Here is a 230,686-nt window from a genome sequence, read left to right as displayed (position 1 = left end):
CAGCAAAAGTGTTTAGGCAAAATGCAGCAGGTTGGTCAAGAAGGAAGAACTGTGTTGTTCGTTAGTCATAATATTGGCGCGATTTCGAGTCTCTGCAATCAAGGAATCTATTTGCAACAAGGACAAGTCAAATGTGTTGGCTCAGTTGATGAAGTGGTACACGACTATATGATGGCGCTTTACAAGGGGCAATCTTATCCTGCCGGAGTGATTTACAAGAATGATAAAGTTGATCACTCTAAATTTCAGGTTACTGAAGTTGCTGTTTTAGACGAAAAAAATCATCTTATTCCTATTATTAAAACTTGGGATTACTTAAGGATAAGAGTTCGTTATTATGCACCTCGACCTGTGATTTCTGGGTCGGTTGTTTTGGAGATTTCAACGTTTGACGGAAACAAGCTGATTCAATATTCAACTCAGCCTCTTAGCGGCATAGAGTTATCAATCTCAGAGGGTGAATCTTTTATTGATTGCATTATCCCTCGTCTTCCATTGGCTGCTGGAAACTACAGGTTAAATGTTGGTTTAGCTGTTCCAATGCTGGAATGGCTTTGTTGGGAAGAAGATCTTGCCACGATAGAAGTAACGGAAGCAGACATTTATCGATCTAAATTTCCTCCAAATCAGGAAAGAACTCCAATTGTTGTAGAGCATTACTGGGAGACTAGCCACAATGAAATCAGTTGTCAAACTTATCCCTATACCCATTCGTGATCGCTATCGTTTGCAATGGCATGATTTTAAGCTTAAGCTGCTAATTGATTCTGAAAAATTCAAGCGACAGTTTTTTCGTCCGGCTTTCCCTAATGTTCAAGATGGGAGCATCAACCTACATTTAGGCTGTGGTTCTGTCGATCACCCAGATTTTATTAACGTAGATGGGTTGCCAGCCCCTCACATCCATTATGTTCGTGCAATTAATGATTTGTCTCCTTTCAAGACGGAGAGTGTTGATCTTATCTATGCTAGTCACTGCCTAGAGCATTTCTCACATCTTCATGTTCCGCAAGTTCTGGATGAATGGTTTAGAGTTTTGAAGAAGAAAGGAGTTCTTCGATTGTCTGTTCCTAACTTTGATTTGCTTCTCAAGATCTATCAAGAAAACAGTTGTGATATTGATACGATCCTTACGCCGTTGATGGGAGGTCAGGACTATCAGTATAATTTTCACATGATTGCTTTTAACAAGAAGAAGCTAGAAACCTTGTTAATCAATGCTGGATTTCGTGAAGTTCGAGAATGGCTACCAGGCTCATCCGAATTTACGACTTTTGATGACTACTCTATCGGCAAGGTTTACGTGAATCATACAGATTACTCTGTAAGCTTAAACATTGAAGCAGTTAAATAAGCTTTAGTTCTGCATAATCTAACATTAATTTAGTTTGAGGAAATTGTTTGGATATGAGAACTAAAGCTCATCACCTAAGTTTGGAAGATTTGCCCACTCCGCCTGCTGGTAAGACAGGGTTTCCTTGGACTGAACAAAGTCAGCCGTCACCAGATCGCTTACCTGACGGGTCTGAATATCCTCGAATTAGTATTGTGACTCCTTCCTACAACCAGGGAGCATTTCTTGAAGAAACCATTCGATCGGTGCTTTTGCAAAGCTACCCTAATCTCGAATACATCATTATGGATGGTGGGAGTACCGATAATTCTGTTGAGATTATCAAAAAATATGAGTCATTTCTAACCTATTGGGTTAGTAAACCTGACAATGGTCAGACGAATGCAATCAATGAAGGGTTTAGTTATATCAATGGTGAAATTTTCACCTGGCTAAACTCAGACGATGTTTACACCCCAGACGTATTAAGGAATATTGCAAAAGCTTTCTGGAAAGACAACTTTAATCTCTGCTATGGACAGTGTGAATTTGTTGATACTGAAGGCGGCTTTTTATTTTCCTGGCCCTATGTAGAAAATCTGACTTTATCCACGATTTTAGAGAAGAATTTAATTCCACAACCATCCTGTTTCTTAAATACGCAGTCGATCAGAGAAAGCGGCTTACTCGATGAACGCTTACAATATGCTTTCGATTATGAATATTGGGTGAGATTGTTACTCAGGGATGCAAAAGTTACTTCCATTCCGGTAGTTCTGTCTAAATACAGGCTCCACGATCTCTCTAAAACCCAATCATCTAGACATAAATTTGATGTTGAGATGGAGCGAATTCATCAAGAAGTTCTTGAGCAGAATGATACGAATAGAATTAGAAGAGCGATCGCGAAGTGCTACGCAAGATTTGCGAATGAACATTATTTTTGGCACCACGATCGAGCCAGATCAATGTTCTACTTTCACAAAATGCTGCAAACAGATCCCTTCGCCTGCGATCTATTAGGTTTGAAAGTTTACGTGAAAAATTTGCTTAACAGGAAGCACTATGCCAAAAGTTAGCATTATCACGCCTTGTTATAACTGCGATCGCTACATCGGCAAAACGATCGAAAGTGTGCGATCGCAAACGTTCGCCGACTGGGAACATATTGTTGTCGATGATGGAAGTCGAGATAATTCTGCTCAAGTCGTGCGATCGTACCTGAGTGGCGATCCACGTCTCCGCTTGATTCAACAATCTAATCAAGGAGTTGCAAGTGCGCGCCTTTCAGGAGTTAATGCTTCCTCAAAAGACAGTGACTATTTATTGTTTCTTGACGCTGATGACTGCCTCGATCCAGAAATGCTGTCTGTGTTAGCTGAGTATCTAAATCAACATCCAAAAGTGGGGCTTGCCTATTGCCACTATCACTACATCGATGACAGTGACGCGATTATTGAAACCCCCTATTTCCCCAGGTTTGCACCCTCTCGCTTTGGGGTACATGAGTTGACTGACGAAGAGCCTATCACGCCCTTTGTGAGTGTTTTTATGCCTGCTGTGATTTTGCCGTCTATTTCACTGATTCGACGAGCTATCTACGATCGCACCCCCGGATGGGATCAAGCCTTTGGTCAACCCTGCGAAGATACTGATCTATTTCTGCACATCGCTTTGCACAGCCAGGTTCATTTTGTGCCGCAAAAACTGGTTAGGTATCGACGGCATGACCATCAGTCAACCACAAACTCAGAAAGGTATGCTCAACAGCAACAAAAGCTTTATCAAAAATGGCGACATTTAGAAAGTTTAACCGCCGAACAAAAAGCACTCGTCAAAGCTGCATGGCGTTTTCGTCAGGGTCGGGTGACTCCACACAAGGGGTTAGAGGCTGGCACACGGCATCTCAAGCAGGGAGAAGTTAGACAGTCCCTCCGGTTCTATGGAGGTGCGCTTCGACGGTACGCTGGGTCTTTTTTACCGGAATTAATGAAGGAAGCCGATTCTTGACATGAAGATCTTACTCGTCGCTCAACACTATCACCCGGTCGTGGGCGGCATCGAAACTGAGGTGCGATTGATGGGGCAAGAACTGACGAGCAGTTGCCAAGTCGAAATTGCCGCCGTCAATTTTTCAACATCCAAATTACCAAGACGGCTGACGATTCTTCATCCACATCTATTGGCGAAGCCGCACCTGAGCCATAAAGATGGGCAAGTTCCGATACACGCCTTAAGTCCAACTCAGATGGATCGGCTACGTTTGTTGCCAATCGCCGTTCAAGTCATCCCTGGAGTCCGGCGGGTCGCTAATGATGCTGTCAGGGAATTTGGCTATCAACGCTATCGTCAAATCTTTGTGCCCAAACTGCGTCAAATCATGCAGAATGTTGACGTGGTGCATTCTGTAGCGATTGATTATTTAGGTTGGGCAGCTCAAGAAGCGGCTCACGGATTGGGAATTCCATTCATTTGCACACCTCATGTCCATCCTAAACAATGGGGCGATGATGGGCAGAATGTAGAATTTTATCAGCGTTGTAATGCTGTTGTTGCTCTAACAGAAGGAGATCGAGAGAACTTGATCGCTTTGGGTGTCTCTGCTCAACAAATTCAGGTAATTGGCATTTGCCCGATTCTGCCACCCATGGCTGATCCAGGTCAGTTTCGCGATCAACACGGGCTGCAAGATTTCCCCATTGTTTTGTTTGTGGGACGGATGTGTGAGTACAAAGGAACAAAAGCAATTTTGGAGGCAACCCAGCAGATTTGGCAGCATTGTCCTGAAACTCGCTTTGTCTTTATCGGTTCACACACACCAGAATCTGCAAAGTATTTTGATGACAGCGATCCCCGCATTTTATATCTAGGGACAATCAGTGAACAGGAAAAAGCAAATGCTTTTGCTGCCTGCACGGTGTTTTGTATGCCTTCAGTCAATGAAACCCTGGGAATAGTCTACTTAGAAGCTTGGAGCTATGGTAAACCTGTCATCGGCGGCAAAGCTCCAGGGCTACCAAGATTTATTGAGGGCAATGGCGGCGGGTTGACGGTCGATCAATTCCCCGAAAATGTTGCTTCGATCATTATCCATCTGTTGCAAGATCCCCAACTTCGCCATCAGCTAGGGCAATCTGGAAAGTTGTTGGTTGAACAAACTTATTCAATGCAAGCGATCGTCAATCAGCGTCAGCTACTGTATCAATCTTTGATAGAACACAGTACAGCAGTTCACTGCGATCGCGATCGTGAAGGCATAACAGAGTCGAAAAATAGGTAACCTCCCTGCGACGCTTGAGCGAGTCACTCAATCTCTACCAACATCACAAATGATGGAACCAAAAATTATCTGTGTTACACCCATCAAAAATGAAGCTTGGATTCTCGATCGCTTCATTCAATGTGCGAGTCTTTGGGCAGATCACATCATCATTGCTGACCAAAATTCTACAGATGGCTCTCAAGAGATTGCCCGACAGTATCCCAAAGTGACGCTGATCGAGAATCCATCTCCTGTTTACGATGAAGGCGCACGGCAGGCACTTTTGCTCAATGCCGCGCGACAGATTCCGGGCGATCGCTTAATCATTGCGCTAGATGCCGATGAAATGCTGACCGCAAATTGGTCAACCAGTCCTGAATGGCAACAGATTCTCCAAGCACCCAAGGGGACAGTACTGTATTTCCAATGGGTGAATGTCATGCCAGGATGTGCTTCAGGCTGGCTTTGCGAGACTAAATTGCCGTTTGGATTTGTTGATGATGGCAGCGATCATTCGGGGCAAGCCATTCATAGCAAACGAATTCCTCTGCCAGAAAAGGCTCCCTTGATCGCACTACAAGATATCCGAGTCCTCCATTACCAATACACCGATTGGGATCGAATGGAGAGCAAACAGCGATGGTATCAGTGCTGGGAGTGCATCAACAATCCGACCAAGCGACCCATTCAAATCTATCGACAATATCGTCATATGTATGGGGTTGCTCCCTCCGAGGTTCAACCGCTAAAACCAGAATGGCTGGCAGAATATGTTGAACAAGGCGTAGATATGACAACTATTCAACCTCGCGCTTTCTATTACTGGGATCGAGAGTTGTTGGATCTTTTCTCTAAGTATGGAATCGATCGATTTAGAAAGCTAGACGTTTGGCAGGCAGACTGGCAGGAAATGAGTCAGCAGATGGGGTATGAGTGGCAGCAAGGGGAGCCGTTAGCTGATCCCCGCAACTCGTTTGAAAAATCAGTTCATGCTTGGCTAAAGCAGACTCAAAAAGACTCAAAGCGCTGGACAATTCGACTTGTTCAGAATCTCCTGAGAATTTTTGGATGGTAAGCAGAAACCCATGTAAAAGAATGGTAAAACTCCCGATCTGTAAGTATACGTCTGAAAGTAGAGGTTAGAGCATAGAGATGAGCATGAAAAAACTATTGGTTACAGGCTCTTCGGGCTTGATTGGGTCTGAAGTTTGCACTTATTTTGCTAAAGAGGGTTGGGAAATCTGCGGCGTTGATAACAACATGCGGGCAGATTTTTTTGGCTCTGGTGGCGATACTCGCTGGAATCAACAACGGCTCGAAGCAGATTTGCCTAACTTTAGGCATTATGAGCTAGACATTCGCGATCGGCCGCAGGTGCTAGAGCTAATTGAGACGCTCAAGCCCGACGCGATCGTCCACTGCGCTGCTCAACCTTCCCACGACCTAGCGGCTAAAATTCCCTTCAAAGATTTTGATACCAACGCGGTTGGCACGTTAAATCTATTGGAAGCGACCCGATGCTATGCACCAAAGGCAGTCTTTGTTCACATGTCTACGAACAAAGTCTATGGCGACTCACCCAACGAACTACCCCTGACCGAGCAAGACACTCGCTGGGACTATGCCCAGGCAACACACTACGGCGGGATCACAGAACAATGCCGAATTGACCAATCCAAGCATTCTATTTTTGGCGCATCAAAAGTTGCCGCCGATGTCATGGTGCAAGAATATGGACGCTACTTCGACATGAAAACCTGTTGCCTGAGAGGCGGGTGTCTAACGGGGCCTAACCACTCTGGTGTAGAACTACACGGCTTTCTCAGCTATTTGGTCAAGTGCAATCTAGAAGGCAAGCACTACACCGTGTTTGGTTACAAAGGCAAACAAGTGCGCGATAACATTCACTCTTGGGATGTAGCCCGATTCATCCATGCCTTTATCCAAAATCCTCGACAAGGTGAGGTCTACAACTTGGGAGGCGGGCGCAACAATAGCTGCTCGATTCTAGAAGCTTTTTCCCTAGTTGAGAAAATCACGGGTCAGAAAATGGTCTATGACTATGTAGACCAAAACCGCGAAGGCGATCACATCTGTTATATCAGCGACCTGAGCAAAATTAAGTCCCATTACCCCGATTGGGATATCACGAAGAGTTTGCAAAGCATTTTTGAGGAAATCTGTCAAAGCTGGACTCAACGCCAGATTGTGAGTGTGAGGTAATTTGTAATGCTGGTTTTTGTTCAACCTTATGGACTCAACTCTCCGGGCGGCGGTCCTCGGATCTTTCGCTCTCTGCTGCAAGATTCACCCGTGCCATTTTTAAGTGTTTGCACGTCACCTCAAAGTCCACCACCTACTACGATCGCGCAAGAAATCCACTTACCCATTCGTCCTAGTTTGGGTCGAATTGAGCAAACTCGTTTAGGTCGATATTCTTATCTAATCGAGTCGCTGTTCGTCAAACAGTTTGAACAACAATTAAGCGATCTTTGTATGCAGCACCACGCAACGGGCATTCATGCGATCGCTCACTCGGTTGATTTTTGGTATGCCTACCGAGTTGCTCAACGATTGGGTCTGCCTTACTATCTAACGGTGCATGACGATCTTGCTTACGCGCTGCAAAATCGGTTAGAACAAAAATTTGGCATGGCGCATATTGGCGAAGCTTGGGCAAATGCAGCCGAGCGATTTGTGATCTCAAAAGAAATGGGGGAGGAGTATTGTCGGCGATATGGGCAGAGGTCATGGACGATCGTCACCGATGGACTCACCGACATTCCGGCGGTGGCGCTGACCCGTCCGCCTCAGCATTTAAGAGTTTACTTTATGGGAGCGATTCATCTCACCTATGAAGCAAACTTCTGTGCCTTGCTAGAAGCCCTTAATCGATTTCAGCAATCCCATTCAGATTGGTCTGTCTCGCTGACAATTCGAGGCGGAGTTCTGTTTAAACTCAACAGCCCAACCATTGCAATTAAGCTTTTGCCTTGGGGATCTCAAACAGAAGTCGCTAACGACTTAGACCAAGTAGATGCCTTGTATATGCCTTTGCCGTTTGGCAGTGAGACCGAAGCTTTCGTGAAGTATAGTCTCTCAACCAAAATGGTGACCTATTTAGGGAGTGGACTACCAATCTTGTATCACGGCCCTGCGATCGCGGCGGCAGGTCAACTTCTAAAAACACACAATGCTGCAATTCTAGCTCATTCCCTCGATCCTACAATCATCGAGCAAAGCATTGAAGCGGCCCAACCTCAGATCACGCAGATCGTTGAGAATGCACTGCAATTAGTGCGTTCTCAGTTCAGCTTAGAGGAGGTGCGATCGCGTTTTTGGAAACCCTTGCAGGCAGAAAAGGTGGCTATATGCTCCTGATCAAATCAGTTGGGTTAAGCGTTCTGCTATACGTTTTCAATTCCTTTGTTTCCCATTTTCCTAGCCATTTGCTTCGACGCTGGTTTCTGCGTCACTTCATGAAAATGAGTTTGGGGAAAAGTAGCTCAATTCACATGCGGCTGAGACTTTACACACGAGGTCAAATTAGCATCGGCGACAATTGTGTAATTGACCGCGATTGTCAACTCGACGGCAGGGGCGGGATCACGATCGGCAACAACGTCAACTTGGCACCTGAAGTCATGATTTTAACTGCCTATCATGATCCGGATAGCGAGTGTTTTGCTGGTATTGATAAACCAGTAGTGGTTGAAAATTATGCATGGATTGCGACACGAGCGCTGATTTTACCAGGAGTGACGATCGGACACCATGCGATCGTTGCTGCTGGTTCGGTCGTGACGAAAGATGTTTTACCTCACACGATCGTGGGTGGCAACCCAGCCCGACTGATTCGAGAGCGTAAAGGAAATCAGCAGTATCAACTAAACCATAGTCGCCTATTTCACTAGCTCGTTTGTGAGATCAAGAAATAGTTTTGTAACCTACCCCAATTCTAAAGATGGATTATGGACAAGATGAAACGACGTTTTAGCAAAAATCCCCTTACCCCTGAACTTTGTGAGCTTGTGAAACCCCTAATTCAGGTGTTGCCCGCAGGTCGAGGCACCGTGTTGCGTTGGCTAGGAGGAGTAAACTCTGACGCATCTTTATGGCAAGACAAAAAGCAGTATCGAACTTTTTATGATCGAGCCATTGATGCATACATTTGTGCAGACGTGGCAGATTTTAGCGGGCGACTTCACTACTTTACAGGGCGACATCAGGATCGACAAAACCAGTACGTAATTAAAAAGTATCTGAGGCAAGGAGATACTTTCGTAGATATTGGTTCAAATGTTGGGGTTCACACGATTTTGGCTGCTCAGATTGTTGGAGCAAGTGGGCAGGTTTATGCGTTTGAACCGCAGAAAAAGTTAGTTGAAATCATTCAAGCACAGCTAGTGATCAATAAACTAAAAAACGTCCATCTCTACTGGATGGGGCTAGGCGACGAACGCTCTGAACTCGTGCTCAGTAATCCTCTAGATTTCAATACAGGCACAGCAACCTTCAGACCGATTGTAGAATCTGAGCAGCACATCGATCGAGTTCAAGTTGAGCGTGGTGAAGACATTCTACCAGACTTGTCTGAGTCTAGAGTGCTCATAAAAATAGATGTTGAGGGTTTTGAGTTTAGGGTACTCAAAGGCTTGGAAAAACTTCTCAGCAGTCAGAAGATAGCTCTATTGGTAGAAGTTACCGATACCTGGTTACGAGAATTGGGATCATCAGCTTCCGAAGTCCATTGTTTATTAAAAAGCTATGGCTTTCGACCCTACTTAATTGAAAAAGCTGGATTTGGTTCTTATCGATTTGAAGAATCTACATCTGCTCTTAATCATCAGCATGACGTTTTATTTGTCAAACCAGAGTTCTTAAGCTCTATCTCATCATGAAGAATGTAACCTGTACAATTTCAATCGGTTTCTGGGAGCAAGAGTTGAGGTAGTTTTTATGAGTTCATTCAGCCCGCTTGTTTCTATCTGCATCCCAACTTATCAACGCCCTGACTTGCTGCATCAAGCAATCACGTCCTGCTTTGCTCAAACCTATTCAGAAATTGAAATAATTGTCTGCGATGATTCTAAGGATGATGCCTCTAAGCAGATGGTTCAGGGTTTAAACAAGTCAGAAAAAATCCGGTATTACCAAAATCGACCCGCTCTCGGACAAGCAGGAAACGTCAATCGATTATTTGATTTAGCACAAGGCGATCGCCTGGTTTTGCTGCATGACGATGATCTCCTGCTCCCCAATGCAGTTCAATCGATGTCAGACTGCTGGATCGATCATCCTAATTTGGTCGCCTGTTTCGGCAAACAGTCTGTCATCAACATGGCAGGTGAAGTGCTGCAAATGCCGTCTCAAAATCTGAATGACGGGTATTATCGCACTGATCAATATGCAGGATTGCAACCTTCTGCACTTTGGTCAGCGTTGGTTGCTCAATTTCCTAATGATGGCTACATGATTCTTACTGAGGTGGCAAAAACAATTCGCTATCGCGATACGGCGGATGTTGAAGATGTGTGTGACTACGATTTCAGCTTAAGAATCGCTGCTGCCCATACACCGTTTTTCTTCCTCAACCAATACACTGCAATGTACCGATTGACAGAAAGGGCTGTCTCTACGGGTAACAACCATAGTAATTTGGTTTATCAATTAATTGAGGCGCTCGATCTGCCCGAAAATCTTGAAGGAGTGCGTCAAGAGCTTCTTGAGCGTTATGCAAGTTCAGCAATTAACCGATGGTTGACGATTTCTGATAAAGCATCGGCCTACCGTGTTTACACCTCAAGTTCCTATCCCTGGTCGAAGCGTCTTTCGCTACGAGGGTTGACTCAGGCAATTTTGCTGGCTTGCCCCAACTTATTAAATCGCCTGTTGATCGACCAATTGAAAGGCAAGCAGTTGACTCCTTTTAAAGCTTAGTGGGGACGTGATGACCATCATTTCGATTGTGCCTCGCCTGCCACCCGCGATCGATGGTATTGGCGATTACGCATTTTGTTTAGCGAGACGAATAGAGCAAGACTTTGGAATTAAAACGCACTTTATTGTTGGAGATTGTGACTGGAGAGACATAGAGCCACTGGCTAATTTTTCAGTTGAGACGTTGAGCGATCGTTCTGCCAAGACGCTTCAAACTGCCTTGCTCAATCATCCACCAACCACCCCAGTCTTCCTGCATTACGTCAACTATGGCTACGCAAAACGTGGGTGTCCATGGTGGCTGATTGATGGGCTAGAGAACTGGAAGCAACAGGCTCCTGATATGCTGTTAATCACGATGTTTCATGAACTGATTGCCACTGAGCCGCCTTGGAGGTCAGGGTTTTGGCTGGCCCCAATTCATCAACAGTTGGCAAGTCGCGTCGCATGTTTGAGCGATCGCTGCATCACCAGTGCAGAACAATATGCAAGAACCTTGCAAACACTCAGCCAACAAAAACACGTTGACATCCCCTGTCTTCCAGTGTTTTCTGGCATTGCTGAACCTCAATCTGTTCTGCCTCTCTCAGCCCGTAAGAAGCAGCTTGTGATTTTTGGGCAAGCCGGAAACCGACGGCGCGTCTATCGTCATTCTCAATCGGTGCTGCATCAGATCTGCAATCGTTTGCAGATTGAGGAGATTTTGGATATCGGAATGCCAACTGGATTAGAGTTATCCACGATTGGTACCGTTCCTATCACGGCGTTAGGGAAACGACCCACCGAAGAAATCAGTGAGATTTTGTCAACCTCGATCGCAGGGTTTTTGCACTACTACAGTGGGCGTTTAGCCAAATCCACCATTTTTGCTGCCTATTGCGCTCACGGTTTACTGCCTATCTGCCATCGTCCTCATCCTGACAGTGATGGATTGCAAGCAGGACAACAGTATTGGACTTTAGACGTGGGTGTCTCTAGCTCAAGTGCTTTACAAGCGGTTGCAGACAGTGCCTACGGCTGGTATCAAACTCACCAGCTATCCACTCAAGCAAAAACTTTTGCGGATTGTTTCGCAACCCGATCGTTAGACAACAGCAACATTTAATCAGGTTCGCATCCACGCATGAATCATAAAACCGCAACCCTCTACAAACGTCCCTCAGCTTTCGCCGCGATCGGCTTAGAGCCTGCGGCCGCTTGGGCTATAATCCTAGCGTTTGTCTTGTTTACAAGCGTGTGTGTTTTCGCGCATCTAGGGAGTGTTCTGCGATTCAGTTATCCGTTAGGAGCCTTGCTCGTTGCGTTTCTGCTGCATCAGAAATATCCAATCCTCTACCTCGGTTTTTCATGGTGGCTCTGGTTTCTGACTCCTTGTGTGAGTCGTATATCTGACTTCTACGCAGGTCAGTTTGATGAGACTCGTCTGGTTCTATTAGCGCCCTACTTAGCAGTTTTGGTGATCCTCCCGCCGCTGCTACAACAGCTTCCAAAACTGTGTCGAGGAGACACGGTTCCTTATATATTGATGCTTGTTGGAATTGCCTACAGTTTTGGCATTGGAGCCGTTAATGGCTCACTGTTTAGCGTGGCAAAAACTGGGTTAGATTGGCTAATTCCAGTTCTATTTAGTTTCTATTTAGTTTTACATTGGCAGAACTATCCTGAATATCGAAAAAACACTCAAAGGGTCTTCTTTTGGGGCGTTTTGGTGACAGGTGTTTATGGAATTATTCAATATACGAGTATGCCCGCTTGGGACACGTTCTGGCTATCAGCCGTCATTGAAAAAGGTGCTGGCTCTTTCGGCAGTATTGACAATGAGGAGGTTCGATTATTCAGCACGATGAACTCACCCGGCCCCTTCGCTGTCTGGATGATGGCAGGGCTACTGATGATGCTAAGTGGACAAGGCGCTCAAGGGGTTCTGCAAATTCCCGCTTCCATAGCAGGGTACTTGAGTTTTATGTTGACGTTAGTCCGTTCTGCCTGGGGTGGGTGGATGTTTGGCTTAGTGGCATTGGGCACCTCCCTTAGCCCCAAATTTCAGTTGCGGTTAATTCTGATCGTCTTTGTCCTTGCGCTTGCAGTGATTCCCTTAACGACTATGGAACCCTTCGCGGAGGCGATCAACAGTCGCATAGACACTTTGTCTGACCTAGACAACGATACGAGTGCTCAAGTCCGCAGGGCAACCTATGAGGGATTGTTGAGTCAGGCTTCATCTAGTTTAACTGGATATGGAACGGGTGTTATACCAACTTACGATAGCGCCATTTTGGATCTGCTGTTCACCTTTGGTTGGATTGGCATGGTTTTTTATGGTGGAGGGTTGCTCTTACTGCTCCTCCGGTTATTTAAGGGGAATAAAGGTCGATCGGATTCCTTTACAAGCACGATTCGCGCGATCGTCCTAGCTATGTGTCTACAGCTAGTGTTTGGAAATGTCTTAGTGAGGGAGTCTGGAATTATTTTCTGGGGCTTCGTTGGTTTGGGTGTGGCTTCCCAAAAATATTACGACCATCAAACAGAAGGGAGTTAACGATGAAAATTGCAATGACTCATGTCGATTTACCCAATGAAGCAAAAGGAGGTGTTGCGGCTCAGTCTCACTATCTAGCTAATGTTCTGGTAGATCAGGGACACGAGGTAACAATGTTCACCTTTAGTCCTGTTTATGACGAGTGTCGTTATCAGGTGCATCAATATGCGATCCCTACGGCTATAAGACGACTGCGCCTACAATCATTTTTTTTCGCGGCTTGTCTTGCTCAAACTGACTTTTCTGAATTTGATATTGTCCATACTCACGGCGATAACTATCTGCTTTTTAGTTGCCATCCTCACTTACGGACGTTTCACGGTTCTGCGATCGATGAGGCAAAACATGCAGTCCGGCTGCGTCGTCGCATCTATCAAACTGTCATTGCCGGGTTAGAACAGGTGGGTTCGTGGGTTGCAGATGCCAACATCGGGGTGTCAAGGGCAACCCAGAGGCGCATTCCTGCTGTTTCGATGATCATTCCCTGTGGAGTGGATCTCTCTCGATTTCGCCCAGGTGAAAAGGCAGATTATCCTTGTGTTCTATTTGTAGGCACTGTGGGAGGACGCAAACGAGGTGCGTTTTTGGCAGACATCTTTGTGAGAGAGGTGCGATCGCGCTTTCCCAATGCAGAACTTTGGACTGTGGCAGACCAGCCGATTCAAGGCGAGGGGGTTGTTAATTTTGGCAAGGTTCCGCTCGAAAAAATTTGTGAGCTTTATCAGCGAGCCTGGGTGTTTTGTATGCCAAGCACTTATGAGGGGTTTGGTGTTCCTTACATAGAGGCAATGGCATCTGGAACTGCGGTGGTTGCCAGCCCAAATCTTGGCGCGTGTGAAGTGTTAGACGACGGTCAGTATGGAGTGTTGGCAGCAGACTCTGCGCTAGGTGAGCAGATTAATGATTTATTAGCAAATGAAACACTCCGATCTTCCTATGTAGCTAAGGGACTTTTGCGGGCTGAAGCGTTTGATTGGCAAGAGATCACTAAGCAGTATGAGGACATCTATCTGACGGCGATCGCTAAGTCAATGCAAAGTAAGCGTATTTAGCAAACACAGAAGTTGTTGTTGGGTATTTTGAACTACTTTTACGGCGTTTGTCTCGATCCTGCTGCCTTCTACCCTTTCAATCAGGCTGTATCACTGCCGTCAAATTGCGTGCTAAGGTCTCAAATTCCATTATTGCAGTGTATCAAATATGCTAAACACACTCCAGATCGGTATGGATTGGTTCCCTGAGCAAACTGGAGGACTCAATCGGTTTTACTATGACTGTACCCGCCACCTGCCCGCCGCCGGAATCAAAATGCGTGGTTTAGTTACGGGTTCAGACCAGGTTTTTCGAGAGTCTCACGGACAGATTCAAGTGTTTGCTCCGCAGCAGGTTTCGTTGCTGAAGCGTTGGCAAGGTCTACGATCGGCGGTGCAACAGGTGCTCAAAGAAGAAGATTTGCCTTTGGTCGTGTCGCATTTTGCGCTCTACGGGTTTCCCATTCTAAATTTAATTGGCGATCGTCCTTTAGTTGTTCATTTTCACGGACCGTGGGCGTTAGAAAGCCAGGTTGAAGGCTATTCCACTGTCAATACCTGGTTAAAGAAAACGTTAGAGCAAAAGTATTACCAACGTGCGAGTAAGCTAATTGTGCTTTCTACAGCGTTTCGTGATCTGTTGCATCAGTCCTATCAGATCCCCTACGATCGCATTCACGTTGTGCCACCTGGGGTCGATCTCGATCGCTTTGCGTTTAGCGATTCTAAATCAGAGGCGCGACTAAAACTTGGCTGGGAGTGCGATCGTCCGATTCTCTTTGCCACACGGCGACTCAAAAAACGTATGGGGCTAGAAAATTTGGTGAGCGCAATGCAGACGGTGCGACAACACCACCCAGATGCTTTGTTGCTGATTGCTGGGAAGGGAGAATTAGCAGAAACGCTACATCAGCAAATTGAATCTCTCGATTTAACCAATCACGTTCGATTGTTGGGGTTTGTCCCTGACGAACAGCTTGCACTGGCTTACCGGGCGGCTGATTTTTCGGTGGTGCCGACGCTTTCACTCGAAGGGTTTGGCTTAATCATGATCGAGTCTTTGGCATCGGGAACGCCTGTCATCGGCACACCTGTTGGAGCGATTCCAGAAGTGTTGCGTCCATTGTCTGCTGACCTGATGTTTGAGGGTTCTTCTACTGAACACCTGGCGCAAGGGCTGCTAGAAATTTTATCGGGTCAGCGATCGCTGCCTGATGCTGAGGCTTGCAGAGCCTATGTCAGAGATCACTATGCCTGGTCTGTAGTGGCTCAACAGATTAAAGTAGTCTACAGCAGTGCGCTTTCCGATCGAGTCCCATCTCTCGCGATCGGCGCGTCTCCTGAGACTAAAATCGTTTATTAGATACTTTCAGTGACGCTCATGAAGATTCTATTTTTAGACCACAGTGGGGTTTTAGGAGGTGCGGAACTCTCTCTGCTCGATATTGCTCGTTATCATCGGGATCATTGTCTGGTGGGGCTGATGGCCGAGGGCCCGTTCAAAACTCTATTAGAGCAAGAGCGCGTTCCGGTACAGGTGCTAACCAATCAATCGATCGCCGTTCAGCGAGACAGCAGTCTTTGGCAAAGTTTCAGCAATTTGCGACAGCTATTTCCTTTGATCGTTAAGATCGCGCAACTGAGTCGAGACTATGACGTGATTTGCACCAACACGCAAAAATCAATGGTGATTGGCGCGATCGCGAATCTGATTAGCCGTCGCCCTCTAGTTCACTATTTACGAGACATTCTCTCAGCCGATCACTTCAGTCAGGCAAATTTGCGGATTGTGGTTACGATCGCCAATGTCTGTGCGACAAAAGTGATCACCAATTCTAAAGCAACTCAAGCTGCGTTTGTAGCCGCAGGGGGCAGGGCTGAATTAACCGAAGTGATTTACAACGGGTTTCTGCCAGAACGGTTTAAGACCTCACCCACCCAGACTACACAACTCCGACAACAGCTTGGCTTAGAAGGGCGGTTTGTCGTCGGTAATTTTAGCCGCTTGTCTCCCTGGAAGGGGCAACACGTTTTGCTAGAAGCTTTGACGCACTGTCCTAACAATGTGGTAGCTCTGTTGGTGGGCGATGCGCTGTTTGGTGAACAGGAATATGTGGATCGCCTCCATCAACAAGTTGCAGAGTTGGGGCTGCACGATCGCGTCAAGTTTCTCGGCTTTCGGGCAGATGTGTCTGAGCTAATGAGTGCTTGCGATTTGGTTGCTCACACGTCAACTTCACCCGAACCGTTTGGTCGGGTGATTGTGGAAGCGATGCTGTGTCAACGCCCGATCGTGGCAACCGCAGCCGGAGGAGTCTTGGAACTGATCGAATCGAATCTAACGGGGTGGTTAGTGCCAGCGAATGATGCGGTGAAATTAGCGCATGTGATTAACGAGTGTCAAATTCATCCAGAAGCGGCGGCGGCGATCGCTCAACGTGCATACCAGCATGCAAGTCAAGCTTTTCACCTGGATGGAACTTGTCAGAAATTTGCCCAACTTTTAGCAAGCTTGGTGATAGAGGATCTGTCTCCTTATGACAAATTGAGCAATGGAGCAAAAATTCTCTAATAAATCCGCGATTTGGCGGTTTCTTGCTTCTGTCTCTCTTAAAATTAAAGTTAAAGCGTTATTTCTTAAATCCTTTTCACTACCCAAAAAGCCTACGTTATGAAGATTTTATTCTTAGACCATAGTGGAGTATTGGGAGGCGCAGAACTGTTTCTACTCGATATTGCTCGACAGTACCGAGATTCTTGCTTAGTTGCGCTGATGGCAGAAGGTTCGTTCCAGGCCCGTCTAGAGCAAGAACAAATTCCGGTGCGGGTGTTGAGCAAACAAGCGATCAGGGTGAACCGAGGCAGTAACGCTTGGCAAAGTTTTACGAGCTTGAAGCAAATTGTGCCTTTAGTTTTGGAGGTGTTGAAGCTGAGTCGAGACTATGATGTGATTTGCACCAATACAGCAAAAGCGCTGGTTGTGGGAACGATCGCGAGTTTTCTCAGCCGCCGTCCGTTGGTGCATTGTTTGCACGATATTCTCACTGCGGAACATTTCAGCCTAATTAACTTCCGACTAGTTCCTATTTTGACCAATTGGTTTGCGGAGCGAGTGATTGCCAACTCAAAAGCAACACAAACGGCTTTTGTGGCGGCAGGCGGTAAGACAGAACTCACAGAAGTGATTTACAACGGTTTTTTGCCAGAGCGATTTCAACAGTCACCCGAAAATGCAACACAGTTACGGCAGCAGCTTCGACTGGAAGGGCGGTTTGTCGTCGGTAGTTTTAGCCGCTTGTCTCCCTGGAAGGGGCAACACGTTTTGCTAGAAGCTTTGACGCACTGTCCTAACAATGTGGTAGCTCTGTTGGTGGGCGATGCGCTGTTTGGTGAACAGGAATATGTGGATCGCCTCCATCAACAAGTTGCAGAGTTGGGGCTGCACGATCGCGTCAAGTTTCTCGGCTTTCGGGCAGATGTGTCTGAGCTAATGAGTGCTTGCGATTTGGTTGCTCACACGTCAACTTCACCCGAACCGTTTGGTCGGGTGATTGTGGAAGCGATGCTGTGTCAACGCCCGATCGTGGCAACTGCCGCCGGGGGTGTGGTGGAGTTGATTGAGCCGGGGGCGACTGGGTGGTTGGTGCCGGGCAATAATGCTGAAAAGTTGGCTGAGGTGATCAATGAGTGCTATGCCGATCCCGATCTGGCGGCGGCGATCGCTCAACGTGCCTACCAGCATGCAAGTCAAGCTTTTCACCTGGATGGAACTTGTCAAAAAGTTGCCCAAGTTTTAGAGCGTGTGGTGGCTGATCAAGCGTTAACACCGATCCAAACTGGCACAGTTTTGTAAGCTATTGTGCTTACGTCAGTGAAATTGTGTGAACTAACAGTAAAGTCCTTTAGCAGGTGATGCCAAACCCGGTGAGATTGCCTAATATGTTAGGAGATGCGTGTCATAGACAAAAGTGACACAATCAGGGAAAGCAACTAGTTTACCTGGTGCTTACACCTAAGACGATAAAAGTTTTTAAGAAATCAGGGCTAACGTGCATTTCCAGGCTACCAGCATCGGAAGACTCTCGACTCAGGCTGGAGCAAACAATGGCAACATTAAACGCGATTGTTTTTTGCTCATCTTTTACTCAAAGATTTCCAGCCCTGTCTTGAGAGCGGTAGCCTACTAGGTTCTGTTCAGACTGCTTCCGAATGAACGCCCCTAAACGTTAGTAGGTTAAATCAATGAAATCAAAGACAATGTTTTTCGGGGCAGCCGCGACCGCGATCGCCCTATCTGCTGCCACAGTTTCGGCATCCCCCGCTCAAGCCCTTAGCATCACTCCTGGTAGCGTTCTCAGCATTAGTGGAAATGTTCAAGCTAATCCCAACAACACTGCCCCAACTCAGTTTGAATTCTCCTCTGTCGCAGGCAATCTGCTAAAGACTACGATCGGTGCTAGTAGCAATGGTAGCTTTGCTGGCTTGGGCGGAACCGAGCCTTCAATTCAAAACCTCACTTTAAGCGCGCTTGGAGGTAACCTCTTCAGTAGTGCTCCAGTGACTAACTTCATCACCAACATTGGAGGAGGCATCAGCTTCGATCTCACAAAGTTCATTTACAACAATAGTACTTCGAGTGCAACTTTTGAAGGATTCTTTAGAAGTGGTGCTGACTCCATTGCTGCGAAGGGTGGTCTGTTCACGTCTCAGCTAACTAACTTTAACCCTGCCACCTATTCTGCATCAATTGTTGCAATTCCAACGCCTGCACTGTTGCCAGGGTTGATTGGTTTAGGTATGGGTATGCTCCGCAAGCGCAAGAAAGAGATGGCAGCAGCGAACGCTGAAGCCTAGTCTTTTGTGCCATTGGCACCGAGTTGAAAACTCGTCTGCTAGTTAAGGATCGTGAGTCAAATAAAACTGCACATTGTTCGGGCTACGTTTTAGCCTTTCGCCCTCATCCCCTAACCCCTTCTCCCCTAGGAGAAGGGGAACCAGAATCTTACTCCCTCTCCTTGGGGAGAGGGTTGGGGTGAGGGCAAATCCGGGTCTTATTTAACCCGTGTTCCTTAAACACCACGATCGAGCCAGGAGTCAGACACTTCACAGACGCATTCATTGTTGCCTTTCTGAAGCGTCTGCTCCTCGATCGTTCATGGTCAGATGTTGAGTTTTGGCGTTTCTTCAAGTTTTCCATAAGTATCCGGTTTGTCTCTCAACGGGTTGAATTAAGCTCCTATCTAGTATTGAATGAGTTGTTGTAACTTCTATGACCACAGTTTCTTCTCAAAGTTTTGCCCCTGCTTATAGCTCTACAGGGTTGTGTCGCATTGTCGGGGTCGCCTGCATTGCCGGATTCATTTTCGATGTGTTAGCGCTAGTGATTCCGCCTGCATTTGGAAATATTGAGTGGCGGCTTTCTTTGTTTCAGCAGGTTGGTGATCGCAGCATTATTCTACTGTTTGGTTTAGCGCTGCTGATGTATGGCAGCTTAGAATCGCGACGTTTACGCAAGCGGTTAGCGATCGCCTGTCTGATTCTGGGCGTTTTGTTCAATCTTGCCTGTGTGCTGGTGATTCGCGACGGGCTGGCTTTTCAAGAGAGAGCAGTCAACACGATTAGCGCTCAAGCCTCAACGCTGCAAAATCAAATTCAAGCAGTCCAGCCTGGCTCAGTGCAGGGCAAAGTCAAAGTCACCCCAGAAGACATCCAAAAAGCCTCTCAAGCCTTGACACAACAAGCTTCCACACTCAAACAAAATGCCAAAACTGGAATTGTCAAAACCAGCCTTTCGAGCATTGGCAACTTAGTGATTGTCGGCATAGCACTCATTGGCTTGGGGCAATATGGCAATCGTCCATCTAAAGCTTAATCAATCAGAAGTCGCTGCCGGGGCAACCCAACCTTGGGGGAAGATCTTTGGACGATCGCCCCTCAACAATTGGTTGCAATTAGACGATCGCCATAGTGAACACCTATCAGGTTATGATCCAGCAAAAAATTCAACGAGGCGTTGTTCGGCTAGCCCAATTTAGTTCCTGCACGCCTCATCATCGCATCGTTACCTTTGGTCTGTTGATGGGGCTGTTTTATCTACCCGATTGGCTCAAGGTTGCAGTCGATACATGCCTACATGGGTCGTCAAACATCCTCTTTAATCTTGGCTTTCTCTATTTGGGACTCGACCATTTATGGAAACACCGCAAATCGGTGAACCGCATGGTGGTTTCTGATGAAGAGCGGCTGACGGGCTATCTCATTATTTTTGGGAGTGCCGCGCTCTTTCCGGTTTGCTTCTCATCGGTTTCGCTAAGAGCGCTCCTCTGGGCAGTGATTTTGATTGGCATTGCCTATAGCTCTTGGGGCATTCGTTTTTTCAAAATCTATGCTGTTCAAAGTATTCTCATTTTAGTTAGCCTTTACCCAGATTGGACTTACGCGCTCCGAGAGGTTTGGAAAATGATCACTCCCGCTCACTATCTCGAAAATTTGATGGCTTGGGCGGGTAGCTTGGCACTGCAAGCGATCGGACAACCTGCGATCGCAAAAGAATTCATCATTGAGTTGCCAGCCGGAGCCGTGCAGATTGGGTTTGTGTGCAATGGGTTTGAGATGGCGGTGACGATGGCGGGGGCAAGCTTGCTGATGGGGCTGTGGCTCAAGCAAAGTCGCCTGAACACGATCGCGATGGTCGTGGTTGGCGTGATGTTAGCCCTGATTTTCAACATTCCTCGAATTATGCTGTTGACGATCGCGTCGGTTTATTGGGGCAAAGATTCGTTTGATTTCTGGCACGGCACCTGGGGCGGACAGATCTTCTCGACGATTTTGTTCACGGTCTACTACTACTTAGTAATGTGGATTATGAATCAACAAACTGTAAAAGAGTAGATAGAGGGCACGACATATCGTGCCCCTACCCCACGCGCCCTTCCTGCACGGGCATGGCATTGTCCCTTATGCGGATCTGTCACCTAAAATTAATTAGTATCACTTAAAATTAATTAACCTGAGTTCGGGATAAGAAATCGCCAGAAGTCCTGATTTTCCGTGCCTTGCTGCTATGCTCCACATCAGGCTCTTGTCAATAAGCCTCACAATTGAGAATATTCTTAATAGTAGGACTTATTGAGAAAAGATTACTAGCTGGTTGTTTGGCTCAAGCTACTTGCAGTGGGGATTTCAGCCTTCGGCTTAACCCGAACTCAGGTTAATTAGTATCACCTAAAATTGCACTGCACGTCAGGCGATCGTCTACTAAAAATCAATCGCACAAATTACGATCGCTGTTGGGGTGACTTTGCAAATAGTTTTGCAGTCGATCGCAGCCTTGCTTTAACAGGTCGTCTAAATCTAAGTTCGACAAAACTACGCCTTGACGATCGCTGCTGCTGATCAGAGTTTTGCCATCGGCGCTGAAGTTAACGCTTTGAATGCGATCGCCCTGTCCGCTCAAGGTTTTGAGTAGCGAACCATTTTGGGTATCCCAAAGTTTGAGGGTCGTGTCGGCGCTACCAGACGCAAGAATTTGGCTATCTGGGCTAAAGCTAAGGCTGGTGACTCCATCACTGTGCCCGGTGAGTGTCTGGCTGGGAGTGGCTTCTTTGTTAGGTGTGACATCGCCAAGTGTCCAAAGTTTGATGGTGTTGTCCCAACTGCCAGACGCGATCGAGTGTCCATCTGGGCTAAAGGCGATCGCCGCGATCGCGAGTTGATGTCGTCCGACTACGATCGACGCGGTGCTGTCTGGATACCAAAGTCTGAGGGTGTTGTCATAGCCTCCAGATGCGAGGAGTCGCCCATCTGGGCTAAAGCGCACGGCGGTGATTTCGTCGTCGTGTCCTTTGAGAGTGCCTGAGAGTGAGCCGTTTGCAACATTCCAGAGTTTGATGGTTTTGTCGGCGCTGCCAGATGCCAAGAGTTTGCTGTCGTTGCGGAAGCTGAGAGCGGTGACACGATCGCGATGTCCTGTTAGCGTTCTGATTCGCGATCCGTCTGTAACATTCCAAAGTTTGATGGTTTTATCGGCGCTGGCAGAGGCTAAGATGCCATCAGGACTGAACTCTACCGCCGTAATGGTGGAGGTGTGTCCTTTTAAGACGATCGCTAATGGTTGAATGGTTCCGTTGCTTCGCCTCCAAAGCTGAATGGTTTTGTCATTGACTGCGGCGATCGTTTGACCATCTGGGCTAAGACTGGTGACAGACAATCCACTGTTGAGTGGCTTAAGGTTAGAGACACTCCAAAGCCTGGCGGTTTTGTCGGTGCTGGCAGTCATCAAAATGGCTCCATCTGGGCTAAAGCGAATCCGGGTAATCTCGTCCGAGTGGGCGGCGGTTCCTTCATTGCGCGAGGTGCTGATCGTGTGCAGCAAGGCTCCATCTAAGCTCCAAAAGTTAACGGTGCCATCTGCTCCAGCCGTCGCCAGCGTTTTTCCTTGAGGATGAAAGCGAACGTCATTTACTTGATCGAGATGTCCTTCAAATGTTTGTAATAACTGCCCGGTGAGTGACCAAAGTTTTGCCGTTTTGTCTGCGCTGGCAGTAGCGATTAGTTTGCCATCAGGACTGAATGTGGTGGCGGTGATGCGATCGCGATGCCCCATAAAACTTTTCAGTAACCGATCATTTTTGCCGTCAATTTGCCAGAGTTTGACGGTGCCATCTTCTCCGGCAGATACTAAGATTTTGCCATTAGGACTAAAACGAATGCTGTTCACCCAGCCTTTGTGACCTTGCAATGTTTGGATTGGGATGTTGCGATCGAGTCGCCAAAGTTTAATCGTGCCGTCTCGACTCGCGCTGGCTAATAATCGACTGTCAGGGCTAAACTGAACATCGGTTGTCCAGTCTTGATGTCCACTAAAGATTTTTAATAATTTTCCGTTTTGATTCCACAGTTTGATTGTTTTGTCTGCGCTTGCAGTTGCTAAAGTTTTGCTATTCGGACTGAAGACGACTGTGTTAATGCGTTCCTGGTTTTCTATGTTTCTAATCCAGGTGCCATCATCTCGCCATAGTTTTATAGTTTTATCGTTGCTTGCTGTAGCGATTAGTTTTCCATCGTTACTAATATTGATATCGTTAACTTTCTGGCTATGTCTCTCTAGTCGGTTGAGTTCTTGAGTGTGAGCAAGTGCTTGTTGCAGTGTAGTGATCGCCTCGATGCGAGAGTCAATCGCAATCGGATTCCAGACCCGATCGATTTGTTTGATTTGCCGTCCTGCTTTGACTCCTGCAATCAATGATTCTAGCTGATGGTTAGACGATAGCAGCGCGTCAGATGAGGCAGCTAAAGCTTCGATTGTTCGGAGTTGGGCACTGCGCTGCTGCCAATAGGCAAATCCTGCTAATCCACAGGCGGCGATGCCTAATGACCCAATCACGATCGCTGTTATCTGTGCTTTGCGGAGTCTGCGTTTGATTTCATTCTGTTCGCGTTGGCGCTCGTTAAAACAGGCTTCAATAAATCGCTGCGTATCTGCCGGAAGCTCGTCGGTGTATTTGACATAGAGTTCTTCGGCTTGGGCCAGTCGAATGCCTCGCAACAAAAAATCGGGTTGTCGATCGCTCTGCTTCCAGTGCAGGGCAGCTTGCTCGATTTGACGCTGCGATCGCAGTCGATTACGATTTTCTTCTAACCACCAGCGCAGGGTAGACCAATAGCGAATTAGGATTTCGTGGGCCACCTCGATCGAAACGTCGGTGAAAGAAGTGTCAAGCGTGAAGTCGGGGTTCTGTGGCGGTGCTCCTTTGCTGTGTGCGTCTAATTCATCGAGTCCGATGACGATCAGTTTGGCGGTTGCGAGGGCTTGAAGAGTGCGATCGACCAATTCTACCGGATATTTCTTCACTACCAAATCGGCTTTAGACACCCGACGACGAGTATCTTCGGTGCCTTCTCCTAGCTGCGTGAGTGATAAGAAAATCCAACGAGCGCAGGCTTGAGCATCCGCCTCTAAACTGTCATAAACCGCTTGGGCTTTCCGTTCTAATGCGCCCCGCAATCCGCCAATTTGTTGCTGATAAGCTTGTAGAGTTAGTGTGCCCGATCGACGTTGTTGCCACAGTTGTTCTAATACAAATTCTAATAAGGGCAAGTCTCCGGCACTGTGGTCAAGTTCTTGCAAAAGGACTTCGACTAACCCCGATTCGACCTGCAATCCGACTTGTTCGGCAGGACGAAGGATCACTTCACGGTAATCATTTTCGGTCAAATAAGGCGGTACTAAAACGCTCGATCGCTGCAAAATAAGCGCCAGTTCAGGAATTTCTAAACAGGGCGAAATGAAGTCTGCACGGAGCGTCAGGATTAACTTAAAGCGATCGCTGGCATAGTTCACAGCACCCAAAATTAGATCTAAAAATTGTTGGCGATCGTCAGTTGCTGCTAGAGTAAATAGTTCCTCAAATTGATCGATCACGAGAACAACTACAGGTTCGGGGCGCGATCGTAGCCAATAAACAAAGCCTTCTGTCCCTTGGTGCAAGATGCCTTCAATTTGCTGCTGTTGAAGAGTTTTTTCTTTCTCGGTGCCAGCGTCTACTAGTCTACGAGAAAGGGCTTCTAAAGGGCGATCGCCCGGACGCATTTGCCCAATCCACCACTGCTCACTGCTGGGAACTTGCTTTCCTTGTCGCAGTTGCGCGATTAATCCGGCTTGTACGATCGAAGATTTGCCACTTCCCGATGCGCCGACCACTGCCAAATAAGATTGGTGACTGACTTCTTGAATCAACTTGCGAGTCAGACCTTCTCGTCCGTAGAAGTATTTAGAATCATCTTCTGAAAACGCCCTCAACCCCATATAGGGGCAGAGTCCCAGGTCAAAGCCTGCGGTTTCAGGGCTGCGCGATCCAACTCGTCCGGGCAACACTTCGATCACGCCTTGGGCACCTGACAACCAAACGTGTAGCGGCAATTCTCCTGCTAATGCGATTTGAAGTTGCGCGATCCAACCTGCGGCAGGAAGACCGATTTGACGATCGCCCACTTTCAACGTTTCTAACAAGATTTGAGCAAATTTTTCGGATTCTGTTGCCGGAGAAGCTGCCGCGATCAGGCATTGTCCTTGGTTGTTGCCGAGTTGCAACTCTTCAACCCACTCCGTCAGAGAAGTTGCGCCGGGGCAGTCTAACACCACAATTTGTTGTGCCATTTGAGAGCGACGTAATTCTTGCCGCAGCCACGATCGAGCAATCCGAGTGCCATCGCCTAGAATTAGCCAAGAATCGCCTTCGGTGGTTTCTTCGATCCGTCCCCGCAAGTAGAGTAGAGCAGTGGTGGAAAGCCTGGGGAGAGGTTCCGCAGATTTTAGGCAGGTTTGAATCGCCTCACGCACGGCTGACCAATCTTTGCCCGGTTGGGGATAATAGTCCAAATCAAAGCCGCCTGCGTTGTGAAGTACCTTACTTAAACTCAGCGTGGTTTGCTGGCTAGGAAGTCCTTCAATCACCAACGCTTGACGGGGATTTTGAGGAGAAATCGCTGCCGATCGTACGCCTAAAATCAATTCACCAATGCCCTCAACAATGCGTTTTGGCGTTTGCATTGGATACTCAATTTGAAGCTGAGTGTCGCCGCGACTGCGCTTTTGTTGATTGATTAATCGCAGTTGTTGATTGGTTTTATCGATATATTGCAGCGTTTGGTGATAGACATATTTATAAAGTCCGTCTGCCTCGATCGTGCCCTGAGCGTCTGCCGCCTCACCGCGCAAACCCCGCATCAGAAAGTAAGTAAACACCCCATGTCCCAATTCGGGGAACTCCCAAGATTGTTGAGCACGATCGCACGACAACAGCGCATAAAACCCCTGACTTTGAGCGGCACGTTGTCCCAACACGTTCATCATTTGGGCGGTGGGATTCGACAATATCGACTGTCCTTTCGCACTTCTTAGCGTCATGCCTCCACTGTGGCAAGCATCTAGCCAAATCACTTGCTGACGGGCGGCACATTGCCCCAACAAATTCAACAATTCTGCAACCGCGAACCCCGTTTCTAACAAGCGATCTTTCTGAGTATCTGCCAGACACAACACTGCTTGCTGAGTCCGATCGTCTAACACGCCATGTCCCGAAAAGTAGACTAGCACAGTGTCTTGAGGCTGCGCGTCTGTGACCATCTGTTGCAGCGTTTGCCGCACCGATTCTAGTTTGGGCACGTCTGCCCCAAAATCATGATGAGTGCGAATTTCTCGTTGAGGAAACTCTTGGGTTGCCTCGGTGAGCGCATCGGCTAATCCCTGACAGTCGAGGGCAGGATATTGCAGCGAAGGTAGATGAGTATCTTGGTAGTGATTGACCCCGACCAGCAGAATCCACAGTTTGGCTTTGCCAGTTTCGAGGGAAAGGGTGGGTCGGCTAATGGCGCGGGGCATAGTCAGAGGGACAAGGGACGAAGGATGGGATTTACTTACGATCGATGCCATAAGTGTAGTCAAACAATTGAGCAACCTGGCGACGCAGACCTGCCGGAGGATAAAGTTTTGAAGTCAGCTTGGTGGTTGCATATTGGTCAGCACTAACTACAACACGACGAGCTTCGGCTTGAGAAAGTTGCCCTTGTTTAAACCCGTTGATCACCTGCTCTAAGCCTTTGCTATAGTCCATAATGTTGTGAAAATCAAACTGAGGCTGACTAGCGCTAGATTGAACAGATTCGGTTTGGGGAGCAGCGGCGATCGTGGGCAGTGAAATCGGCGCTTGTAGTGTCAACACATATACACTATCGGCAGGAAGCTGCACAATCCGAATATTTTTAGGCGATGTCATGCCACTGAGAATGCCGATCGCGCCACCAATCATCCCGCCTTGATCAAAAGCAGAAGCTTTACGTGATTCGGGAGCCGTTGCCCCCATCACCGCCCCAAATAGATTACCCAATACACCGCTATTTTCACGAGCGCGATCGGCACCGCTCTGCTGCGTAATCGTGTTACCCGGAATCACCGCACTCGCGGCTTGAATTGCCACAATCTGACCTCTAACCACAATGGATTCTGCCACAATTTTTGCGCCGCCGTTTTCTGGCTTGAGCTTGATCGTAACAGGCGTATTCATGGGTACGACTTCATTGCCTTGCAAATCCAGCAACGGCTGTGCGAGGGGCACCGTCATCGGATAGTCTTGCTTTTGCCCCACATCAACCGTTACAGCCGCCGGAAGCTTGATCACCACACCCGCCGTTTGCGGAATCATCGAACCCTGGCGAGTGGTCGTAGTCGTGGTGGTAGAGGTGCTGACGATGGCTTCAGAGGCAACCGCAGGCAGAGCAACGGGAGTGGAAACAGAGAGCAACAAAGCCAGATTTAACAGAGTGCGAACGTTCATCGGGGGTCTCCTTTGATTGGGGTGGGCTGTAACCCTTACACCTCATTAATAGGGAGCAGATTTGAGGTTTATGCAGGTTTATAGAAAATCAATGATTCCATACCCATTTGATTTATGAACCCTACAAATTCACACGAGGACGCGATCGCAATTGTCGCGCTTTAGAATGAGGGGATGAAATAGCTGTAGGGGTAGCGCCCCCGTGCCTACCCCTGACGGAGGGCAACCACGGGGGGATTGCCCTTACCACAATCATCCCTTTATTCAGCAATGCCGCAATTATTTTTAGAATAGGCATTACAACAAGAAAATAGGAGTACTCAAGGCGGTACTCCTACTTACAAACAGTGAGCGGATATCAGGACGAGATTTGAGTAGTTTCTAATTCAAATCTCACAATTTTTTAGTGTTGCGGTGTATACCATTGAGTCAGATTGTTGACAGCACCCGATCGGCGTTGAGCGTTAAACAAATCAACAGCAGTTTTGTTGTTACTATCGTTGATTTTGATTTGAGCATCGATTCCATAACGCGAGGTTGTGTTGTTCTCAGAATTCATCTCTTTCGCAGTTTTATTAGTGTCCAACGTTGTAATCACCACTGCGGCAGCAGCGTTGTTAGAATCGCAATCTTTACCAACCACTACTGTAGAAGAATCGCGGTTGTAAGAACTAGATTGGCGTGATGCACTAGCTTGATTGGAGGCGTTACCACGATTGTAAGAGCTAGAGTTGTTAGAAGCGCTAGAATCACTGCTCTGAGCTTGACCACCACCACTTGCACCAAAGATGCCGAGGATGTTAAAGCCACCGCCACCGCCATCTTTGTTACTGCTGTTGCTCGACTGACTGCTGGCATTTTTGCCCGACGCTGAGTTGTTGCTAGAAGTGGAGTTGTTGCGAGCAGAGCTAGAGCTACCGCGATTGTTTTGAGTGTTAGAGCCTAACCCCACGTCGCTGCACTGAATCTTGCCCGCCAGTTGACCAAACAGAGCCGAGTTGTCATCTGCGCGTACAGCGCTAACCGGAAGCAAAGAAGTGAACAAAGCAGAGGCGAGAACTAGAGAGCTAGAGAGTTTGACGAGTTTCATTGCATTTCTCCTTGAGGTGAGTGTGTTTGTGAGGCGTTAACCTCTTACACTCACTCATAGGGATAGCTCGATCGGGTTATGCACCCCAACCAAAAAGATTTTTTCAGGCCCCCAAACCCAGAGATACGGGATTCCGCCTTACCCCTCTCAGCCCTGCAAGTTACAATAAGTGAACCACTGTCTCAACAGTCCTAGCAGAGAGGCTTCCCATGCAATCCCCCATTTTATTAATCTCAAAAGAACTGCCCCGTTTGACCTATCAGTCTACGCCCGATCGTTTCGATGAAACTTGGGAGGCTCCGCTATCCACTCTTTTGGGATGGGGACGTGCAGCAGGTGCCGATTTTATTGAGTTTTTTCTAGAGCGCGTTAACTATATTAGCTGCATGGCAGAAGACGACGCGATCACCAGCATTTCGCCTCGCCTCTCGACGGGTGCTGGGGTGCGAGTGTTTCGCGGCAAAGCCGATTGCTATGTCAGCACCAACGATTTATCGTTCAACGGTCTGAAAGCTGCCCTTGAGAAAGGCTTATCGATCATGGGTTTGCAGCTTCCTGCCCCCAATTCTTATGTGCCAGAAATCAACCTGGAATTGCTGAGAGACTACGCCGTTAAAAAGGGCAAAGAATCATGGTTGGCTGACTGTAGCTCAATGCGTGAAATGGGTGATGTCTTGCTGGCAGCAAACGGTGAGTTAGCGACCCAAGCCCAGTTTGTGCAGTCTCGTCGCGCGGTCTACTTCCGAGATTGGCAAGAAGTTTTGGTTGCCTCTAGCGATGGCACGTTTGCGCGAGACATTCGCTTATCGCAATCCGTCGGGTATAGCCTGCTGTGTGCTGACGGCGCTCAACGATCGTCGATCAACAAGCGAGTCGGCAGCACCAGCGAACCCGGTTTCTTAAGAACCTGGAACTATGGCAAAGATGCTGAAGAAGTGGCTGATTCTGCCTCGAAGATGCTGTATGCAGACTATGTAGAGTCGGGCAACTATCCAGTCGTCATGGCCAATGAGTTTGGCGGCGTAATCTTTCACGAAGCCTGTGGTCACTTACTCGAAACGACGCAAATCGAGCGCAAAACCACGCCGTTTGCTGATAAGAAAGGCGAAAAGATTGCTCACGAAAATCTCACCGCTTGGGATGAAGGATTGACTAGCGACGCATTTGGCACGATCGACATGGACGACGAGGGAATGCCCGCGCAGCGCACCCTGCTGATCGAAAACGGGATTTTGAAGAACTTTATCGCCGATCGCGCGGGTTCTGTCCGCACGGGCAACCCTCGCACGGGCAGCGGTCGTCGTCAAGGCTACACCTATGCTGCTGCGAGTCGGATGCGGAACACCTATATCGCACCCGGTGACTACTCGGTTGAAGAACTGTTTGCCTCGATCGACAAAGGCATCTATTGCAAAAAGATGGGCGGCGGCAGCGTTGGCGCAACCGGACAATTTAACTTTGCGGTAGACGAAGCTTACTTAATCGAGAATGGCAAACTCACCAAGCCGCTCAAAGGCGCAACTCTAATTGGTGAAGCCACCGAAATCATGAACAAAATCTCTATGTGTTCCAACGATTTAGGATTAGCGGCTGGGTTCTGTGGTTCTGTGAGCGGCAGCGTTTACGTCACAGTCGGACAGCCCCACATCAAAGTCGATTCGATCACAGTCGGCGGACGATAATTTAGCGTTGCAGAATCAAGGAATGAATACGCCCCCTAGCCCCAATTCTGGGGGAATTAGATCTACTCAAAGTCCCCCAGAATTGGGGCTAGGGGGCGAGAGGATTTACAACCTTGACAGATCAAACTTCGATGCAGCAACGCCTTTCTTGCACCCTCTTCTAGCAGGGACGTTCCGGTGGAATGTCTCGCAATATTGCTCCTTAACACAAATAATTCTCATGCCTAAAATTGACGACATTGCATCCTACGCAAAAGATACGGCTCACAAGTTGGGCATCAAAAAATACGATATTTATGGGTCGGCGATCGACGAAACCAGCGTCCAGGTCGATCAAGGCGAACCGCAGCAGATGAAGGCATCCCAGCGATCGAGCGTTACGGTTCGCGTGTGGAACGATGAGCATTCTGTTGGGGTAACTTCGACGACGGATGTTGACCCGATCGGGCTAGAACTCGCCTTAAAAACGGCTCACGAAGCCAGCTTTTTTGGCGTGAAGGAAAACGTGCCGGAATTCAGTCCTGAAGCGACAGATCCCACAGCGCCCCATGCTGAAGCAAAGAATCCTCAAGCGCCCGTTTCTAAACTGCTAGAAACGCTGGTCGAGGCAGAAAAAGAATTGCTGGCGGCACATCCGGCGATTAAAGGCGTTCCTTATAACGGGCTGGCGCAGCGAGATATCGATCGCTTTTATCTCAACAGCGAAGGGGCTGTCCGCAATGAAGGGCATTCGTTTGCCTCACTCTACCTCTACACCAAAACTGAGGAAGAAGGCAGAAAGCCTCGCAGCGCAGGTGCGTTTCGCGTCAGTCATGGGTTAGACGAGTTAGATATCAACGGCTGTCTTAAAGAAGCGGCCGAGAAAACCATCAGTCACCTCAATTACGACAAGGTGAAAACGGGTAAATATCGTGTCGTTTTTTCGCCTGAAGCAATTCTCAGTTTGATTGGTGCGTTTTCTAACTTGTTTAACGCTCAGAGCATTCTCGATAACCAGAGTCTCTCCACCCCCGAATCGCTGGGAACGCAGATTGCCTCACCGCTGCTCTGTCTCTGCGATGACGCGCTGCACCCCGAAAACGTCGGCGCAGAAACCTTTGACGGAGAAGGCACTCCGACTCGTCGCGTTGCTCTGATCACCAACGGCGTGTTGTCGGGCTTCTTGCACAGTTCTGGCACGGCTAAACGCCTGAATGCTCAACCCACGGGGCATGCCAATATGGGGTCTAAGATCACGGTGAGTCCTCACTTCTATCACATCTTTGCCGGGGAATCTGCCGAGCAAGACTACAGCTTAGACACGGCTGATAATGTGATTTTGATTGATGATTTGAGTGCCCTTCATGCTGGGGTTCAGGCGACACAAGGTTCATTTTCACTGCCGTTTGATGGTTGGCTGGTGCAAAACGGCAAGCGCACCAGTGTTGAATCTGCGACGGTGGCAGGTGATATTCGCGAAGTTCTCAAGTCGGTTATCTATGTTGAGAAGGAGCTGGAGTTTACGGGGTCTGGGGTTGCGCCTAGAGTCTGGGTAGACGAATTATCGATCACAGGCGAATAGTCTCAAGTTTTGTGGGGTGGCATCTTGCCCACTCATGCAAGAATGAAACCTTATTCAACGTGAATTCGATGAAGCTTTTCGCTGCGGTTGCCAATCCGGGCTGCCCCCTAAATCCCCCAGAATTGAGGTTCAAAGCCCCCCAATTTTGGGGGATTTAGGGGGCTGAAGCGCTGAAGAACGAAGCGAAAGAACTCATCGAACTGACGTTATTCAATTAAGCCGGGTGGAGGTGTAATCTCTACCCGGTTTTGTTTGAGGTCAACGATCGGCACGATCGCCATCACAAACGGAATCAAAACCCGACTCTCCGAATTTTCTCGCTGCACTTCTAGCAAATCATTTCCGGCTGACAAAATATCAACGACTGTTCCAACCCGTTCTTGAGTCGCCTGATCAAATACTTGCAGCCCAATCAAATCAGCAACGTGAAACTCACCCGCTTCTAATTCGGGTCGATCGCTGGCTAAGACTAAAATTTTGCTGCCCCGCAGAGCCTCTGCTTGTTCGCAGGTCTCGACTCCGGCAAACTGGACAATGTATAAGCCTTTGCCGTCTAGATAGCGACCTTTGACGAGTTGGATTTCTTCGGGTTGAGTGGCGTTCAATCGCAAAATCCAGCGTTTTCCCGGCTCTACAAATCGTTGAGGAAAGTCTGAATCAGGATAAACCCGCACCTCGCCCTTTAACCCTTGGGTCGAGACGATTTTGCCAACTTCGAGAAAAGGATTTTGAGGGTGGGAGGTCTGCACAGAAAAAATATTGCCAATGGGATTCATCTACTATTTTGCAGCGATATCTTGCCCATTCGATCGTTCGCTCAAAAGTTTGTTGAAATCGCCTGAACTGGACAGGTAGGAATGCACTGTTCGCAGACAATGCAGCGCGATCGCGTAAAGGTCAACTTAAACGACTGCGGATCTAACGTCAGCGCCTCAGTCGGGCACACTCCTGTACACAAGCCACAATCGACACAAGCCACTTCATCGATCATGATTTCACGACTTGCAAAAGACACGCCGATATCTTGCGATCGCATCCACTCCAGCGCAGCATCTAACTGATCAATATCACCCGATAACTCGACAACCAGCTTCCCGATTTGATTAGGAGCCACCTGCGCCCGAATGATATTGGCCGCGACGTTATAATCTTTTGCCAATCGGTAAGTGACAGGCATCTGCACCGATCGTTTTGGGAAAGTTAGCGTGACTCGTTTTTTCACAATTAGATTTTGGCAGACCGTCTTCCTATTGTAGAAAGCAGGTTGGATTCATGCAGAAGGTCTTTGAAGTTGCTCAAATTTGCTCAATGATTGGACAAATCGTTGCCGCAGAATTTTCAGGTAAGACCTGCCCTCTCACCAAAAGCCTTTCTAACTCTTGCTTGAGAATTTGGAGTTGCTGAATTTGTCGATCGATGTCCACCAATTTATCTCTCAGCTTTTCTTGAACCTGGTCACACGGCAAATCACCTTGATCGTGAACCTCCAAAAACTCTCTGATTTCTGACAAACTCATGCCTAAGTTCTGGGCACGCTTGATGAAATTTAAGCGGGTAAACACATCAGCGCTGAACAATCGATAGCCGCCCTCGGTTCTGCCCATTGTCTTCAATAACCCTAGCTCCTCGTAGTAGCGAATCGTTTTGATCGGGATACCGCTTTCTTTGGCGACAGAACCAATCAGTTTCGATTCATTCTGAACAAACATGATTAACTCCTTTGTGAAACAAGATTTTGAGCCGTCGCTTCTAAACGTTTTGTTCCCTGCACTTCAATCATGCCGTGAAACATATTCATGCCACAGGTGAATGGATACTCTCCGGGTTGGGTGGGCGTGAACTCGATCGCGGTCACTTGGTTGAGTGGCAGGTCTTTTGCGATGTGAAAGTCAGGAATTCGCACGGCTTCGAGACAACTAGACGGATCGCGGCGATCGAAGTTCAGTCGCACAGGTTGCCCAACACTGACCACAATGCGATTGGGTTCATAGCCGCCATCCACTGTGATTGTAGCTTCCTGGATGCCCTGGTTCGTGTCGGCTTTGCGAGACTTAGACTGACTGAACAAAAACCACCAGAGTTCTACGCCAATCAATCCGATTCCGCCTGCTGTCACCGCACTTTTGAGCCAAAGCGGTTGGTCGATGCGTTGAAACTGAGTGGGTTGCTCGGCTCCAGAGGGTTGCATTTCGTCGTGCGGCATTTGGGCAACCGCTTTGCCTGAGATGCCTAGCATCAACCCAAAAGCCAAACTTCTAACAATCCAGTATTTCTGCGTCATTGTTTCTCCTTAAATTACTTTGGGCTTAAAGTTCCGCAACCTGAGCGCATTCGTAAGAACTGACACTGAGCTAAACGCCATTGCACCACCTGCGATGATTGGGTTGAGTAACCAGCCAAAGACTGGAAAGAGAATGCCTGCTGCGATCGGAATACCTAATGCATTGTAGATAAACGCAAAGAAAAGATTTTGACGAATATTCGTCATGGTGGCACGGCTGAGTTGAATTGCAGTCACAATACTTTGAAGATCGCCAGAGATTAAGGTAATGTCGCTGGCTGCGATCGCGACATCGGTTCCCGTTCCGATCGCAATACCCACATCGGCTTGAGCTAATGCAGGCGCATCATTAATCCCGTCTCCGACCATCGCCACGATCGTTGATTGAGTATGGCGAAATTTTGTCTGAGTCATTGACGGTTTGCCAAACTTGCCGCTCTGGATCGATTCAATCACGGCTGCTTTTTGCTCCGGTCGGACTTCGGCAATTACGGTTTGAATCCCGACTTCACGGGCGATCGCGTCTGCCGTTTGCTGATTATCTCCGGTCAACATCACCACGTCGAGGCCCAAACGTTGCAATGCGCGAACTGCCTGAGCAGAAGACGGTTTGAGCGCATCAGAAATGCCCATTAACCCTTGAAGTTGACGATCGATCGCAATCAGCACCACTGTTTTTCCAAGCGACTCTAATCGGCTTTTCTCAGTTTCGAGAGGGGTAGTATTGATACCCAGTTCGTTCAACCATCGTTGCGTTCCAATTTGAACAAAATGGTTAGAAACGGTTCCCTCAACGCCGCTACCTGCGATGGCTTCAAAGTGCTGTACATCGTCCAAAGTTACTTCCTGAGATTGAGCATATCGCACCACGGCTTCGGCTAATGGATGCTCGGAATTGCGTTCTACAGAAGCAGCAAGACCTAATAATTTCAGTTCGTTTGCGCTGCCTACGGTGGTCACAAAATCAATAACGGTCGGTTTGCCTTCGGTGATGGTTCCGGTTTTGTCGAAGACGATCGTTTCGATCTGATGGGCGAGTTCTAGACTTTCGGCTCCCTTAATCAAAATGCCGTTCTCCGCGCCTTTGCCAGTCCCGACCATTACAGAAGTGGGGGTTGCCAGTCCCAATGCACAAGGACACGCAATGATTAACACGCCAACAGTTGTAATTAAAGCTAACGTCACATTGCCCATAACATTGAACCAGATGACGAAGGTTGCGATCGCAATGGCAATCACTACAGGCACAAACCAACCTGTGACTTGATCGGCTAATCGCTGAATCGGCGCTTTTGATCCTTGCGCTTGCTGTACGAGTTGAACAATCTGCGCCAGAACGGTATCTTTGCCCACACGAGTCGCTCGAAATCGAAAGCTGCCAGTTTTGTTCATTGTTGCGCCAATGACTTCATCTCCAGGCTGCTTTTTGGTCGGCATACTCTCGCCTGTCACCATCGATTCATCGATCGTTGAAGTCCCTTCCACCACTTCACCATCCACCGGAATCTTTTCACCCGGACGCACCATCACCACATCACCGATCTGAACTTCTTGAATCGGCACTTCGAGTTCTTGCCCGTTCCGCATAATTCGGGCATCACGCGCTTGTAACCCGATCAGTTTCCGAATCGCGTCTGACGTTTGTCCTCGTGCCCGCATTTCGAGCAAACGACCGAGCAAAATCAGCGTGATAATCACATTTGCCGCTTCGTAGTAGACATCAGCATTAAGTCCTTGAGCGATAAAAAAGCCAGGAATCACCGTCGCTACGATCGAATACAGATAAGCCGATCCCGTGCCCAGTGAAACCAAAGTATCCATCGTTGCCGTGTGCCGCTTGAAGGCTTTCCAAGCATTCATGAAAAACTCTCGACCGCACCAAAATAATACGGCTGTTGAAAGAGCGAGTTGTAACCAGGAATTGTGGAGCCATGCGGGAATGAATGGAATCGGCAACCCTAGCATCATCGGGAATGAACCAATGACTAGAACCGCACTGATCACACCCGCGACAATGACTTTATTGCGTAAGTGACGAAATTCTCGCGATCGGGCTGTTTTCTCAGCTTCAGTTTCGTCGGTGATAAACTCTTGGTCTTGCAGCGAGTAGGAACTGTATCCAGCGTCAACGATCGCGTGTTGAATCTGCTCCAAGTTTGTCTGCTTAGAATCGTACTGAAGAGTGGCTTGTTCAGCTCCAAAATTGACGTTAACTTCAGCGACACCGGGAACCGATCGAATCGCATCTTCAACGCTATGAGCGCACGAGGCACAACTCATGCCGCTTAATTTTAGGGTGTTGGTTTCCATCGGTTAGAGAAGGAATGAAGGGTAGGAAAATTAACGCGATGTGCGACTCAGAACCCTCCTCACGAAGGGGGGCGAAGCCCTCGCAACCCTTCTTCCCAGGGAGACGAAGGGCTTTCAGATACTTTCTAGTTCCCTCTCCTGTGGGAGAGAGCTAGGGTGAGGGTTGCTTTTGAGCGGTTTTAGGAAAGTTGCACGTCGCGTAAGATTAGGCAACGGTATAGCCTGCGGCGGTAATCACTTGTTTCACATCTGCTTCTGTGGCTTGCGTTTCGATGCTGACGATCTTCGTTTTGGGGTCAGCGTTGACTTTGGCATTAGAATCAAGCGATTTAACAGCATTAGTAATCGTGTCGCTGCAAGCAGAACAAGCCATGTTGGGAACTGTGAGTTGTAGGGTCATGAGATAAGAGCTTCCTTGAGGTGACTTTGTGATTGACTCCATTCTGAACTGTCTAGCCCACTGGAGAGTCAAGCGATTAGTGCAGGAACCGCATAAAAATTCTCCTAAAAACTGAGAAGAGGCCGTCTCTATGTTTGAGAGACAGCCTCGGCAGCGCAAAACCGTTTTAGGTCGCCATTAAGCCGTTGCCATTTGACGACAGGACTCGGCACAACGATGGCAAGCCTCAGCACACCGCTGGCAGGGGTCATAATCGTGTTTTGCACACTCAGCCGCACAGCGAACTCGCAAAGCGAGAGCCGAAGGCACCGCACGCTTCTGCACAAACGCCACACAATTGAGCATGGAGATCGGAATTTCGAGCCATAAACCGAGCGCAAATATCGCAGGTATCGGCACAGTCACGACAGGTCTTGATACAGTGAGCCATCATTTCTATCATCTCGCTATCGAGGCAAGCAGTGGCGCAGTTTTCACATTCACGCAGACAATCGAGACAGGCTTCAATGCAGGATTCAAGTTGAGATTGATGAGATTGAGTCGCGGTCATAATCTACCTCCTGGAGAAAACAAGAAAACAGAATCACAGTTTCTGGCTTTCACGTTAGAGAATTGTTTGTGCGGTTCCGGCGGAGTTGCGCTTGACGCTAATCGCGTCTCCGTGCTGATAACTCAATAGGCCGATCACGCCAAATAAGGGCACCTATCCTAAATTTAGAATGCTCTTACTTGCTACTTACCCGACTTTTGATCACTCGTCCAGGGCTAACAAAGGAGATTCCCTGATTGGTACTGGTATTGATCATGACTGACTCTATTACGGGCACAGAAACTTCTTTTTGAGTCACCCATTCCACAACAAAAGCGGCTCCTGATCCGCCTCTAGTGTCTTCTTGATTCACTACAAAACTGGTCGAAGCCAACGGTTCAAGTTCTACGGGTTGCTCTAAATATTTGCGGACAGGCTTACCGCTACTATCGTAGTAATTTACAGAAGCAACAATAATTGGGTGGGTCAGGTCAGCATTGCGAACACTTAATGTAGCGGTTAAGTCGATTGTTCGGCTCTGCTCCCACGTATAGATATGTGAGTAAATGGGAACATAGACCGTTTGCCCTGCGATGATCTTTACGCTGTTGTCAAGGGTGACTGCTTTCAGGGGAGGGGCAGCCTCTGGTGGCGTTTTTGATGGCGTGCAAGCTGTAAGCAATACAAACAGGGGCACGAGATAACTACACAAGTATCGCTTCATTGGAAATAGGATTGGGTACGAGGTAGCTTACACAAAATCATTGCTGTACACCATTCAAATAATCTGTTGTGTGACGACGGCTACCAAAAAGATGGGCATAAACGTAGGAAAACACACAGCCAGCAAAGAAGATTTGGCACGTTAGAAAAATCCATAGCATCAGCACCATGACGCTCCCAATCACGCCATAGGAAAGGAAATGACTCCCGATCGTAATCACACTGTTACTAACTAGTTGTTGCAACACCACCAGCAGCAAGGCGGTGAGTAAAGCAGCCAGCCAGACATCCTGCCAGCCCACATAAACAGACGGCAGAATCTTAAACAGAATGCAGGCAACCAGAGACAGAACCAAAAATGATGACCCGGCTTGAAGCCCCTTAGCTAACTGCAATTCGTCAACCTGGATGAAGGAGAAGGTTTCTTGAAAGGTTGCGATTAAATTTAGGATAGTTTTGATAGCAATACTTGTGACTAATGAAGTTAGCATCAGTAGGGCAGTCCCCAACACTAATAGAAACGCCAGAAGTTGGTTAACCCCAAAGAAAAGCGCCATCTTAAAAATTGATCCGGCTTCAGAAACTCGACTCGGCGATCGCCAAATTCGATTCACCGAACTCCTGAGAATCGAGAAGACACTACTGGCTGCAAATAACAGCAAGGTGAATCCCACGATCCCGGCACCGACACTATTTTCGTTGAGGGCAATCACGGTTCCTTTGATCAAATCATGCACTTCTGGAGGCAGATAGCGATCGATGACTCCCTGAATATGTTGAAATGCTTCCGTATTCGGCCCAATGAGCGAACCAATAATGCTCAGTATGACTAACAGCAAGGGAAACAGTGAGAAGAGGGCATAGTACGAGAGGGCGGCTGCCATGCCAGGGCAATTATCTTGATCCCACTTCACCCCAGTCTTGATCAGGAGTTGAACTGGCTTTGAGGGCAAGATAGTAGACCGAACGTAAGGTAGGAGGGTCGATCGGATATAGCGAATCATAGGAACTGTTAATTAAGACTTTTCTGATGGCTCAACAACGTTCACCGTGGACTCTTTCAGGGCTAGATCTGCCTCTTCTTTGACTGATCCCATCCAGAGAGCAATCATGCCAGCAATTGGAATCGCCAGAAAGACTCCCAATAATCCAGCCACCCGTTCGCCAATAAACAGGGCAAGAAATAGAACGACTGGATTCAATTCCAGAGCACTTCCCATAACTTTAGGACGGATCACATTATCTTGAATTTGAATCAGCACAAGGCAAACGATCAACACTTTTAAAGCGATCGCGCCTCCTTGAGAGGTGAAGACTAAAAAGACGACGATGATAGTTCCAAGGGTAGCTCCAATTCCAGGAATAGCGTCAATTATGCCAAGAATGACCGCCAAAAGCAGCGAATATCTCACGCCTAAAAGTGGAAAAATTAGACCCGTAGTGCTCGATAGAAACAGCATCAACAGCAGTTGACCGCGAATAAATCCGAGAAAACTTTGCCGGAAAGTCCTGGCAAATCGATCGCGAGAAGCGACTGGGATCAGTTTAAGAAACGACTGCCACAGCTTTTCACCGTCAATCAACATATAGATGCAGATGACTGCCCCAAAAATTCCGGTAAAGAGGCTGGAAAAGATGCCCCGCACAATGCCTAAGCCAGAAGTCAAACCCGTTTGTAATGTGCCAACGACTTTGCCGATGTCTAGTCGGTTGAGGAGATCTTGGAATGGCAGGGCGTTTTGCTGATCTAAAGCATCTCTGATATGGATTAGCAAACCCTGTCCCTGATTCAGCACTTCTATTCCAACAAACGTGACCACAACCAGCAGTAAGGCGACTGTCACAATAAAAGTAAGGGCGATCGCCAGCCCTCTGGGAATGTAACGCGATAGCCAAACCGACGGATAATTTAATAGCGCGGCAAAAATTCCTGCGGCTGTAAACAGGGCGATCGTGCTGTGGAAATAATTGATCAGCAACACGGTGATCCAGCCACAGCCAACCAACAAGATGTAGCGAAAAAGGGTGGAATGATTCAGGGTTTGCCACAGGTTAGACGATGGCGGAGGTGAGGTCGGCGGACGCATAGGGTGTTTGCAATGGGTGGTTTAGAATTAATCATTCGTGTTGCGACGTTGCCCGACTTGATAGAGCAGCAGCAAGGCGACAACGGCTCCCACTAGCCCAGCCGCGATCGCGCTAATCATCGCTTGAATTGCAATCATACTCGATGGGGTGATCAGTGCCCCTGGCGCTGCCAGCGTTGTTCCAATTTGATTGGGAGTTAACACCGCTCCACCTTGGGGCAGCGTTAACATTTTGTAGGTCAACCCGCTCACCCGCATCATCGCGATCAGCACGGCGATCGTCATAATACCGATATTAGCCAGCAGCCCAAGTTTGACATCTCGCATGACCTGAGACTTTGCAGGGCGCTGATCCCGCACCTCTAACTTACTTGCCAGCCGCGTATAGCGAAAACACCAGTAAATACTGAAGATCAGGGCGACTAAGCAGGCGATCGCCAACCACAAACCAAAGGAAAATCCGCCGCTCTGTCCTGGTTTAAACAGAACGTTCACGACCACTACTAAGATCGGAATAAACCCCAGCAGAGCTTGCAGCCAGAAGCCAGTCCAGCCCAACCAGCGGAAGGAATGAGCAATCTGTTGAGGAGTCGGTTTTGGTGCTTCAGAATCGAGGAAGTTAAACATAGAAGGGTTTCCTATAGAAGGAATGTGAAGGGTGAGTCGGGGTTTCCGATTACGTAGGGGCATGGCACTGCCGTGCCCATTGACGTTGCAAGTAACCGACGTTATTTAATTCACGATCCTGAGGAGCGATCGTGTGACATTGATACTCCCGATCTGCGGATTGGCTTTATTCAGTTGAGTGTTCAAATATTACCTCTTACCATAACTCTCGGACAGTTTGAGAGGTAAAACGCAAAACCCCTGACTCCTGCCCGGTCTGATAAAAGATTGTCAATTGACCCTGACTATCCACCTCATACCGTTGAGCGCCTTCTAAAGCCTTGAGATACCGGAACTCCTGGTTCAGGATAGACTCCTCACAAGCCTTGCGCGTTGATGCAAGAGTACCAATACTCAAGTGATTCCCCTTGATTTGGTAGCTTCCCATAAAGCGGTTGCATCCACCCGAACCCGTGAGGTGATTGGCTTTCCCAGGTTCTGAAGAATTGCCCGAAAAGTCGGCTGTCAGTTTAGTAGCTTGCGGAACAACACCCGGAGAGGTTGGCTCTGCCATAATGACCAATCGCCAACTACCTGCAATTGAGGAAGCAGATTGAGCCATAAGCAGAGGTTTTCCAGAGACAGGGTATGCGATTGCAGAATTTGCAGCAGTTACTCCAACTAGCCCGATCGTCAAAGTTACTATACAACCCGTTAATTGTTGGCTGGAAGACTTATAGTTCATAAATAAGCACCAAATAATGAACCGTTTTGATAATCTCCGTGTTTGGTAGCAGTGAGCGATCGAGCCAGTATCATGCCTGCACTAATTACTGCTTCAATACAGGCTAATTTTATCATCCCAAGAAAGTACTAACGATAGTGTGAAACATCATGATTCTTATAACAGGAGCTTCTGGGAACATTGGAACGACAGTGGTTGAATGTCTCCGCGCTCGTCAGGCTCCATTTCGCATCGGCTCACGCAAGCCGAACTCTGTTTCGCAAGATGGTGCTGAGATTGTTCCATTCGATTTCCTCAATGCGAGTACTTTCCGATCGGCGGTGCAAGGCTGCAATGCTGTTTTTCTGCTGCGCCCTCCAGCCATCTCCGACACCCGTAAAACGCTCAACTCGTTTCTTGATGTGGCGCGCTCTCAGGGTGTGCAGCATATCGTGTTTGTTTCCGTCGCAGGTGCCGCAGACAATCCTCTCGTGCCCCATCACGCAGTCGAGCAACACCTTCGTCAAAAATCTGAGGGATGGACAATTCTCAGACCCGGTTTCTTTGCCCAAAATCTCGGCGATGCTTACCGAGACGATATTGTTCAGGACGATCGCATCTTCCTGCCTGCGGGTGCTGGTCGAGTTGCCTTCATCGATGGGCGTGACATTGCCGAAGTTGCGGTTAACGTGCTGATTAATCCCGCATCTCACCAGGCGCAAATCTATACCCTGACGGGATCTGAATCCCTTTCGTTTGTTGAAGTGGCAACTGCTTTATCTGACGAACTGGGTCGAGCGATCGTCTATCAGCCAGCGAGTGTTCCGGGCTACTTCTCCCATCTGTTTCGACGTAAAATGCCTCTGGAACAAATCCTCGTCCAAACCATCCTTCATGTAGGACTTCGATTTGGACAGGCTGAGGCAGTAGCCAATACGTTGGCAAAACTTCTGGGGCACCCACCTCGTAAGCTTCGCGACTATGTTCGAGATTATCGAGACTTGTGGCTTAAAACGACTTGAATTCGATGAGATTTCTCACGACGATTGCCAATTCGGGAAGCCCCCTAAATCCCCCAATTTGGGGGACTTCAAACCAAAATTTCCGGTTCAAAGTTCCCCAGAATGGGGGATTTAGGGGGCGCGACAGACTTGTAACGAAGTCGTTGAATTCACGTTAAAACGGACTAATCTTAACGCCAAGAAAGCGATCGAGTAATCTATTTCTCCAGGTAAACCGCACGACTAACGCCCAAATTAAGGCAACCAATCCGATTCCTAAATAATGAATTAAATCAAGTGGATAGAGTTCAAAAAAGTTACGCAAAAATGGCACCGCAAGAATCAATCCGTAAACCAATAAAACAATGCCCGCGAGAATGGTAAAGCGTTTGTCTTGACTCAGCGGCTCACCTCCAACCCAAGCGGAAGTGGGTGGCTTGAGGAATGGGAGCAAGAATAACCCCCCAACACTTGCAGCGTGATCATTGCTGTTTCTGCAACCTGTTGTGCCCTGGCAATATCCTCAAAGGCGATCCGACGACCGAGTTCATCAAACGGGATTTGACCGTTGAGCCACTCAAAAACAGGTGTAATGTTTTCCGCCAGAAAGTAGAGATAGACAAGAATACTCGCTAGAGAAAGGGTCAACGTGGCGGGTATCACAAAATGCAGGAAAGAGTTTCCCTCAAGCCCTTTGGGTTTGTCTGGTTTTGCCCATAAGGTGACAAAGAAAGGCGGAATGCCAACGGTGAGGAACATGACGATCGTACTGGTTTTAATTCCAAAGGGAAACGACAGCGTAATCATGCCAACGGCTACGATCGCCAGAATAAACGAAAAAATTCGCACCATAAACAGTTTGCTGATATCGGCAACTCCATTGCGAATTCGTTGTCCTTCTAAAAAGATTTTGGGTAGCGCACTAAACTTATCTTTGAGCAACACAATATCGGCAACACCGCGAGTCGCTTGGCTGCCACTTTCCATCGCAATACCCACATTTGCTTGTTTGAGTGACAGCACATCATTTACCCCATCTCCCATCATGGCAACGTAGTGTTTGCGAGACTGAAGGCTCTTGACCAGACGGGCTTTCTGCTCAGGCGTAATCCGTCCAAAAATCGTACTTTCTTCGGCAGTTTGGGTGAACACCGCGTCATCCATTTGAGCCAAATCCTGACCCGATACTGCAATAATGTCATTACTTAACCCGGCTTGTTTTGCTAACGCCGCAACAGTCGCCGGATTGTCGCCAGAAATAACTTTGACTTGAATGCCTGCCTGACGAAATTCTGCCAAGGTTTGACGGGCATCGGGGCGCAGTTCATCACCAAAGCGCAGAATGCCCAGCGGCTGAAGATTGGGGGGCAACACTGGATCGCCTGTCCCGTCTCGTAGCTCAGTCACAGTCGGACTGTAGGCAAATAAGAGTACACGCAACCCCTGATCTGCACCTTCGCGGATATATGCCTGGAGGTCTGTTTGAAGCGGTATGACCGTGCCTAAAATCTCTGGGGCACCGAGAATATATACACCCGGCGAGTCACCAAACGCGATCGCGCTCCACTTATGAGCCGAGCCAAAAGAAATTTCGGTCTTCAGCGGGCGCTTTTCTCTGGGTAATGTGGTGGCGATCGCCTCATTGGTCTTGTTACTCGTAGAAGCAGTGGCAGCGTAATTTCCCAAAATGGTTTCTAGCTTGGCGCGATCGAGGTCAATGGGATACACCGTTTGCAATTGAATCCGATTTGCAGTCAGCGTCCCCGTTTTGTCCAGGCACATCACATCCACATTACTAATCGATTCCACTGCATTTGCCTGCTGCACCAACGCGCTCTGTTGAGCAATTCGCACCGCTCCAAACGTGTAGGCGAGGGTAATCATTAAATACAACCCGCTGGGAACAAGACCCACAATAACCGCAGTGTTTTGAACGCCTGTTGTCAGAGAAATGACTCCCAAAGTGATCCGTAGTGCGGTGATCAAGCCCAGAAGAAGCGCAACACCCAACAACAGGCGAATGATCATATTGATGCGGTGTTGCAATGGAGTCAGCACCTTGCGAAACTTGCGGGCTTCCGCCGTCATTTTGCTGGCTAAACTATCGGCACCCACTTTTTCGGCTTCATAGCAAGCGGTGCCGCTGACGCAAAAGCTCCCAGAGTAGACCGGATCGCTGACCTGCTTTGCAATCAAATCTGATTCGCCCGTCAGCAGAGACTCATCTACTTTGATTTCGCCCTCACCCATGATGGAGCCATCGACCACAATTTGATCGCCTGGACTGACCACCAGCACATCGCCCACCACAATCTGACTCGGATCGATGTCCCGTTGTTGTCCCTCGCGGATGATGCTGGCTTTAGGGCGCGTGAGCAAGGCAATTTTGTCTAGTTTCTTCTTAGCGCGAATCTCTTGAATCACGTTAACTACAACGTTCAGCAAGATCACACAGGCAAGTACCAGTACATCACTGACAAGTCCTAGCGCAATCAGCACCAAGCTCAGGAAGAAGTAGACCCCGTTAATGAACGTGAACAAGTTGTCCCGAAAAATATCCCAGTAGGTGCGACTGGTTTGAATCGGAATGTTGTTCCCTTGTCCGGCTGCACGACGGTTTGCTGCTTCGCGATCGCTCAACCCTGGAAGCTGACTTGGAGTAGATTGCATGGTTTCAGACTAGTTTGGTATGATGCCACGTCAAAATTCGCTAGCAACCTGAATGCGTCCCTGTTTTGCTGCGGCTGCCAACTGGTCATAATCTCGATCGGTTTGATCTGCATAAGCATGGGCGAATTTTGTCAATGCCTCATCCAATGCTTCGCTTTTGCCGACATAGCCGGACAGCATAGCGGCATCACTGGATTTGGCATGAGCTAGTGCCAGCGCCCAGCCACATACCCCGCAGTAGTTTGACAGTTCTGCTAGTCGAAACTTGCTGGGTTCAAGCTTGACTCCCCCTTTCATATCCCGCAACTGGCGGATGTAGTATTGAATACCATCCATCTCACCCCATCCCAGAAAGATGTCGGGTGCCCCTTGGATCAGTCGCTGTCCAGTCACAACTCGGTGCCCCTGATGGTCATCTGGCAACCTGTAGTTACAGAGGGTTTCAGCATAGGGAGCTAATATCGAGGGCTGGGCTTCCTTGATTTGCAAAAATAGTGGGTCGCCCGCATCGATACCTTCTAGATAAATAACCCAGCAGCGAGTCCCAACACTGCCCACGCCCACAACTTTCCGGGCAACGTCCACAATGCGATATCGCGACACTAGAAAGCGGCGATCGGCGCTCAGAGAGGTGAGGTAATCTTGCATTAGCTGTTCAATGGCCTCAACCATCGGCTTTCCACGGGGGGTTGTTTCTATTCGTACTACTAGAGGAGGATCTTCGATAATGTGATGCTGATCGTCCACCAGATCGGTCATTTTTTCCAACACTTGAAGATGGGTGCGCTGACGAGCTTTTACTAAAAGTTGGGTTGCTCTTTTGTGAGATTGGGTAGGCAACTTCTGAAGCAAGTCAGCTTCTGTGATGTTGGCATACCACAAGTCGAGATAGCCCATTTCGGCATACTCGTATAAGTGTTGCCGATAGGACTGCACCACTGCCCGTACAGCAGCTTCGCAAAGAACACGATCGCCTCCCAAAAACCGCCCCGCCACAACTGCACTCGCCACCAACCGTTTCAGATCCCATTCCCAGGCTCCTGGATAGGTTTCATCGAAGTCGTTGATGCCAAACACCAGGTTGCGCTCGGCAGAGGCAAACACGCCAAAATTGGACAGATGCATATCTCCACAGGCTTGCACGTTGATGCCCGTCGTTGGGGCGAGTGCAATATCCTGAATCATCACTGCGGCCGAACCCCGTAGAAATGCGAAGGGAGAGGTTAACATCCGGGCGTAGCAGATGGGCACCAGCTCTGGTAGGCGGGTCTTTGTCTGAGCTTCCAGAATTGCGATCGGGTCTTGGCGGTTAGCAGGCGGGTGATATTCAGCAAGGTCAGTGCGCTTTACTTTTTGGCGCAGGGCTTTTCCGGCAGCGAGACGCTCTGCGACAGAACGACCCTCAGCCTGATGCTTGAAAGAACGATCGGTCAACTGATTTTCCATAGATGAAGGGGCACTCATGAGCTAAGGAGAAGTGACAGCGGGGTAGATGCACGACTTCAAATCAAGCTCATCTTGGAGTGCAACCTGAAGCCCTGACTCTATAAACAGATCCCTGTCTTCCATTGATGTTCATATTAACTTGAAACGGTTGACGACCTGACGGGACGACTTGCACTTGAAAAGGAACTCCACCCACTAATCGGGCATCATCTCGTCTAAAAACCTGTCTAGAAGTTCTGTCACCGTACTTAAAATTCTGGATGATGTTGTAGTTTGCTGGCAATTCTGAAGTGATGGTGGCGATGTAGCGGGTAAATCTTACACCGCCGGGTACCACAAAATCGGTGTCCCAGTTGTTTCTAACACCTGGAGTCACCCCTGCTGAAGAAACAGTTTTCCTAACCTCGTATCCTGAAGTGCCGATCGGTCTAAAAGAGATACACCGTTCAGCCGCATTTGCTCGTGAATGACTAACAAGGGGAATGCTCAGACCTAATAGGACAATCAAGGCTTTGGAAAGTGGGCGATCGTAAGTCATAAAAAACCTCAGATTACAGAACAAAAATGGGTAACAATGGACACTTAGGATTGTGAATTAAATAAGACCCGGATTTACCCTCACCCCAGCCCTCTCCCGCAGGAGCTACCGTGTATACATCAGTCTTTTCGCTTCGTTATGAGCAGCTTCTGCCCCCTAAATCCCCAAAATTGGGGGACTTTGAAACTGAAAGTCCGGGGTCAAAGTCCCCCAGACTGGGGGATTTAGGGGGCAAACCCCAACAATCCGAACTTAAAGCAATTTGTGTATACACGGTAGTCCGCAGGAGAGGGGGCAAGAGTCCGGTTCACCTGCTCTTGGGGGAGAAGTGCTAGGGAATGAGGTTACTTTTAGTATTTTTCTGCTTCTTGGAAAATCACGGGGGCATTTTGCAATCTTTTGTGGGTCTGATAACGGTGATAGAGTTCACGGTTTGTGAAAAAGAATAGCGAGACCGCTTCCCATAGAAAAACCCATCCAGTAATCGCCAGCCCTTCAAACAGGATGGATGATGCATCCGCTTCTGCAAAACGACTTGCAGCAGTCTTTGCTACCCATAGAAGCACAAGACCGATGACGACAAACAGCAGCATCCGGGTGTTACTCTTCTTGATCTCCTTTCCTAGAAAGTATCGTTTGGAGATGAAACTGTTCTTGAGACCAATCCGAGATTCTTCCTCTACTCGTTCATCGCGCATTCCGGCTGGGACTGCGAAACATAATTCGATCGCATACTTACTAGGAATTTCGTCAGAGTATTCCTCCAAGTAGAGTTTCAGATCAGGATTGAGTTCTCGACGTTTAAAGGGAGCAGGGTCCCATTCGTTGAAGATATCAGTGTACTGATCCAGGGCAATCTCGATCATGTAGCGATCTGTCGATTCATCGATTTTGTAGATCTCGCTAAAACTATCTCTTTTCATGATTCTGCTCAGGTCTGGCTGTCTCTAGACGTTTGTTACAACGAATGAAGACCCTATTGAAATCGTGTTGAGAATCTAGGCGACTAAGCGGCGATCGTCCGTCGAGCTGCCAGAGCAGCGGCTAGGAGTGAGACACCGCTCATCAGAATGCTGATGCCTACATACAGACCAATCAGCCAAATCGCGCTGAAGGGAAACCGATTCAGCACCATGATGCCCAGAATCAGAGTAATAATTCCGTTGAACGCCACCAGCCAAAACATTCTGTGCCCTGCCCGATTGGTAAACGCCATGATGATGGTAAAAATCCCTTCAACAATGAACAAAATCCCAAAGGCTAAGGTCAGTGCTAGCAGCGCGGCTCCGACATTAAATAGAATGTAAGTGCCCGCAACCACATAGAAGATACCCACAATCAGATTTAGCCAAAACCCTCTGACTGGCTTTGACTGAAACGACTGAACAATCATCACCACGCCACTAATCAGCGTAATCCAACCGATCGCAACGGTGAAGAATGCTGAGGCAATCCCTGGCATGATAATCGCCAGTCCGCCGAGAATAATCAGACTAATGCTGAGGGCGATCACCCAACCCGTCGATTTCTTGATAGCTACTTCAGATTGAAAATCAGTAATCATAGTGTTCACCTCATTTTTTGAACTGGTTTTACGAACTGTGAGCAACGGTTCTATAGCGATTCCACTTCAGTTGTAAGAGTGGGATAGGCTTCTAGCCTGTACAGGCAGGATGCCCATCCCACCAATCATTCAGGATTGCTATTGCTATATATAGCTGTTGTGGAGGGTATACGCTCGATCTTAAAGCCTGTGATCCCGTAAGCAAGCGACAAAATTGGACTGGCAATATTGAAGATGGCATACGGTAAATACAGGAAGGTCGAGATACCCAGCGTGGCAGACATAAATGCGCCACAGGAATTCCACGGTACCAGAGGTGACGTTACAGTTCCAGCATCAGCGGCTACACGCGACAGGTTTTGTGGTTGCAATCCGCGCTTTTGGAACTCGATGCGAAACATGCGTACGGGCAGCACCAGCGCAATATATTGATCCCCCGCAACAATATTTAACCCGATCGCGGTCGTTACGAGCGTGGCAAACAAAAGACCCGTAGTTTTTGCCCGTAACAGCACCGGATTAATCAGTTTAGCCAACAGTCCAAATTCTTCCATCAGTGTGCCAAATGTCACCGCGCCGATGATGATCCACAGTGTCAACAACATACTGTCCATGCCACCGCGTGAAAGCAACCGATCGATATCTTGGATGCCGGAATTTTCCTGATAGCCAGTTGCCATTGCCGCCCAAATGCCTTTGATGTAGACCAGTGGGGTAGCCAGTGCCGGATCGTTAACAAAGCGCACAATAGCTTGCGGTTGGAGAATCGCGCCCATGATGCCCCCTACCAGCGCCGCACTCATAATCGCCAGGGATGCCGGGATTTTGCGAATAGACAGCACGACTAGAAATATCAAGGGAATTAAGTTCAGGGGTGTGATCCAAAAAAGCTGATCCAACTTAGCGAGATCGGTCGCTGTTTCGACGTTATCAATCACGTCCTCCCGGAGTCCCAAAATCGCAAAGACGACCATCGAAATGACAAACGCCGGAACCGATGTCCAAAGCTGGGCACGGATATGCGTGTAGATGTCTGCCCCTGCCAACTGTGCGCTCAACAGCGTTGTCTCGGAAAGGGGAGAGGTCTTGTCACCAAAATAAGCACCTGAAATTACAGCACCCGCAGTAATAACAGGGGAAACCCCAACCAACGACGCAATGCCGACTAGCCCGACCCCAATGGTTCCAGCCGTCGTCCACGAACTGCCAATGCCTACAGAAACAATGGCACAGATTATAGCGGTTGCCAGGTAGAACCAATTGGGTTGAAGCAGTTGAATGCCGTAATGAACTAAGGTTGGGATCGTGCCAGACATATTCCAGGTGCCAATCAGTGCCCCCACCGCCAACAAAATGAAAATTGCGCTAACAATCGATGCCAGCGCCCTCCCTCCCGATGCCGCGATTTTGTCCCAAGGATGTCCATTCTTGAGAATGATGATGGCGGCAACCATAGTACTGAGTATCAACGCGACTTGAGTAGGGCCATCGATCGCACCCAGCCCAAACAGCACAACAGAGCCTGCGATCAGCGCAATCAGCACCACGAGTGGAACGATCGCGTCTAAATATGACGGTTCTTTGATGGTGCGTGGGGGAGGAGGGTGACTAGACATGGGAGTATCCTCATTTCATAAATAACTGCAAAAACTCTGAAGAGAACGATCGCTGATTAGCGTCTTCTTCGGTGCCTCTGGCTGGCAAGTTTAGCCTTTGTTCCTTTCAGCAAAATGAACAGTGGAATGGTGGCGATCGCCAAAGGAATCAAGAGCACGAAGGACGATGAGAGCACTGTGAGACGCACCATTATCCAGACAAAACCGCCAAAGATCACCCAGCCTGAGATCAGAACCCACCACGGGGCTTGCCCTCCCGCTAAACTTCGATAAGCTCGACCCCGAAGCTGGATTTCGCCCATCGGATCAAAGCCAGAGGGAATTCTATCGGGGTTTAGGGGCGTTTGTTCAGCCGGAATTCCAATCGAAAGTTTGTCTGGGTCTAAACTCTCGTCTGGTAAAAATCGATTGAATTCATCTTTGTTATTCATTGCTAAAAGTAGATAAATTGTAGACAAGTTGAATGACTGAAAATAGGAATTAATAGTCGTCTCCGGGTTCGTGGCAGATATCAGTATTGCGCTTCGAGTCCATGCTGTTGTATAAGATCTGCATCACCCGTGAGCCTGGTTCGCTGAGTGCGTCGCGCGCGATCGTGGCAACTTCCCCAGACACACTCGCCGCATACTCAGCAACAACATCGCCAAATGAATTGCGCTGAATCGCGACTCTCTGACCCGGTGTTACTTTGTCTCTCAGATCAACCAACAACTCAAGGTAGCCGCCCATCGTGGAACGGATAGTTTCAAACGTGTCGCCGAAGAAGGTTCTGGCTTCCCTAGACGTGCGATCGATGTTCCCGTCAATCAGTTTGTAATGCTTGAGTACGTTCAGGCTGCCTTCAACAGTCATCGCGATCTTTCGCGCATCGAAGCTTCGCGGCCCTCCGATCTCAATGGTCATGACTGGAATGTCTGCATCGACGAACGCCATTTCGAGCGTACCGTCTTCACCGGGATCGTTCTTGATCTGCTCGATCGGAAACAATTCGGCTATCTGTCGGATCTCTGGCTTGCGAAGATCAGCGAAGATGAACATTGTGAAATCACCACCAGTCGCCCCTGTATGATAGTCGAGTGCCACATCAATGTTGTGCTTAAATAGACGATTCCAGAGAATACCCGCGTGACGGGTCGGTGCGTTGTCGCCTATTTCGTCGCCGGGCCACACGCGATTGAGGTCAACTAACGAGCCGCCGCTCTGAGCCGTCGGCCACATCCGCTGTGTATACTCCTTAGCGGGGCGAGAGAGGTCGTAGATTGCAATCACTGTCCCCGACATCTTTGCCGGATCGAGACTCGCCATGATGCGCTGCACTGCATTCACCGGACTCAACTCATCACCATGTACACCAGCGGTCAGCGAGATGCGCTTGCCATCGCGATCGCCTTTCGCAACCACTACAGGAACATACCAATGCTGTCCGGTGCCCATCTGTACCCCCTGGAAGAAAAAGCGGTGCGTCTTACCGGGTTCGAGGTCATTGACATTCAACTGACTGATCACAGGTGCGCCCTGGATCTGATCGCCCGTGTAAACCGTCTTCTCAGAACTGATTAGCGTTGTCATACTCACCTTCTACAGCACTGGTAGGTGCGTTTTTAAGTTGAAGCGATAGCCGCTCGGCAAAATGTGTAACTTGACTCCACAGAGCGCGATCGCTTCATCTTTGAGCAATCCCTCCAGGTTGTTGTGGGTAGCGGTTGATTCATCCACAACCGTAATCGCGCCCTGTCCAACTACCTCAAATTCATCGCCCTTGACAATAATGGCGGTGTCTTCGTCAATGCCCAGACCGAGTACCGCAGGGTGCAGCACCAGAGCTGCCAGCAGGCGACCCAGGCGACCCCGTTGAGCAAAGTGCTGGTCTACCATAATGTCGGGTAAAAAGCCCATACCGGGAGCCATGCTGACCGCATTGATACTAGGGTTAGATACAGATGCCCCGCCTACAATCATTTCGTCGGGCATCATAGCAGCACCCGCACTGGTGCCGCCAATCACGACTCCCTCCTGATGCCGCTTACGAATGGCATCGCACAAAGGAGAACCTTTGATAAACTCCACAATGCGCGATTGGTCGCCCCCTGTGAAGAAAATGCCAGTTGCCTGTTCGATCGTGTATATCCCTTCTTCGCACTCGGAATCTTTGCGGCGCTCTGTACCCACCACTTCCACCGATTCTGCACCTAATCGCTTGAACGCGCGGATGTAAACCTCCCCGACTTCTTCGGGGTGTCCGGTGGCAGCAGTCATCACCGCAATGTGGGCTTTCATGCCACCCGCCAATCTGACAAATTCTCGCAAGACTACGCAATCGCCGTCCCTATCTTCGGCACCGCCAATGATCACTAAAGCGCCGTGTGTTGGTTTAATACCCATACTGATTCCTCCCAATGTGTCTGCCCTTGCAGCACTCAACAATCTTTTGGATCGATGAGCAAGTTGTGCAATGCCTGCCACTCGATCGCTTTCTACTACTGTGTACACACAAGTCGTTTATCGCTCCGTTTCAGTCAGCTTCAGCCCCCTAAATCCCCCAAAATTGGGGGACTTCAAGCCAAGACTCCGAGTTCAAAGTCCCCCAGATTGGGAGATTTAGGGGGCAAGATCTCAGCAATGAACGATTAAACACTTGTGTGTACATAGTTAGGATCGCGTTCCAAAAAACGGGTTGCACTAACCGAGTATCTTTGCTTTGGCAAGCTGAAATTCTTCTTCAGACAGTGCGCCGGCCTCTTTAAGCTGCGTCAGTTGAGTCAGTTGAGCCAACAGATCGGTCTGTGCTGGTGCTGCTGGTGCCGCTGGAACTGCCGCCGCTTGGACTTGCATAGATTGGACAGCGGCAAGTTGAGCTTTTATTTGCTCCATCTCGGCTTGAGTCTGTATCTTTGCTGCCTGTTCTTGCTGCGCCTGAATCGCACTCTGATTCATTGCGCCGCTCGTTGCTCTGCTTGCCGCCGTTGCGGTACTGCTGATCACGGCTGTTCTTGCCACAGTACCTAACAAACCTCGACCCCCTCGCCTTCTGACCATTTGAGCCTCCTGTAGAGAAAGAGAATTTATACTGTTACCTGAGTCTGAGCCGCTATGACTTCATCAATCACGCTGCTGGGAATTCGTTCGCTGAGTAAAAGTTGACCGTCGGCATTCAAAACCGCATCCCGGAATGCAGTTGCCCAGATGTTTTCAAACAGCATTAGGGCTGCGAACGAGTTGTTATCCAAAGATTGAGAGATCTGTTGCACATCTTCCTCAGCGATCAGCCCAGAAATGTCGGCAATGATTGGATCTAATAGGCTGTGATCAACATCATCCATCTCATCAATTTCGGTCATCGTCACTTCACCATTATCACTCTTCTTGATGAAGAGGATATCGATGATACGAATCGTCTTGTTCTCCACTAACGCTTTCAATGCCGACGAAATTTCGTCTTTGATAAAGTTGCTGGGAAACTTGACGCACAGCATTTCAACCGGACCTAAAGACATGACTTGCTCTCCTAGTTTTAAGCTTCGATCGACGAGTGGCACTAAAAGTCAACCGCATCCCGAATGATGGGACAGGTCATACAGTGTCCGCCGCCCCGTCCGCGTCCCAGTTCAGAACTCGCGATCGTCACGACTTCGATGCCTTCTTTACGGAGAGCCGTGTTGGTCAAGACATTGCGATCGTAGGCAACCACCACACCGGGTTCTAAGCAGACAAAGTTGTTGCCGCTGTCCCACTGCTGCCGCTCTCTGGCGTAAGCATTGCCCTGGGTTTCCACGACGCGCATCTTCTTCAACCCCAGCGATGAAGCAACGACATCAACAAAAGTACCGGAGTCTTTGGTCAACTCGTACCCCGGTGCTTTGTCACTGGGTCGCAGAGAGAACGTTGTGACCTGATTCATAATGTCAGCATACAGGCTAACCAGATCGCGATCGCAGAAGGTGAACACGGTATCGAGGTGCATCGCCGCGCGGAGTTTAGGCATTCCGGCAACAATCACCCGTTCTGCCGCTCCTTTAGCAAACAACGCCGCCGCCACTTGAGTAATTGCCTGACGGGAAGTGCGTTCGCTCATGCCGACTAGGACAACCCCATTGCCGATCGGCATCACATCCCCCCCTTCAAACGTGGCAGAGCCGTGATGTTGAGTAGGATCGCCCCACCAAACCTCAAACTTCGCCTGAGTAAAGCTAGGGTGAAACTTGTAGACCGCCGTTGCGAGAACGGTTTCTTCATGGCGAGCCGGCCAGTAGAGCGGGTTCAGAGTCACACCGCCGTAAATCCAACAGGTCGTATCGCGGGTGAAGATGGTATTGGGCAATGGTGGCAGCAGGTATCCAGTCACGCCGCTGGCTTCTTGCGCTGCCCGAAGGAAGTCACCACCCGCCTCTTTGGGAATGTCATAGATGGCAAGCCCGCCGATCAGGTATTCAGCCAAGTGACGAGAACTCAAGCTTTCTAAGAAGGCGCGCACATCTTCAACTAGCCCCAGCCCCACCTCATTAGGGACAATTTGCTGATCTAAGATCCATTTTTTTGCCTCTGGAATATCGAGGGTTTCTGCCAGGATTTCGTGTAGTTCAATGACTTCGACCCCGCGACCGCGCATCTTCATCACGAAGTCAGCGTGGTCGCGCTTTGCCATATCTACCCACAGCACGTCATCAAATAGCAGATCGTCGCAGTTTGAGGGAGTCAAACGAGAATGGGCTAAACCCGGTGAGCAAACCATTACTTTTCGCAGTTTGCCAACTTCGGAGTGTACACCATAGGAAACAGCAGTTGGATTGGTGGTAGCAGTATTGGTTGTGACAGTCATAATAACTCCGTTGATTAGATTTCGATCCGAGTGTTACATTCACGATTCTCATTGATCTCTGTAGGAATGGTCTTCTCCCGTCTCTGGCATCCATCAGCGGACTGTTAAGTTAAAAAACGGTGACTTGTTCCATGAGGTTCATGTCCTCATCTTGGCTAGTAGCGATCGCACCCACTTCAGTAGGTAGATCCTCAATTGCCCAGGCAGAGTTTTCCCATAACAAACTACCGCTTGCCAGAACGGATAGACTCAGCGATCGCCCTACTGCCTTACCCATAGCCACATTTGGCATAACGCCCTCACACTGTTTAGATAGTGATCCGACCTGTCGAAAGTGCAAAAAGGGCTGAAAGAGCCGCGATCGTAGCCAGAGAGAAAAGGAACCACTCTCCGAACGTAAATACTTTTCTGTTCTGCTCCCGGCGGGCCATGAAGAACAGAATTGTTCCTGGCGCTAAGATTAGCCCCGACAACAATAACTTCTCTAGACCACCTGCGTAGATCATCAAGATAGAATAAGCCGTGGCGATCGCAGCAATGACTAACTCCTTGGTGCGGTTGCGAGAATCGCGATCGTAGGTTTCTCCGCTCCAAGCCAGTTTTAGCGCGAAGGCAGCAACCAGCAGGTAGGGAATCAAAGCCAGCGAACTCGTCAACTCTAGGGCAAGGATGAATGCCTGTTGACTGAACAGAGTCGCAATCAAAAATGCCTGAACCGTAATATTGGTCATCCAGAGCGATGCCGAGGGTACTCCATTGCTGTTTTCCCGCGCTAGGAAACTCGGCATGAGATTGCTTTTGGCAGCCATGAACGGAACCTCGGAGGCAAACAGAGTCCATGCCAGGAAGGCACCGAGTACCGAGACTAGCAGACCGAGGCTGATGAATATGTTACCCCAGCGACCCACAACCGACTCAAATAAACCTGCCATCGACGGATTTCGCAATACCCCCAGTTCTGCTCGTGGCAAAATCCCGTAGGGCAAAACCGTAACCAGGATCAGCAGACAGAGTACCCCCACAAATCCCAACACCGTAGCGACACCCACGTCAGATCGTTTCTCGGCATAGCGAGAGTAGACACTTGCGCCTTCAATGCCGATAAACACAAACACGGTGACCAGCATCGTGTTGCGAACCTGACTGAATAAAGACTCGGCATCATAGCCTTGACCGCCCCAAAAATTTGCGGCAAAGATATCTGGTTTGAACGCGAATAAGAGGACAAAGATAAAAATGACGATCGGCACAATCTTGGCGATCGTGACGATCGTGTTTAGCCCCGTCGCCTGCTTGACACCCCGCAAGATCATAAAGTGAAAAATCCACAAAATGATCGATGCAAAAAACACCGCCGTAACCGTGTTGCCGTCTCCAAATACAGGAAAGAATTCCCCCAAGGTCGATTTGATCAGGACGAAGTAAGAAGTGTTCCCTACACAGGTACTTGCCCAGAAAGCCAGCGCCGCAAGGAACCCAATATAATTGCCAAACCCGGTTTTGGCGTATGCGAAAATACCCGAATCTAGATCGGGCTTGCGTTGTGCCAAATTTTGGAAGACAAATGCCAGCATCAGCATACCGACACCCGCGATCACCCAGGCAATCAGCCCACCCAATACTCCGGTTGCGCGGCCAAACGCGGAAGGGATGGTAAAGATGCCCGCGCCCACCATCGAACCAACGACCAGTGCAGTGAGTGCCGCGACAGAAAGCGTTTGCTTATCTGATGCTAGGCTAGGAGACTGTTCTGATGCCGTATTGTAGTTCTGTTCTGATGCCATACAATGCTCCTATGTACTGCTAGATGCCATACTGTCAACCTTTGAATCACTCGGCTTTCACGGATGAGATGAAGGTAAAACAGTAGCAATGGCGCTTACGGGCACGCTAAAACAAAAACTTGATAGGCAGTATTGCGACTGCCTGTGATTCGGGTGTTGATCTGGAAAGGCTGCCGATTTGTCGGGGGTCGAAAGGGCTGGTTGTAGAGGTAAAAGCGCCTTGCCTCGATCGTGCGCGACACCGCTCGTGACGATGAGCCGTCGTTATACTTAAGATTCACTTCTGCCGTATAGCGCGAATTATTTTCAGGGATGAGTTTGGCAACATAACTGCTAAAACTCCTCCCTGTAGGCACCGCAAAATCAGTGTTGGCATTAGAGTTGTTGAGAGCAATGATCTGCCGAACTGCGCGTTGTCCGGTAGAAATTTCTCTGAGGTAAACGCAGGTTGCGGGCGCAGCGGGTAGTGCTTGTGCCTGCGTGGGTTGCAACATCACGGCTGCTGTCGCTACAGAAAGTCCGGTCGCAAGGGTTAAAAGCTTTTTCATGGTTGTGACTCCTCGAAATTACAAAACAGAAAATCAGTGCCTCCTAAGTTTTTGTTTAGGAAGCAGATCTAAGTAAACGTCAGTTCGACGAGTTTTCTCGCTTCGTTGTCAGCGGCTTCTGCCCCCTAAATCCCCCAGAATGGGGGACTTTGAACCGGAGATTTTGGCTTGAAGTCTCCCAAAATTGGGGGATTTAGGCAGCTCTCCGACTTCACAATCGAAGCGAACCACTTCTATCAAACTGACGTTAAGGAACAATCAACTACACTTCTGAACCAAAGTCTTCGCGCAGTTTGGTTTCTTGCTCGGTCGATAGGTTGGATTGAATCAATTCACCTTTTTCTTCGGGTGCAAAAGCGGCACTAACCTTGTCAACAGTCACCTGGCCCGTCAACAAAAACAGGGCAGAAGTGCCTTCCGTGACTTTGCTTTGCACATCTTGAATGAAATTGTCACTGATGCCATAGTCAGTAAACTTACCTGAAATCGCGCCTGCTGTGGCACCCACTATCACCCCTAATAAAGGAGCAAAAAACAGGAGACCAAACAACATTCCCCAGAATGCACCGCCCAGCGCACCCGCTCCAACCGTATTGAAGGCCTGGTTGGTTTTAGGGCTTTTCCGCCCCTGGGGCCAAGAGACGATCGCGGCATCTAAAACTTGCACGATCTGCTGTTTTTGTAAGTCTCCTAACTTCGTCAGCGCATTCTCTGCACCAGTAGCAGTATTGAATTTCCAGACGGTTAATGTTGACATGGTTTTCTCCTAGTTTAGTCGTCAAATGTTAATGAGTTGGTTTGCCTATATCAAACAGCTATCTAGATGTCAGATAGGCTTGCTATAGATCTCCATTACTCCAACCAAGCAAGCGAGAAACTTGAGCGGGTAAAGTAGAAGGATTGAACGGTTTTGTGATTGCTCCGGCAAATCCCATTTGCTGAAGCTGGTTTGAGGTAAACCAACTGGCTCTAGCAGTAATCAGCAAAATTGGAATAGATCGAGTCATTGAGTGTCGCTTCAGTTGCTCAATAAATATGAGGGCATCTGTTTCTGAAGTAGAAGCGTCCAGCAAAATGGCATCAGGGTAGGTAATCATACACAAATTAACGCCCTCTTGAATCGAGTCCGATAGAGTAACCCTCCAGCCCCCAAACTCGCTCAAAGAAGTGTGTAAAACTTCTCGGATGCTGGCTTCATGCTCAATCAATAGAATTGATTTAGTAGACATGAATAACCTGCCATTAGTGAGGACAGCCTTCACTGGAATGATTGTTTGAGAAGCTTTTGGAGCATTCCTTCAATCTGAAAATGACGATCGAGATCCAATTGCAGATCCTCCAAAGCTTGTCTGGCGATCGCGACCATAACCTGTGCAGATGCATAATCATGCTCGTGCAGCTTTTGTAAAGCTTCACTTAAAACATGGGTCGCAACTTCAACACGGCTAACTTTGGATAAGTCATCGCTGAACATGACGGAAGTAACTTTGTAAGTCACTGGGTTGATTTGTCTTTTAGATTAGACCAAAAAAATATGAAGCTGATATGAAAGAATGTTTTTATACTCTCCATCCCAGGATTCCGGCGACTTTTCTCCAAATGGTCATCGGGTCGAAGGGCTTTGTGATCACCCCTGCAACGTCTAAATCTGTTAATCGGCGGCGATCGTTGGGCAACACTTTAGCCGTTAACACAATCACTGGAATCTTCTGAGTTTTAGGATCTGCCTGAAGTTCTTCGCACATCTGAAAACCATCCATATCTGGCATTGAGATATCTAACAGAATGGCATCTAGGGTTTGAGTCTGGGCAATCTGCAAGCCTTCAACACCGGATGTAGCCGTGACCGTCAGCCAGCCTGCAAATTCTTCTAGCGATACCCGCACGACCTCGCGAATATCTTCTTCATCATCCACAATTAGAATCCGCTTAGTCACGTTCATTAGATCTCCTGCACGAATCTTCCCTCACCCTAGCCCTCTCCCCAACTACCGTGTATACATAAGTCCTTTCGCTTCGTTGTGAGCGGCTTCTGCCCCCTAAATCCCCTAAAATTGGGGGACTTTGAAACTGAGAGTCTGGGGTCAAAGTCTCCCAGAATGGGGATTTAGGGGGCAAATCCCCAGCCAATCCGAGCTTAAACAATTTGTGTACACACAGTAGCCCCAAGGAGAGGGAACAAGAGAGTTCTGGCTCCTTTCTCCTTGGGGTGAAGGGTTGGCGAGGGCTGTTCAGATTCATATAGGGTGTTCATTGTTCCCAGTCAAAGGCAACGTGAAGTAAAAGATGCTTTCTTTACCCAAACTGCTCTCTGCCCAAATTTGTCCGCCGTGTTGTTGCACAATTTTTTTGCAAATCGCCAATCCCAATCCGGTTCCCCCTTTTTCGCGAGAATCGGACATATCTACCTGCTGGAACTCTTCAAAAATCATTTCGAGTTTGTCTGGCGGAATGCCACGACCTTGGTCAGCGATCGAGAAAAGGAGGTAGGGAGTCGGGATAGAAATCGTTTTCCCATTCCCCATCCTCCGTTCTCCATTCTCCATTTCAGCCTTTAGCCAAACTGTATCGCCTGGAGATGAAAACTTGATAGCATTGCTCAACAGGTTGATCAGGGTTTGAAGAATGGCATCGGGGGCGACCCGAACGATGATCGAGAGGGAAGTGAGCGAAAGGGTAATGGCTGACTGATCGGCGATCGATTGAATGCTATCGACTGCCTGTTGCATCAGGTCAGTCAACTGGCAGCCCTCCATCGCAAGCTGAACTTTGCCCGACTCTAACCGTTCTAAACTGAGAATATCATCGACCAGACGCACGAGGCGCTCGCTGTTATTAATCGCAACTTGCAGCATGTGTTTGGCTTTTTCGGGTCGATCGTCGAAAACACCTGTGCCCAAAATGCCGAGAGCACCTCGAATCGAGGTTAATGGCGTGCGAAGTTCGTGGCTAATAATCGAAACAAACTCGTTTTTCATGCGTTCAATTTTCAGCCGATCGCGAATGTCTTGAATGTGTGCCACGACGTAGAGCAGTTGTCCATTGTGATCTCGAACGGGTGCTGCATTGACGAGCACTGGCACGATTGTTCCTCGTTTGGTGATATATCGTTTTTCTATTTGAAAAGAAGGGGTCTCACCTGACAGCATTTGCCGAAACCCCTCCAGATCTGTCTCTAGATCTGCTGGATGCGTAATATCCTGAAAATTCAGTTCTAATAGCTCTGCTTCGGGATATCCAACTATGTCACAATAGCAAGCATTCACTTTCCGAAACTGCCCTGTCGATGAAACCAGAGAAACCCCGATCGGGGCATCGTCAAACGCATTACGGAATAGTTCTTCACTGGCGCGTAGCGCTGCTTCAGTCTGTTTGCGCTCGGTAATGTCTACAAACCCCCCAATCACGCCTCTGACTTTGCCCTGCTCATCGAGCAATGGAGAGGCATAAGAGAGCAACTGAACCACGGTTCCGTCTAGACGCACAATGTCAACTACTTCATCCCTCACTTCAACGTTATGGGCTGCCGCATACTGCATCGGTAGGTTTTCGGCAGACAGTTCTTGACCCTCTCTATAGACTCGATAAGCGGGACGATCGTCAGCCGATGCACTGGGGGAAGCATTCTCGCCAAGAGGAACTTTCAGCAGTTCAGATAAGCAGGGATTGACGTGAGCGACTCGGCACTCTGGGTCTTCCCCGATTGCTACGCCAATGGGCAGCACCTCAAACAGGGTTTGTAGCTCGCTAACCCGGCGGGTCAGTTGCTGGTTAAGCTGCTGAATTTCGGCTTCGGCTTGTTTGCGATCGGTAATATCTTCTGCCAACCCCACAACTCGTAAAGGGTTTCCGTTCTCGTCGTGCACAACCAAAGATTCTGACTCAATCCACCGAACTTCGCCATCTGAGCAAGCGATGCGGTATTGGAGGCGCGCCTGGTTGCCAGAGAGTAACTGATTGAACCCCCACAAAACATACTCTAAATCTTCAGGATGAATCCGATCGAGCCAGGAGCTTGGATTTTGATAAAGGCTCTCGCAGGAGTAGCCCCATAGTTTTTCGTAAGACGGACTGATGTAGAGATACTGTCCTGTCGTGACAGATATCACATAGACTACCTGGTTGACAGTTTGAGCAATCTCCTGAAAACGAGCTTGACTTTCTTGCAGCGCAATCTCAGCCCGTTTGCGATCGCTAATATCTTCTACCGTACCCACCACTCGAACAATGGCTCCAGACTCGTCTCGCAGAGGGAATGCTTGCGATTGCAGCCAGCGTATTTCATCATTCGGGCAGATGAAACGATACTCTTCATTAAAGTTTTCGCCTTGATTTTCTCGCTGTAGCTTTTCTTGGATGCGATCGCGATCGTCGGGGTGAATATTGTCCAGCCAATGAGACATCCCTTGGTCGGAAGATTGGGGTGATGTTCCAATAATGGCTTCATAGGCAGGATTCACGTAGGAGTAGTGACAAGATGCTATTTCAAAAACAAAAAACCCCTCCTGCACGGTTTCTGCTAATTGCCGGAAGCGGTTTTCACTGGCTTGCAGAGCCGCTTCTGCTTGTTTGCGTTCGGTGATATCCCAGCCAACAGAATGGTATTCAATGAAGCGCCCTTGTTGATCGAAGATGGCTCGACAGTTCCACTGAGTCCAACGAATTTCTCCATGAGAGAAAGCCCGATTTTCAATGGTTACTGTAGGATTCTCTAAGCTCATAGAGTTGATCAGTTGAGCGACCCGATCTTGGTCTGCTGCAAAAATTACAGGCTGATAACGGCTCCCAACCGCCTTTTCTGGGTCTAGCCCAAAATAGCGACAGTAAGCTTCATTCACAAAGGTGATTGTGCCATCTGGCTGATATCGGCAGATCAGCTCTGTTTGATCTTCGATGATGCTGCGATAGCGGGCTTCGCTCAGTTGCAAAGCGGCTTCTATCTGGTTGCGTTGGGTCAAATCTCGAATCACGACTAGCACTTCGTCGGTGTCAAGCGGCACAATCCTGGCTTCTTGCCAGAGATACTGTCCTTCAACCCAGAGTGGAAACTCATAGACCTGGATTTCTCCGGTTTGCAAGGCTGTGATCGCAGCGGTCAGGCGCTGTTCTGCCGCTTCGAGTGGCAGAATATTGCGAATGTTTTCCCCTCTTCTTAAATTTGGAAAGGCGATCGGAAAAGCCTTTGTGGGCTTGAAGTCTAAGTAGGTTCCATCTCGATGCATCCGAATGATTAAATCTGGTAAGGCATTCAGAATGGTGCGATTGAGGGTTTCGCTCTGTCTCAGCGTCTCTTCTGCTTGTTTGCGATCGGTGATATCTACGACCACTCCATGCCAAGCAGTCGCACCGTTCTGTCGCCGCTCAGGTTGAGAATTGCCTTGTAGCCATTTAATCTGACCAGACGGAGGAATAATGCGCCACTGGTGACTAAATAGATTGAGGGTTTGCATACTCTCGCTCACTGCATCCCGATAACTGCCCTGATCATCAGGATGGATGGCATTCAATAATATGCTGGCATCTTGCAAAATTTGCTCTGCATCTACTTCATGAATGATCTCTACTGCTGAACTCATGTATTCAAACCAGGTATGTCCCGTCGGTTCTTGCACAAGTGTGTAGATGTTACCCGGTGATAGTTGATTGTATTGATGCAACCATTGTTCAGTTTTATGCAGTTGTTCTTCAATTTGTTTGCGATCGCTAATATCCCTGCCAATGCCCAGCACATAGATTTCGCTGTTGATTTCAATCAGTTCGGCAGATAACAGTACCGTTTTAATTTGTCCCGATCGAGTCTGGCTATGCACTTCCAGATTACGGACACAACCGTTCTGCTGCAACACTTCGTGGAAATGGGCACGATCGTCCAGGTCGCCCCAAATTCCGAGATCCAGAAACCGCTGCCCGATCAACTCCTCACGCGAATATTCCAGCACATCCAAAAAGCTTTCGTTGGCTTCTACACAGCGTTCTTCTGCCAACGTTGAAAGGGCAATTAGGTCAGGGCTGGAGTGAAAGATGATGGTGAATTTTTCCTCTGATTCTGCCAGGGCTGTTTTGATGCGATCGAAAGACTGTTGCAGTTGGTCTGCCATTTGGTTAAATGTCTGCGCCAGACTGTTTAACTCGTAGATTGGGGTATTGGTGGGCAAGCGTTGATTGAGATTGCCTGCTGCCAGTTCTCGACTAACCCGATTTAATTGGGCAAAGCGGGCGGTGAGATAGTGGGCAGTGAGCAGCCCCAGCGAGATCGCCGCGCCGAGAGTCAGCAGAGAGAATAAAACTGTTATGTACGTATTGTCCTGAATGGCTGCCATGAAATGGGACTTCGGAATTACCGTCACAACTTGCAAATTCAGCCCGTACTGATCTTGAAAGGGCGTGATTTTGACGTTTTGCAGTTCACCTTTGTAACTAAATTCTAGGTATTGGGGTTTATCTAGAGATCTCAACGTGCCTGGGCGATCGCGCAAATATTCACCTAGCGATCGCGTCAAATCATCCCGACTTTGATCAAGGGTTAGTTGCTTAAGCTGTTTGTGAACGCCTGTTCCAGCCCCGACTTTATAGAGTTTCTCTTGTAGAGACGTGGCGATCAGGGCACCGCCTTGATCGGTGATCATGACTCGACCAAAGCGGCTGATATCCAAGCGCTGGAGAACCTTACTCAAATAATCTAGCTGAGTATGGACTGTGAAAACTCCCAACAGGCGCTTCGTGATGGGATCATAAACAGGTTGGGAGGTGTTTAAGGTTAGCGCTTCCAAAGAACCATACTGAGAAATCGGTGCCCATCCAGGCTGACCCGTTTTGACGGCTCGTTTATACCAGGGGCGATCATGAATATCCAGACCATTTTCAGTGTAGACAAGTTGCCCCCGTTTGCCCTGGTTGTCTAGACGGTAAACCAGCATTTTGTCTGGACGAGGGGGATCGGCAACGACCAAATGCAACTCTGGCAATCGTTCAACCACTCTAAACGTGCCTTGCGGATTAGCAAATAGAACCGCCGATACCTGATCAAATTGCTGCAACCGATTAAACAAAGCAGCTTCCAGGGCTGGAACATCTTGGGGATCAATCTGCCCCTGATTGACGGCATCGACATTCAACCGATTAATCAATAGGGGTGTTTGCAGATAGGTCTTGAGTTCTTGTGTCACCCGCTCGTTTGTCTCTGCAACTAATCGCTGCCCCAAATCAGCCACAGACTCTTGTCCACTCCGGTAAGATAGGTAACCCACTAGTGCCACCGCTGCCACCGTTTGCAACACAAAGGGAACTACTAGTACCTCATGCAGAGGGACGTTTGCTATCAAGCGGCGGAGGGTTTGGGGCAGGGCGATCGGCATGAAGAATGCTTAACGCTAAGAGAATAAACAACTTATATCAGACTGAATCGGTATCTCAAACCAAGTTGCAGCCCGATACGTCACTCATTATCGGTTTAGCTAACTCGTGCTTCAACTCCTCCAGCAATTGACACAACTGATCTGCTAATCGCGTTTTCTGGCTCGACTCGTTTTCTAACAAGCGTTCAATGGCTTGTGCGACCTCCGAAGCTTTGACATAGCCAAACGTTCCTAACCCTCCTGCCAGTTTGTGCGCTTCTGTTTGCGCGGCTTGGCGTTGCTTCAAACTAAAATTGCCTGCTTGCAACGATCGCTCCGCTGTTTCTAACACGGTGAATCGCTGCTCTAGCGATACGTGAAATCGCTCGGCAATTTGCTGAATTGCCATCACGCCCCGCTGCTCTCTAGCCTGCCCGTGATCCCAATCTACTGCCAAAACTGGGTGCGAGGCAATTTCTCCCTGATCTCTTGCTGTCTCTTTATCCTTGCGCCCCAGTGTCTTCCTATCCTCTATTGGTGCTGCTTTTAACCGATATCCCAACCCATATACTGTCTCAATCATGTCAGTCACCATGCCTGAAGACTTCAACCGTTGTCGCAAGTCTTTAATCAAATTGGTGACAGAACCTTCAACCGGAGTTTCCTCCATCGACCACAGGTGATCAATAATGTTACTGCGGCTGAGGATACGTTGAGGAGGGCGAAGAAATAGTTCTAGTAGGCTATATTCTTTGGGTCGGAGGGCGATCGGTTCGTGATTGTAAGTAACCTGAGCCAAAGCGGGATCAAGGCAAAGTAGTTCCCAGGTCAACACGGGGGCCGATGCAGCATTTCCCCCACGCCGCAAAAGTGCTCGCACTCGCGCTAGTAGCTGAGAGGGGGCACAAGACTTGGCTACATAGTCATCGGCACCCGCATCTAGTCCGGCAATGACATCTTCGTCTGCGTCTTTTGTGGTTAGCATCAAAATTGGAGTTTGACAGCCCTGAGCGCGGAGGCGACGGCAAACTTCAATTCCATTTAACGTGGGGATCAAAACATCTAAGAGAATCAGGTCGTAACTCCATTGGGTTGCCAGTTCTAGCCCGACTGATCCATCTGCGATCGTATCCACAGCATAACGATGAGCAGAGAGCGTTGCGGAGATCAATTCACTAGTCGGTTGATCGTCTTCTATAAAAAGGATCTTCATTGCGAACTCTCTCCGGCGAACCTTGCCTAATTTGAAATAAAGAGCGTTCTGCCCGATGATCATCGATCGGGTGAGACTTGCGGATGGTCGAGAAGATATTACCACTCCCGTACTCTATCACACAAGGGAATTCAACCCCTTGCAGAGGTAAAAATGGTTACCTTGATGCTTGAGAGATAGCCGTCCTAAATGAATGGTGGGATGGGCATCTTGCCCGTACAGGCTAGAAGCCTATCCCAGTCTGACAACTGAAATAGGATTGCTATCGCTACTCAACTGCTTGTGAACGCTCAACAGTGCTGGGTTCGCTAAAACCGTTTTCCATGACAACTTGTTGAGGAATGCCAATTTGGATGTGGTTGCGATCGAAGTCAATTTTGAGACGACGACGCAATTCTCGCGCAGTGTTCCACTGTTTGAGCGGAGCGGTTTTAATCAAGATTCGGATCACGATTCCAGTATGGGAAATCTGCTCAACCCCAAACAATTCGTGGGTATCCAGGATCACAGATTGCCATGCTGGATCTTGTGCCATACGATCGACCGTTTCGCGAACTACGGCGAGGGCGCGATCGACATCAGTGTTATAAGCGACTTCAATGCGAAAATCGGTGCGGGCCCAAGTGCGTGACCTGTTTTCCACCTTGGCGATTAAGCTATTGGGTAGAGTAATCAAATTACCTTCGTCACTGCGAATCTGAGTAACCCGCAGGTTCAGATTTTCCACCATTCCAGAGATATCGGCAACTCTGATATTGTCTCCAATCCGAAACTGATCTTCGAGCAAAATCAGGAAGCCATTGACGAGATCTTTGACCAGACTTTGTGCTGCGAACGAAACTGCCAGTGCAAGCAACGCCCCTAACGTCAGAACCGAACCTGGCACTAAGTTCAACCATTGGAGCACCCAAAGGATCGCGACCATGTAAACCACAACCATTTTTAACCCTTTGACCACGTTGGCGATCGTGGCGATCCGTTGCAGATTCGCTTCAGTCAAAGATTGTTCCTGCTCCCGATTTTGGATGAACTGATCAACGAGCAAATCGGTCAGCCGATTCGTTAACCCCGTTACAAACCAGGTGATCAAAATCACAATAGGAATCGTAACAACCTTTTTAGCAAACTGGCGCGTTTGGGGAAAGGCATTGAGACTGTAAGCAACCCCAACCACCCAGATCAGGGCGATCGCCCAAAACAGAAACCATTGCAAAAACTGAACCATTTGCAGTCGTCGCTGTAGGCTGAAATGATGGCGCAGTCCTTGAAACAGTTGCAGCCCTTGATTTGTATCCGATGGTTCTACAGCAAGTTCTGGAATGTGAAGCTCGTGGGCGTGAATCATTGCAGACTCTGCTACCTGGTGTTGCTCAAGTTGTTGTCTGCGTCGGCTAAAAAATGCCCACGCCGTCCCTAACACCAGCGTCAATAGCAAGGTTGCAACCAAGACTTTGATCACTGTAGAAACTTGTTGCTGCAAGGCTTCGGGTTGGCGTAGTTCTAGCGCCTGCCGGAGTTCTCGCTCTAGAATCTCTTTCCATCGGGTTGCCAATAGGTCTTTGCTGATTGAAGCATATTGAGCATCTGTATCGGTCACTGTTAGCAAAACCTTTGCTTCAGACAAGGTGGCATCTTTGACAGATAAAACAGGCAGCCCATTCACGGTTTCGCTCAAAACCTGGAATGTGTTGGGGTTCAGCACCTCCTTGTCCGACAATCCATTACCAGTGACCAGTTGTTCCAGATTGCGTTCTATCTGCGTGGCGCGAACTTCGACGGGAACCTGGCTACCGGGTTCGCTGCGATTGAGCACAGCCGGAGAAGCAATTCTAAACAATTCTTTCCCGTCTAGGCGCACCTCAGTAGATTCTAGGGTGCCTCGCCGTTCGACCCCGTTGGGAAGGGGCTGTGTTCCGCTTGGGGTCGTCAAGGATGGCAATTGCCCCAGGGGGATCGATCGGGCGATCGCGGGATTCATCAACACAATGAGTATCGCGATGCTGCACGCAATGAATGGGCGCAGCAGACGGGTTCTTTTCCATTGACGGTTGAACATAGATGCGATCGCTGTAGCCATAACTGGACGCTAAAAATTTGACTGACAACTTGCTTTGTTACCCGTTCTTGGAAACCAAAGCGGCTAGGTTCCCTGGATGCGCCCCTGTCCCGATTTTACGAGCCGCTGAAGTTGCTGACTTTCGAGTTCTAGAATTCGTCGGGCAAAATCAGGGTCATGGTCAAGCAGATCATCAAAGGCATCGACTGAGATTGCCAAAATGCGCGTCTTTTCACTATCCGCAATGATAGTATTTTCTGAGTTGCTGTGGGTTAAAACCTCTAGCTCATCCAACGTTTGTCCAGGATGGAGGCGTTCAACTCGAACCCCATCTGCAAGTTGATAGTGAATGCTGGCATCGCCTTCGAGCAACAGCAACAATTCTCGACAGGTATCGCCTGCTTCTGTGATTACGTCGCCTGTTGAGTAAGTTTTCACCTCAGCCCGATCGCCCAGAGCCATCAGAGTTTCGGTTTGGATGCGATGAAAGAAGTCACTGTTAAACAAATACACCAATTTCTCTAGCGTTGGAAATGCCGTTAGAGGCGGTGAAGGCGGCAGGGATAGCAGTTGTTCTGCGGTTTCTCGTATGAGTGGATGTGACTCGTAGCGCAGTTCGGGAGCAATTGTCTGAACACGTTCTGAATCGAGTTGAGCAATCAAATAGAGCGCAGCCGCTTTAACCAAAGGATTGTAGTGCTGTAGCAGGATTTCTAAATAGCTCAAAGTCTCTTGAGTAGAGAATTCTAGAGAATTAGTGAGGGGTTCTTCGGGTTGCGTCAGAGACTGAACAATCTCTGGATGTAGGTGATTTTGCCAATGCTCACGGTTTAAATAGTCTGCTACAAGTTGGGGCGATCGCTGCTTTAGAGACTGAGCGATCGCAATCGCGTTTGGGTTGTCTTGTAGGGTCGTTAGCGTTTCCAAAAGCGATCGCACAATCAATTCTTGTTTGCGTTGTACGCTTTCTCTCAATAGTGTTAACACCGCTTGATGTTCATGGAGTGTGAGATGACTAAATGCACGATCGCAAGCCACCCATTCTGATAATCGAGCCAACAGAACTTCAGCTTTTTGAACTTCGCCTACCTCAGGAGCAAACCCACTCGAAATCCAGTCTTCTTCTTGTTGCGTAATTGAATACTCGCGGCGCAAAGAGCGAATTGTAGCGGAATCTTGTTGAGATGGATCAAACGTCGCCAAGTCAGGCTGTCTTTGTTGTAGTCGCATCAACCGCTCCAGTGATTTTTGGTAGCCGCTTAATCGGATCTGATTTTCTAAAGTCCGTTGGTGGTGTGGGTTGAGCAACTCTGCGTCTTCAATGCCCAATTCTTCTAGCACTTCGCGATGTTCATCATCAGGAATGCCCAACTCTTGACGCATTTGTTGCAACACTTCCAAACTACTAGAAGTGTTGACGTAGCCTTCTTCTAACGCTTCTCGCACCACTCCTTTGTATGCCTCGTGCCGTTTTTCACGAGTGAAACCGGGAAGCACTTTTGCTAACACATAGACTTCATTAGCGTGGAGGTCATCTAGAGAACGACCCTCTAAAAACTGGGAAACGTCTAGCTGCAATTTCTCTAACTGTTTGCGGAATCGACTTGCCAAACTTTCACGAGAATAGAGATCTGGATTGCGTCGCCAAGTTTGTTGCAGCCACAGGGTACTCAGGAAAACAATGCTCACATCAAACCCAAACTGCACCCACAGCGGCGTTAACCGGAGTAGGGGACGACCTGCAAAGAAGAAAAAAAAGTTAAAAATTCCGAACGTGCAAATGGCAAAAATCCGATGCCGAACCGTGTCGGGATTCATTGCATGATGCTGACGACTATAGGATTTTGCGCGTTTCTCAATGAATTTGCCAATGATATACCCGATCGCTGTAGATCCACCTAGCACCAATGGAACAGCAAACAACTTAGGAATATTAATGACATTCCCAAACACATATAGTCCAGGATTCATCAGGGCTGCAAGTTGATTGGGGTCACGATTCCAGATGCCCGAAAAGTAATAATTCCAGTTGCCCGCGTATAGATAGTAGTAAACAAAATAGCCAATTACTAAACCCACGTAGCCATATCGAATCAACGATTCTTCGGGCTTGTTCAATTCATCCCAGTAGGTTCTCTCAGAGTCGATATCAAAACAAGGACTTTGACAAGCAACACAAGCACTTTGCTCGTTGCCATCCGGTAACACTGTGCGGCACATAGATTGAGTAATCCGTTGTTCGCTCACATGGGCCTTACTCCCCAGCAAGCCCCTGGGTTCACTAAAAATTGTCTGAACAGGTGCCATTGGGCAGAAGTATTGGCACCACGACTTACCGCCATAAAAGTATCCAACTGCAATTGCGGCGGCGATCGTGAACAATAACCACAGCCCTAATATCAAACGATCGGCATTGAAAAATAGAATTCGCCCACACAATCCTACAAACAGCCAGCCAAATTGCACGTATGAATAGTTCCTGCCCAGCCACGAATCAGATTTGACTTTTGCCAACTCGTAGCGCACCTTTCCAGTTTTTTTATTTTCCCGTTTGAACTGTCGTTGCCAACCCAAAGCGCGAGGAATTTGAGATAGAAATGATAGGGGACAGATCCGCCGCCACAGTTCATGTCCAAACACCAGCAAAATGAGGATTCCCGATGGAACGATCGCGCCCCAAAACAGGGTAGCTCCTAATGGGTAAGGCTGTTCAACCAAACAGTTGCCCTGCACCTGCACACACTCACCAGAGATCCGCAGCGGACTCCAAGGATGATCTGGCTCGGTTAATGCCGCAGTCCAGGGATCGTAAAACAGAGAGGCGATCACAAGCAGCCACCCGATCGTCAGTATCCAGCGAACCCAGTGCATTTGACGTTCTGGCAGTTGTGCAAACATAGATAAATTTTTTCTGAGTAGTTTTTTACTTCATAATCTTACTCGTTCAGATAGTTGCATTCCAAACAATCTAGCGCTATAGTCTAATTATTCGAGAATCTCGAACTAGTGAACGATGGAATTTAGAGTAGCTCTAGTAAACACGCTAGAAAACCCTTTTTAGACTACCCGCTAGATTACTAGTCTGATTGAGATCACAACAAACCTACGTCGTGATCCCATTCATTCATAGTCACTAACATTAACGCCTATTCACCCTCTCCTACAAGGTTTTTATGGATCTCTTCACTCCAATTCAGCTAGGATATTATACGCTTCCTAATCGCGTCATTATGGCACCCTTAACTCGCTGCCGTGCCGGGGCAGGAAACGTTCCCACTGCTTTAAACGTCAATTATTATGCTCAACGGGCATCGGCTGGGCTAATCATTAGCGAAGCCAGCCAGGTTTCTCAGCAAGGGATGGGCTACCCGGCGACTCCCGGCATTCACTCGTCAGAGCAGATTGCTGGCTGGAAACTTGTCACCGAGGCTGTCCATCAACAGGGCGGACGAATTTTTCTGCAATTGTGGCACGTTGGCAGAAGTTCTCACTCCTCATTTCAGCCTGGTGGAGCCTTGCCCGTTGCACCCAGCGCGATCGCGATTGATGGCGAGTTGCTCACCTACGAAGGCATGAAGCCTTATGAGACTCCTCGCGCTTTAGAACGGCATGAAATTTCTGGCATTGTCGAACAATTTCGTCAGGGGGCGGAAAACGCACTAGAAGCGGGCTTTGATGGCGTTGAAATTCACGGGGCAAATGGCTATTTGTTGGATCAATTTTTACGAGATGGGGCAAACAAACGCACCGATGATTATGGTGGCTCGATCGAGAACCGTGCCCGGTTACATTTAGAAGTCACTGAAGCGGTTGTGGGAGTTTGGGGAAACAATCGGGTCGGAATTCGTCTCTCGCCCAGCAGCACATTTAACAGTATGTCTGACTCAAACCCCGAAGCCACGTTTGGCTATGTAGTTGAACAACTGAATCATTTTGACCTGGCATATCTGCACTTATTAGAACCCAGCGAATCGGATTTGAGACACGGAGGACAAGCCGTTCCGACTGCTTATTTTCGTCCGATTTACCAGGGCAATTTGATGGCAAACTGGGACTATGACCAAGCAAAAGCCAATGCCGCGATCGCAAGTGGCAATGCCGATCTGATCTCATTTGGCAAAGCGTTTATTGCAAACCCAGATTTACCAGAGCGATTTAAGCTTAACGCGCCTTTAAATCCACCCAATCCCGACACGTTTTATGGCGGAGGTGAACAAGGTTATACCGATTATCCAACGCTCAAAGAGCTTCAACTCGCTTAAACAAATTTGTTCAACTTACAGCAGGAGACTCTTAACATGATTGAGCTTTATTATTGGACAACGCCAAACGGTCACAAAATCACGATGTTTTTAGAAGAGGCTGAACTGCCTTATACGATCGTGCCAATCAACATTGGAGCGGGTGATCAGTTTAAGCCTGAGTTTCTCAAAATTTCGCCTAACAATCGAATTCCAGCCATTGTCGATCACGAACCTACTGGAGGAGGCGATCCAATCTCGGTGTTTGAGTCAGGAGCAATCTTACTCTATCTCGCAGAAAAGACCGGAAAGCTGATTCCTGCTGATCTGCGAGGTCGGGTAGAGGCCTTGCAATGGTTGTTTTGGCAGATGGGCGGGTTAGGCCCAATGGCAGGACAAAATCATCACTTCAATCAATATGCACCCGAAAAAATTCCTTACGCGATCGACCGATACGTCAACGAGACAGGACGGTTGTATGCAGTGCTGAATCAGCGACTAGCCGATCGTGAATTTGTGGCAGGTGAGTATTCGATCGCCGATATCGCCGCCTATCCGTGGATTGTTCCTTACGATCGCCAAGGGCAAAAATTAGAAGGTTTCCCCCACCTCAAACGCTGGTTTGAAGCCATTCAATCTCGCTCTGCGACGATTCGCGCTTATGAGCAAGCCGACGCGTTTAAGACTCAGCAGATGGACCTTGAGAAGTCTCGATCGCTGCTGTTTAATCAATCGGCGACCACCGTTCAAAAATAGGCATTGCTGAATAAAGAAATGATTTGCCCTGTCTCCCCAGCCCTCCCACAAGGGCGAGAGGCAGGGTGGTTTCATTCCTAGGTTTCTGCAATCACAATTTTGAGAGAGCCTCAACGAAGGAATCAGGAGCCTGTACTATTCTTTTCTTGTATGAAACCACCCTGCTCCCACAAGGGCGAGAGGGGAGCAAGAGCCTAATTTTCTCCCTTCTCCCTGGATGGGAGAAGGGCTGGCGAGGGCTTCGCCCCACTTCGTGAGGAGGGTAGAGCAGGTTTTTACGTCTCATCAGAAAAGTGGGTTAGAAACCCCGTCGTTCTACGACGGCTTTACAAGTACATTTGAACGATCTATAGTTTGAGCGGGAGGGACGATAACCAAGTTTCTCCCGCCCATACCGAGGGGCATCCGGGAACGCGGGTTAAAGCGGAAAGTCTGTGGAGCGAACATAAGACCAAAAAACCTTAGAGGTGGAGGCAGTTGCAATGAAGCAGAAATCTAAATCGCGAGGTTTGGAGAATCACCGCTCCTTCAGGACGGTGAGTATGTCAATGACTTCTCTTCAATGACAATGAAACTGCCCTGCCCAAATTGGGGGACTTTGAACCGGAAATTTTGGCTTGAAGTCTACCAAAAATGAGGGATTTAGGTAGCTCTCCCGAATTCACAACCGGAGCAAACCACTTCTGTCGAACTGACGTTAAATTAAATAATGTTGGTTACTTGCAACGTCAATGGGCACGGCAGGGCCATGCCCGTACGCAAATTCTGGTCTTACATTTAATTCACAATCTTAAGGTGATGAGTGTAAAAGCGATCGAACACTTTGTTGGATCGGTCAGCCAGGCAAGGTTGTGACTAAGTTCGAGGTTGCTGCTGCTCAATGCCGTTAGCTAACCTTAATGAAATGTCATCCCACACTCAAGCACAATTTCCTCATGTCATCTGATCTTTCCGATCGCAAACCCGCTAATGCCCGATCGCACTTACTTGATAATGAGACGATCGCTGCCTGGGTTTTTCTGTCTCCGGCACTGATTTTGCTGGGCGTGTTTGTGCTGTATCCGATCGCTTATCTAGGCTATCTGAGCTTCACGACTGGCAGCTTTACCAGAGCGGGGGTGCGCTGGGTAGGGTTGCGAAACTATTGGCGGCTGTTGGTCAGTCCTGATTTTTGGCAGGTCTTGGGCAACACGGCTTATTTTACGATCGCGACCGTGATCCCCAGTGTGGTCATTCCGTTGGGGTTGGCGGTATTGCTCGATCGATCCTTCGCTTTGAGAGGGTTGCTCAGAGCCGCTTATTTTATTCCATCGATTACGTCACTCGTGGCGGCGGGGCTAGGATTTCGCTGGCTGTTTCAAACCGATGGAGTCGTGAACGATTGGTTAGGCGCGATCGGAATCGCCCCGATCGCGTGGCTGCAAGATACAGCGTGGGCAATGCCCGTCTTGATTTTGTTGAGCATCTGGAAGCAGTTGGGATTCAACCTGGTAGTCTTTCTGGCAGGATTGCAAACCATTCCAGTCAGTCGCTATGAGGCAGCAGAATTGGACGGGGCAGACGCGCGGCAAAAATTTTGGTATGTGACGCTGCCCGGTTTGCGTCCGACGATCGTGTTTGCGGTGGTCACAACTGCGATTTTTACGCTTCGCAGCTTTGAGCAGGTCTACGTGATTACAGGGGGTGGGCCGCTCAACTCGACCAATCTGCTGGTTTATTATGTCTATGACCAGGCATTTGCTCAGTTCGATTTTGGATATGCGGCGGCAGCGGCAACGGTTTTGCTGGCTGTGACGCTGATATTGGTTTATTGGCAGCTACGATCAGGCGAAGAAACATAGGGACAAAAGGCATTTGCCCCTACGAAATCTCTTTGTTAGTTTTCGGTAGGAAATGTCCGTCTAAATTCGTCGATCAGGTCGTCCATTTCTTCTAATGCCTGATTGACATCAATGCGTAAAACCCCTAAATCGGGCTGTTCTAGTAGACGCAGCAATGACTCGCGTTTTCCTTCAATCAATTTGATCCGTTCTTTGATGGTTTCGGCTTCCATAATGCTCCGCGATTGGCTCCCCAAATGTTGCTAATAGTTAAGCTTTAACAATTCTAATCAGCTTCGGGGTGAAGTGGTCGCAAGAATTCGCTTTAAAAGAAATGGGTAGCAGACGATCGAGACCCATCTACTACCCATTTCTAAATATTGATTTGCTCAGAAGCCTTGACGAGATACCAGTTTCTCAACTGTGGCTTGGGTTTGATGTAACAACTGTTCGCGGCTATCGGCAGTGTTGGTGAGTTTGGGCATTAGGTTGCGAGCTTGCAGCGCCATATGCAGTTGAAGGTGGGCGACATATTCGCTGAAGTCTTCTCGAAGGGCAGGGTTGGGCGTTTGGTTTGAGCGCGATTCCAAAGTGTTCTCCTCTCCTAAATGCTGCATTCGTTGATTCACTTCCCTGAAATTATCACAGACCCGATCGTCCTCGAAGTAGTTCGTAATGAACTTTAATCATTCGTAAGGAGGAGTGGAGGGAAGATTTTTTGAGGGTTGAGATGGGGTTTGCGATCGATGCGAACCCTATGTTATGCTCTCAGAGGCGATTGGGTCAGTAGCAAATCATTGCTTCGATCTGATTGATTTTAAGAAACGGGGGTTTAGCTCAGTGGTAGAGCGCTTGCTCGACAAGCAAGATGTCACTGGTTCAAGTCCAGTAACCCCCATCGCGAAACTTGCAAAATGGGCGACAAAATGGTTGTAGGGGGAGCGCCCCCGTGCCTACCCCTGCTGTATGGAGGGATTGCCCCTACCCAAATCTTTCTATCCAGCAATGCCGAAATTTTTAAACCTGAGATGAAGCCGGGTGCAGTGGGTACTCTGAGTTCAAGATTGCCGGAAAGGTAATTCTGCTCACTTGCGAAGTCCGATCGCTTCCTAGTTTTTGCAGAGATTGAAGAAGAATGACGCGAAGTTCACAGAGTCTCTAAAGAAATTTACAGACTCTTCACGCTTTAAGTGTGTTTGCTCACTAACTCATGACCCATAACTAGATTAGCGTTTATACCTAGCTCCCCACCCTTCATCTTTGATGCTTTTTATGCAGAGCGTTTCAGCTACAATTCCGTTTGTTGACCTCTTGGCTCAACATCAGCCGCTTCAAGACCAGATTGAGCAGGCAATTAGAGACGTAATGCAACGGGGCGATTATGTCTTAGGTCAAGCCCTGAGAGAGTTTGAGCAAGCATTTGCGGCGGTCTGTCGATCGCACCACGGCATCGGGGTTGCCTGCGGAACTGACGCGATCGCCCTCGGACTGCAAGCCTGTGGCATTGGCAAAGGGGATGAAGTGATTTTGCCCGCCAACACGTTTATCGCCACGCTGATTGGGGTGCTGCGGTCAGGAGCGACTCCGGTTTTGGTTGACTGCGAGGCTAAAACAGCCCTGATTGACCTCGCAGCAGCCGAAAAAGCGATTACGCCCAAAACTCGCGCCATTGTTCCAGTGCATCTTTATGGGCAGATGGTGTCGCCCAGCCTTTTGCTCAATCTCGCTCACACTTACGACTTGATGATTTTTGAAGACGCGGCTCAAGCCCACTTAGCCGAGCGAGAAGGCTATCGAGCCGGATCGATCGGCGTTGCTGCCGCCTTTAGTTTCTATCCGGCTAAGAATTTGGGCGCTTTGGGCGATGGGGGCATGGTCATCACCCACGATGAAAGCGTTGCTCAGAAACTCCGATCGCTACGAAACTATGGGGCACCCCGCAAATATTTCCACACCGATCAAGGCACAAACAGCCGTCTAGACACGATTCAAGCGGCGGTGTTAAACGTGAAGTTGCCTTATCTGGCGGGTTGGAACCGTGATCGCGTCTACATTGCCGACCAATACAATACTCTCCTCAAACCACTGCACGCGCACGGGATTTTGCCGATTCAGAACCAGTGTGGGAAAGGACACGCCTATCATCTTTATGTAATCAGAGTAGTGACAGAAAATCGTGACGGCTTGCCTGTTTGTGCGCTCGATCGCGAGGCTCTGCAAGCGCAATTTGCCCAGCAAGCGATTCAAACCGGAATTCACTACCCGCTGCCGTGTCACCTTCAGCCAGCGTTTCAAGAGTTGGGCTATCGAGCGGGCGATTTTCCGATCGCTGAAACCTTGTGTCAAGAGATCTTGTCTCTACCGATGTATCCAGGGTTGAGTGACCTGCAAATTCACCGGATCGTAGATGTCCTAGAAGCTTCTTTAATCGTTCAGTCAGCCCTCAAGATTTCAGCGTAACGTTATGCGAATCCGTCTTTCTTCTAAACTCGTCGATCGCTATTGGAGCAACGCTGCCCTGATTGGTTTATTGACGCTGCTCTATGCCCCAATTCTGCTGCATTGGGTTGATGGCTGGCTTCGCAAAAGCATTAGCATCGAGCACGAATATTTTAGTCACGGTGTGATCGGATTGCCTTTTGCGGCTTATGTCGCCTGGATCAATCGCAAACGGTGGCAACGACTGATTGAGCCGAGTCAGCCGACGATCGGGTTAGAAAAATTCATCGGCGCACTCCTGCTGCTAGTCGCTGGAATTTTCTATCTAAGTGGCTTGCCCGATTTTGTCAACCTGTCTCTCCCAATTTTGCTGACGGGGATTTGCCTGTGGCTCAAAGGATTACCTGGCTTAAAGCTCCAAAGCTTTGCACTGCTGCTCGTGTTTCTGGCAACGCCGAGCGAGATTCCTTATTTGATTGCGCCTTATACATTGCCCCTGCAAAGTTTCATCGCAGGCACGGCTGGGTTTATTCTCAATCAACTGGGTTTGAATGTCACCGTTGAGCAAATCTATCTCTACGTCAACGGGCAAATTGTCGAAGTAGCGCCCTACTGCGCGGGGCTAAAGATGTTATTCACTAGTTTATATGTGGCGTTGATGCTGCTTTATTGGACAGATTTGCTGCGATCGCGCCTGATCTCAATCCTGTTTCTCGGCTGCACTGTGATCATTAGCGTCACGGCTAACATCCTTCGCAACACCCTCCTGACTTACTTTCACGGCACTGGTCAAGATCAGGCCTTTGGCTGGCTACACGAAGGTTGGGGCGGCGATGTCTATTCTGCCCTGATGTTGGGCTTGCTCGTCGTGCTTGTGAGCCTGCTTGATAAACATTTTTCTCCGGCTTAAGCTGCAATCCTCTTTTAATTTTGGCGATGATCATGTCCTTCAAATCTCTGCATCTTCAATGGTCTAAGGTTTCGCTGCTCTTGCTGCTGCTGATTTTGGTCGCGATCGGAGCAGTCCCCGGTTATCTATCAGGCAAGTGGCGTTGGGCAGAACCTCCCAAGGTGGCGACCTTATCTCAATTGACTAAGCTGCGTCAGGTCGGATTAGCCGTGCCGGGGTGGCAGATCGTCGATCGTCAAACTCCGCAGGTTGGAGAGCACAAATGGTTGATGCAAGAGATGGTCGGTGCCAAGCAAAACAAGGCGATTTTGCTATTGTTTCCGCAAAAGGGCAACCGAGAACAGCCCGAAGTCGAGTGGAGCGATGTCAATGGCTTTCAAAGTTGGGAAACTGACTCCGATCGTCAAATTGAATTCACGGTGTCTGAACCCGCTACTAAAGTGACGGCGCAATTTTTTCGAGGTTTGACTAAACCAAAACCGGGCAGCCTTCAAGCCATTCGCCGACAGACCTACGCCGTGCTGCAATGGTATGCATGGTCAACGGGCGGACACCCAGCACCGAGTCAGTGGTTTTTTGCCGATCGCGCCGCTCAGTGGCAAAATCGTCGCATTCCCTGGGTGGCAGTCAGCGTTTTGATGCCGATCGAGCCACTGGATACGATCGATCAGCACTGGTCAGAAGTGGAATCATTTGCTCAAAGCGTTCAATCAACTCTGATGTCAGGGGTTTTGAAGCCTTAGTGTGAACTTAAATCGTCGCTCTGAAGTGTGAGAGATACAATAGCAACATCTTTAAGGGCATGGCATTACCATTTAATCCGCGATCTTTTGACCGTCTGGAACTGATGGTCTAAAAATTTCATCACAGGATTTAAGTTAATGTCAGTTCGATGAGTTTTTTCGCTTCGTTGTTAGCGGCTTCTGCCCCCTAAATCCCCCCAAAATTGGAACTTAAATCCTGGGCTTGAAGTCCTTCAGAATGGCGGATTTAGGGGGCAGATCGGATTTGCAACCGCAGCGAAAAGCTTCATCGAATTCACGTTAAGTCAACGATCGTTTACCTATCCCATCCCGCATGACCCCGATCGCCCTGATTCGTCAGTTTACAGCTTTGTCTCTTGCAGGCGTTTATGCCACCTCTGTGCCCGTTGCAATTTTGCTGTGGACGATTGCAGGTCAGTCTCCTCAAGCCGCTCTCAGTCAAACCCCACTTCCTCCGACCACCCAACCGTCAACGCCTCCGACTGCGATTGATTTAGTTGAGCAAGCTAGACAGCGACTGCGCGATCGCGGAGAGCTTCCTAACCCATCTGCACCGTCTTCTAAACCTGTGGCTCCGATCGTTCAACCGCCTCCGATCGTTCAACCCGTTCCAACCGCACCCACGACCCCAAGCTCATTTAATCTCTATCGCTTAGGAGCCGGAGATGCGGTTGGCGTAGTCGTTCAGAGATTTCCAGATTTAAACTTTCAGGCAGTTATCGATCAAGACGGCAATATCACTACGCCTCTGTTGGGCAAAGTCGCGCTTCAGGGGTTGACGATCGAGCAAGCTCAAGAAAAAGTCCGTCAAGGTGTCAATCGATTTGTGATTGACCCGATCGTCCTATTGGCACTAACGAATCAGCGCCCAGTGCTGGTGACGCTCACCGGAGAAATTACCCGACCGGGCGTGTATCCGCTCCAAGCACCGAGCCGGATCTCTTCTGCATTGCTCACGGCGGGAGGAGCGACCCAAATGGCAGACCTGCGATCAGTGATTGTGCGCCGTACTTTGAGCGATGGCTCGACTTTAGAAGAAACCCTGAATCTGATCGCCCCGCTTAAAAATGGCACCGCTCTGCCCGATCTGCGGCTACAAGATGGTGATGTCGTGGTGGTTTCCAGATTAGCGCCGGGGGCAGAAAAAGACTACGATCGCGGGTTGGTGGCTCGATCTACACTGGTGAAACCTCAGATCTCAGTTCGAGTTTTAAGCTATGCCAGAGGCGGGTTAGGTAATGTCACGCTTCCCAGTGGCAGCACCTTTTTAGACGCACTTACCGCCGCCGCCGTCAACCCCGATGCGTCCGACTTGCGAAGAATTGCCCTAATTCGATTTGACCCAGTGCAGCAAAAAGCTGTTTCACGAGAAATCGACGGCAAAAAGGTGATCATGGGAGATATGGCTCAAAACATTGCGCTCGAAGACAATGATGTGATTGTGATCGGTCGCAATTTAGTGGGAAGAGTTACCTATGCCCTCAACGTGTTCACTCAACCTTTTCGAGATGTTTTAGGCTTCCTATTATTTTTTAGAGAACTGGGTAACGGTGCCAGTAATCTCTTCGGCCCGACTAACAACCGAAATTAGTCCATTGTCCACTGAACTCACCTTCTCTCGTGTGCTGTTATGACTCCGCCAATCGTTAAGCGCTATCTTCTGGCCGTCGATCGCTATAAATGGGCCATTCCAGCCGGGGTGTTTGTCGGCATGGCGGCGGCAGGTGTAGTCGCCTCTCGTCCTGACCCAGCCCCGGTTTATCAGGCAAATGCGTTACTGGTTTCAAATCGTCCGCCGATCGCATTTTCGACGATCGGCACTGAAGTCAGACAGCCGATCGAGACTTTTACCAGCGATTCTCTCGTGCCCAAAGAGATGATCGAAGCAGTTGCCAAAGAAGTCGGCATCCCACCGCTAGAGGTGGCTAGGAATACCAAGGTAGAAGTAGACATTCCGAAAGTAGCTAAAGGTGCAACAGTTCCGACGAGTAGCTCGGCGCAAGTTGATGTCTCTTACAACGATGGCGATCCTAATCGCGCGATCGCGGTGGTTCAACAATTTAGTCAGCGCATTGTCGAACAGAGTCGGCTCAACAATTCAGCCCGATTGCGCGCCGTGATCGAATCGATTAATCAGCGATTGCCCAAGGTGTCGAACGATCTGAGAGCCTCCGAACAAGTGTTAGAAGAATACGATCGGGTTGAAGGGCCTCAACTGCTGGCGGCTCAAAATGGAACGCTGATCGGCGCAATCACAGGCAGCCAAACTCAGCAGCGACAGCTACAACTGCAACTCGATGGCACTAATGCTCAGATTCGCAGTTTAGAACAGCGACTAGGCTTAGACCCCAGTCAGGCGTATATCTCTGCGGCTCTGAGTGCTGACCCACTGTTGGCAAACCTCCGCGCTCAGATTCAGCAAGTTGAGGCACAGATTTCGCTCAAAAGTAAGGATCTGCGCCCAGAACATCCCGATCTGATCAACCTCCAAAAACAGCAGCAGACGCTAGAAGAACAGCTTCAAAAACGCGCTAGAGAAGTGATGGGCGGCAACGGATCGGCGGCTCCATTTTCTAGCACGGTGCGGCAAAACAGCAGTCTCGACCCGGCTCGACAGCAGTTAGCAAACACCCTAGTCGGACTCAAGACCCAGCAGGAAGCCTTGCAGCAGCAGTTAGGCTCGACAGCGCGATCGGAGCAAACACTCCGCCAACAATTTTCGGTCGTCCCCAATCGCCAGTTAGAGCGCACTCGGCTAGAAGATCAAGTTCGGCTCAAGAAAGCCCTCCACGATCAGATGCAAGTCAAACTAGTCGATGCTAGAGCCGCCGAAGCCGAAACGGTGAGCAGCCTCAGTCTCGCCAAAGCGCCTTCCGTGGTGCCGCCTCTGCCCAACGCCACTAAGAGCATTCCGTTGATGTTGGCGATCGGGGGCTTGGTCGGCTTACTCGTCGGCGGTGGTTTGATCTTCTTGCTCGACACAATGGAGGGCAAATTCTACACCGAAGACGATCTGCGAGAAGCGCTGCGATCGCGCGATGTGACGATTCTCGGTTCACTGCCGCTAGTGAAAGGCTGGGATGTCACAGATTCTCCGGTTTTAGTGCGCCCAGATTCTCCTTACTTTGAGTATTATGAGCGGTTTCGCAGTAAGCTGCGCCTGACAGAAAACAAAACGCTGCGAGTGATCTTGTTGACCAGCACAATCGCCGATGAAGGTAAAACTGTCAGCGCTTACAATCTAGCGATCGCGTCTGCCAGAGCCGGAAAGCGAACGTTGTTGATTGAGGCAGACTTGCGATCGGCATCCAAAGCAGCTTACGTCGATCTTGCGACTGACCCCGACAGCATCGTCGAACCCTTGCGCTATTACGGGCAGATTAGCGAGTGTGTTCGTCTCGCTCCAGAGGTCGAAAATCTTTATGTGGTGCCGAGTGTTGGTCCGCAACGTCAAGCGGCTTCGATTCTTGAATCGAGCGAGATGCGCCGCCTATTAGAAGATGCCAGAGGGCGATTTGATCTCGTCGTGCTAGATACGCCTGCTTTGAGCCACTGTAATGACGCGCTGTTGTTAGAACCCTACAGCGATGGATTGGTGATTGTCACCCGTCCGGGTGTGACGCAAGAAAGCATCTTGACTGAAGCGATCGACCATCTCAGCGAGACAGAAGATCACAAGTTGCTGGGAGCAATCATTAATGGCGTGGACATTCAGCTTCCGCGAGCAGTTGAGGAGGCGATGATGGCGCAGTCTCATCCGCACTCAGTCACCGTTTCGGGACGTGACACCGATGACACTGAGGAGATGAATCAAGTTAAGGCGGGGAGGCGTGATCGTTGAGTTAATTGCGATCGCAGCCTAGCAAAGAGATTCTTGAGCCTCGTTGGTACAATAACCAAAGGCAGTTAGAGAAAGTTGGTATTAGACAAAGCAAAGCACTATGCAAATCACGATCGACCTACCTCCAGATCTTGAACAAGACCTGATCCGCCAAGCAGCCCAATCCAGTGTTCCGCTCCAAACTTTGGTTCTCCAAGCCTTGCGTCAGATAATCCAAACGACACCTAGCTCTATGTCCCAGTGGTCGGATGTAATCCTGTTTTATGAAGGAGTTCCTGACTTTCCTGCTTTCGAGTCGTACCGCGATGAACTTCTCCCCCTGCATGAATCGGAGTTGTCCTGAACCTCGATCGCTAAATTAAACCGCAAAACATCAATCCAATTACATATTAATGTTTGTGTTCTTTGTGTTTTGGAAAAGTGCGAATCAAATACCAAAAGACCGCCACATTTACAACAAAGACGATGAATTTTAGAAACGAGAAACCTTGCGTCAATTCATAGATTTCTGGCGGAATACTAATTCCTACCAGCCCTAAAACTAAAATGTGTGCCCAGCGTTTTTCATGCCATAACCCGATCGCTTCGATCGCCGTCACGATCGCATAAGTCGCTGCACCAACACCACTAAATTGCAGCGTTCTCGGATTGAGATTGAGAATTTTGTCTAAAATCCATTCGATGATCCCGGCTTTGCCTTCGAGTTCATAATTACTAGCAAAGTCTTGAAGACCTTCGTAGTTATTCATCGCCAATAAGAGCGCGATCGCTGTCACCATCAACAGAGAAGCCACAAACGATTTGTAAACCACAATGGCAAGCAAGCCAAACGGACGCTTTTTCAACTGACTTCTGATCTAAATCTTCAAACTCAATTCTAGGCTGCACCCAGCGATCGTCACCGCTCAGGGTATGATATAGCCCGCAGTCTTAGCCGCAACTTTATTAAACCGATGGCACAGCAATATCGGATCACGCTTCTCTCTGGCGATGGCATCGGCCCTGAAATTATGGCGATCGCCGTTCAAGTTCTCAAAGTCGTCGGTGAGAAATTTGACCTGACGTTTGAGTTTCAAGCAGCGCTGCTGGGAGGGGCGGCGATCGATGCCACAGGCGAACCGCTGCCTGCCGAAACTTTAGCGCAGTGCAAGAACAGTGACGCGGTGTTGCTGGCAGCGATCGGGGGCTATAAATGGGACACGTTGCCTCGGCATTTACGTCCTGAAACCGGGCTGTTAGGGCTTCGAGCGGGATTAGGCTTATTTGCAAACCTGCGTCCGGCAACCATTTTGCCGCAGCTTATTGATGCATCTTCCCTGAAGCGAGAAATCGTGGAAGGAGTCGATATTATGGTCGTGCGAGAGCTAACAGGCGGCATTTATTTTGGGCAACCGAGAGGAATTTTTACCACTGAGACGGGTGAAAAGCGGGGCGTAAACACAATGGCGTATACCGAATCAGAAATTGAGCGCATCGGACGAGTTGCTTTTGAAACCGCTCAAAAGCGAGGCAAAAAACTCTGCTCAGTCGATAAGTCAAACGTGTTAGAAGTCTCGCAACTGTGGCGCGATCGCATCACGACTCTCTCAGCCGAGTATCCCGATGTCGAACTGTCTCATATGTACGTCGATGCCGCCGCCATGCAGCTAGTGAGACAGCCCACGCAGTTTGACACGATCGTCACCAGCAATCTCTTTGGCGATATTCTCTCTGATGCTGCCGCCATGTTAACAGGCAGCATTGGGATGTTGCCGTCTGCCAGTTTGGGCGCGTCAAACCCCGGTCTGTATGAACCTGTTCACGGGTCTGCGCCCGACATCGCTGGACAAGATAAAGCCAATCCACTTGCCCAAGTGCTGAGTGCGGCGATGATGTTGCGCTATGGACTCAATCAGCCGACTGCCGCAGACTATATTGAACAAGCCGTTCTTACCGTTCTAGACCAAGATTATCGAACCGGGGATATCATGTCGGAGGGCAAAACTCTATTTGGGTGTCAGGCTATCGGCGATGCGTTAATCAAAGCGCTCAACAAATAAAGCGTATTTTTTTCGTGCCAATTTCGATTTTTGCAATAGGATACAGTCGGAACGTCAATCGAGGGCAGTGCTGGTGGTTAACACGATCGAACAAGTAGGTGTGGGTGTGGATGATGAAAGCGTAACGGCGTATGTTGATCCGGCGGTCGTGCGATCGGCGCGGCTGATTTATCAGGTTTATTATGAAGTGCATCCCGAATTGACGGAGCCACCTTTAGGGGTAGCGATCAATCGGCTCACACATCGAGGCAAACTGATCTTTACAGGCAAGGCGATCTTGCTGCCGCAGGAGTGCTTTGTGCCGTTTGAATGGATTGAATCAGAGGCGTATTAGGCAAGCAGAGATGAGGGGGGAGTTAGGGGCTGAGTGACTGTCACAGGCTAGGGTTTGCTACTATCAAAGCAGCGAGTTTGAAGAAGCTCATGACACTAGCGATTATGGCCAAACCTGCTCCTCTGAAATCGAATGAAGAGGATGTGTTTCTACACCCTTTCTTTCAAGCTTTTAGATTTTAAGCAACTCCTTGTTGAGAACGGTGCAGGATCTGAGATCTACTTGCTCGATCGGAATCTCAATCACAAACTTGGTTCCCTGCCCCAACATAGAATGACATTCGATCGTTCCATGGTGCTTTTCAACGATGATTTGATAACTAATCGACAAGCCTAATCCGGTTCCTTTTCCAATCGGTTTAGTTGTAAAAAACGGATCGAACACTTTTTGTTGAACCTTCGCCGGGATGCCGGAACCGTTATCCGTAATCTGAATCTGAATTCGATTCTCTTCGATTAGACTCGTGCAAATATGAATCGTAGGAGAAGCAGGTCCTCGCTTTTCAGAGAGCGCTTCTTCTAATGCATCGATCGCATTCGCTAACAGATTCATAAACACTTGATTCAGTTGTCCCGCCAAGCAAGTCACACCAGGAAGATCCCCATAGTCTTTAGTGATTTGAATTCTAGACAGCGCTGATTTTGCTTTTAGCCGATGCCCCAAGATCAGCAATGTGTTCTCAATTCCCTCATGCAAATCAACCTTCTTAAAACCAGCTTCATCCAAGCGCGAGAAATTGCGTAGCGACAAAACAATTTCTTGAATACGTTCAGAGCCTAGCTGCATTGAGTTTAATAATTTCGGAAGATCCAAGCGCAAAAAATCTAAATCAATTTCTTCGATCTTGTTCTGAATCTCCAATGCAGGATCAGAGTGATGTTCTTGATATAAATCGATTAAGTCAAGCAAATCTCGAATGTAGTTCTTTGCGGGCGGAAAATTACCATAAATGAAATTTACAGGGTTATTGATTTCGTGGGCAACTCCTGCAACCAGTTGTCCGAGTGCAGATAACTTTTCTTGTTGAATCAGTTGAGCTTGAGCCTGCTGTAAATCAGCAGTCCGTTCTTGAACTTTTTGTTCTAAAGACTCATTAAAGTGCTGGAGTAAAATGTTTTGCGCTTCTAACTTCTGATTCAGATAATTCAATTGTAAGTGAACTCTGACCCGCGCTAAAACTTCTTCTTGTTGAAAGGGTTTAGTGATGTAGTCTACTGCACCAACGCTCAGTCCTTTGACTTTACTCTCTGTTTCTGAGAGAGCCGTCATAAAGATGATCGGAATCTCGTTTGTGAGAGGATTGGCTTTGAGACGACGACACGTTTCAAAGCCATCAATTCCTGGCATCATCACATCTAGCAAGATCAGAGCAGGAAGATGATATTGAACTTGCTCGATCGCGCTTTCGCCATCTAGCGCAACGGCAACTTGTAACCCAGCCCTAGTCAGCGCTTCTGACAAAACCTCTAAGTTTATGGGATTGTCATCCACGATAAGGACAATTTGAGACTCGTTCTTGAGTTCCATCACGTATGACTCTCTAAATATTGTTCAAGAAATGCTCGAATCTTTTTCAACTGAAATCCTTTCGACCACTGTCGAAGGGACTGACAAAATTCAGATAATCTCGCATCAGATTTCTCAAGTTGATCGATCTGATGAAGTAGATCTTTTATTAATCCTTTGCGGGCGAGGTCGTAGAGTACAGATATCTCTTGAGGAGATGGGATCACGATCGCAGTGGATACACTTAAGGGTGTCAAGCTCTGAGAATTTGCAGATGAGATTTGTTTCTCTAATATTCCCTGTTCACTGGGTAAATTCAAACTAGTTGCCTGAAGTTTTGGAGAATAAAGCCACTCTAGATTCAGTTGTCGCTGTAGCATCTCAAACAGAGAATTGACATCAATCGGTTTGGGTAGAAACTCAACGGCTCCTGCCTCAAGACTTTTGTATTGATCCTCTTGAAACACGTTGGCAGATGAAACCACGATTATGACCTCATCTAATGCAGGCATCGCTCGTATTTGCGTCATCATCTCATAACCATTCATACGAGGCATTGAAATATCGCTAATGATTAAATCTGGCTGTTTTTGAAGGGCGGTGTCTAAGCCTGCTTGGCCGTCTTTGGCTTCAAACACCTCAAAGCCGATCGGTTCGAGAAGATTTTTCACGATTAAACGATTTTCCCAGCGATCGTCTACGACAAGGATCTTTCGTTTGTTTCCTCTGAATCCAGAAATTGACTTAATCGCAAATTGCTGTTCTGATTGCTTACTGTCATGCGCTTTAGGTAACGCTACTTCAAACCAGAATTTGCTGCCTTTTCCTAATTGGCTTTCAACCGCGATCGTGCTTTCCATCATATTGACGATCTTGTGACTAATCGCCAATCCTAAGCCTGTTCCTTCTGATTGCTTTTCACGATTGCCAACTTGCTCAAACGGCAAAAAGATACTCTTTAGCTGAGTGGGTTGCATACCAATGCCAGTGTCTTCAACCTGAAACCGGATGGTATGAGTTGGGTAAGGAGACTTCTGTTCAGGGTTTTCAACAACCGATACCGCGAACGTCACACTTCCTGCATCCGTAAACTTGATGGCATTTCCCAACAGGTTGATCAAAACCTGTCTTAACCGCTTCTCATCGGCATGAATCATCACCGGGAGTTGCTGATTTAAAGGGTAGATAAAATCTAGACCTTTTTGATCGGCTCGAATGCGACAGATTTCTACAACACCTTGCAGGAAAGGAGCAAGGCGAAGATCGTGAGGATGGAGTTCTAATTTTCGAGCCTCAATCTTTGATAAATCAAGCACATCGTTAATCAGAGTCAGCAGATGAGATGCACATTGGTGAATCACTCCAATGCCTTGCTGATCTTTCTCGACCACAGATGGCGATCGCTGCAAAATCTGAGTGTAGCCCAAGATGCCATTTAGAGGAGTGCGTAACTCATGGCTCATATTGGCAAGAAATTCGCTTTTGGCGTGATTTGCACTGTCAGCGACTTCTTTGGCTTGGTCAGCGACTTCTTTGGCTTTTCTGAGTTCAACAGTACGTTGCCCAACCCGAATTTCCAAATCTTGGTTGAGGGTTTCGGCATTTTCGCGGGCTTCTTCAACGGCAATCACTTGCGGTAGTGTCGTCCAACATGCGATCGCGACTCCCACAAACGCCACAATGATCAGCAACACAAGGATCAGATTGTTACCCTGCTCGACTGCTTTTTGATTCAGTAGCGATCGGAACCCCCAACCGACCAAAACCGAGCCACAAATCAAAACGATCAGAGTCGAAACTTGGAACAGCACCAGATCCTTAATAGGGGACGTGTTTGATTGATATAATCGTATCCACCAATTAGGGCGAAACGGAGCAAACCGAATCCGTCGGATAGCAGCATCTATCACCAAGATTCCGGCGGGAAACAACAATCCAATCAAAAAGTCCTGCCAGCCCCATGCTAGACCGCCCACAAACAACACGACTGTTTGCAATAGGAAAATCGCGAACGCCAATCGAGGCGCTAATACTCCCGGTTGACCTCGTTGTGACCAAAGCGCTAACTGCATTAATGTGAAGGAGACAAACCAACCCACATTGCCAACGACCACAATCTGAGCTACATTTCCCCAAAACAGAAAGAACAGCGAAAGCCCAAACACGATCGTTAGAGCCGGTCCAAAGACTCCTCGCCGCGACGTGATGCCCAAGACGGGTGCGAGGTGTTTGTCTAGAGCAAGCTGATACAAGATTCGAGGACTGTTGGAAACTGCTGTTGCCATTGTTAGCAAACATGAAGAGGCTAACAAGAAGGTCACAATCAGGGATGCAGATTGCCCCCAAAATGGTTTAGCTGCCGTCACCAAATATAGCAACACATCACCACTTGTATCGTTAGCAGGCGCTAATCGGGTGATGACCCAACTTCCCGCGATAAAAATAATAGCTCCAGTCCAGGCGGCGGCATCTAAAAACCGTAGCGTTTCAGATGGGCGGCGACTGTCTGCCACAAATGAGGAAGCTGTTTCACTACTGTAGGTTGCAAAGGTTGCAAAGAAAAACCACTTTGCCCAATCTGCGAAGCCCATTGAACCCCAGTTCCAATCGGTTGGCAGAAACCCAGGACTCTCAGGCGATAGTCCTAGCCAGACTAGCCCTTGTAAACTGAACGCTATGAGCAACCCCATTGATGGAACGATAAAGAATAAAAGCAAAATGCTTAATGCACGAGTTCCATTGAATGCCACAACGAAGGGCAACAGCATAAAACCGATCCGCATGGCTATTGTTGGAATATGGATTCCAAAGGGTTCTAGATTTGCTTGAACTACGTCGGTCAGAATGATGGCATTTAGAGGAATTGTTGAAACCCAGTTGAGTAAATATCCGATCGCAGCATAGCTAGCGATCGTGGGATATCGCTTTAGCAACCTGGCAATATAGTTGGGAGTTCCACCCGCTACATCGATCTGGCGCTCCCCCAAACTTTTCACTTGATAGTTGATCAAGATGCCAATCAGCGTTGCCGGAATCCAGACAAAGATTGCCTGTGACCCTAGCGCGACTTTCATAGCCGGAACTAACCCAGTCCAACCTGGAGGACCTGCTAACCCAAAGCCCCAGGTTTCGACAAGGTTGAGACTACGGGGAAGGCGAGGGGTTGAAGCGAGATCTGTCTGCGGACTCTTCATGGGGATTACCAGCAAACTTCAAGGGCTTGTACGTGATTGCACTACTAAAAGTTAGAATTCCCCAAACAGTAATCCATCTCACGGCATACAGGTTAACTGAGAATTTTGTGGCAGAAAGCCGTTTTGCATAAAATAAAGTAGATAAATTCGCAAAACTGAACTGTCGATCGGCGCACAAACAATATCAGTTCCATCTAGCCCGATGTCAGTGTTGCGAGTATCAAACGCTTGAGATACAAAAGTGGCGGTTTCGATCGGGGTTTGTTGCTTGTCAGGTCTTTTTGTAAACATGGATGCCATTGAAGTTAACGCATTCTCTGGAGGCATAGCGAGTAGCTTTGTTTGCCACTGCTGATAGGGCATCAGAGTCACCCAGTAATCGAGTACATTTAAATCAGCAACGAGTTGTTTGAGCGTGAACAGATGCGGACTGACCAGATGAAATGTTTGACCAAACGAGGCTGGCTGACTAGACAAATGCCGAATTGCTTGAACAATGTAATCTACAGGAGCTAGAGACATCTTTAGATCCAACTCAGGCGCGCACCCTAATTGAATAAAGCCCTTGATTAGCCTACAAATCATATTGTTGAGTTGAAACGCACCCGTTTGACTGTGCCCTGTGATCATTCCTAGTCGATAGATGCAGACGGGCAAACCGCGATCGCGAGCCTGCATGACTAACTTTTCAGCAACCCACTTACTCTGGGCATACCCTTCTGTATATCCATCGCAACTGAGTAGCTGATCGGTTTCTGAAATAAAGGTCGCCTCTTCATATTCAGAAGAATGAAAGACATCAATGGTGGAAATGTAGTGAACTGGCAAGGTTCGCGTCTGAGTGGCTAGGCGTAACACCTCTTGAGTTCCCAACACGTTGGCGTTTCGCAGTGCAGTATAGGGATAGACAAGATTCACATAGGCACCACTGTGATAAATCACATCAACTCGATCTGCCAATTCTCTAAACTGCGATTCAGATAGACCAAAGAGCGGTTGCGATAAGTCTCCAAGCACGGGAATAATCCTTGAACCAAATGTGTCTTGCCAAAGTTCATAGCGCTCTAGACTTTTGCGTAAGCGATCGCTTGCCGCTTCACAATCATCTGCACGGACTAGACAGTAAGCAGTCATTTGAGGATTATGGAGCAGCAGTTCTTGCAGCAGAAACGCACCGATAAACCCTGTTGCACCTGTCAAAAAGATGGGTTGAGCGGCGATTAGCCCAGAGCGCAACTCCGAAAGAACCGCGTCAGAGTTGTGCAAAGCGCTGATTGCATGGGGACGGATTGCATCATCTAAGTTCGCATCTGCCCACAGCTCGGTGGGAGTCGTGTTAAACCCAGCCGTAGAACCACAGGACTGAACGGCTTGAATTACTTCAGCGAATCCAGCAACAGTCGGCGCTTTGAATAAACAATCTAAAGACAATTCCACTTGGAATGCTTCACGCACACGAGATAGAAGCAAGGCGGTGCGTAGTGAATCGCCGCCCGATTCAAAAAAGTTGTGGTAGATGCCGACTTCTACTCCCAACACCGCCGTCCAGATTTGGGCAAGTTGGCGCTCTAGCTCGGTTCGGGGAGAGACAAACTCTTCTTGAGCATCGAGAGTGGGAACTGGAAGTGCCCGACGATCGACCTTAAGGTTTGGGGTCAGCGGCAAGTTTTCCATAAAGACCACAATGGCAGGAACCATATACTCAGGCAGTTTATCTTTAAGCCACGCTCGTAATTCTGTTGATCGCAACTGCAACGATTGCGCCTTCAACACAACATAAGCAACCAACCGACGCTCACCCGACTCATCTTCTCTCGTAATGACAACAGATTCTCGCACATTAGGGTGCTGCGAGAGCGCAGTTTCAATATCTCCCAACTCAATCCGGTAGCCGCGAATCTTGACCTGATGATCAATGCGTCCAATCATCTCAATGTCGCCGTTGGGTAAAAGACGAGCGAGATCACCCGTCTTATAAAGGCGAACGTTTGGATCAGCACTAAATGGATCAGGAATGAACTTTTCACGGGTTAAGTCTGGGCGGTTCAAATACCCTTGCGAGACACCCTGACCTCCAATATAGATCTCGCCTTCTCCTTCCCCTGATACAATTTGCAGGGAGTCATTTTTTCGACGAGCGGGTTCTTGCACAATATAAATCTGGGTATTGGCGATCGCATGACCCAGAGGGACAGCCCGATCGCCAAATTCGACGTGATGCACCATTGACCAGACCGTCGTTTCAGTCGGTCCATACATCTGCCAGAGTGAACTGCCTCTTTCGAGCAATTGGTCTGCCAGCGATCGCGTCAGCGCTTCTCCACCACACAGCATTTTGAGTGGTTTATTCCCTTTCCATCCAGCCGCCACCAACATTCGCCAGGTCGCTGGAGTCGCTTGCATGACCGTTGCATTCGACTCTGAAAGAAGATTCGATAGAAGGGTTCCGCTGGATGCGATGTCACGGCTCACCAGGAGAATTTCAGCACCCACAATCAGCGGTAAGAACAGTTCTAAAACGGCAATGTCAAACGAAATGGTTGTAATTGCTAAGAGAACATCCTGTTGGCAAAGTCCTGGTTCTGCTTGCATCGATCGCAGGAAGTTGACCACCGCTTGATGCGTAATCTGGACTCCTTTAGGCTTGCCAGTAGAGCCGGACGTGTAAATGGCATAGGCTAAATTTTCGGCTGTGACACTACTTTCAGGATTTGCTTCACTCTGTTGAGCCACGGTTTGCCAATCAGTATCGAGACAAACAAGCTGTGCGTGTTGGGTCTGCGGCAAAATTGCACAGAGATGTTGCTGAGTAATGAGAACTGGAAGTTGAGTATCTTCAATGACGAAGGCTAATCGATCTTGAGGATAGCTGGGGTCTAGCGGAACGTAAGCACCGCCTGCTTTCAGAATGCCAAGAAGCGCCACAAGCATATCTAGCGATCGCTCTACGCAAATTCCAACTAAGGTTTCTGGCTTTACTCCTAATATCTGTAAATAGTGCGCTAATTGGTTCGCCTTTTGATTGAGTTCTCGATATGTCAGTCGTTGATTTTGAAAAACGATTGCTGCGGCATCGGGAGTTTTTAGGGTTTGCAGTTCTATAAGTTGATGGATAGCAACACTTGCTGACGCGAACGACATTTCTTTCTCCTTGACATTTGAGTACTAAGTTGGAGGTTGAAACAGTTATCTACGTATAAAACGTATATTTTTATACACAACTATTTCCTCACTACTCAGACTACTCTTCATTCAGATATAAGGTCTAAGCTTTACGCTTAATTTATGGTTGGAAGTAAAGTCTTTAAAGAGACGGAGTGATCTTCCGAGTGCGCTTATCTAGATTGGGATAGGGATTGAGTTAAACTAACTGACATCTTGCACCCTTCTCAATCAGCCTATGTTTTGCTCCCCTGACTCCTAAAACCTGCTATGGATTTTCTGCTTGCCCTTCCCGCTTCTCTGATTGTGTTTTGGCTCGGAGCTTCGATCGGCAGCTTTCTAAACGTTGTCGTCTATCGACTGCCCGCAAGCTTGTCGCTGCTCTATCCGCCGTCTCGCTGCCCACATTGCCTGACTCGCCTGCGAAAACGGGAAAATGTACCCGTATTAGGATGGCTGTGGCTCAAAGGGCAGTGTAGTCACTGCAAAAGCCCAATTTCTGCCCGCTATCCGTTAGTAGAGGCGGCAACTGGAATTCTGTTTTTGCTGGTGTTTTGGATGTTTGGTTTCTCGATCGCCACGATCGGCTATTGGCTCTTTTTAAGCTGGCTGCTGGCGCTGTCTTTGATTGACTTAGACACGATGACGCTGCCTAACCCGCTCACTCAGTCGGGGTTGATTTTAGGATTGGCGTTTCAGGCAATATCAGGATTTATGATCACCTCTAGTTTGACGGGCGCGATTCAATATCTCTTTGCAGGCGTGATCGGCGCGGTGTTAGGAGTCTGGCTACTCGATGCCGTCTCGTTTGCAGGTTCGATCGTGCTGGGGCAACCCGCCATGGGGGCAGGTGATGCCAAACTTGCGGCGATGATGGGCGCTTGGTTAGGCTGGAAACTGCTGCTGATTGGCGGATTTTTAGCGTGTGCTGCGGGGGCATTTGCAGGCGGAGGCGCGATCGCATTGGGACTGATCAATCGCCGCCAGCCAATCCCATTTGGGCCGTTTTTGGCACTGGGAGCCGCTTTGAGTGTCTTCTACGGTGAGGCGCTGCTCTCAGGCTATCTACGACTATTTTTTCCTACGCTCTAGCCTTTATCTTGAGAAGAGCCGTCCAGAATTATTATCATGAACCCCATTAAGCGCGTCGCGATCGTAGGCGGAACTCACGGCAACGAGTTCACCGGAGCTTATTTAATTAAAAAGTTTGAGCAATATCCAGAATTGGTGCGGCGATCGAGTTTTGAAACCCAAACGCTACTTGCAAATCCTCAAGCGTTTGCCGCTACTCGCCGATACATTGATCAAGACTTAAATCGGGCATTTCTCAATCAAGATCTGCAAAACTCAAATCTTTCTGACTATGAAGCGCAGCAAGCCAAAGCCATTGCTCAACAACTTGGAACAAAAGGCAGCGCTCAAGTTGATGTAATTATCGATCTGCACTCGACCACGGCCAACATGGGGCTGTCTCTCTTGATGGCAAATCGCAGTCCTGATAGCTTGAGACTAGCCAGCTACGTGAGTGGGACAAATCCGCTTGTCAAAGTCTGTTTGACGCGGACTGATTCAGAAAGTGGATTGTTGCGATCGCTCTCTGAGTTAGGGGTGGTGATTGAAGTCGGTGCAGTCGCTCAGGGGGTACTGGATGCTTATTGGTTTCAGCAGACAGAAGCGTTGATTTACATAATTTTGGATTATTTGCACGATTGCAATCAAGGTACGCTGACAATCGCCGATCGTCCCCTAACTTTTTATGAAACCATTGGCTCGATCGACTATCCGCGCAACGAGGCAGGCGAGATTCAGGCAATGATTCACCCTGATTTGCAAGGGAGAGATTATCAGCCGCTCAAGTCTGGCGACCCAATGTTTTTAGGATTGGATGGTCATACGATCGTCTATGAGGGCACAACGGTCTATCCCATTTTTATCAACGAAGCCGCTTATTACGAGAAAGGCGTTGCTTTAACCTTGACCCAAAAGCAGACCGTCAGCGTCTCTAAAATCTAATTTGGCTAGAGTGAATCACACCCATCTGTCCATTACACGCATTGGTAAAATACCAGATTCCTTGAGCGTTATAAGAACTATAGGTTTTGATGGTGCCTGATTTAATACTCAAGTTATTTAAGTGTTTCGGAGTGGTAAGGGATATTTAAGGTTGACGTTTTTTGACTCCACTTCTCGTTCACATCGTCCAGTTACGACTAGTGGAAAGCTGGTGGAGCGTATTCTGCACCCTCCACTAACTTTCAATCCACACGTCACAGACTTTACGCTAGCAGTTGCCCAGTTTCTTGCAGCGAGTGCAATCGCTGGTAGATGCCACCCCGACGCACTAACTCCTCGTGACTCCCAACTTCAACAATGCTGCCCTGATCTAACACCACAATTTTGTCTGCTTCTCGAATTGTGCTGAGACGATGCGCGATAATCACCAGCGTGCGAGTGCCGAGAATCGAGCGCATCGCCAGTTGAATCGATCGCTCTGACTCATAGTCTAAACTCGAAGTCGCTTCGTCGAAGATCAGCACATCAGGGTCAACAATCAGCGCACGAGCAATGCCAAGTCGTTGTCGCTGTCCGCCTGAGAGTCGAACGCCGCGCTCACCGACGATCGTCGAATATCCCATCGGCATCTGACGAATAAACTCATCGACTTGGGCAATTCTACACGCTTCACGCACATGATCACGGCTGGCGTTGGGGTTGCCGTAAATCAGGTTATCGAGCAGAGTGCCATTGAAGACATCGACTTCTTGGTGCACGATCGCGAGTCGTTTGCGATAGCCCGTTACATCCAATCTGCGGATATCTTGACCATCCATCAACACCGCACCCTGATTAGGTTCAAAATAGCGGAACAAGAGTTTGACTAACGTGGATTTGCCGGAACCCGATCGACCAACAAGCGCGATCGTTTGATAAGGTTCAATCAACAAATTGATGTCTTTCAACACCGGACGCTCTGAGTTATAGCCAAAAGTCAGGTGAGAAAACTCGACTTTTCCGGTGAACTGATAGGTCGGCACGGCTTCGGGTTGTTGGGTCAGAGTGCTGGCATCAGTGCCAACTGGAAGCTGCATAAACTCATGAAAGCGAACCATCGACGCATAGCGACGCGCAAACACTTCAGCGAGTTGGCTAATCGGCTCTATTTCGGCATAGGCCATGCTAGAAATCGTCAGCGTAGTGATGAAATGTCCGAGCGAGATTTTGCCCTGAACGGTTGCCATCACGGTGAATGCAAGCACGAGGAAGACGCAAGACTGCACGATCAACCGCTCCCACATTCCCAACTTCACATAACCTAAGTGAATGCGATAATCTAGCACTTTGAACTCGCGATCGAGCCGTTGCCGTTGCCGTTTTAACTCTGACGTTTCAGTAGCAAACGCCTTCACTGTTTTGATATTGGTGATGATCTCAGACGTGCGGCTGTCGGTATCTTCCATATACTTGTCGAGCCGCGCCTCTTGGTCAGAAAGCCGTTTCAAACCTGTGAGGCTAAAGCCAACAATACTCACGAATGAAATCAACAGCAGTAGGGCAATGCGCCAATCAATCAGCCAGATCACCGCAAAGATGCCAACCACTCGAAAGAACTTCGGCAACAGTTGTCCTGTAATCTCTGGATAAGTCCAGGTGTAGTTAGACAAACCTTTAGCAACTCTGGCAGCAACCCGTCCAGGATTGTTCTCATCGTAGAACTCTAGCGGCAGCGTCAACACTTTCTCTAGAGCTTTTTCGGCGTGTTCTCGTCGGGCACGAAAGGCAGTATCCCACTGAAACCAGGCACCTAGCCAGGGCTGAATCGGAGCGCGCCCGACTGAGATGAGACACACGAGCATCAGCAAGACGGCGAGAGACAGCGTTTTGTCACTGGCAAACCCAGTGATTTGTGAAGTCGTGGTCACGATCGCTTGAATGGGGCGATCGACCGCTTGTCCAGACAAGACGTTGAGAATTTGACCCACCGCATAAGGGACAAATAGGTCAACAATCTCGAAGAGACTGACCATCGCAATGCTAAAAATCGAAATCTTCCAGTAGTTGCGAAAGTAGTCAATGATACCTAGAAATTTAGCCATAGAGTCTCCCTGACGATCGACTGAAGTAAACGCGGTTGAAATTGCATCAACACTACATATACTACAACATGCTACACACTAATTCCGCAACAGTTAGAAAGCACGATGATAAAGTTCTCCTTGCTTCAACCGTTAAAATTGCATTAATCCCGATCGTATCTGGGCAATCACCATGACCCAAAGCGCCGAGCCAAAATCAAAACTTCTAACCTTTGAGGAATATCTTGCCTATGACGATGGCACCGATACTCAGTATGAATTGGTGGACGGGGAGCTAGTTGAAATGCCACCAGAAGCTCCCGAAAACTCAGAACTAGCCAGGTTTCTATTGTTTGAACTAGCAAAGCATGTATCCTTGACTTTGCTGACCCACAAAGATATTGAAATTGAGACGATCGGGCGGCGAGCCAGATGTCGCCTACCTGATCTGATGGTTCACACTGAAGAATCCTACACCGCACTGGCGGGTGCAACTCGCGGCACGATTACTCGTGATATGCCGCCGCCCGCTCTGGTGATCGAAATCGTCTCACCCGGCAGCACCAATCGCGCTCGTGACTATCGCCACAAACGCACCGAATATGCAGCGCGGGGGATTTCTGAATATTGGATCGTTGACCCAGAAACCAGACAAGTCACGGTTTGCAAATGGGTGGATGGTCAATATGAAGACGCGATATTCAGTGGCGGTCATCGGATTGAGTCCGAGGTGATTCCATCGTTTGATTTGACGATCGATCGCTTATTCGCCATGGGGCGCTAGTCGCAAAAAATGGGGACAGCCTTCGCCATCCCCGCCTAACCGATAAAGTTTGAGTTCTAAATCTACAGTTGAGGAACGTAGCGTTCTTTCTCAGGAACCACCGTATACTCAGCCATAATCTGACGGAACTCGTCACCGTCGATCGTTTCTTTCTCAATCAGCAAGTCCACCAAGCGATCGATGACTTCACGATTTTCGCGCATGATCCGACAGGCTTGTTCATAGCAATGGGCGACAATCTCGCGCACTTGACCATCAATACGAGCCGCGATCACTTCGGAATACTCCGATCGATTCGTCCAACCGCCCCCTAAGAAGACTTCGCCTTGCTGACTTTCGAGCGACAAAGGCCCCAAATCAGACATTCCATAGCGAGTCACCATCTGACGCGCCATACCTGTCACTTGCTGCAAGTCGTTTCCGGCTCCAGTCGTGACTTCTGCATCGCCAAAAATTACTTCTTCAGCCGCCCGTCCACCCAAAGCACCTTGAATTCGGGCCATGATTTGACTGCGAGAAATTAACCCATCTTCTGAAGGCGTAAACCAGGTCAAGCCTTGAGCCTGCCCACGAGGAACCAGCGTCACTTTTTGCACCGGATCGTGATCCTTCACCAGGGTGCCGATTACGGCGTGTCCAATCTCGTGATAAGCAATCAAACGCTTGCTCTTACTGTCTACGAGCGGAGTGCCTTCCATACCCGCAACAACCCGATCGACTGCATCGTCAATTTCCAACATGGTCATCGCTTCTTTACGACGACGAGCGGTGAGAATTGCAGCTTCATTGAGCAGGTTAGCGAGGTCAGCCCCAGAAAATCCAGGAGTACGACGAGCAATGACTTCCAGGGAAACCTCATCCGAGATTTTCTTGTCGCGAGCGTGAACGTTCAAAACCTCTAGGCGACCTTTGATATCAGGCACATCAACCATCACCTGACGATCGAAGCGACCCGGACGCAGCAAGGCAGAATCGAGGACATCAGCGCGGTTGGTCGCGGCAATGATGATAATGCCCGTGTTGCCTTCAAAGCCATCCATCTCGGTCAACAACTGGTTGAGCGTTTGCTCTCGCTCATCGTTGCCGCCGCCGATGCCTGCACCCCGTTGACGACCCACCGCGTCAATTTCATCGATAAAGATGATACAAGGCGCGTTTTCTTTGGCTTTCTTGAACAAGTCACGGACGCGAGATGCACCCACACCGACAAACATTTCGACGAATTCAGAGCCAGAGATCGAGAAGAATGGAACCCCGGCTTCGCCTGCGATCGCTTTTGCCAACAGAGTCTTACCCGTTCCAGGTGGCCCAATCAACAACACTCCTTTAGGAATTCGGGCCCCCACTGCCGTAAAGCGCTCAGGCTTTTTCAAAAAGGTGACGACTTCTTGCAGTTCTTCTTTCGCTTCTTCGATGCCTGCCACGTCATCAAACATTACGCCCGTCTTCGCCTCCATTTGGAACCGAGCGCGAGACTTGCCAAAACTCATCGCCTGCCCAGGCCCGCCAGGGACGTTGTTAGAGCGACGGAACAGGAAGAACAAACCTCCCAAAAGCAGAATTGGGAACACTAAGTTTCCAAGCAGCCCCCACACCGCGCCATCATTGCGGGCAGGGTGAGAATCAAAGCTGATGCCCGAATTTCTCAAGCGAGTCACGAGTTCGGGGGCGCTGCCAGGGAGGTCAACGCGCAGACGCTGTAGACGATTGTCCAGTTCAGGATCGACGGCTTCAACAATGGCAGTGCGCCCACCATCATAGAGATCAACGCTCTTGACCCGATTGGCATCTAAATATTCTAAGAAGCGCCCGTAGGTCATGCGGGTACTGGCGGTGTTTTTGCTCACGGCGGCAGGATTGGGTGCAAACGACCCTTGCCAGAGGAAAAACCCAATCACTAAGGCGGGCACTGCCCACAGCAGTATGGTTCTCCAAGAAGCTTTCATAAACTGGCAACCTCTAAATACGGCAACAATGATTAAATCTCAATCGTAAACAAAAGTGGAATTTTCACAATAGAAACCACCTACTTATGCTAAGAGAAACAATTTTCTCCTGCGTAAGAGCGAACTTCTAACCTAGACCGTCGATCGAGCGGTTTCCAGACGTTTAATGAGAAGTATCTTAACTAAATTTAACTTAATTGTGAGACTTCGAGCAATCAACCCGCTTAGAACGCGAATTAATTTGCCCTCATCCCAACCCTTTCCCCAAGGAGAGGGAGCTAGAGTCTGGTTCCTCTTCTCCTTGGGGGATAGCGGAGTCTTTGTTGTGCCTTTAAGCTTGTGCGATCGCGATTGCCTGCTGCAAGCGATGCCGATCCATGCCTCGCTGGTTCAAAATCAACCAAGATTGCACCAAGTCAGGGCCTTTCAGGGCACCTGTTAGAGCAGCCCGCAGAGATTTCATTAAGAAGCCTTTTTTGATGGTTTGTGCTTTCACTACCTGCTTAACGATTTCTTGAATCGTCGCATCCGTTAAGGCTTCAGAAGGAATGGACTCTAAAACTGCTTTTAATGCCGCCGCTAAACCTGGTTGCTGAAGTTGCGTAGTGGCTTCTTCATCAAATCCAACCTCGACAATAAATAGATAGCGCGTCATCTCAACGGCTTCTTGAAGACGAGACAAACTTGCCCCAATCACCGCTGAGATTTGGTCTAACCAGGGACGATCGCCAACCGGATCAAACTCATAACCCGCCTCTTGCCAGTAAGGAATCAGCAGATCCGTGAGTTGATCAACAGGCATCGCGTGAAGATATTGCCCGTTGATCCAATTCAGTTTGTCCCAATCGAACTTGGCTCCAGCTTTATTGACGCGATCGAAGCTGAACTGCTTTGCCGATTCAGAGAGGCTAAAAATCTCGATCGTCGAGTCTGGAGGCGACCAGCCCAGCAGTGTCATGTAGTTAACTAGGGCTTCGGGGGTATAGCCCATTTTTTTAAAGTCAGCGATCGAGGTGACTCCATCCCGCTTCGAGAGTTTTGCGCCTGCTTGATTGAGAATCAACGGCGTATGCCCAAACTCTGGCACCGTCGCGCCGAGCGCTTCATAAAGCAAAATCTGTTTGGGAGTGTTGCCGATGTGATCTTCGCCCCGAATCACCTGAGTGATGTGCATATCAATGTCATCGACGACAACGACAAAGTTGTAGAGCGGCTGACCGATGTCATCACCTTCTGAGGCGCGGGCAATCACCATATCGCCACCCAGATCGCGACCCTTCCAGGAAACGGTGCCGCGCACGAGGTCATTCCAGGAGATTTCGCGATCGTTCTCTATTTTGAACCGGATCACAGGTTTGCGACCTTCATCGGCAAAAGCAGCTTGCTGATCTGGAGTCAGATCGCGATGGCGGTTGTCATAACGAGGAGCCTCATTTTTGGCTTTCTGCACTTCTCGCATCGCGTCAAGTTCTTCAGGCGTTTCATAGCTGCGATAGGCCAGACCCTTGTCTAGCAAAGTCTGAATGGACTGGCGATACAAATCCATTCGTTGGGATTGAAAAAATGGGCCTTCATCCCAAGTCAGACCCAGCCAGGTCAAGCCCTCAAGGATGTTATCTGTAAACTCAGGGCGCGATCGCTCCAGATCAGTGTCTTCAACTCGCAGCACAAACTGGCCGCCATTGTGACGAGCAAACAGCCAGTTAAAGACGGCAGTTCGGGCGGTGCCAATATGCAAATTTCCGGTAGGACTGGGGGCGATGCGGACACGAACGGTCATAGGGAAAGGGGGATGAAACAACAAAAAAGATGAAGTCAGAACGATGCTGAATGAATTCTAATTCATCCTTCACCTTTTAATTCTTCATCCTTTTTTTGAACGGGACTGACGGGATTCGAACCCGCAACTTCCGCCGTGACAGGGCGGTGCTCTAACCAATTGAACTACAGTCCCTCGTTGCCGAGTACGCTTTTTTTATCAGCGCAGTCTCTATTGTGCCGATCGTGCGCCCTTTTGTCAAACAAATCGTTTTAGAAATTCGGCATCGCTGAATAGCGGGATGATTTGGGTCGGGGCAATTTCCCTGGGGTTGCCCTCCATTCGTCAGGGGTAGGCACGGGGGCGCTACCCCTACAGGCAATCACGATCGACCCAACCGGACTGAAATTAATCAACACTGTGATAGTCAGCATCCGTCCAGCAGCGAGGTAGACTTTCTCCAGAGGGAAATAGCAGGGTGTTTTTGCTGATCGGCTCTGGGTCTTGCTCTTCTTGCCCAGATTGCACTCGACCGTGGATCGCGTCTTGCACCGGGTTAAAGAGTTCTTCTAGGTCTAGGATTTCAACTAGATTTCCAGTTTGTTTATCTTGTAAAAGCATTAACGTTCTCCAATAACAGATTATTTCGATGACGTTCTTACAATCCTGTGTTTAGCCATTTATTCTCATCTACCGTAGGGACAGTTAAGGCAAGAGCGATCGGAGGATAATAACGGTCAGCAGCTAGGAAGTGACCCATGAGAACGATCGCCGAAATCAATGACAAAATTAGTCGCCAACAAGCGATCGTCCTCACAGTCGAAGAGTTGAAAGCACGGGTTGCGGAGGTCGGAGTCACTCAGACTGCTAAAGAGGTCGATGTCGTGACGACAGGCACCTTTGAGCCGATGGAATCTTCGGGGGCAATTCTCAACCTCGGACAGACCGATCCGCCGATCAAAATTCGTCAATGCTGGATCGATGGAGTCTCTGCCTATGCGGGGTTTGGAGCCGTCGATCTCTATCTAGGAGCCTCGCAGATGGTCGAATACTCAAGCATGGAGGCGGATGGCGATGAATCGCGCAGTTCTACTCGCGGTGGTGGGCACGTAATCGAAGATTTGATTGCGGGTAAATCGGTGCCTTTGAGGGCGATCGGGCAAGTGACCGATTGCTATCCCCGTGCGTCGTTTGAGACGACCATTTCGCGAGACAGAATCAATCAGTTTTATTTATTCAATCCGCGCAATCTCTATCAAAATTTTATTGTGGGTGTGAATGGCGGCGATCGTCCTCTATTCACCTATTTGGGCCCACTTCAGCCCCAGTTAGGAAATGCTGTCTATTCCAATCCTGGCGAGATTTCTCCGTTGCTCAATGACCCCGATCTGCAACTGATTGGCATCGGGACGCGGGTTTTTTTAGGCGGCGCGATCGGCTATGTCACTTGGGAAGGCACTCAGCACTTTCCATTGCAAAAGCGACTGCCCAATCGCACTCCGATCGGGCCTGCGGCTACGCTGGCGCTAATTGGCGACGCAAAACAGATGGATGCCCGATGGGTGAGAGGCTGCTATTTCAAAGGCTATGGTTCGTCTCTGATGCTAGGAGTCGGCATTCCGCTGCCAGTGCTGAACGAAGAAGTGGTCGCTCATTGCGCGGTGCAAGACAAAGATTTGGTGGCTCCGGTCGTCGATTTTTCGATTCCTCGGCGCGTTCGTCCCACGTTTGGGCTGGTGAGCTATGCCCAACTCAAATCTGGCAGACTGACGATCGACGGCAAATCAGTTCGCGTTGCCCCACTCGCGAGTCTTTATCTGTCTCGGCAAGTCGCCCTAGAGTTAAAGCAGTGGATCGAGAGGGGGACGTTTATGCTGAGTGAAGCCGTTGCCCCGATTCCTCACGATCGGGTGTTTATTCCGCAAGACTTGCGAGGTAGTTGATGTTTGCCAAAATTCGCGATACTGAAATTTATTTTGATGTCGAAGGGTCGGGACTCGTGCCCGATCGGGCCCAGATGCGCGAGAAACCAGTCGCGTTTCTCATTCACGGCGGGCCGGGAGCTGATCACAGCAGCTACAAGCCAACCTTCTCGGCGCTGAGTCGCAAAATGCAGTTGGTGTATTTTGACCATCGCGGGCAAGGTCGATCGGCGCGTGGCGACAAGTCTACCTACACACTAGACAACAACGTCGAAGACATGGAAGCGCTGCGGCAATATTTGGGACTCAACAAAATCGTGGTGATTGGCGGCTCTTATGGCGGCATGGTGGCGCTGACCTACGCCACTCGCTATCCGCAAAACGTGTCTCATTTGATAGCGATCGCCACCGTTCCCGATTCTCGTTTTTTAAGCCGCGCACGAGAAATTTTAGAAGAACGGGGCACTCCAGAACAGAACGCGATCGCCCAATATCTGTGGAACGGCAACTTTGAAACCGAAGACCAGTTGCGGGAATATTTTCGGCTAATGCGTTCCATGTATTCTGTCACTTACGATCCCGATGCCAAGCAAGAAAGCTGGGATCGCACAATTCTCTCAGTCGATGCGATTAATGTGGCGTTTGGCGGATTTCTGCGCTCTTACAACATTCTCTCTGAGCTACCTAAAATCACCGCTCCAACTCTGGTGATCGCCGGGCGGCATGATTGGATCTGTCAGCCAGAATTTTCAGAAGAAATTGCCAATGCCATTCCCAACTCAGATCTGCGAATCTTTGAAAAAAGTGGTCACTCGATTCGAGCCGACGAACCCCAAGCGTTATTAGATGCGATCGCGGGTTTCATCGTCTACAAAAAATAAATAAGGAGCAGATAGCCATCTGCCCCCCATTCTCAGCCAAATTAAATCTCCTAACTTTCCGTCACTTGATCCCGCTTTTTGACGACGGGTTTAGGTAACGGGTCTTTCCGCACGGGTGCAGGGCTATTCCCCGTCGCGCTCGGAGTCGGTCTTGGACTCCGATTAGAGCTGCCTCCGGGGCGAGGCGAAAAATCGCGTCTCGGAGGACGATCACCGCCTCGATCAAACTTGGATCGCTTTTTAGGCGGAATCATGCCGATCGGGGCACTCTGATGAATCACCAAATTATCACCCTGCCGACGGACTTGCAGATCCCAGAAATAGCCGACGACTTTGCCCGTTAAGGTGCCTTCGAGCTTGAGCTTAAAAGACTTGATGCGATCGCCGTCTTTCTTGCGAGGCGCTTGCTGAATCTTCACTACAATCGAGTTATCGTCTGGCGATTGAAAAATCACTTCTCCCCGAATCGAGAAGTAATCGTCATCGACTTCGGAAGAAGGTTGATAGGTGATCGTCGGCTCCTCTTCAGTCGTAGATTCTTCAGAATCTGGCTTATTCAGCTTTTCTGGCTCCCACACTCCCACAATCTGAGCGTGTAAGTCTTGCTCTTTCTCGCGGGTGCGTGGATAGACCACCCAAAGGTGATCTTGCTCTAAATCCAGGTGATTTCTCACCAGACTCATCACCCGCCCCAAAAGAACTGCCTGAATATCAGTGCCGTCAGTCGTGGTCAGGGTGCCGCGCGTAAATTGCTCATCTTCAGCTTTATAGCGACCTCGCAGTAGCCCGATCGCTCGATACTGCATCGGTTCGCTCGGTGCAGGAATGGGCTGTTGTCGCAAACCATCTAACTCGGTTTGAGTCGGTGCCTCTGCGGGTGTGGCATCTTGAGTCACGGCATCCTGAGTCGGGGGCGCTGTCGCAACCGATTCTGGCACTTTAGGCTCACTAGGCTCACTGACGGCAGGCGGTGAGGTCGGTCGGACAGGTCGCATCAAAGGACGCTGGGCAACCGGAGGCGTTGCCTCAGAGGAAGCAGGGTCAGCAGCGTCGTTAGAACTGCTGTCGATCGCACTATTTTGAACGTTGGGTGCCCACTCATCGGGTTGATGCTGAGATGAGGGAGGCTTGGGTGGCTGGAGAGGGCGGTTAGACAGGGGACTCATAGGCTATCATCGTCACAGGCTGAGGGCAGATTGCATTAGTCAGCTTATTGTACTGAATGCATTCGGGCTGGGAGTGAATCCGAAAGCTTTTGACCGTTTTACGAAAAAAACATTTGGGCTTTCTGACTCGATCGATTTGAGGATCTGACTGGACTTCGCCTTTAATTTGGGTCAATCCGTAGACTCATTCTTAGCATTTAGAGCTTAAATTCAGCAAGCATAGTACGACTATGATACTGAACTTCTCATAAACTCCAAAACACCTGAATTGAGCAACAATCTTAAGATTTTCCTAGTTTCTGTAACGATGAATAAGGCTTATCTTAGTCAGGAGTCGGAGGTTTCAGGCTCCTATGTGAATTACCACACACCGACCGCTAGGCGGTACGTTGTGGGCTTCCAATTTCAATGGGAGCAACCTCGGAGTTCGTGGATTTTTTACGTCCAGAACCCTTTGGATTTACACTCCCTCGATTGGCAGTAGCGCTGATTCCCAACGCCAATAGTCGCAAGCCTTCATTCCTGATGTTGATTGCCGCATTCACATCCCGGTCATGGTGCTGACCACAGTGAGGGCAATCAAATGCACGAACAGAGAGATCCATTTTGGGGATCTGTAGCAGTGTGTTTGAACAGAGATGAGACGACGGAAAGAACCTGTCTACTTCAAGATAGGTCTTGCCCTCAAGCTCAGCTTTGTACTTCAACATGGTGCAGAATTTACCCCATCCAGCGTCGCTGATTGCTTTGGCTAGAGTGTGATTTTTCACCATGTTCTTAACTGCGAGATTTTCCACCACGACAACTTGGTTTTCGTTGACTAGCTTGCGAGATAGTTTGTGGAGAAAGTCTTCTCTGACTCGTGTGATTTTGCTGTGTACCTTGGCAACCATTCTCCGCGCTTTAGCGCGGGTATTGCTGCCTTTCACTTTCCTGGAAAGCTTTTGCTGTTTGCGTTTTAAGTTCTTAGCGTGTTTCTTGAGGTGTTTAGGATTGCGAAACTTGGAGCCGTCTGACGTGACGACAAAATCAATTAGTCCCAAGTCGATGCCAACTGCTTTCCCGTCACTGGTAATTTCTGGTTTGGCGATGCCGTCATCCATGAGCAGAGAGGCATAGTAGCGCCCATCTGGAGTCTTGGATACCGTCACCGTTTTGAGTTTGCCGTCAGGGAGTTCCCGGTGAATCTTGGCTTTGACGATTCCCAGATTTCCTGGAAACTTGATTACCGATTCACTCGCAACCTTGACGTTTGCGGGGTATTGAACCGATTGGCGATCAAACTTGCTCTTGAAAGTGGGATATTTCGCCCGTCCTTCAAAGAAGTTTTGGAACGCCTGAGAGAGATTCAGAACTGATTGCTGGAGGCACTGAGAATAGGTTTCTTTCAGCCACTCAAACTCTTTCTTCAGTTCTGGTATCCGCTTCTTCATGTCATAAGCAGACACGCCTTTACCCGTCTCTTTGTATGTCTGAGACATCACAAAAAGCGACTGATTCCACAACCATCGTGTTGCCCCAAAGTCTTTGGACAACTGGATAACTTGCTCATCGGTCGGGTAAATTCGTACCTTTGTCGCTTTCAACATACCCATAGATTAACACGAATCAAGATAGTTGATAAGTGTACTCCGTGGTGAGTGCTGAGAGATAGGGCGCTGGATCGAGGGTCCCTGGCTTTCATCCCACACCAACGGAGTATGGTGTGGGGATTCCCGCCGAACTATCTAAAAATCTATCTAAATACTGAGGCGTTTTAGTCCAAACTGACGAAAAGCATTCTTTGAATAGATGCCCCAGTCAGGTTTCTATGACAGCATTAGGTAACAAAGTGTAAACTGTAGAGAGTAGGCAATTTTGAATGACTGCGTTCTGAATTTTGTTAGTCGATCGTGAACTCTTCAACCGAAATCACCGTCTAGCTGTTTAGAACGGATGGCTCTCAAAGCTCAAGAAACGATCGCCGAGATTGGTTGCTCTATTTTCTGATCTTTCATCCTGGTGCAGGATTCTAGTAATGCAAATTCCCTTGATTGGCAAAGTTGGTAAAAAGCCTGCTGCTTGGCTAATTGGACTGTTAGCCGCAGGAGTCATTACGGTGCCAGTGGTGACTTATGGGGTTCTGAAACGAGGAACTCCAAAGCAGGCCTTGACCGAGCTAACGGTGCCTGTGAAGTCAGAAACCGTCACCGTGCGGATTACGGCGAGTGGCACGATCGCGCCCGTCCAAACCGTAAATCTTAGCCCCAAAACCTCTGGGCGACTCGCTGAATTGTTTGTAGAGCAGGGCGATCGGGTGCAGGCAGGTCAAGCGATCGCGCGCATGGAAAGCTCTGAACTGCAAGCCCAACGCGCTCAAGCAGTTGCTAACCTGCAAGAAGCCCAGCAGCGACTCGCTCAACTGCAAGCCGGAACGCGAATCGAAGAAGTGCGGCAGGCAGAGTCTGAGGTGGCTCGTGCGAGAGGAGAAATCGATCGAGTGCGGGGACAGGTTGCCGATGCTCAATCACTGCTTGAGTTTGCCAGATCTCAAACTCGTCGTCAGCAAGAGCTTGCAAATCAAGGGGCGATTTCAACCAATTCTTTAGAAGAATTTTTGCGAAAAGAGCAGAACGCTAAGCAAACCCTCAACCAGGCGCAGGCACAACTCAGTCAAGCTCAAGCGCAATATAATCAGACCGTTCAGCAACTAGCGCAGCGTCGCAACGGCTCAACCCGCGAAGAAATCGGTCAGGCAGAAGCACGAGTGGCTTCGGCGGCGGCTCAAGTTCAACAAGTCAACACCAACATTGGGGACGCAATTATCCGCGCCCCTTTTGCGGGGTTGATTACTCAGCGCTATGCCAGTGTCGGCGCATTTGTGACTCCGACGACTTCTGCTTCATCAACCACATCAGCGACTTCGACCTCGATCGTGGCGCTGGCCAGTGATTTAGAAGTGTTGGCAAAAGTTCCAGAAATCGACATTGGGCAAATCAAGCCGGGTCAGGCGGTCGAAGTGCGGGTCGATGCGTTTCCTGAGGAGACGTTTAAGGGGCGAGTGCGATTGATTTCGCCCGAAGCCGTAGTTGAGCGCGATGTCACTGCCTTTCAGGTGCGAATTCAGTTGTTGAGTGGTCGAGAAAAACTGCGATCGGGCATGAACACCGATCTGAGTTTTTTGGGCAATCAGCTTAAAGAAGCGATGCTCGTGCCCACGGTCGCGATCGTCACCAAAAAAGGACAGACGGGCGTGTTGATGCCTGACTCAAAAAATCAGCCGCAGTTTAAGCCTGTGACGATCGGCACCAATTTCAACAACCAAACCCAAATCACTGAAGGCGTAAAGCCCGGCGATCCCGTTTTTGTGCAACTGCCAGAAGGACAAAAGCTCGAAAAAATCATCAACGGCGAACCAGGAGCCACTCAGAATAAGTAAGGATTGAGAATCAAATTTTGTACGGGCATGGGAATGCTGTGCCCATTAGCACTGAAAGTAACCGACATCATTTAATTTACGATCTTAAAGACGAAGGTAAACCGCAAATGGACTGGCTAGAAAGCGGAAAGATGGCAGTGAAAACGCTCACCGCGAATAAACTGCGAACAAGTTTAACCATGCTAGGAATGATCATCGGCAACGCTTCGGTGATTGCGATGATTGGCATTGGTCAAAGCGCACAAAAGTTAGCAGCCGATCAGTTTGAGTCATTGGGCCCCAACGTTTTGTTTGTGTCTCCTGGCTCAAGTCAAGCCAGGCAACGGACGACCAACTTGCCGAGAACGCTGGTCTGGGATGATGCAAAAGCGATCGCCTCTCAAGTGCCGTCGGTCAAAGAAGTCGCGGCTCAACGTCAGACACAACTACCGCTGATTTATGGCGGGCGCAACCGCAATTCTTTAATCACAGGCACCACACCAGAATTTCTCTCAGTGCGGGACTTTGATATTGCAAAAGGGCGATTTCTCACAAATTTAGATTTAGAGCGAAACAATCGAGTTGCGGTGTTAGGGTCTCAAATTGCGACCGATTTCTTTGGTGGAAAAGACCCGATCGGGCAGCAAATTCGCATTCGCAACGTCAGCTTTGAAGTCATCGGCATCATGCAAGCCAAAGGCTCTTTTCTGGGCAGCAATCAAGATGACGCGGTATATGTTCCGCTCACAACCACCGCCAGCGTGTTAACCGGGCGGACTTCTCCCTATGGCTTAGATGTCTCAATTATTTCGGTGTCTGCTAAAAACGAGGCTAGTGTCCCGGCTGCCGAATTTCAAATCACCAATCTGCTGAGGCTGCGTCACAAAATCATCAGCGAAGACGACTTCACTGTGCAAACCCAAAAAGACATTTTGCGAATTGTGGGCACGATCACAGGCGGATTGACGGCAATGCTGGCAGCGATCGCTGGAGTCTCCCTTTTAGTCGGCGGCATCGGCATCATGAACATCATGCTGGTATCCGTGAGCGAACGCACTCAAGAAATCGGATTGCGGAAAGCGATCGGAGCCGCAGAAAGCGATATTTTGATTCAGTTTATGATTGAAGCGGTGTTGCTCTCAGCCGCAGGTGGTGTGATTGGCACCGCCGTTGGAGTCGGTGGCATTCTATTAGTCGGGGTCTTTTCGCCGTTGAGTGCCAGTGTCTCGCCCGTTGCGATCGCCCTAGCCGTCAGCGTTTCTGGCTCGATCGGGCTAATCTTTGGCGTAATTCCGGCTAGACAAGCGGCAAAACTTGACCCGATCGTGGCCCTCAGAAGCGCTTAACCCCACTACGACTCACTCTTATGCCAAATCCCGTTATTATTCGCCTTGAAGAAGTCACCAAAGTCTACGGTGCTGGTGAAACTGAAGTTCACGCGCTGGCAGGTGTCGATTTGCTGGTCGAACAGGGTGAATATTGCGCCATTATGGGTGCGTCTGGGTCGGGCAAATCCACCATGATGAATATTATTGGCTGTCTCGATCGTCCCACCTCTGGACGCTACTATCTTGATGGCGTGGATGTTTCCCAGATTGCCGACAAAGCATTAGCCCACACTCGCAACTTAAAGCTGGGGTTTGTGTTTCAACAGTTTCACTTATTACCACAGCTATCCGCTCTAGAGAATGTCATGCTGCCGATGGTTTATGCCAACGTTCCTAATGATGAGCGGCGCAAACGAGCGACTGAGGCATTGATCCGCGTGGGATTAGAGAATCGGCTAAACAACCGACCCAATCAACTGTCGGGAGGACAACAGCAACGAGTCGCGATCGCGCGTGCGATCGTCAATCATCCCGTTGTTTTGTTGGCAGACGAGCCGACCGGAGCGTTAGATTCTCAAACCACAAAAGAAATCTTAGCCATCTTCACCGAACTCAACGCTAGTGGTATGACTGTCGTCATGGTGACACACGAACCGGATGTGGCTCGCTGCACTGATCGGGTGATTTGGTTTAAAGATGGTCAGGTAATGCAGCCCTATTTATCTCCAGCAGATTTAGGAACAATGATGGTGGCTTAAGCTGTAGATTGATGTCTTTTGTTTAAGCGTGTTGTCATGCTACTTGTAGTAGAGAAACTGTCCCATGTCTACCAACGAATTAGAAGACCCATTTCATATCTTAACCCCTGCTCGTAGGGCGATCGTTCTCCAAACACTGACTCAAACTCTCGGTAATGGTTCACGCGGCATTACCAAAACAGAAGGAGTCTGTGGCGGAGAGGCGTGTATCGCCGGAACGCGTATTTCTGTATGGCTTCTCGTCGAATCTCATCGTCAGGGTGTCCGTGAAGCTCAAATGCTCAATGACTATCCTTTTATCAGTGCGGCTGATTTGGTCAATGCTTGGGCATACTCAGAAGCTTACCCTGAAGAAATCGAAGCCGCTATTCGACAAAATGAGGCAGTTTAACGAGTGGTGCGTTTATACTGCGATGAACAGTTTCCACGAGAAGTCAGTGAACAATTGCAGACAATGGGACACGATGTCCTTACCATTCAAGCAGCAGGAAATGCTAATCTAGGCACTTCAGACGAAGCTGTCCTTGAATTTGCTGTTGCAAACGATCGCACAGTTTTAACACTGAATCGCTATGACTTCGTGCGGTTGCACCGCTTACAGCCTGATCATGCCGGAATTATTGTCTGCACCAACGATTCAGATAGAAATCGACTTGCACGTCGAATTCATGAAGCAATCTGCACAGAAGCATCTTTATCTAAAAAACTTATTCGTGTTATCCGCCCGTCTACTAGCTAGTAGTCATGGTGATCGTAGACAGCTACCAACATCCAGAACTGATCGATACCGATCGACCACTCGCAAGTCCCAGCGTCAACTTGTTACAGTTCGACGACTGAAACGGCTGAAAGGGCACGCCCGGCGTTAGAAAACCCCGAACAGGCGTCGCTTGGCTGTGGGGAGTCACAATCACCGTTTGCGGATAGCCCATTGAAGGGGTAGAACTCAACCCAAAACTATCGTAGGTATAGGTTGACGGAATAATAATGATCGATTGAGGAGTGCCAAACTGATCGATATAGTTAGTCTGGGAGTAAATTGTGGTGTAAGTCGTCGGAGTTGGGACAGCTTTCACAGGGGCACCGCCAATATCGGCAGGTGAAGCGATCGCGCCTCCTACAAAAAGCGGCGTTGCAGCAATCGAACAGGCAATCAGCAGAAACAAACGATTTAACATAGCGCTTGCTGGTTTTGAGAGAATTTTGAGCTGTTTCACCCTGATTTCAAACTAGCGTAATTTGACGATCGTTGCCACCTCCTTAATGCGTGTTTCTAAAAGAAATATGTTACAGAGTCATTGGAGCGATCGGTTCAATATCGGGGTCATATCCCCCAACTTGATTGGTTCGCAACACCCAAACGCTTGCGCCGTGTTCTAGAAAGATTTTGACCACTGTGTCACTAGCCAGACGGGGTAACATCGTCCGCCAACTGCCCAGACCCGCTACCAAATTGCCGATCGGATCATCTTCTAGCGTGCTGCCCAAGTTATACTCGTTTCGCTCCCAAGCTGATTTAGAACCGCCCAAAGGTTGCAGCTTCTGTTTGAGTTCTTCGGCGATCGTCAGAAGCTCTCTAAATCGGTGCGCTTGTTCGGGGTTGTGTTGACTCCATTGCCGCAAAGCGTCTACATTAGCGCGAACCTGCTGCTCCATCTGACGCAGACCCGCAAACAACGCTTGATTAGCATCCTGAGCGCAGTTGTTGGCAGGCCCCACATAAGTGCCGCCAGTGCCATCGCCGATGCGATAGCGAGCCGTCATCACCTCTAGTTGCAGCAGTATCAGATCCAAAGGCGATCGCCGTCCTGTTGCAAAGTCATAAGAACCCGTGAACGCGTCATGTTTAATCAGAATGTCACAGATCGGGCGAGTGCCGATCCAACCAAATTGACGATCGCCCAAATAGCGAGACCAGTGAATTGTCCCCGCAATCACGCCATCTGTATTGTGAGTATAGACTTGTTGATAGTCGAGATCAAAGCGCAGTTCATCGCTTAACGGGTCGCGATCACTTGCGCTAAACCAAAGGCAAAATGCCCAAAGAAAATGGGCGTAGCGGCAGCGGGTTCTGCGTTATTACCGCCAATGCCGCCGTAAACGTGGATCATTAGGGCGCGTGACCCTTCTTCCCAGTCATTGATCACAGTCTGAATCTTTGAAGTCGAACGATTGTTCTGACCTGTGCATAACACAGAAGAAATCCGTCCTTTCTGTGCCTTGATGTCTGCCCAAGACTGCTTACGAATGTAGCGATAAGAGGCTTTGTTGCCAAACACAACTTGATCGGGCTGGAGGCGAAATAGATTGCGCGGTGCTAAAGACTGCACGACAAACATTCCCTGAGCATCCTTTGCGCCGCAGACATACCATCCCGTTTCATTCAGAGGCGACGCTTCTAGACCTCGCGACGTTGAAGAAGAAATGCCATTCGCATCTGCAACAACCTCCGGCAACCGCACGACTTCTGCTGCTCCATCAAACTGACGAGTTGCGCGGTTAAAATGCACGACTCGAAACTGATCAGTTCCAGCAATAGGCTGCACAAATGTCACCAGTGCATAGAATCGCCCAGTGACTTGCACAGGCTGGCTGCGGATGTGGAGCGCGATCGAGTAATCGGGTGAATTGCTCAACTCCTCCACCTCAACCGGATCATTGAGGATCACAAGCATGTCATCGATCGGACGAGAACCCGCCAGCGATTCTAGCGGGCCAACTTGTTGCCAGCGATTGAGGCGATCGGGATGGATCAGCCCTCCATATTTGCTGGAGTATTCTGCATCGACGCTAAAGTGAACATCATGCGTGGTAGCTTTTACCGCATCTTTAACCACTGGAGTATCGACCCAGCGCAGTTTTACAGTTTGTCCGATGAGATGTTCATAGCCTTCAGGGGCATAATGCACTTCAAACAAAACGCCGCGAATGGTGGGTCGATCGTCGCGATTAGGCAAAATCAAACGACCCATCCAAGCTGCGATCGGGCGATACCAAGTCGAGTCAACTGTTTGCTTGAGTGGGTAATAGGCTAAATTATTAAAGGCAGCTTGTTTATAGAGCGCGTAGTTACTCAGCTTAACAGGAAGGGGCTGTTGGGTTTCTAGCAGGTTCCCCGACAAAATTTGCAGAATGATTTCAATCGTTTGTTGCAGATAGCTACGTCCATCTGGCAGAAATGCTTTCGGATCCATGTAGCCACCCGGAACCTGATGCCCTACGTTGCCTGCTGACACGATCGAGATTTTGCCCTTGCGTTGTGCCCGATTCCAGTATGACAATGGATAGAACTTCCGACGACCGGGAAACATGAGCGGCCCCAATTTCTGCACTGAATCCTTGTCGCCAACCAAATGATAGAGATGCTCTAGCTTGAGAAAATTGTTGTTCCCACTCATTACACCCCCCAGAGAAATCACATCAATCGGTGCTTCCAGAGCATGTTTCAAGTAGGGCGCGGAGGCAACTGCCATTTGTCCACCACCACTGTAGCCAATCAGCGTAATTGGGATCGTGCTTCCCGATCGATAGCCGCGATCGACTAAGCCGTTGTGTAGCACTTGGGCAATGCCCTGGTTATAGATAGGGCCGTAGCGTTTATCAGCAGACACCGCCACAATCAAAGCGTTTCGCACATTCACCAGCAAGCCCAGCACGGCTGTAGGATTTGCCCAACGCGTTTTGTCTGCAAGTCTCCATAAAAACGCGAGCGGACGGTCTTCATTCAGGGGCTTGTTCATGACCGAATACATCATCAATCCCCGCACCAGTTTCACATCTTCGGGTAAAGACGGCTCCATTGCGGTCAAAAAATCTTCAACATCGGGAGTATATTCTTCACCCGACTGTCCAACCCCATCCAGGTAAACGACATAGCGAGAAATCGTGCTGTCTGAGGCTTGCTCAGGGTGAGAACGGGTAGCCGTTATCTGGGTCGTGTCTACTTCATCGCCAAACCAGCCAGCCCACCATCCCAAGGTTTCTAGGGGCGCTAACAGCCCAGCAAAGACCAAAGCAACCAAGCCAATCCATCCCAAGTCAAAGATTAACCGGGGGACTCTGGACAGCGTTTGATACCAGCCAAATACCCCGCTCCGAATCGGTCGCAGCAGAATGCCGACCAACACAAACAGCACCACTAAGGCGAGTAAACCCAACAGCAGCTTGATCGGTTTGGGAATGCCGCGAGTTTGGTGAGTTAGCTGAACCAGGGGATCGACTGCACTGGTGCGTTGGGGAACTGTGATCGTCGCGCTTTGTGTAGATTCAGCGATCGCCTGAGTCACGGCTTGAGCCGCTTGAGGATTAGCGCGATCGCTCGCTTCAATCAACTGCTGCACTTCGGGAAGCGTGGTTTGAGAAGCGGTCACGATCGGTGAAGGAGTGGTTTCAAATCGTGATTGCACTCGTTCATTGAGTTCTCGACGATTTGCAGTTAGCTCAACTCCGGCAACGCGATCGGCGATCGTTTTACCTAACCGTGCGATCGGCTGACCAATGGTATTTCCTAGCAGTTCTTTAAGAAACCAACCGAACGCGACATAGCCAAAAGCAAAGCCTTCGCCGATGTTAGCAACGGCACCAAAGCCCACAACCATGGCTAACAAATGCCAGATTGACAAAATTCTTAAAATCGGCAAGCCTAGATGAGGCAATGCTCCTAGAAAGCTAAACAGCAGCGGTGCATAGCTCAACCCTAGGACAATCAATAGGGTCGAAAATGGGAGATGAATCGACGAGGGAAACAAACAAATGACCCAGGTGCTAAACACCAACAACAAAAACTCAAACAGATATAAAATTGCACTGACTAACAGGCTAAAGATGAAGCGAATGGGTTGAACGCGATTGATAAACAGAATGATGCTTTGACCGATCGCTAGCGATAGCCCTGCTAGCAAAACCACGATCATGGCAAGTGTTAATCCCCTTGGTAAAGTCGTGACGGTCTGAAAAATTTCGCCGTTTAGCACAAAGACCCAACCTAGAATTTCCCAAGCGCGATCCATTATCGTAGAAGTCATAAGTTCATCTGTCCGCAAACAACAGGACTGAATCTAATCAAGTATTTAGAAGATTAGCATTGACATCAGTAGACAGACCTAATTATAAGATGCCGCGAACCGCCCTCACCCTAAATCTCTCTCCTTAAGGCTAAATTCCTCTCGTTGGGGCTATCCATGACGCATAAGTATGTAGAAGTGTTGCGGGTATTAGCGTTGCGGGGTCGAGTCTGAGATTTTGAGTCGAAGTTGTTGATCGACTGGAAAGTGAGCAGGATGGGAGATTGGGCTTGCTAAGAAATTAAAAGTTTTCCCTTTCAAGATTTTCGGGCGTTGCTGAATGAAAGTATGAATTGCCCTCTTCACGAAGTGGGGCGAAGCCCTCGCCAAGGAGAAGGGAGTTGTCTTGTTCCCTCGCTCTTTGGGAGAGGGCTAGAGTGAGGGCAAATCCAGGGCTTATTTAACTCACAATCCTAATTTTCCTATTAACCTGACAATGATTGTTTGTGCGGATTGAAGCGCTCACATCGGGTGAGTACACAGTCATTCGTTGCTCCGTTTCAGTCGGCTTCAGCCCCCTAAATCCCCTATTCTGGCGGACTTTGAGCCGAGGCTCCAGTTTCAAAGTCCCTCACTCGTGGGGAATTTAGGGGGCAAAGATCTGGGCAATGACGGAGCAAAGGACTTATGGGTACACCCTACCGCTTTACGTTGGGTCTTTGATTGCCAGGTTAATCAGATCCACTCCAAATTACTCACTCAGTAGGCGCTCTAATACGCAGCTAAAACGACACATTCAGTGGAAGCGAACTGCGATCGTGCCAACATAAGCTTCAATCGACTCCTTAACCTAACTAGTCTTAGCTTCACAGAAACTTTAAGCTTTTCAGCGCGGCTTTACACATCCTTTATACAAGCATTGATCCCCAAAAATTAGCTTTGACACTTGTAACAATCCATACTGAATAATTTTTCTCTGAAGTGGATGATCTGTCTTTAGAAAGAGATATCTATCTCATAGATTTGGTTTATTGAGTACAGTTTTACAAACGTCTCCGATCGGGTAGTAGAGGCGCTAGTCGAGGCTCAATTAAGAGTCGAAACGAGTGAACATCGTCTCTTTAATTTTTGGTGTGAGCATGATTAGAAGTCTTTGAATCTCTCAAAATTTGCAGAGGAAAAGTAGCTCTTGATGCTGGTCAATTTCGCAATCTAACCTGAGTTTCGGCACTCTTTAAAGTTGCAAAGTGGGTCATGTTGATAGCTTGCGTCACTGTTTTGGCAGTCTGTAAAAGCAAGTCTCGATCGCATGGCTCAAGGCATTTCTTTCATGAACAAAACACCAAGACTAGCCCGTCTTGACTCGCGCAGTTGATCAAGTCTGCATAGTCAAAGAGATTAGAGGATAAAATCTATGATGGAACGGATGGGACGATCGCTTCAGGCATCGGCGATCGGCATCGTCAGAGCCAATAAAGCAGCCCTTGTGTTTGCTCGCAAAGCAGACCTTGCAGACGAGCTAGAAATTTCCCGTTCTACCCTCCAAAAGTTTTTTTCTGGAAGACCGATCGGACGAGAAAACTTCCATCAAATCTGTCAACGGTTAAAGCTAGATTGGCGGACGATCGCAGACTTGCCAAACGGTTTGATTGAACCAGATGCCGACCCATCAGCCTGTGAAGATACTAGCGATGAAGATCTTGAAACCCTAGTGCAGTCAATCAAGCAACAAGGACGGGCAAGCATTCAAACTCAGTGCAGCACGATTCGCGTTTTAGATATGTCTCAACCGATCGCGCTGAAAGACATTTACACCCACATCAATATTTTAGAAAGAATCAGTGGGCGGCGGCGAATTAGTCTAGATGAGTTGCTCAAAGGGCTGGCAGAAGAACCGCTCGATCGTCCGTTTTTGAGAAATGTGAGCGAGACGCGGGTTGATGGACTGGAAGCCGTTAACCGATTTGACAAGCTGATTGTTTTGGGGCGACCCGGTGTTGGCAAAACCACGTTTCTCAAATATCTAGCACTGCAATGCAGTTTAGGTGAGTTTCAGGTGCAGCGGGTGCCTATGTTTATCTCCATCAAAGATTTTGCTGAAATGCCAAAGCGATCGGGCTTGCTCGACTACATCAATCAGCAAATCGTGGGCTATGGCAATTCATCTTTGCGAGTGGCAGACTCGCTATTGCAAAATGGGAGAATGCTGATTTTGCTCGATGGGCTAGATGAAGTCAAAGGACAAGACAGCAAATGGGTCGTGCAAGAAGTGCAGCGCTTTTCGATGCAATATCCGCTCAACCAGTTTGTGATGACTTGCCGCATTGCCACCCACGAATATACCTTTGAGAAGTTTACCGAGGTCGAAGTTGCAGACTTTAATCAGTCCCAAGTTTCTGCATTTGTTCATCACTGGTTTGCAAACAAAAATCCTGCTTTGGGAGATTGGGTGATTGAAAAATTGCAGTTGCCTGGCAACCGATCGGTGAGAGAGTTAGCCACCAATCCGCTTTTGTTGACGTTGCTATGTCTGATATTTGAAGACTGCGGCGAGTCTCCGCTCAACCAATGCGAACTCTATAAAGAAGGGCTAGAAATCTTGTTGAAAAAATGGGACAGCAAACGCAATATTGAACGCGAACAGGTTTATCGCAAACTATCCCTTCAGCACAAAGAAGCGTTGCTCAGTCGCATTGCCTGGCTGACGTTTAATCGGGGTGACTATTTTTTTGGAAAAGGTGAATTAAAGCGGCACATCAGCGATTATTTGAGCCAGTTGTCAGACACCGAAGCCTTGCTAAAACCTGTGCATTTTGACAGTGAGGCAGTGCTGAAGTCGATCGAAGCGCAACACGGAATTTTGGTCGAGCGAGCGCGGGGTATTTATTCATTTTCTCACCTCAGTTTTCATGAATATTTTGCCGCACGAGAACTGGTCGATTCTGCTACGCCTCCAGCTTTAGAAACCTCGCTGAAAACCTTGATGAAGCATCTCAACGATCCCCGATGGCGAGAAGTTTTTTTGCTCACCGCAGGCATGATGCATCAACCTACTCAATTGCTGACGTTAATGAAGCAGCAGATCAATCATTTATTAGAAGATTTTCAGCTTCAGCAGTGTCTTTTGTGGATTAGTCAAAAATCTGCCTCGATTTCTGCACTTTATCAGCCTGTTGTGGTGCGTGCGTTCTATTTAGACCTGGAGATGGCTCGGCTCTTAAACTCCGATCGCTTGCTAAATCTTGCCCTTGGGTTAGAGAGCAGTTTGACTCGACAGCTTAACCCTGAAATGGCGTTAGATCTTGCGCTCGATCGGGCGCTTTCGCTGACCAGTCAGATCACTAACATTGCTGATCCAATGAATGCGATGACTCGCGCTTTAAATCGAGCGATCGCCCGTGCTGATAATCTTGACCCCAGCAAGACTTCTGCGCTCACAGATGGTCTGCAACAACTCAAAGATCAACTGCCTGAGCCGCAGGTCTTTAGTGACTGGTGGCACGAACACGAGCAAACCTGGACTGAGCAGCTAAGAATGACTTTGATTTCGTGTCGTGATCTGGGTCATGAATGGCAGTTTAACCCCTTACAAATGCAAAAATTAAAGCAATATTATGCAGCGTGTGGGTTGTTGATAGATTGCTTAAATAGTGTGACGAATCTCACGCTTGATGAACGAGTTGCGATCGAGCAAGATTTTTTACAACCCGTGTCGCAACTCAGGCATCGAGAAGAATACGAGATTGCTTAATCTAACGTCAGTTCGACAGAAGCGGTTCACTTCGATTATGAATTTGGGAAGCCCCCTAAATCCCCCATTTTGGGGGACTTTGAAACTGGAGTCTCCGCTCAAAGTCCCCTACTCGTCGGGGATTTAGGGGGCTGAAGCGCTGAAGAACGAAGCGAAAAAACTTGTCGAACTGACGTTAATCTAGCTCACTTTCTAAGACGGATGCGATCGCAACGCTGGCAGTCGCGCGAAATTCAGTCACGCTGACCCGATTGAGTGCCCAAATTGCAAAGACCATGCCCAAGGCTTGGAAGACAAACACTAGTGCATAAGCCAGCACAGAGTGAGTAAACAGCCCTTTCCCCACATCTAAGACAGCGCCGCCTGTGACAATAGCGATGCCCCGTGCGGTGGCTTGTCCGAGTCCCCAAGCACCCACAAACGTACCTGCGGTCTCAATGGCGGTGAGATCCATCATTAAAGTGATGGTGCCCGTGGTCACTACGCCGTTTGCGATTCCAAACAAGAATAATGAAGCCTGTAGAAATTGCGGATTTGCTGTAAACCCAGCGAGACAAATCAGCCCGACGCTCAACGCCACTAGGCAGCAGCCCAATCTTGCCGTATTGCGTTTCCCGAAGCGTGGCACGACGAGAAAGCCCGTGACCGTCAAGCTAATCAGCGTCCCGATGCCAACAAACGCGTTCAGCTTAGTGCTGTCGGAGACAGACATTTTGAAAATCTGACCACCGTAGGGTTCCATGACGGGATCAATCATGAATAAGCTAATGGTCATCACGACTAGAAAGGTAAAAAACCGCATCGTTTGAGGGCTGGCGGTCAAGATTTTCCAGGCACGAGCGAGGGTAATTCCGTCTTCTCGGTCTGCCACACTAGAGCGAGACGCATATTTAGAATACTGGTTTTCGATCCCAACTGTGGCGAACAGCGACAGCCCGAACACGATCGCCGGGACAATGATAAACAGTCGATTCACCGCTTCTTGCAAGGTCTCGATCGAGGAATCGATCGTCAATTGCCCCAGTAAAACTCCGCTGAGAACTGCCCCAATAATCACCCCAACCATCAGCATCGACCAAACGACTCCGACGAGTTTCGAGCGGTTGTCTTCTTCAGAAATATCGACGAGTAGAGCGGTAAAAGTCGTAGAGCTAGCACTAATGGCTAGACCATAAATGGCAAAAACCAAAGACAGAAGCCCAAGCCAAACACCCGATCGGGGCGACCAAGACCACCCACCTGCCGCTTGCACAGCACTGCCGAGTTGCCACATGAGCTGTACGGCGATAAAGGCGGTCACTGCCAGCACCGCTGTTCCTACCCAGACATATCCAGTGCGGTGATAGCCAAACAGCCGCTTGCTGTCGGAGCGCTGACCAAACCAAATTCGAGCTGGGGAAACAAACAGCGGGATCGCTAGCACTGCGGCGACGATCGTGGCTGGAATCGCCAACTCCTGAATCATGACGCGGTTGAGTACGCCCAGAGTCAAAATAGACATCATGCTCAACCCCATCTGAAATAGACCAAGCCGCATCATGGTTAACAGATTCACTCTAGAACCGTTGGTAGAAGTGTTTGTTTTGTCGTTTATCATTGGGTTTTAGAAAGAACTATTTTCAGTGTTTGCGTTGGGATTTAGTCACTTATTTCACCAACAGATGCGTCATTTGTTTCCACGTTTCTAAATCTCCGTCGTTGGTGATTAACAACTCGTTGAGATCGTCAAAGTCTCGATGAATGCTGTCTTTTAGCGCGGCTACTTTTTGTTGATAGGCAATTAGTTTTTCTGGATTTGAGTGCCCTTGCAGCAGATATCGCCAAAAATAATCAAAGAGATCGATCAGCGTTTGAAACGGCAACACAAGCTGCGGATAGTCGAGCGATCGTAAGTGCGTCTCATAGATGGCACCGTCTCCACAGATGATTAAATATTCTAAATAGTTGAGTTGCACAAACGGATTTTTGGGATGTTGCTCGATCGCAGTTTGCATGAGATTTAATGAGCGATCGGACTGGTTTCGTTTGAGCATCAATAGCGCATAACGCTTCATTGCCCAGGTGTAAGTTGGGTTACGTTGCAAAACGTCTTGATAGGTGCGTTCGGCAGCATCTAGTTGGTGATTTTTTTCTAGAAAATAGGCGTAGTGAGAAAGCGTCCATAAATCATCTGCGTAACCATTGCTCAGTGCTTTCTGATACCATTGCTCTGCCTGATCCATCAGCAGGTTTTTTTCTAGAATATAGGCGTAATAATTTGTACCTTCTGACCGATCGGGCTGTAATTCAAACGCTTGTTGTAAATAAGTTAAAGAAGTTTCACAGTCGTAAGCTTTGCCATAGCATTGACCGATTCCATAATAGTAATCTGCCATCTCTTGCCGTTGCAGTAAATATTGATAGAGCGGCAGCGCAATATTATAAAAATCGCGATCGCGCAGCACCTCTGCGGCTTGTGCGATCGTGTTGATCGAATAGTCTTGGTAGACCTTCAAAATCGTGTGGTGTTCTTTTGCATCAACTAATTTCATTAGGGGTGTGCTTTGCATCGTGATCTCCTCAAGGCATACATTTAACGAAGAAAGGGACGCGGGATCAGAAGGCATCCCTTGAGTTTTCTGATCCCAACGTCCTGTGGCTCAATCGGTTCCGCAGGTGATGATTATCCACCGCGTCGCAGGCTTGATAATCGGCTTAGGTTGGGCACGTCATCAATGAGGTAGTCTGCAAAAAATTGATCAACACTGCTGCGATCGTGTCAGCTTGTTCGACCTGAACATAGTGACCACCACCCGGAACAATCACTAACTCTGCTTGGGGAAGTTCTCGCTGCAACAGCTTAGATTTGCGGGGGGAAATGATTACGTCATCGTCTCCGGTAACGATCGTGATCGGCAGAGTTAATTGAGACAGTGAAGGACGTAGATCAACCTGGCTTAAATCCATAAAATCATTGGCATCCGGGGATAGCCGCAGATGCTGAAACTCCTTGAGTACTAGTTGCTTAAGAGCCTCTGGAATCTCAGGTGCAAAACTCTGTTCGAGGGTTGCATAGTCCCAGTTTTGGGTCGTTGCCTGATGCAGAAACTCGGGATGGAGTTGAATGCAGGCAGAAGTCGCAATCAACATTAAGCGATCGACCCGATGGGGATAATTCAGCGCAAACTGAAGCCCTAACAAACCTCCCGCAGAGTGCCCCACCAAACAGACAGAGTTGCGGATTTCTAGAGCATCGAGGAATGCGTTGAGAAAGTCTGCGATCGCGCTAACAGAACTCAACACAGTGCCGCTAGATTTACCGTGTCCGGGGAGGTCGATCGCCACCAGAAAAACGCGGTTTGGCAGCGACTTCTCAAACCAGGCTTTGAGCATCGGTTCCCAGTGGCGACTGCTTCCCCCAGCCCCATGCACTAGCAAGACAAGTTGATCAGCACTAGAGGTTGGCAATCCCCAAGGTGCAAGATAATGGGTTTCTAGCCCGCTACATTGAACAAGTGGCATAGTACCAAGTTGGTTTGTGAATATGACAGATTCGCCGTAGTAGGGGCATAGAATGCCGTGCCCCTACCGATGTTTGGTCGGTTGCAATGCACCCATTAATCCTTTTCTGGCTGCATCACCAGATTTGATAACATCGTGTTCATCTTGTTGATAGATTCGACATATTCTTTCTCTGGCACCGACTCTGCAATAATGCCTGCACCAGCGTTGAGATGGACAGAATCGCCATATTGATAAACCGATCGAATGGCGATCGCTAAGTCAGATTCGCCTTTGCTATTGACCCAGCCGATCGCACCTGCATAGATGCCGCGAGGTTCGTCTTCTAAGCGATCGATCCACTCTAGAGCGCTGTGTTTGTTGATGCCCGATACTGTGATGCCAGGGAACAACACTTTCATCGCATCCCAAAGGGTTTTGTCGGGCTTCAACTGTCCGCCGACGCGCGATGAGAGATGCTGCACTGTTCGGTATTTTTTGACCTCCATGAAGTCAAAAATCTGCACTGTTTCAGGCACACAGACTGAGGCAATTTCTTCTTGAGCTAACAGAATGGACAGCGCGTGTTCTTTGACTTCTTTAGCATCGGTGAATAGCTCATTGTGCAACTGGGCATCGGCTTCGAGGTTGCTGTCGCGAGGGCGAGTTCCGGCTAGCGGATTGGTGACTACAAACCCGTCTGCGCTAGACTCCATGAAGATTTCGGGGCTAAACCCAACGGCACTCACATCGCCAATTTTGAGGCAGTAAGACCGAGCTGCATTGTTGCTTTTGGCACCTAATGAATAGGTTCCTAACACATCCATATCGCCTTTGACTTTGACCGATCGCGAGACGATCGCTTTTTGCAATTCACCCCCTTGAATAGCGCTGACTAGTTTGCTGACTCGCGATTGATAGTGTTCGCTATCGGCAAAATCAACCACTGGCGGAGTTGCCACATAATCAGCTAGCTTTGTGTCAGCCGACAGCGCTTTTTGAACTTTTTCGGGTGACTTAAGACTGCGAATATAAACCCCTCGTGGAGTGCTATAAATTTCCGTTTCGGGCACCATGAACTGCACGATCGGTTGCTCGATCGACTTGGAGTAAGGATAATAAAACCGGGAGACATCAAAGCTGACATAGCCATAGGCAGTCCAGTTTTCGACGGGCAACTCTGCCAACAGCAACTCAATTTGTTTAAGGGGATCGCGGACTGCTTTTGACTGCTTTTGACCCAAATAATTCATCTCAACTGTGTCAGGGGTGACGGTGACTTGCGCCAGTGCGTTGCCAGCAATTCTCACTTCGTCGCCATCTTGATACATCACATAGTCAGAAATAATCTGGGCAGCGAGGAGATTTTGCAAGATCATTAGGGCATCTTTCTGACCAGGCAAAAAGATTTCATGATACGCAACGAGATCGGTTTTTAACTGATACATGAGGGTTACATCTCCTGAATGAATGTCAGATTAATTCCGTTTAATACCTACTTCAACTGAACGTTCAACCGACAACAACGGGTTGAATCACGAACTTCTTTCGATCATCATGGCTGAGATCTTCGCCCCCTAAATCCCCCATGAATAGGGAATTTTGAGCCAAGCGTTCCGATCTCAAAGTCCCCCAAAATGGGGGATTTAGGGGGCAGAATCCGACTGAAACGGAGCGATAAACGATTGTGACTAAACCGCGATCGCTGCCAGTGGCTTCAAAGGTGCAGCCCAGGCTTCAACTTTTTCTTTAATGGCTTTCATCTGAGTGCGAGTGTTGCGATTCAAAAACGATTCCATTTGTTCGTGAGTCCACTTGCAATCGTCGTGGACTTCAAAGGTCTGCATCCATTTCATGACGACTCCCACGTTTTGAGGCAATTCCTCATAAGTCCAGTGGATTTTCATGTCTTTGAAGGGGAAGGCTTTTTCGATGCGTTCGGCAGTGGCTTGTCGTCCCGGTTTGTCGATGATGCGGCGAGAAGTCCAGGTGCGGGAAGGGCGATCGCCCTCAGGAAACGTGGTCAAGCTAAAGATCACTTCGTTGCCGTTGCGCTCTAGCACTTCTGATTTTGAGTATTCGGTAAACAGTTCTGTCCACAGTTCGATCGTGTTGGTTAAATCAAACACGGTGTCGAAATCTCGCAGAATTACGATCGAGTTTTCGGTATAACCAGGCATTGCAAAATCCTCCTGAAATTTATGGATCTACTAATCCGACTGCCCTGACCCAACTCGCGTCTAGCCCTTTGACTTTGAGGGGAAAACACGCCACCTGAAATCCGGTGTCTGGGAGTTGGTCGAGGTTAGCTAAACGTTCGATTTGGATGTATTCGCATTCGCGACCGTAGAAGTGAGCGGGCCACAGACAGCCGCGATCGCCCGTGCGCCAAAAGTCTTCGAGCATGGTCACAAACGGACGATCGAAGCCATAAGTGTCGATGCCGATGACTTTGATGCCTTGCTGTGTCAGCCAAGCAGTGGCTTCGCGACTCATCCCTGGTGCGTCAGAGAAATATTCTCGTTTGCCCCATAAGCGATCGGTGCCTGTCCAGATCAAGACGATATCGAGAGGTTGCAGTTTGTGTCCGGTGGCATCAAGCGCGACTTGCAAATCTTCAACCGTGATGAAGGCACCTGCGCTTTTATGACGCAAATCGAGCCGCACACCGGGCGCAAAAAACCACTCTAACGGCAACTGATCGACCGATTTTGACGGTTGCCCTTCACACTCAGCACCATAGTGAATCGGAGCATCAATGTGAGTGCCCATGTGAGTCGGCAGCGTCACCGTATCGAGCGTGATAAACGCCGAATCGGGAAAATCTTCGGGATACAACCGACGCGGATCAGCAGGTTGCTTGGCAGCGTTGCGGGTTTCGACTTCGTGGCAAAACTGCTTGGCACCCTGAACGTGATCTAATCGCTCCGCCTTCATTTTGAGCGGTTCGGAGGGAGAGTTTTCGACCAAAACACTGAGATCAACCAATCGCTGCACTGACCACCTCCTTGCGAGAAGTAGCGCGACGAGTTTCGATCGTCTCGATCGCGTCGATCGCCTGATCCAATGCCATGTTGGTGTCGGTGATGCCGACGATCGGCAGTGCCAACAAGATCGAGGCAACAATTTCTTCTTTGGTGGCTCCTTCGTTCATGGCGCGTTCGACGTGTGTATCGATGCCGCGTAGACCACGAGCCGCCGCAAAGATGCCCAAGATAATTAGCTCGTTGGTCTTCTCATCAAGCGGTGAATATTGTTTGACCGACTTAGCTAGATCAAAAAAGCTTTGAGCAACAGCAGGCGCGTCTTTCATCATGTTCTTCATGGTCGTTGTCTCCAGTAATTAATGAGTAGTTGGAAAAAGTTGAAGCAGTACAATCGCTAATCATTCGTGAAGAATGTGTCCATCTTTGGGAGAGGGAGCGAGCGGTCCGGCGGCAAAGACCACGCGGATTTCTTCATCGCCAGTGTTCTCGATCGAGTGCACTGTTCCCTGCGGCGTTAACACCGCTTCACCCGGTTGAAATGGCATCACACCAATACCGTCGAAGGTGATCTGTCCTCTGCCTTGCAACACATAAAAGCACTCTTCGCCATGAGGGTGAGCATGACGAATCACTCTGCCGCCGACGGGAACAGTTGCAGTTCCCATAATCAAGTGCGCCGATTGCACACTGGTTGGCGAAATTAGAACGTGAATCTCGCCGCCGCGATCCTCGATCGTCGGCACGTCTTTGGCGCTGGTGACGAGTTGTCTAAGTTGTTGGGTAGTCATAAGGATGAGTTTTAGAAGTGAATTTTGAGTGAGTGCGTTGTCCCTACAAAGCTCTAACCAAAGCTAGTTTCGTGCCCAGAGCTTTGCGGTGAATCTTGCCCGTTGGGGTGCGAGGCAACTTGTCAAGAAAATGAATCGCTTTCGGCGCTTTGAAATGCGGTAAGCGAGACTTGGCAAACCTGCGAATGCCATCTTCTAACTCTGAAGAAGCCGTGAAGCCCGCTTTGAGCGTGACGAATGCCACGACATAGGGCAACACTTCTTGAGCATCGGTTTGAGGGACGATCGCCACATCTAAAAGGCTCTCGTGTTGCAGCAAAACTTCCTCGATTTCAAAGGGTGAAGTCCACTGTCCGTTGACTTTGAACAGGTCATCTTTGCGACCCATAAACCAGAAAAAGCCTTCTGCGTCACATTGATATTGGTCGCCTGTGCGGATGCTGTTGCCGTAGATAACTTTGCGGGTTTCCTCGATCCGATTCCAATAGCCCAACATCAGACTTTTGCCCGTCACTTGCAGAGTGCCAATCTCACCGACCTTGACGGGATAACCCTGGTCATCCAAAATTTCGACTTCATACCCCGGCACCGGAAATCCCGAACTTCCGGGCTGACATTCTCCAGGTCGATTCGATAGAAAAATGTGCAGCAATTCAGTGGTGCCGATGCCTTCACAAATTTCGTAGCCATAGGCTTGCAGCCACCGAGTCCAGATGGTTTTGGGCAACTGCTCGGCAGCCGAAAGGCATAGCCGCAACCGAGGCGTTTCTAACGGTGCCATCTCTTTAACCGCCAGAATGCTGGCATAGGTTGAGGGCACACCAAACAAAACAGTCGGCTGATAGCGATGTAAGTCTGCAATGATGTCGAAAGCATTGGCGGCATCTGACAACACCGATGCCGCTCCGACTGCCATTGTCATATACAAAGTGTTGCCCAATCCATAAGCAAAGGGCATTTTTGCAATGGAATAAGTGATGTCGTTTTCGTGTAAGCCGACGATATCTTTGCCATACCGTTGCGCCGAAACCACCATACTGCTGTGCATGTGTACTACACCTTTGGGGCGACCCGTGCTGCCAGATGTGTAGAGCCAGAAGGCAGGCTCACAGGGGGAAGTTCGGCTTGGGGTGGCTTCTTCACTGGTTTGATCCAGGCGTGATAAAAAGGGTGTTTCTCCATCGACGAGCAGCACATCGCGCAGAAACTCAGTCCCTAGAGTCAGCTTTTCATGCCACTCTTGTGAGGTTAGAAGAATTTTTGCTCGACAGTTTTGAATGATGTATTGAATATCGTCGATCGAGCAAGCCGTGTTGATCGGCACGGGCACCGCACCTGCCCAAATTGCCCCCCAAAAAGCAAAGATAAACTCTGGGGTGTCTGGCAGCAAAATGGCAATGCGATCTTCGCGATCGAGTCCTAACTCACTGAGCAAGGTGGCAGCGCGTCGCACATAGCTACGAACGGTGCGGTAGGTATAGGTTTCGTCGCGATAATAAAACGCGATTCGTTCGCTGTGCCCCCGTGACAAACTGCCTTCAATAAAATAGGCTGCAATGTTAAAAATTTCGGGCAGCCGTTCGCAACTAATATCCATGCAACTATCTCCCTGTAGGTGGCGAGTAAGTGAGGACGTGAACCAGCACATGATCATCCCAGCGGTGCCAGGTGGCTAACCAGGTTTGAATGCCTTGCGCGATCGCCAGACGTTGAGCGGCTCCTGATAACCGAATCGATAAATCAGACGCGGTGATAGTGGTTTCAATTTCATTCCATTCGATGTCTGCAAGTCCGGTTCCGAGCGCTTTTCCGACGGCTTCTTTGGCGCAAAAACAGACGGCATAATGCTGGTCGGGCTGTGAAACTGATTGGCACTGATCGATTTCGAGCGGGGTAAATAGTAAGCTGAGCGTGTTGCGATCGTAGCGATCGACGAGTTTAGCAATTCTGCTGACCGATTCAAGATCGATGCCGATGCTCATCATCAGGTTCGGCTCCCTAAGCAGGATTGAGCGCCATTGCTTGCACGACTAGATCACAGATATGCCCTAGCGTCATATCTTGTCGTGCTTCGAGTTTGACGTTAACGCCCAGGCGACGCTTTAGCTCTAGGGCGATTTGCACGGTTTCGGTCGAGTCGAGTTGCAGATCTTTGCGAAGCAACGCGGTTTCAGTCACGTCTGACTCTTCGATTCCGAGTTCTAGCAAAATTGCTTTTAGAGTGTCCATGACCATTGGTAATCTCCTTTATTTAGGTTTAGAGGTGTTGCTGAAGGTAGGGTTGAATTGTTAATCCTTTCGCCCCCTAGATCCCCCATGCTGGGGGACTTTGAGTATTCCGGTTCCCCCCAAAATTGGGGGCTAGGGGGGCGTATTTAATGCCGTTTCAGGACTCGCGACTGCCGACGACAAACGAGAAATTGGCGGCTTCTCGTGCGCGAGAATTGACCATGATGCGAGACACCGATCGCTCACTCGGCTGCGTCACAAAATTGAGTTGACAACCGGGATCTGATTGCTCGATCGCTTGCATCACAGGCAGTTGTCCAGTCTCCATTGCTAACAATCCGCAAGCAACTTCGGTGGCGCAACTCGCTCCATATAAGTGACCAAACAACGCCTTGGGAACGCTGACAGGCACTTGCGGGGCTTCTGACTCAAAGACGGCGGCGATCGCTTGGGCTTCGACGCGATCGCTGACTTGAGTGCCGCAGCCTTCCGCTAACAGCAAATCGATGGCGGAGGGCGTGATGCCTGCTTCTTTTAGCGCTTCGTTCATGGCTCGTTCTAGGGCTTTGCCAGACTCGATCGAGCGATCGGTGGTGGCACTGCCCGACAGAATTTCGCCGTAGATCTTGGCACCGCGTTTTTGAGCGTGTTCCAACGATTCCAACACTAAAACGGTGCTGCCCTCGCCCAAGACAATGCCTGTGCGACTGCGATCGAAGGGCTGATAGGCAGAGTCAGGATCGGTTTCAGCACTTAGTTCACCCGTTTCGTAATAGCAGGTCATGCCAAATCGGGTAATCGGCGCTTCTGATCCGCCTGTCAGTACGACATCGTTATGTCCCTGCAAGATGGATTTCACGCCAAAATATAATCCACTTGCACCGCTGGCACGATCGCAGACAAAGCTTTTGCTATAGCCACGAATGCCGTAGCGAATGGTGACAAATCCCTGTGCGGCAGTGGGAAACCAGGCGGTTGCTTGCCAGGGATTGACCATGCTTGCGCCATCGTTGTAAAGTTCGTAAAAGCCCCGCTCGGCGATATCCCAGCCGCCCGCATTATTGCCAAACCAAACGCCAACGCGATAAGAATCTTCTTGTTCAAGATTCAGGTCAGCATCTTGCAGCGCTAACTCAGCCGCCGCGAGTGCGTAATGGGTGAAGCGATCGGTTTTAATGACGAGTCGCTTAGGCACAAAATCGGCCGGCTCAAAGTCTAAAATTTCGCCTGCAACTTGCGTCGGAAACTCGCTGGAATCAAAACGCGTAATGCGACGGATAGCAGAGTTTCCAGTCGAAATATTATGCCAAAAATCATCTTTGCCAATGCCAGCCGGATTGACAATGCCAATGCCTGTGATCACGACTCGCCGACTGGAATGATCGCTGTAATTCATGCGTCTCCTCCATACTTGCGGAAAATTGCAGCAGAGTGAATGCCACCAAATCCGCTTGCCGTTAACATTGCGGTGTCTACGTTATGCGATCGCGACTCATTGGGAACATAATCTAAATCGCATAACGGATCGGGGAATTCATAGTTAGCAGTGGGGTGAACCATTGATAGCTCGATCGCGCCTAATGTCGCAACAACACCCACTAAACTTGCTGATGACAAGGAATGTCCGATCATCGATTTTGTTGAACTAATCGGAATCTTGTAGGCGTGTTCCCCTAAGACTTTTTTGTAGGCATTCGTTTCAAATAAGTCATTCTGGGGTGTAGAACTGCCGTGAGCGTTGATGTAATCAATCTCATCTGGCTGCACGTTGCCTTGCTCCATTGCCCGCTCGACCACCATCGCCATTGGAATGCCGTGATCGGGCAAATCGGTCATGTGAAACGCATTGCTGACACTAGAGTATGCGATCGCTTCAGCATAAATATGTGCGCCTCGTGCCAAAGCGTGATCTAATTCTTCTAGTACTAGCACCGCAGCCGCTTCGCTAATCACAAACCCAGCGCGTTTAACATCAAATGGACGCGATGCTTTTTCAGGTTCGCAATCGGAAACGGACAGTGAACCAATCACATCCAAGGTGGCGTAAGTGAGACTGGTTAACGGTGCTTCAGTAGCTCCGGCTAACATCACTTTTGCTTCACCCGATCGAATCATTTCGACACTCAAGCCCAATGCATCTAATCCAGCCGTGCAGCCCGTTGAGAGCGAAGTACACGCGCCTTCGATGCCGTGCTTTTGTGCCAACAATGCGGCAGAATAATTAAACATCCCGGCGTTATAAAAATTCTCGCCAACGGGCATATGACGAATCGGTGACTTGCCACGATCGCTCAACAATTCAAAAATCTTTTGAATGTAGGGAGTGCCACCGATCGCCGAAGAAAAGATAATGCCTAATGATTCGGGATCTTCTTGCGTCAGATCTAAACCCGAATCAGCGATCGCCATTGAGCCAGAAACAACTCCAATTTGAACAACGCGATCTTGTTCGTGCAGATGATCAAACTCGTCACCTGAACAATAGTCTGCCAAATTAAAATCATCAATGCGGCACAGCGCTTTGCTTTTGATTCCCATTGATGCCATTTCTGGATCAGCAACAATATAGGATTGTCCTCGCATTGCGTTTTTCCAGAATTGCTCTTTGCCGATACCGAGCGGAGCGATTACACCAATTCCCGTTACGACAACTCGCTTCGTTTCAGTTTGATAAATTCCCATGCTTAACCCTCTAATGGATTTTGGACTTTAAGTTCACCGATCGCGACGCGCTGCGACACAGTGCGGATGAGTTCAGAAATCTTTGGAAGCCATTCTCTCGGCGGAATAGCTCGAAAGTGCAGACCACGAATGCCCTCGATCGCACGAATACCTTCCACCAATTCGAGATTGGCTTTGAGACTTTCCGATCGCCGATCTCGACTTTGAGAAATCCGCATCATCAAAGACTCTGGAATACTCAACCCCGGAATCTGACTCAATCTCTCTAGCGACTTTAAGCCATTAAATGGATAAAGTGCCGCCAAAAAATGCGCCCGTTTGTGCAGATTTCTTGCCCGAACTTCTGCCATCCAGCGCTCGGTTTCTGCAAGCTCAAACGTAGCTTGCAGTTGAATAAATTTAGCTCCTCGATCGATTTTGTCGGTGAGTTGCGCCATGCTTGCCTCTAAATCAGTGACGGCAGAAGTGGCGATCGAGCCGACATAAAAATCGGGCGGCGGGGCAATTTGTTGACCATTAAATAGCTGACCTTGGGTTGTCAGGCGAGTTAGAGCCGCGATCGCGTCAAGGGTGCTGAGGTCGGTGGCATCCTTAGCATCGGGGTCGCTGCCTGCTGAGCAGGGATAACCTCCCAACACAATCACATTGCGAATATCAGAAGCAGCCAACCCTAATAAGTCACTTTGCAATGCAATCCGATTGCGATGACGAAGGGTGAGTTGCACGACTGACTCAATGCCCGATCGCTGCATTAACTGCGCCGCTACCAAAGTTGATAATCGCGCTTGCGCCATTGCATTATCATTGATTTGCACCAAGTCAATATAAGCAGCAATCTTCTCAGCATTGGTTGTGAAGGCTTCAGTTTTATAGTGACGAGGCGGCGTTAACTCGGCTGACACCACAAAATGTCCTGCGGCAAGCAACGTTTGCAATCGACTGAACGATCGAGTTTTGGCTGACTTGAAATGCCCAGTCGTCAGCAGTGAAGACCACTGATGGAAGGGGTTAGTTGTGAACAGAGTTTGCAGTCGATTGAATGTGATCATAATGCGATCGCACCCGATAGGATGCAGAGCAAACAATAATCGCCAGTATTAATTGTCTCGATCTTAAAAACTAAAGATTCTTGTCCTAATCAGGGTTCTAGTTAATTAGATCTCATGAAAAATAAGGTGACTTGAGCGAGATATTGACAAATATCTGAACACTGTTAAAACTGAGTTAACTTCCGGTTAAAGATCTCGGTCTTTATCAGCTTGAGCGGCACTAAAAACCATAAGATAAGCAACTTTAACGAGTCGGATTGTTGACTAAGAGTGTAGTGGTCTATACCCAAAATGTGTGAACAGTAGACTGATGACGTTCATAGAAGCTGGTCTATGAGTCGTAGAAAGTTCGTCTATAGAATCGGTTCGTTTTACTTTCCCACATCGTGCTTTGCTATGTGTCTAAGCAAAGCATTAAAGCTGTAGATTTTGTGTCTAATCTACGAGTAATCTTGAAAGTCTGAGTTTTTTATAAAGCTCTTTTTGATTAGTTTGTAATACTGACAACATTAAATCAAAGATTTGCTAGACAAACTATCGTTTATTCACTACAACTTGAGGTAGTAAGTCTTGAATTAAGTTTAGAAAGCTCGATCGCTCTATTCATGTTCACGCTAAGTCAGGGGGAAACGTTGTGGTTGTTAAAGCAAGCAGATCGTTAAAAGCATCTTCAACAGGCATCCGTCGAGCAAACCGCGCCGTCATGGTGTTTGCCACCAAAATCGATTTGGCGGCTGAGTTAGAAATTTCTCGCGCCACCGTGCAAAACTTCTTTGCTGGGAAAGCGATCGGACGTGAAAACTTTCACAAAATTTGTCACACGCTCAAACTTCCGTGGCACGAAATTGCAGACCTGAACGATGACCCTGAACTAGCTCCTGAAGACTTTGAGAGGGCGATCAACGACGACTGTGATAGTGCCTTCTATAGCCATGATATCAATCTCGATCGCTTCTTGCTACCGCCCGTGCAGCCCAATTTAATTCAAGAGTTACGGCAGCAGATTCGGGTCAATATTCAGCAGCAGTGTGGCAGTTTGCGCGTTTTAGATATGTCGCAGCCCAGACAGCTTGATCACCTCTACACCGAAGTTAAGGTCTTAGAAAAAATCAGTAGCCGCCGACGGCTCAGTGTTTCTGATTTACTGAGAGAGTGTGTAAAAATCGACGATCGTCCCTATTTAAAGAATACAGCTCTAGAGCGATCGCCTGGGCTTAGTGCCGTTGAGCAGCACTCGAAGCTGATCATCTTGGGCAAGCCAGGAGCGGGCAAAACCACCTTCTTAAAACACCTAGCGATGCAGTGCATCACTGGCACCTTTCTGTCCGATCGAGTGCCGATTTTTATCTCACTCAAAGACGTTGCTGAAGATGCCTATCCCGTAAGCTTGCTGACCCACATCACTCAGCAGTTTGCGGCGACGACTCAACTTGTCTCGGAGGCTCTGACTCAGGGTAAGGCGCTAATTTTGCTCGATGGGCTAGACGAAGTTAAAGAGCACGATCGACCGCTGGTTTTGCAGGCAATTCGGCAGTTTTCAGCTCAGTTTCACGCTAACCATTTTGTGATTACCTGTCGCATTGCGGCGCAAGACTATGTTTTTGAGCAGTTTACTGAAGTCGAAATTGCAGATTTTGATGACTCACAGATTGCCAACTTTGCCCAGAAATGGTTTACCAACGACGCGACTTTACCGATCGAATTCTTGCACACACTGTTTGCAAACCCGCCGATCCACGAGCTGGCAACCAGTCCGATTTTGCTCACCCTGCTCTGTCTAATTTTTGAAGACAGCAGAACTTTTCCAGTGCATCGATCGACCCTTTATCAAGAAGCACTGCAACTATTAATGAAAACCTGGGATGCTAGCCGACACCTCGATCGCGCCTCTGCTGGCAAGATGCTCTCGCTGCACCACAAAGAAGAGTTGCTGAGTCGGATTGCTCTACTGCGGTTTGAGCAAGGTGACTACTTTTTTCGTCAACAAGAACTCGAACAATCGATTTGGGATTATCGCCGCACCGTCGCTCAAACCGCGATCGCATCTGACGATTTAGACCTCGATAGTGAAGCCATTCTCAAATCGTTTGAGGCAGATCAGGGTCTACTGGTTGAGCAAGCGAGAGGCATCTATTCGTTTTCTCACTACACGTTTCAAGAATACTTTGCCGCGAGAGCGATCGCTCACCCGGCGCTAGGTTCTGCCCTCGAAATGCCTTTGCAAAAGCTCGTTAATCAAATCATTGACCCGCGCTGGCACCCGGTGTTTTTGATCACGATCGATCTGTTGCCTGATCCCGATTGCCTACTGCAATTGATGAAGCAAAAAATTGACCATTTGGCTCAAGATGCTAATCTGTCGCCGTTTTTAACCTGGTTGACCCAAAAGACAGCGGCGATGTCTACACCCAATAATGCGGCGGCAATGCGGGCATTTTATCTAGAGCTAGAACTCGGTCACTTGCTTGATCCTGTCCAGGGTTCTTGCTTACTTTCTCATAGCCTGGATGCAGACGGCTCGATCGCGGCAGTGCTAAAAACCAATGGAGATTTGGCGCTCGATGTCCGACTAGCTCGACTGTTGACGCTTGCGATCGCGCCCCACTTTGAGCGAGAACCAGGATCATTTACCCTGAGTCGATCCCAGTCTCTGGTTCAGGCATTAACCACTGCTTTTGAGAGCGCTCAGAGCCTTGATCCTGACCTTGCTGCTGATCTGCACATTCTGCAATCGCAGTGGTCTGATCTCGCACAAATGTCTGATGAAGAGATCCGATTTCAAGCTGACTGGAAAACTGCCCGATCGACTTGGGTTGCCCAATTAAGACTCGTGCTAGATCGACATCGCAATCTGGGGCACGTCTGGTCGTTTAATCTTCATGAGAAGCGGCTGCTCAAGCAATATTATTGCGCTAATCAACTTTTGCTAGAGTGCTTGGGCAAGTCTGGCTCTGCGACTCAACGGTTGATGCAGAAAAGTTTGCTCTCACTGCCGATTGTCGAACTTAACACGCCCGTTACAGTTGCGCGATCGATGACTTTGCCGGATGGCTCTGTTCCGCTTGTGCCGTCAATCAAGTCAGACACAAAATAGCCCTAACCTCTACACGTCCACAAGGGCGTTTTCAGTAGAATTTAGTTCGGGTTTATGACCTTTTCTTTTAGTCATCTTTGAGATGTGCTTACGACGACAAAGATTGTGTTCTCTTGTATTCATAAATTGGCTGTTTAGAACTGTGAGTTAAATAACTTTTGCGTAGTTATCGCTTGCGAGCATTGTTAACGTCAGTTCGGCAGAAGCGGTTCGCTTCGGTTGTGAATTCGGGAAGCCCCCTAAATCCCCCAATTTGGGGGACTTCAAGCCAAAATTTCGGTTCAAAGTCCCCCAGAATGGGGGATTTAGGGGGCAGAAGCCGTTGACAACGGAGCGAAAAAACTCGTCGAACTGACGTATTGTTAAACTCTCATTTCTAAGATGATCACTCAAACAATGGGTGCATCATTACGACAATTATTCAGTTGCCATGCTCAGAGGTTGAGACTATGACACAAACGCTTCCTGGTTCTGTTGATGCCCCCCAAGGGTTGCCCGGCACTGCTGCTAAAGCTAAACGCCCTCCTAAAGCGTTGCTGCTTTTGCCGATCGCGGTAGTGTTGGCAGGAATTAGCTATGGCATCTGGCGACTCTTGCCCCACGCTGGCAGCGGTGTATTGCGCTTAAGTGGACGAATAGAAGTTTATGAAACTCAAATCGGAGTGAAGCGAACAGGTCGGGTCGAATCGGTCGCCGTGCGTGAAGGGGCAGCCGTGAAAAGAGGACAGTTGCTGATGAAGCTCGATGATAGCAACGATCAACTTCTGCAAGATCAACTGCGTGGCGCAGCGGCACGGGTGCTGAATGCCCAGCAAGAAGCAGAACAAGCACGGTCAACCATTGTGGGGGCGCAAAGCGCGATCGCTGAGATTGATAGTCAAATTCAAGAGGCTGAGTTAAATGTGCAGCAGTCGCAGGGCGACACCGATGGGCGGGTGAATCAATCACGCTCTCAAGTAGCGACAGCTAAAGCCCAACTTGCTCAAGCAGTCGCTCAAGCCAAACAGTCTGAAGCGCAGCAAAAGCTGGCGGCGTTGAATCAAGAGCGCTATGCATCTTTGGTCAAAGAGGGTGCCATTAATCAACAGCAGTTTGACCAGACTGAGGCAGCGTTCTATACCGCGCAGGCTGACTATCAGGCAAAGCTGGCAGGGATCGAAGCGGCGCGTCAGCAGTTGAGTGCCACTCAGGGTGGGTTAACACAAACTGAAAGCAGCAGTTTAAATCCGACGATTCGCAACACGCAGGTGGCGGCACTGGTGCAAAAACGAGAACAGAGTCAGGCACAACTCAGGGTGGCGATCGCCCAACTGAGAGCCGCCGAAGCGAGAATCAAAGATGCAGAGTCAGCCAGACAGCAAGTTCTCACGCAGATCAAAGACTCTAAGCAAGATCTGAATGTGGTCAGTCCGTTAGATGGCATTGTGACAGCGCGCAGCGTCGAACCGGGCGCTGTTGTGGACAGTCAGGCAAAACTGCTGACGTTAATCGACCCCAAAACCGTCTATCTGCGGGGCTTTTTGCCTCAAGGTGACATTGGCAATGTGCGAGTTGGGCAGACGGTGCGCGTCTATCTCGATTCTGCGACTGACAAGCCGATCGCCGGAACCGTGATCTCGATCGATCCACAAGCCTCTTTCACACCTGAGAACATTTACTTTCAAAAAGATCGCGTTAAGCAGGTCGTGGGTGTGCGGATCGGGGTCGAGAATCCTGACGGCTGCAACAATCCCGCCAATCCTTATGCTGCCGAAGGTTTGCCCTGCGCCAAACAGGGAATGCCCGCCGATGCCGACATTGTTCTAGCCCGATAGGAACCTGGCATTGCCGTGCCCATTGCCATCGCCAGCCCCTACCCCTGACGGCTGTCGTGTATACACAAGTTGATTGTCGCTTCGTTTGGGTCGGCTTCAGCCCCCTAAATCCCCCAAAATTGGGGGACTTTGAAACTAGAAGTTTGAGCTTGAAGTCTCCCAGAATGGGGGATTTAGAGGGGCGAACCCCACGCAATCTGAACCAAAAGCAAGTTATGTATACACAGTAGACCCCTGAGGCAACCACAGAGGGATTGCCCCTACCCAAATCATCGCTCTATCCAGTAATACTCCTAATTCATCCCTACAGCCCATCGGATTGCACTATGAATCAACCCTTCTCGATCGCCCCTCCACCTCTACCAATCTGCGATCCGACGACCGCGATCGCGATTTCGGCAAAAGGACTACACAAACAGTACGGAACTCTCGAAGCTGTGCGGGGCATCGATTTCGCCATCGAGCAGGGTGAATTATTTGGACTGATCGGGCCCGATGGCGCGGGCAAAACCACCACCTTTCACATTTTGGGTGGGGTGATGGAAGCAACGGCAGGCGAGGTGATAGTGTTGGGACGATCGCCCCAAGATGCTCGCTCGGTGACAGGCTATTTGACGCAGCAATTTTCGCTTTATCTCGACCTCAGCATCAATGAAAATTTGCAGTATGTCGCTGGGTTGCGTCAGGTGCCCGACGAGGTATTTCAACAGCGACGCAATCAATATTTGCGGTTGATGGATCTCGATCGGTTTGGCGATCGGCTTGCCGGACAGTTGTCAGGCGGCATGAAACAAAAGCTTTCGCTGTGCTGTGCATTAATTGCTCAACCGCAAGTGTTGCTGCTCGATGAACCAACAACAGGGGTAGATCCGGTGTCACGGCGCGAGTTTTGGGATGTGCTGGCAGAACTATCTGCTGACGGCATGACGATCGTAGTAGCAACGCCCTATTTAGACGAAGCCGAACGGTGTCATCGAGTTGCGTTGATGTATGACGGTCAGATTCAACAAATTGGTACTCCAGCAGAACTGCGTGTCAGTTTAGGATTGCATCGCCTCGAAGTGCGAACATCTCAACTCGCGGCAACTGAGCGAGTCCTAGCGCAAGCCAGCGAGACGGATGGAGAAATCGCAGATGTGCAAGTGTTTGGCGATCGTTTGGATGTGTTGGTTGCCAATTTGCAGCGCGGTGAAGCACAACTGCGGTTTCTGTTGCGGCAGCATCAATTATCCGCACCTGAGATTGAACTCGCCGAACCCACGCTAGAAAATGTCTTTGTCACTCGCCTTCGTCAGCAGGGAGCCGCGCCCCAATTTTTTCCGTTTCCTCGCTCTCGTGGTGGCAATCAAACCCTCCAGAGTTCAACGTCTAAAACTCAGAATTCTGTAGCGATTTCTGCCCAACATCTCAGCCGAGTTTTTGGCAACTTTCAAGCGGTGAACAAGGTAGATATCGACGTTCACTATGGTGAAATTTTTGGCTTGCTAGGTGCAAATGGAGCCGGAAAAACAACCACGATTAAAATGCTGTGCGGGTTGCTTGAAGCCAGTAGCGGCAAAGTCTTTTTAGGTGGCGAAACGGGAAATTTGCGAAGTGCTGATCTGCGTCGTCGCATTGGTTATATGAGCCAAAAATTTACGCTCTATGACGACCTGACGATCGTCCAAAATCTAGAATTCTACAGCGGCGTGTATGGAGTGCCGTCTAAACTGCGTCGCGAAAAAATCGATTGGGTACTGGCTACTTGTGGGCTGGTCGGGCAAGAAACCATGCTCACCGGGCAGCTTCCGGGCGGGTGGAAACAGCGCGTCGCGTTTGGCGCATCGGTGCTGCACGAACCGGATATTTTGTTTCTCGACGAGCCGACATCAGGAGTCGATCCTGTAGCGCGACGACAATTTTGGAAACTGATTAACGACTTTGCGCGCAATGGCACCGCTATTCTAGTGACCACGCACTATCTAGAAGAAGCTGAACAGTGTAATCGCATGAGCTTTATGGTTGCCGGAGAAATTGCAGCAGAAGGGTCGCCTAGCGAACTCAAAGCGGCTCAACCGGGACAACTTTTTGAAGTCGTGGTCGATCGTCCTCAATTTGCGTCTAATTTGCTCAAACATCACTTTGATCCCTGGCGCATTTCTATTTTTGCCGATCGCTTGCATGTCGTGCTTGATCACCCTGATCAGGAAGTTGCGGGGTTACGATCGCTGCTCACGTCTCATCATTTAATCCTGCATTCACTGCGTCCGATTCCATTTTCTCTCGAAGACGCGTTTATTGGCATTGTCAAACGCGCTCAAGAAAATCGATGAACCTATCATTACAAAACTATTCATGAAACGTATTCTCGCTCAGTGTAAAAAAGAATTAGTGCAGTTTAGACGCGATCGCTTAACGTTAGCTCTAGCGTTTCTATTACCATTCATCACTTTATTAATTTTTGGGTTTGCAATTCGGCTAGAAAGTAAAGATATTCCTGTGATCGTTCAGGATTTTGATCACAGCAATCTCAGCCGCAGTTTTACCGAGCGACTCTATGGAACAAATCAATTTACCCCGCGCCAGTGGTCGGGTAGCAACCCCGCACGAGACGCGATCGATATGGGGATCGCCAAAGCGGCGGTGATCATTCCACCAAAGTTTAGCAGTCAGGTGAGAGCGGGCATTCCGACGACGATTCAGGTGTTGGTTGATGCCGCCGATGTCAATAATGCGCGAGTGGTGCAAGCCGGAGTTCAATCCGTCACCAACTTTTTTATGCAAGATCAGCGATTACTGCCAACTACCAGCACGGTCACTGCCCATACTCGGCTCTGGTTTAACCCTGGTCGATTAGAGTCGCTTTTTATCGTGCCCGGAACCTTTGGCGTAGTGTTGTGGATTTTTCCCTCGCTGCTGATGGCGATCGCAATGGTGCGAGAGCGCGAAAAAGGCACGATTTTGCAGGTTTATACCTCCAACATTAGTGCCGTAGAACTGCTTCTAGGCAAAGGGTTAGCCTATTGGCTGATCGCAATTTGTGAAGCGATCTTGATTATCGGCATGGGTGCCCTGTTGTTTCATCTCAGCTTTGCGGGCGATCCCACACCGTTGCTATTTGGGACTCTGATCTTTCTGGCAGATAGCATTCTGTTTGGTTTGATGTTGGGGGTCAAAGCCGATAGTCAGGCAGAAGCCGTGCAAGGCGTTTCTCTAATCGGGTTTGTCACTTCACTGTTGTTGTCTGGCTTTATCTATCCGCTGAACAACATTCCGTTTCCGTTGTCTCTAGTACCCAATGTGATTCCGGCTCGTTATTTTATTGATATTTCTCGTGATGCGTTTGTGCGGGGCACGGGCTGGGCAGGCGTTTGGCTGAGTGTGGTCATGCTGTTTGTTCTGGGATTTTTCTTCTTCAATGTTGCCCGCAAAGGACTCGATCGCATGCAGCTCTCTGATTAGTTAACGGACACGACAGTACCATGTCCCTACTGAAATAGACCTTCTGCATGAATTCGGGAACGCCCCCTAAATCCCTCAATTTTGGGGACTTTGAACTCCGGTTCCCCCAGAATCGGGGGTTAGGGGGAGAGATCGCAGGGTGATTTACGTCGAGAATCTTATTCGTGCAGGAGGTCTAAGTTATGCGTCGTTTTTTGAATACGCCTTTTTTTGCACTGGTACTGAAAGAAATTCGGCAGATTTTAAGGAACAAACAACTGCTCTTTCTGTTGATTATTCCTCCGATCGTGCAACTGCTGTTGTATGGGTCTGCTCTCAACCCAGATGTGCAAAATCTTAAGCTGGGGGTGCTTGACTATGCCAATGTTTATGAAAGTCGAGAGTTAGTGGCGGCGCTGACTGAAAACGGGATTTTTGCGGCTCAGACTCCTCCGGTAAGTGAAGCGGAACTGAGCGATCGGGTAGAGACTGGCAAGTTAGCCGTAGGAGTTGTGATTCCGCCAGAGTTTCCTCGCAGGTTAGCAGCCGGAAATGCTGAAATTCAGATTTTGATTGATGCGGTGAATGCCAACACGGCAGGCATTGCTAACAGCTATCTGTCGCAAATTGTTTTGCAATATAATCGTCGCCTTAAAACGACCCAGACAGCGCTTCCCGTTCAGGCTCAGGTGTTATTTCTCTATAATCCTGGGTTGACGAGTAGCTGGTTTTTTATCCCTGGGGTGATGGGTTTGGTGTTGACGTTGATTGGCACGATCACCTCTGCGATCGCCGTTGTCAAAGAAAAAGATGTGGGCACCCTAGAGCAACTTTTAATGACTCCGGCTGCATCGTGGGAAATTTTGCTGGCGAAGGTGGTGCCGCTATTTTTTCTGCTAATGGGAGATGTGTTGCTGGCACTCACCTTAGGACGGGTCGTGTTTAGGGTGCCATTTCAGGGCAACTTTTTGTTGCTGATGGTGCTGTCTGCCTGTTATCTGTTTGTCACCATTAGCATTGGCGCTTTGTTGGGAACTATTTATCAACAGCAGCAGCAAGTTTTGCTCACAGCATTTTTTATCAATATGCCGATGGTCGAAACCTCTGGTGCAATTGCTCCGGTCGAAAGTATGCCGCCGTTTTTTCAAACCCTTTCGTTACTCAATCCAATGCGACACTATATTGCGATCGTGCGGGGCATTTTGCTCAAGGGTGTGGGGTTAGAAGCTCTGTGGATGCACGCATTAGCGCTAGTTGTGTTTGCGATCGTGTTGGTTACGATTAGTACTCGACAGTTTCGCAATCAACTGAGTTAATGTTCTGCTCGATACTCTGTCTAAAGTCATACACAAACTAGACCTATCCTCTACACCTCATGCAAGTCTCTCTAGTACTATGAGTTCACGACTAGCCAGAAGACGGAAACATTGCGACTGATAATCGCGAACATCTGATCATTGTTTCACCTGGAGCAGCATTTATGACAACGACTATTACTAGCGATCGAATCGTAACGACAATCGCTCAAGATCAAGAATTGATCACGTTGATTAATATTTTTAAAGTCGAGCCTGAGAATCAGCAGCAGTTAATTGATTTATTGATTGACGCAACTGAAGAAGTCATGTGCAAACTGCCAGGATTCATCTCTGCAAACGTCCATAAGAGTTTGGATGGAACGCGAGTCACAAACTACGCTCAATGGAGAAGCATCGATGACTTTAGAGCCATCTTTAATACTCCAGAAGCGACGGCACATATGCCAGCGATCGGAAAAATTGCTGAGTCTGAGCCAACGCTTTACGAAGTGAGCTACATGAAACAAGCTTAGTTAACATTCACCCCTCTATTCCTCAAAGCCATGACTTTCACAGAACCCAGTTCTTCAGAGTCACCTGTAAAGTTAGATCGACAGAAGCTAAATCCGAAATTGCCGCCCGCAGCCCTCATTCGCACGATGACGCGCCTGACTGATTCGCTCGGAATGCTGCGATCGAAGCTCGTTCCTCCCCAAGCAACGATGCTGCAATTGCTCACGGGATACCGCGTTTCTCAAGGGATTTATGTGGTTGCAAAGCTGGGCATTGCAGATTTACTGGCAACTGGATCGAAAACCAGCCAAGACCTTGCAGCCATCACGAACGTTCATGCTCCATCCCTATATCGATTGATGCGATCGCTTGCCAGTTTAGGCATCTTCACTGAGACAGAAAACGGCCGTTTTGAATTGACTCCTCTCGCGGCAACTCTGCGATCCGATCATCCCAATTCAGTGCATGATGCCGCCATCATGTTTTTAGAAGATTGGCATTGGCAGGCGTGGGGAAATTTCTTTGACTGCGTTAAGACAGGCGAAACGGCTCTAGAGAAAACCTTTGGCACTTCCAATGTGTTCGACTACTTTGAAACTCAGAACCCTGAGGCAGGTCAGCACTTTGATAATGCGATGACGAATACCTCAGTCATGACGAATCAAGCATTACCAACTGCCTACAATTTCGGAGCCTTCAAAACCTTGGTGGATGTTGGCGGTGGACAAGGTAGTTTTCTCTCTGCGTTGTTCCATCAATGGGATCACCTCCACGGCATTTTGTTTGACCTACCTCCCGTGATTGAGAGTGCAGAGCAACAAAACTTGCTGTCCGGCTTTGAGAAACGCACGACCTTAGCGGCAGGGGACTTCTTTAAAGCAGTGCCAGACGGAGCCGATGCTTATCTACTCAAAACGATCATTCACGATTGGGATGATGCGAGTGCGATCGCGATTCTAAAAACTTGCCGCCGTGCGATGAACCACGACAGCAAACTTCTGCTCGTGGAACTGATTGTTCCTTCTGGTAACGCTCCTAGCCTGAGCAAAATTCTGGATTTGGAGATGCTGGCGGTATTCGGTGGCGTAGAGCGAACGGAAGCGGAGTATCGATCGCTGTTGTTGAGCGCAGGTCTTAAACTCACTCGAATCTATGATTCTCCCTGTCCCTGGAGCGTCATTGAAGCTATTCCTGTGTAGTGCGCTCAACCCAACCTATTCTTTGTGAATTAACTATGACTGTAACTCAACCCACTATTGCGACCAATGCCCCTAAGGTGCTTCCTCACTTGCCGCCTCAAGTGGCAATGCTGCAAATGATCGGCGGACTGCGGATTTCTCGATGCTTCTATGTTGCCGCCGTTTTGGGAATCGCCGATCGCTTAGTCGATGCGCCCAAAACTTCTGAAGAACTCGCTCAAGTTACCGAAACTCATGCTCCTTCACTCTATCGGGTACTACGATCGCTTGCCAGTGTCGGAGTCTTTTCTGAAGATGAAGACGGACGCTTTCACATGACCCCGACGGCGGAGTTTTTGCGGTCTGACGTGCCGGATGCGATCGGGGCAATGGTAAAAGTGTTGGGCGAAGATTGGCACTGGAAAGTCTGGGGACGGCTGTTCGAAAGTGTGCAAACGGGAGAAGCTGCCTTCGATCAAATTCACGGCATGGAACTGTATGACTATTGTCTGCAAAACCCTGATTTTGCCCGAACGCACGGGCCGTCTAAAACGAGCATTTCTGCCAGAGCTTCGGCAGCTTTGATTGCAAACTATGATTTTTCTGGCGTTCATAAAGCGGTTGACGTTGCGGTTCTCGGCGGCTATGGAAATACATTAATTCCTTTGCTTACGACGGATTCCACCATGCGAGGCGTGTTGTATGATTTGCCGTTTGTGATTGACGGGGCAAAACCTGTGATTGCAGCATCGGGAATTGGCGATCGCTGCGAATTAATGGAAGGGCACTGTCTCTACTCGGTTCCGAGCGGTGGCGATGTTTATATCATGATGTTTGTGATTCACAACTGGGATGATCAACGGGCGATCAAGATTCTGCAAAACTGCCGTAACGCAATGGCAGAGGGCGGCAAAGTGTTGCTTGTCGAAATGGTCATGCCATCAGGAAATGACCCTTTTGTGGGTAAGTTTGTCGATCTCGAATCACTACTGACAACACCTGGCGGCTATGAGCGCACAGAGACACAGTATCGATCGTTGCTCTCTGCCGCAGGCTACGAAGTGACGCGCATTATTCCAACGCAGACTGCCAACAGCATTATTGAAGCGGTGCCCGTTTGATGCTAACCCAAGCGGCGTTTTTATCCTCAATTTTAGTTTTAGGGAGATACTTCAATGACTGTCCAAGTACTACAGCGTCTTAAGTCAGCAGACGACATGCCTGGAAGCTTTGGAAAACCCTTTGTCGGCGAATCTAAAGAGCTATTTGCAGATGATGAATTGTTCTATTGGCGACGCTTTGAGCGCTATGGCCCAATCTTTAAAAGCTGCATTGCCGGACGCAAATTTGCCTATTTAATGGGGCCCGAAGCTAATCGCTTGGTGATGAGCGATCAGGCAGATCACTTTTCGACTCGGTTGGGATGGCGTTTTTTAGAGCCGCTGATCGGTCGAGGTATCCTTCTGCAAGACGGGCAAGAACACCGTGCCACCAAGCGTCTGATGTTTCCGGCACTGCACGGACGCGCGATCGCCAACTATTTCGACACCATTCAGCAAGTGACCGACGATTTGCTAAATGACTGGGGTCAACAGAGTAGCATTCCTTTAATCGATGAGTTTGGTAAGTTTACAACGATCGTGGCGAGTCGCTTGTTTTTAGGCACCGAAACTGATGCCGAAATACAGCAAACCAGTCAGTGGTTTGGTCAGATGATGCGCGGCTTGCGCGGCAAAATTAAGCTGGATATTCCGCAAACGCTACACGGAAAATCGCAGCAAGCTCGACGCAATCTACTGGGGTTTGTGAGCAACAAAATTGCAGCCCGACGACAACAAGATAATTTGCAGGAATGTCAAGATGTTTTGGGTATGCTGCTCGTTGCCACTGATGAAGATGGCAATCACTTAAGTGACACCGATGTTACCAATCAAGCATTAATGCTGTTGTTAGCAGGACAAGACAATCCAGCGATGTTGTTGAGTTGGGTGCTGTTTGAGTTGAGCAGTCATCCAGAATGGCGCGATCGCTTACGAACTGAGTTAGATCAGGTAGTCGGCGCTGCTCCGCTTACGCTGTCTCACTTGGGCAAATTGACTCAAATGTCGAACGTCCTTAAAGAAGCAGAACGCCTTTATCCACCTGTGTTTGGCATGGCTCGTGGCGTCGTCAAAGACGTTGAATATGCTGGGTATCTAATTCCCGCAGGTTGGATGGTGGACATTTCGCCGATGATTACGCACCGGATGCCAGAGATTTATCGAGACCCCGATCGCTTTGACCCCGATCGCTTCGCGCCGCCCCGTGAGGAAGATAAACGCTATCCCTTCTCGCTGGTTGGCTTTGGGGGAGGGACACATACCTGCATTGGCTTAGAGTTAGCCAAACTAGAGATGAAGGTTTTTCTCGTTTCGCTGCTGCGCCAATATGACTGGACAGTCACGCCCAGTCTGAGTGAAATTGCCCCGATTCTTCAGCCGTCTAAAGTGCAAGAAGATTTGCAGGCGCAGCTAATACGCCTCTAAAGGCACAACTGCGATTGAACAATCAAGATACTCAACTGCAACATTCTCAAAATCCACGATCGTTTTTTGAGGTCTTTCAATGGAATTTCTAAAAAATTATTGGTATCCGCTGGTTCTCTCTTCTGAAGTTTCTGCTGATAAACCTCACAGCACTCTGTTGCTCGGAGAGCCACTTGTCATCTTTAGAGACAACAACGGCAAAGCGATTTGTTTGCACGATTCCTGTCCCCATCAGGGCGTTCCTCTATCGTTGGGCAAAGTTAAAGACGGAAAAGTAGAGTGCGCCTATCACGGCTGGCAGTTTGGAGCGAGTGGCGAGTGTGAAAAGATTCCTTGTTTAGAAGATGGCAAGCTACCCAAGAGTGCAAAGTGTCGTTTTGCCTACCCGACTGAAGAGCGCCTGGGCGTGATTTGGGTGTTTGCCGGATCTCCAGAAATGGCTCCACCGTTGCGATTGCCAGAGGGCACGACAGAAGCAGGATGGGTTCATGAGGTGATTGTGCGAGAACAAGAAATTCCTCATAAGCTGATGATCGCGGGCGGTCTTGATTTTGCTCACTTCCCCTTTTTGCACACCAAATCGATCGCGAGCAAAAAGCAGCGCGATTATCTGCGATCGCTTGAAGTTACTCTGACCGATTACGAATACGGGCTGACCATGATGGTCAAAAATGCTGATGGCGAAGACTACAACGATTTTGTCTACTCATTTGAGCCACCTTGTTTGGTGAAAGTGGCGATCGAACCTAAACCCGGTTGGCGATTAATTGCGAGTGATTATTTTGTGCCGTTGACCGAGAACCGGACGCGTCTATTTGTGTTTGAAGCGCGAGACTGGCTGACGTGGAACCCGCTGGTGAGTTGGCAACTCAGACGCAAAGCAAACCAGATTCTCGATGAAGATTTGCCAATTCTCTATGCCCAAACTGAGTGGCATAAAAATGGCTACGGAGATTGGAACTGCACCGTCAAACCCGATCTGCTCTCGCTGCGCTATCGCCAATGGTACGATCGCAAAGCTCGTGGGGCAGCTACGCCCACCATGTCCCACACTTACGAGTTTGAAGATCACTTTTTAGAGGATCAAGAAACCGATCAACGGATGCCGTTAGAAAGGGTACGATCGTAGACTTCACCCTAGCCCGCTCGCAAAGGAGAGGGAACCAGAGATCGATGGTAAAGTTCCTCTCCTGCGGGAGAGGGGTTTGGGGTGAGGGTTCTTATTCACACATCGCGTTACACAGAAACTCCATTTTCAAGTTTGGTGAGCCGGGATAGCAATCTGTGAGTCAGAATCAAGGTAAGTGGGAACACTGAGCATTAGCCCTCAATTTACCCAAGCTTCATGATTCGGGAGTCGCGAGATGTCGAGATTGCTAGTGACGCAGTATCATGCGGAAGTCGAAAAAATTATCCGCTATGGGGGTTCTAAAAAAGAAACCAGCATTCGCAATGCCTTTGAGCGTTTGCTGAATGACTATTGCAAGCCACGTAATTATCTGCTGATCCCCGGACTCGACTTTAAGACCAAGTTCAACACAACGGTTTTCCCTGATGGCACAGTCAAGGATGCCATTCGCTTGGAGCATGGCTGGTGGGAAAGCAAAGACCAATATGACAATGACAATCTCGATCAAGAAATCGAGAAGAAGTTTGAGAAGGGCTACCCTGACGAAAACATTTTGTTTGAAGACTCGCAGACTGCGGTGTTAATTCAGCACAGTCGAGAGCAGTTGCGCGTCTCGATGGGAGATGCAGAGGCGCTGAATGGGTTGATCAGCACGTTTGTGAGCTACGATCGCCCGGAAGTGCGGGACTTTCGCGCTGCTATCACCCGGTTCAAAGAAGACATTCCCAATATTCTCGAAGCGCTGCGGGACATCATCAATCAGCAAGAGATAGGGAATACCGAATTTAGAGAACGCCGCAATGCGTTTCTAGAAGTTTGTCGCCAGTCGATCAACCCTGAAATCGAGGTTTTCGACATTCATGAGATGTTGATTCAGCACATTCTGACGGAGGATATTTTTACTAATATTTTTCATGAGTCGCAGTTGTACCGGGAGAACAATATTGCGCGGGAACTGTCGGAAATTATCAGCACGTTTTTCACCGGAAAGACTCGTCGAAACACGCTTAAGAGCATTGAACACTACTATGCGGTGATTCGTCGTAAGTCTGAGAATATTGCTAACCACCACGAAAAGCAAAAGTTTCTCAAGGCAATCTACGAGAATTTCTACAAGGCGTATAACCCTAAAGCGGCCGATCGCTTGGGCATTGTTTACACACCCAATGAAATTGTTCGCTTTATGATTGAAAGCGCCGATTATCTGGTGCATAAACACTTCGGCAAGTTGTTGTCTGATCCAGGAGTAGAGATTCTTGACCCTTGCACGGGCACAGGAACCTTTGTGACAGAACTGATCGAATATCTGCCTGCGGATAAGCTGGAGCATAAATATAAAAACGAAATTCACTGCAATGAAGTGGCGATTTTGCCCTATTACATTGCTAATTTGAATATTGAATTTACTTATCAGCAAAAGATGGGGAAATACGAGGAGTTTAAGAATATTTGTTTGGTGGATACGCTGGATCATTGCGGGTTTGAAGGAAAGCAGTTTGATTTGTTTGCGATGAGTGTGCAAAACACGGCGCGAATTCAGCAGCAGAACGATCGCACCATTTCTGTCATTATCGGCAATCCGCCCTACAACGCCCATCAGGAAAACTTTAACCAGCGCAACTCTAACCGTCTCTATAAAGGCATCGATAAGGCAATCAAAGAGAGCTATATCAAGGAAGGTACGGCTCAAAATCAGATTGTTGTTTACGATATGTATACCCGCTTCTTGCGGTGGGCAAGCGATCGCCTCGGTCAAAACGGGATGGTTGCGTTCATTACCAATCGATCGTTTATTGATTCTAAAACCTTTGATGGCTTTCGTAAATGTGTTGAAAAGGAGTTTGATTATGTTTACATTGTTGATACGCAGTCGGATGTGAGGAATAACCCAAAGATCTCAGGCACAAAAAACAATGTATTTGGAATTCAAACTGGGATCGCTGTAATGTTTCTAGTAAAAGTTAAAAAGGAGAAAAACTGATGATACAGCCCGTCATCTTGGAAAAACTAGAGAGTCTTCCTGAGTCTCTACAAGTAAAAGTGCTGCACTACATTGATTCATTGATAGAGGAGCAGAAACAAACTTCGGAGCAAGAAAGTGACCCTAAAAAGTATCGTGTCGCAGGAAGCATGGAAGGCATGATTATCGTGGCTGACGATTTTGATGAGCCGCTTGAAGATCTTAAGGACTATATGTAATTTTGCCCATGCTGCTGGATACTCACACTTTGCTTTGGTTTCTCAACAACGACTCTAGGCTACCAGATCTTATTAAGCAACAGATAGAAAATACTGAATCTGTGTTTGTCAGCATTGCTTCAATCTGGGAAATTTCTATCAAGGTTAGTGTTGGAAAGCTGACACTTCTGACTCCACTGGAAACCATTAAGCTCGATATGGTTAACTTGAGGATTCGAGAACTGGCCATCACATTTGAAGACGCGATAACTTATGTTTCACTTCCCTTGAGTTCCAGTCATCGAGATCCTTTCGATCGAATGTTGATCTCACAGGCAATCAATCACTCTCTTATGATTATTAGCGTTGACAAAAAGTTTGATGCGTATTCGATTCAGAGGATATGGGCATGAAGGCAAAAATCTTTTACTTTACATTGCAAGATGAGCAAACGAAGGAAGAAAAACTCGACTGGTTTGAACGATCGAGATTTGAACAAATTCCCTTTGATCATATTACGCCTGATGAGAAATCGAACTGGATTAATTTAACCGATAACGATTTTGATAGTCTTTTGTCATTAATTGACAAGGATGTGAAAGCGGGAAAGTCGCAAGAGGCAATTTTTCAGCTTTTTTCGAGAGGTTTAGAAACAGGTAGAGACGAGTGGATTTATGCTTTCTCTAAGGCGAATCTAATATTAAAAATAGAATATCTAATTCAGGTCTATAGAGCATACGTCAAAGATCAAAAGATCAATTTAGACATTAAATGGGATAGGCAACTCGATAGATATGTTGCGGATAGAATTGAAATTGATTTCGACTTAAGTAAAGTTAGAAAAGGGATATATCGACCTTTCGCAAGGCAGTATTTATATTTCGATAAACATCTTAACAGGATGCCTGGTCAATCCCCAAAAATATTTCCAGAGTCACAGAGTAACAATAAATTAATTGGCTTTATGGGGCAATCCGCAAGTAAACCATTCGCTGTGATTGCAACGGATTTAATCCCTGATCTGAATTGTATTAGTCCTGCTTCTGGCGGTACTCAATGCCTTCCCCTCTATCGCTACGACAAAGACGGAAACCGCATCGACAACATCACCGACTGGGGCTTAACCCAATTTCAAACCTACTACAACGATCGCACCATCAACAAACAAGACATCTTCCACTACACCTATGCCGTTCTCCACCATTCCGCCTACCGTATCAAATACGAACTCAACCTCAAGCGTGAATTTCCCCGATTGCCCTTCTATGGCAACTTCTACCAATGGGTAACCTGGGGCAAAGCCCTGATGGATCTACATCTGAATTATGAAACGATCGCACCCTACGGATTAAAACGAGTCGAGATTGCCACTAAAGACAACCCAAAAGCCAAACTCAAAGCCGAAAAAACTAGCAACATGATCACCTTAGACGAAAACACTCAACTTATGGACGTTCCGGCGATCGTCTGGGACTACAAACTTGGCAACCGCTCTGCGCTGGAATGGATACTCGACCAATACAAAGAAAAGAAACCTAAAGATCCGACGATCGCCAAACTCTTCAACACTTATAAATTTGCTGACTACAAAGAACAGGTTGTTGACTTGCTCGATCGGGTTTGCACGGTTAGCGTTAAAACAATGGAGATCATTCAACAGATGCCAACAGCGTGAGGAAGGAACAATCAAGTAGAACACTATGTTAAAACTGCTTCTAATCAATGGCTGCTCTCAGAATATGATGATCCGGATATTACATTGTCTCTAAGTACTTTTGAAGCTCAGATCAAAATCATTGATCTCTATGAAAATATTGACATTGAGGCTTGATGAAATGGCCAGGACGATCGCGACGGTATGATAAATTGTTGCAGCAGAATTTTACAAGCAGGTTTAAAATTTTTGGTTGAAGCTCAAAAGTTATCGCTGCCCATAATATCTACTGAACTCGTACCAATTGGGTTTGTGAATGCGATAGATCGGCATTAAGGCACGGCAGTGCCATGCCCGTACAAAAAGGGTAGGGGCATGGCACTGCCGTGCCCCGTCAGATTGAACGATCAGTCGCAGTTGCTTCCAGAATTGGCATCAATTATTAGCCCCCTTACTTTGTTGAGAATGCAGTTCTAAGTAAATTGTTAACCTTCCCAATCCTTGATGGTTGAGATCTATTTCGACAACACTGCGTTCTCAAGATCCTTTGCCTCAAGATCTCTTCTCGCCTCTTCTACTTGAAACTGGGCGAGTTGAGCATCCATTTGGTGGCTGACCAGATCGCGAAATTCAATAAAGTGTTCTGCATAAGCACACACCGTTAGATATTGATCCCAAACGGTCGGATTGTGCTTGAGAATGCTGAACAAATGATGCCAAAACATCAGACGCGTATTGCGCTTAATGCCCTGTTGCCAGACCACATAAGCCAACGCCTTTAACTCGACTAAGCCCGGAAACTTATCGGGGGCAAGTCGCGGCGGTGCGGTCATTTGTCGGAACGATCGATAGACGCGATCGAGAAAACACTTCGGCTCATACAAGGTGCAAAATGCTCGAATATACTCCTGAGCAATCTGCTCAACGGGGCGGGTTGGAATAAAATTCATCAACATGGTTTGGCTGCCGTCACCCAATATCTCTAACAGTCGTCCTTCTTTCTTTAACCGATGCCACAGCGCTGTATCGGGAAGTGCCTGAAGAATGCCGAAAGTTGTGGTTGGAATGGCGGTTTGCTCAACAAACTCAATGATCCGATCGCCCGCGCCCTGCTTCTCGCCGTCAAACCCAATAATGAACCCTGCGGTGACTCGCAAACCCGTTTCGTTAATCGTTCGCACGGCATCGACAAGAGAACTCCGCATATTCTGAAACTTTTTGGTGAGTTGCAGACTCTCAGCATCTGGCGTTTCGATGCCTAAGAAGACCGCCTTAAAGTTACACGCCACCATTGAGTGCATCAACTCTACATCTTGCGCTAAATCAACCGACGCTTCAGTGAGAAAAGTAAAGGGATATTGGCGCTCTGCCATCCAGCCTTTGAGTTCTTGCAGCATCAGCTTGACGTTGCGCTTGTTGCCAATAAAGTTGTCATCGACCATAAAAATCGATCGCCGCCAGCCCAACTGATAGAGACATTCAAGCTCTGCCAAAAGCTGTTGAGGATCTTTGGTGCGCGGTTTGCGTCCGTAAAGCACAATGATGTCGCAAAATTCGCACTGAAAGGGGCAACCCCGCGAAAATTGAACGCACATCGCATTATAAGCATCCAACTCTAGCAAGTCATAGCGGGGAATGGGCGTTTGGGTTACGTCGGGTCGTTCACCATTTGAGCGAAAAACGCCTTGGGGTTCGCCCCGCTCGATCGCTTCGACAAACAGAGGCAACGTCAGCTCACCTTCATCTAAAACGAGGTAGTCTGCCCCAGCTTCTAAAGAATCTTGAGGAATCGACGTAGGATAGGGTCCACCAACGGCAACCGATTTGCCCCGTCGTTTAGCTTCTCGAATCAGCGCCAGCAAATCTGGCTTTTGCACAATCATCGCCGACAGAATCACGACTTCTGCCCAATCCCATTCTGCCTCGGTGACGGCTCGAACGTTATGGTCTACTAGCTTAAATTCCCAGGTTTGGGGCAAGATAGCGGCAACCGTCACTAACCCTAACGGCGGCATCGAAGCTTTGCGATTAATCAGCTTCAAAACCTTTTCATAAGACTCGATCGTTTTAGGAAACCGGGGATAGAGTAGGAGTGCGCGCATAATGTTCAAAACCTGAAGTGGGTTAAACAGACTGGGGCAAGTGCATTCAAGAGAATAGCACTCTTGATTATGAAGAGGAAACACCCGATCGTCGCCTCAAAGCCTATTTTGACCCTCTAAACGTCCCAAATTTCAACATCGACTCATTAATTTGCGGTCTAATTTGATGTCAGTTCGACAGAAACGGTTTGCTCCGGTTGTAAATTCGGGAATCCCCCTAAATCCCCCAATTTGGGGGACTTCAAGCCAAAATTCCGGTTCAAAGTCCCCCAGAATGGGGGATTTAGGGGGCAGAAGCCACTAACAACGAAGCGAATAAACTCGTCGAACTGACGTTAATTTGCGTCTTTGATGCGAGTTTTGCGCTCTAAAATCTCCTTTAAGACGAGAGTCACCACTGCTAACAACGCCAGCAATACTGCTGCCGAATAAGCCGCTTCGGTTTCATATTGCTTATAGGTTTCTTCGACAAAAAGCGGTAAAGTTTGAGTCTTGTTAGCAATATTGCCAGACACCACCGAGACGGCACCAAATTCGCCCATTGCTCTAGCGTTAGTGAGAATCACGCCATAGAGCAAACCCCATTTGATGCTGGGTAAGGTGACTCGCCAAAACGTTTGCCAATCGTTCGCTCCCAGAGTTTTTGCCGCTTCTTCTTGATCGGCTCCGATTTCTTCTAACACCGGAATCACTTCACGCGCGACAAACGGCATACTTACAAACACCGTCGCTAACACCATGCCCGGAATCGCAAACACAATGTTGATATTGCTGGCTTCGAGCGCGCTGCCAAACCAGCCTCGTCGCCCATAGAGCAAGACGATCATCAAGCCCGCTACGACTGGCGAAATTGAGAATGGTAAATCGATGATGCTCAAAACAAAGGCTCGACCTGGAAACCGACGACGCGCGATCGCCAACGCTGCACACAATCCAAACCCCACATTCAACGGCACCGCGATCGCTGCCATCAATAGCGTTAGACGCGCTGCAAATAGAAAATCGGGACGGACAAGCGTCTTAAAAAATGTGCCAACTCCTCTGCTAAAGGCCTGCACAAACACGTTTGCGGCTGGAATGTAGAGCACCAGAGATAGGTAGAGAACGGCGATCGCAATCAACACCGCAGGCACCCATTTACGCTGCGGTTTGGTTGCATTCTTCCCCGTTTTGGGAACAGACGCATTAAAAGATGGACCCAGATCAGCCATATCGTTTGCCCCATGCTTGTAAGAGATTAATTCCTAGCAATATCACTAGTGAGATCATCAGCAAAACAACACCGATCACGGTTGCCCCTGAATAGTCATATTGCTCTAATCTTTGAAAGATTAACACAGGCGCGATCAGATCTTTGAATGGTGTGTTAGACGCAATAATCACAGTCGAGCCATATTCTCCAACCGCGCGAGAAAACCCTAATGCAATGCCCGTTAGAATCGATGGAAACAATGGCGGCAATACCACTCGCCAAAAAGTCTGAAAATCTGAAGCTCCCAAACACCAGGCGGCTTCTTCGATATCTTTTTCCATTTCTGTCAAAACAGGCTGCACCGTTCTCACGACAAACGGCAGTGAGATAAACGTCATTGCAACGAAAACGCCCAGTCGAGTGAAGGCAATTTTAACGCCCAAGGGAGCAAACAGAGAGCCAACCCAGCCGTTATCGCTGTAGATGGTAGCGAGTGTTAACCCGGCGACTGAGGTGGGCAGGGCAAAGGGCAAATCGACCGACGCATCAAACAACCGCTTTAAGGGAAAGTCATAACGAACTAAAACCCAAGCGATCAGCGTTCCAAACAGACCATTAGATAAAGCTGCCACGAACGCTGTTGTAAACGTCACATCGTAAGCTGCAAGCGCGATCGGACTCGTAGCAATCCGCCAAAAATTAGCAGGGCTTTCGGTACTTGCTTTAAGAAACATCGCGGCCAGCGGCAAAAATAGCATGACGCTCAGGTAGCCGATCGTGACGCGCCATGTCCAAGGAACTTGAGCCAGTCTAGTCAGAAACGTTTTCCGGGCGGGAGGCTTCTGAAATTCATCAACTTGGGGAGAAGAAACCATCGTGATATCTAGAATGAGCCATCTATGTTAATAGAAATCTAGGGACGTTTTTTGTAACATCCTAGATCGAGGATCAGTAGAGACATGGCACTGCCGTGTCCGTTAGCGTTGCAAGTAACCGAGATGCTGTAATCCACGATCCTAAGTAGAGCGGTAGAATCAAGCGATCGCCCTTATCCAACAGGACTTCGCATTTTGACCAAAACCTCCGAGGTTTGCGATCGCCCTTATCCAAGTAGAAAGCAGCACGCTACTTATTAATCGATGCCTCAATTTGATCAAAAATGGCACCATCTTCAAAAAACTTCTTCTGGAAATCAGTCCAGCCACCGAAGTCTTTGATGGTGCTCAGTGTCTTCACTGGCGGGAATTTGTCCGTGTTTTCTTTTTGAGCTGCTGCTGCGGCATCAAGGGGTCGATAGCCCAAGTTGATAAACTCTTGCTGCGCCTCTGGGGTAAAGAGGAACTTCACAAACCCTTCAGCGGCTTCTCGTGTGCCGTGTTTATCGACATTCTTATCCACAACCGCGATCGGGGTGTCGATCGAGATATTCACCTCAGGAATCGTGTATTCGAGTTTCTCACCCTTACTCTTCGCCAGAATAATCTCGTTCTCATAGTTAATCAGCGCATCGCCCTGACCCTGCTTAGAAAAAGCATCGGTCGCTTCACGAGCGTCTTTGGTCAGCACTGCCACATTTTTAAAGGCTTGGGTAACAAACTCCGTCGCTTTTGCTTCATCTGCACCTGACTTGATCGAAGCATTCCACAGAGCTAAGAAATTCCACCGAGCCACGCCAGAGGTCTTGGGGTTTGCAGTCACCCACTTGACACCATCTCTAGCTAAATCGTTAAAACTCTTGATATTTTTGGGATTCCCTTCACGGGTGGTAATCGCCGCAACGGTTTTAGCGACGATGCCGTTGTTGGGCACTTTGGTATCCCAGTCAGCATTCACAAGTCCGGCTTTGACCAGTTTGTTGGTATCGCCAGCCAGCGCTAAGTGAACTACATCGGCTTCTAGACCGTCAATCACAGCACGAGTTTGGGTGCCAGACCCGCCATAGCTTTGATTAAACGTGACCGTCTGACCACCATGATCTTTTTTCCACTGTTCAACAAACTTGGGAATAATCGCATCATAAGCGATTTTGGGAATGGCATATCCCACCAGAGTCAGCTCAACATCTTTTTGGTTTTGGGCAACTGGGCTACCCGCAGGACTGGTTGCAGTAGAATTATTGCCAGACCCATTTGAGCAAGCAGCGATCGCCACGCTCAAGGTTGCCCCGATGATAAAGAGCGATGCAAAGCTTTTGATTGAATCGAGCCTAAATTGATTGATCAGGTGTCGAGTCAGTTGTCTCCACCCAGTTAAAGCCCGTTGCCAAACCCTCATTGCTGTTGTCTCCCCTAATCTACAGTTCGCTGATCGGAATTTCGTATTTAGATCCTAGCGGGAGACAGCCAAAAAGACAAGCAAAAAGTACCTATTTTCGGTAGGGAAAGTGGAGATTATAAAGCAAGCGCGAGAAAATTGAAACTGCTACAGGCTAAATTCTCAGAAAATACTTGACCAAAACCTTGGAGGTTTAAGCCATTCTGTCGGTCACGATGCTTGATTCTTGGTTAAAACCTCCGAGGTTTGCGTAAGTCCTAATTAATAACCCTCCTAAAGGAGTTGCGCGATCGTCAATAAATCGGTCTATTACTTAGAAGGAGTGTTTACAAAACTCTACGCCTGCTGATCATTGCCCTATTGGAGGAGCCTGAATGGCTAGATCCGTTCGCCTGACTAAACTGCACCGCAGACGGTTCGCTCGTTGGTTATTAAACGACGATCGCGCCCACAAACAAGGACGGCAACCCCAACATTCTTGGTGGGAGGTAATGTGTCTAACGGGAGTCGATTACTTCTCAACGCTGGGCTATCAGCCAGGAATTGCCGCCTTAGCCGCGGGTTCTCTGTCTCCGATCGCCACCCTGATTCTGGTATTGCTGACGCTATTTGGCGCGTTGCCGATCTATCGCCGAGTTGCTGAAAAAAGTCCGCACGGGGAAGGGTCGATCGCGATGCTTGAACATTTGCTTCCCTGGTGGCAGGGCAAGTTTTTTGTCCTGTGTCTATTGGGATTTGTTGCGACCGACTTTATCATCACTATCACCCTTTCAGCCGCAGACGCAACTGCTCACATTATTGAAAATCCTTTAACGCCTGCCTTTCTTCACGGTCAAGAGATCGGCGTGACGCTGCTGCTAGTGACGTTGTTGGGCACCGTGTTTTTAAGAGGATTTCGAGAAGCGATCGGGCTTGCCGTTTATTTAGTCGGCATCTACCTGCTGTTAAATTTGGTCACGATTAGCGTTGGTCTTTATCAAATTCTGCAACAGCCGATCGTGCTATCAAACTGGCAAACCGCACTCTTTGCCGAACATGGAAACCCACTGATGATGATTGGGGTGTCAATGCTGCTGTTTCCACGACTGGCGCTGGGCTTGTCAGGGTTTGAAACGGGTGTTGTAGTGATGCCACTAGTCAAAGGGCATCAGAGCGACACTGAAGCGCAGTCTAGAGGACGCATTCAAAACACGCACAAGTTACTGACTGTTGCGGCACTGATTATGAGCTTTTTTCTACTGACTAGCAGTCTCGTGACCACGCTGCTCATTCCGGCGGCAGAGTTTCAAAGCGGAGGTAGAGCGAATGGACGGGCGCTGGCTTTTCTCGCGCATCAATTTCTAGGCGATGGGTTTGGCACTGTTTATGATCTGAGTACGATCGCGATTTTGTGGTTTGCAGGAGCATCGGCAATGGCGGGATTGCTCAACATTGTGCCGCGCTATTTGCCCCGTTATGGCATGGCTCCTGATTGGGCACGAGCCACGCGACCCTTAGTGTTGGTCTATACGGCGATCGCGTTTGTGATCACGATCCTGTTTCGAGCCAATGTCGAGGCACAAGGTGGAGCTTATGCAACAGGGGTTTTGGTGTTAATCACTTCAGCCTCGTTTGCAGTCACTTTATCAGCGCGACAACGGCGATCGCGGCAAGGCGTGATCATGTTTGGTGCAATTACGATTGTGTTTTTATACACTACCGTTGTCAATATCATTGAACGACCTGAAGGGATTCGCATTGCAGGATTTTTTATCGGTACCATCATTCTCACGTCTCTGATTTCGCGAGTTTGGCGATCGACCGAGCTGCGGTTTGAGGACATCGAGTTAGATGAAACTGCCCAACGCTTTATTGCCGAAGAGAGTCATCACACGATTCGGCTGATTGCTAATCGCTTAAACGCAGGAGACGAACGGGAATATTTCTTAAAAGAGCAGGAAGTGCGCGAAGATAACCACATTCCAGCCACCGATCCGATTCTGTTTTTAGAGATTCAGGTGTCTGATGCGTCTGATTTTGGTGGCACCCTGCATGTGAGTGGCGTTGAGGTGCATGGCTACCGGATTCTGCGGACAAAAAGTGCGGCGGTTCCCAATGCGATCGCGGCAATTTTGTTAGAACTCCGAAATCAGACGGATCAGTTGCCACATATTTATTTTGGTTGGGCAGAGGGCAATCCGATTCAATATTTGCTGCGGTTTATTCTCTTTGGTGAAGGCGACATTCCGGTAGTGACGCGTGAAGTTCTCCGACTGGCTGAAAAGAACCCCGATCGTCGTCCTACAATTCACGTAGGTGGTTAACAAAGTTGCTTTATGGAATACATTTCGGAACACTCCCGTGTAGCGTTCAAGTGTTCTATCGATATTATAACTTTCTCCAAAATTTTTACCCCAATCTTTACTCCAATTCCTGCTAAATCAACCCAAAAATGACCAACCCAAAAGTTAGTATTTTTGAAAAATTGACTCCCAGCAAGGTCTACAAGCCTGACTGGGAGAGTGAAATGCTTGAGGTCTTTGCGGGTGCAGTGGGCAAGGATGTGGAATAACTCAAATCGGGTTGCTATAGTTAACCAAGTCGATAGCCAAAGCCTCGCACCGTCACAATATATTGAGGAGCGCTGGGATCAACTTCTAACTTCTCGCGTAGCCAGCGAATATGGACATCGACCGTTTTTGGATCGCTCATCGACTCAGTTCCCCAGATGCGCTCTAGCAGTTGGTCACGAGAAAGCACTCGTCGTGGATGACGCATGAAAAGTTCCAGCAGCATAAACTCTTTGGGCGATAAACTCACCGCCTCACCGCGCACCGTCACGCGACATTCTTCTAGATACACCACCACATCCTCAAATTCAAGCACAGGCTGATCGGTAGTCTGTGCTGATAGGCGACTGCGCCGTAGCAAGACTCGACATCGGGCAATGAGTTCTCGCAGACCAAACGGCTTGACTAAATAGTCATCTGCACCGACTTCTAGCCCAACGACTACATCCATTTCGCTACCCCGCGCACTCAAAATTAGAATAGGAGTGAGATTGTTTTGTTGTCGTAGCGATCGACAAATATCTAGCCCATTCACATCAGGAAGCATCAGATCTAGAATGATTAAGTCGATCGAGAACGTCCCGTCTTCTCTCATCGTCGCACTGCGAATTAGGGTGAGTGCTTGTCGTCCATCTTCAGCCACTGTCACCTGATAGCCTTCTGTAGTCAATGCCAATACGATCGTTTCACGAATGCTAATTTCATCTTCGACCAGTAAGATGCAAAGTTGTTGAGAAGACTGCTGGAACTCAGGGATTTCAGACGAGGACATAAACTATCGAAAACCCTAATTTCATGGCATCAAACTGTAGTAAGGGCACGACATGGTGTGCCCCTACTCACCATAAACAAACGTGTGATGTTACAGGTTAAATTCGATTAAAGGTCAGGTTAATTCGGTAGAGACACGACATGTTGTGTCTCTATTAATTCAACACGGCATGTCTGTGCCCCACGCAACCATTTATCTAGAGGACATGACATGTCGTGTCCCTACCAGTACTGTTATTGTTTCTGCCGATGCCAATTTCTTCTTACCCGATGCCTTATCAAGACCTGATCGAACAGATCGATTTAATGATTCGCGCGCACTATGCGATTCTTTATCTTGTGGCAGTTGAAGAAGCGCCAGCCGAAGACGTTTTGCGTCAAGTTGCGGCGACTAAGCCCGGTCGCGCCATTTTGCTCTGGGATATTGTGCGCGGTTGGTCAGATAATGGCGCTGATAAAGGCACTGTAATGGGGGCACTAGGGCGCATTGCTAAAGCCTCAGAGCAAGAAGCCGCGATCTTTGTGCTGCGAGACTTACACCCCTGGCTTAAGCAGCCTAACAGCAAAGACAGCGTGCCGATCGTGCGCGAACTCAAAAACCTATCACGAGAACTCAAGCGCACCCGCAAAACGATCGTGTTGCTCAGTCACACACTAGAACTGCCTGTCGAACTGACCGAAGCTGTCACCGTACTTGACGCGCCGCTGCCTAATGCGGCTGAGATTGATGCGCTGATCTCTCAACTCGTGATTCCAGATAAGCTGCACCTCACCCCGCTCGCCCGCGAACAGCTCGTAAAAGCTTGCCAAGGGTTGAGTCGATCGCGGATAGAACGGGTTTTAGCCAAGGCACTCGCCGCTAAACAAATGGTCAATGAAACGGACATTGACGAGGTGTTAGACGCAAAAAAACAAGCCATTCGACAAACTGGAATCTTAGAGTTTTTCACCACAGAGCGATCGCTTAAAAGTGTGGGCGGGCTAGAAAATCTCAAGCAATGGGTGCAAATGCGGCAAGATGTCTTCACTGAAGAGGCACGGCGATATGGCATTCCTAATCCGAAAGGGCTGCTGTTAGTAGGCATTCAAGGCACCGGAAAATCACTCTCAGCAAAGACGATCGCCCATGAGTGGCGGCTGCCTCTGCTCAGACTTGACACGGGGCGATTATTTGGCGGCATCGTGGGCGAGAGTGAGAGCCGAATGCGGCAGATGATTCAAATTGCCGATGCGATCGCGCCCTGTGTGCTGTGGATCGACGAACTCGATAAAGCCTTTGGCAACCTTAACAGCAGCACCGATGGCGATTCGGGCACGAGTCGTCGGGTATTTGGGACATTAATCACCTGGATGCAGGAAAAAACCAGTCCTGTGTTTATCGTTGCCACTGCTAATAATGTGCAGATTCTCCCCGCCGAGCTATTGCGAAAAGGTCGCTTTGATGAGATTTTCTTTTTGAATTTGCCGAACGATCGAGAGCGGCAAGAAATCTTTAAAATCTATCTGCAACGCTTGCGCCCCAGTCGTTTAAGAGAGTTTGATGTTGAAAAATTAGCCTGGACAGCGCGAAACTTTAGCGGTGCCGAGATCGAACAAGTGATCATAGACGGAATGCACCGAGCATTTGGAAAAGGTCAGGTTAGTAAACGTCAAGATTTCACAACCGATGATATTTTAGAATCGATTCAAGAAACAGTTCCACTCGCTTCGATTTCTCAGCAGCAGATAGAAACTCTGCAACAGTGGGCAGAGCGATCGGGCGCACGTAACGCAAGTCAATAAAGAATTACTGAAATGAATATTAAACCCACTAAACACGATATTCAAGCGGCAACCGGGAAGATGATCTCTGATATTCTTGCCCCTGATTTAACTATTTTGTTCTGCGGCATCAATCCGAGTCTTTATAGTGTGGCAGTCGGACATCATTTTGCCCGCCCTGGAAACCGCTTTTGGAAGACGCTTCACTTCGCAGGATTCACAGAACGATTGCTCAAACCCTTTGAAGATCGAGCGCTCTTGCAATTTGGCTATGGACTGACGAATATCGCCGATCGCGCCACCGCACGAGCCGATGAACTCACCCCCGAAGAACTGATTGTTGGTCATCAACAACTCGCCGCAAAAGTAGAGTATTACCGTCCAAAAGTGCTTGCTGTCCTGGGAATCAGCGCTTACCGAATCGCGTTCAATCGCCCCAAAGCCACGATCGGACAGCAATCCGACTCGATTCACAAAGCAATCATTTGGGTGTTACCAAATCCTAGTGGATTGAATGCTCATTATCAGTTAGACGATTTGGTGCGATCGTACCAGGAACTTTTAATCGCAGTGAAATAGGTCTTGGGGCTATAGTGTGAGATATTTGTGCATCTATGATTAGTGATGGGGACGATCGAGGAGAATCAGCAAATGGTGACTATTCCCAAACAGATGCTTTCGGTTCCGCCTTTGGAGAATGGCGATCGGCTCTCGCGCCACGAGTTTGAGCGTCGATATCAAGCCATGCCGCAGGTCAAAAAAGCCGAATTGATTGAAGGTGTAGCTTACATGGCATCCCCGCTTCGCATTAAAAGTCATGGTGAACCCCACGGAAATATCATCGGTTGGCTGTGGACTTATAAAACCGCAAAACCGGGTGTAGTTTTGGGTGACAATCCCACCGTGCGTCTAGATCCAGACAATGAGCCACAGCCGGACGCAGTTCTGTTCATTCCAGGCAGACAGGCGACCATCAGCGCCGATGACTACATTGAAGGTGCGCCAGAACTGGTCGCCGAAGTGGCAGCCAGTACAGTATCGATCGACCTACACGACAAGAAACGGGCATATCGTCGCAGCGGAGTGCAGGAATACATCGTTTGGCGCACACTGGATCAGCAGCTAGATTGGTTTGTGCTGAAAGATGATGAGTATGTTTTGCTGAACGCAGATGAGCGGGGCATTATTCGCAGTCGGGTGTTTCCAGGGCTGTGGTTGGCGGTGTCTGCACTGCTGAAGGGTGACATGAAAACGGTGCTGTCAGTGCTGCAAACGGGCTTACAGTCTTCTGAAGGCTAGAGCGATCGCCCTATTCGGATACGGGATCAAAAATGATTTCATGGCTAGCGTTGGGGAATGTGCGTCTCAACGCTTTCAAATAGTCTTCTGCCTGACTGCGATAACGAAACCTTTGAACGACGATCCGCTGCATTCTGGGCAGGAGCCGAATGATGCACCACGGATGCAAACGCTGCCAGTAGTTTGACGCTGCAAAACTGTCACCCGATCGGTTGGGCTGAGAGGCTGGTATCATAGTCACGTCTCCATTTGTGGGACTTGGTGGCGATCGCTCTTGAGTTGTCCAGACCGAGGAGCGATCGCCTTCTAGCACACACTTATTAAATGCTGCGTACGCGGCAATTGTCAAGTAGTAGATGGGACTGATCCGATTAAAAGTCCGGGAATTAGCTGCTGAAAAGGGTTGGACGTTGAAAGAGGTTTCTGTAAGATCGGGAATTGCTTATGGCACGGTCAGGAGCTATGCTCACTCTCCTACTTTGGCAACGGTTGATTACACTGCGTTGATGAAGTTGGCGCGGGTTTTTGAGGTGACGATCGAAGATCTGATCGAAGTTGTTGAAGAGTGACAAACGTCGAGATGACTACATTCACTGACTTCCAAGGACGGCAGATTCGCCTAACCGATGAGCGACGGCAGCATATTCTCGAACATCCAGAGATGACAGCTTTAGAGCATGAGCTTGAGCAAACTTTGATAGAGCCAGAAAAGGTCAGGCGCTCCCAAAGTGACCCAAGTGTCATCTTGTATTACCGCTATTGTAAAGATACGATCGTTGGAGAGAAGTGGCTTTGTATCGTCGTTAAGATCTTGATCAATGATGCTTTTATCTTGACAGTATATTTAACTAACAAACTTAAATCGGGAGAGTCGTTGCGATGAATCAACAAATCAAAGTTTGGTTTGATCCAGAGGGAGACTTTTTAGAGGTTGTGTTCTTGGATAAACCTGGTTATATGCGAGAAACGAATCATGATGCGGTGATGGAACGAATTGATGAGGAGGGCAATATCTTGGGCTTCTCAATTCTCGGTATCAGCCATCTCGATAAATCTAACCCTCTCATTGCTCAACTAACGCCCAAAGCTTCGTAATGAGCTATGCCTGAAAACTAGATTGTCTAGAGCTGAATCAGTTGAGGAGTAGCAATGCCGTTGGATTATTTGACTGAGATTTATAGCTCGTTTGAGCCGTTTCAGCCACCACCTAGAGAAGCCTACGTCGATTGCCAAGAAGTGCGCGGCGGCTGGGAAGTGGTGCGTGAGTTGGGACGAAAGATTGCTCGATCGAAGCAACCAACCTGTCAACTCTATTCTGGGCATCGGGGCGTGGGCAAATCTACAGAACTGCTGCGACTGCGGGAATATCTGGAAGCGGAAAAGTTTAAGGTCGTTTACTTTGCGGCAGACGATGAAGACATTGAGCCGCAGGATACTGAATATGCTGATATTTTGTTTGCCTGTGTGCGGCATCTAGTGCGCGATGTGCAGATTCCTGAAGACCACAATCCGCTTGTGAAGTGGATGAAGTCTCGCTGGCAGTGGCTCAAAGAGTTTGCTCTGACAGAGTATGAGTTTACAGATTTGAAGCTAGAGCAGCAGATCAGTCAGTTTGCTAAAATCAGCGCTAACCTGCGGGCTGTGCCTGACAAACGGAGAGAGTTTCGGCAAAAGCTCAATACCAATACTCAGTCGCTGGTGGATGCCTTGAATGAGTTTATTGGTGAAGCAAAATCGGTGCTTCCCAAGGACTGCAAAGGGGTTGTGCTGGTAGCAGACAACTTGGATCGCATTGTGGAGGTGAAGGAATCGGCAACCAAGCCAAGTAACTATGACGAGATCTATCTGAGTCGTAGTGAGATTTTGCGGGGGTTAGCTTGCCACGTGATCTACACGATTCCGATTTCGATGGTGTATTCCGATCGCAGCACTCAGCTAGAAGACAACTACGATAAGCCGGATGTGTTGCCGATGGTGATGGTGAAAAATCCTGATGGCACTGAGAACCAGAAGGGGTTAGAGAAGCTGCGAGAGTTAATTATGCGGCGCATGGTGTTGACCGACCCCAATTTAATGCAAACGCTGGAGGGCAGGGTTGAAGGGTTGGACACGCCGCCTGTGTTTGACAGTCCAGAGACGCTGAGGCTGTTGTGTCTGATGAGTGGTGGGCATGTGCGAAATTTGATGCAGATGATCCAAAAAGCGATCGACTGGACAGATCAGTTGCCGATTACGGCGAAGGCGGCGAAACGGGCGATCGATGAGACGCGAGAAACCTATAACCGGGCGATTCAAGAGCATCAGTGGGTGCTTTTGGCGCAGGCTTGTACGGTGCGGCAGCGTGAGAATGATGTCGAGCATATGCGGCTAATGTTGAATCGATGTTTGCTGGAATATCGCTATTATGATCAGCAGGATGAGCTACAAGTTTGGTGCAATGTGCATCCTTTGATTGAGGGAATTCCGAAGTTTCAGGATGCGTTGAAAAAAGTGCAGGCCGCACATGAATCTAGCTGAACTGAGTCAAAAGTCACCTTCTGAGGAAGAGGTTTATCAGGCGTTGCGGCGATCGCTCCAGCGGCGGAAGGGGTTTGGTCTCGTGTTTGTGCAATGTTCACCTGCGACGGCGACTCGTCTGATTGCCAGAGTGAAGTCTGACATTTCTCAGAAGAAAATTGCGGTGTTGTCGCTAACGGAGGAAATCGACAATCTATACAACTTGGTGGAGGCTCGACCCGACAAAGATGAGTTGAATATTTTGATTATTCAAGGGCTAGAAAAGTCTTTGGAGCCTTACATTACACCGGGTTATGGCGGTGAAGGTGACTACTATACTCTCAGCAATCTGCCGCCCATTCTTGGACACTTAAACCAGCGTCGAGATGGTTTCCTAGATCGCTTTCCTCGTCTCTGTTTTGTGTTTGTTCTGCCGTTGTTTGCGATTAAATATTTGATTCAGCGATCGCCTGATTTCTTTGATTGGGGCGGTGGCATCTTTGAGATTCCTTCCAATTCGGAGCTAATAGAGCAAGAATCGTTGCGGATAGTACAGGAAGCCGATTACAACGAGTATCTCAACTGGACACAACCAGAAAGAGATCGCAAAATTGCAGAAATTCAATGCTGGATTGGTGAGCCTAATCAAACATCTGAACGCAAAGCTCAACTGTTCTTTAAACAAGGCAATCTTTTCTATGCTTCTGATGTGTATGAAGCAGCGATTTCCAGCTATGACCAAGCAATAGAATACGAACCGGGCTTACCTGAAGCCTGGTTTATGCGTGGCATTGCACTGGGTAATTTAGAACGCTACGAAGAGGCGATTGCTAGTTATGACCAAGCACTCAAACACAAACCAGACAGCGATACAGTCTGGTACAATCGCGGCATTGCATTTGGTAATTTAGAACGCTACGAAGAGGCGATCATCAGTTATGATCACGCTCTTAAAGTTAGTCCAGATGATGATAGTACTTGGCACAAACGAGGGCTCGCTTTTGCTAATCTAGGAAAATACCACGAAGAGATTGACAGCTATAATCAAGCTCTTGCAATAAACCCTAACAACAGTTCAGCACTGAATAGTCGTGGTTATGCTCTGTTTGAATTAGACCGTTGTCAAGAGGCAATTGCTGATTTTGATCAAGCAATTCGATTAAATCCTAATAGTGATACTTCATGGAGCAATCGGGGAGCTACTTGCTCACGGTTGAAGAGGTTTGATGAGGCATTTGCTTCTTTTGAGCAGGCACTCAGGCTTAATCCCAAGAATAATAATGTCTGGTACGACCAAGGTTGTGCCTTGTCTAAATTGAAGCGCTACGAAGAAGCAATTAACAGTTATGATCGTGCTCTAGATATTAAACCGAAAGACTACCAAGCCTGGTGCAATCGTGGTACTGCGCTGTTTTATTTACAACGCCATGAAGAAGCAATCGCCAGTTTCGACCAAGCTCTCAGGTACAAACCTGACGATCACGAAGCTCTGCATAACAAAGCTTGTTGTTATGCGTTGCAGGGTCAGGCTGAATTAGCGATCGTCACCCTCAAGCAAGCGATCGACCTTGACCCCAAATATCGTGAAATGGCAAAAACGGATGCTGATTTTGATAGGATTCGTGGCGACGATCGTTTTCAGGCGCTAATTCAAGAACAGGTGGAATAAGTATGGTCATTCGTTCATTGCGCGTCTATGCTGACACCTCTGTGTTTGGCGGCGTGTTCGACGAAGAATTTGATACAGCTAGTCAAACATTCTTCCAGCAAGTTCAAGCAGGACAATTTCAGCTAATCACTCCACCGATCGTACAAGCAGAAATCGAATCTGCTCCAGAAAAAGTTCGGTTGTTCTTCGATCAAATGTTGGCGATCGCAGAACTCATAGACGTTTCCGAACAAGCCCTTCAACTTCGCAAAGCCTATCTCGATGCGGGCATCGTCACTCCCAAATCTGCTACTGATGCCTTGCACGTCGCCCTAGCAACAGTAGCAGGTTGTGCCCTAATCGTGAGTTGGAATTTCAAACACATTGTACGTTTTGACAAAGTTCCTCTGTATCGTGCCGTCAACACGTTAAACGGTTACGCTGAGATTGGGATCTATTCTCCACTAGAGGTCATCAGCAATGAAGAAGAATAAAGACTTTGACTGTGTTGAAATGAAGCGATCGGGAGCCGAAAAAGTCTATGAACATACGCGAAATATGACGCTCTTAGAAGAACTTTCATATTGGCAACAACAAACAGAAAAACTACGGCAGCGACAAGCGATCGCGACTTACAATCAAGCCCGTAATTATGGGTTACAGAGACAAGTTGAATTAGCGATCGCCACTCTCAAGCAAGCGATCGACCTCTATCCTGAATGTCGTGAGATGGCAAAAACTGATGCTGATTTCGATCGGGTTCGCAGCGACGATCGTTTTCAAGCTCTGCTGAAAGGATGAATAGTGAACATTACCATTCATCCTCACGCTCAAGCGAGATTGGTGGAACGAGGAGCCACCGTTGAAGAAGTTATTGCAACCGTGGAAGGTGGAAAAGTAGCTCAAGCCGACTTCGATCGCACTCGATTTCGTCGCCGCTTTCCCTTCAACGCAGAATGGAGAGAAAAGATTTATGCAACCAAGCAAATTGACGCGATCGCGGTTGAAACAGAACCAAAAGCGTGGCTTGTCATTGCCGTTATTGTCAAGTTCTTCTGACGGCACAAACTGATCAAGTTAGACTAAAAGCACTAAATCCCAGCAACGGGATTGAAATAGATGAATTCTGGTAATGGGACTAGCCTTATGAAACTCACTTACGACCCTCGATACAACATCGCTTACATCACTCTCAGAGACAAAACAGAGCAAGTTGAAACGATTGAAGTCAGCAGCGAGATGAACATCGATCTAGCCCCAGATGGCACCATTTATGGAATTGAGTTACTCAACGCCAACCAACAACTTGGAAACGCCGATCAGTCAAACCTGATTGTCGTAAACGAAGCATTGGGGGAATCATCAGAAATCAAATTGTCTCTCAATCAGGTGTAACCAGCGATCGTCAACCTCAAGCAAGCGTTGCCTTCGGCTGTTGCGAAGCTAACCGACCTCGACCCCAAATATCGTGAGATGGCAAAAACCGATGCTGATTTTGAGCGACGATCGATTTCAGGCATCACTCATCGAACAGGTAGAATAAGACAGAGAAGCGCGATCGCCCTCAAAGCACTCGGTACAAACAGTCATATGAACTATCAAAACATCATCACGATCGAACCTGGCAAACGTAGCGGCAAACCTTGCATCCGAGGAATGCGAATCACCGTTTACGATGTGTTGTCTTACCTCGCTTCAGGCATGACCTACCAGGAAATCTTAGAAGACTTTCCGTACTTGACGCAAGAAGATATCTTAGCCTGTTTGAGCTACGCCGCTGATCGAGAAAGACAAACCCTCGTCGCCCAAGCATGAAACTTTTGTATGACCAGAATTTATCGCCTTGTCTCGTTGATCGCCTTGCAGACTTATATCCAAATTCAAAACACGTCTACGAAATTGGGCTTGACCAATCAAACGAGGGACTCTGTGGACTTACGCCCAACACCATGACTTTATCATTGTATGGATTCGTCGAGGAAATTGTTCGACTCGCGACATCGAAACCATGTTGCGATCGCACTTTGACACAATTCAATCCTTGAATGAAAACCCAAACGCTGGAATACTGACCTTATTCTGAGTAAAAATGCTGCTTATTGAACTAGAGATGGCTTCATAGTTCTCCGAAGGGGTAATCGCCAATTTTAGACGAGCTTTGCCTCTGACTGTTGCGAAGCTAACCGACCTCGACTCCAACTATCGTGAGATGGCAGAAACTGACGCTGATTTTGATAAAGTTCGCAGTGACGGTTGCTCCTTCTCCCTATTCTTGAAAGCGATCGTAATCATTGCTTAGAGGGGTAATTGCTCCTCAAAAATTTAGCATTCCAAAAACCTAAAAACTCTTGTACAATACACCGCAGTGATGAAGTTGTGCCCCGAAGCCTGATCTAGGCAATCAGACTCCGAGGACTTCCATCCCTAGTTAGCGTAATTAACTCAGGAGGCGTTCATGATTGTACACCGTCAGCTTTGCTATGGGATCTTGAAAGGCTGGAATCAAGATCCTGCATACACTTTTTATCCCAACGGAACGTCTGATCAATCAGCATTCTTGTCCTCTTTGAACTAACCGAGAGGACAAAACAATATGGGAGTTAGGACGATCGTTCCTGGCTCGATTTCGTTCACCGTTGAGTTGCGTTGCTCAACGGAAAAACGGTATCGAGTCAGTGTCACTTTAGATTTGCAAGAGCGTTACATCTTCCTCTCGTCTGGCATTCTCGTGAATGTGAGCGATCGCATTGAAGAGTTTGTCTCACAACTGAGTGAGATTGCATCAAACCAACTGGCATTGTTCAAATGGGATGGCACGAGTGACTTGATGACTGAATATCAAATTGTTCGGGTGTTGCCCGGATATCAAGTTGAACGTTCTTTAGTGAAGTTCAACATTGTTATCGGCGAGGGTTCACCCGTTCAAGTGGAGGAGTTGCACAACAAAGTCACCATTCAATTATAGGAAGTTGGGCGTGAGGAAGTCGTCGCTAGATTGGGGCGGCTCCCTCATAAAACCTCCTGCATGAATAAAATTCTCGATACAAACTCTCTCAGGTTTCGCTCCGTTCAGGTCAGCTTGTGCCCCCTAAATCCCCCATTCTGGGGGACTTTGAAACCGTAAGTCTTCTCAAAGTCCCCCAAACTTGGGGGATTTAGGGGGCGTTCCCGGATTCGTGCAGGAGGTCTATTGCAGTTTAGCGATCGCGCCTCGCTCGACTAAAATCTGTTGCGTTAACAAATCTTGAACCGTCGCAATCAGCACTCGTTGATCGGTGACTTCAAACTGCACTGAGATGCGATCGCTACCCACTTGCCCCGGTGGATCGAGGTGAGCCACACATACTTGTTCGTGCTGACTTTCGAGCGATCGGTAAGTCTCTTGTTGACGCATCGGTAGACTCGTCATTTTGCCCTGTTCGTCGTATTTAACTTCTGATTGAGTGATCACCGCGACCTCTCCAATGTCGAGACGAAGGTCAGTTTGTCCCTCGATCGCGGCTTGCAAAATCAGTGGTTCAGACCGCTGACAGGGATAGTGATCGCCCTGCTCAAATAGCGGAAAGTAGGAATAAGTTCGAGTATAAGGCTCCCACAGACGAATCGCGTAGCTGTGACGCAGATAATCCGCGATCGTTATAGAACTGATCGCCAATGCACCATGACAGACTGCTTCAAAGGGTTTATCAAGCTTGACTCGCTGCCGACCAAAATAAGACTCAATCAGGTGTTGCACTGCCGGGATCAAACAACTGCCACCGACGAGCAACACTTGCTCAATCTCAGATTTATGAATGCCTTTTGAACGTGCGATCGTCAGCACTTCATCAAGTGATTGTCGCACCTGTTCTAATAGCTGTCGCGTTTCTAGAATGTCTTCTAACTGTGTGCGCGTCAGACGCAGATCGTAAGACCTAAACGTCTCTTCATCGAGCCAGCTTTCTTTGACTTCTTCAGTGGTTGATAAACGAACTTTTAGACGTTCGGCAATTTCTAGCAGGGTTTGCCACCCGATCGTCCCGATCGCGTCGCGAGATGAGCCAATTTGATGCAAATAATCTTCAACAATCCACTGGTCGATATCTTCACCCCCGATATAAGCATCTGTTTTTGCCAACACATCTGCCCGTTGCACGTCAGAATCTTTAGAGACTCCAGTGGTTCGCACTAGGCTTAGATCTAAGGTGCCACCGCCAAAGTCAACAACTAATACGACACCAGGATGCTGCACTGCATAGCCTAAAGCTGCTGCCGTAGACTCATCGACCAGCCGCACATCAGCAGCGCCGAGCCGAGATGCCACCTCACGAAACCAGCCCAGATAACGTTCAAACGCGCCTACTGGAACAGTAAAAACAACGTGAGATGGATCAATTTGCTGTTGCTGAAGTTGTTGCCAGATCGCTTGCAGAAATTGTTCAGATATCCATTCAACCGAGTAACGTTGTCCATCAATGTGACGATCGGGGGGCTGAAAATCGGCAGCAAGATTGCGTTTAAACGCTTTAAACAGGCGATCGGGTTGAGACACGCCTAAACGCTGCGATCGCACCTGTTCCCCCAGGATCAATTGCCCCACATTATTCACAAATACCAGCGTCGGAATCACCGGAACCTCGTCGCCTGCTCCTTTTAACAGTCGTGAGATCGCTGAAAAGCGAATCGTTTTAGGCGTTTGGGTATCGGGTTCGAGAGAACTAACAACGGTGGTGGTAGTGCCGAAGTCGATCGCGACAGTGGTCATAGAAAAAGTTTAAAGTTTATTGCCAGAATCCACACTAATCAACGCTCCAGGCGGAAGAGTGCGGCTTACTTTTGCAGGACAGAGAATCCGTTCTCCCTGGCGATAACCGACAAAGCGAATATAAACGCCTTCGCCGATCGCGATACCATCTACATCGGGCTGATGGAGTTGCGGATGGTAAGAAACCTGCTGCCAGGGAGAACCGATCGCTTCCATGCCCCACGTTTGCAGTAGATTTTCTAAAGGTGTAAAGAGGGCAACTAAATTTTGGGCAGGCATATCAGGGTTGGTCTGCGCCATTTTACAAGCGCTTGGATAGTTGATTAATAGCATTTGCAGTTGTTCAAAGTTCGCATTACTAAAATCTAGCGCCAGTTGTTCTTTTTGTAATCGTAATTCTTCGCGGAGTCGTTGACATTGCTGTTGCAGTTCAGTGACCGTGAGTTCGTTATTGTTGGACAGTTCGCTACGATCGGGCGTTTTGCCAATCCAGCTTAAGACGAGAGCAATACACCCAACTGTAAGAACAATCCCAAATCCAATCAGATTAGAATCATCCGTCATCAGACTTCACCTGACGAATTTGAGTATCTTCTACCATTAGGAATTCGTCGCCTTCGTAATAGTCTGGCAATAATTTCTGCGATTCAACGGTGCCGATCGCTCGTTCGATTTCTAACGTCATTTCTGTGCAATTTGTGTCACCGTTCAACACCCTTTCAGTGATTTTGCCATCTTTGCCGATGCGATACTCAATTGTTTGATAGTCCGCCATAAAATTATCCAAGCTGCACTCAGTGTTAACTCTCTCATCTTACTCAAAAGGCAACAATTGTCTAAATTGGGCGATCGCATCTTGCGTTTGTTGAATCAAAACCGGGTTTTCAGGTTGAGCCGTAGACATGAAAAAAACCACCACCGCTAAAACCTTAGAATCGACGAGAATCGGCACGCCAAACCCTGCTTTAACGCTAAAAGCTTGGGCAATTTGATGCCGCAAAAAATAGGTTTCTGAGTGAGCGGAAGCGTCAGTAATCCACTCTGTTTTTTGAGATGCCCACACCCGTCCAGGTAAGCCCTCGTTTCGATGCAGCACAAACGCCTGACTGCAAAGCTGAAACTGTGACCACGCGATCGCCCGATAAATTTCTATTTGATTGCTGGAACACCAGGCGAGGCTCAACTCTAACGTGTTGAATGCTTGATCAGGAATCCAGGATTCACCATACTCCCAGTCGGTGGTCGCACACACAAAATTCAGCAAAGCGGTCAACATCGTATAGATCGATGCTGAAGTAGAAGACGGTTCTGCGGTCTGTTCAAACTGATTCATAAGTGTGGGTGGGTGAGTTGGGTCAGAAGTTAGAGTAGCCCGGAATCCAGCTTGTTCCGGCGAGAGGAATCCGCGCCATTGCCGCCGCTTCAACAGTGAGAGCCACCAGATCTTCGCGTTCCAGATGGTGGACATTTTGCTTTCCACAGGCACGGGCGATCGTGGTTAATTCCATGTTTAGAGTCTGTAAATAATTTTTAACGCGACGTGCTCCGACTTGTGGTTCCAGGCGTTTTTCTAGCGTTGCATCTTGTGTAGTCACTCCAACTGGACATTGACCCGTGTGGCAATGATGACAGTATCCTGGGGCTGTTCCCAATGCGTTGTAGTCTGCGATCGCTGAATGATGAGTCTCGTTTTGAATATAGGTTTCACTATTGCAGCCCAAAGCCATTAGAATCGCTTGCCCGATCGACACCGCATCAGCTCCCATTGCTAGAGCTTTGGCCACATCTGCCCCGGTGCGAATGCCGCCCGACACAATTAGCTGCACGTGGTCTTTCATATTCAAATCTTCGAGTGCCTCCACTGCTTGCCGAAGGGCTGCCAGAGTCGGAATGCCAACGTGTTCGATAAAGACGCTCTGAGTCGCGGCGGTGCCACCCTGCATGCCATCCAAGACAATCACATCTGCCCCCGCGTGAACCGCCAGCTTGACATCGTTAAACGTTCGCGATGCGCCGATTTTGACATAGATGGGTTTTTCCCAATCGGTGAGTTCTCGCAGTTCTTGTATTTTAATGGTGAGATCGTCGGGCCCTGTCCAATCAGGATGACGACACGCCGAGCGTTGATCAATTCCTTCGGGTAGCGTTCGCATTTCTGCCACTCTAGGATTTACTTTTTGTCCTAATAGCATTCCACCTCCGCCTGGTTTTGCGCCTTGACCGATGACAATCTCGATCGCGTCTGCTTTTCTCACATCATCAGGATTGAATCCGTAGCGAGACGGTAAGCATTGATAAATTAGGGTTTTAGACGAGAGCCGTTCTTCTGATGTCATACCCCCATCGCCTGTCGTAGTCGAGGTTCCCGCTTCGGTGGCGGCGAGTCCGAGGGCTTGTTTGACGTTGGCAGAAAGTGACCCAAAACTCATCCCTGCGATCGTGATTGGCATCTCTAGCTCGATCGGTTTTTTGGCAAAGCGAGTGCCGAGAATCGTCTTCGTGGTGCATTTTTCGCGATAGCCTTCGAGAGGATAGCGACTCAGCGACGAACCGAGAAAGACTAAATCATCAAAATGAGGTAATCGACGTTTAGCGCCCAATCCGCGAATTTCATAAAGCCCATGAGCGGCAGCATTTTGAATGTAGTTGAGAATGCGACGATCGTAGCCTGCCGATTCTTCAAGCGAGAAAGATTGGCCTGATTCAGACTGATTCATGGGGTTAATACTCCTGATTGGCATCCGCGTTCCAGTGATAAAGCTGCTTGGCGGAGGCGATGCGCTTAAACTCTTTGGGGTCGTGACAAAATTCGGCTTTTGCTAATAGCTCACCGACGGTTTGATAATCGGTTTCTGACATCGGCTCAAACTGGGCATCTGCCCCCAGAGATTTTACAGTGCCGCGAATATAGATCACTGCTTCATAGAGAGAATCTCCGATCGCGTCAGCAGCATCTCCACAAATTATGATTCGCCCCGCTTGTGCCATAAACGCCGAGAAGCTACCTACACTCCCACCTACTACAATATCGCCACCTTTAAGTGAAATGCCGCAGCGCAAACTCGCATTGCCATCAATGATCAGCAATCCCCCTTGAGCAGAAGCCCCTGCCGAGACAGACGCAAAGCCTTTGACATGAACCCGTCCAGACATCATATTTTCTGCAACCCCAGTCCCTGCGTTGCCGTCGATCGTCACGTTCGCTAACTGATTCATTCCCGCAGCATAATAGCCGACGTGACCCGCAATCTCAACGCTGATAGGTGAATCAAGTCCGATAGCGATATTATGGGCACCGTTGGGATTCAAAATTTTAATCGGCTTCCCATTGGCGTTGTGATGGAGAAACTGATTCACCTCGCGTAGCGGAGTTTGCGATAAGTCGAAGATTACACTGTCCATACATACAGTTCCTCTGGTGCGGGTTCGTAGAGATGGGCGTGGTTGACATCAGGTAAATGAGCGAGCGATCGGAACTCTGACGCGATCGCCACATAATCATCGGTTTCTGCCACGATCGCAGGTTTACAGGCAAAAGCATCGCGCACCAAGGCGAGTTTGTCTGTCGTTCCCATTAAGAACGTGTAGAAGCCGTCTAACGCTTCAAATCCCTTTTGGATTGAGGCTTCCAAGTTGTCGCCTTCACGCATTCGCCATTCTAAAAAGCGACAGGCGGCTTCGGTGTCGTTATCGGTTTCAAACTTGATACCACGTGGCTCAAGTTTTCGACGAATCTCATAGGGGTTGGAGAGAGAGCCGTTGTGGACGAGACAGAAATCTTCGCCAGCCGTAAAAGGGTGAGCGTGAGCGGCTGTCACCGCCGACTCGGTTGCCATACGCGTATGACCAACGAGGTGAGAGCCTTTGAGCGATTTGAAGTGATAGCGATCGCTGACTTCTTGGGGCGTTCCAGTGTCTTTATAGAGGTTAATTGATCTTCCTGTAGACAAAATATACAACTGTGAATAGTGTTGTTTGATCCATTGTTTTGCTGATTCTGGATCGGCATCACTAATCAAGATTGCGTGATTGCCTTGACTATCAATTTCAGTATCTCCTTCAAAGTGTGATTGAAATTTATAGAGCAATTCTGACCAATTAAATTCTTTGTCACCGGAGTAGAGACTATGTTTGCGATGACTTGGATCTAGCATTTCTGTAAAGATAGCAAGTCCGGCTGAATCGGGCCCGCGATCGCTCATCCCAATCAACATCGGCACTATCATTTCACCGAGTGATTTTCGTAGTTCAGGTTTTTTAACCAGTAGTCCAACAATTCCACACATAATCTTTTAGAAGAATTCTAGATAACGTTGAACTTCCCATTCAGAAACGTGTCGCATATATTCGACCCATTCCATTTGCTTTAGATTAATAAATTCATCGGCTAAAACACCTAACGCATTTTTAATCACGTCATCAGAGACAAGCGCGTCGATCGCTTCTTTTAAACTCTGCGGTAGTGTATGAATTCCTTTTTCTGTAAGTTCTACATTTGAGAAATCATAGAGATTCACATTCCACGGTTCACCCGGATCGAGTTGTTTTTCGATGCCGTCTAACCCTGCGGCGATCGCGGCGGCTGTTGCCAGATAAGGATTGCAAGACCCATCGGCAAGACGCAACTCTAACCGTCCGCCCGGAACGCGCACCATGCTAGAACGATTGTTATCTCCGTAAGTAATATAGGCAGGTGCCCAGGTTGCCCCACTCAGCGATCGACCCACCACTAACCGCTTATAAGAGTTCACTGTCGGCGCACAAATGGCAGTCAATGCGGGAGCGTGGGCGAGCAATCCTGCCATGAAATGATAAGCCAGTTTTGACAGCCCTAATTTCCGATCGTCGGTGTCATCTGCAAAGAGATTTGTGTCACCCTCCCACATTGACATATGCATGTGCATTCCGCTGCCCGTTCGGTTCGCAAACGGTTTGGGCATAAAGGAGCAAATTAACCCCAGTTCTTTGGCGATTTCTGACGCTGCCATTTTGAAAAAGATAAAGCGATCGGCAGTCGTTAAGCAATCCGTGTAAGTGTAATTGATTTCAAATTGACCGTTTGCGTCTTCGTGATCGATCTGATAGACATCAAAATCAGCCGCTTGCAGACTCGTTACCAGCTTCTCAATAAAGGTCAAACTCCGAGATAGCCCTTTATAGTCATAGCAAGGTTTATCAAGGGTATCGGTCGAGTCGCACGGCTGAATTTTACCCTGTTCATCTTTGCGGAGTAGCACAAATTCTGGCTCGACCCCGGTGTTGAGTGCCCAACCTTTTTGGGTCAAGCGATCGATCTGCTGTTGCAAAATAAATCGGGCATCGTAAGCGTAAGGCTTGCTGTGAACATGACCGACGCAGACAATGCGGGCAAATCCGGGCATCCAGGGCACGATCGACAGCGTTGACAGGTCGCCCACTGCCATAAAGTCGGGACTGTTAGGCTGCATTCCCAAGCCCCAGACGGCAAACCCCGCAAAGCCTGCACCTGGGCACAAAATATCCTCAAAGTGTGAGACAGGAACGGCTTTTGTTTTGGCGGTTCCGTGCATATCGACAAACTGCGCCAGAACAAACTTGATCTGATGCGCGGCTAAAAATTGAGTCGCTTCTGCTGGTGTCATGGTTTCCTCTCCTAAAAATTAGTCTGAACTTAAATCAAGCGATCGACACCGACAACTCCCCCGCCTAGCTCTTGCGCGATCGTCAACAAAGTTTCCCATAAATAAGCTCCAAACGTGCCATCGCACCAGATTCGATAACGGTCAGGCAAAATTGGAATAATCGTAACGCTAACGCCTACCATCAACGTCAAAATTACAGGATGTTCAGCCAGAGACAACGCTTGAAAGTTAACGCTACAAGTTTGTCGCAACAGATCTTGAATCGCTTTACCACACAGCACGATCGCGGCATCTTGTCTCAACACCGGATAAACTTTCGCGGGAACAGACTGACACGCCTCAGCCAAACGCAGCGCAAAACTGCTGTGTAAGCTATCTTCGATCAAGAACTCAGTCAAACCAAGACGGGCGATGATTCCGCCATCGGGGAGAGGCTTCCAGGTATTGGCACGATCGGGCACCTCAAGCTTCTGACTCTCAAGCCAAGCGACAGCCCCGGCTCCTTTGACCCCAAAGCGGGTGAGAAATGACAGATCAGCGATGCCCAAATTCGCCACAATTCTGTCATCTCCAGGAATGGAAACGAGGGATGGCATTCCATTAATGTCGCGCCAGGTGCCATTCAGAGATTGAAGTCGATCGTGATTAGGGCTAATGCGACGAATCATACCGTCACCTCCTGAAGTTGGGTAACGTCTTCTTGCTGGCGTGAGGTTTCAGGGTCATAGAACGGAGTGGGGGTGATGGTTGCTGATACGATCGTGCCGTCTGATAGGCGGATTGAGATGAGATCGGCGATCGCAGCCAGTTCTGGTTTCACGTAGGCGAGTCCGATATGACGATTGAGAATGGGACTAAATGCAACGCTCGTAACGCGACCTGCAATCTCATTGCCATGAATGATTAAATGACATTCCTGCGGCGGTGTTCCTTGAAAATTAGGATCAAGCATGAATCCGATCAGGATTTGTTTAATGGGTCGTTTTGCCAAAATTTGTAAACTGCGCTGCCCGATAAAAAAGGATTTATCCATCTTCACCGCCCACTCTAGCCCCGCTTCGATTGGAGTCGTTAACCCGTCGGTATCCTGACCGATAATTAGATGCCCTTTTTCGAGTCGCAAAAGGCGCTGCGCCTCAACGCCAAACGGACAAATATCATACTCAAATCCTGCTTCTAACAACAGATCCCACAATGCTGGAGCAGAATCTGCTGCAACGTGAATTTCATAACCCCACTCACCCACAAATCCGACTCGCATCAACATCACAGGAATATTTTGAATGTGTGTTTCACGAACGGCGAGATAAGAAAATGCAACGCTAGAGAGATCTAAATCAGTGAGCTTAGACAACACATCACGGGAATATTGTCCCGCGAGATTGATTGCCGATCGTGCCCCGGTCAAATTCACGATTCCACAGTCTAACCGCCACAAAGTATTTAAACGAGATAACTCACGATAGATCGCGGTAGCGCCCGATGTCGTCGTTGTGAAATAGAAATGCTCTGCTCCGAGTCGGGCGATCATGCCATCGTCGATCGTCACTCCCGTTTCATCCAGCATCAGTGCATACCGCGTGGTGCCGATTTTCATCTTGCTATATCGCCCAGCATAAACGCGCTCTAAAAACTCAGCCGCATCTGCCCCGCGAATCTCAAACTTGCCCAACGTCCCGACATCGATGATTCCTACTTGATGCCTGACTGCCTGAGCTTCTAGACAGATACACTCCTCGCGACTTTTTCCTGACTGAGCATAATATTCAGGTCGCTGCCACATTCCCGCTAACATAAATTTAGCATTCAGTTTGACGTGACGACTATGTAGTGGAGTACGTTGCTCAGGCGTAAAGCCTCGCCCTGCTAAATGTGAGAGCGGAACTGGGTGAAAAAATGGTCGAGAGGTCGTTGTGCCGACTTCACCCGGAGTCTTCCCAGTGATTCGCGCTAATATTCTCAGCGCACTCATATTCGAGTGTTTGCCCTGACTTGCTCCCATTCCAACGGTTGTGTATCGCTTGAGTAGTTCAATGTTGTCAAATCCTTCTTGGGCAGCGTTGAGAAAATCTTTGTATTGCAAGTCTTCATCGAAGTCTACGAAATTCTTTCCGGCAGGATGTTCGACGATCGCCCACGGGTGTGAAGGTGATTCTAGTTCGGGCGAGATTGTCACCTCAATCTGTGAGTCAAATCCTAGATGAGCAGCGGCTTCTAGACCCGCCCGATGACCGTCAATCAACTTCTGTTCAAACTCAAAAACGCCATTCACCCGACCACACGCAAATACACCAGATGGTAAAACCTCCGGGACAAACTGCTGCAACCGTTTATTAAACCGCATTTTAGTGCCCGCCTGATAGAGCAGGTTTGCCGCAGGTGCCCAGCCTACGCTAACTACAATGCCATCACACGCGATCGTTTGCCTAAATCCTGTTTGCGGGTTGCCGTTTACGTCGATCGGGCAAATCACTGCCGCCGATACGCCATCGCGACCCGGATTGGCTCTCGCTTCATAGACGCAGTAGCCTAAAAAGATTGAGATTCCCTGCTGTTCTAGCGTTTGCGCCACATCACTTTTGAGAGAACTTTCACGCAGGTCAACCACTGCAACAACTGTTACCCCATTTGTAATCAAATCTATTACCGCTCGGTATCCATCAGCGTTGGCAACCAGAACTACAGCCCGATTCATCGGTTTGACTGCATAGCGATAGATTAATCGTTGCGCTGCACTTGATAGAATGACACCGGGCAAGTCATTGTTGCGAAACACAGCAGGTTGTTCATAGGCTCCAGTTGCGGCAATGACTGTTTTTGCGCGCATTTTAGTGAAGCGATCGCGATCTAATAACGGAATCCAGCGATCGGCATAATATCCCGCCGCTTGTGTTTGTGTATAGAGACGGATTCTCGGATGATTCTCGACAGCGCTTAATAATTCGTTTGTTTTCTCTAATTGGAGTGGGTCATTTCCTAATTGGTAGTGACCCGATCCTCCCGCTCTAGCGCTCTCATCGACAATCACAACGTCTGCACCTAAATCTGCCGCCGAGAGTGCTGCCGAGAGTCCTGATATGCCTGCTCCAATCACTAAAAGATCACAAAAATCATAGCGTTTTGCAGTCCGAATGTGAGGAGTCGAGAAGTCTACCTGTCCAAGCCCTGTCATGTTGCGAATCAAGCGTTCCCAGAAAGGAAATAAACGCTTGCTGTTAAACGCTTTGTAGTAGAAACCAACTGGGAGAAACGGTGAGAAAAACTCGATCGCACTCGCACGATCGCCCATCACTCCCCCAAAAGTATTAATGGCTGAAAGCGTCATTCCATCTTCTAGCGGCGTGACATCGGCTCGGATATTTAGTTTCTGCCCAGACTGCATTAAAGTATTTACGTCATGGTTGGCGAGGCTCAAAATCCCACGCGGACGGTGATATTTAAAGCTGCGTCCCAAGATTTGCTGACCTGATGCCCAAAGCGCACTGGCGATCGTATCCCCTACATATCCCGTAAAGCGAGTTCCTTCAAACGTGAATTCGATCGGCTGACTGCGATCGATCCATTCTCCTGAGATGAGCGGTAGTCTGCGTTGATTCATACGACCTCACCCCACAGATAAGTGTGTATAATTTCATCCGTTAGCGTGTTTCGTTCAGCGATAAACCAGGAGTTGCTAGGTATGTGACACCACCATTCACATTTAATACCCGGAGCATTATTACGGTGAAACACATAGTCTGCCCAAACCTCATCCGTCACCATGTTTGGGTCAGGCATCGATCGCAGCTCTCCCCCATAAAAAAACTCTGAAATCGGTCGTGAACCGTTAATCGGACAAGTCATAAGTTTCATGGTTAGTGACCCACTGACGCTGCGCCTTTTTCACCCACCAATTCATATCGCTCAAATCGAGACAGCGAAAAATCTTGAATCAGATCATGATTGCGATCGTTTGCCACGGTATACGCCATTGTTTTGCCACACACAGGCGTTGCTTTAAACCCCCAAGTGCCCCAGCCTGCATCAAGATAGAATCCCTCGATCGCGGTCTTGCCCATAATCGGCGCAAAATCGGGGGTCATGTCTGCCATGCCTGCCCATTGACGCACCACTTTGACGTGAGACAAAAACGGAAATAGCTCTAGCATGTGGGCGGCGAGTCCTTCGGCAAAATCAAGGGTCGATCGCGTAGAGTGCAATTCATAAGGGTCAAGCGAGGCACCCATTACCAACTCTCCTCGCGCTGTTTGACTGACGTAAACGTGCAGGCTTCCAGAGACAATAATCGGGTCAAGCCAGGGCTTCATCGGTTCGCTGACCATCGCTTGTAGGGGGTGAATCTGGATCGGCGATCGTAACCCCACCATGTCTAAAATTCGCGGCGTAAATCCGGCAACCGCACATAAAACGCGAGGCGTTGAAATCGTGCCGTGCGAAGTCTCAATTCCGGTGACGCGATCGGACTCAATCTGAATCCCCAAAACTTCGGTTTGTTGGTGAATCTCGACTCCGCGCAAATCGGCTCCGCGACCGTAACCCCACGCGACCGCATCGTGACGGGCAATGCTGCCAGGTGCGTGATAAAGTGCCCCCAAGATTGGGGCGTGGCCTCCACAGGTCATATCTATCATCGGACAAGCTTTTTGCACTTCAGAGGGATCAACGAGTTCGCTATCGATGCCAAAATGTTTGTTGACTTCGGCTCTCCAGCGCATGGTTCTGAGTGATGAATCGGTGTGTGCCAGAGTGAAGTGTCCGCGATTTGAATAGAACAAGTTTAGATCGAAGTCTTGTGATAAGTCTTGCCACAGTCGCACCGATTCATCGTAGAATTTTACGCCTTCTGGGGTGAGATAGTTCGATCGGATAATCGTTGTGTTGCGTCCAGTGTTGCCTCCACCGATATAGCCTCTTTCTAGCACAGCGATATTTTTTATATCATAATCGCGTGCTAAATAATAAGCGGCTGCCAATCCATGCCCACCGCCGCCAATAATCACCGCATCGTAATTTGACTTTAAACGATCGGGCTGGCGAAACATTCGCGGTTCGGGATGTTCTTTCGACAGAGCGAATTTTAAGAGACGAAACGGCATGACAACTCCTGCAAGTTTTCATCGGAAAACTTTAGTAAACATCATGGATCGAAGTTTCATGAGTGTCAACAAAGTTTCTTGCTATGATTCACATTAACGTCAGTTCGATGAGTTCTTTCGCTGCGTTCTTCAGCGCTTCAGCCCCGTAAATCCCCCAATTCTGGGGGACTTCAAGCCCAAAATTTAGGTTCAAAGTCCCCCAATTTTGGGGGATTTAGGGGGCAGCCCGGATTGGCAACCGTAGCGAAAAGCTTCATCGAATTCACGTCACATTAAGCGAGACGATCGAGATAAATCACTATGACAGAAGCTCCCGCAAAAACTACAGAAGTCTCTTCTAGCAACTCTTTAGAGCGATATTTAGGCAACGCCATTCGAGATCTGCGGCAGAAACATGGGTTGACGATCGCTGAAGTCGCTGAACAGGTGAGCATCTCTCGCGGGATGTTGTCAAAAATCGAAAACGCCCAAACTGCGACTAGTTTAGAGACGATCGGGAAGTTAGCGAGTGCATTAGGCGTGTCTCTCTCGACGCTATTTCGCAACTACAATATGCCAGCAGGCGGCGCACAGTTGGTTAAACAAGGCGACGGTATGGAGGTGGTGAGACGCGGGACGAAATGCGGACATACCTATCATTTGCTGGCATACGATCAGGGCCCGACGAAGTTGTTTGAGCCGTTTTTGATCACAATGGATGATGCGTCTGAGGTCTTCCCCACATTTGAGCATCCCGGCATCGAATTTATCTATCTGCTGCAAGGCAAGCTGGAATATCGCCACGGAATCCACACTTATTTGTTAGAGCCAGGAGATTCTTTGAGCTTTCGGGGTGAAGTTCCTCACGGCCCTGAAAAGCTGATTGAGTTACCGATTCGATTTCTGGCGATTATTCACTATGCGGTGCCAACTGGCGATCGTTAGAATGTGGCGTTGCTGAATAGAGAATAACCTGGGTAGGGGCAATCCCCCCGTGGTTGCCCTCCATATGTCAGGGGTAGGCACGGGGGCACTACCTCTACAATCAACCGAAAATTTACAGCAGAAAGTATTTTGGGTGGGACGATCGATGACGACTCTATTGATGAAGAGTGAGAATCGCTAAAATTCAGGTGGATTGTAATTGTAAAAGCAGAGTTTCCGTCTCAGTCACGCTTGCGTGTGCCGAAGGCATCGCTGCGTTTCAGTCGGCTTGTGCCCCCTAAATCCCCCAATTTTGGGGGACTTTGACCCTGAGAAATGGTTTGAACGCTGACCCTCTTTCTGGCTCAAAGTCCCCCAGAATGGGGGATTTAGGGGGCAAACAATTTCGGCAATGACGGATTGATCAACGCGTGTATGCACGATCGCTCCTGCGGGAGAGGGCTAGGGTGAGGGCGAGTTCTTCTACACTTCACACCCCAAACTTTAGTCTCTCACCGTCACCATGCGGTCTTCAATGTCTGCCCAAGTTGTAGGCGACACTCGCACGGCGGCTTGTCTGCACCGCACCATCAGCCAACTTGCATAGAAATAGTTATCTAAAGCTTCAGTTTCTGCTTCAGATAAATCGACTAATTCTAAATTTAGATTGAGGGCGTTGCACCAGGTTTGCAGAACTTTGTTGTGAAAGGCTCGGCAGAATTCGATAGGTTGATTGTTTCTGGAAATCTTAGTTTTCAGAGCTTCTAGTCGAGCAATCAACACAACAAAGTTTACAGATTTAAAGATTTTTGTTTTTTCAAAGGTGTAAGCGAGGGAGAGGGCGCGGGAGAGGGACTGGACGAGAACATGGTTGAGGTCGGGGTTGAGGTCAAGGTTGACAGCGAGGGCGATGGGAAAGTCGAGGATGTGGGCAAGGGCATGGGCGTAAGCGTTAGCGAGGGCGCGATCGGGATCGAGGTCGAGGTGGAGAAAGATCGCTGCCGCCCGTTTAGCCGCAGGTTTATAGTTTCCTGCTGATCCTGCTGTTGCTTGGTCAGCCCACATGACCAAAGCTTTTAATTTTGGGGTGTTGAGGTAGGTCTGAGCTTTTTTCTCCATCAGCAACAGCAGTTCATCGGCTCCGCCGCGCATCAGCCCCGCCACCAAAATAAAAACTTCCTTCCAACGGCGATCGGTCAGGTGTTCTGTCACCAGTTTCTCAATCTGTCGCTGGTCATCAATGTGTTGCGCGGTCAAATATTCTTGCAGCGTCAAATGCGAAAACGAATAAATCCCGTCTGCCCGTTCTACCAAGATGCCGTGCTGCACTTCAATGCTACGCAACACTTTTAATCCATCTACGCCCTTCTCATCCGGCAAGATTTCTTTTAACAGTTGCTCAATTTGGTCGGCAATTTCGCGACGGGTCGAGAACAATCGATTTTGCTGAAAGCTATCATGGGCGATTTCTGCCAGCATCATCTCTTTGCGTTTGGTGTCTAGCCCTTTATAGAGGTCGTCTTGCGGAATGCCCTTCTCGGCTGCCCATTCTTCGAGCAACACTCGCAGCGCCCGCTCATACAGCGTCGATCGATTCGTGGGAAACTTGCGCGATCGCTCATACAACAAACAAACCAACGTCAGCAGCAACGGCGTTTGCGTCAGTTCTTTAGCCGCCGTGTGGTCTTTACTATTTAACTTTTTCCAGCAATCCTCAGCGATGTCAGGTTCTCGACGAAACCAGTTATCAATAAACTGTTTGATCTGAGCATCATCAAAATCTGCCATCGCCACATCGGTAAACAGCCGAAAGTTATGACGGTAAGCCGCAACTCGACACGATGCAATGTAGCGGTTTTGCTTGTGAGCATCGACAAAGTTTTGAATCTGGCTGATCGCTTCATTCATGCGATCGGTCGCCACTTCATCTAAGCCATCGAGCAAGACTAAAAGCTTGCCTTGCTGCAAAAGTCTCTGCGTCGATTCTTCGGGCGACGGGAAGCCACAGATCCGAAACTCTTCGGCGATGGTTTTCTCAATGTTGATCTCCCCTTTATTAAACACTTTCAGGTCAACAAACACCGGGATATAACCCGGCTGATAAGCTCCTTTGTTTCCTTTCAGCGCTTCTAAACCCATGCGCCGCAAAAAGGTCGATTTCCCGGCTCCGGGCCCGCCCAACACCATCAAATATTGCTTTGCATTCGCGACCTTTAGCCCTTCTTGCTTGGGGCAATCTTTTCCCTGAAAGCTGCGACCTTCTGAGAGTCGATAGGTTTCTTCGAGCGCCTCCACCGATTCAAATCGTTGCAAGGCTCGATCGTCTAAAAACTGCACGGCAGCATACACACTCTCCAGCGTCACAGGTTCCCGCATCCCCAACACTTTGAGAATGCCGTGACGCTTCTCATAATTCTCGACATATTTCTGAGAGGCTTGAAAGACTAGATTTTGGGTTGCTTTGTCTACTGTTCTGCCAAGCATCCCCGCGACTTTACCGCCCCCTTCCCACACTGTTTTGAGAACAATTTTGCCGATTTCTAGAGCAATTCCGGTAGAAATGGGGTCGAGAGTCATCGCAATATCCAAAAGCACTTAGAGAAGCACCACTAGCCTACTCTAGAGAAAAGGCAAGCGACCAAATTAACCCGCTTTTCGAGTTCAAAGCTCGATCGTTTGAGTTCCAAGCTCCAAGTTCCGAGGTTAACGCTCGATCGTTCCTATTTTCATCTGCAAGTTCCGAGATTAACGCTCGATCGTGGATCAAATAACCTGTCAATCTTGTCATCAAATCTCTTGATTCGTCATGGCTGAGATCTTCGCCCCCTAAATCCCCCAGAATGGGGGATTTAGGGGGCACAAGCCGACTCAAACGGAGCCATCCACGAATTGATATCCACTCTAGTTGAGTCCGAGAAGTTGCACCTTAATAAATCCACGTTCCTCGATCGTTCGAGTTCCAAACCCAACAATTCACGCCTACATCAGCAATGCTCACTCGAAGTCTGTCAAAAGGAAGAAGCCTAACGATTCGCACCCGTAGTAATCTATTCACCACAATATATGTTAGGGTGACTTTTTTGTTTCTTCAATTCGACTTAGTGATGTGAGAGACTCCTCTCACGATCGCTCCCTAGCTCAACTTTTCATTTACCAGGCTGGAGACTCATGAGTGGCGAAGAGATTAATCGAAATTCAATTAGTCGTTCTCCGATCGTAGACACAATTCCTCTACACGACTCCAGTCATCCAGAAAAACCGCGTCCTCCTCGCTGGCGGCGATTTCTAATTCCGGCACTGATTGCGATGGCACTGTTGGGCGGAGTCAGTTGGCTTGTGTTTAGTCGGATCATTTTGCCGATGATGATGGCGAGTCAGATGAAAACACCCCCGACTCCTGTCCCGCTTTCCAACCCCAAAACCGCCACGATCGCAGACAGTTCTGACTATGCGGCTAGTTTAGATTCGCGTCAGTCAATCACGCTGCAACCGCGCGTGTCTGGACAGGTGTCTGCCATTTATGTCAAAGCAGGCGATCGCGTCACCGCAGGTCAGCCGCTGCTGCAAATTGATGCCGCCGGGCCTCGTGCCCAAGTTGCCAGCCGCGTTGCCGCCGCCCAAAGTGCCAATGCCGATATTGCGTCGGCTCAGGCAGATGTGATCAACGCAAATGACACGCTGCGATCGCTCGAAGCACAACGTGCCGCCGCCGCCGCCAATGTTCAGTTAAACCAGCAAGAATATGCCCGCTATCAAGACCTAACCAACCAAGGAGCCTCTAGCAAACAAATCTTGGATCAGCGATTAAACGCATTGCGAACGGCACAAGCTGCCCTACGACAAGCCGAAGCGGATGTGCAAGCCCAACGATCGGTGATCAATCGCACTCGAACCATCGTCACGAAAAATGAACGGGCGCTAGAAGAATCACAGGCAAACATTTCTGAAGGGCAAGCCCAACTGCGAGACTACACTGTGACGGCTCCGTTTACGGGCACGATCGGCGATCTTCCGATCAAAGTGGGCGATGGCGTGAGTCCGACGACTCAGTTGATGAATGTCACCCAAAATCAGCGCTTAGAAATTCTGCTTCAGGTGCCCTTAGAACGATCGTCAGATCTGAAAATTGGTCTACCCGTCAAGCTGTTAGATGACCAAAATCGAGAAGTGCAGACAGGGCGAATTTCGTTTGTTGCGCCCAATGTCGATGCGACTTCTCAATCGGTGCAGGCGAAAGCTACCTTTGACAATCCGGGCAGTTTGCGCGCCTCGCAGTTTGTGCGCGCCAGAGTTATTTGGTCAAAAAGTCCGGGCGTGTTAGTGCCGACCTCAGCAATTTCTCGACTCGGCGGCAGAGATTTTCTGTTCGTTGCCGCTCCCTTTAAAGAATCAAAATGTGAGGCTCCTACCGTGCCAGGAGCTGCGATCGAGCCAGACCAATTGGTTGCCGCCCAAAAACCCATCAAGTTAGGCAAAATTGTCGGCAATGATCAAGAAGTCTTAGAAGGAATCAGCTCCAACGATCGCATCGTGACAGCAGGCATTCTGCAACTGCAAAACTGTGCCCCGATCGCAGCCGCACCACAGTAAAATCTGAATTCGTATTTGACCAGAATCTCGCGCCCTTCACCCCCTACGATTCTGTATGATTCTGTCGATCTCTAATTTCTTTATTCAACGTCCCGTGTTTGCGACCGTGTGTTCGATCGTGATCACGCTGTTGGGAATTGCCTGCATTCCGACCTTACCGATCGCTCAATATCCCGACATTGCGCCGCCTCAAGTCACCGTTACCTCAAACTATGTGGGCGCAAATGCTGAAGTGGTGGAATCAACCGTCACTAACATCCTAGAGCGGGAATTGAACGGCATTAATGGGGTGAAATACATCAAGTCCACGAGTGCCAGCACCGGAACTAGCAATATCAATTTAACGTTTGACCTGGGACGCGATCAAGATCTGGCAGCCGTCGATGTGCAAAACCGCGTTTCAACCGTGCAGTCACGCTTACCGGGTCCTGTGACCCAAACGGGTGTGCAGGTTGAGAAAGCTAACAACAACTTTTTGCTGGCGATCGGGCTATATTCCGATCGTGACGAAAAAGCCGGAAAAGATCTCTACGATGACATCTATCTCAGCAACTACGCCGACCTTTATATTGCCGATGCGGTGAAGCGCGTTAAAGGCGTGGGCGGTGTGCAGATTTTTGGCGAACGCAAATATGCGATGCGGCTTTGGCTCGACCCCGAACGATTGGCGAGTCGATCGCTCACGCCTCAAGAAGTTGTCACGGCACTTCAAGAGCAAAATATTCAGGTCGGAGCCGGACAAATCGGACAGCCTCCTGCTCAGTCTGGACAGCAATATCAATATGCGGTCACGGCTCAAGGGCGACTCAAAGACGCTGAAGAATTTAGCAATCTCGTGATCAAAACCGTCAATAATGGAACATTAGTCAGACTAAAAGATGTGGGTCGGGCTGAGTTGGGCGCAGAAAATTACGGTTCGGTTTTGCGATTCACTCCTGACGATCGCGTCACTCACCGGGGCGTTGGCATTGGCATTAACCAGCAGTTTGGCAGCAATGCCCTCGACGTTGCCAAAGCTATTAAAGAAGAGATTCGGCTGCTCTCTGGGAGCTTTCCGCCAGGGATGCGCTACGCGATCGCTTTCGACACCACCACGTTTATCGAAGCGGGAACCAGAGAAGTGATCACCTCGCTGATCTTGTCGATCGCGCTTGTAATCGGCGTGATCTTCTTGTTTTTGCAGAACTGGAGATCGGCGCTGATTGCCTCGATCGCAATTCCAGTTGCGCTAATCGGCACCTTTATTTTCGTCAAACTGCTCGGTTTCTCGATTAACACCCTGACACTGTTCGGATTAACCTTAGCAACGGGTTTGGTCGTCGATGACGCGATCGTGATTGTTGAAGATATTACTCGCCGTATTCAAGACGAAGGACTGCGACCGATTGAAGCCGCGATCGCCTCAATGAATACACTTTTTAGTGCGGTCGTTGCAACATCGGTTGTGTTGGTGACGGTGTTTGTTCCCGTAGCGTTTTTTCCGGGCACAACGGGGCAGCTTTATCGACAGTTTGCATTAACGATCGCATTCTCAATCACGATTTCGACTTTTAATGCAATTACGTTTACTCCGATGTTGTCTGCGCTGTTGCTGAGGCGAGGGCAGGCTCCTAATAACTGGTTCTTTAATCGCATTAACTGGGCGATCGACCACACACGGGAGAGCTACGGGCGCTCAGTCGGCAGTGTAATTCGGCGCAAAGGACTGATCGTATCGGTCTTCGCACTCGCGTTAGTGCTCACTTATTTTGTCTATAATTTTGTCCCCAAAGCGTTCATTCCCGATGAAGATCAGGGCGTGTTTATCACCGTTGTTCAGGCACCTGAAGGCGTGTCGCTCGACTACACCGAACGCGTGTTAGAAAAAGCTGAGGCAATTCTCAAACAGCAGCCAGAAATCTCAAATATCTTTGCAGTCGGCGGCTTTAGCTTTAGCGGAGCAACGCCAAACAACGGTCTCATTTTCTCCACCCTCAAGCCGTGGGAAGAAAGAACCGGAGCCAACCAATCCTTAAAAGCGATCATCGGCGGATTCTTCCCCCAACCCTCTGGCTTATTTCCCAAAATGGCATCGATTCAGGAGGCGGTTGTCTTGCCGTTTAATCTGCCTGCCATCCCTGGGATCGGCAGCTTTGGCGGATTTGAATTTCACCTGCAAGATCGCACAGGGTTTGGCTTTGCCGCTCTAGGTGAAACCCTCGGCAAATTTCTCGGTCGAGCCACTACTTATCCATCGGCTCAAAGTCCTGCACTCACCGGACTGCGACCTAACTTTAACGCCAACACCCCTCAAATCTCAGTTGAGGTCGATCGGGTGCGGGCAAACCAACTGCAAGTATCTCTGCAAGACATTTTCAGCACGTTGCAAATCTTCTTAGGATCGACTTACGTTAATGACTTTAACCAGTTCGATCGCGCTTATCGAGTTTATGTGCAAGCCGATAGCCAATTTCGGTCAAATCCTGATGACATTAAACGGCTCTATGTCCGCACTGCCGCCACAAACGGGGCACAAACTGGGCAAATGATTCCACTAAGTAATTTGGTGAAGATTACTCAAATCAACGGCCCTTCAATTATCAATCACTACAATCTGTTTCGATCGGTCGAAATTAACGGAGCCGCCGCTCCCGGCTCAAGCTCTGGTCAAGCCATCACCGCGATGCAAACGATCGCCCAAGAAACCCTACCCAAAGGCTTTGGCTACGAGTGGTCAGGACTCTCACTCGAAGAACTTCAGTCAGGCGGTGCCGCAATCTTCATCTTCGCCTTGGGAATCATCTTCGTCTTTCTGACCCTGGCAGCCCAATATGAAAGCTTTATTGATCCTCTGATCATCATGCTCACCGTGCCTCTGGCAATTTTGGGCGCACTGGCAGCCGTGCTTCTACGCGGCACCGCCAACGATGTCTACACTCAAATCGGATTTATTATGCTAATCGGCATGGCAAGTAAAAACGCGATTCTGATTGTGGAATTTGCCAACCAACAGCGAGAACATGGGGAAACGATCGCCCGATCGGTGACCGAAGCCTGTCGAGAACGGTTGCGCCCCATCTTAATGACCGCGATCGCAACTGTGGTCGGCGCAGTTCCCCTCGTGTTAGCCACAGGGCCCGGAGCGGCAGCACGACAATCACTAGGAACCGCGATCGTGGGGGGAATGTGTGTCGCCACCGTTCTCAGTTTATTTGTCGTCCCAGTTCTCTATGTTGTCATCAAGTCAGCAGAAGGTCGCTTTCGCAAATCGCCCCCGCCGTCTCCTACCGTTGTAACCGTTGATGGCTCATTAGATGGTCATGATGGCAGTCAGCGATCGAGAGAAACCGCAGTTGGGCGATCGTCCTCCGATAAAACCCCTTCTGGTCATTAATCACTTCACCCGATGCAGTAGAGGCGTTCTCAGTGGAACGTCTCTACTGCATTTATGAGAGCGTGAAGATATATCACTTCAAAAATTAAGAACGCTACGGTAGAAAAATCCTCTACTAGCAAAAGAAGATCGAGATCACCACCGATCGATCTCTCACTGATATACTGTTTGAGGCGATTTAAGATTCCTCCTTCAGCCTGTCCTTGATTGTGCTCACCGATTTCTGCTGGATAATTGAATTGATGCATAAGACTTACGACCTGCATGTTGTTGAGACCAGAACGCTGATGTCTCCAACAGCAATAAAAGAAGAAATTCCATTAACCGAGACTGCCGCCGCGCTCATTGCCACGACCCGCGATCGCATTCGCAAAATCTTAAACCGACAAGACGATCGTTTACTCGTAATCGTTGGGCCTTGCTCGGTTCATGACGTAGATGCTGCCTATGAATATGGGCAAAAGTTGATGCACCTGCGAAATGAATTGTCCGATCGCTTAGAGATTGTGATGCGCGTCTATTTTGAGAAACCCCGCACCACTACAGGTTGGAAAGGTCTAATCAACGATCCCCACCTGGATGAGAGCTATGACATCAACACGGGGCTGCGAACGGCTCGCAAACTGTTGATCGATCTCGCCCATTTAGGAATGCCCAGCGCCACCGAATTATTAGATCCGATCATTCCGCAATACATTGCCGATGTGATCACTTGGAGCGCGATCGGGGCCCGCACTACTGAGAGCCAAACCCACCGCGAAATGGCATCGGGTTTGTCGATGCCTGTAGGTTTTAAAAACAGCACGGATGGCAATCTGTTAACCGCTATTCACGCGATTCTCGCCGCCAACCATCCTCATCATTTCTTAGGAATCAACGCTCAAGGCTTGGCAAGCATTGTCGCCACGACGGGCAACCCTGACTGTCACATCATTTTGCGAGGCGGCAAAGGCGGAACTAACTACGGTGCGGCTGACCTTGAAGAGGCCGTTAGCCAACTGATCAAGCAGGGCATTTCGACTCCGGTGATGGTCGATTGCAGCCACGGCAACAGCAGCAAAGATCACAATCGCCAAACGATCGTGCTTCAGTCGATCGCAGAACAGATGGCAAGCGGCTCTCGTCACTGCTTCGGGGTGATGATTGAAAGTCATCTCGTTGCCGGAAATCAGTCGATTCCAGCCGATCTCAGTCAACTCACCTATGGGCAAAGCGTCACGGATGCCTGTGTTGATTTTGGCACTACGGTCACAATGCTGCAAGAACTTGCTCGATCGGTGAAACCTCAAGCGATCCCAGTTTAACCATTTTCAAAAAGCCCTTTAGCTGGGTTGCTGAAACTGTGTCATTAACCAAGCTCCGACTTGAGACTGGTCTGTTTCGCGGCTTTGCCGAAGGGCTGCTTCTAAGGTAGCGATTACCCCTTTGGGGAACTGCGAAGCAACCGCTAATCCGGGTAAGACTTGCGATTCATCAATGCGTTTGCTGCCGCGATCGATCATCTGAAACGCCAAAATTTCTGTTTTTTCGACATCTACGACCCAATATTCAGACACACCTAATTCTTCGTATAAGGTGCGTTTGTTGCCGCGATCGTCGAGCAGCGTCGTCTTAGAAACTTCGATCACGAGATTAGGAACAGGATACAAATCGAGATTCACAACATTTGTACCGGGTGGAACTGATTGGGCACGTTCTCCAACATAGTAAGACACATCAGGCTGAAATTCCTGCACACCTGCTTTACGAAATGAGCAGTTATCAAGTCCGCGCAGTGAAATTCCTTTGACAATCCCAAATAAACCGACTGCCAAAATGATGACAGTGTGATCATCTGCGTGATCGCGTCCAACTGAGGCCATCTCAATCCTCATGTGCCCTTGATAATAGTAGCCTTTTGCTTTTTCGTAGGTGGGATCAGCGATCGTCTGAAGATAGTCCTCCCACGACGCAGGAACCCAGGCATCAGCTACTAATTTCGCTTTGAGTTCTACCATTGCTTCATTCGCTTGTGTGAGGAGAAAATTTTGCGGCTCTCCTCTGATGATACTGCTTCAAAATCCTTGAACTATTTCCTTTTAGAAGTCTGTGTGCAGATGTCGAAATCTTGAGATGAGTAGATGAATACGCAAGCACCTAATCTGGGTACTTTATAGGTGAAGACACTCTAGCAATCCAATGAAATATTACCAACCTAGACATATAAAACCCTCCACTAATCAGTTCTATGAGTCTGTAAAAGATCGGTTAAGTGAAGCAGGACAACGGAGTGCTGCCTACCAAGCGGTGCTACACCTGTTTAAAACATCAAAAAGTCTTTACCGCACCTTGGATTTTTACACTTCTGAAACTTTGGCGGTCTTCGTTGATTCCAACAAGTATTTAACAGTAGCGCAAGAACACGATTTAGTTTCACTGACTTCGCTCTACGTATCTAGCATCGATTGTCAAGAAATTCATAACATAGTGGATACTGATCAAACAATCACTGAAGACGATCGCACTACATTGAAAACAGTGCTGAACCTGTATAAAACAATTGCTGAGACTAGCAGTGCCTCTCTAGGTCAGCCAAGGTGGATTGAATAGGCAACAAAAAGGGGTAGATATGTGACTATCTACCCCGCAAGAAAAGGATTATTGAGCGACTGAACTACTCAACGCCTTCAATCTTGTCTTCCACTTCTTGATACAACTCACGAAGTTTATCGAGATTCTCTTCGCTGGTTTCCCAGTATCCGCGACCGTTAGCTTCCAGCAATGTCGTCACCATTTTACGGAACGAGTTTGGATTGAGATCTAGCAATCGCTTTTGCATTTCATCATCTTTGATGAACGTATCATTCGCGTCTTCATAGATCCAATTGTCAACCGCCCCGGCTGTGGCTGACCAACCCATTGTGTTGACCAATCGCTTCGACAGTTCCCGCACTCCTTCATAGCCGTGACTCAACATTCCCTCATACCATTTGGGGTTGAGCAGTTTTGTCCGTGCATCGAGTCGGACTGTTTCTGAAAGCGTTCGCACTTGGGCGTTTGCGGTCGTCGTGTCGGCGATGAAAGAAACAGGCTTTTTGCCATCATCCCGCAGTCGAGACACGATTTTTGTCGGGTCAGAATCGTAGTAGTGTGACACATCCGTCAGCGAAATCTCAGACGAATCGAGGTTTTGAAACGTGACATCTGCCGTTTTGAGAGCCGCCTCAAAAATCTTGCGGTCTTGCCCCATTTCACCCGGATTGTCTGACGAAAACGCAAACGATTTGCGAGACAAATACATATCCTGAAGTTCCGATTCGTTCTCCCAAGTGCTGTTCTCAACTGCCAAATTAATATTCGACGAATAAGAACCGGAAGCATTTGAGAAAACACGAGTTGCTGCCTGACGCAGATTGATGCCCATGTCTTCAGACTGCTTGAGCGCGTGTTTGCGAATGAAGTTCATTTCCGCAGGTTCATCGGCTTCGGCTGCCATTTTGACCGCCCGATCGAGCAAGTTCATCTGGTTAATAAACAAGTCGCGAAACACGCCCGAACAGTTAACCACCACATCAATGCGAGGGCGACCCAATTCTTCAAGGGGAATTAGTTCGACCTTGTTAATGCGTCCCAGCGAGTCGGGAATCGGACGTACACCCACCATCCAGAGAATCTGCGCCAGCGACTCGCCGTAGGTTTTGATGTTGTCAGTGCCCCACAAAACACACGCGATCGTTTCAGGATATTGACCGTCATTTTCAGAACATTGACGCGATAAGAGCCGATCGACGACCACTTTCGCAGATTTTACCGCCGCCGCCGTCGGAATGGACTGCGGATCAAGAGCGTGGATGTTCTTACCCGTCGGCAACACATCAGGATTCCGAATCGGGTCGCCACCGGGGCCGGGAAGAATATATTCACCTTCCAGCGCGGTGAGCAATGCCCCTAATTCGTTATCGGCAATGACTTGCTTTAAGCAAAATTCCAGGTACTCAAACAGGGGCTTGATTTGCTCAACATTCACCTTGGTATAGCCCGCTTCATGCAAGGCTTCAATCCAAGGTTCCTTCTTGCCCATGTTGAAGAAATTGAGCTTCGTCACCTTCGAGACGCGACCATCAGCATCGGTTTGAGCCTTGACCATTGCAGCCACGGCTTCACGAGTCGCTAACGTGATATCTTGCAGCAGTTGAACGTCAGCGAGAACGCCACGATCGCTGCCCTGATACACGTCGTCCATGTCACGTCCAACGCTATCAGCAATGATGCGAGTCAGACTCACAACATCATCTTCAGGACGATCTAAACTCGCAATGTTGACTAAAGTTGCAATGGCTTCTTCAGCGCTGGGAGGCTTCCCAATCACATGTAACCCACATGGCAACAGACGCGATTCGATCTCCATCAGTTTGATGTAGACCTTCCCAATCACACTATCTCGTTCTTCTGGTGTGAGTTCCTTCGCGCTGACTTCCGGTAATGTGATGTCTTTATCCAGATTTACGATCCGGCACTGATCGACGATCGTATCCACAATCTGAGCGCCGCGCCCCGTATCTTTCAGCGTTTGGTAAGACGCAACCAGATCACCGAGTTCCTTCAAACCCTTATACAGTCCAGCATTCTCAGCCGGAGGCGTTAAGTAGCTGATGGTTTCCGCATAAGAACGACGTTTCGCGATCGTCGCCTCAGACGGATTGTTTGCCGCGTAGTAATAGAGATTGGGAATCGTGCCAATCAAACTATCCGGGAAACAATCGCCTGACATCCCAATCTGTTTACCGGGCATAAACTCTAGCGATCCGTGAGTGCCAAAGTGCAGCACCGCATCGGCTTTCCAGATTTGCTCTAGATAGGTATAGTAAGCGGCGAACCCGTGATGAGGACTTGCCGATCGAGAGAACAACAACCGCATCGGATCGCCTTCATACCCGAAAGTTGGCTGCACTCCGATAAACACATTTCCAAACTCTTTGCCGTAAATCAGAAGGTTCTGACCGTCGGTGTTGAGATGTCCAGGAGCCGCACCCCAAGATGGAATCAGCTTCTCGTGATAAGGGGTGAGTTCTTCATATTCAGGCACCGACATCTTATAGGCGATGTTGAGTTCGGGGCTGTTATATTGCGCTCTGGCATCATGCAGCACTTCTAGCATCAGCGCTTCTGCCGATTCGGGTAGCTCTGGCACATCATAGCCATTGTGCTTCAGCGATTCCATCACTTTATAAATGGAGCCAAACACATCTAAATAAGCGGCTGTTCCGACATTGCCTTTATCGGGCGGAAAGCTGAAAACGGTGATCGCGACTCGCTTATTTAGCTTGGGTTTGCGGCGCAGACTTGCCCACTTCATTGCCCGTTGCGAAATCGCTTCGACGCGATCTTGGAGGGCGATCGCTTTCCCCGTATTGCCATCTCGACCTGACAAAATAATCGGCTCGATCGCACCATCTAACTCAGGTAGCGCAATCTGCAACGCGACTTGAATCGGGTGTAATCCCAGGTCACTATCCTGCCATTCTTCGGTCGTTTGGAAGACCAGCGGCAGCGCCACCATATAGGGACGGTTCAACCGAGTCAGGGCTTCGATCGCTTTGGGGTGATCCTGTCTCGCCGGGCCGCCGACCAAGGCAAAACCTGTTAGCGAGATGACGACATCGACGATCGATGAATCTCCTCTAATCGGATCGTAGAAAAACGCCTCTACAGGCTTCGAGAAATCTAAACCGCCTGCAAACACCGGAATCACCCGTGCGCCCATCGACTCCAACTCCTGCACCATCGAGACATAGTGCGCGTCATCTCCGGTGACTAAGTGCGTTCGTTGCAGCACTAAGCCAATACACGGGGCAAGCGGATCTTTTAAGTCTGAAGAAATATCTTTGCGCGAGTTGAACCAGTTGAGATATTCTTTGACATCTTCATACATCGCGGGCGCAAGCGGATGCCAGATGCCCATATCTGGGTAGGTGACGGGATCTTGATACACCAAGTCGCCAGTGGTTTTGATGCCCTTAAACACATAGCGATCGGTGAGCATCAACAGGAAGTTCTCTAAGTTTTCCTGAGAACCGCCGAGCCAATATTGAAAGCTCAACATAAAGTTGCGCGCATCTTGCGCCTTATCCATCGGCAAATATTTCAGCACTTTGGGCAAGGTTTGCAGCAGCTTCAGCATCCCATCTTGAAAACCAGCGCCAGACTTTTCTTTGCGCTTTTTCATAAACTGAGCGATCGCGCTTTTCGACTGCCCCAACTGCGCCATCGAGAAGCTGCCCATTTTATTGAGGCGCATCACCTGCGGCATTGAGGGGAAAACCACGGCGACATCCAAGTGATCGCGATGAGGCTCGACCGCAGCCACCAATTTGTCTGCGAGATCTTCTAAGAAAATCAGCGAGGCGATAAAAATATTGGCTTCAGAAACATCTTTTTTGAAGTTCTCGTAGTTTTCGGTGTCACGCAGTTCTTCAATCAGATAACCACTGATCTCGATCGCCACATTGGGATGAGCTTTATTAATCGATCGAACGGCGGCAGACAGAGCGCTTTGATATTGCGGCTCTAGCACGACATATACCACCTTTACGAGTGACCGACCTTGAAGATTGTCGGGCGAAATGTGTCTAATGGTGGGCTTGACGTGAGTGAACATGCGGGTCAGACTCCTTGCGATGCGTGTTCTCTTCGAGTAAATCGGTGAAGATGGCAAAGCCTGGATGAGCAACCACAATTACTCCCAGAACTGAGACCTAAATCTACGACGATCTTGAGACGGTTCTCAATCTAAACTGCGGCTTTATAAAGAAATGTGAAGTCGAAGTTTGACTTGTTGGTCAGAGACATCAGTTTATCTTCATATATATATTTACCAGAAAACGCCTACTAGAAGAGCGTTCCAGGAAATAACCGACACAATTTGATAAAAAACCTGAGTTATTTGTTTACACTAATTTACATAAAAGTGAGTAAGCACTCACAAGACTCTTAAAGTTCGGGTTAAGAGTGCAACAAATCTTAAAAAATCTAGTCAATTATCAATATTAAGTTCTGAGCATGAGTGCAACTATTCAGCACTCTCATTCAGATTAACGATTTGCTCTAGCTTGTCTTGAAAAGGAAAACGCTGGTGACTGACTTCATTCACCGCAGCGATCGTGAAGCCCAAAAAAAACAGACTGCCTACCATCGCCAGCAAAGATGAATGTCTAGAAATTCCAGAGTCTCGCAAAATTCTGGCCAGGGGACGGCTCTGGCGACGCAGCATCTGACCCGTCACTCTCTGCTTTAGCGCGAATGGGTCACGTACATAATGACCACTGACACTCACGACTAACCGCTCACGACAATAAGGGCAGGTCAACAACCCATCGACCATCTTGAGCGATCGCAGACCACTCATATGATGACAAACCGGGCAAGGAGAAGAGGGACGATCAAAGGTGTCAGCGTTCATCAGGCACTTCTGCTGTCAAAGACAAAATGACAAGTTTCTCAAACAGGCAACTCTAAAACCAGGGGAACTTCGCGGTCAAGAACTCTAACTATTTTGACTTAGTTTTGAGACACTCCCCACAATCTAAGACACGGATCAGCTTTCGCTACGATTACGCATTCTTACCTACTTAGTTTACCCACGTTTTTTGAAGATTGGCTTTCCACTCCTCACAGATTCCAAATTTGTTTGTTTTAGCTGGGATCTATGACTGACAATGAAAGTTAGAAATAAAGTTTAATGCTATCTAGTGATTAGTCTTGGATGCCTCTCCCTCCGCTCAAAGTCTTGCTGCCTGATCCACCCAATTTACCGTCTACTGCCCCTCCTTTTGTTAACACTTTAAATCGTCTGCAATCTTCTCCAGAGACGATCGTGCTGATTCTAGCAGTCGTGATTGGGGGCGGAGCCGGGATGGGCGTGGTGATATTTCGCTACTTGATTGAGATTCTGCATCATTTGATGCTAGAAGATTTGATGGGTACGATCGCTCATTTAGGCGCGTGGACGTTGGCGTGCGTCCCCACGTTGGGCGGCATTGTGGTTGGACTGATGCGCTGGTGCTGGAAAGATTTTGGCCCTGGCATTTCTTCTCTGATCGCCGCTGTTCAGGCAGGGCAAGAAGTCTCCGCAATTCGCCCGGTGACTAAAATGGTGGCAGCCGCCGTGTCGCTTGGGTCGGGGGCATCGTTGGGGCCCGAAGGCCCCAGCGTCGAAATTGGGGCAAATCTAGGCATTCTTTTAGGACAGGCTCTGCGCGTTTCTCAAGAACGACAGCGCTTGCTGTTGGGAGCTGGGGCCGCGGCAGGACTGGCAGCAGGATTTAATGCTCCGATCGCGGGTGTCTTTTTTGCCCTAGAAGTCGTTTTGGGCACAACATTTGCGACTTCTGCGGCAAGTGTTGTCCTCTTAGCAGCCGTGGTGTCTGCTTTGGTCGCCCAGATTGGTTTAGGATCTCAACCTGCTTTTAATCTCCCTGCCTACGAAGTTCGCAGCCCGTTAGAGTTGCCGCTCTATTTGGGGTTAGGACTGTTTGCAAGTTTGGTCTCGATCGCCTACACCCAATCTCTAAAATGGGCGCAAGACTGCTTTAAAGGACAAATTCCGGGATTTGCCTGGTTTGGCAACCTGCCGCGAGAGATTCAGCCGATGATCGGCGGGCTGTGTGTCGGACTGGTCGCGCTGCAACTGCCCCAAATTTTAGGAGTCGGCTACGAAACCGTCGAGGCGATGCTGCGAGATGTCGAATTCTCACTAGGGCTGCTGCTCACATTGCTGGTCGTCAAGCTATTAGTCACGGCGGTGAGTTTAGGGAGCGGTTTAGTCGGCGGAGTCTTTGCCCCAGCCATGTTTTTAGGGGCAACGCTAGGAGCCGCTTATGGGAAGATTTTGCCGTTTGCATTGCCCTGGTTTGCTTCTAGCATTGCGGCTCCTCCTGCTTATGCGATGGTGGGAATGGCGGCAGTTTTGGCAGCGAGTGTGAATGCGCCTCTGACCTCGATTTTGCTGCTGTTTGAAATGACTCGTGACTATCGAATTGTGTTGCCCCTAATGGCAGCCGTTGGCTTGAGTGCTTGGCTGGCAGAGCGGCTCAATCACCGCCCAGAGCGAGGCTCAAACCTAAAGCAAATCGAGTCTGACCCGGAGCAAGACCGAGTTCAAAAAGTTTTAAACGCAATGCTGGTGGGTGAGGCAATGCAGCAAAACTTTGCGATGCTGCCGCAGTCATTGCCGCTGCTGCAAGCGGGGCTTTCTCTCATCGAGCAACATCTGCACGGTGCGCTGATCGTAGATGCCGATGATCAATTAGTTGGTATCGTCACGCTGCAAGACATCAACCGCACGATCGCCCGTTTTGAACAAACTCAAGCTAAGGTGTGCTTGCTTGATCAGTCTCTGATGAACAAAACTATTGGAGAAATTTGCACCAATGAAATCCTTTACACTTACCCCGACGAGCTTGTGAACGAGGCGCTCGATCGCATGGCTGCCCAAGGCATTCACCAACTGCCTGTTGTCTCGCGCCAAAAGCCTCATCAGCTTTTGGGTTTGTTGACGCAAGGAAATGTGGCGTTGGCCTGTGAATTGGCGTTAACTCGCGAGGCACTCACGCCCTATCTATCGATTTTGACTCAGGCACAGATTAGCTTAGATCTGCCTGAAGTCGATTCAAGTCAGGGGGTTAAGTCTCTGGTCGATAAACTCTGAATCGATTGAAGCCCTATTTGTTACGGGCAGTCCAGATGCCAGTAAACATCATCAACATGCCGCCGATAAAAATGGCGATCGCGAGTCCGGCAGGCACTACGGTTAGCCAATCAACATTTTCCATAAGACTGAATCAGCAAAAAATTAAGAGGTCAATCTTCGAGGTTAAGAGTCACCTTCTCACCTTAGTACAGTTAACCAGAATCGCCGAGAGAATCTGGTTCAAGACTATTGAACGAGAGAGCAGTCAACTTCAAGAAGCTTCGTCTTGACGCTCAACTTGACGAAGGTGAATGTGCTTTCGCCCTAGTGAGATTTCAAACTCATCTCCGGGGTGCAGTTCCATTTGTTTAGTGTAGGCAGCACCAATCAGCAAGTTCCCGTTAGATTGAACATTGATTCGATAGCTAGCGCTGCGCCCACCGCGCCCGTTAGTGTTTTGTTTCCCGTCGAGTTCAATTCCTTCTGCATCGATCAGGGCATTGAGGAACTTCATCATGTTGACTCGCTCAACCCCGTTCTTAGTCACGGTGTAATAGCCACACTCGCGCGCTTTTTCCTCTTTGCTAAGAGTCTCTAGCTCTTTGACTTTCTTGAGGAGGGCTTCACCGATAAGAGGCTCAATCTTTTTCTTTTTAGTCATCAACTTGAGTCTGAAATAATGAAGATGAGTTTGCTCGACTTTAACTTGGCTAACTTGCTTTAGGAAACATTTCCTGAGTCAATATTAACCATTTGATTTATATTACACTGATGCTGTGATTTTTTTACATTCGATTTTTCAGAAACTTGCAAAGCCGATCGAGAGATATTTTAAGACACTCAAACGCTCAACTTTTAAATCAGAGGCTTGTAGAAAAACCTACTAAATTGTGTGTTTGTCTATTGATGCTGCGCTTGAGGTTGCCTTCCTTCAAAACCGCTCTATTGATAAATTAGCAATTTGATCTTTGTGATTGTAATGCAGCCAAGAAAATTCAAGTAATAAGATTTAGTTGATGGAAACCAAGCGCTTTGTCTGAGTGTTGATTGAGCCGAGTTGAAGATAAATTTAGCGTCGATCGGAATGTATCTCACCGGATTGGGAAATGTATAAAATATAAAAAAGAGCGAGAAGACTGCATCTGACCCACCTCGCCCTATCTTTGGAGTGCTGCAAGTGCTGCCATTCAGATAGGGTGATTTTGGATAGATCGCGGCAATCAACTCGCTCTTACCATTCATTCACCTGTAGTTAAAGAGTATCGAGCAGGCTTGTCAATCTCATGTTTCAGGCATGAACTTGCAATGACGGTTTAACAAATTTAAAAAACAGGGAGCAAGTTGACTGGGTTGAGCGTCAATATCCACGATCGCCCGTGAGATTCATGAGTGTGTGACGCGATCGCAACCCGATCGTCATAAAGATAGTCTAGGTTCGAGCTACTAAAGCTATGGTTACTGTCAAGGAGAGTTGAGACTCAATGAAAACGCCCCACGATTCAGATCCCCATTCAACGATTAAGCCTCGCAAATTTTCTTGGAAGCAGCCTGCGATCTATTTGATGTTGCCGCTCGTCGGAGCCGGGACGGCCTTAATCGGCGATCGTTGGTTATCTTCATCCAACCCGGTGCCAGTGGTGCAGCCTGCGATTGCTCAAGCTGCCGAGACACAAGTGGCTCAGAGCCGCACGGGTGCTATTCTTTCTGCTACAGATCCTAACTTTATTGCGGCGGCAGTCGAGCGAGTCGGGCCTGCGGTCGTGCGAATCAATTCGTCTCGAACGGTCAGAACTCAGATTCCTCCAATTTTTAACGATCCTTTTTTCCGACAATTTTTCGGCTCAGAGTTGCCCGATGCTCCGTCTACCAGGGTTGAACGAGGCACCGGGTCGGGCTTCATTATTAATGGGGAAGGATTAATCTTAACCAACTCCCATGTTGTGAATGGCGCAGACACGGTTTCTGTAAAACTCAAAGATGGGCGAGAGTTTCAAGGCAAGGTGTTGGGCCAAGACCCTGTAACTGATGTGGCGGTAGTCAAAATTCAGGCCAATAATCTGCCAGTTGTGACGATCGGAAACTCAGATCAGTTGCGTCCGGGTGAGTGGGCGATCGCGATCGGCAATCCGCTAGGGTTAGACAACACCGTAACTGCCGGAATTATTAGCGCGACGGGTCGCACCAGTGCTGAGGTGCGCGTTCCTGACAAGCGAGTTAGCTTTATTCAAACCGATGCCGCGATTAACCCTGGCAATTCAGGCGGCCCCTTATTAAATCAGCGCGGTGAAGTGATTGGGATGAACACTGCCATTATTGGGGGAGGCGCTCAAGGGTTAGGGTTTGCGATTCCGATCAATACGGCGCAAAAGATTTCGCAGCAGTTGATTGCAACCGGAAAAGTGAATCATCCCTATTTGGGAATTCGGATGACGACGCTGACTCCTGAACTGAAAAAACAGATTAACAGCGATCGGGAAGCCAATCTCTCGGTGCAAGACGATCGCGGGATCTTGATCTATAGTGTGATGCAAAATTCTCCGGCGGCGAGGGCTGGGCTGCGCGCAGGAGACGTGATCAAAAAGATCAATGGTCAGGCGGTGGAGACAGCCGATCAGGTTCAGAACGCGGTAGAAGCCAGTTCTGTAGGGGGATCACTGCAAGTAGAAGTTAATCGCAACGGGCGAGCGACTACGGTTGCGGTGCAGCCAGGAGCGTTTCCGACACAGACGGCTCAAAGTGAATAAGCGGTTAGGCTCGTGAATTAAATAATGTCGGTTATTTGTAAGTCAATGGGCACGGCGGTGCCATGCCCCTACTAGTTGCCTTCGATCGCCAACGATACGCGATCGCCGCCCATGTCGCGCAGGGTGCCCAGCAGCTTAACGACTTGCTCGTAAGGGATTTTGCTGTCAGCTTTGAGAATTACGACTCCTTTGGGGTTTTGAGTCAGGTAGGATTGAACCTTTTGACCCAATTCGTCAGAGGAAACTGGCTTTTCTGCCAGAATGATTTGATTTTGCAGATTGAGTCCGACGATTAGCGGGTCGGGTTCCTTGGTCTCGATCGCGCCAGCACTCGTGCTAGGTAGTGTGACGTTAACGGTTTGCTGCGTAGTTAATGTCATCGCAATGATGATAAAGAATGTCAAGATAGTCATTAACACATCCATCATCGGCACCAGGTTGACTTCTGGCATTTCTGATTGCTTTTGCTGTGATTTAAACCGCATCACTCATACCGTTGTTAATTTCAGCTTATGTAGACTTTGGGGTTGTTGAAGCAATTTTGACTGAGAGTCAGCAGCCTTTTAGAAACCATTCTTTAGCTGTCAATTAACTGCACCTTGCTTGCATTTGAATAGTCATCATCAGACTGATGGTGATTGTGATGAAACGTCGGTTCATACCAAATCTCACGGTAGATTAGTTCCAGATCGCTGCCGACTCTGCCAAAATAGTCAACCTGACGAGATTGTAGAGTCACCATGACTCGAAAAATGGCTAGAGAGATAATTGCGACAACCATCCCAGATGCAGTAGTGATCAGCGCTTCACCAATTCCTGCGGCGGCTTTGGTGGTGTCAGCAGAAGTTCCACCGCCGCCAATTTTTAAGCTTGCAAAGGTGGCAATTAATCCGGTGACGGTTCCCAATAGCCCTAAAAGAGGTGCCAGCCCAACCACCGATTCTAAAAGTTTGTCGCCCTTTCGCATTTGAATAAATTCCCGATCGGCAGCCGCTTCCATTGCTAACCGAAACGTTTCAGGAGTCGGCTGCTTGAGTTTGAGCGGAGCCAATAAAAATCGACCGATCGCTAACTCTTGAGCTTGGCTAGCAATCTCAGCGGCTCTAGATAAATCAAATCGAGCCGCTTCTATCACGTCGTGCACAATGCGTTCTTCTTGGCTCATTAGTTGAAACCAAAACCAGGATCTTTCTAGACCACAGGCGATCGTGGCGATCGACATCCCCACCAGGGGAATCATCGTCAGTCCACCTTTCGCGATCGTTTCAAATAAGTTAGACATATCCTGGCAGTTACTTTTTAGACACAAAACACACGCACCCTTCGATAGGATACTTGAATTCTTTAGGGAGCCTGGTTAAGCGAGGGTAAGCGTTCAGTTATCTCGACTTTAAGAGTTAGGCGATCGTGTCTCAATCTATCTTTGACAAAGTGCTAATGACGAACCTTCATTTCGACCAACAATTTGACGAGTGAAATCAATTCGTCTTTTATGCGATCGATTTGTTCGCATTCTGCAATAGGCAACTCTGAATCATCAGTTGCCATTTTTAGCGTTGCTTTAGCTTGCAAAGATTGGATCGTGGTTTGTAACTGTTGAGCCTTGACTAACGCCTCATTGAGTTGAGACTCGGTTGCTTTTGCCAGACGATGAAGTCTTTTGTTGCGCTCTAAACGGTTGATAAGGCGCGTCACTAACTCAGGGCCGACGATCGGTTTGCTGACAAAATCATCTGCCCCGGCGCTAAACACTTGATTGACAATATCGGTCTCTTTGTGAACCGTCAGAAACACGATCGGCAACTCGCTCCAGTGTGGGTCATTGCGAATCACTTGACAGAGTTCGATGCCGTTTAGATAAGGCATTTCAACATCAAGCACTAATAGATCGGGCGATACGGCTTCTAGGGTTTGCCAAAATTGACGAGGGTCAGCGATCGTGCTTACCTGCAAACCCCACGGCTGAAGCAAGGTTTGCAGCAGTGCCAGGATTTTAGGGTCATCGTCCACTAGTAAAATCTTGGTTTCTGCCTGATCTAATTGCTGAACCTGAGCCAGAGGCAACGGTTGCGTAGATTCTGCACTCTCTAAGGTTGAACTAGGTGATTGAGAAATTTCTTGCCGCAGAGAATTCACCCAAGTTTGCACTGGCTCTGAAGAAATGTCATGATCTCTCAAAGCACTCTCAATCAGGGCTGCCAACCTCGACCCTTCTGGAAACCCAAATGTTCCGAGCGACCCCGCGAGTGAATGTGCCTCTAATTGCGCCGCTGCCAGCAAATCTGCATCCACGCTGCCCTGAGCAACGGCAGCGATCGCCCTTTCAATCACCGAGATTTGATCACTCACATGACCTTGAAACCGTTCCCAGACTCCGGCAATCTTGACCAACATCGCCGCCTGATCTGATGGCGCTGGAGTTGAGAGCGATCGACTCTTCACCCCTGCTGATGGCTTCAGCCGATAGCCAATGCCATAAACCGTCTCGACTAGACCGCCTGCCGCGCCTGCTGCCCTGAGCTTGTGCCGTAACCCTTTGATATGAGTTCGCACCGCTTCTTCTCCGGGCATATCGTTATAAGTCCAGAGATGTTCTAGGATCATGCCGCAGCTAAACACTCGCCGACTGTTTCGCAAAAATAGCTCTAGCAGCGCATACTCTTTGGGGGTTAGCGCTAAAGACTGGTCTTGATAAGTCACTTCGCAACTGCTGGGGTCAAGCCGCAGGTGTTCCCACTCCAGCACGGGTTGCAAAGCGTTGCTGCCGCGTCTTAACAGCGCTCGAATTCGGGCAACCAGTTCTTCTTCTTGAAAGGGTTTGACCACATAGTCATCGGCTCCAGCATCTAGCCCGATCGCTTTGTCGTGACTGCTATCTCGCCGGGTTAAGAGCAAAATCGGCATTGGGTAGCCGTGCGATCGGATGTGCTGACAAAGACTAATGCCATCCAGTTTGGGCAACATCACATCGAGCAGCACCAGGTCATAGTCAAAGGTTTCAATCAGGTTCCATGCAGCTTGACCATCGGTGACCACTTCAACGGCATAGTTTTGGCCCGTCAGAATTTCTGTTAGAGCATGGGTCATCAACTCATCGTCGTCAACGATCAAGATTCGCATTCTTAAACCATCCTTCAGAACAGGGCACGACTCAAGCGATTACGCTGATCTTAGAATTTTGACCGGGAGCGACTTCATAATTGGTTACAAATATCCATCAACTAAGTCTTCACCCTCGACGATCGACGGCTTCTTGCACAGGCAGTTGCTCTGGTTTGACCGCGATCGCTTCTGTCTGATTTCCCCGCTTGACTGTGATTTGCATTGGGTTGCCGATACTACTCGCTTCGACCTGCTCTTGCACTTGTCGAGAACTTTGAATCGCCACATTGTTAACCGATTGAATCACGTCACCCGGACGCAACCCCGCACGAGCCGCCGGGGAGTTAGGCGCAACTGCGATCACGATCACGCCAGAGTCTTGATTGACTTTAAACCCAGCATTGCTTTGATTGATCTGCGATCGTAACTCTGGGCTTAACTCGCCCATTTGAACGCCCAAATAGGGATGGTCAACGCGACCTTTTGTAGCAAGCTGCTCTGCGATCCGTTTCACCGTGTTGATGGGGATTGCAAACCCTAACCCTTGTGCGCCTTGAATGATCGCAGTGTTGACTCCAATCACTTCACCCGATGAGTTGAGCAACGGCCCGCCAGAGTTGCCCGGATTGATCGCAGCATCGGTTTGGATAAAGTTAATGCGCTCAGTCGGAACGCCGACATCAGCGCTCGATCGTCCGGTCGCGCTGATAATGCCTTGAGTGACGGTGTTGTCAAGTCCGAGCGGGTTGCCGATCGCGATCGCGGCTTGCCCCGGCAGTAAGTTGTCTGAGTTTCCTAATCTTGCGGTGGGTAGCCCCGTCGCGTCGATTTTAACTACGGCCAGGTCGGTCACGCGATCGGTTCCGACTACTTCGCCTCGTAGCCGTCGCCCATCGGTAAGCACTACGACCACACTGTCGGCTCCTTCGACCACATGGGCATTGGTGACGACTCGACCATCAGCGCTGGTGATAAAGCCTGACCCAGTGCCTCGCTGCACTTGTTGTTTGCGAGGTGCCTGACCGCCAAAAAATTGCTCGATCGAGGGGTCTTGAAGTTCTTCTTGCACCGTGCGAGTCGAGTTGATTCGCACGACGGCGGGCCCAGTCTGCTTGACAACTTGAGTCACATAATCGGGATTGTCGCTCGATCGAATTGGAGTCAATTGATTAGGTTGAGTCGGTGCCACAGGAGCCGTCTGGCTCAGAATGGGTTCTTGGGGCTGACTTGAGCCTCTAATTGCAGAACATCCTACACTGCTGCTTGCAGTTAATAGAGCCAGATAAAACGCAGAGTGTTTAAGGATTTGTTTCACAGGTGCTGACATGTATTTTTGAATCATGCAGGAGATTGTCTTCTAGGAATATATCCTAACGATCGTGGATTAAATAACCTGTCAATCTTATGATCAAACTCTTGATTCGTCATGGCTGAGATTTTCGCCCCCTAAATCCCCCAAAATTAGGGAACTTTGAGCCAAGATTCCCGGTTTCAAAGTCCCCCAGAATGGGAGATTTAGGGAGCACAAGCCGACTCAAACGCAGCCATCAACGAACTGATAGACGCGCTAGTTGAGTCCGAGAAGTTGCACCTTAATAAATCCACGTTCTTAACGATCGTGGATTAAATAGGATCGGTTACTGGCAGTGTCAATGGGCACAGCAGTGCCATGGCCTTACGATTAATGGACGAGATCCAAGTCTACGAATCGTTTAAGAGTGCTCGATCGTCCTCCCATTGGTTGCCTAATCTTCCTGACAGGCTGTTTTTCTCGTTGGGAACCGCATTGGCATAGATGGCAAGTTGCGATCGATTTCGGAGATTGAGGCGACTGAGAATGCTGGTTACATGGGTTTTCACAGTTCCTTCTGTGATGTAAAGCCGTTGGGCAATTTCGCGGTTTGTCGCCCCGACCCCAATTAACCGTAGAACTTCGTGTTCTCGTGCAGTGATTTCTGAAGGCTTTGATGGAGATGCTTGGTTTGTTGAAGTCGAAACCCCGTCTGTCGCCAACAATTTATCAAATAACCCTGGGCCAAATTGAGTATAGCCATAATGCCCAAAGCGAATCGCATTTGCCAACTCACGCGAAGGCATATCTTTGAGCAAATAGCCTTTTGCCCCTGCCCTCATTGCTCCAGCAATATAAGAATCATCATCAAACGTGCTTAAGACGAGAACTTTGACATTAGGAAAGTTTTGAGTAATTAGCTTTGTTGCGGTTCGGCCATCCATTTCGGGCATCCGAATATCCATCAGCACGACATCAGGCTGGAGAGTGGCAACCAGTTCTAGCGCAACTTTGCCATTTTCAGCATCGCCGACCACCTGCAAATCAGGCTCTATCTCTAGCATTGCTTTGAGTCCCTGCCGAATCAGGCTTTGGTCATCAACAATCAACAGGCGAATTGGAGGGGATTGATCAGGTTTCATCGGGGGCGACCTCTTAAGGGTGAGATGAATGATCGAGGGGTGGTTAAGTCAGTCAATAAACAGAGCAATGGACAAAGGCATGACGTTGATGATTTCTCTAGAAGCGGATGAGTCAAAATTCGACTAGCCGCGCGATGCCACTGAGCGATCGCGTCTGATAGGTTTCAACTTGTCCTTCAACTCGCCGCCAACCCCTCGGCTGCGGCAGTCGTCGAGTCGTCAGAATCACCTCAGCCTGAATGGAATACTCCATTACACCGACAGGTAGATAAACAATGGGTAACAGCAAGGTCAATATTTTCTCACTTTGTTGAGCGAGATCAGACGCTAGTGTGACGGTGATCAGTCTGCCGATCGCGATGGCAATGATGCTAATTTCGTCACCGCTAAAATGGTTACTACGATCGAGTAGCGCGGTTTGATAATCGAGTTCTGAAACACCTGATTGACGACCGATCGAGTATTGAATCTGAGTTTCGCCATTGTGGAAGACAAACAGATTGGGTTCAAAGACTTGATTGCTCATGCGAATTCGGTGTGGAGACTTGCTTGGGTGCGTCCGCAAATCAGCTTGAATTCTTCCATTTTGGTCATGAATTTAAGCCTGATGGGAGTTAAGTGCCCCCAGATTTACAGGCTCAATTTACCGGGTTTAAAGGGTTGCTCACATCGAATAGATGTCACGGCTGAGATAGGAGATTTGTCATGGAGTGGGACTGGATTAGTCATCGTGTATTCTCTCGCTAGTGACTACCTCCTTTTAGACGTGCGTCTTGATGAAGTTATGCAATCTCTCATTTTTCGTCTCTTCCTTCTAACCAGGGGCGACAGGAATTTGCCACGATCGCGGCCTGGGTGCGATCACGCAAGTTCAGTCGGGTAAGAATGTGTGTAATGTGATTTCTCACCGTTCCTTCAGACAGGTGGAGCGCTTGGGAGATTTCTCGGTTATTTGCGCCCCCGGCAATCAATCGCAACACGTCTCGCTCTCTATCGGTCAGTTCCGCCAAGCCGGGAGGTAATGGTTGCGGTGAGTCTGGCTTTGTGGGTGGCGGTTCAGCCATCACTTTTTTAGCAATCACTTTTTCGACGATTCCCGGCCCAAATTGGGTATAGCCTTGGTGAACCGATCGGATCGCTTTAGCCAGTTCATCGGCGGGAGTGTCTTTGAGCAAATATCCCTTGGCCCCAAAGCGCAGCGCCTCAGAAACGTATTCTGTATCGTTAAATGTGGTCAAAACCAAAACCTTGAGGTCTGGAAACTGCTGACAAATTAGCCGGGTTGCTTCTACGCCATTCATCCCCGGCATGCGGATATCCATCAACACGACATCGGGAAATGGAGTTATTTCTGGCGCTTCAAGTTGATCGTTGGCTTGGCAGTCGGCTAGAAAGCGAATCGCGCTGTGACCATTATCTGCTTCACCAATCACTTGGAGATCGGGCTTTGTTTCTAGCAGCGTCTTCAGACCCCGCCTCACAATTTCTTGGTCTTCTACAAGCAGCACTCGAATCATAAGACTTGTTTTGAATAGCGCGATCGGATCTAAATTGATTGAATCCAACAGTTTTTGACCTATCTCTTCAGACAGATTTCCATCCTGGGAGATTATGAGAGAATTTTACATAATTTAATACCAATCTAATATAATTTTAATCAGGGATAGCAAAATTCATGGAACTCAAGAGAAGGCTTGACTTAATTCGATTTTTGAGAGAAGAACTGGCACTTCCGGCGGCAGCGATCGAGCTTGCTGCGCGTCAGTCTGAGCAAAACACGACCGCATTGCCAATGGTGCTTTGGCAATATGGCTTAGTGACGCTATCGCAACTCGATCAAATTTTTGATCGAATGGAAATTATTTAATAATTCACAGACGATAGCCGCCCGTTTTTAATCTGCACAACTGGATGATTGGACAGACGAATCAAACTCTCATCGTGAGTCGTCACAATCACCGTAATGCCGATCTGATTCAGTTTTTTAAGAATCTTGATCACCTGCCAAGAATTGTCTGGGTCGAGGTTTCCGGTTGGCTCGTCAGCCAAGAGTAAGGGAGGAGTGCCCACGATCGCACGAGCAATGCTAACTCGCTGCTGCTCACCGCCCGATAGCTCTTCTGGGAAGCACTCTGCTTTGTGCTGCAATCCCACCATTTTGAGTGCGGGGGGCAAGCGTCGATTAATTTCTTTGCGCGTATAGCCCTGTGCCCACAGCACAAACGACACATTCTCAGTCACTGTACGCCTGGAAATCAGCTTGTAATCTTGAAAGACAATGCCGATCCGACGACGTAATAATGAGAGCCGATCGCCCCGCAGCGTTGCCGGAAAATCATTGTCTACCCTGACTTCGCCCTCAGAGGCACACTCCTCGCCATAAAGCAGTTTGAGAAAGGTAGATTTGCCAGAACCCGACGGGCCCGTGACAAACAAGAAATCACCCCGCTTGACCTCTAAGCTGACATCGATCAGCGCTTGACTGCCATTGCGATAAGTTTTGCTAACACCCTTAAGCTGAATGATGCTGTCTTGATTAGGAGGCTGGCTCGACGATCGGCGATCGCGTTGCGCGTTTCCAGAAGAATCGGTGAGAACTTGCGGCATGAGACGTGACGATGGAAATTCAATCTATTAGAACACGAAGACCCGAATCTAAACTTCAAAGTCTCGTGCTGACCGGGTTGCGTTTCGTGAACCGATAGAGGATCGATCGCCAGGCAAACTGTGGCAGTGCCAGCATTCTTCGCCAGCGCCAGGGTTCTTGATAGAGGCGATAAACCCACTCTAAATGGTTATCTCTCAGCCAGCCGGGAGCGCGAGTTTTGGTACCTGCCCAAATGTCAAAGCTGCCGCCCACCCCCATCCACAGCGATTGGGGGCAGAGGTGACGGTGCGCCGCGATCCACAATTCTTGACGAGGAACGCCCAAGCCCACAAAAATAATCTGCGGCTGTAGCGTTTGTAGAGTCTTGAGAAAAGCAGGTTCTTCTTGAGCAGAAAGATAGCCGTTTTGCACGCCCGCGATCGTCAACCCCGATAACTGTTTTTGCCACTGGTCAGCGGCGATTTGAGCCACGTCTGGGGCACCTCCAAAAAAGAAAACTGAGAGAGCCGGGTTTGAAGAGGACTCGATCGTAGAAGTTTGCTTTGAACCTAGAGATTCTGAACGAAGGTTAAACTGAGCCGCTTTTCTGAGAATCGACTCTGCCAACTCAATGCCAGGGCATCGGGCAACTCGCTTGCCATAGAGCCGCAGATAAAACACAATGCCTGCCCCATCAGGAATCACCAAGTCAGCGCGATGAATGATGTCTGCCAGGGCAAAATTTTGCTCGGCTTGCATGGTCATTTCGGCGTTGAGAGTGACGACATGACAGCCCAAACGCTGATCGAGGCGATCGAGTAACCAGCCAGAATAATCGTCTCGCAAGTGTATGGGCAACCCCATGACCGAAAATTGGCGGTCTGTTTTCATCGTTAAATGGCTCACGTTCCTCATCCCCATCAGCTTATCAAGCTATGGATTTTAACTGACCAACCAAATTTTGCACCCAAATCTGATTAGTGGCTCAACACCAAATTGTCGCGATGCACGATCGTCTCTGCACCCTCATAACCCAAGATTATGGGGATCTCTTCAGATTGGTGTCCTTGAATCTTCTGCAACTCTTCGCGGCTGTAGTTCACTAGCCCTTTAGCGATTTCAAGACCAGAGCGATCGCATAAAGTCACCGCGTCATGACTCTCAAACTCGCCTTCAACTTGCAGAATTCCGGCAGCGAGTAGAGATTTTCCGGCGTTGGAAATTGCTTCGACGGCTCCATCATCTAAAATTAGCTTTCCAGTCGAGACTAAGCCGTGAGCGATCCAGCGTTGACGAGCATTAAAGGGGCGAGGTTGCGGTTCAAATTGAGTGCCGATCGCTTCTCCTGCCAAAATCTTTAAGAGATTCATCGGCGATCGTCCTTGAGTGATCACGGTTCTCACCCCGGCACCCGTCGCAATTTGGGCAGCCGCAATCTTTGTCACCATGCCACCTGTGCCCCAGCGAGAACCCGCACTGCCCGTCTGCACCTGAAGCTCTGCGAGTTGCTTGATACTTTGAACCCGCGAGATCGGTTGAGCATCAGGGTTGCTGCGCGGATCGTCGGAATAGAGGCGATCGACATCGGTGAGCAAAAATAACCAATCTGCATCGACCAAACTGGCAACTAGCGCTGATAGCGTGTCGTTATCGCCAAATTTGAGTTCATCCACCGCAACCGTATCGTTTTCATTGACGATCGGAACGACTCCCAGTTGCAACAGCTCTTGAAAGGTGCGGTAGACATTCACATAGCGACTCCGCTCAATCAAGTCGCCACGAGTCAGCAACACTTGCGCGATCGGCTGCTGCATTGCCGTAAAAAAGTCATCGTAGATTCGCATCAGGCGACCTTGCCCAACGGCGGCAACAGCTTGTTTAAGGGCGATCGATTTAGGGCGATCGGTCATTCCCAGTCTCGCGCACCCCACTCCAATGGCTCCTGAAGACACCAGCACTACCTGACTTCCTTGCTGTCGTAAGGTACTGAGAACTTCTACCAAGGCAGCGATTGTGGATAAAGCGAGTTGACCCGTCTCAGGCTGAGTCAGGCTAGATGTACCAATTTTGACCACTACTGTTTGAGCCATAGCAAATTTAAAATAATGATTAGATGATTGCGACTGTTAATCACTAAAGAGATGGAGAATCACTCATGAATTTTGCGCTACGATGAATAGCTAACCATAGAGTAAAGAACCGTAGGGTGCAGGATGGAGAATGTCGATCGCGAACAAACGGTAAATGTACTAGCATCTATAGTTAAGCACCTGAGAAAACTCAGAACAAGACTTAGTGAAGCACAAATATCACTTAGAGCAAAGCTAACGCCATGACCCAAACAAAGCAACGGTTCTCAAGTTTTGAGGAGTATCTTGACGATGACGACGGGACGGATAATGTGTATGAATTGTTCAACGGAGAATTAATCGAAGTGCCGCCAGAGCCAGGATTTAATGTCGGAATTGCAGTTTTTCTACTGGCTCAATTTCTTCCACTGGTAGGACATCTGAGAGTCAGACCTCATGGGCTAGAACTCGAAGTTAGAGGCGAACCGCGCAACCGATTCCCAGATCTGACCATCATTTGTGAACAACATATCGAACAACTGAAACGGCGCAACACGATTCGTCTGTCGATGGCTCCTCCATTATTGGTTGTTGAAGTGGTTAGCCCTGGAGACTTGCAGCGAGACCGCGACTATGTGGCAAAACTAGGGCAATATGCAGCGATCGCCATCCCCGAATATTGGATCATTGACCCTGAAACTCAAGAGATATCTGTCTGCAATCTGCTCGGTGGAAGCTATGAAGTGAGGGAGTTTCGAGGAAACGATCGTATTCAACCTCAGCTTGAAATTCTCCAAAGTTTGCAGTTGACGGCTGAAGAGATTTTGAAGGCAGGGGATTAGAGGAGCAATGATTTTTGTAGAACTTAGACGTTAGCTTTCTATAGAGGGAGATAGAAGTATTTGGAAGAAATCAAAAGTCATGATCTTTTCGATTTTATGTCGCAAATCAGCCAAGAGATGTCCTCGGAGTATGCCCGTATTCAGAAACGTGCTACCGAAGATTCTGGTACTGCTGGAGATCAAGGAGAGGAGAACTGGGCTGAACTATTGAGGGATTGGTTACCACCTACCTATCAAATTGTGACGAAAGGCAGAATCATAAACCAGGATGGTAATACCAGTCCTCAAGTTGACGTAATCGTACTAAAGTCGTCTTACCCCAAGAAGCTACTCAATAAGAAGGTTTATTTGGCAGCAGGTGTAGCTGCTGCTTTTGAATGCAAAGTCACTCTCAAGGCTGCTCATATTGCTGAAGCTTTAGAAAGTTGTGTTGCAATAAAGTCATTCTTCACGCCCAGAAAAGGCTCTCCCTTTAAGGAGCTAAATGCTCCAATATTATATGGGTTACTGGCACATTCCCATTATTGGAAGGGCGATAGGTCAACACCAGTTGAAAATATTGAAAATAAACTTGTTGAAGAAGATCGCAGATTGGTTGATCATCCAAGAAAAACAATTGACTTGATCTGTGTGGCCGATCTTGGATCTTGGCATTCCTCAAAGAAGACTTTTTTGACACCGAATCAATACCTCAATTTAAGGACTCCACCAAATCATTCTGGACGATCGCTTGAAACCACTACTGCATACATAGGACATACAAACAACTTTGAGAATCAAATGGAGCACTTTAAACCAATAGGCGCTTTTATCTTTTACTTATTTCACAAATTGGCGTGGGAGAATCAAGAGTACCGTAGCCTTGCTGATTATTATGACCTGACTGATATAGCTGGTTCTGGTAGTGGTCCTGTCAGGTATTGGAACAGCAATATTTATTCTGATGAAATCAAAGTAAAACTTGAGAGATATATAACAGGTGTCGAAAGAAGCATAGTGTCAAATGGTGAACCCTGGGACGAGTGGCAGATCATGTTTTGAGATCATTCCTTCTAAACCTCTGCTAAAAAGATCTTCTCTGCGCTTAGTGTCAACCCTAGTAAGGCATCAGAAATAACGATCGCTGTTGCTCAAAAACTTAACCGTAAATGGATTGGCATCGACATCACTTATTAAAGCATTAGTTTAATTCTCAAACGCCTCGAAGATAGCTATGGAGAAGCAGCCGTCTTTAACGTCAAAATGACAGGCATTCCGAGAGACATGAAATCTGCCGAAGCCTTGGCGAACAAGAACGACTTTCAAGTCAAATCTGGCAAAGTCGATTCTCGTGACATTCGCGATCTCTTGGGCACAATGACCCGCGAAAAAGCCGCCCTTGGCATCTTCATCACCCTCAAAAAACCCACCAAAGATATGCTGCAAGAAGCCAAAACTTGCGGACTCTATCATCACAAAATTATGGGATGTTCCTATGACAAGATTGCGATCGTCACCATTCAAGACATGATCGAAAACGGTCTACGATTGCACGTACCTCTCAGCATGGAAGTCCTTAAATCTGCCCAACGCAAAAACCAGGAAGACAATCAGTTACCGATCTTTTTAGAGCAGATGGACGAAGCCGTGTAGATTGCGGTAACTGCAAAGCAGAAGATCGAGATCAAAGAATTCCGCAGCCCGCTTTTTGCATAGACTAAACTAGATTTTAGGCGCACTTGCACACCTTAAAATTATGACAACATCACTGCCCGGACAAGACAATGCTGTAGCGAATGCAAAGCCTTCCGCCTCAGAAAACGCCACTAAGCGACCGATTTGGGAAATTGTTGCCGAAATTGGCGCTCAGATTCCTGATGAAGAATGGACAACTGTGCCCAGTGATGCCTCCATCAATTACAAACATTATCTGTATGATCAGCTCTCGAAAAACTCATGACGGCTGTGTTTGCTGATGCAGGATATTGGATTGCGCTTTTCAATCCTCATGACGCACTGCATACTAAAGCACTCACAGTTTCTCAAGCAATACAGGCTCAACCGATCGTTACAAGTCAAACGGTGTTAGTGGAGTTTCTCAATCACTACGCATCAATGGGTTCAAGATTTCGTCAACGCGCTGTCGAAGTTGTAGAGCGCCTTCAACAAGAGCCAGATGTTGAAATCATTTCCCAAACCAATGAGCAATTTGATAAGGCTTTGCTTCTCTACGCACAGAGACAAGATAAAGAGTAGGGATTCATAGACTGTGCTTCATTTCTGATTATGCCAGAGCGAAGAATTTCACAGGCACTTCCCTACGATGAACACTTTCGGCAAGCAGGTTTTGTGCCTCTGCTACGGGAGAGCTAACAATCTGAAGGCAAGTCGGGACGCATCGCCCACGCCCCTCGATCGCTCAAATTGCTGAAGTTAACGCTAGAGATTGATCACGACTCCTGCAAACTTAAGCAGATCAATCATCTTAAAGTCTCCGGTCGTGCTGAGAGTCGGTATCCACTCAGGATCTTGCTTCAAATAAGACAAAGAGTCTCCTTCTAGCAAACCAATTAACACCTCTGTAATAATGCGTCCGCCTACCGGACCCATGCGCTTGCCGTCACCCAATACGTCTGCCTCGCGCAACACGTAAAACCATAGGGGCGTACGGGTATCTAAAACAAAGTGCTTGAGGTCAGCAAGATCGCTTGGCTCAAGAATCTTCTCATTCATTGCTTTCGCGACGCTCTGACCCGAAGGTACTCGAAATGCTAGATTTCGGAGCAGATTGCGCTGAGCAAGCGACTGAGGCTCCATACCGGGAATACCCGGCAGATCAAACAGCACTGACGAGAGCCTCGTATCGATCGTTTTGTTAGGACGCGATCGCCCATCTCCAAAATCAAAAAACGTTTGCCAGTCAATAAAGCGGCGTTTCGATCGTTTACCCCCCCGCAGGTCATTGGGGTCTGGATCATTGGGTGCGGGTGAATTGACTCTGCCGTCATCAAAGATCAGCGCAATAAACTGTTCACTATCATCAGGTTTTGCCCCAAAGTTGGCGCGATAGCTGGGACGCACCTGCGAATGCCCAAATCGATAGGCTGCTACCGAAAACTCAACAGGAATGAAGGGCAAGTTGCGCCAGTTATAAAACTTCCGCCCATGGGTCAAAACGTTTGTGACCATCTCTTGACCTACCGTTTTGGGCAGAAACTCATGCACAATAATCCACTGATAGTGCCATCTGACCAAGCGCTGTGCCTCTGCAAAAATCTCATTCGGATTTTTCAATTCTGTTTCTTGCTTGACCCTCGCCACGACTGCGTTGTGAAACTTCAAAAAGGCAAGGTGGAGTTGAGAGACAATCAAGTTTTCGTCGTTGCGGGGGTCACCAATCAGGGCAACGTTTTGACTGTTGCGAGGTAGATCAAATCGGGGTTTGCCATCGCGAGACACGGTACTTGAGTCTGGGATTTCTTCGGTCAGAAAGGTGGTCAGCCCAGAGTCAACGTTTTGATCATATAAGTGAGGTGAGGCGATCGAACCCGACCCATAAACGTTGTCTAGCGCCAAGGTCGGTGTTCGGAAGTTGGCGATCGTTTCTGGGTCTTGCTGACGTTCTAAACTCGATGTAGGGTCGAAGGTCATATCGTGGTCGAGAAACTGACCCAAAAAAGTCATGCCTGCGGTCAGGTTTGGGTTGTTGGGATTTTCCAGACTTTTTTCGGGTTTGGTAATTAGTCCAACGGGGTCATTGATATCATCTTTGGCATCCATGATGCCGCCTTGTTTACCAATCTCTTTGAGGGCTGCTCGCAAGGTGGGGTTGTCTCCTGCAAAGGGCGGTAGCGTTGGGAATAGTCGTCCAAACTTTCCTTGGTCGTGGTAGATAGAGCGAGGAGGGTTCTCTCCTCCTAAAGGCATGGCTCCATGACGGGTCATATAAAGGGTTTCCTTACCGCGATCGGTCTAGCTTAAATTCACCTCCAGACTAACCATCAGGTATTAAGAGCGCGAAAATATAACATCTCGCAGCATATTTCTTGAAGATAAGTAACGCACGATACTGTTTTTTGTAGCTTATAACTGTTACCTCTTGTGATAGTTTTCAACGATTTAACTCTGCGATCGCATCCTCCACAGTTCCTCGAAATACGGTGCCTGCTTGATGAGCGGCTTTCGTTTGAGCAATGTTATTGGCGATTTCTGCACGGCGGTGTTCAATCAGTCGGCGTTGGATGATTTCGAGCAGCGCGGCTTGATCGTCAATGGAGAGAGATTCGATCGCTTCTAACATAGGCGATCGCAGGCGTTTGTTAGATTTGGGAGCGATCGCCCTTCCAACAAAACAGCAGTTTCAATTCCTGTTCTAATTCCCTTCTGTATTGCGACAATAGAATAGAGAAGATATATGTCAAGGTAAGGTCATTATGCAGCTTCGCCAAGACCTTCTAAATTTGATTGAACAGCTTTCTGATGAGCAGTTGGTTTTGTTGATGCCGTTGGTTCTTGCCTTGCGAGATCATCATCAAGTCAAGCAGGTTTCGAGTGAAGCGTCCGGGGCTTATCAGGCTTGGGTAGGCGCGGAAAATGACGTGTATGATGAACTTTTTGTAGATGAGTTGGCAACGCAGTGATCGTGTCTGCGGATATGCTTAATCAGGTTTCGGATGATGTAATGGTGGTGCCTGGTTGTTGGGATATACCTGCAAAGACATTTGTAGCATTCTTTATGGTGCTAACAACAGCGATACCTTACGCCCAGGACTCGCGAAATATCTATACCCACTGATCGGCGATCTGATTCGTGATCGCACCCAACAAGAACCAGGTAAAATCACAGGCGTTGTCGTCCTAGTCCAGCTAGAAAAGTTGGGTTATCGGAAAGCCTTGATGAGCGAAGACTGAGACTCTGTTTTGGATAACTAAACGATCGCCGCCCTACGCGCAGTTGATCTAGCATCCTGCCAGGGTGCAGTCGGGCTGTGGTACAGACAAACGACCATACTGCACTTAATCAACACATTACTAAAACCGTTGAGTTGAGCAAACTGCTATTACGATCACGCAAACTGCTTTACGCACTCATCTCAGCTACCTAGCGAACTAAAATCATTGGGAATCTCATCGGCTGAGATCTGCAATACTTGCATCATCGCTTTCCACTGACGAGGCGTGAGTTTCGCTTCCGTTTCGCCAGAGATCCATCTCTGATAGGTGCGAAGGGGAACGCCACAATGCACCGCAAACTCAGCTTGAGAAAAATGGGTTCGTTCGACTCTCAAAGCTTCGATCGGCGATTGGCTGTCTTGGGGGCGGCGATCTTTGTTCACTCTCAAAATATTGACGCGCCATATTGCCGGATTGATAGGTGACGTGTCATATCGTTTACGAGATGGTTTACCTCTAAGAGCAGCTAAACATAAACTTCTTCTAAACCCCAGCCGCAAAGATTTGTTCTGCGGTAAGCGCCAACTCTGGAAAGGTGTCAGAAATAACCCGATCTTTTCCCCGAAATTGCTGCACTTGATACTCGCCTTCCATCCACTGATAAACCGAAATCGTCGGCTGTTTGGGAGAGCCAATATATCGCTTTGCACCCAATCCTTTAAAATCGACAATCCAATACTCAGGAATGCTCATCCGTTCGTAGTCTGTCACCTTGTTTCCATAGTCGGTGTTCCAATTGGTACTCACCACTTCTACGACTAGTTTGATCGATTTGCCATGCTCGATCGTCGATGATTTCTTCCAGCGGGGTTCATCCTGAAGTGCCCCTCGGTCTAAAACAAGAATGTCTGGTTGGTAGCCACTGTCTTCGCCGGGAGGCTTAACCAGGTAAGTTCTGGGAATGATATAAGGCAATTGCAGCCGTCGAACTTCCAGAAACAATTCACCTGTAGTAAATGCGGTTACTTCTTCGTGATCACCTGTTGGCAGCATTTCAGCGATCGCTCCTCTATAGAGTTCGTAGCGCCCTGCTCGATCGGGATACCACTCTACAAACTCCTCAAAACTCATAAATTTTGGCGAAGCTTGAAACATAGTGCTTGCCTCTCTCATCTTTCAACTGATATTACGATAACGCGAACTGAAAAACTTTCCAGTGTTTGATGGAAAGTTTCCAGCCTTCTATCCTAGGATTCGTGATACATTAACCCCAATCCTTCCGCTTAAACAGGTATCCAATCTTGAGGTTAAAGGGTAAAGGTAGATCATCGTTTAGTCCGCATGATTTGCCGAACAAGATGAAGCCGAGACAATTTTGCCGCTTGTGGTTCAACGTTAGTGAAGAAGACGAGAAAGCCAGAGGCTACCGCACGCAATGCGTAAAACTGCTTTCCCGCGTCATTGGTTTGGAGGAAGACACGATCGAACGTTGGGGTTCAGGGGTCGATTTTCCTGGAATGCCAGACCAATACGAAAACACGCTGGGCTATGCCATGACGATTAAGCGAATGCTGGAAGAAGGCGGAAAGAGTCAACGCGAGATCTTTCAAGCCGTTTTGCAACAGTTGGAAGATTCATAAAATTTATTATTGAATTATTTTCTGACTTTTTACTGGAAACTCTCATCCTTATCTATTGACCCCAAACCAGGGGTTTTTTATTGTTAGAAAGTTCAACTGTTTTTCGTGGCATCTAAAATATGAGTTACCAAAACTCGCTCAGTCCCTGGGTGATTATCGTCGCCTGCCTAATTTTCAGCGTCAATTTATCGATCGATTTCGTCGCCGCACCCACGCCGAAGAATATTTGAAAGTGATTCAGCGCCTTAGCCCCGATGCTGAATTTGAGATTGTCTACGAGATTGCTCAAGCAGAAAGCCATAAACCCTCACCCCAAACCCCTCTCCCGCAGGAGATGGGTTTCAATCAATCTCTGGTTCCCTCTCCTTGGGGAGAGGGCTAGGGTGGGGGCTGCTTTGAGGCGGTTTTAGGAAAGTCGCACATCGCGTCACTAAATTACTTTAAACAAAAATAATCTGTGTAAAAGCATTACAAATAACGCACCTACACCGATTAACCTCAGAGCTTTAGTAGACAGCGTTCACTGTTAGAGAACTGTTGAGCGTCAACGACAAATCAGTTTGAGGATTTACCACTAGCACGTCGGCACTGCCACGTTTCAGCAAGAATTGACCTAAAGCACCCACACCACTCCCGATCAAAACCTTGCCTACAGAAATGCGGCGGTTGCCTGTGATTCCACTAATAATCGCGGCAGCACCCGCCCCGATCGCGGCACCCGTTAAAATACTGCCTGTGCTTGCACCTTTTTGGATGGTTTCTCTGCGGGTCACCACATTAGAAGAGGCATCGATCGACAGGCGATCGCCATTCGTCAAAACCAGCGTTTTCGCAAAAAACTGAGTGCCGCCTTGCGAAGGTCTGAGTTCGCCTTCTACCTGGCTTCCAGCCGGAATCAACAACGCGCCAGACGAAGTGCGAACGTTTCTAGCAATCTTCAGCGTGACTGCACTGGTTTCGTTAGGTGCCACCACAATTTTGTCGTTGTCATAGGTAACAGGCAGAACCGTGCCTCTCGGAATTCTCACCTGACCCGATTGGACGGGTTGAGTAGAAGGATACTGCTGTGAAGGGAACAAGGGCGCGGCGGCAGCATTGCCGATCGCAAAGGGTGCCAGACTTGTAGAGGTCATGCCCAATGTGAGAGCCAGGACAGTCCCCGTTTGCCATTTTCTGAATTTCAACATTTGCACGTCCTTAGAGTCTTAGTCTAGTAGCGATGGTTTCAATGACCGAGGCAAGTTTAGCAAGGTTCCTAATGAGGGAAAAATCATCCAAAGGGCATAAGGTAGGTGCAGATTGTGAAAGGCTTCTGCTATCAACGATGCTCGATCGCCAATCCCCTATTCATGGGGCTACTGTGTATATACAAATGGCTTCAAGTTCGGATTTCTTGGGAATTGTCCCCTAAATCCCCCAAAATGGGGGGACTTTGAATTTTGGAACTCTCTCTTCTCAAAGTCCCCCAAAATGGGGGATTTAGGGGGCTGAAATGGAGCGATAAACGATTTGTGTATACACAGTAGACCCATAGGGTATGTTGAAAAGCCCGATCGCGCCGTCATTTTTAAGAGTTTTTAGAAAAACCGTTACGGACTAACCCTTCAAGCGCGTACACTACAAGAAGTGCGAGTGTACTTCGGTGCATTTGTACTCAATTCACTCGATCGGGCGAATCGCTCTCAATGATTCCTCAGCAACTCACACTCAAGAATTTTTTGAGTTATCGTGCCGCCACGCTTGACTTTCGGGGGCTGCACACCGCTTGCGTGTGCGGAGCTAACGGGGCTGGCAAATCGTCGCTGTTAGAGGCAATTGCTTGGGCGATCTGGGGCGAAAGTCGGGCAGCCTCTGAAGATGATGTAATTCACGTTGGTGAAGCTGAAGCGCGAGTTGAGTTTGTGTTTAGCATGCATCAACAAACCTATCGCGTGATCAGAACTCGGCAACGAGGAAACGGCGTAGCGCTAGAGTTTCAAATTGCCCACGGAGCGATCGCAAGTCACAACTCAGATTCACACTTACCCTCGTTTCGATCGCTCACCGAAAAAGGAATTCGTGCCACTCAGCACTTAATTCTGGAGCATTTGAAGCTCGATTACGATACGTTTGTCAACTCAGCTTATTTGCGGCAGGGTCGCGCCGATGAGTTTATGCTCAAGCGTCCGGGCGATCGTAAACAAATTCTCGCTGATCTGTTAAAGCTACAGCGCTATGATGAGTTAGCAGAGCAAGCCAAAGATAAATCTCGTCAGTTTAAAGGGCAAGTAGAACTGCTAGAACGAAATCTAGCGTCGATTCAACAACAGTTGCAACAAACCGAAGCGATCGCGCTAGAACGCGCCCAGTTAGAGGCAACACTAGCGCAAATGCAGCAGCAGCAAACTGCCTATAATGAGCAGTTGCAGAATCTTTTAGCCAGACAGCAACACCGACAAACCACAAAACAGCAACTCACCTGGCAACAGCAACAGCAACGTAATCTTAATCAAGACTGCCAACGCCTGCAAAAAGAACTCACGCAGATCGATCACCAACGGCAAACGCTAATTGAATTGCTGCAACAAGAACGCGCGATCGCCAATGGATATCAGCAATGGCAAACGCTGCAAATGCGGGAAGACGGCTTTACTACAAAATTTCAAGCCCATCAGGTTGCTCAAGCCAAACGCCAACAATATCAGCAGCAACAAACCACGAAACTCAACGATCTTCAAAATCAGTTACAAAATCTGCAAGCGCAAGGCGTGGTGTTAGAACAACAGTTTCAAGAGATTCAGCGCACCCTCAGCAAAGCTGCCGATGTTGAAGCCGGAGTTGAACAACTGCGAGAGGCACGGCTGCAACTGACTCATCTAGACCAACTGCAAATGCAAGTGGCTCCGCTGCTTCAGCGTCGCCAACACCTGCAAAGCGATCTCGATCGAGCCTCAACCCGACTCACCGCCAGACTTGATGAACTGCGAACTTCTGCACATCAGCTTCAGACCCAGCAGCAGCGTCAGCCCAAACTACAGCGCGCAGCCGTCGAAGTTGCTGATCGCATTGAAGCGTTAGAAAAACTCAAACTCTATCAAGAACAAGTGCGCGAAAAAGGGCTAGAGCGGCGCAGCTTTATGGATCGACTGCAAGCCCATCAGCGCGACCACGAAGCCCATCTCGCCGAATTAGATCACAAACTGCGGATGCTCAAACAAGGCACATTAGGAGATCAAGATCTTGCAGAACTAGAACGTGAGTTGACAGCAGATAGAGTTACGGATGAACAATCCATTCATTCAACCGAGTCCTCATCCGCAACTCAATCTGTTGCGACTCTCACGCAACCCTCAATCCTCGACCCGCAAAATTCTTCTTATCCGCCTTGTCCGCTCTGCGATCGTCCCCTCGATGAACCCCACTGGAATCTCGTCTTACAAAAACACGAGCAGCAGCGGCAAGAAGTGTTCGATCAAATTTGGGTGATTCGAGAACAGTTAGCGGTGTCTGAGCGAGAAATTCAAGTTTTGCGGCGAGAATATGCAGAACTTGACACTCAACTCGCGCAATTTGGCTCGGCGTTAGAGCGACGCGGACAACTGCAAGAACAACTTCAAACTACCGCCGATGTGCAAAAAAGCCTGGAACAACTTACGGTAGAAGCTTCTCAACTCGAACAACAACTGCACGATCGAGACTATGCCACTGATGTGCAAGAAGAATTGACCCTACTCGATCGCAGCCTCCAACAACTGAGCTATGACGAAAAAGATCACGCCCTGGCACGAGGAGCCGTCGATCGCTGGCGGTGGGCAGAAATTAAACTTGCAGATATCAAACAGGCACAGCGACGACAGGCCCAAATGACTGCCCATCAGCCAGAGCTAACAGCTCAAGTGTCTCAGCTAGAACAGCAAATAGAACAGCTTCAGGCAGACACCGCCGCCGGATTTGTGCAGAGCGATCGCCAAATTGCTGAAATTGGCTATGATTTAGCGCAACACAATGCGCTCAGAGTCGCACTCCGGCAGGCACAGCCTTGGCAGTTGCGGTTTCAAGAACTGCGACAGGCACAGCAGCAATTTCCGCAGGTGCAGCAGCGTCTCCAAGACTTGGCGCAAACCCTCCAGACGCGGCTAAACGAGCTGCAAACGGTGAGCCTCCACACTCAAGAACTCGTCAGTTATTTAGAGCAAACATCCGATTTTACGGCTCAGATTCAGGCGATCGAACAAGAACTACAACGGCAGCGCCAACAGCTAGATGAACAGCTTGCCCGTCTGGGTCGGCTTCAGCAACAGCAACAGCAGCAAGACGCGCTCAGAATTCAAGATGGAGAACTCAGAACCCAGTTAACCCTGGCACGTCAGCAGAGCCGAGTCTATCAAGAACTCGCCTTAGCCTTTGGCAAAAATGGCATTCAGGCACTCTTGATTGAGAATGTGCTGCCGCAGCTAGAAGCGACAACGAATCAAATTCTTTCTCGTCTCAGTGCCAATCAACTGCACGTTCAATTTGTGACTCAACGCACCGCCCGCAGTGCAAAATCTTCTAGCAAATCGACGCGAGGCATCACCCAAAATCCCAAATCGATCGAGACCCTCGACATTCTGATCGCCGACGCTCACGGCACACGCCCTTATGAAACCTATTCAGGCGGAGAAGCCTTTCGGGTTAATTTTGCAATTCGTCTGGCGCTGGCTCGATTGCTATCACACCGATCGGGCACTGCCCTGCAAATGCTGATTGTTGATGAAGGCTTTGGCACACAGGATCAAGAAGGCTGCGATCGCTTGATTGCGGCGATTAATGCGATCGCGCCTGACTTTTCCTGCATTCTCACAGTTACACACATGCCCTATTTTCGAGAGGCGTTCCAAGCGCGCATTGAGGTCACAAAAACCTCTGAAGGCTCACAAATTATGCTCTGCCTCTAGGGATCTATCAAAATTAAATTGCCAGAGTGATTGTATCAATTTGATTTAACGTGAGATCGATGAAGTTTTTCGCTGCGGTTGCAAATCCGGATTGCCCCCTAAATCCCCCAAAATTGGGGGACTTTGAACCTAAACTCTGAGCTTAAAGTCCCCAAAATTGGGGGATTTAGGGGGCAGAAGCCGCTGAAAACGAAGCGAAAGAACTCATCGAACTGACGCTAAATTAAGCAAATTTACGTACGGGTAGGGCACTGCCGTGCCTTCAACCTTGCAAGTAACCGACGTTATGTAATTTACGATCCTTAGATTTTTCTTCACCACTACAAAATTTCAACCGTTCCGCTTTGACCATCGATGCGAACAGACTGCCCATCGCGCAAAAGATGAGTCGCGTTGTTGACATCCATCACAGCGGGAATGCGATATTCACGAGCGACGATCGCCCCGTGCGACAACCGACCGCCAACCTCCGCAATCAATCCTCCCACTCTTGCCAAAAGCGGTGCCCAGCCAGAATCTGTATAAGGAACCACGAGAATGGTCTCTCGATCGAGGTCAGTTACATTTGCTGACAGCGATCGCATCACTTTAATGCGTCCTTCAACCTGTCCGGGGCTGGCCCCAATGCCTTGCAACTGCTGAGAAGATTGCCAATTTTGCAAAATCGGGGCGGGTGGATCGTCTCCATAGACGATCGTCGGAACTTGCTCAAGCTGATCATCGGTCTGAAGGCGCGATCGACGTTGAGCAATCACTTGAGGAATCCGCTCAAGCATTTGGCGATCAAGATGCGAGGCTTGGCGGACTTCTTCTAACGCTAAAAAAAAGATATCACCCGGTTCAGAAAGTATGCCCGATTGCAGCCAATCCCTTTCTAACGCAACAAAACTCCATCGCAACTCTGCTAATAGCTGACTATAAACTTCTGTGACTCGCCCTTTGAGACCAAACCGACGCTGAACAAACCCAGCTTTACGTGGCTTAACTGATTCTGCTCTAAGGGGCGGATTCAAACAAAACTGAGCAAATAAATCTCGAACAGGTTGTGAGTATTCTCTCCAAGTAGGCACCGCAATATCGGTTCCGACCTCACTTAAATAGCCATAACGATTTAAGATTTGGTCAAACCGATCGAGAATTTCTCGCCCGTTGACTGTTCTGTCTAGCATTCCAAAAAGTTCTGAACTGCTAACAGCATTTTTATCTGTCCCAGTTATCTGTTCATTGCTGATTAAATCTTGATGGGCTGCGATCGCTAATGCTTGCAGCGATCGCAGTGCCGCCACCTCTGGCGTATCTCCATTGTCAATCTGTTCATCGCTAACTCGCAAAATCGCCTTTCGCAATGCTGCACTCAACGGAACCAAAATGCTATAAAAAGTGGCAGTTTTGAGCAACTCAAGAATCAGCTCAACTCGCTCTACCAGATTAGCAACAGACAATTCAGAAGTGGGATGCGTCGCAACCTCGTTGAGAAAAGGAGAAAATCTGCGGCGATCGTCCCGACCAAAGTTCTGCTCAAGCTGCCATTCATGACCGATTAACCGCAGCAATCCCGGCAGATTGCGAAGCGTTGACTGCACCGGAGGCTTACTAAATGTTGCCCCTCTCGTGAGAAACTCTAAACTCTCAGACGGCAACCCCATTCGTCGAAAAAGTTGCCCTAGCAGTGATGCGTTGAAATAAGCGCGAGAGTAGTGCAGCGTTGCCGTGTCATTAAAATCGAGTCCTTGAGCGCGATCGCCCAGCACGATCGTAAAAATTTCTCCCCAAACGCCGCACGTCAACGGACGATTGATCGACCAGGTAAGCGGACGAATCAACCCCGGAATCACTTCAGCCGCAATCTTACGAGTCCAGATTGGCAACAGAGTTGTGATGGGTCGAGACTGCAACACCCACAAAGCGCGACCATCATAAGTCCACTCCACATCTTGAGGAACGCCGTGATACTGATTCTCAAGACGGCGCACCAGAAAAGCCACTTGCTGCACTAATCTCGGTGGAATATTGCCTACTCCCGTGACTTCCAATATCAATTCATCGGGTAAAACCCAATCCGAATCTAGCGTTAAAGCATCGGGGACTTGAATCTCATAAGCTTCTGGAGTCACTCGTCCTGATACGATCGATTCTGCATCACCCGGCAGGGCTTCAATAACAACCGCATTGCCTTGCCTAGAAATGGGATCGCGACTAAAGGCAACTCCAGAAAACACACCCCGAATTTGCTTCTGAATCAGCACCACCATCGAACTATCAGATAATCCACGATCGCGCCGATATTGAACTGCCGAAGCGCGATTATAAGACTCTAAACATTGCGCGATCGCGGGCAGCAGTTCTTCTCGCCGCGTCACGCCCAAAATTGTTTGATATTGTCCTGCCGCCGAAGCCGCCTCAGAATCTTCTCCGATCGCAGAAGATCTGACGACCAAAGGCTCCGCCTCAGAAGGCTGAAGAATCTCGATCAGCGGCGCAGGGTCATCACCCGGAAACAAAACCCAACCCTCTGGCACTGGGTAGCCCGATCGCTTCAGATCCGATAGAGTTGCCGCTTTTTCTCCTGCCTTGCCCGGTAACAAACGTTGATCGAGAGAAACTAGGGAGCGATCGCCCCGAAAGAATTTAAACATAGACTGAGATGTTTTTTGCGCGGCTTCAGTCCTCATATCTAAGTCGTCTGGAATCTTTTTGTAAATCCATCCTAAAAGGACTGCTAACGCGATCGTCATCACAATCAATGCAGAGTCTTGAGAATGCCGCAACGCAGTCACTAGGGGGAATAAAATCAGAATGCCGATTCGACCCTGGCTGCGTTCTCGAAGAATTGTAAAGCCGATGCCACCGATTAAGAAAACCAGAAGAGCAGAAATCGGGTCGTGTACTGCGTAACCCCAGACGACATTCGTCGTGCCCGCCCCTTGGCTAATCCAATAACGCCCAAACACCAAAGCAATCAGTGCAATCATTTCCCACTCAGCATGATCAGGAAAGAAAGCACGAGCCAGAAAAACGGCTGCAATTCCTTTTAGCGCCTCCGACAGAACGGCTAAAATTCCGGCAAACTTTCCGCCATGATAAAAAGCAGCCGAGACACTCACATTTCCGGTGCCGAGATTTTTTAACCGTTTCCTAGTAATTCCATAAGTCATCCAATCGATCAGAGGCAGACCTCCCAAAATTGGACAGATTATGAAGATCACGAGAGATCCCCAGACTTGGGTGAGCGTCATGACTGTAAAAGCAAAATAAAACCTTTCTTGCAGTCTACGATCGTGTTCAGCAAAAAGTCTAAGTTTTCTCTAAAGTCTTCATTGCTGCAAAGGCCAAACATTCAAAAAGCCCTCCACGCAAGTGGAGGGCTTTTCTATGTCAGACCGATTCTACCCAGGAAAGCTTAACCGTGGATAGCAGGCGCAGACAAAGCCACAGGTGCCACATCGCCCGATGCCAGGTCAAGCGGGAAGTTGTGGGCATTCCGCTCGTGCATCACTTCCATCCCCAAGTTCGCTCGGTTGATCACATCCGCCCAAGTGCTAATCACTCGTCCCTGCGAATCAATGATGCTCTGGTTGAAGTTGA

202 protein-coding genes, 2 tRNA genes and 3 pseudogenes (1 of these 207 cut by a window edge) are annotated in these 230,686 nt (G+C 48.6%); 96 read left to right on the top strand and 111 right to left on the bottom strand.

Annotation, left to right across the window (positions count from 1 at the left end; translation table 11 throughout):
* The 20 genes and pseudogenes from C7B65_RS01020 to crtC all read left to right on the top strand — a co-directional run.
* Positions 1–717: the 3' portion of an ABC transporter ATP-binding protein gene (locus C7B65_RS01020; RefSeq protein WP_083582599.1), read on the top strand. Its footprint begins 591 nt before the window's first position; only the last 717 of its 1,308 coding nucleotides appear in the window; the start codon falls outside the window, past its left edge; it ends in the stop codon at positions 715–717.
* Positions 677–1,354: a class I SAM-dependent methyltransferase gene (locus C7B65_RS01015; RefSeq protein ID WP_073069049.1), complete on the top strand. Its 678-nt coding sequence runs from the start codon at positions 677–679 to the stop codon at positions 1,352–1,354. The genes C7B65_RS01020 and C7B65_RS01015 overlap by 41 nt, the downstream gene beginning before the upstream one ends.
* A 53-nt stretch (positions 1,355–1,407) precedes the next feature.
* Positions 1,408–2,412 carry a glycosyltransferase family 2 protein gene (locus tag C7B65_RS01010; protein WP_073069048.1) on the top strand — a complete coding sequence of 335 codons (1,005 nt, stop codon included), beginning with the start codon at positions 1,408–1,410 and terminating at the stop codon, positions 2,410–2,412.
* Positions 2,399–3,343 carry a glycosyltransferase family 2 protein gene (locus C7B65_RS01005; protein ID WP_073069047.1) on the top strand — a complete coding sequence of 315 codons (945 nt, stop codon included), beginning with the start codon at positions 2,399–2,401 and terminating at the stop codon, positions 3,341–3,343. Before C7B65_RS01010 ends, C7B65_RS01005 begins: the two co-directional genes overlap by 14 nt.
* A 1-nt stretch (position 3,344) precedes the next feature.
* The gene (locus tag C7B65_RS01000) at positions 3,345–4,613 is read left to right on the top strand and encodes a glycosyltransferase family 4 protein (RefSeq protein ID WP_073069046.1); all 1,269 of its coding nucleotides are present in this window, start codon (positions 3,345–3,347) and stop codon (positions 4,611–4,613) included.
* Positions 4,614–4,662: 49 nt separating this feature from the next.
* Positions 4,663–5,670 carry a glycosyltransferase family 2 protein gene (locus C7B65_RS00995; protein WP_073069045.1) on the top strand — a complete coding sequence of 336 codons (1,008 nt, stop codon included), beginning with the start codon at positions 4,663–4,665 and terminating at the stop codon, positions 5,668–5,670.
* Between the two features lie 83 nt (positions 5,671–5,753).
* Positions 5,754–6,818: an NAD-dependent epimerase/dehydratase family protein gene (locus C7B65_RS00990; protein ID WP_181314309.1), complete on the top strand. Its 1,065-nt coding sequence runs from the start codon at positions 5,754–5,756 to the stop codon at positions 6,816–6,818.
* A gap of 6 nt (positions 6,819–6,824) precedes the next feature.
* Complete coding sequence (locus C7B65_RS00985; RefSeq protein ID WP_073069043.1) at positions 6,825–7,976, top strand: glycosyltransferase family protein; 1,152 nt, start codon at positions 6,825–6,827, stop codon at positions 7,974–7,976.
* Positions 7,967–8,461: pseudogene (locus C7B65_RS00980) on the top strand (acyltransferase); the annotation flags it as partial. The gene C7B65_RS00985 and the pseudogene C7B65_RS00980, both read left to right, overlap by 10 nt.
* A 114-nt stretch (positions 8,462–8,575) precedes the next feature.
* Positions 8,576–9,496, top strand: a complete 921-nt coding sequence (locus tag C7B65_RS00975) for an FkbM family methyltransferase (RefSeq protein ID WP_181314307.1) — start codon at positions 8,576–8,578, stop codon at positions 9,494–9,496.
* Between the two features lie 58 nt (positions 9,497–9,554).
* Complete coding sequence (locus C7B65_RS00970) at positions 9,555–10,535, top strand: glycosyltransferase family 2 protein (protein WP_073069040.1); 981 nt, start codon at positions 9,555–9,557, stop codon at positions 10,533–10,535.
* Positions 10,536–10,545: 10 nt separating this feature from the next.
* Complete coding sequence (locus C7B65_RS00965; protein WP_073069039.1) at positions 10,546–11,640, top strand: hypothetical protein; 1,095 nt, start codon at positions 10,546–10,548, stop codon at positions 11,638–11,640.
* A gap of 18 nt (positions 11,641–11,658) precedes the next feature.
* Complete coding sequence (locus C7B65_RS00960) at positions 11,659–13,074, top strand: hypothetical protein (protein WP_073069038.1); 1,416 nt, start codon at positions 11,659–11,661, stop codon at positions 13,072–13,074.
* 2 nt (positions 13,075–13,076) lie between these two features.
* On the top strand, positions 13,077–14,126 hold the full coding sequence (locus tag C7B65_RS00955; RefSeq protein WP_073069037.1) for a glycosyltransferase family 4 protein: 1,050 nt from the start codon (positions 13,077–13,079) through the stop codon (positions 14,124–14,126).
* A 172-nt stretch (positions 14,127–14,298) separates the two neighbouring features.
* Positions 14,299–15,468 carry a glycosyltransferase family 4 protein gene (locus C7B65_RS00950; protein ID WP_073069036.1) on the top strand — a complete coding sequence of 390 codons (1,170 nt, stop codon included), beginning with the start codon at positions 14,299–14,301 and terminating at the stop codon, positions 15,466–15,468.
* Positions 15,469–15,486: 18 nt separating this feature from the next.
* Positions 15,487–16,677, top strand: coding sequence for a glycosyltransferase (locus C7B65_RS00945; protein WP_073069035.1), 1,191 nt, complete (start codon positions 15,487–15,489; stop codon positions 16,675–16,677).
* A 99-nt stretch (positions 16,678–16,776) separates the two neighbouring features.
* Complete coding sequence (locus tag C7B65_RS00940; protein WP_073069034.1) at positions 16,777–17,958, top strand: glycosyltransferase family 4 protein; 1,182 nt, start codon at positions 16,777–16,779, stop codon at positions 17,956–17,958.
* Positions 17,959–18,347: 389 nt separating this feature from the next.
* Entirely contained in the window at positions 18,348–18,959 is a 612-nt protein-coding gene (locus tag C7B65_RS00935; RefSeq protein ID WP_106253881.1) for a PTPA-CTERM sorting domain-containing protein, read from the top strand.
* A 415-nt stretch (positions 18,960–19,374) separates the two neighbouring features.
* Positions 19,375–19,977 (top strand): HpsJ-like protein, cyanoexosortase C-associated, encoded by a 603-nt coding sequence (gene hpsJ-C / locus C7B65_RS00930; RefSeq protein WP_073069032.1) that lies wholly within the window; start codon positions 19,375–19,377, stop codon positions 19,975–19,977.
* A 113-nt stretch (positions 19,978–20,090) separates the two neighbouring features.
* Positions 20,091–20,996, top strand: coding sequence for a cyanoexosortase C (gene crtC / locus C7B65_RS00925; RefSeq protein WP_073069281.1), 906 nt, complete (start codon positions 20,091–20,093; stop codon positions 20,994–20,996).
* Positions 20,997–21,369: 373 nt separating this feature from the next.
* On the opposite strand, the gene C7B65_RS00920 is transcribed toward crtC, so the two are convergent.
* The 3 genes from C7B65_RS00920 to C7B65_RS00910 all read right to left on the bottom strand — a co-directional run bounded on the left by C7B65_RS00920 (position 21,370) and on the right by C7B65_RS00910 (position 28,529).
* Positions 21,370–26,487 (bottom strand): nSTAND1 domain-containing NTPase, encoded by a 5,118-nt coding sequence (locus tag C7B65_RS00920; protein WP_073069031.1) that lies wholly within the window; start codon positions 26,485–26,487, stop codon positions 21,370–21,372.
* A 31-nt stretch (positions 26,488–26,518) separates the two neighbouring features.
* A complete protein-coding gene (locus C7B65_RS00915) occupies positions 26,519–27,439 on the bottom strand; it encodes a hypothetical protein (protein WP_073069030.1) in 921 nt (306 codons plus the stop codon).
* A gap of 403 nt (positions 27,440–27,842) precedes the next feature.
* Positions 27,843–28,529: a hypothetical protein gene (locus C7B65_RS00910; protein ID WP_073069029.1), complete on the bottom strand. Its 687-nt coding sequence runs from the start codon at positions 28,527–28,529 to the stop codon at positions 27,843–27,845.
* A gap of 209 nt (positions 28,530–28,738) precedes the next feature.
* On the opposite strand from C7B65_RS00910, the gene C7B65_RS00905 reads away from it, so the two are divergent.
* Together C7B65_RS00905 and C7B65_RS00900 are read left to right on the top strand one after the other, a co-directional pair.
* Positions 28,739–30,211, top strand: a complete 1,473-nt coding sequence (locus C7B65_RS00905; protein ID WP_073069028.1) for a TldD/PmbA family protein — start codon at positions 28,739–28,741, stop codon at positions 30,209–30,211.
* 220 nt (positions 30,212–30,431) lie between these two features.
* Positions 30,432–31,772, top strand: a complete 1,341-nt coding sequence (locus C7B65_RS00900) for a TldD/PmbA family protein (protein ID WP_073069027.1) — start codon at positions 30,432–30,434, stop codon at positions 31,770–31,772.
* A 206-nt stretch (positions 31,773–31,978) separates the two neighbouring features.
* On the opposite strand, the gene rimM is transcribed toward C7B65_RS00900, so the two are convergent.
* The 13 genes from rimM to C7B65_RS00840 form a co-directional block, all read right to left on the bottom strand.
* On the bottom strand, positions 31,979–32,548 hold the full coding sequence (gene rimM / locus C7B65_RS00895; protein WP_073069026.1) for a ribosome maturation factor RimM: 570 nt from the start codon (positions 32,546–32,548) through the stop codon (positions 31,979–31,981).
* A gap of 41 nt (positions 32,549–32,589) precedes the next feature.
* Complete coding sequence (locus C7B65_RS00890; RefSeq protein ID WP_073069025.1) at positions 32,590–32,994, bottom strand: NIL domain-containing protein; 405 nt, start codon at positions 32,992–32,994, stop codon at positions 32,590–32,592.
* Positions 32,995–33,067: 73 nt separating this feature from the next.
* Positions 33,068–33,481, bottom strand: a complete 414-nt coding sequence (locus tag C7B65_RS00885) for a heavy metal-responsive transcriptional regulator (protein ID WP_073069024.1) — start codon at positions 33,479–33,481, stop codon at positions 33,068–33,070.
* Between the two features lie 2 nt (positions 33,482–33,483).
* Positions 33,484–34,053: a cupredoxin domain-containing protein gene (locus C7B65_RS00880; protein ID WP_073069023.1), complete on the bottom strand. Its 570-nt coding sequence runs from the start codon at positions 34,051–34,053 to the stop codon at positions 33,484–33,486.
* A gap of 9 nt (positions 34,054–34,062) precedes the next feature.
* A complete protein-coding gene (locus C7B65_RS00875) occupies positions 34,063–36,363 on the bottom strand; it encodes a heavy metal translocating P-type ATPase (RefSeq protein ID WP_073069022.1) in 2,301 nt (766 codons plus the stop codon).
* 205 nt (positions 36,364–36,568) lie between these two features.
* The gene (locus tag C7B65_RS00870) at positions 36,569–36,763 is read right to left on the bottom strand and encodes a heavy-metal-associated domain-containing protein (protein WP_073069280.1); all 195 of its coding nucleotides are present in this window, start codon (positions 36,761–36,763) and stop codon (positions 36,569–36,571) included.
* 177 nt (positions 36,764–36,940) lie between these two features.
* On the bottom strand, positions 36,941–37,108 hold the full coding sequence (locus C7B65_RS29820; RefSeq protein WP_483407031.1) for a four-helix bundle copper-binding protein: 168 nt from the start codon (positions 37,106–37,108) through the stop codon (positions 36,941–36,943).
* Positions 37,032–37,313 carry a four-helix bundle copper-binding protein gene (locus tag C7B65_RS00865; protein WP_223257252.1) on the bottom strand — a complete coding sequence of 94 codons (282 nt, stop codon included), beginning with the start codon at positions 37,311–37,313 and terminating at the stop codon, positions 37,032–37,034. The genes C7B65_RS29820 and C7B65_RS00865 overlap by 77 nt, the downstream gene beginning before the upstream one ends.
* Before the next feature lie 175 nt (positions 37,314–37,488).
* Positions 37,489–38,016, bottom strand: coding sequence for a DUF3124 domain-containing protein (locus C7B65_RS00860; protein ID WP_073069021.1), 528 nt, complete (start codon positions 38,014–38,016; stop codon positions 37,489–37,491).
* 37 nt (positions 38,017–38,053) lie between these two features.
* The gene (locus C7B65_RS00855; protein WP_073069020.1) at positions 38,054–39,019 is read right to left on the bottom strand and encodes a YihY/virulence factor BrkB family protein; all 966 of its coding nucleotides are present in this window, start codon (positions 39,017–39,019) and stop codon (positions 38,054–38,056) included.
* Between the two features lie 12 nt (positions 39,020–39,031).
* Entirely contained in the window at positions 39,032–40,102 is a 1,071-nt protein-coding gene (locus tag C7B65_RS00850) for an AI-2E family transporter (RefSeq protein ID WP_073069019.1), read from the bottom strand.
* A 27-nt stretch (positions 40,103–40,129) separates the two neighbouring features.
* On the bottom strand, positions 40,130–40,729 hold the full coding sequence (locus C7B65_RS00845) for a DUF3611 family protein (protein WP_073069018.1): 600 nt from the start codon (positions 40,727–40,729) through the stop codon (positions 40,130–40,132).
* A 196-nt stretch (positions 40,730–40,925) separates the two neighbouring features.
* Positions 40,926–41,330, bottom strand: a complete 405-nt coding sequence (locus tag C7B65_RS00840; protein ID WP_181314306.1) for an META domain-containing protein — start codon at positions 41,328–41,330, stop codon at positions 40,926–40,928.
* Positions 41,331–41,602: 272 nt separating this feature from the next.
* On the opposite strand from C7B65_RS00840, the gene C7B65_RS00835 reads away from it, so the two are divergent.
* Positions 41,603–42,454 carry an SDR family oxidoreductase gene (locus tag C7B65_RS00835; RefSeq protein WP_073069016.1) on the top strand — a complete coding sequence of 284 codons (852 nt, stop codon included), beginning with the start codon at positions 41,603–41,605 and terminating at the stop codon, positions 42,452–42,454.
* A 154-nt stretch (positions 42,455–42,608) separates the two neighbouring features.
* Here the strand turns inward: C7B65_RS00835 and C7B65_RS00830 are convergent, their stop codons facing one another.
* The 24 genes from C7B65_RS00830 to C7B65_RS00720 all read right to left on the bottom strand — a co-directional run bounded on the left by C7B65_RS00830 (position 42,609) and on the right by C7B65_RS00720 (position 70,916).
* Complete coding sequence (locus C7B65_RS00830; protein ID WP_143161983.1) at positions 42,609–42,887, bottom strand: hypothetical protein; 279 nt, start codon at positions 42,885–42,887, stop codon at positions 42,609–42,611.
* Entirely contained in the window at positions 42,833–45,103 is a 2,271-nt protein-coding gene (locus C7B65_RS00825) for an HAD-IC family P-type ATPase (RefSeq protein WP_106253879.1), read from the bottom strand. Before C7B65_RS00825 ends, C7B65_RS00830 begins: the two co-directional genes overlap by 55 nt.
* Before the next feature lie 30 nt (positions 45,104–45,133).
* The gene (locus tag C7B65_RS00820) at positions 45,134–46,549 is read right to left on the bottom strand and encodes a DUF2252 domain-containing protein (protein WP_083582593.1); all 1,416 of its coding nucleotides are present in this window, start codon (positions 46,547–46,549) and stop codon (positions 45,134–45,136) included.
* A gap of 67 nt (positions 46,550–46,616) precedes the next feature.
* Positions 46,617–47,087 carry a hypothetical protein gene (locus C7B65_RS27250; protein ID WP_073069014.1) on the bottom strand — a complete coding sequence of 157 codons (471 nt, stop codon included), beginning with the start codon at positions 47,085–47,087 and terminating at the stop codon, positions 46,617–46,619.
* Positions 47,088–47,437: 350 nt separating this feature from the next.
* The gene (locus tag C7B65_RS00815) at positions 47,438–48,010 is read right to left on the bottom strand and encodes a hypothetical protein (RefSeq protein ID WP_073069013.1); all 573 of its coding nucleotides are present in this window, start codon (positions 48,008–48,010) and stop codon (positions 47,438–47,440) included.
* 83 nt (positions 48,011–48,093) lie between these two features.
* Complete coding sequence (locus C7B65_RS00810; protein WP_073069012.1) at positions 48,094–48,651, bottom strand: HdeD family acid-resistance protein; 558 nt, start codon at positions 48,649–48,651, stop codon at positions 48,094–48,096.
* A 125-nt stretch (positions 48,652–48,776) separates the two neighbouring features.
* Positions 48,777–50,267 carry a Na+/H+ antiporter NhaC gene (gene nhaC, locus C7B65_RS00805; RefSeq protein WP_073069011.1) on the bottom strand — a complete coding sequence of 497 codons (1,491 nt, stop codon included), beginning with the start codon at positions 50,265–50,267 and terminating at the stop codon, positions 48,777–48,779.
* 56 nt (positions 50,268–50,323) lie between these two features.
* Positions 50,324–50,698: a hypothetical protein gene (locus C7B65_RS00800; protein ID WP_073069010.1), complete on the bottom strand. Its 375-nt coding sequence runs from the start codon at positions 50,696–50,698 to the stop codon at positions 50,324–50,326.
* Positions 50,699–50,747: 49 nt separating this feature from the next.
* Positions 50,748–51,836, bottom strand: a complete 1,089-nt coding sequence (locus C7B65_RS00795; RefSeq protein ID WP_073069009.1) for a M14 family metallopeptidase — start codon at positions 51,834–51,836, stop codon at positions 50,748–50,750.
* Between the two features lie 9 nt (positions 51,837–51,845).
* Positions 51,846–52,649 (bottom strand): cyanophycinase, encoded by an 804-nt coding sequence (locus C7B65_RS00790; protein WP_073069279.1) that lies wholly within the window; start codon positions 52,647–52,649, stop codon positions 51,846–51,848.
* A 297-nt stretch (positions 52,650–52,946) separates the two neighbouring features.
* The gene (locus C7B65_RS00785) at positions 52,947–53,303 is read right to left on the bottom strand and encodes an SHOCT domain-containing protein (RefSeq protein ID WP_073069008.1); all 357 of its coding nucleotides are present in this window, start codon (positions 53,301–53,303) and stop codon (positions 52,947–52,949) included.
* 26 nt (positions 53,304–53,329) lie between these two features.
* The gene (locus C7B65_RS00780) at positions 53,330–53,761 is read right to left on the bottom strand and encodes a DUF6325 family protein (protein WP_073069278.1); all 432 of its coding nucleotides are present in this window, start codon (positions 53,759–53,761) and stop codon (positions 53,330–53,332) included.
* A 41-nt stretch (positions 53,762–53,802) separates the two neighbouring features.
* Positions 53,803–55,083, bottom strand: a complete 1,281-nt coding sequence (gene arcA / locus C7B65_RS00775) for an arginine deiminase (protein ID WP_073069007.1) — start codon at positions 55,081–55,083, stop codon at positions 53,803–53,805.
* Positions 55,084–55,192: 109 nt separating this feature from the next.
* A complete protein-coding gene (locus tag C7B65_RS27580) occupies positions 55,193–55,360 on the bottom strand; it encodes a hypothetical protein (protein ID WP_181314305.1) in 168 nt (55 codons plus the stop codon).
* A 31-nt stretch (positions 55,361–55,391) separates the two neighbouring features.
* Positions 55,392–56,867, bottom strand: a complete 1,476-nt coding sequence (locus tag C7B65_RS00765; protein ID WP_073069005.1) for a basic amino acid/polyamine antiporter — start codon at positions 56,865–56,867, stop codon at positions 55,392–55,394.
* Positions 56,868–56,962: 95 nt separating this feature from the next.
* Positions 56,963–57,415, bottom strand: coding sequence for a hypothetical protein (locus tag C7B65_RS00760; RefSeq protein ID WP_073069004.1), 453 nt, complete (start codon positions 57,413–57,415; stop codon positions 56,963–56,965).
* A 262-nt stretch (positions 57,416–57,677) separates the two neighbouring features.
* Positions 57,678–58,172: a DUF1269 domain-containing protein gene (locus C7B65_RS00755; RefSeq protein WP_073069003.1), complete on the bottom strand. Its 495-nt coding sequence runs from the start codon at positions 58,170–58,172 to the stop codon at positions 57,678–57,680.
* 82 nt (positions 58,173–58,254) lie between these two features.
* Complete coding sequence (locus C7B65_RS00750; protein ID WP_073069002.1) at positions 58,255–58,644, bottom strand: response regulator; 390 nt, start codon at positions 58,642–58,644, stop codon at positions 58,255–58,257.
* 29 nt (positions 58,645–58,673) lie between these two features.
* Positions 58,674–58,889, bottom strand: a complete 216-nt coding sequence (locus C7B65_RS00745; RefSeq protein WP_073069001.1) for a hypothetical protein — start codon at positions 58,887–58,889, stop codon at positions 58,674–58,676.
* Positions 58,890–58,974: 85 nt separating this feature from the next.
* A complete protein-coding gene (locus C7B65_RS00740) occupies positions 58,975–59,358 on the bottom strand; it encodes a response regulator (RefSeq protein ID WP_317615773.1) in 384 nt (127 codons plus the stop codon).
* Between the two features lie 294 nt (positions 59,359–59,652).
* Positions 59,653–64,770 carry a PAS domain S-box protein gene (locus C7B65_RS00735; protein ID WP_073069000.1) on the bottom strand — a complete coding sequence of 1,706 codons (5,118 nt, stop codon included), beginning with the start codon at positions 64,768–64,770 and terminating at the stop codon, positions 59,653–59,655.
* 55 nt (positions 64,771–64,825) lie between these two features.
* Complete coding sequence (locus C7B65_RS00730) at positions 64,826–65,962, bottom strand: response regulator (protein WP_073068999.1); 1,137 nt, start codon at positions 65,960–65,962, stop codon at positions 64,826–64,828.
* 268 nt (positions 65,963–66,230) lie between these two features.
* Positions 66,231–68,039, bottom strand: a complete 1,809-nt coding sequence (locus C7B65_RS00725; protein WP_073068998.1) for a mechanosensitive ion channel family protein — start codon at positions 68,037–68,039, stop codon at positions 66,231–66,233.
* A 63-nt stretch (positions 68,040–68,102) separates the two neighbouring features.
* The gene (locus C7B65_RS00720) at positions 68,103–70,916 is read right to left on the bottom strand and encodes a cyclic nucleotide-binding domain-containing protein (protein WP_073068997.1); all 2,814 of its coding nucleotides are present in this window, start codon (positions 70,914–70,916) and stop codon (positions 68,103–68,105) included.
* Positions 70,917–71,191: 275 nt separating this feature from the next.
* On the opposite strand from C7B65_RS00720, the gene C7B65_RS00715 reads away from it, so the two are divergent.
* From C7B65_RS00715 to C7B65_RS00705, 3 genes are all read left to right on the top strand, one after another.
* On the top strand, positions 71,192–72,280 hold the full coding sequence (locus C7B65_RS00715; RefSeq protein WP_073068996.1) for an alkene reductase: 1,089 nt from the start codon (positions 71,192–71,194) through the stop codon (positions 72,278–72,280).
* A gap of 36 nt (positions 72,281–72,316) precedes the next feature.
* Positions 72,317–73,015 (top strand): glutathione binding-like protein, encoded by a 699-nt coding sequence (locus C7B65_RS00710; protein ID WP_073068995.1) that lies wholly within the window; start codon positions 72,317–72,319, stop codon positions 73,013–73,015.
* A 935-nt stretch (positions 73,016–73,950) separates the two neighbouring features.
* A complete protein-coding gene (locus C7B65_RS00705) occupies positions 73,951–74,856 on the top strand; it encodes a carbohydrate ABC transporter permease (RefSeq protein WP_073068994.1) in 906 nt (301 codons plus the stop codon).
* A gap of 35 nt (positions 74,857–74,891) precedes the next feature.
* Here the strand turns inward: C7B65_RS00705 and C7B65_RS27575 are convergent, their stop codons facing one another.
* Together C7B65_RS27575 and C7B65_RS00700 are read right to left on the bottom strand one after the other, a co-directional pair.
* Entirely contained in the window at positions 74,892–75,068 is a 177-nt protein-coding gene (locus C7B65_RS27575) for a hypothetical protein (RefSeq protein ID WP_181314304.1), read from the bottom strand.
* Positions 75,069–75,224: 156 nt separating this feature from the next.
* Positions 75,225–75,425, bottom strand: coding sequence for a hypothetical protein (locus tag C7B65_RS00700; RefSeq protein ID WP_106253888.1), 201 nt, complete (start codon positions 75,423–75,425; stop codon positions 75,225–75,227).
* A gap of 236 nt (positions 75,426–75,661) precedes the next feature.
* Here C7B65_RS00700 and C7B65_RS00695 point away from each other — a divergent pair.
* The 7 genes from C7B65_RS00695 (at position 75,662) to C7B65_RS00665 (ending at position 83,132) form a co-directional block, all read left to right on the top strand.
* Positions 75,662–75,733 (top strand) — tRNA-Val (locus tag C7B65_RS00695).
* Between the two features lie 374 nt (positions 75,734–76,107).
* Positions 76,108–77,295: a DegT/DnrJ/EryC1/StrS family aminotransferase gene (locus C7B65_RS00690; RefSeq protein WP_073068992.1), complete on the top strand. Its 1,188-nt coding sequence runs from the start codon at positions 76,108–76,110 to the stop codon at positions 77,293–77,295.
* Positions 77,296–77,299: 4 nt separating this feature from the next.
* Positions 77,300–78,184, top strand: a complete 885-nt coding sequence (gene crtB / locus C7B65_RS00685) for a cyanoexosortase B (RefSeq protein WP_073068991.1) — start codon at positions 77,300–77,302, stop codon at positions 78,182–78,184.
* 32 nt (positions 78,185–78,216) lie between these two features.
* A complete protein-coding gene (locus tag C7B65_RS00680; protein ID WP_219898263.1) occupies positions 78,217–78,927 on the top strand; it encodes a cyanoexosortase B system-associated protein in 711 nt (236 codons plus the stop codon).
* A 334-nt stretch (positions 78,928–79,261) separates the two neighbouring features.
* Entirely contained in the window at positions 79,262–80,539 is a 1,278-nt protein-coding gene (locus tag C7B65_RS00675; RefSeq protein WP_083582591.1) for a polysaccharide biosynthesis/export family protein, read from the top strand.
* A gap of 39 nt (positions 80,540–80,578) precedes the next feature.
* Complete coding sequence (locus C7B65_RS00670) at positions 80,579–82,789, top strand: GumC family protein (protein ID WP_073068989.1); 2,211 nt, start codon at positions 80,579–80,581, stop codon at positions 82,787–82,789.
* Positions 82,790–82,889: 100 nt separating this feature from the next.
* Positions 82,890–83,132: a hypothetical protein gene (locus tag C7B65_RS00665; protein ID WP_073068988.1), complete on the top strand. Its 243-nt coding sequence runs from the start codon at positions 82,890–82,892 to the stop codon at positions 83,130–83,132.
* Positions 83,133–83,178: 46 nt separating this feature from the next.
* Here C7B65_RS00665 and C7B65_RS00660 read toward each other — a convergent pair whose 3' ends face one another.
* Entirely contained in the window at positions 83,179–83,634 is a 456-nt protein-coding gene (locus tag C7B65_RS00660) for a DUF2127 domain-containing protein (RefSeq protein ID WP_073068987.1), read from the bottom strand.
* Positions 83,635–83,742: 108 nt separating this feature from the next.
* Here C7B65_RS00660 and leuB point away from each other — a divergent pair, with 108 nt between their 5' ends.
* Positions 83,743–84,828 (top strand): 3-isopropylmalate dehydrogenase, encoded by a 1,086-nt coding sequence (gene leuB / locus C7B65_RS00655; RefSeq protein ID WP_073068986.1) that lies wholly within the window; start codon positions 83,743–83,745, stop codon positions 84,826–84,828.
* Positions 84,829–84,901: 73 nt separating this feature from the next.
* Positions 84,902–85,162 carry a hypothetical protein gene (locus C7B65_RS00650; RefSeq protein WP_073069275.1) on the top strand — a complete coding sequence of 87 codons (261 nt, stop codon included), beginning with the start codon at positions 84,902–84,904 and terminating at the stop codon, positions 85,160–85,162.
* Between the two features lie 171 nt (positions 85,163–85,333).
* On the opposite strand, the gene C7B65_RS00645 is transcribed toward C7B65_RS00650, so the two are convergent.
* The 3 genes from C7B65_RS00645 to C7B65_RS00635 form a co-directional block, all read right to left on the bottom strand.
* Positions 85,334–86,689, bottom strand: coding sequence for a sensor histidine kinase (locus tag C7B65_RS00645; RefSeq protein WP_073068985.1), 1,356 nt, complete (start codon positions 86,687–86,689; stop codon positions 85,334–85,336).
* Positions 86,689–89,862, bottom strand: a complete 3,174-nt coding sequence (locus C7B65_RS00640; protein ID WP_073068984.1) for an ATP-binding protein — start codon at positions 89,860–89,862, stop codon at positions 86,689–86,691. The genes C7B65_RS00645 and C7B65_RS00640 overlap by 1 nt, the downstream gene beginning before the upstream one ends.
* A gap of 78 nt (positions 89,863–89,940) precedes the next feature.
* Complete coding sequence (locus C7B65_RS00635; RefSeq protein ID WP_073068983.1) at positions 89,941–93,003, bottom strand: non-ribosomal peptide synthetase family protein; 3,063 nt, start codon at positions 93,001–93,003, stop codon at positions 89,941–89,943.
* A 291-nt stretch (positions 93,004–93,294) separates the two neighbouring features.
* On the opposite strand from C7B65_RS00635, the gene C7B65_RS00630 reads away from it, so the two are divergent.
* The gene (locus tag C7B65_RS00630) at positions 93,295–94,116 is read left to right on the top strand and encodes a prepilin peptidase (RefSeq protein WP_073068982.1); all 822 of its coding nucleotides are present in this window, start codon (positions 93,295–93,297) and stop codon (positions 94,114–94,116) included.
* Positions 94,117–94,152: 36 nt separating this feature from the next.
* Positions 94,153–95,037: an aspartoacylase gene (locus C7B65_RS00625; RefSeq protein ID WP_073068981.1), complete on the top strand. Its 885-nt coding sequence runs from the start codon at positions 94,153–94,155 to the stop codon at positions 95,035–95,037.
* Here C7B65_RS00625 and C7B65_RS29135 read toward each other — a convergent pair.
* Together C7B65_RS29135 and C7B65_RS00620 are read right to left on the bottom strand one after the other, a co-directional pair.
* Positions 95,027–95,149 carry a hypothetical protein gene (locus C7B65_RS29135; protein ID WP_262983505.1) on the bottom strand — a complete coding sequence of 41 codons (123 nt, stop codon included), beginning with the start codon at positions 95,147–95,149 and terminating at the stop codon, positions 95,027–95,029. The genes C7B65_RS00625 and C7B65_RS29135 overlap by 11 nt on opposite strands.
* A gap of 151 nt (positions 95,150–95,300) precedes the next feature.
* Entirely contained in the window at positions 95,301–97,118 is a 1,818-nt protein-coding gene (locus tag C7B65_RS00620) for an ABC transporter ATP-binding protein (RefSeq protein ID WP_073068980.1), read from the bottom strand.
* A 172-nt stretch (positions 97,119–97,290) separates the two neighbouring features.
* On the opposite strand from C7B65_RS00620, the gene C7B65_RS00615 reads away from it, so the two are divergent.
* Positions 97,291–97,881, top strand: a complete 591-nt coding sequence (locus tag C7B65_RS00615) for a Uma2 family endonuclease (protein ID WP_181314303.1) — start codon at positions 97,291–97,293, stop codon at positions 97,879–97,881.
* 62 nt (positions 97,882–97,943) lie between these two features.
* On the opposite strand, the gene ftsH2 is transcribed toward C7B65_RS00615, so the two are convergent.
* The 4 genes from ftsH2 to C7B65_RS00595 form a co-directional block, all read right to left on the bottom strand.
* Positions 97,944–99,827, bottom strand: coding sequence for an ATP-dependent zinc metalloprotease FtsH2 (gene ftsH2 / locus C7B65_RS00610; protein WP_073068978.1), 1,884 nt, complete (start codon positions 99,825–99,827; stop codon positions 97,944–97,946).
* Between the two features lie 331 nt (positions 99,828–100,158).
* The gene (gene gltX / locus C7B65_RS00605) at positions 100,159–101,607 is read right to left on the bottom strand and encodes a glutamate--tRNA ligase (RefSeq protein ID WP_073068977.1); all 1,449 of its coding nucleotides are present in this window, start codon (positions 101,605–101,607) and stop codon (positions 100,159–100,161) included.
* Between the two features lie 100 nt (positions 101,608–101,707).
* Positions 101,708–101,781, bottom strand: a tRNA-Asp gene (locus C7B65_RS00600).
* A 213-nt stretch (positions 101,782–101,994) separates the two neighbouring features.
* Positions 101,995–102,207 carry an acetyltransferase gene (locus C7B65_RS00595; protein ID WP_073068976.1) on the bottom strand — a complete coding sequence of 71 codons (213 nt, stop codon included), beginning with the start codon at positions 102,205–102,207 and terminating at the stop codon, positions 101,995–101,997.
* Between the two features lie 137 nt (positions 102,208–102,344).
* On the opposite strand from C7B65_RS00595, the gene C7B65_RS00590 reads away from it, so the two are divergent.
* The gene (locus C7B65_RS00590) at positions 102,345–103,529 is read left to right on the top strand and encodes a homocysteine biosynthesis protein (RefSeq protein ID WP_073068975.1); all 1,185 of its coding nucleotides are present in this window, start codon (positions 102,345–102,347) and stop codon (positions 103,527–103,529) included.
* Positions 103,529–104,389, top strand: coding sequence for an alpha/beta fold hydrolase (locus C7B65_RS00585; RefSeq protein ID WP_106253878.1), 861 nt, complete (start codon positions 103,529–103,531; stop codon positions 104,387–104,389). Before C7B65_RS00590 ends, C7B65_RS00585 begins: the two co-directional genes overlap by 1 nt.
* A 50-nt stretch (positions 104,390–104,439) precedes the next feature.
* Here the strand turns inward: C7B65_RS00585 and C7B65_RS00580 are convergent, their stop codons facing one another.
* Together C7B65_RS00580 and C7B65_RS00570 are read right to left on the bottom strand one after the other, a co-directional pair.
* Positions 104,440–105,555, bottom strand: a complete 1,116-nt coding sequence (locus C7B65_RS00580) for a hypothetical protein (protein WP_181314302.1) — start codon at positions 105,553–105,555, stop codon at positions 104,440–104,442.
* A gap of 377 nt (positions 105,556–105,932) precedes the next feature.
* Positions 105,933–107,144 carry an RNA-guided endonuclease InsQ/TnpB family protein gene (locus C7B65_RS00570; protein WP_073069274.1) on the bottom strand — a complete coding sequence of 404 codons (1,212 nt, stop codon included), beginning with the start codon at positions 107,142–107,144 and terminating at the stop codon, positions 105,933–105,935.
* A 428-nt stretch (positions 107,145–107,572) separates the two neighbouring features.
* On the opposite strand from C7B65_RS00570, the gene C7B65_RS00565 reads away from it, so the two are divergent.
* From C7B65_RS00565 to C7B65_RS00545, 5 genes are all read left to right on the top strand, one after another.
* Positions 107,573–108,973, top strand: a complete 1,401-nt coding sequence (locus C7B65_RS00565; protein ID WP_073068971.1) for an efflux RND transporter periplasmic adaptor subunit — start codon at positions 107,573–107,575, stop codon at positions 108,971–108,973.
* A 38-nt stretch (positions 108,974–109,011) separates the two neighbouring features.
* Positions 109,012–110,298: an ABC transporter permease gene (locus C7B65_RS00560; RefSeq protein WP_317615772.1), complete on the top strand. Its 1,287-nt coding sequence runs from the start codon at positions 109,012–109,014 to the stop codon at positions 110,296–110,298.
* A gap of 20 nt (positions 110,299–110,318) precedes the next feature.
* A complete protein-coding gene (locus C7B65_RS00555) occupies positions 110,319–111,038 on the top strand; it encodes an ABC transporter ATP-binding protein (protein ID WP_073068970.1) in 720 nt (239 codons plus the stop codon).
* Between the two features lie 64 nt (positions 111,039–111,102).
* Positions 111,103–111,429 (top strand): DUF433 domain-containing protein, encoded by a 327-nt coding sequence (locus C7B65_RS00550; protein ID WP_073068969.1) that lies wholly within the window; start codon positions 111,103–111,105, stop codon positions 111,427–111,429.
* A 3-nt stretch (positions 111,430–111,432) separates the two neighbouring features.
* Positions 111,433–111,777, top strand: a complete 345-nt coding sequence (locus C7B65_RS00545; RefSeq protein WP_073068968.1) for a DUF5615 family PIN-like protein — start codon at positions 111,433–111,435, stop codon at positions 111,775–111,777.
* A gap of 22 nt (positions 111,778–111,799) precedes the next feature.
* Here C7B65_RS00545 and C7B65_RS00540 read toward each other — a convergent pair whose 3' ends face one another.
* From C7B65_RS00540 to C7B65_RS00535, 3 genes are all read right to left on the bottom strand, one after another.
* Entirely contained in the window at positions 111,800–112,216 is a 417-nt protein-coding gene (locus C7B65_RS00540; RefSeq protein ID WP_143161982.1) for a hypothetical protein, read from the bottom strand.
* 109 nt (positions 112,217–112,325) lie between these two features.
* Positions 112,326–112,976 carry a hypothetical protein gene (locus tag C7B65_RS28625; protein WP_223257250.1) on the bottom strand — a complete coding sequence of 217 codons (651 nt, stop codon included), beginning with the start codon at positions 112,974–112,976 and terminating at the stop codon, positions 112,326–112,328.
* 59 nt (positions 112,977–113,035) lie between these two features.
* The gene (locus C7B65_RS00535; RefSeq protein WP_223257249.1) at positions 113,036–116,062 is read right to left on the bottom strand and encodes a Yip1 family protein; all 3,027 of its coding nucleotides are present in this window, start codon (positions 116,060–116,062) and stop codon (positions 113,036–113,038) included.
* Between the two features lie 1,393 nt (positions 116,063–117,455).
* On the opposite strand from C7B65_RS00535, the gene C7B65_RS00530 reads away from it, so the two are divergent.
* Positions 117,456–119,792: an NACHT domain-containing protein gene (locus C7B65_RS00530; RefSeq protein WP_073068966.1), complete on the top strand. Its 2,337-nt coding sequence runs from the start codon at positions 117,456–117,458 to the stop codon at positions 119,790–119,792.
* 175 nt (positions 119,793–119,967) lie between these two features.
* On the opposite strand, the gene C7B65_RS00525 is transcribed toward C7B65_RS00530, so the two are convergent.
* The 14 genes from C7B65_RS00525 to C7B65_RS00460 all read right to left on the bottom strand — a co-directional run bounded on the left by C7B65_RS00525 (position 119,968) and on the right by C7B65_RS00460 (position 133,007).
* Positions 119,968–121,389, bottom strand: a complete 1,422-nt coding sequence (locus C7B65_RS00525) for a BCD family MFS transporter (RefSeq protein ID WP_073068965.1) — start codon at positions 121,387–121,389, stop codon at positions 119,968–119,970.
* A gap of 49 nt (positions 121,390–121,438) precedes the next feature.
* Positions 121,439–122,341 (bottom strand): tetratricopeptide repeat protein, encoded by a 903-nt coding sequence (locus C7B65_RS00520; protein WP_181314301.1) that lies wholly within the window; start codon positions 122,339–122,341, stop codon positions 121,439–121,441.
* A gap of 145 nt (positions 122,342–122,486) precedes the next feature.
* Positions 122,487–123,293, bottom strand: coding sequence for an alpha/beta fold hydrolase (locus tag C7B65_RS00515; protein WP_073068963.1), 807 nt, complete (start codon positions 123,291–123,293; stop codon positions 122,487–122,489).
* Positions 123,294–123,388: 95 nt separating this feature from the next.
* Positions 123,389–124,720: a salicylate synthase gene (locus C7B65_RS00510; protein WP_073068962.1), complete on the bottom strand. Its 1,332-nt coding sequence runs from the start codon at positions 124,718–124,720 to the stop codon at positions 123,389–123,391.
* 243 nt (positions 124,721–124,963) lie between these two features.
* Complete coding sequence (locus C7B65_RS00505; protein WP_073068961.1) at positions 124,964–125,452, bottom strand: SRPBCC family protein; 489 nt, start codon at positions 125,450–125,452, stop codon at positions 124,964–124,966.
* A 19-nt stretch (positions 125,453–125,471) separates the two neighbouring features.
* A complete protein-coding gene (locus C7B65_RS00500) occupies positions 125,472–126,269 on the bottom strand; it encodes a cyclase family protein (protein WP_073068960.1) in 798 nt (265 codons plus the stop codon).
* Positions 126,253–126,597, bottom strand: coding sequence for a carboxymuconolactone decarboxylase family protein (locus C7B65_RS00495; protein ID WP_073068959.1), 345 nt, complete (start codon positions 126,595–126,597; stop codon positions 126,253–126,255). The genes C7B65_RS00500 and C7B65_RS00495 overlap by 17 nt, the downstream gene beginning before the upstream one ends.
* Positions 126,598–126,657: 60 nt before the next feature.
* Positions 126,658–127,047: a cupin domain-containing protein gene (locus tag C7B65_RS00490; protein WP_073068958.1), complete on the bottom strand. Its 390-nt coding sequence runs from the start codon at positions 127,045–127,047 to the stop codon at positions 126,658–126,660.
* Between the two features lie 43 nt (positions 127,048–127,090).
* The gene (locus C7B65_RS00485) at positions 127,091–128,644 is read right to left on the bottom strand and encodes a benzoate-CoA ligase family protein (protein ID WP_073068957.1); all 1,554 of its coding nucleotides are present in this window, start codon (positions 128,642–128,644) and stop codon (positions 127,091–127,093) included.
* A 4-nt stretch (positions 128,645–128,648) separates the two neighbouring features.
* A complete protein-coding gene (locus C7B65_RS00480; RefSeq protein ID WP_106253877.1) occupies positions 128,649–129,032 on the bottom strand; it encodes a holo-ACP synthase in 384 nt (127 codons plus the stop codon).
* 13 nt (positions 129,033–129,045) lie between these two features.
* The gene (locus tag C7B65_RS00475) at positions 129,046–129,282 is read right to left on the bottom strand and encodes an acyl carrier protein (protein ID WP_219898261.1); all 237 of its coding nucleotides are present in this window, start codon (positions 129,280–129,282) and stop codon (positions 129,046–129,048) included.
* 151 nt (positions 129,283–129,433) lie between these two features.
* Positions 129,434–130,672: a beta-ketoacyl-[acyl-carrier-protein] synthase family protein gene (locus tag C7B65_RS00470; protein ID WP_073068955.1), complete on the bottom strand. Its 1,239-nt coding sequence runs from the start codon at positions 130,670–130,672 to the stop codon at positions 129,434–129,436.
* Positions 130,669–131,958 (bottom strand): beta-ketoacyl-[acyl-carrier-protein] synthase family protein, encoded by a 1,290-nt coding sequence (locus C7B65_RS00465; protein ID WP_073068954.1) that lies wholly within the window; start codon positions 131,956–131,958, stop codon positions 130,669–130,671. Before C7B65_RS00465 ends, C7B65_RS00470 begins: the two co-directional genes overlap by 4 nt.
* A 2-nt stretch (positions 131,959–131,960) precedes the next feature.
* A complete protein-coding gene (locus C7B65_RS00460) occupies positions 131,961–133,007 on the bottom strand; it encodes a methylenetetrahydrofolate reductase (RefSeq protein ID WP_073068953.1) in 1,047 nt (348 codons plus the stop codon).
* Positions 133,008–133,641: 634 nt separating this feature from the next.
* Between C7B65_RS00460 and C7B65_RS00455 the strand changes: the two genes are divergently transcribed.
* From C7B65_RS00455 to C7B65_RS00390, 14 genes are all read left to right on the top strand, one after another.
* Positions 133,642–136,101, top strand: coding sequence for an NACHT domain-containing protein (locus C7B65_RS00455; RefSeq protein ID WP_143161980.1), 2,460 nt, complete (start codon positions 133,642–133,644; stop codon positions 136,099–136,101).
* 449 nt (positions 136,102–136,550) lie between these two features.
* On the top strand, positions 136,551–137,915 hold the full coding sequence (locus C7B65_RS00450) for an HlyD family secretion protein (RefSeq protein ID WP_073068951.1): 1,365 nt from the start codon (positions 136,551–136,553) through the stop codon (positions 137,913–137,915).
* 326 nt (positions 137,916–138,241) lie between these two features.
* A complete protein-coding gene (locus C7B65_RS00445) occupies positions 138,242–140,227 on the top strand; it encodes an ATP-binding cassette domain-containing protein (RefSeq protein WP_083582589.1) in 1,986 nt (661 codons plus the stop codon).
* 22 nt (positions 140,228–140,249) lie between these two features.
* Entirely contained in the window at positions 140,250–141,356 is a 1,107-nt protein-coding gene (locus C7B65_RS00440) for an ABC transporter permease (RefSeq protein WP_073068950.1), read from the top strand.
* Positions 141,357–141,538: 182 nt separating this feature from the next.
* Positions 141,539–142,651, top strand: a complete 1,113-nt coding sequence (locus C7B65_RS00435) for an ABC transporter permease (RefSeq protein ID WP_073068949.1) — start codon at positions 141,539–141,541, stop codon at positions 142,649–142,651.
* A gap of 164 nt (positions 142,652–142,815) precedes the next feature.
* On the top strand, positions 142,816–143,166 hold the full coding sequence (locus C7B65_RS00430) for an antibiotic biosynthesis monooxygenase family protein (protein WP_073068948.1): 351 nt from the start codon (positions 142,816–142,818) through the stop codon (positions 143,164–143,166).
* A 30-nt stretch (positions 143,167–143,196) separates the two neighbouring features.
* Positions 143,197–144,345, top strand: coding sequence for a methyltransferase (locus tag C7B65_RS00425; protein WP_083582587.1), 1,149 nt, complete (start codon positions 143,197–143,199; stop codon positions 144,343–144,345).
* 35 nt (positions 144,346–144,380) lie between these two features.
* A complete protein-coding gene (locus C7B65_RS00420) occupies positions 144,381–145,445 on the top strand; it encodes a methyltransferase (protein ID WP_073068947.1) in 1,065 nt (354 codons plus the stop codon).
* Between the two features lie 54 nt (positions 145,446–145,499).
* Positions 145,500–146,849 (top strand): cytochrome P450, encoded by a 1,350-nt coding sequence (locus C7B65_RS00415; RefSeq protein ID WP_073068946.1) that lies wholly within the window; start codon positions 145,500–145,502, stop codon positions 146,847–146,849.
* Positions 146,850–146,928: 79 nt separating this feature from the next.
* Positions 146,929–147,978 (top strand): aromatic ring-hydroxylating dioxygenase subunit alpha, encoded by a 1,050-nt coding sequence (locus C7B65_RS00410; RefSeq protein WP_073068945.1) that lies wholly within the window; start codon positions 146,929–146,931, stop codon positions 147,976–147,978.
* 235 nt (positions 147,979–148,213) lie between these two features.
* Positions 148,214–149,959, top strand: a complete 1,746-nt coding sequence (locus C7B65_RS00405; protein ID WP_083582585.1) for an N-6 DNA methylase — start codon at positions 148,214–148,216, stop codon at positions 149,957–149,959.
* Positions 149,959–150,177 carry a type II toxin-antitoxin system VapB family antitoxin gene (gene vapB / locus C7B65_RS00400; RefSeq protein ID WP_073068944.1) on the top strand — a complete coding sequence of 73 codons (219 nt, stop codon included), beginning with the start codon at positions 149,959–149,961 and terminating at the stop codon, positions 150,175–150,177. The genes C7B65_RS00405 and vapB overlap by 1 nt, the downstream gene beginning before the upstream one ends.
* A gap of 8 nt (positions 150,178–150,185) precedes the next feature.
* Positions 150,186–150,569, top strand: coding sequence for a type II toxin-antitoxin system VapC family toxin (locus tag C7B65_RS00395; RefSeq protein WP_073068943.1), 384 nt, complete (start codon positions 150,186–150,188; stop codon positions 150,567–150,569).
* Entirely contained in the window at positions 150,560–151,831 is a 1,272-nt protein-coding gene (locus tag C7B65_RS00390; protein ID WP_317615771.1) for a type ISP restriction/modification enzyme, read from the top strand. Before C7B65_RS00395 ends, C7B65_RS00390 begins: the two co-directional genes overlap by 10 nt.
* Positions 151,832–152,325: 494 nt before the next feature.
* Here the strand turns inward: C7B65_RS00390 and C7B65_RS00385 are convergent, their stop codons facing one another.
* The 4 genes from C7B65_RS00385 to C7B65_RS00370 all read right to left on the bottom strand — a co-directional run bounded on the left by C7B65_RS00385 (position 152,326) and on the right by C7B65_RS00370 (position 157,378).
* Positions 152,326–153,912, bottom strand: coding sequence for a B12-binding domain-containing radical SAM protein (locus C7B65_RS00385; protein WP_073068941.1), 1,587 nt, complete (start codon positions 153,910–153,912; stop codon positions 152,326–152,328).
* Between the two features lie 335 nt (positions 153,913–154,247).
* Positions 154,248–155,123 carry a sulfate ABC transporter permease subunit CysW gene (cysW, locus tag C7B65_RS00380; RefSeq protein WP_073068940.1) on the bottom strand — a complete coding sequence of 292 codons (876 nt, stop codon included), beginning with the start codon at positions 155,121–155,123 and terminating at the stop codon, positions 154,248–154,250.
* Positions 155,116–155,979, bottom strand: a complete 864-nt coding sequence (gene cysT, locus C7B65_RS00375; protein ID WP_073068939.1) for a sulfate ABC transporter permease subunit CysT — start codon at positions 155,977–155,979, stop codon at positions 155,116–155,118. The genes cysW and cysT overlap by 8 nt, the downstream gene beginning before the upstream one ends.
* A gap of 250 nt (positions 155,980–156,229) precedes the next feature.
* Entirely contained in the window at positions 156,230–157,378 is a 1,149-nt protein-coding gene (locus C7B65_RS00370; RefSeq protein WP_073068938.1) for a sulfate ABC transporter substrate-binding protein, read from the bottom strand.
* 374 nt (positions 157,379–157,752) lie between these two features.
* Between C7B65_RS00370 and C7B65_RS00365 the strand changes: the two genes are divergently transcribed.
* Positions 157,753–159,681: an APC family permease gene (locus tag C7B65_RS00365; protein WP_073068937.1), complete on the top strand. Its 1,929-nt coding sequence runs from the start codon at positions 157,753–157,755 to the stop codon at positions 159,679–159,681.
* A gap of 268 nt (positions 159,682–159,949) precedes the next feature.
* On the opposite strand, the gene C7B65_RS00360 is transcribed toward C7B65_RS00365, so the two are convergent.
* Complete coding sequence (locus C7B65_RS00360) at positions 159,950–160,699, bottom strand: response regulator transcription factor (protein ID WP_073068936.1); 750 nt, start codon at positions 160,697–160,699, stop codon at positions 159,950–159,952.
* A 248-nt stretch (positions 160,700–160,947) separates the two neighbouring features.
* Between C7B65_RS00360 and C7B65_RS00355 the strand changes: the two genes are divergently transcribed.
* From C7B65_RS00355 to C7B65_RS00345, 3 genes are all read left to right on the top strand, one after another.
* Entirely contained in the window at positions 160,948–162,480 is a 1,533-nt protein-coding gene (locus C7B65_RS00355; protein ID WP_219898258.1) for an AAA family ATPase, read from the top strand.
* Between the two features lie 12 nt (positions 162,481–162,492).
* Positions 162,493–163,038, top strand: coding sequence for a G/U mismatch-specific DNA glycosylase (gene mug, locus C7B65_RS00350; RefSeq protein ID WP_073068935.1), 546 nt, complete (start codon positions 162,493–162,495; stop codon positions 163,036–163,038).
* 72 nt (positions 163,039–163,110) lie between these two features.
* Positions 163,111–163,758 (top strand): Uma2 family endonuclease, encoded by a 648-nt coding sequence (locus tag C7B65_RS00345; RefSeq protein ID WP_073069269.1) that lies wholly within the window; start codon positions 163,111–163,113, stop codon positions 163,756–163,758.
* A 10-nt stretch (positions 163,759–163,768) separates the two neighbouring features.
* On the opposite strand, the gene C7B65_RS00340 is transcribed toward C7B65_RS00345, so the two are convergent.
* Complete coding sequence (locus tag C7B65_RS00340; protein WP_219898309.1) at positions 163,769–164,107, bottom strand: hypothetical protein; 339 nt, start codon at positions 164,105–164,107, stop codon at positions 163,769–163,771.
* 7 nt (positions 164,108–164,114) lie between these two features.
* On the opposite strand from C7B65_RS00340, the gene C7B65_RS00335 reads away from it, so the two are divergent.
* The 14 genes and pseudogenes from C7B65_RS00335 to C7B65_RS00280 all read left to right on the top strand — a co-directional run bounded on the left by C7B65_RS00335 (position 164,115) and on the right by C7B65_RS00280 (position 170,867).
* On the top strand, positions 164,115–164,327 hold the full coding sequence (locus C7B65_RS00335; RefSeq protein ID WP_073068934.1) for a helix-turn-helix domain-containing protein: 213 nt from the start codon (positions 164,115–164,117) through the stop codon (positions 164,325–164,327).
* Positions 164,328–164,338: 11 nt separating this feature from the next.
* The gene (locus C7B65_RS00330; RefSeq protein ID WP_073069267.1) at positions 164,339–164,641 is read left to right on the top strand and encodes a hypothetical protein; all 303 of its coding nucleotides are present in this window, start codon (positions 164,339–164,341) and stop codon (positions 164,639–164,641) included.
* Positions 164,638–164,853 carry a DUF2283 domain-containing protein gene (locus tag C7B65_RS00325; protein WP_073068933.1) on the top strand — a complete coding sequence of 72 codons (216 nt, stop codon included), beginning with the start codon at positions 164,638–164,640 and terminating at the stop codon, positions 164,851–164,853. Before C7B65_RS00330 ends, C7B65_RS00325 begins: the two co-directional genes overlap by 4 nt.
* A 54-nt stretch (positions 164,854–164,907) precedes the next feature.
* Positions 164,908–166,275, top strand: coding sequence for an ATP-binding protein (locus C7B65_RS00320; RefSeq protein WP_073068932.1), 1,368 nt, complete (start codon positions 164,908–164,910; stop codon positions 166,273–166,275).
* A 205-nt stretch (positions 166,276–166,480) separates the two neighbouring features.
* Entirely contained in the window at positions 166,481–167,923 is a 1,443-nt protein-coding gene (locus C7B65_RS00315; protein WP_181314300.1) for a tetratricopeptide repeat protein, read from the top strand.
* Between the two features lie 2 nt (positions 167,924–167,925).
* On the top strand, positions 167,926–168,396 hold the full coding sequence (locus C7B65_RS00310) for a type II toxin-antitoxin system VapC family toxin (protein WP_083582583.1): 471 nt from the start codon (positions 167,926–167,928) through the stop codon (positions 168,394–168,396).
* Positions 168,383–168,703, top strand: coding sequence for a TPR end-of-group domain-containing protein (locus C7B65_RS00305; RefSeq protein WP_073068930.1), 321 nt, complete (start codon positions 168,383–168,385; stop codon positions 168,701–168,703). Before C7B65_RS00310 ends, C7B65_RS00305 begins: the two co-directional genes overlap by 14 nt.
* 3 nt (positions 168,704–168,706) lie before the next feature.
* Positions 168,707–168,961, top strand: coding sequence for a hypothetical protein (locus C7B65_RS00300; protein ID WP_073068929.1), 255 nt, complete (start codon positions 168,707–168,709; stop codon positions 168,959–168,961).
* Positions 168,962–169,048: 87 nt separating this feature from the next.
* Positions 169,049–169,297, top strand: coding sequence for a DUF2283 domain-containing protein (locus C7B65_RS00295; protein ID WP_073068928.1), 249 nt, complete (start codon positions 169,049–169,051; stop codon positions 169,295–169,297).
* A gap of 195 nt (positions 169,298–169,492) precedes the next feature.
* Positions 169,493–169,717 carry a DUF433 domain-containing protein gene (locus tag C7B65_RS00290; protein WP_068815108.1) on the top strand — a complete coding sequence of 75 codons (225 nt, stop codon included), beginning with the start codon at positions 169,493–169,495 and terminating at the stop codon, positions 169,715–169,717.
* A pseudogene (locus C7B65_RS29500) lies at positions 169,714–169,770 on the top strand (DUF5615 family PIN-like protein); the annotation flags it as partial. The gene C7B65_RS00290 and the pseudogene C7B65_RS29500, both read left to right, overlap by 4 nt.
* A 44-nt stretch (positions 169,771–169,814) precedes the next feature.
* The gene (locus tag C7B65_RS29440; protein ID WP_342352997.1) at positions 169,815–169,985 is read left to right on the top strand and encodes a DUF5615 family PIN-like protein; all 171 of its coding nucleotides are present in this window, start codon (positions 169,815–169,817) and stop codon (positions 169,983–169,985) included.
* Between the two features lie 75 nt (positions 169,986–170,060).
* Positions 170,061–170,201, top strand: coding sequence for a hypothetical protein (locus C7B65_RS27570; protein WP_181314299.1), 141 nt, complete (start codon positions 170,061–170,063; stop codon positions 170,199–170,201).
* 294 nt (positions 170,202–170,495) lie between these two features.
* Positions 170,496–170,867: a hypothetical protein gene (locus C7B65_RS00280; protein WP_073068927.1), complete on the top strand. Its 372-nt coding sequence runs from the start codon at positions 170,496–170,498 to the stop codon at positions 170,865–170,867.
* A gap of 222 nt (positions 170,868–171,089) precedes the next feature.
* Here the strand turns inward: C7B65_RS00280 and C7B65_RS00275 are convergent, their stop codons facing one another.
* Genes C7B65_RS00275 through C7B65_RS00220 form a run of 12 tightly spaced genes read right to left on the bottom strand, consistent with a single transcriptional unit; the run spans position 171,090 to position 183,363 of the window.
* Entirely contained in the window at positions 171,090–172,646 is a 1,557-nt protein-coding gene (locus C7B65_RS00275) for an Hsp70 family protein (protein WP_073068926.1), read from the bottom strand.
* 9 nt (positions 172,647–172,655) lie between these two features.
* On the bottom strand, positions 172,656–173,210 hold the full coding sequence (locus tag C7B65_RS00270; protein WP_073068925.1) for a nucleotide exchange factor GrpE: 555 nt from the start codon (positions 173,208–173,210) through the stop codon (positions 172,656–172,658).
* On the bottom strand, positions 173,200–173,421 hold the full coding sequence (locus C7B65_RS00265; RefSeq protein ID WP_073068924.1) for a DUF2997 domain-containing protein: 222 nt from the start codon (positions 173,419–173,421) through the stop codon (positions 173,200–173,202). Before C7B65_RS00265 ends, C7B65_RS00270 begins: the two co-directional genes overlap by 11 nt.
* Positions 173,422–173,460: 39 nt before the next feature.
* Entirely contained in the window at positions 173,461–173,979 is a 519-nt protein-coding gene (locus C7B65_RS00260) for a transcription factor MYC/MYB N-terminal domain-containing protein (protein ID WP_073068923.1), read from the bottom strand.
* A 22-nt stretch (positions 173,980–174,001) separates the two neighbouring features.
* On the bottom strand, positions 174,002–175,363 hold the full coding sequence (locus C7B65_RS00255; RefSeq protein WP_073068922.1) for an FMN-binding glutamate synthase family protein: 1,362 nt from the start codon (positions 175,361–175,363) through the stop codon (positions 174,002–174,004).
* Between the two features lie 4 nt (positions 175,364–175,367).
* The gene (locus C7B65_RS00250) at positions 175,368–176,048 is read right to left on the bottom strand and encodes a protein glxC (protein ID WP_073068921.1); all 681 of its coding nucleotides are present in this window, start codon (positions 176,046–176,048) and stop codon (positions 175,368–175,370) included.
* Positions 176,036–176,932 carry a class II glutamine amidotransferase gene (locus C7B65_RS00245; RefSeq protein ID WP_073068920.1) on the bottom strand — a complete coding sequence of 299 codons (897 nt, stop codon included), beginning with the start codon at positions 176,930–176,932 and terminating at the stop codon, positions 176,036–176,038. Before C7B65_RS00245 ends, C7B65_RS00250 begins: the two co-directional genes overlap by 13 nt.
* 6 nt (positions 176,933–176,938) lie before the next feature.
* A complete protein-coding gene (gene glnT, locus C7B65_RS00240) occupies positions 176,939–178,267 on the bottom strand; it encodes a type III glutamate--ammonia ligase (protein ID WP_073068919.1) in 1,329 nt (442 codons plus the stop codon).
* Between the two features lie 29 nt (positions 178,268–178,296).
* Positions 178,297–178,935, bottom strand: coding sequence for an aminomethyltransferase family protein (locus C7B65_RS00235; RefSeq protein ID WP_073068918.1), 639 nt, complete (start codon positions 178,933–178,935; stop codon positions 178,297–178,299).
* Entirely contained in the window at positions 178,932–181,865 is a 2,934-nt protein-coding gene (locus C7B65_RS00230) for a 2Fe-2S iron-sulfur cluster-binding protein (RefSeq protein WP_073068917.1), read from the bottom strand. The genes C7B65_RS00235 and C7B65_RS00230 overlap by 4 nt, the downstream gene beginning before the upstream one ends.
* Complete coding sequence (locus C7B65_RS00225; protein ID WP_223257247.1) at positions 181,862–182,110, bottom strand: sarcosine oxidase subunit delta; 249 nt, start codon at positions 182,108–182,110, stop codon at positions 181,862–181,864. Before C7B65_RS00225 ends, C7B65_RS00230 begins: the two co-directional genes overlap by 4 nt.
* Positions 182,111–182,121: 11 nt before the next feature.
* A complete protein-coding gene (locus C7B65_RS00220) occupies positions 182,122–183,363 on the bottom strand; it encodes an FAD-dependent oxidoreductase (protein ID WP_073068915.1) in 1,242 nt (413 codons plus the stop codon).
* A 300-nt stretch (positions 183,364–183,663) separates the two neighbouring features.
* Here C7B65_RS00220 and C7B65_RS00215 point away from each other — a divergent pair, with 300 nt between their 5' ends.
* Complete coding sequence (locus C7B65_RS00215; protein ID WP_073068914.1) at positions 183,664–184,287, top strand: helix-turn-helix domain-containing protein; 624 nt, start codon at positions 183,664–183,666, stop codon at positions 184,285–184,287.
* 483 nt (positions 184,288–184,770) lie between these two features.
* On the opposite strand, the gene C7B65_RS00210 is transcribed toward C7B65_RS00215, so the two are convergent.
* Positions 184,771–186,843 (bottom strand): NACHT domain-containing protein, encoded by a 2,073-nt coding sequence (locus C7B65_RS00210; protein WP_073068913.1) that lies wholly within the window; start codon positions 186,841–186,843, stop codon positions 184,771–184,773.
* A gap of 591 nt (positions 186,844–187,434) precedes the next feature.
* Between C7B65_RS00210 and C7B65_RS00200 the strand changes: the two genes are divergently transcribed.
* The 3 genes from C7B65_RS00200 to C7B65_RS00185 all read left to right on the top strand — a co-directional run bounded on the left by C7B65_RS00200 (position 187,435) and on the right by C7B65_RS00185 (position 193,533).
* A complete protein-coding gene (locus tag C7B65_RS00200) occupies positions 187,435–188,856 on the top strand; it encodes an efflux RND transporter periplasmic adaptor subunit (RefSeq protein WP_073068911.1) in 1,422 nt (473 codons plus the stop codon).
* 55 nt (positions 188,857–188,911) lie between these two features.
* Complete coding sequence (locus C7B65_RS00195; protein ID WP_073068910.1) at positions 188,912–192,229, top strand: efflux RND transporter permease subunit; 3,318 nt, start codon at positions 188,912–188,914, stop codon at positions 192,227–192,229.
* A 242-nt stretch (positions 192,230–192,471) separates the two neighbouring features.
* Entirely contained in the window at positions 192,472–193,533 is a 1,062-nt protein-coding gene (locus C7B65_RS00185) for a 3-deoxy-7-phosphoheptulonate synthase (protein ID WP_073068908.1), read from the top strand.
* A gap of 18 nt (positions 193,534–193,551) precedes the next feature.
* Here C7B65_RS00185 and C7B65_RS00180 read toward each other — a convergent pair whose 3' ends face one another.
* Entirely contained in the window at positions 193,552–194,226 is a 675-nt protein-coding gene (locus tag C7B65_RS00180; RefSeq protein WP_073068907.1) for a Uma2 family endonuclease, read from the bottom strand.
* A gap of 181 nt (positions 194,227–194,407) precedes the next feature.
* On the opposite strand from C7B65_RS00180, the gene C7B65_RS00175 reads away from it, so the two are divergent.
* Positions 194,408–194,818, top strand: a complete 411-nt coding sequence (locus tag C7B65_RS00175) for a hypothetical protein (protein ID WP_073068906.1) — start codon at positions 194,408–194,410, stop codon at positions 194,816–194,818.
* A gap of 64 nt (positions 194,819–194,882) precedes the next feature.
* Here the strand turns inward: C7B65_RS00175 and C7B65_RS00170 are convergent, their stop codons facing one another.
* Positions 194,883–198,866, bottom strand: coding sequence for a magnesium chelatase subunit H (locus C7B65_RS00170; protein ID WP_073068905.1), 3,984 nt, complete (start codon positions 198,864–198,866; stop codon positions 194,883–194,885).
* A 411-nt stretch (positions 198,867–199,277) separates the two neighbouring features.
* Positions 199,278–199,667 (bottom strand): hypothetical protein, encoded by a 390-nt coding sequence (locus tag C7B65_RS00165; RefSeq protein ID WP_073068904.1) that lies wholly within the window; start codon positions 199,665–199,667, stop codon positions 199,278–199,280.
* 303 nt (positions 199,668–199,970) lie between these two features.
* On the opposite strand from C7B65_RS00165, the gene C7B65_RS00160 reads away from it, so the two are divergent.
* Positions 199,971–201,914, top strand: a complete 1,944-nt coding sequence (locus tag C7B65_RS00160; protein WP_073068903.1) for a chloride channel protein — start codon at positions 199,971–199,973, stop codon at positions 201,912–201,914.
* 253 nt (positions 201,915–202,167) lie between these two features.
* Here the strand turns inward: C7B65_RS00160 and C7B65_RS00155 are convergent, their stop codons facing one another.
* The gene (locus C7B65_RS00155; RefSeq protein WP_073068902.1) at positions 202,168–202,557 is read right to left on the bottom strand and encodes an AbrB family transcriptional regulator; all 390 of its coding nucleotides are present in this window, start codon (positions 202,555–202,557) and stop codon (positions 202,168–202,170) included.
* An 820-nt stretch (positions 202,558–203,377) separates the two neighbouring features.
* Between C7B65_RS00155 and C7B65_RS00145 the strand changes: the two genes are divergently transcribed.
* Positions 203,378–204,640, top strand: coding sequence for an HhoA/HhoB/HtrA family serine endopeptidase (locus C7B65_RS00145; protein ID WP_073068900.1), 1,263 nt, complete (start codon positions 203,378–203,380; stop codon positions 204,638–204,640).
* A 71-nt stretch (positions 204,641–204,711) separates the two neighbouring features.
* On the opposite strand, the gene C7B65_RS00140 is transcribed toward C7B65_RS00145, so the two are convergent.
* From C7B65_RS00140 to C7B65_RS00110, 7 genes are all read right to left on the bottom strand, one after another.
* Positions 204,712–205,125: an ExbD/TolR family protein gene (locus tag C7B65_RS00140; protein WP_073068899.1), complete on the bottom strand. Its 414-nt coding sequence runs from the start codon at positions 205,123–205,125 to the stop codon at positions 204,712–204,714.
* Between the two features lie 92 nt (positions 205,126–205,217).
* Positions 205,218–205,922 carry a MotA/TolQ/ExbB proton channel family protein gene (locus C7B65_RS00135; RefSeq protein WP_073068898.1) on the bottom strand — a complete coding sequence of 235 codons (705 nt, stop codon included), beginning with the start codon at positions 205,920–205,922 and terminating at the stop codon, positions 205,218–205,220.
* A 152-nt stretch (positions 205,923–206,074) separates the two neighbouring features.
* Positions 206,075–207,760 carry a response regulator gene (locus C7B65_RS00130; RefSeq protein WP_073068897.1) on the bottom strand — a complete coding sequence of 562 codons (1,686 nt, stop codon included), beginning with the start codon at positions 207,758–207,760 and terminating at the stop codon, positions 206,075–206,077.
* A 109-nt stretch (positions 207,761–207,869) separates the two neighbouring features.
* The gene (locus C7B65_RS00125) at positions 207,870–209,069 is read right to left on the bottom strand and encodes an HhoA/HhoB/HtrA family serine endopeptidase (protein WP_219898256.1); all 1,200 of its coding nucleotides are present in this window, start codon (positions 209,067–209,069) and stop codon (positions 207,870–207,872) included.
* 374 nt (positions 209,070–209,443) lie between these two features.
* Positions 209,444–210,175 carry a response regulator transcription factor gene (locus tag C7B65_RS00120; RefSeq protein ID WP_073068895.1) on the bottom strand — a complete coding sequence of 244 codons (732 nt, stop codon included), beginning with the start codon at positions 210,173–210,175 and terminating at the stop codon, positions 209,444–209,446.
* A gap of 112 nt (positions 210,176–210,287) precedes the next feature.
* Positions 210,288–210,701, bottom strand: a complete 414-nt coding sequence (locus C7B65_RS00115) for a hypothetical protein (protein WP_073068894.1) — start codon at positions 210,699–210,701, stop codon at positions 210,288–210,290.
* A 268-nt stretch (positions 210,702–210,969) separates the two neighbouring features.
* Entirely contained in the window at positions 210,970–211,740 is a 771-nt protein-coding gene (locus C7B65_RS00110; RefSeq protein WP_317615769.1) for a response regulator transcription factor, read from the bottom strand.
* Between the two features lie 110 nt (positions 211,741–211,850).
* Here C7B65_RS00110 and C7B65_RS00105 point away from each other — a divergent pair, with 110 nt between their 5' ends.
* Positions 211,851–212,042 (top strand): DUF2949 domain-containing protein, encoded by a 192-nt coding sequence (locus C7B65_RS00105; protein WP_073068893.1) that lies wholly within the window; start codon positions 211,851–211,853, stop codon positions 212,040–212,042.
* Here C7B65_RS00105 and ftsE read toward each other — a convergent pair.
* From ftsE to proB, 3 genes are all read right to left on the bottom strand, one after another.
* On the bottom strand, positions 212,039–212,782 hold the full coding sequence (ftsE, locus tag C7B65_RS00100) for a cell division ATP-binding protein FtsE (protein WP_073068892.1): 744 nt from the start codon (positions 212,780–212,782) through the stop codon (positions 212,039–212,041). The genes C7B65_RS00105 and ftsE overlap by 4 nt on opposite strands.
* Positions 212,783–212,837: 55 nt before the next feature.
* The gene (locus C7B65_RS00095; RefSeq protein ID WP_073068891.1) at positions 212,838–213,653 is read right to left on the bottom strand and encodes a WecB/TagA/CpsF family glycosyltransferase; all 816 of its coding nucleotides are present in this window, start codon (positions 213,651–213,653) and stop codon (positions 212,838–212,840) included.
* Positions 213,654–213,739: 86 nt separating this feature from the next.
* A complete protein-coding gene (gene proB, locus C7B65_RS00090) occupies positions 213,740–214,852 on the bottom strand; it encodes a glutamate 5-kinase (protein ID WP_073068890.1) in 1,113 nt (370 codons plus the stop codon).
* Between the two features lie 242 nt (positions 214,853–215,094).
* Between proB and C7B65_RS00085 the strand changes: the two genes are divergently transcribed.
* From C7B65_RS00085 to C7B65_RS00065, 5 genes are all read left to right on the top strand, one after another.
* Complete coding sequence (locus C7B65_RS00085) at positions 215,095–215,673, top strand: Uma2 family endonuclease (protein WP_073068889.1); 579 nt, start codon at positions 215,095–215,097, stop codon at positions 215,671–215,673.
* Positions 215,674–215,733: 60 nt separating this feature from the next.
* Positions 215,734–216,714 carry a DUF6602 domain-containing protein gene (locus C7B65_RS00080; protein WP_083582581.1) on the top strand — a complete coding sequence of 327 codons (981 nt, stop codon included), beginning with the start codon at positions 215,734–215,736 and terminating at the stop codon, positions 216,712–216,714.
* A gap of 201 nt (positions 216,715–216,915) precedes the next feature.
* Positions 216,916–217,305, top strand: a complete 390-nt coding sequence (locus C7B65_RS00075) for a restriction endonuclease (protein ID WP_143161978.1) — start codon at positions 216,916–216,918, stop codon at positions 217,303–217,305.
* Positions 217,306–217,408: 103 nt separating this feature from the next.
* Entirely contained in the window at positions 217,409–217,612 is a 204-nt protein-coding gene (locus C7B65_RS00070; protein WP_073068886.1) for a hypothetical protein, read from the top strand.
* Positions 217,609–217,908, top strand: a complete 300-nt coding sequence (locus C7B65_RS00065) for a type II toxin-antitoxin system VapC family toxin (protein ID WP_219898253.1) — start codon at positions 217,609–217,611, stop codon at positions 217,906–217,908. The genes C7B65_RS00070 and C7B65_RS00065 overlap by 4 nt, the downstream gene beginning before the upstream one ends.
* A gap of 183 nt (positions 217,909–218,091) precedes the next feature.
* Here the strand turns inward: C7B65_RS00065 and C7B65_RS00060 are convergent, their stop codons facing one another.
* Entirely contained in the window at positions 218,092–219,597 is a 1,506-nt protein-coding gene (locus C7B65_RS00060; protein WP_073068885.1) for a peroxidase family protein, read from the bottom strand.
* A 166-nt stretch (positions 219,598–219,763) separates the two neighbouring features.
* The gene (locus tag C7B65_RS00055; RefSeq protein WP_073068884.1) at positions 219,764–219,952 is read right to left on the bottom strand and encodes a hypothetical protein; all 189 of its coding nucleotides are present in this window, start codon (positions 219,950–219,952) and stop codon (positions 219,764–219,766) included.
* 133 nt (positions 219,953–220,085) lie between these two features.
* Between C7B65_RS00055 and C7B65_RS00050 the strand changes: the two genes are divergently transcribed.
* Entirely contained in the window at positions 220,086–220,292 is a 207-nt protein-coding gene (locus tag C7B65_RS00050) for a hypothetical protein (protein WP_073068883.1), read from the top strand.
* Positions 220,293–220,347: 55 nt separating this feature from the next.
* Positions 220,348–220,563, top strand: a complete 216-nt coding sequence (locus tag C7B65_RS00045) for a hypothetical protein (RefSeq protein WP_073068882.1) — start codon at positions 220,348–220,350, stop codon at positions 220,561–220,563.
* Between the two features lie 182 nt (positions 220,564–220,745).
* Here the strand turns inward: C7B65_RS00045 and C7B65_RS00040 are convergent, their stop codons facing one another.
* Both C7B65_RS00040 and C7B65_RS00035 read right to left on the bottom strand, forming a co-directional pair.
* Positions 220,746–220,988: a helix-turn-helix domain-containing protein gene (locus C7B65_RS00040; protein WP_073068881.1), complete on the bottom strand. Its 243-nt coding sequence runs from the start codon at positions 220,986–220,988 to the stop codon at positions 220,746–220,748.
* A gap of 100 nt (positions 220,989–221,088) precedes the next feature.
* Positions 221,089–221,700, bottom strand: a complete 612-nt coding sequence (locus tag C7B65_RS00035; protein WP_073068880.1) for a Uma2 family endonuclease — start codon at positions 221,698–221,700, stop codon at positions 221,089–221,091.
* Positions 221,701–221,903: 203 nt separating this feature from the next.
* On the opposite strand from C7B65_RS00035, the gene C7B65_RS00030 reads away from it, so the two are divergent.
* Positions 221,904–222,185 carry a hypothetical protein gene (locus C7B65_RS00030; protein WP_073068879.1) on the top strand — a complete coding sequence of 94 codons (282 nt, stop codon included), beginning with the start codon at positions 221,904–221,906 and terminating at the stop codon, positions 222,183–222,185.
* 55 nt (positions 222,186–222,240) lie between these two features.
* On the top strand, positions 222,241–222,567 hold the full coding sequence (locus C7B65_RS00025) for a hypothetical protein (protein WP_073068878.1): 327 nt from the start codon (positions 222,241–222,243) through the stop codon (positions 222,565–222,567).
* A 124-nt stretch (positions 222,568–222,691) separates the two neighbouring features.
* On the opposite strand, the gene C7B65_RS00020 is transcribed toward C7B65_RS00025, so the two are convergent.
* A complete protein-coding gene (locus C7B65_RS00020) occupies positions 222,692–223,372 on the bottom strand; it encodes a hypothetical protein (RefSeq protein WP_073068877.1) in 681 nt (226 codons plus the stop codon).
* 498 nt (positions 223,373–223,870) lie between these two features.
* On the opposite strand from C7B65_RS00020, the gene C7B65_RS00015 reads away from it, so the two are divergent.
* Positions 223,871–227,101 (top strand): AAA family ATPase, encoded by a 3,231-nt coding sequence (locus tag C7B65_RS00015; protein ID WP_073068876.1) that lies wholly within the window; start codon positions 223,871–223,873, stop codon positions 227,099–227,101.
* Between the two features lie 320 nt (positions 227,102–227,421).
* Here the strand turns inward: C7B65_RS00015 and C7B65_RS00010 are convergent, their stop codons facing one another.
* Both C7B65_RS00010 and C7B65_RS00005 read right to left on the bottom strand, forming a co-directional pair.
* The gene (locus C7B65_RS00010) at positions 227,422–230,337 is read right to left on the bottom strand and encodes a glycerol-3-phosphate acyltransferase (RefSeq protein WP_073068875.1); all 2,916 of its coding nucleotides are present in this window, start codon (positions 230,335–230,337) and stop codon (positions 227,422–227,424) included.
* A gap of 164 nt (positions 230,338–230,501) precedes the next feature.
* A pseudogene (locus C7B65_RS00005) lies at positions 230,502–230,686 on the bottom strand (photosystem II q(b) protein); the annotation flags it as partial.

The organism is Phormidesmis priestleyi ULC007, assembly GCF_003003695.1.
Classification (GTDB): Bacteria; Cyanobacteriota; Cyanobacteriia; order Leptolyngbyales; family Leptolyngbyaceae; genus Phormidesmis_A; species Phormidesmis_A priestleyi_A.
Note: the sequence above shows the minus strand (reverse complement) of the source record. Positions and strands in the feature narration are given on the sequence as shown.

Coding starts and splice junctions, on each gene's coding strand:
- C7B65_RS00635 (WP_073068983.1), bottom strand. CDS start 93,003: ATGTCGTTCGCGTCAGCAAGTGTTGCTATCCATCAACTTATAGAACTG.
- C7B65_RS00625 (WP_073068981.1), top strand. CDS start 94,153: ATGAACCCCATTAAGCGCGTCGCGATCGTAGGCGGAACTCACGGCAAC.
- C7B65_RS00645 (WP_073068985.1), bottom strand. CDS start 86,689: ATGGAACTCAAGAACGAGTCTCAAATTGTCCTTATCGTGGATGACAAT.
- C7B65_RS00870 (WP_073069280.1), bottom strand. CDS start 36,763: ATGACCCTACAACTCACAGTTCCCAACATGGCTTGTTCTGCTTGCAGC.
- C7B65_RS00945 (WP_073069035.1), top strand. CDS start 15,487: ATGAAGATTCTATTTTTAGACCACAGTGGGGTTTTAGGAGGTGCGGAA.
- C7B65_RS00965 (WP_073069039.1), top strand. CDS start 10,546: ATGACCATCATTTCGATTGTGCCTCGCCTGCCACCCGCGATCGATGGT.
- C7B65_RS00760 (WP_073069004.1), bottom strand. CDS start 57,415: ATGAAAAAGCTTTTAACCCTTGCGACCGGACTTTCTGTAGCGACAGCA.
- C7B65_RS00310 (WP_083582583.1), top strand. CDS start 167,926: ATGGTCATTCGTTCATTGCGCGTCTATGCTGACACCTCTGTGTTTGGC.
- C7B65_RS00405 (WP_083582585.1), top strand. CDS start 148,214: ATGTCGAGATTGCTAGTGACGCAGTATCATGCGGAAGTCGAAAAAATT.
- C7B65_RS00215 (WP_073068914.1), top strand. CDS start 183,664: ATGACAGAAGCTCCCGCAAAAACTACAGAAGTCTCTTCTAGCAACTCT.
- C7B65_RS00670 (WP_073068989.1), top strand. CDS start 80,579: ATGACTCCGCCAATCGTTAAGCGCTATCTTCTGGCCGTCGATCGCTAT.
- C7B65_RS01000 (WP_073069046.1), top strand. CDS start 3,345: ATGAAGATCTTACTCGTCGCTCAACACTATCACCCGGTCGTGGGCGGC.
- C7B65_RS00580 (WP_181314302.1), bottom strand. CDS start 105,555: ATGAGTCCCCTGTCTAACCGCCCTCTCCAGCCACCCAAGCCTCCCTCA.
- C7B65_RS00270 (WP_073068925.1), bottom strand. CDS start 173,210: ATGACGGATGATTCTAATCTGATTGGATTTGGGATTGTTCTTACAGTT.
- C7B65_RS00465 (WP_073068954.1), bottom strand. CDS start 131,958: ATGGGAATTTATCAAACTGAAACGAAGCGAGTTGTCGTAACGGGAATT.
- ftsE (WP_073068892.1), bottom strand. CDS start 212,782: ATGCCGCAAGTTCTCACCGATTCTTCTGGAAACGCGCAACGCGATCGC.
- C7B65_RS00790 (WP_073069279.1), bottom strand. CDS start 52,649: ATGGGTATTAAACCAACACACGGCGCTTTAGTGATCATTGGCGGTGCC.
- C7B65_RS00130 (WP_073068897.1), bottom strand. CDS start 207,760: ATGCGAATCTTGATCGTTGACGACGATGAGTTGATGACCCATGCTCTA.
- C7B65_RS00180 (WP_073068907.1), bottom strand. CDS start 194,226: ATGGTAGAACTCAAAGCGAAATTAGTAGCTGATGCCTGGGTTCCTGCG.
- C7B65_RS00235 (WP_073068918.1), bottom strand. CDS start 178,935: ATGATTCGTCGCATTAGCCCTAATCACGATCGACTTCAATCTCTGAAT.
- C7B65_RS00020 (WP_073068877.1), bottom strand. CDS start 223,372: ATGTTGAAATTCAGAAAATGGCAAACGGGGACTGTCCTGGCTCTCACA.
- C7B65_RS00555 (WP_073068970.1), top strand. CDS start 110,319: ATGCCAAATCCCGTTATTATTCGCCTTGAAGAAGTCACCAAAGTCTAC.
- C7B65_RS00295 (WP_073068928.1), top strand. CDS start 169,049: ATGAAACTCACTTACGACCCTCGATACAACATCGCTTACATCACTCTC.
- C7B65_RS00325 (WP_073068933.1), top strand. CDS start 164,638: ATGAATCAACAAATCAAAGTTTGGTTTGATCCAGAGGGAGACTTTTTA.
- C7B65_RS00015 (WP_073068876.1), top strand. CDS start 223,871: ATGATTCCTCAGCAACTCACACTCAAGAATTTTTTGAGTTATCGTGCC.
- C7B65_RS00905 (WP_073069028.1), top strand. CDS start 28,739: ATGCAATCCCCCATTTTATTAATCTCAAAAGAACTGCCCCGTTTGACC.
- C7B65_RS00125 (WP_219898256.1), bottom strand. CDS start 209,069: ATGTCAGCACCTGTGAAACAAATCCTTAAACACTCTGCGTTTTATCTG.
- C7B65_RS00800 (WP_073069010.1), bottom strand. CDS start 50,698: ATGAATAACAAAGATGAATTCAATCGATTTTTACCAGACGAGAGTTTA.
- C7B65_RS00410 (WP_073068945.1), top strand. CDS start 146,929: ATGGAATTTCTAAAAAATTATTGGTATCCGCTGGTTCTCTCTTCTGAA.
- C7B65_RS00785 (WP_073069008.1), bottom strand. CDS start 53,303: ATGGTCAGAAGGCGAGGGGGTCGAGGTTTGTTAGGTACTGTGGCAAGA.
- C7B65_RS00855 (WP_073069020.1), bottom strand. CDS start 39,019: ATGATTCGCTATATCCGATCGACCCTCCTACCTTACGTTCGGTCTACT.
- C7B65_RS00590 (WP_073068975.1), top strand. CDS start 102,345: ATGAGAACGATCGCCGAAATCAATGACAAAATTAGTCGCCAACAAGCG.
- C7B65_RS00055 (WP_073068884.1), bottom strand. CDS start 219,952: ATGTTAGAAGCGATCGAATCTCTCTCCATTGACGATCAAGCCGCGCTG.
- C7B65_RS00900 (WP_073069027.1), top strand. CDS start 30,432: ATGCCTAAAATTGACGACATTGCATCCTACGCAAAAGATACGGCTCAC.
- hpsJ-C (WP_073069032.1), top strand. CDS start 19,375: ATGACCACAGTTTCTTCTCAAAGTTTTGCCCCTGCTTATAGCTCTACA.
- cysW (WP_073068940.1), bottom strand. CDS start 155,123: ATGGCTGATCTGGGTCCATCTTTTAATGCGTCTGTTCCCAAAACGGGG.
- C7B65_RS00970 (WP_073069040.1), top strand. CDS start 9,555: ATGAGTTCATTCAGCCCGCTTGTTTCTATCTGCATCCCAACTTATCAA.
- C7B65_RS00765 (WP_073069005.1), bottom strand. CDS start 56,867: ATGGCATCAGAACAGAACTACAATACGGCATCAGAACAGTCTCCTAGC.
- C7B65_RS00525 (WP_073068965.1), bottom strand. CDS start 121,389: ATGATAAACGACAAAACAAACACTTCTACCAACGGTTCTAGAGTGAAT.
- C7B65_RS00530 (WP_073068966.1), top strand. CDS start 117,456: ATGATGGAACGGATGGGACGATCGCTTCAGGCATCGGCGATCGGCATC.
- C7B65_RS00920 (WP_073069031.1), bottom strand. CDS start 26,487: ATGCCCCGCGCCATTAGCCGACCCACCCTTTCCCTCGAAACTGGCAAA.
- C7B65_RS00050 (WP_073068883.1), top strand. CDS start 220,086: ATGCAGCTTCGCCAAGACCTTCTAAATTTGATTGAACAGCTTTCTGAT.
- glnT (WP_073068919.1), bottom strand. CDS start 178,267: ATGACACCAGCAGAAGCGACTCAATTTTTAGCCGCGCATCAGATCAAG.
- C7B65_RS00755 (WP_073069003.1), bottom strand. CDS start 58,172: ATGTCAACATTAACCGTCTGGAAATTCAATACTGCTACTGGTGCAGAG.
- C7B65_RS00105 (WP_073068893.1), top strand. CDS start 211,851: ATGGAACTCAAGAGAAGGCTTGACTTAATTCGATTTTTGAGAGAAGAA.
- C7B65_RS00035 (WP_073068880.1), bottom strand. CDS start 221,700: ATGTTTCAAGCTTCGCCAAAATTTATGAGTTTTGAGGAGTTTGTAGAG.
- C7B65_RS00450 (WP_073068951.1), top strand. CDS start 136,551: ATGACACAAACGCTTCCTGGTTCTGTTGATGCCCCCCAAGGGTTGCCC.
- C7B65_RS00460 (WP_073068953.1), bottom strand. CDS start 133,007: ATGATCACATTCAATCGACTGCAAACTCTGTTCACAACTAACCCCTTC.
- C7B65_RS27580 (WP_181314305.1), bottom strand. CDS start 55,360: ATGGGTAAGGCAGTAGGGCGATCGCTGAGTCTATCCGTTCTGGCAAGC.
- C7B65_RS00840 (WP_181314306.1), bottom strand. CDS start 41,330: ATGGCTCAATCTGCTTCCTCAATTGCAGGTAGTTGGCGATTGGTCATT.
- C7B65_RS00440 (WP_073068950.1), top strand. CDS start 140,250: ATGAAACGTATTCTCGCTCAGTGTAAAAAAGAATTAGTGCAGTTTAGA.
- C7B65_RS00960 (WP_073069038.1), top strand. CDS start 11,659: ATGAATCATAAAACCGCAACCCTCTACAAACGTCCCTCAGCTTTCGCC.
- C7B65_RS00710 (WP_073068995.1), top strand. CDS start 72,317: ATGATTGAGCTTTATTATTGGACAACGCCAAACGGTCACAAAATCACG.
- C7B65_RS00195 (WP_073068910.1), top strand. CDS start 188,912: ATGATTCTGTCGATCTCTAATTTCTTTATTCAACGTCCCGTGTTTGCG.
- C7B65_RS00395 (WP_073068943.1), top strand. CDS start 150,186: ATGCTGCTGGATACTCACACTTTGCTTTGGTTTCTCAACAACGACTCT.
- C7B65_RS00260 (WP_073068923.1), bottom strand. CDS start 173,979: ATGAATCAGTTTGAACAGACCGCAGAACCGTCTTCTACTTCAGCATCG.
- nhaC (WP_073069011.1), bottom strand. CDS start 50,267: ATGTCTAGTCACCCTCCTCCCCCACGCACCATCAAAGAACCGTCATAT.
- C7B65_RS00850 (WP_073069019.1), bottom strand. CDS start 40,102: ATGCGTCCGCCGACCTCACCTCCGCCATCGTCTAACCTGTGGCAAACC.
- C7B65_RS00200 (WP_073068911.1), top strand. CDS start 187,435: ATGAGTGGCGAAGAGATTAATCGAAATTCAATTAGTCGTTCTCCGATC.
- C7B65_RS00250 (WP_073068921.1), bottom strand. CDS start 176,048: ATGGACAGTGTAATCTTCGACTTATCGCAAACTCCGCTACGCGAGGTG.
- C7B65_RS00715 (WP_073068996.1), top strand. CDS start 71,192: ATGGATCTCTTCACTCCAATTCAGCTAGGATATTATACGCTTCCTAAT.
- C7B65_RS00165 (WP_073068904.1), bottom strand. CDS start 199,667: ATGAACGCTGACACCTTTGATCGTCCCTCTTCTCCTTGCCCGGTTTGT.
- C7B65_RS01015 (WP_073069049.1), top strand. CDS start 677: ATGAAATCAGTTGTCAAACTTATCCCTATACCCATTCGTGATCGCTAT.
- C7B65_RS00430 (WP_073068948.1), top strand. CDS start 142,816: ATGACAACGACTATTACTAGCGATCGAATCGTAACGACAATCGCTCAA.
- cysT (WP_073068939.1), bottom strand. CDS start 155,979: ATGGTTTCTTCTCCCCAAGTTGATGAATTTCAGAAGCCTCCCGCCCGG.
- C7B65_RS00255 (WP_073068922.1), bottom strand. CDS start 175,363: ATGAATCAGTCTGAATCAGGCCAATCTTTCTCGCTTGAAGAATCGGCA.
- C7B65_RS00750 (WP_073069002.1), bottom strand. CDS start 58,644: ATGTCTACTAAATCAATTCTATTGATTGAGCATGAAGCCAGCATCCGA.
- ftsH2 (WP_073068978.1), bottom strand. CDS start 99,827: ATGAAAGCTTCTTGGAGAACCATACTGCTGTGGGCAGTGCCCGCCTTA.
- C7B65_RS00910 (WP_073069029.1), bottom strand. CDS start 28,529: ATGAAACTCGTCAAACTCTCTAGCTCTCTAGTTCTCGCCTCTGCTTTG.
- C7B65_RS00160 (WP_073068903.1), top strand. CDS start 199,971: ATGCCTCTCCCTCCGCTCAAAGTCTTGCTGCCTGATCCACCCAATTTA.
- C7B65_RS00825 (WP_106253879.1), bottom strand. CDS start 45,103: ATGCAATCTACTCCAAGTCAGCTTCCAGGGTTGAGCGATCGCGAAGCA.
- C7B65_RS00435 (WP_073068949.1), top strand. CDS start 141,539: ATGCGTCGTTTTTTGAATACGCCTTTTTTTGCACTGGTACTGAAAGAA.
- C7B65_RS00390 (WP_317615771.1), top strand. CDS start 150,560: ATGGGCATGAAGGCAAAAATCTTTTACTTTACATTGCAAGATGAGCAA.
- C7B65_RS00875 (WP_073069022.1), bottom strand. CDS start 36,363: ATGGAAACCAACACCCTAAAATTAAGCGGCATGAGTTGTGCCTCGTGC.
- proB (WP_073068890.1), bottom strand. CDS start 214,852: ATGGCTCAAACAGTAGTGGTCAAAATTGGTACATCTAGCCTGACTCAG.
- C7B65_RS00175 (WP_073068906.1), top strand. CDS start 194,408: ATGAAATATTACCAACCTAGACATATAAAACCCTCCACTAATCAGTTC.
- C7B65_RS00720 (WP_073068997.1), bottom strand. CDS start 70,916: ATGTTTGCACAACTGCCAGAACGTCAAATGCACTGGGTTCGCTGGATA.
- C7B65_RS00210 (WP_073068913.1), bottom strand. CDS start 186,843: ATGACTCTCGACCCCATTTCTACCGGAATTGCTCTAGAAATCGGCAAA.
- C7B65_RS00505 (WP_073068961.1), bottom strand. CDS start 125,452: ATGCCTGGTTATACCGAAAACTCGATCGTAATTCTGCGAGATTTCGAC.
- C7B65_RS00330 (WP_073069267.1), top strand. CDS start 164,339: ATGACTACATTCACTGACTTCCAAGGACGGCAGATTCGCCTAACCGAT.
- C7B65_RS00145 (WP_073068900.1), top strand. CDS start 203,378: ATGAAAACGCCCCACGATTCAGATCCCCATTCAACGATTAAGCCTCGC.
- C7B65_RS27250 (WP_073069014.1), bottom strand. CDS start 47,087: ATGACTTACGATCGCCCACTTTCCAAAGCCTTGATTGTCCTATTAGGT.
- C7B65_RS00385 (WP_073068941.1), bottom strand. CDS start 153,912: ATGCGCGCACTCCTACTCTATCCCCGGTTTCCTAAAACGATCGAGTCT.
- C7B65_RS00535 (WP_223257249.1), bottom strand. CDS start 116,062: ATGACTTCTACGATAATGGATCGCGCTTGGGAAATTCTAGGTTGGGTC.
- C7B65_RS00135 (WP_073068898.1), bottom strand. CDS start 205,922: ATGTCTAACTTATTTGAAACGATCGCGAAAGGTGGACTGACGATGATT.
- C7B65_RS00520 (WP_181314301.1), bottom strand. CDS start 122,341: ATGCAAAGCACACCCCTAATGAAATTAGTTGATGCAAAAGAACACCAC.
- C7B65_RS00370 (WP_073068938.1), bottom strand. CDS start 157,378: ATGAGGGTTTGGCAACGGGCTTTAACTGGGTGGAGACAACTGACTCGA.
- C7B65_RS00415 (WP_073068946.1), top strand. CDS start 145,500: ATGACTGTCCAAGTACTACAGCGTCTTAAGTCAGCAGACGACATGCCT.
- C7B65_RS00490 (WP_073068958.1), bottom strand. CDS start 127,047: ATGACTACCCAACAACTTAGACAACTCGTCACCAGCGCCAAAGACGTG.
- C7B65_RS00795 (WP_073069009.1), bottom strand. CDS start 51,836: ATGACAACGCTAATCAGTTCTGAGAAGACGGTTTACACGGGCGATCAG.
- C7B65_RS00615 (WP_181314303.1), top strand. CDS start 97,291: ATGACCCAAAGCGCCGAGCCAAAATCAAAACTTCTAACCTTTGAGGAA.
- crtC (WP_073069281.1), top strand. CDS start 20,091: ATGATCCAGCAAAAAATTCAACGAGGCGTTGTTCGGCTAGCCCAATTT.
- C7B65_RS00335 (WP_073068934.1), top strand. CDS start 164,115: ATGGGACTGATCCGATTAAAAGTCCGGGAATTAGCTGCTGAAAAGGGT.
- C7B65_RS00320 (WP_073068932.1), top strand. CDS start 164,908: ATGCCGTTGGATTATTTGACTGAGATTTATAGCTCGTTTGAGCCGTTT.
- C7B65_RS00835 (WP_073069016.1), top strand. CDS start 41,603: ATGATTCTTATAACAGGAGCTTCTGGGAACATTGGAACGACAGTGGTT.
- arcA (WP_073069007.1), bottom strand. CDS start 55,083: ATGACTGTCACAACCAATACTGCTACCACCAATCCAACTGCTGTTTCC.
- C7B65_RS00070 (WP_073068886.1), top strand. CDS start 217,409: ATGACAACATCACTGCCCGGACAAGACAATGCTGTAGCGAATGCAAAG.
- C7B65_RS00885 (WP_073069024.1), bottom strand. CDS start 33,481: ATGTTTGTTCAGAATGAATCGAAACTGATTGGTTCTGTCGCCAAAGAA.
- C7B65_RS00540 (WP_143161982.1), bottom strand. CDS start 112,216: ATGTTAAATCGTTTGTTTCTGCTGATTGCCTGTTCGATTGCTGCAACG.
- C7B65_RS00935 (WP_106253881.1), top strand. CDS start 18,348: ATGAAATCAAAGACAATGTTTTTCGGGGCAGCCGCGACCGCGATCGCC.
- C7B65_RS00640 (WP_073068984.1), bottom strand. CDS start 89,862: ATGAAGAGTCCGCAGACAGATCTCGCTTCAACCCCTCGCCTTCCCCGT.
- C7B65_RS00595 (WP_073068976.1), bottom strand. CDS start 102,207: ATGCTTTTACAAGATAAACAAACTGGAAATCTAGTTGAAATCCTAGAC.
- C7B65_RS00630 (WP_073068982.1), top strand. CDS start 93,295: ATGGATTTTCTGCTTGCCCTTCCCGCTTCTCTGATTGTGTTTTGGCTC.
- C7B65_RS00010 (WP_073068875.1), bottom strand. CDS start 230,337: ATGACGCTCACCCAAGTCTGGGGATCTCTCGTGATCTTCATAATCTGT.
- C7B65_RS00140 (WP_073068899.1), bottom strand. CDS start 205,125: ATGCGGTTTAAATCACAGCAAAAGCAATCAGAAATGCCAGAAGTCAAC.
- C7B65_RS00950 (WP_073069036.1), top strand. CDS start 14,299: ATGGATTGGTTCCCTGAGCAAACTGGAGGACTCAATCGGTTTTACTAT.
- C7B65_RS00780 (WP_073069278.1), bottom strand. CDS start 53,761: ATGTCTTTAGGTCCGGTTGAAATGCTGTGCGTCAAGTTTCCCAGCAAC.
- C7B65_RS00665 (WP_073068988.1), top strand. CDS start 82,890: ATGCAAATCACGATCGACCTACCTCCAGATCTTGAACAAGACCTGATC.
- C7B65_RS00290 (WP_068815108.1), top strand. CDS start 169,493: ATGAACTATCAAAACATCATCACGATCGAACCTGGCAAACGTAGCGGC.
- rimM (WP_073069026.1), bottom strand. CDS start 32,548: ATGAATCCCATTGGCAATATTTTTTCTGTGCAGACCTCCCACCCTCAA.
- C7B65_RS00305 (WP_073068930.1), top strand. CDS start 168,383: ATGAAGAAGAATAAAGACTTTGACTGTGTTGAAATGAAGCGATCGGGA.
- C7B65_RS00680 (WP_219898263.1), top strand. CDS start 78,217: ATGTCCTTCAAATCTCTGCATCTTCAATGGTCTAAGGTTTCGCTGCTC.
- C7B65_RS00115 (WP_073068894.1), bottom strand. CDS start 210,701: ATGAGCAATCAAGTCTTTGAACCCAATCTGTTTGTCTTCCACAATGGC.
- C7B65_RS00065 (WP_219898253.1), top strand. CDS start 217,609: ATGACGGCTGTGTTTGCTGATGCAGGATATTGGATTGCGCTTTTCAAT.
- C7B65_RS00280 (WP_073068927.1), top strand. CDS start 170,496: ATGGGAGTTAGGACGATCGTTCCTGGCTCGATTTCGTTCACCGTTGAG.
- C7B65_RS00245 (WP_073068920.1), bottom strand. CDS start 176,932: ATGTGTGGAATTGTTGGACTACTGGTTAAAAAACCTGAACTACGAAAA.
- C7B65_RS00725 (WP_073068998.1), bottom strand. CDS start 68,039: ATGGCTACAGCGATCGCATCTATGTTCAACCGTCAATGGAAAAGAACC.
- C7B65_RS00690 (WP_073068992.1), top strand. CDS start 76,108: ATGCAGAGCGTTTCAGCTACAATTCCGTTTGTTGACCTCTTGGCTCAA.
- C7B65_RS00730 (WP_073068999.1), bottom strand. CDS start 65,962: ATGAAGATCCTTTTTATAGAAGACGATCAACCGACTAGTGAATTGATC.
- C7B65_RS00230 (WP_073068917.1), bottom strand. CDS start 181,865: ATGAATCAACGCAGACTACCGCTCATCTCAGGAGAATGGATCGATCGC.
- C7B65_RS00085 (WP_073068889.1), top strand. CDS start 215,095: ATGACCCAAACAAAGCAACGGTTCTCAAGTTTTGAGGAGTATCTTGAC.
- C7B65_RS00990 (WP_181314309.1), top strand. CDS start 5,754: ATGAAAAAACTATTGGTTACAGGCTCTTCGGGCTTGATTGGGTCTGAA.
- C7B65_RS00075 (WP_143161978.1), top strand. CDS start 216,916: ATGACAGGCATTCCGAGAGACATGAAATCTGCCGAAGCCTTGGCGAAC.
- C7B65_RS00735 (WP_073069000.1), bottom strand. CDS start 64,770: ATGCCGATCGCCCTGCCCCAAACCCTCCGCCGCTTGATAGCAAACGTC.
- C7B65_RS00860 (WP_073069021.1), bottom strand. CDS start 38,016: ATGAAGCGATACTTGTGTAGTTATCTCGTGCCCCTGTTTGTATTGCTT.
- C7B65_RS01005 (WP_073069047.1), top strand. CDS start 2,399: ATGCCAAAAGTTAGCATTATCACGCCTTGTTATAACTGCGATCGCTAC.
- C7B65_RS00480 (WP_106253877.1), bottom strand. CDS start 129,032: ATGATGAGCATCGGCATCGATCTTGAATCGGTCAGCAGAATTGCTAAA.
- C7B65_RS00865 (WP_223257252.1), bottom strand. CDS start 37,313: ATGACCGCGACTCAATCTCATCAATCTCAACTTGAATCCTGCATTGAA.
- mug (WP_073068935.1), top strand. CDS start 162,493: ATGAATATTAAACCCACTAAACACGATATTCAAGCGGCAACCGGGAAG.
- C7B65_RS00565 (WP_073068971.1), top strand. CDS start 107,573: ATGCAAATTCCCTTGATTGGCAAAGTTGGTAAAAAGCCTGCTGCTTGG.
- C7B65_RS00365 (WP_073068937.1), top strand. CDS start 157,753: ATGGCTAGATCCGTTCGCCTGACTAAACTGCACCGCAGACGGTTCGCT.
- C7B65_RS00915 (WP_073069030.1), bottom strand. CDS start 27,439: ATGAACGTTCGCACTCTGTTAAATCTGGCTTTGTTGCTCTCTGTTTCC.
- C7B65_RS00030 (WP_073068879.1), top strand. CDS start 221,904: ATGAAGCCGAGACAATTTTGCCGCTTGTGGTTCAACGTTAGTGAAGAA.
- C7B65_RS00225 (WP_223257247.1), bottom strand. CDS start 182,110: ATGACTTGTCCGATTAACGGTTCACGACCGATTTCAGAGTTTTTTTAT.
- leuB (WP_073068986.1), top strand. CDS start 83,743: ATGGCACAGCAATATCGGATCACGCTTCTCTCTGGCGATGGCATCGGC.
- C7B65_RS00995 (WP_073069045.1), top strand. CDS start 4,663: ATGATGGAACCAAAAATTATCTGTGTTACACCCATCAAAAATGAAGCT.
- C7B65_RS00095 (WP_073068891.1), bottom strand. CDS start 213,653: ATGAAAACAGACCGCCAATTTTCGGTCATGGGGTTGCCCATACACTTG.
- C7B65_RS00740 (WP_317615773.1), bottom strand. CDS start 59,358: ATGAACGTGACTAAGCGGATTCTAATTGTGGATGATGAAGAAGATATT.
- C7B65_RS00120 (WP_073068895.1), bottom strand. CDS start 210,175: ATGAAACCTGATCAATCCCCTCCAATTCGCCTGTTGATTGTTGATGAC.
- C7B65_RS00475 (WP_219898261.1), bottom strand. CDS start 129,282: ATGGTCATGGACACTCTAAAAGCAATTTTGCTAGAACTCGGAATCGAA.
- crtB (WP_073068991.1), top strand. CDS start 77,300: ATGCGAATCCGTCTTTCTTCTAAACTCGTCGATCGCTATTGGAGCAAC.
- C7B65_RS00810 (WP_073069012.1), bottom strand. CDS start 48,651: ATGATTACTGATTTTCAATCTGAAGTAGCTATCAAGAAATCGACGGGT.
- C7B65_RS27575 (WP_181314304.1), bottom strand. CDS start 75,068: ATGGAAGCCGAAACCATCAAAGAACGGATCAAATTGATTGAAGGAAAA.
- C7B65_RS00485 (WP_073068957.1), bottom strand. CDS start 128,644: ATGGATATTAGTTGCGAACGGCTGCCCGAAATTTTTAACATTGCAGCC.
- C7B65_RS00155 (WP_073068902.1), bottom strand. CDS start 202,557: ATGACTAAAAAGAAAAAGATTGAGCCTCTTATCGGTGAAGCCCTCCTC.
- C7B65_RS00880 (WP_073069023.1), bottom strand. CDS start 34,053: ATGACGCAGAAATACTGGATTGTTAGAAGTTTGGCTTTTGGGTTGATG.
- C7B65_RS00445 (WP_083582589.1), top strand. CDS start 138,242: ATGAATCAACCCTTCTCGATCGCCCCTCCACCTCTACCAATCTGCGAT.
- C7B65_RS00360 (WP_073068936.1), bottom strand. CDS start 160,699: ATGTCCTCGTCTGAAATCCCTGAGTTCCAGCAGTCTTCTCAACAACTT.
- C7B65_RS00495 (WP_073068959.1), bottom strand. CDS start 126,597: ATGAAGAACATGATGAAAGACGCGCCTGCTGTTGCTCAAAGCTTTTTT.
- C7B65_RS00975 (WP_181314307.1), top strand. CDS start 8,576: ATGAAACGACGTTTTAGCAAAAATCCCCTTACCCCTGAACTTTGTGAG.
- C7B65_RS00470 (WP_073068955.1), bottom strand. CDS start 130,672: ATGAATTACAGCGATCATTCCAGTCGGCGAGTCGTGATCACAGGCATT.
- C7B65_RS00745 (WP_073069001.1), bottom strand. CDS start 58,889: ATGTTCAGCGATGACTTATCCAAAGTTAGCCGTGTTGAAGTTGCGACC.
- C7B65_RS00550 (WP_073068969.1), top strand. CDS start 111,103: ATGTCTACCAACGAATTAGAAGACCCATTTCATATCTTAACCCCTGCT.
- C7B65_RS00420 (WP_073068947.1), top strand. CDS start 144,381: ATGACTGTAACTCAACCCACTATTGCGACCAATGCCCCTAAGGTGCTT.
- C7B65_RS00345 (WP_073069269.1), top strand. CDS start 163,111: ATGGTGACTATTCCCAAACAGATGCTTTCGGTTCCGCCTTTGGAGAAT.
- C7B65_RS00060 (WP_073068885.1), bottom strand. CDS start 219,597: ATGACCCGTCATGGAGCCATGCCTTTAGGAGGAGAGAACCCTCCTCGC.
- C7B65_RS00570 (WP_073069274.1), bottom strand. CDS start 107,144: ATGTTGAAAGCGACAAAGGTACGAATTTACCCGACCGATGAGCAAGTT.
- C7B65_RS00940 (WP_073069034.1), top strand. CDS start 16,777: ATGAAGATTTTATTCTTAGACCATAGTGGAGTATTGGGAGGCGCAGAA.
- C7B65_RS00585 (WP_106253878.1), top strand. CDS start 103,529: ATGTTTGCCAAAATTCGCGATACTGAAATTTATTTTGATGTCGAAGGG.
- C7B65_RS00220 (WP_073068915.1), bottom strand. CDS start 183,363: ATGCCGTTTCGTCTCTTAAAATTCGCTCTGTCGAAAGAACATCCCGAA.
- C7B65_RS29820 (WP_483407031.1), bottom strand. CDS start 37,108: ATGCTCAATTGTGTGGCGTTTGTGCAGAAGCGTGCGGTGCCTTCGGCT.
- C7B65_RS00355 (WP_219898258.1), top strand. CDS start 160,948: ATGCCAATTTCTTCTTACCCGATGCCTTATCAAGACCTGATCGAACAG.
- C7B65_RS00620 (WP_073068980.1), bottom strand. CDS start 97,118: ATGGCTAAATTTCTAGGTATCATTGACTACTTTCGCAACTACTGGAAG.
- C7B65_RS00185 (WP_073068908.1), top strand. CDS start 192,472: ATGCATAAGACTTACGACCTGCATGTTGTTGAGACCAGAACGCTGATG.
- C7B65_RS00820 (WP_083582593.1), bottom strand. CDS start 46,549: ATGGAAAATCAGTTGACCGATCGTTCTTTCAAGCATCAGGCTGAGGGT.
- C7B65_RS00815 (WP_073069013.1), bottom strand. CDS start 48,010: ATGAAAAGAGATAGTTTTAGCGAGATCTACAAAATCGATGAATCGACA.
- vapB (WP_073068944.1), top strand. CDS start 149,959: ATGATACAGCCCGTCATCTTGGAAAAACTAGAGAGTCTTCCTGAGTCT.
- gltX (WP_073068977.1), bottom strand. CDS start 101,607: ATGACCGTTCGTGTCCGCATCGCCCCCAGTCCTACCGGAAATTTGCAT.
- C7B65_RS00955 (WP_073069037.1), top strand. CDS start 13,077: ATGAAAATTGCAATGACTCATGTCGATTTACCCAATGAAGCAAAAGGA.
- C7B65_RS00425 (WP_083582587.1), top strand. CDS start 143,197: ATGACTTTCACAGAACCCAGTTCTTCAGAGTCACCTGTAAAGTTAGAT.
- C7B65_RS01010 (WP_073069048.1), top strand. CDS start 1,408: ATGAGAACTAAAGCTCATCACCTAAGTTTGGAAGATTTGCCCACTCCG.
- C7B65_RS00985 (WP_073069043.1), top strand. CDS start 6,825: ATGCTGGTTTTTGTTCAACCTTATGGACTCAACTCTCCGGGCGGCGGT.
- C7B65_RS00515 (WP_073068963.1), bottom strand. CDS start 123,293: ATGCCACTTGTTCAATGTAGCGGGCTAGAAACCCATTATCTTGCACCT.
- C7B65_RS00705 (WP_073068994.1), top strand. CDS start 73,951: ATGTCATCTGATCTTTCCGATCGCAAACCCGCTAATGCCCGATCGCAC.
- C7B65_RS00275 (WP_073068926.1), bottom strand. CDS start 172,646: ATGACCACTGTCGCGATCGACTTCGGCACTACCACCACCGTTGTTAGT.
- C7B65_RS00510 (WP_073068962.1), bottom strand. CDS start 124,720: ATGTATCAGTTAAAAACCGATCTCGTTGCGTATCATGAAATCTTTTTG.
- C7B65_RS00845 (WP_073069018.1), bottom strand. CDS start 40,729: ATGTTTAACTTCCTCGATTCTGAAGCACCAAAACCGACTCCTCAACAG.
- C7B65_RS00265 (WP_073068924.1), bottom strand. CDS start 173,421: ATGGCGGACTATCAAACAATTGAGTATCGCATCGGCAAAGATGGCAAA.
- C7B65_RS00170 (WP_073068905.1), bottom strand. CDS start 198,866: ATGTTCACTCACGTCAAGCCCACCATTAGACACATTTCGCCCGACAAT.
- C7B65_RS00675 (WP_083582591.1), top strand. CDS start 79,262: ATGACCCCGATCGCCCTGATTCGTCAGTTTACAGCTTTGTCTCTTGCA.